The sequence below is a fragment of the Engelhardtia mirabilis genome (assembly GCF_007748095.1).
Lineage (GTDB): Bacteria > Planctomycetota > UBA1135 > UBA1135.
Map to the genome: position 1 here is coordinate 1,903,162 of NZ_CP036287.1, position 230,686 is coordinate 2,133,847.

Here is a 230,686-nt window from a genome sequence, read left to right on the forward strand (position 1 = left end):
CCAGACCCACACCCTGCGAGGTCGGCTCGTTCCCCGCCTCCTGCTCGAGCTGACCTACCACCTCGAGCACCACCTCTACCCGAGTGTGCCGAGCCACAACCTGCCGATCCTCTCCGAGCGCCTCGAGCCCTGGCTGCGGGAGCAGGGGGTTACGCCGAGGCGCGTGCCGTGACCAGGTCGAGACTGCGCCAAGGCGCCGGCTCGCGGGGTTGCCAACTCGTGTCGCCGCTCTGAGGGAGAGCCATGCGACCGCTTCCGAAGTCTGCGCGGCGAACGTATTCCAAGAGCCAGTTCGACCGGTCCACCGGCCTTCCTCGAGCCGAGCCGCCTCCGAACGCCGCGCACCTCGCCGCTGCTGGGCAGCGACGAGGTGCGCGTCTCTCGATGCTCACGTGCCTGGCACCCTCTTGTTGCTGATCAACAACGAGGTGTGCGACTCCGTATGGTCAGAAGCCGACCGTGAAGCGGATCCCGTTCGAGGCCTCGACTTCCAGCCCCGGCAGGGCGAAGGGATCGACGAACCAGAACTGGGCGAAGTACTGGGCGCCATAGAGCAGGGGATCGTTCGGCACGGTCCAGCCGGTGCCCACACTTCCGAACTGGGTGACGGGGGGCAGGGTCAGGATCACGGGATCGGCGACCAGCAGCAGCTCACCGAAGATCGGCAGCGCGGTCGGCGCGGTGCCGCCGACCACGAAGGGCAGGTGGCCCGGGGTGGCCGGGGCGACGCCGATGACGGCGGTCTGGCCTGCGACCGGCAGGGTCTTGGCGCTGAAGATCGGGCCGGAGGTGGGGCCATAGGAGTCGGCGGCGGCCAGCACCGAGGCCGGCGCCAGGCCCTGGGTCGCCTGGTTGGAGTTCAGGGAGAAGATGTAGGCCGCCCCGTCGGAGCCGTTGCCATAGCGGGCGCCCGCGAGGACCCAGCCGCCGGAGACTGCGACGGACATGCCGAGCTGATCGCCCCATTCGCCGCCGGTGTGCCACAGCTCCTCCTCGAGGTCGAAGCCGTCGCCGAAGATCTCCGGGCGGTAGACGAAGACCTGACCCGGCTTGTTGTCCGGCGTGGTGTAAGCGTAGGGAGCGCCGACGAGCAGGCGGCCGGTCTCGGGATCCAGGTCGAGCTCCTTCCCGAAGCCTGCGCTCGCGGAGCCCGGGGTGAGCTGCTCCACGAAGGTGAACTGCGGCAGCAGCCCGTTCGTGTCGGTGGTGTAGACGTAGACCGCGCCGTCGTCGACGTCGTTGGCCGTCACGCCGTCGGCGCCGACGGCGAGCATGTCACCGGCGAAGGCCAGGGTCTCGCCGAAGCGGTCGTGGGCCTCGGAGCCCGCGGCCTCGAGCGCGGCGCCGGACCAGACCTGGCCCGGGGCGACGAAGAAGGGCACGACGGCGCCGGTGTTGGGGGTCTGGGCCGAGGCGTCGAAGTAGGGCACGCCCGCCAGCACCTGGGCCGACTGCCCGTCCTCGGCGGCCTGGATCGCCACCGACCATCCGAGGTTGGGCCCGTAGGCGCTGGCGAGGTCCGCTTCGTGTTCGTAGGTCCCGTCGACCTCGCGGAAGACCGCCACGTGGCCCGGCTGGCCGTTGGCCTGGCGGACCCCGACGGCGAGCCACGGGCCGTCCGCGGCCAGCGAGTTGCCGAAGTAGTCGTCGCTGTCGAGGACCGTGTCGAACAGAGACTGGGACAGCTCCCAGCCGTCGTCGCCGAGGCGGTAGACGCGGACGGCGCCGACATTCTCGGCGACCTCGATGTCGAAGGTCGCATCGGCGACGAACAGGGTGTCGCCCCGCTGGAGGATCTCGTTGGCGAACCCCATCGAGGTCGGTGCGGGGCTGGAGAGGGTCTGCACCGGTACGAAGGTCCCGCCGTCCCGGCGATAGACCTGGACGGCCCGGGCGCCCTGGTCTCCGCCGGAGGCCGACACGAAGGCCCAGTTGTTCGAGATCTCGACCGCACCGCCGGCGGAATTCGAGCCTTGGCCGAGGTCGGGCGAGAGGGGCTCGAGATGGAACCAACCGTCACCGGCCAGGGCCGTGGATGAGAGCAGCAGCGCCGCGGTGGCGGCAGCGAAGGGAGTGTTCATCGATCTGGGGGGATGGGAGTTGCGTTGGGAATGCCGGGTCTTCCGGCGCCACCCCTCGACGCCGCTTGTGGCCCTGGCTGCCGACAGGGTTTCCCGAGAAAGATCCCGACCCGGAGCCAGGGACCATCCGCGGCCCCTGGTCGTCCATCGCTCGGACGTCGGGGCGCGCCCTTGCCAGGGGCGGTACCCCACCCATGCCTCGGCGCGCGCAGGGGGCCGACCCTGGGGAGGAGCGGCCGCGCCGTCGCTCTGGGTAGCGGGGCGGCTCGTGCGGATTTCGAGGAACTCTCCGCTGGGTCAGGTCTCCAAGGGGGTCGACGGCGCCCGCGTGCGGCGCCACCCCACCAGCACTAGCACCGGATCCACCGCCATGCTCTCGAAGCTACTCCCCCGCAACGAACACCCCCTCGAACGCGCGGCCCGCGTGGCGATCGGCCTCGGGTTGATCGCAATCGTCTTCGTCGGTCCCCGGACGTCCTGGGGCTGGTTGGGCGTCGTGCCGCTCGTCACCGGGCTGCTCGGCAGTTGCCCGGTCTACACGCTCTTCGGCCTGAGCACCTGCCCGGCGCGCGCCTGAGCCCCGTGGCAGTCGCGAGCGGCATTCCCCCGTCATGGTCGACCGCTGGAGTGCGCCGGCGCGTCGAACGCCCGCTGCAATCGGCTCCAGCGGCGTTCGATCTCGCGCTCTGGCGCGTCAAGTCCGAGCGCGATCCACGACGACTCCGTCGCGTACGACCAGGAGCGTGCCCTGCTCGATCGGCTCCCACGGCGCCGACGTGAGCGGCACGCTGGCGACTGCGGCGACGGGGCCGTTCCTCGCCGCGTGTCGAATGCGAATGCCAGGGACGTCGACGGGGTGAGGAGCGGTCTCGAGCGGATGGGTCAAGACGTGCAACCCGGGCCCGCGTCCTTCGCTGCCGTCGGCCGGCTCGCGCCAGTGGGCGTGGACGAACAGGGCGTCGCCGTCGGCGTAGAGGAAGTTCGCCTGGCCGAGTTCGGCGAACAGGGAAGCGCACTCACGGACGGCGGCGGTGCGCTCCAACAGCGGCGGCACCCCGACAGCTCCGAGCCACATGGGCTCGAGAGCCGACAGCAGGTAGCAGAAGGCGAGTTCCGAGTCCGTCTGACCGATGGGGCGGAAGCGGCCGAGACCCTTGGCCAGCCGCCCAATCTCCTGGCCCAGGTCGCCGTTGTGGCAGAAGACGTGGGACGTCCCGCCGAGCTCGCGCTCGAAGGGGTGGGTGTTGTCGAAGGAGATGTGCCCCTGGGACGCGTGGCGGATGTGTGAGACGACGAGCCCGCTCGCGTAGTCGTGCACCTCGATGAAGCGCACCAACTCGCTGTCCCCTGCCGGAGCGGGCTCCTTCATCAAGCGCGAGCTGCGTCCCGGGTAGTAGGCGATGCCCCAACCGTCGCGGTTCTCACCGCCGGGGTCGCCGTGCTCGGCGAACGCCTCGAAGGACAGACTGACCCTCGTCGGTTGGCGGCTGGACAGGGCGAACAGCTCACACATGGCGAGGTCGGGCCGGGTGGGGATCGACCTCGGGGCGAGCGCGGTGCGTGGCTTGCCCGCGCGTGTCCCCCAGCTCGCGCGCGTTCTCGAGGATCGCGAGGATCCGGCCGCGGGTCAGCAGACCTACGACCTGTCCGCCCCGGACCACGGGGACCTGGTTGACCCCGGCCTCGCCCAGGAGCTTGAGCGCGTCCCAGACCGAGGCGTCCTCGGAGACCGTGACGAGGTCGGACAGGCCCAACATCACGTCGCGCACGCGGGCCGCGGCGCGCTGCGCCCTGGGGACCTCTTTGATCTGATGCAGGGTCACCAGGCCCTCGACCTGTCCCCGCTCCGCGACGAAGAAGGCTCGGCGACCCTGGCTCAGGACGACGTCCTCCAGCGCCTCGTCGAGCGAGGCATCGCCGTCCACCGCGGGCTCGACCGGCTCCATGGCGTTCGCAACGCTGACGCCGCCGAGCTCGCGCTCCATGAGCACGCTGCGGGCGCTCCCCTGGGCGGCGCTGAGCAGGAACCAGCCGATGAAGGCCAGCCACAGGCCGTTGAACAGCGCGCCGAAGAAGAGCGCGATGACGATGCCGCCGCCGATCAAGAGGTAGGCGAAGAGGGAGCCGACGGCGCTCGCGGCGAGGGTGGCCCGATCGAAGTCGCCGGTGACCCGCCACACCGCGGCGCGCAGCAGTCGACCACCGTCGAGGGGGAAGCCGGGCACCAGGTTGAACGCGGCCAGGACGAGGTTGGTCGTGCCCAGCCAACCGAAGACCACGCCCAGGACGCCGGCGGCGCCGGCGTCGCCGCCCAGGAGCGCCGCCGCGCCGAGGAAGCCCAACCCGAGCAGCACGCTGACGGCCGGACCGGCCGCGGCGATCAGGAACTCGTCCCGCGGTCGCTCGGGCTCGCCGCTCAGGCGCGCGAGACCGCCGAAGATGAACAGCGTGATCGAGCGCACCGGCAGGCCCAGGGCCTGGGATGTCACGCTATGACCCAACTCGTGCAGCAGGATCGAGGCGAAGAACAGCAGGCTCGCGAGCAACCCCGCGCTCCAGGCCTGGGCCGGACTCCAGCTCTCGCCGTGGGCGAAGCCCTGGGCCAGGGAGAAGGTGATCAGCAGGAAGATGAACAGCCAGCTCCAGTCGAGCCCGATCTCGATCCCGAACAGTCGGCCGAGGGGAATCGCTGGGCGGCCGGCAGCGCGCTTCGAGGTTCCGCCCGATCGCGCCGAGGAGGAAGTGGGGCGGGGCTCGGGCGTCGGAGTGGTTTGTGGGCCGGTCATTGGGGTCGATTCGTCGGGGGACGCGATCAGGGGACACAGTCAGCAAGCGCGGCCAGGCCTGCGCCGCCGCAGCCGATTCCGCTGACCGGTACGGGCTAAGCCGGTTGGGTCTCTTGGACCCAATCCCGCGCTGCTTCGAGGTCGGACAGGGGGAAGTAGCGCACTTGCGCCGTGGTGAACGGGCGGCAGAAGATCGCCATTCCGTGCTCCCAGCGCTTCTCCCCGACCATCGCGACGCGGCGCAGGTCGCGGAAGTGCGCCAGGTCGAACTTGAAGTCCTCCCACATGGCGCCGGCGGTCCAGCCGTGGAAGTCGCGCATCACGAACAGGATCCGTAGCTTGCCGTGCTCGCGAATCTGCTCCTCGAGCAGCGGCACGAACTCCTCGTAGACCTCGCGGGACAACTTCCCACTCACGTGCACCTCGACGAGATCGTCGGCGGCCACGACGTCGACTTGGCCTTGCACGGCGCGCTCAGCCCTTCCCCGAAGCGGCGCGGGCCGCCTCGGAGGCTGCCTCGTGCCGCAGTCGCTCGAGCGCCGTGTGCGCGGTGGTGGGTAGTTCCACCTCCCGACGCGGACTTTGGAAGGCGAGCAGGACGGGTCTTGCGACGGAGTCGAAGCCGGCCTTGCTCAGTTCGTCGAGGGCGTGGTGCACGGCGCGCAGCTGATGTTCCTCGCCGGGCGGATCGAGCAGGATCTCCAGCACCCGTCGCAACCCTGTCTCTCCGAGCTTGCCGAGCCCCTCACCGGCCGCCCAGCGGCAGTCCGATTCCTCGTCGTCGAGGTGCTCCACGAAGGTGTCGAGTGCCTCCGGGTCGCCGATTGCGGCCAGGACTCTCAGCGCCTCGTGGCGAGCCCCGGGACCGGCAGGCTTCAGGAAGCGGACCAGTTGCCCGGTCGCCGGCCGCCCGACGGCCTCCAGCGCCTCTCGGGCGTGCTTGCGGTCCTCACTCGAATCGCTCTCCAAGCGCCTGATGGCGGCGTCGATCGTCGCGAAGTTCGAACTCATCGTTCCCACGTCCCTTTCTTCTACCGGGTGTTCACTCTCACGTCGCGCGGTGCAATGTACGAGCCCGGGGACGCGATGTTGGAGCTGCCGCTCGAGCGGTTGTTCGATGCGGCGAAACTGACGTTGCCGTCAGCGTCAGCATCCGAGGCACCGTGCTGAAACACCGTGCTGAACCGCCGTGCTGAAACACCGTCCACGACCTGGCACACCTGCCGTCCCCGGTCAGATCGGCGTGCATGACGTACAGGACCGCCACGGATGTCGCCACGATCACCGGGACGGCAGCGGCGCCGCTGCCCCCACACAAGCCTCCCTTGCGGAGAAGCGGACCGCTTGAACGGTGTCCCTAGAGCGATCGTTCTGAGCCGGGCTCTGCGAGCAGGACGAGGCCGACGAGTGCTTCCATCGACGGAACCGGTGAGAAGACCTTGGCGCGCCACGACGGAGCGCCATTCGCTGCGTCAGGGGGTAACCGCACGGAGGCCGTTCGACGCGGCGAGCCCCGCGGTCGCCATGGGGTCCACGATCCAGGCCTGGAACCAGACCGAAAGTAGCTCGGGCAATCCCGCCGGCCAGGTCGCGGGCAGGACCCAGTCGCCCGTGCCCGAAGTGGGCAGGGGACCGAGGATGATGTCCGGAGCGGGCACGAGCGTGCCGCCGAAGAGCGGCAGGTCCAGCAGTTGGAAGCCCATCACGAGGAAGCTCGGCGCATTCGGCCGCGCGGACGACAGGGTGACCGACAGCGGATCCCCGCCCTGAAGCAGGCCCGTCCCGACGAGCTTGGGCGTGCCCGCGGTCCCGGCCAGGCCAGCGCCGTGCTCGGTCCAAGTCCCGACAACGGTGACTCGGCAGCCGAGGTCGCCATCGGGGTCGCTGTTGTCGAACCATTGGGAGTCGTGGTTCCCGATGAACAAGTACAGGGCGCCGACGGGGATGGCGACCACGACGTTCGGTTGGGCCGCGCTGGTGATGCGGAAGTCCTCGGGGATGTCGGTGGGCTGGCCGCCACTGAGAGTGGGAGCGGAGATGAACTCCACTCCAGCGTCGATCGCACCCGGGACCCGGTGCAGGAGCTCGGGCCCGAGCAGGGTCGGGCTGGAGGAGTAGAGGCCGATCAGGCTCAGGATCGTGTCCCCCGACGGGCCGTTGTCGAGGTCGCCAAAGCCCTCGAGGAGCAGCGACTTGCCCGGCACCGCTCCCAGCCCGGCGAGGGGCACCACGGCGGCTGAGCCGGCCGAATCGCTCGAGTGCACGTGCAGGTAGCAGGCCTTCGGCCCGAGCGGCACGTCGGTGGACTGGGCCTGAGCCGGGAACGAGGTCAAGCAGGCGGTCGTGGTGAGGCCAGCGAGGGCTGCGCGGCGCGAGAGTCGCTTCATGGTGGTGGTGCCGGGTGAGGAGTCGGGGGTGGCGTCGGCCGTAGGGGGGGCGCGTCCTTGGGATCCGGCCTGCCGCGGCTGCGTCCCGCTGCCTTCTGGAGAACTCATGTCGGTGACGTAGGTCCTGCGGAGCAGCTCCCCCTGGGATGTTGCAGCAGCATGGGCTTCGAACCGTGAAGACGGTCCCGCCGGGCCTCGGCTTGTCGTCCGCCGGTGACTGACTCGAGACCCGGGAAGGAGCGGTTGCTCGGACGGCTACCGATTCGCCGACGCTCGCCCGGCCACTTCGTGCCAGCGACTTCTGCCGTAGCGCGGCGCCGTCTTGAAGGCGGGGCCTTGCGGCGCCCGATTCTGCCCCTACAGATCCTCCCCGTGCGAAATCTACCTGTCTGGTGCCCGTGAAACCGCCCGAGCGGATCGCGCGGGACCAGTTCCTGGCAGATCGGCACGGCAAGACCTTTGCGGACGTCCTGAACGAGCCGGGCACCCCCTTCGACGAGGTGCTGTCGTTCTTCAACCATGCCGAGCGCCAGCAGCGCATGGAGGACGCCGAGATCCACCACGATCGCGCTCCCCTGGCCGGTGTGGTGCGAGAGCTCGAGTCCGAGCCAGTGCTGGGGCGTTTCTTCGAGACGGCCGACCGCCGCCGCAGCACGCGCTTGCGCCAGGCCATCGGTGTGCTCGTGAGGCTCATCATGGAGCGGCGTGGCTGGGTCACGACGGGCAAGAAGGGCTCGCTCGGCGTTCGAAGCGCCACGGGTCCCTTGTCGCAGGATCACAACACGGGCGGCCTCGCCCTGTGGTTCATCCGGGCCGAGCGCTACCACCGCGTGGGCGGAGTGCATTTCCGCTCGACCCGCGAGCGCTGCGCGGACCTCGGCGGCGTCGGGCATCACAGAGAGCGCGAACGGACCGAGGGCGGAGCTCCTGCAGCCGATGCGGGCCGCCAACCTTGACCACGAACCCCAGCAGTCCCTTGCGATCCAAGGGCAGAAGAGCGCGGAGCCCATGGAGACTTTGAGAATCCCCCTCGCAGCCAAGCAGCAGTACGCCAAGGCGCACGCAGAGCACTACGGCGAACACGACCTGCTCGCGGCCCTGCGGGACTACGAACAAGTGATCGTGGTCTATCCGGAATCGCCCGAGGCCCACTACGCGCGCCGGCAGATCCTCTGCATCGTCAACAGGGTCGTTCCAGAGCAGGAGCTTCGGTTGGCGCAGGAGGCCCTGGCCGAGAACGCGCTGGCCCTTCAAGACCTGCAACGGGAGCGCGACGCAGCGGCGATCGCGAACCCGTCATGAAGTCCGGCCAGCCGAACGGATCCGTTGTCTCCATCGCAAGGGAGCGGCAGTCGTCCCTGTGGAATCTGCCGGAGGCGCAGGGCGACCCGGAGCGGACGTCCCCGTCGCCCCCCCGCGCGATCAGCAAGATCGCCATGATCGGCAACCACATGCCGCGTCAGTGTGGGATCGCCACGTTCACGACGCACCTGAGCGATTCGATCGGTGTGGCCTTCCCGGAGGTCGACTGCTTCGTGCTGGCCATGAACGACGTGGTGCACCGGCACGTCTATCCGAGCCGAGTGCGATTCGAGATCGCCGAGGGCGACCTGGCGTCGTACCACCGCGCTGCCGACTTCCTGAACGTCAACACCGTCGACGTGGTCTGCCTGCAGCACGAGTACGGCATCTTCGGCGGCCCGGCCGGGAGCCACATCATCGCCCTCCTGCGCGACCTGCGGATGCCGGTCGTCACGACGCTGCACACGATCCTCGCCGAGCCGAACGCTGCCCAGCGGGCGGTGATGGACGAGCTGTTCGGCCTCTCCGAGCGCGTGGTCGTCATGAGCGAGCGCGGCGTCGACCTCCTGCGCAGTGTCCACCAGGTGCCGGACGGCAAGATCGACCTGATTCCACACGGGATCCCGTTCTTGCCCGACGGCCGCTCCAGCAAGCAGCGCATCGGCGTCGAGGGCAAGCGCGTGCTTTTGACCTTCGGCCTGCTCTCGCCAGACAAGGGCATCGAGTACGCCATCGACGCCCTGCCGCAGATCCTCGAGCAGCAGCCGAACACGGTCTACATCGTCCTGGGTGTGACGCACCCGCACGTGAAGGACCAACACGGTGAGGCCTATCGCCTGATGCTCCAGAATCGCGCGCGGCGCCTCGGCGTCGGGTCGAGCGTCATCTTCTACGACCGCTTCGTGAGCCAGGACGAGCTCAACGACTTCCTGTCGGCCGCGGACATCTACGTCACGCCCTACCTGAAGGCCGAGCAGATCACCTCCGGGACCCTCGCCTACGCGGTTGGGTCCGGCAAGGCCGTGATCTCGACGCCGTACTGGTACGCCACCGAACTGTTGGAGGAAGAGCGCGGGGTGCTCGTCCCCTGGCGGGACTCCGCCGCGATCGCGAGCGCCGCCATCGAGCTGCTCGGCGACGATGAGAAGCGTGGCGCCATCTGTCGACGGGCGGCAGCCTACGGCCGCGACATGACCTGGCCGGCCGTGGCCCTCGAGTACGGCCAGAGCTTCGAGCGCGCGCGCGTCGGTCAGGAGCAGCGCATGCGCACGGTCTTCCACGCGAAGACCTTGGCCAGTCGCCCGGTCGAGCTGCCGGCGCTCGTGTTGGACCACCTGCGGCACATGACCGACGGCACCGGCCTGCTGCAGCACGCCGCCTTCACCGTTCCTCGCCTCGAGGACGGCTACTGCCTGGACGACAACGCCCGAGGCCTGGCGGTCATGGCCCTGGCGGAGGAGGCCGGGACGGGGGATCGAGAGCTGATCCGCTCCCTGGGCTCGCGCTACCTGGCGTTCGTGCGCTACGCCTGGAACCCCGAGATCGGGCGCTTTCGCAACTTCATGTCCTTTCGTCGGAGCTGGCAGGAGGAGTCGGGTTCGGAGGACAGCCACGGGCGGGCCCTCTGGGCGCTGGGGACCGTGGTCGGTCGCTCGGCGGGTCCGGGGCGGCGCTCCCTCAGCGGCGACCTGTTCCACGCGGCACTCCCGGTCCTGTCCGAGTTCACGAGCCCGCGCGCGTGGGCCTTCGCCCTGCTCGGTCTCGAGGAGTACCTGCGCGCCTTCCAGGGCGACAGTCGGGTGGAGGCCGTGCGGGAGCTCCTGGCCGAGCGCCTGCTCGACCTTTTCAACCGCACCAGCGAACCCGATTGGCCTTGGTTCGAGGATAGCTTGACCTACTGCAGCGCTCGCATCGCCCAGGCCCTGCTGGTCTCGGGCGCGCGCATGGGGCGCGGCGACTTGGTCGAGGTCAGCCTTCGAGCGCTCGAATGGCTCAGCGACGTGCAGCGCTCTGCCGGGGGAGACTTCGCGCCCGTCGGCTCCGACGGCTTCTATGTGAAGGGCGGCCCCCGAGCGCGCTTCGATCAACAGCCCGTCGAGGCTTCGGCGATGGTCTCGGCCTGCCTGGCTGCCGGTCAGGTGACGGGCGACTCGAAGTGGTCGGTCTACGCCAGGCAAGCCTTCGACTGGTTCCTCGGCCAGAACGAGCTCCAGGAGCCGCTCTACGACGCGAGTACCGGCGGTTGTCGCGACGGGCTGCACGAAGACCGCGTCAACGAGAACCAGGGCGCCGAATCGACCCTCTCCTTCCTGCTGGCACTGCTCGAGATGCGAGCGGCCGATCGCATCGTGGGTGCGAACGCGAAGGCCCATCCGCTCACGGCAACGGTGGTCGCCAATGGCGACACCACACGGATCCCCAGATCGCGCGACATGGCTGCCTCGGCAAGCCAGGAAACCTCATGACCCCGACACCTGGCTACGAAGAGCTCTTTCACCGGCACGAAAAGAATCCGATCCTGACGGCGGCTGACTGGCCCTATGCAGTGCACTCGGTCTTCAACCCAGGCGCGACGCGGCTGGCCGACGGCACGACGCTGCTGCTCGCGCGCGTCGAGGATCGACGCGGGCTCTCACACCTGTGCGCCGCCCGCTCCGTGAACGGCGTCGACGGCTGGATCATCGACGAGCAGCCGACCCTGGCGTCGGACCCGGCCAAGCATCCCGAGGAGCTGTGGGGGATCGAGGACCCGCGCATCACCTTCGTCGACGAACTCGGCAAGTACGCCGTGGCCTATACGGCGTTCAGCGAGGGAGGGCCGGGAGTTGCTCTGGCCCTGACGCGCGACTTTCGGGAGTTCGAGCGGTGTGGACTGGTGATGCAGCCGGACGACAAGGATGCCTGCCTGCTGCCGCGCCGCATCGATGGCAACTACGCCCTGATCCACCGGCCCGTGCACGATCAGGGGGCGCACATCTGGATCTCGTACTCGCCCGACCTCCGCAACTGGGGTGGTCACAAGGTCATGCTCCAGGCGCGCAAGGGCGGCTGGTGGGATGCGAACAAGGTCGGCCTGTCCCCGCCCCTGATCGCGACCCCAGAGGGCTGGCTCATGATCTACCACGGTGTCCGGAACACCGCCGCCGGCGCGCTCTACCGACTCGGTCTGGCGCTGTTCGACCTCGAGCGTCCGGAGGTCTGTATCGCCCGGGGTGATTCGTGGGTCTTCGGTCCGGAGGCGAGCTACGAATGCCACGGGGACGTGGGTAACGTCGCCTTCCCGTGTGGCTACACGATCGGCGCGGACGGTGACACGATCTTCCTCTACTACGGCGCCGCGGACACCAGCATCGCCCTCGCTACCGGAAGCGTGCGCGCGCTGTTGGCCTGGTTGGCGAAGAGCTGAGGGGCTGGACCTGGCTGCGGCGCAAAGCACCCACGCGAGGTGCGACGGGCGGGGTTCGGTGGTGCCGACGGATCCCAAGTCGCATCCCTGGTGGTCTCGGGTCCTCGGTGACGAACCAGGCCGCTTTCGGCGAGCGGCCATGGGGAGCCTCGCGTGGAGGTCCAGGGCTCCGGATTGCGGGTCCGCGCGCGACCGATTCGACAAGCAGTCCCACATCCCCCGGCGCTCCCGGGCACTTTCGCCGCCCTACATCCCCGGAGGGGACACTAGGCTTGACCCTCTCGCAACGAACTGGCCGTTGCCACCTCAGCCTGTCTCCCGGCCCTACCGGGCTCGCTCGGCGCCGCCGACCAGCAACCTTTCGGACCATGAGATCACCGTCACCTGTCGCTCTCTCGACGCTGACCTATCCGACGCTGGCGCTTGCTCTGGCCCTGTGCCTGCCTGCGTCCCGCGCCGTGGCCCAAACGACGTGGCATGTGGACGGCAGCGTGGCGGGCCCGGGTAGTGGCAGCGCGGCAGATCCCTTCGCCTCGATCCAGGCCGCGATCGACAGCAACGCGGCCGTCGACGGTGACACGATCCTGGTCGGTCCAGGCACCTACGCGGAGCTGGTGGACCTGGGGACCAAGGAGCTGGTCCTGCGTAGCTCGGCGGGCGCGGACCAGACGATCATCGACGCGACCATCCAATGGTCGCTCGAGCAGAGCGCGATCAAGATCCGCGGCGGTCAGGGTTCGGCCTGCCGCGTGGAGGGCTTCACGGTTGTCGGTGGGGAGGGTACGCAGCTCGTGGAGCCCCTGTTCGGCACGACCGTGTTCGCGGGGGGCGGATTGCTGGTCCTGGGCACGTCGCCCACGGTCGTCGACTGCGTCTTCCTGAGCAACACGCCGGGGATCGGCGGGGGCGCCTACATTCGCGACGGGTCGCCCGCCTTCAATGGCTGCAGGTTCGACGGCAACACGACCTTGCGCGAGGGCGGAGCGATCCAAGCGACGAACTCGGACCTGACCCTCGTCGACGTCGAGCTGCGCCAGAACAAGGCCGAGGCCGGGGACGGCGGAGGGATCCACCTGGTGGGCGGCAGCTTGACCATGGTCGGTGGGCTCTTGGAGGGCAACACGGCCTGGAACGGCGGCAGCGGCGGGAACGTCGCCCTGCGCCAGGGCGCAGCGGCCCAACTGGTCAACGTGTCGATCAGGGGCGGGCGCACGCTCGACGGGAACGGCGCCGGCCTGTGGGTCGACGCCAGCAGCGCCCAGTTGCTGCAGTGCGAGTTGTCGACCAACTTCGCGGGCGATGTCTTCAGCAACCGCGAGGGAGGCGCGGTCTACGTCCTTTCCGGCGAGCTCGAGCTGCGGTCCTGCACCTTGACCGGGAACTCGAGCGCGCGCGGGGGCGCGGTGTTCGTGCAGGACAGCACGGCCACCGCGGTCGACTCGAGCTTCGTGGACAACGTCGTCGTCTCGGGCGGCTCGTTCTACTACGCCGACGGGGGCGGGCTCGGCGCCAGCCAGTCGGCGGTGGTCCTCGACCGCTGCGACTTCGTCGGCAACCGGGCTTGGAACCAGAGCCCCGACAGCTGGGTCCCCATCGCCCGGGGTGGAGCCCTGTGGACCGACTCGGGGAGCGTCGTCGCCCTCGACTGCGCGTTCCGCCAGAACGAGGCCTACTACGACGCATGGGCTGATGCCAGTGGTCAGAAGCCCGTCCCGGGCGCCCAGGGCGGCGCCGTCTTCGGACCCGCGACGATCGTCGGCTCGCGCTTCTTCGCGAACCGTGCCCACTCGAATCCTGCGGTGTTGACCGGGCGGGCCGAGGGCGGCGCGGTGTTCGGCGCACGCTTGCGCGGCTGCCTGCTGGTCATGAACGAGGTCCAAGGCGTGGGGCCGGTGCCGGACGTCGGCCCGGCGGCCCAGGCCGCGTCGCTGCGCTGCTGCGTGCTCGGCGTCAACCTGCCGTCCAGCCTGCCCCCGCTCGGGCCGCTCTGCGTCGAGCAGACCTGTCCCTGATCGGTCGTCGGGGTCCCAGCCGGAGCTCCGGACGCCGATTGCCGCAGGGTACGGCGTTCGACGGCGCGCCTCGGCTTCGCGGCTGGTACCACCGCCTCCCAGACCACAACCCCCAGCCGCACCCCATGCGAATCCGCCCAGCGCTCCTGGTCAGCACCCTGTTCAGCTTGCACCTCATCGGCTGCGCGTCGACGCACGAGGTGGGCGCCGGGGGCTGGACCGAGCTGACCTTGGAGGACTTCGTCAACGTCAACGGTGACACGAACACCTGGACCGAATCCGACGGCGTGATCCTGTGCAGCGGCCGACCCCTGGGCGGTGCCCGGACCAAGCAGATCTATCGGAACTTCGAGTTGACCCTCGATTGGCGGCACCTGGAGCACGCTGGGAACTCGGGGGTCTTCCTCTGGTGCCCGGAGTCGGCCTTCACCGACCTGCCCCCGGGCACCCTGCCGCGCAGTGGGATCGAGGTGCAAGTGCTCGACCTCGGCTACGAGGAGAACTGGGAGGCCTCCAAGGGGGCGCCCTCCGATTGGTTCACGAGCCACGGCGACGTCTTCCCGGTGGGGGGCTCGTCGATGGTCGCGCGCACGCCGACGATCGACTACGTCGACGACCGAGGCGAGGCCTACACCGTGGGATCGCCGACCAGCTCGCGCAGTTTCCCCACGGCGCGCTTGGTGCGCCCAGCCGGTGAGTGGAACCACTACCGGATCGTGGCGATCGACGGAGCCGTGCGCCTGTGGGTGGGCGGCGAAGAGGTCAATGGCGGCTCGCAGTGCTCGCCGTCCGAGGGCTACCTGGCCCTGGAGGCCGAGGGCGCTCGGGTCGAGTACCGCAACCTCAGGCTGCGCGAGCTGCCCTGACGCATCCCGCAGCGCTCCGAACGCGGCCGCTCTCCTGGCATCTGGATTGCCACCAGGCCAGCGGCCGCGCGACTGGATCTACGGGATGACTTCGAACCAGAGGCCGTCGCTCAGGCTGGCCGAGGTGCCGTCCGCCTGCAGCGGGTCGAGGCCCAGCACCTGCACGTGCAGTCGGGTGCCCACGCCCAGCGAAGCGAGGGTCGCGGTTCCGACGGTCAACGAGACCGCGCCGTCACAGGTGCCGGGGTCGCCCGATCCGTGGCTGGCGGTGACCGGAATGAAGGCCCAGGGGCCACCGACCAGCAGGGTCCCCGCCAGGAAGGGGACGTCCGCCGGACCGGGTCCGACGATCATCACGCCCGGTTGGTCGATGACCTCGTTGTCCGCTCGTAGGGTCAGCCCCGAGCCTCCGATTGCCGGGCTGCCAACCTTGCCCATCGTGGGCAGGCAACCCAGGGAGTTGAGCTTGGCGTCACCGTAGCGCACGACGACGCACTGGCTGATGCTCCAGTTCACGCTGCCCGTGGTGAGGTCGGCGGTCCACGGGTCGTCGAGGCCGTCGCCGTTGGTGTCGGCCAGGTGGGAAGCGTAGACCTGCGACGAGGTCGGCAGGGAGGTCGCGAGGGCGAAGCTACCACCGCCGTTGTTGACCAGCATTCGAGCTGCGCTCGAGCCTCCGGAGACCGCGAGCAGGTCGGGGCTTCCGTCGCCGTCGATGTCGCCGGTCGAGAGCCCGCGGAGGTAGTAGCCCAGGTTGGTCAGGGACTGGCCAACGGTGGGGAAGCTCCCGCTGCCGTCATTGATGAAGGTGGTCAGGCCGTACTTGTAGCCCGTCGCCAGATCCGCGTCCCCGTCGCCGTCCCAGTCCCCAGCGACGATGCCACCGGCATAGATCCCGCCGCCCAGGCTCGGACCTCCATTGACGAAGGTGCCGTCCCCGACCCCGTAGGCGAACTGGATCGTGGGGCTGATCGACGAGGTTCCGCCGAGGTCCGCGAAGTCCAGGTGACCGTCACCATCGAAGTCGGCCATGCAGACCTCGGTCGCGGTCGTCGGAAGCATGTGGATCGGCTGCGGCGTGATCGCCCCTGCTCCGTTCCCGGTGAAGACCCAAAGGCCGCCCGAGAAGTGCAGGGAGTCCGGCGTGTACTGGCGCAGCGCCACGGCGGCGTCGAGGTCGCCGTCGCCGTCGAGATCCTCGAGGAACGCCGCGACGGGACTGCTGTCGAAGAAGCCCGGGAACTCGAACAGCGCGCCGCCCGTGAAGTGCCCGGCGCCGTCGTTGGTCAATAGGCGCACGCCGTCCTGGGCGTAGTAGTTGTAGCCCTCGGGAGTGATCTGCAGGGTCCCGCCGAGTGCCACGAGCGCGTCCAGGTCGCCGTCGCCGTCCATGTCGCCCAAGGCGACATTCAGGGGCCTGGACCCGACGTTGAGCTTCGTCGTGCTGAAGCCGAGCCCAGCTTGGTTCTCGAACAGCCACAGCCCTGACGCGCCGGCGACGAGGGTGTCCAGGTCGCCGTCCTGATCCAGATCGCCCGTAGCGATGTCGGCCGCGGAGCTGCCCACATCCAGTGAGCCGGACGTGTAGATCTGTTGCAGGCACTCCTGGCCTGCATGGGCCGAGAGCGGGACGAGCGACGAGGCGAAGAGAAGCGGAATGAAGGTCGTTTTAATGGTCATGGCACCGGTTCCTATTTGGGCCCGCCCAGCCAATCTGCGTGGGCATCTGGATCAGCTTGGTGGTGGATCGAGCCCGGTCCCGTGACAGTCGGTTCATCTGCGCGAGTCGGTGACGCGCATCGTGCGGACTGGGGCCGGCCGCTTGCTGCAGGTCCAGCTCCGGTCCAGCTCCAGTCCAGCTCCCGGCTTCGACTACTTCGCCAGACCGCGACTGGTGGTGGGGCGCACGGTCGTGGCCGGTCGCCCTTGGAGTCATCATTGCGCCCTCTCGCCGGCAGGCATTCGGCAGGTGGGCGACGCGGGGGGGGCCCGATGGGACCCTCTGGAGTTCAATCGAGCCGTCGACCGGCCAGCCGATTCGCGCCAACGCTGCGAGGTCCTGGTCCAGCGGCCGACCCACAGATTGCGCACGCGCTGGTACGACGGCGATAGGAGCGGACCCCGACGGCCGCCGGTTGAACCGAGCCGATGCTTAACCGGTGATGAAGCCGAGGCAGCGGCGATCTCTGTGGATCTGGCCGTCCCCGTCTCGCCGGGTCGTGAGAAGTTCCGCCCGCGAATGCGTGGATTGGCCCTCGGCACCGGGTCCGAAGGACCGTATCCCGTGGAAGAGGCTAGGGTCCTCGATGATCACCTCCCGGACGCCCGGTGGTCTGTTCCCCGTCGCGCCGACAACGCGTAGCCGCCACGACACTCGTCACGAGGCGCAACGATGCCTGCGGCGACCGGAGCCCGGGAGGGGACGCCGGATCTCTGAGCCAACGCACTAGGATCGCGCGCGCTCCGGCCGCGCGCACGACCACCGATTCCAACGCTCCACCATGACCACACCGCCAGCGCCCGTTCTGTGTGCCAGGGGGCTTCGGTCCGGCAGCGGACCATGGATCCGATCCATGGTCCCGGTGCTCCTGGCCGCGCAGGTCGGTTGTCAGGTCTATTCGCCGGAACCACTCACCCGGGACGCGGTCGATGCGGCCTTGGCGTCGCCTGCCTACGGGGAGCTCGGCGCGGTCTGGTCGGCGCGCCTACATCCGCTCTTGCCCGCGGTCGAGATCGACCTGGCCGACGGCCTCGATCCGACCGAGGCGGCCTGTCTGGCCGTCGTGCTCAATCCGGACCTGCGAATCGAGCGAGCGCGGCGCGGCATCGCAACGGCGGCGACGGTCCAGGCGGGCCTTCTGCCGAATCCCCAGCTCGGAGCGACCTTCGACCGGGTTTCAGGCGGACAGACCGCCGGTACCGTCAACGCTTGGGGACTCGCCTTCGGTTGGGATCTGGGTGCCCTGATCGAGCACGGAGCCCAGCTCGAGGCAGCCCGCGCGTCCGATCGTGCCGCTGGATTGGACCTGTTGTGGCAGGAGTGGCGGGTGGCCTGCGCCGCGCGCCTGGCGTCGACGACGGCCTACTGGCAGGAGCGCATCTGCGAGGTGCTCGCGGAGACGGTCGAGCGGCAGCAGCGCACTCGAGATGCCCTGTCCGACGCCCTGGAGTCGGGGGATGCGACGCGCATCGAGTACGAGATCACGCTGGCCGACCTGCAGAGTTCCCAGATGCAGTTGCGGGCCGCACGGCGAATGCGAGACCTGGCGCAGATCGAGGTCCGGCGCGCGATCGGGCTGGCTCCGACGAGTCCGCTCGAGCCTGCGGCGCCGCCCGATCCGTGGCGCTCGGCCCTGCCGAGCCTCGACGAGGCCTTCGCCGCAGCCCGCGCTGCGCGAGTCGACTTGGCCGCTCTGCGCGCCGGCTACGAGGCCCAGGAGGAGCGGGTCAAGGCGGCGGTCCGCGGGCAGTTCCCGAGGCTCAACGTCGGACTGAACACCGCGCGGGACACGGGCGCCGTGGAGACCGTCGGCGTGGGAGTCACCATCGACCTTCCGATCTTCGATCGCGCCCAGGGTCGCATCGCGTCGGAGCGCGCCAACCGTTCGGCGCTCCTGGCCGAGTACACCGCGCGCGAATTCGCCCTGCGGGCGGACCTGGCCGCGATTCTGTCGGAGCTCGAGCGACTTGGGCCCGAGATCGAGGCGCAGCTCAGCTACTGGGACGATCGAAGTGCTTCCCTGGCCGAGCTAGAGCGACTGGAGTCGAATCAGATGATGGACCTCTTCGGTGTCGAGTCGATGCGGATGACCACGGCCACCGCACACCTGGACCTGATCCGGCTGCAGCAGCGCCAGGCCGAGCTGCGCGTGGGGCTCGAAGCCGTGACGGGGCGATTCGACGGGCAGGAGCTGGAATGATGCGCCCGATCGGCATCGCGGCAGTGGTCGTCCTGGTCGGGTTGGGCGCGGGCGTCTGGGCCGAGCGGCAGGGGTTGGTGCCGGGCTGGCTCGGTGGGGCCGCAGCGCCGGATCCGGCCACCGCGCCCTCGGGCCGCGACCAGCCGCAGGCTTCCCGGGTGGACGTCTCGACCGTCCGCGCCGGAAGCCTCGGGGTGACGCTCGAGATGCTCGGAACCGCCACAGCCATGCCCGGCAGCGCGGTCGCGGCGACCCTGGCGAGTGATGTGATCGTGGTGCGTCGCATGGCAACACCGGGTGATCACGTCGAAGCGGGCGCGGCCCTGCTCGAGGTCCAATCCACGCCGCGCCTGGCGAACGATCTGCTCGTCGCCGAAGCGGCGATCGAACGAGCGCGGGCGACGTTGGAGTCCGTGCAGGGGCGGGTGGAAGCGAAGCTGGCGACTCGCGCGGACCTGTTGTTAGCGCAGCAGGCCCTGCAGTTCGCCGAGCTCGACCTGTCGACCAAGCGGGCCTTGGTGCCTGCGGACAACGGAATCGTGCGCGCCACCGTCAGCGGCAGCCTGACCGCGTTGGACGCACCGATCGGGGGCCTCGTAAGCGCGGGAACGGCGCTGTGCCAGATCGCGCCCGACGACGCCCTGCGGGTGAGGTTCGGGATCCCGCTGCGGCGTGCACAGGACCTGCCCGTCGGTCTCGAGCTCGAAGTGGTCGACCTGCTGGGGGGCTCGGGCGCGGTGGCGACGGTCTCGCTCGCGCGGATCGAGGCGGAGGTCGACGGCTCGACCCAGACGCTGGTCGGTTGGTCGGAGGCCATCGACCCGCTCCTGATCGTGCCCGGCACACCGCTGCGGGTCACGGCCCGGGTGCAGAGCCCGGTGGCCCTACTCGTCGACCGAACAGCGGTGGTGCTTTCGGACGATGGGCCCTCGGTGTTCACGGTCGACGCCGGAGTCGCCCATCGCCACGCGATCGAAGTGGTCGCCGGCGACGCTCGGACCATCTGCCTGCGCTCGGACGACCTGGCCACCGGCGACGAGGTGGTCGTGCTCGGTGGCTACGAGCTCGAGGAAGGCCTGCCAGTCGAGATCGAGGGCCGCCCTTGAGCCTGTTGGAACTGGCCAGTCGCCGCGGCAAGGCCCTGCTCGCGCTCTTCGCGGCCGTGGCCGTGGCCGGGGCGTTGGTCGCCACGCAGCTCCCGGTGGCCCTCTTTCCACAGGTCAGCTTCCCGCGGATCGTGGTCTCGGTCGACGCCGGCGATCGCCCTGCCGATCAGATGTTGGTCGCCGTCTCGATCCCGCTTGAAGAGGCCCTGCGCGCGCTGCCCGGTGTTCGCAACGTGCGCTCGAAGACCAGCCGGGGCAGCGCCGAGTTGTCGCTGGACTTCTCCTGGGGCGACGACATGACCAGCGGTCTGCTGCTGGTCGAGGCTGCCATGACCCAAGCGGTCGCGGACCTGCCGCCCTCGACGCGCTTCGTCGTGCGACGCATGGACCCGACCGTGTTCCCCGTCGTAGCGCTCTCGCTGGTGTCCGACCACGAGCCCGGCACCCGGCTGTGGGAGCGTGCCTACCGCGAGGTACGGCCGGCCCTTCTGGCACTCGACGGAGTGGCGCGGGTGAGCGTGATCGGAGGGGCGCGCGAGGAGTTGCAGGTGGTGATCGACCCGGACGTGCTGAGCGCCAATGGGCTGACGATCTCCGACATCGCCGGCGCGGTGGGGAGCTGGAGCACGACCCTGGCCCTGGGCCGGGTCGAGGACTTCTACAAGCTCGATCTGATTCTGACAGCACCCCAGGTCACCGACGCGGCGACGCTCGAGTCCCTGGTGCTGAAGGCCGAACCGGGCCGCCTCCTGAGGTTGCGGGACGTGGCCACGGTCCAGTCGGCGCCGGAGCCGGTCTGGACCCGGGTCACCGCGGACGGGCGCGAGGCGGTCCTGGTGCAGGTCTACCAGCAACCCCAGGGAAACACGGTCGCCATCTCGGCCAACGTCGAGCGGACCCTGGAGCGCATCCGGGCGGGCCTGCCCGCCGGCAACCACCTCTCGGTCTGGTACGACCAGAGTGACCTCGTCAACGCCTCCGCCGCCAGCGTGCGCGACGCCGTGCTGCTGGGGACGCTGCTGGCCGGGCTGGTGCTGCTCGCCTTCCTGCGTGACCTACGCATCACCCTGGTGGCGATGGTCGTCGTGCCCAGTGTGTTGGCTTCGTCCTGCCTGCTGCTGTTCATGCTGGGTCAGAGCCTGAACATGATGACCCTGGGCGGGATGGCGGCCGCGGTGGGTCTGATCATCGACGACGCAATCGTCGTGGTGGAGCACATCGTCGCGCGCCTCTCGAACCCCGCCGACAGGGACCTGCGGCGGAGCTCGTCGCCGGTCCTCGCCGCGGCCAGCGAGTTCAGTCGGCCGCTCTTGGGCGCGTCGCTGGCCACGATCATCATCCACCTGCCGCCGGTGTTCCTGACCGGCGTCACCGGCGAGTTCTTCAAGGCCCTGTCCTTGACGATGGCCCTGAGCCTGATCATCTCGTTCCTGATGGCCTGGCTCGCCATCCCGCTCTTGGCCGGGCGGCTGTTGGATCTGGAGCGGATCAACCTCCAAGCCTCGGGCAGGGTCTTCTCCCTCGTCGAACAGGCCTTTGGCTGGTCCCTGCGAGCGGCAACCCGACTGCGCTGGGGGATCCCCCTGCTCTGTGTGGGCTGGCTGGCCCTGGGCTGGATGGCCCTCGGACGGCTGCCCAGCGGCTTCATGCCGACCATGGACGAGGGCGGCTTCGTGCTCGACTACTTCGCGGCTCCCGGGACGTCGTTGAGCGAGACCGATCGCCAGGTCCGCAAGGTCGAGCAGATCCTGCGCGACACGCCCGAGGTCGACACCTACTCGCGGCGCACCGGAGTGCAGCTCGGGGGCGGTCTGACCGAGGCCAACGAGGGTGATTTCTTCGTCAGGCTGAAACCCCAGCCGCGGCGACCGATCGAGGAGGTCATGGCCGACGTGCGCGGCGGCATCGAACGCGCGGCGCCCGGCCTCAACGTCGAGTTGCTCCAACTGATGGAGGACCTGATCGGGGACCTGACCGCCGTGCCCCAGCCGATCGAGGTCAAGCTCACCGCCCGTGATCCCGCCCTGCTGCCCGACCAAGCGGTCATGGTGGCCGAGCGCCTGGCCCGCCTGCCCGGCATCGTGGACGTCAACGACGGGCGCAACATCGCCGGCGACGCGCTCGAGGTCCGCCTGGATCCGCAAGCGATGTCGATTCTGGGCCTGGATCCGTCCAGCGTCGCGACGCAACTGCGAACGCTGCTGGCGGGTGACGTGGTCGGCACCGTGATCGAGCAACCCCGTTCGATCGCCATCAGGCTCTGGTCCCACGAGGACGATCGAGGGGTCGAGGACGACGTCGGTCGACTGCGGCTGACCAGCGCCAACGGATCGACGGCCCTGCTCGCCGAGGTGGCGACGATCACCCGCGTCGCAGGCCAGCCGAGCATCAGCCGCGAGGGCCTGCTGGAAACGATCTCGGTCACGGCCAGGACCGACGGACTCGACCTGGGCCGGGCGATTCGGCTGGTGCAGGGCGACCTCGATCAGCCCGGAGTCCTGGGCGAGGGCGTCTCCTACCGGCTCGGCGGCCTGTTCGGGGAGCAGCAGCGGGCGTTCAAGTCGCTGACGGCGGTCTTCGGCGCGGCGGTGGTGCTGCTGCTGCTGTTGATCCTGTTCATCTACGACAGCTTCCGCATCGCCCTGCTCCTGACCGGAGCCTGCCTCTTGACCATGCCGGCGGTGGCCCTGGGCCTGCTGGCGACCGGCACCGAGCTCAACATCTCGTCGATGATGGGGTTCGCCATGATCGTCGGCGCGGCGGCGGAGATCGGCGTGTTCTACACCTCGGAGTTTCGAGCCCTCCTCGCCAAGGGCGTCCCGAGGGCCCGCGCACTGACCGAGGCGGCTACCGTGCGCCTGCGACCGATCACGATGACGACCTTGGCGGCGGTGTTGGCCCTGGCGCCCTTGGCCCTGGGCATTGGCGAGGGCGCGGCGATGTTGCGACCACTCGCGATCGGGATCATCTCGGGCTTGGCGGTGCAGGTGCCGATCATCCTGATCGTCTTTCCGTCGCTGCTGAGCTTCGGCCGATCGACGCCGGGGCACGGTTAGTACGTCGGACGGAGAGCCAGGATCCGCACGAACGTCGGCCGGCGCCGAGCGCGATCCGGCCGACGTCCGAGCCTCCCGGTCTCAGAGATTCTGACCGCCCGAGACCTCGATGCGTTGCCCCGTCACCCACTGGTTGCCGCCCAGCAGCAGGCTCGCGATGGCACCACCCACGTCGTCGGGCAGGCCGACCCGCCCCAGGGCCGTGTTGGCGGCGATGAATCGATTCAGCTCCGGGTCGTCGCGGACCACGCCGCCGCCGAAGTCGGTCTCGATTGCCCCGGGCGCCACGACGTTGACGGTGATCCCGCGCGGACCGAGCTCTTTGGCCAGATAGCGGGTGAGCACCTCGACCGCGCCCTTCATGGCCCCGTAGGCCGCATAGCCGGGCAAGGCGAAGCGCGTCAGGCCCGACGACAGGTTCACGATCCGGCCCCCGTCGGCGATCAGCGGCAGGAGGCGCTGGGTCAGGAAGAAGACGCCCTTCAGGTGGACGTTCATCAACTGGTCGAACTCGGCCTCGGTCGTTTCGGCGAAGGGCTTGTGGACGCCGAAGCCCGCGTTGTTGACCAGGAAGTCGAAGGTCCGCCGGCTCCACTGGCGCTCGAGGGTCCGCGAGAGCTCCCGCGCCGCCGCCTCGAAGCCGGCGGTGTCGCTGGTGTCGAGTTGCAGGGCCGCGGCCCGACCGCCGCGGGATTCGATCTGGCCTACCACCTCGGCTGCCGCCTCGGCGTTCTCGAGGTAGGTCGGCACGACGCCGACGCCCTGGTCGGCCAGGTGGAGCGCGGTGCTGCGGCCCAATCCGCGGCTGCCGCCGGTGATCACGGCGATCTTGTTCGTCATCGGTCGTGTCTCCATGGGATCAGCTGTGCCGAAAGATCGCAGCCTGCTCGTCGCTGCAATGCTCCTCAACGCGCACGGGCCAGCAGCGTGCGCGGTGGCAACCATGGCGCCAGAAGGGAAACTACCGGCTGCCGCCGCAGGGGTGCCGGCAAGGAATGGAGAATGCGCCCCTGTGGCTCGAAACCCGCGCGGTCGAGCAGGCCGATCAGGTCCGGCTCGGTGAAGCGGTGCAGGTGTTCGGGATGGGCCCAGAAGGCTCGCGCGCCGGGGGTCGCCAGGGCCAGGGCGCGACGCAGTCGGCCGCGCTGCGGCAGCACCCACTCGGCCACGGCGACCGGCGTTCCGGCCGGGGTGATCGCGCGCAACTCGGCCAGGAAGGCCCCCGGATCGGGCAGGTGGACCAGGGCGTCGCACAGCCAGACGGCCTCGAAGGCGGGCAGCCCCGCGCTCCAGCCCGCGGCGCTGAGATCCCTCTGGAGCACCTCGCACCCGCGAGTCCGCGCCGCCGACAGGACTGCGGCGTCGCGGTCCAGACCGAAACTACCCGGCCCGAAGTGGGCCAGGTAGGTCCCGGGTCCACAGGCGGCGTCGAGCACGGCCCGGTGACCGAGGTCGAGGACCGCCTCGATCGCTCGCAGCTTGCGCGGTCGTCGTGCGCGATGACTCAAGGGAGCGAGGTCAAGTGGTCCGTCCGATCGTCGCCCGATCAGGCCTCGAACGGCGGTTCGCCCTCGGCCTGGTAGGTCACCTGGTAGATGTCCTTGCGGCGGTCGTTCCAGTTCTGAACGGTGCCCCGCAGGCGGTGGCGACGGAGCTGCTCGATGTCCACGTCCTGGACCACCAGCGTCTCGATGTTCGGCGTGCACTCGGCCGCCACTCCGTCGCGCGCGAAGGGCACGTCCGACGGCGTGAAGATGCCCGACTGGGCGTAGTGCACGTCGGCGTTGTCCACGAAAGGCAGGTTGCCGGTGCAGCCGGACAGGACCGCGTACACGTGGTTCTCGATGCAGCGCGCCTGGGCGCAGGTGCGCACGCGCAGGTAGCCGTCGCGGTCGTTGGTGTTGAAGGGCACCAACAGGATCTGGGCGCCCTTGGCCGCGGCGATTCGCGTCAGCTCCGGGAACTCGACGTCGTAGCAGATCTGGATCGAGACCATGCCGCGGTCGGTGTCGAAGACCTCGATCGTGTCGCCGGGCGTCGCGCCCCACCAGCGCCGCTCGGAGGGCGTGATGTGGATCTTGTACTGGCGGTCGATGCCACCGTCGCGGTGGAACAGGTAGGCGCAGTTGCGCAGGTGGTCACCCTCGACCACGAACTGCGAGCCGCCCACGATATTGACGTTGTACTTGATCGCCATCTGGGTGAAGAAGTCCAGGTAGCGCGGGGTCATCTCGGCCAGCTTGCGAGCCGCCTCCTGGGGGCTCTTGTGCTTGCCCATGAAGGACAGCATCTGGGTCGTCATCAGCTCCGGGAAGACCACGAAGTCGGCTTTGAAGTCCGAGGCGGCGTCGATGAAGAACTCGCACTGGGCCTCGAACTCGTCCACCGACGAGATCGAGCGCATCAGGTACTGGACCGCGGCGATGCGGACCTTGTGGACGCGCTGGAAGCTGCGCCGCGGGTCGGCCACGTAGTCGAGGTTGGTCCACTCCAGGAAGGTCGCGTAGCCGCAGGAGGCCTCGTCGCTGGGCAGGTAGTTCGGGATCAGCTGCTTGAGCACGAAGCCGTTGGCCGTCTGCGTGGTCAGCACCGGATCGTAGATCTGGCCGTCGCGGACCTTCTCGGCGTACTCCCGCGCGCTGAGCTGGTCCGCGTACTTGTGGTAGTTGGGGATGCGACCACCCACGATGCAGCGGGCCACGTTGTAGTGCCGCGCCAACTCCCGCCGGGCCTCGTACAGCCGCCGCGCCAGCTTGAGGCCGCGGAAGTCCGGGTGGACCATGACCTCGATCCCGTAGAGGGTGTCGCCCTTGGGGTCGTGGTTGCGAATGAAACCGGCATCGGCGATCTCCTTCCAATCGTGCCACTCGTTGTAGTCCCCGAAGTCGACGATCAAGGACGCGGACGAGGCCACGATGCGCCCCTCGTACTCGACGACCTGCTGTCCTTCGGGGAAGACCTCGAGTTGACTGACGATCTGCTCACGCCCCCAAGGCAGCATGCCCGGGAAGCACAGCTGCTGCATCTCGATCAGCGCTTCGAAGTCCTCGATCGTGAGGGAGCGAACCACGATCTCGCGTTCGAAGTCCTCCAGGCGCAGCTTGATCTCGGGCTTGTTGAATCGATCTTCGGTCATCGGTACTCGGTGCTGGCTGCGCTGGGGGGAGTAGGGGACGGGGTGGGCGCGGGGATCGAGCGGCCAGCTCGGACGAGTCGCGAACCCGTCGCCGGCGGAGACGGAGTCTAGCGCCGGCAGTGGCGGCTACAGCGTCCAGCGCTAGCGTCCAGCGCCAGCTCCGCCACGGGGGGCCGGGACGGGGCCGGGGCGGGTCTCGATCGGTCCTACGGGAGCTCGCCGCGGGAGGCCTGGGCGCCAGGCGACGCGGGGCGCGGCGTCGGCATCGAAGCCACCGTTCCCGATGGTGCGAGGAGCAGCAGCAGGGGCAGCGCCAGGACTCCGACGCCAGCCATCGCGACCAGCGTTGAAGCGTAGCCATGCACGGCGATCAAGCCGCCGGCGACGGCCACCGCCCAGGATTCGCACAGGTTCGTGGCGCTCATATAGGCGCTGAACTGGGTGGCGGCCACCCGGGGATCGGTCAGATCCATGAACAGGGCGTAGCTGGCCGCCGTGAACGCGCCGATCGTCGCGTAGGCGAAGGTCAGGTGGGGGACCAGGGCGCCGGCGGAGCCCACGCTCGAGATGCCCGCTGCGGTCGTGAGCACGGCGACGGCCAACAACACGCCGACGAGGCCCGTGGCGCGGCGCGCGCCGATGCGGTCCGCGACTGCCCCGCCCACGAGACCACCCAGGGCGGCGGCGACCACCGCGTGAATCAGGAAGAATTGGCCGGCGACGTTGGTGTTCCCGTCGGCCAGGTCGCTCAGGATCGGTCCGGCGAAGGCGCCGAGGGCCTCGAAACCCGCGCCCGCCGTCGCGGCGAAGGCCAAGCCGACCCAGGTCCGGCGCTGACCGAGGCAAGCCAAGAGGATCGGAAGCAGCGCGGGAGCCGGTTGCGTCGCAGCGCGAGAACCGACCGCATCGGCCTCGCGATAGAACGCTGCCAGGACCAGGCCGCCCAGGAGTACCGCCAGGAGGGTCGCGACCAGGGCCCGTTCGCCCACCGCCCCGACCACGAGCAGCGCGCCGCCCCCAAGCAGTGAGCGCCCGGTCAGCATCCCGAGCTGCATCCAGCCGCTCAGGCGGCCGCGCTCATGGGGCGCGGTGTTGCGGATCATCAGGGCGTCGATGGCGGCGTCCTGGGTCGAGGCGCAGACCGCGTGGGCCACGAGGGCGACCACCAGCAGCTCGAAGTGCGCCAGGGGATCGACCCGCAGCAGCGGCAGGAGCGTCGCCGCCATGGCGATCTGGGCGCCCGCGATCCAGCCCCGCAGACCCCAGCGGCCGTTTCCGAGCCGGTCGATCATCGGCGCCCAGAGCCACTTGAAGGCCCAGGGCAGGACCAACCACGCCAGGAGGCTCCCGATTCGATCGGCCTCGACCCCCCTGGAGCGCAGCAGCGTCGGCAGGGCCCACCACAGGAACCCGATCGGCGCACCTTCGCAGAGGTAGAGCGCCGAGAAGAGCAGGCGGCGGCCGCCACGGGACTCGAGCAGGTTCATCGCCCGAACTTCGCGCTCCGGGGGCAGAGGTGTGCCGCTGTGCTCAGGGTTGAGATCATCGGAGCGGTCCGATGGCCGCCGCGGCCGAGCCTAGCCTCCGTTGGCCTGACTCCGCAGCCCGGTGCGTCCTCGCCGATTGGCGGCGTCGGACTTCAGGAGGGCGCCCCCGCCCCGGGCGAGACGCGGCCGACCTCCGCCAAGGCGCGCTCGACGGACTCGTGCAGGAGGTCCATCTGCTCCACCGCCATCCGTTGGCCGGCGCGGGCGACGAGCCACAGGGCCCCAGCTACCGCGGCGAAGCCCCCACACAGCCAGAAGGCGAGCGGGCTCCGCCCGAGCTGCAGTTGGGTCAGGCCCCAGATCGCGGAGAAGAAGATCAGGACCCCGCTGGCGAGGTAGGCCATGACGAAAGCGGACCACAGACTCGGGTGGGGCGTGTAGAAGCCGCGCACGTAGCTGCGCGCGGGCTCTGGGCGGCCTTCCTCGCTGCGGTGGGCGACGACGTGCAAGTGCAGGAACGGCGACCAGAAGTGGCGCGACTCGGGCGGCACCGTGAGCATCAGGTGGTCGGAGAGCGACTTGCCGACGAAGGGCGCGGGGCCGCTCATGTGCTGCTCGACGCTGCGACTGACCACCGTTGGGGGGGCTTCGACCGTGTGATCGAAGCCGGGGCGAAAGGGCCTGGGTCGCATGGGCCGAGGTTAGCGCAGGGCCGGCGATCGCGCAGGGGGCTCGATCGACCCCACGGATTGCGGCCCGCGCCGCTCGGAACCGAGGCCTGTCCCCCGCAGTCCTCGCGGCCCCCGCGTGGAGCACTCCGACCGACCCGGGGCTACAATCCCCGCCAATCGCCGCCCCAGTGCTGCATCCCCGCCAATGAGCCAAGCCCTCAAGATCCTGCTCTGCTTCGCCGCCTTCCTCGCAGGAGTGACCCTTCTCCACGGTTGGCTCAATCTGGCCTGGTTCGAGCCCTCCAACCGTGAGCAACTGACGGTTGCCCACTTGCCGGTGACATGACACCTCACCTGCCCGGTCACCAGTTGGGTGACCGAACAGTCCACCGAGGGCACGATCTTCCACTCGAAGCGCTACACGAGCTGGCCGTCGATGACCGAGGACATCGACGCGGGCAACCTGCACGCGGCGTTCATCCTGGCGCCCCTGGCGATGCAGATGGCGCGCCAGGGCAAGACCAAGGTCAAGATTGTCCACCTGGGCCACCGCGACGGGACCGCGATCGTGGTGCCGACGGACTCCAAGGTGGAGTCGTTCGCGGACCTGCGTGGGACTCGAATGGCGATCCCGCACCGCTACGCCAACCAGCGCATCCTGGTCGAGCGGATGATGGCGGAGTACGGCTTCAGCGAGGACGACCTCAAACTGATCGACTACCCCCCGCCGGAGATGCCGGCGGCGCTCAAGGCGGGCGCCTTCGAGAGCTACATCGTCGGTGAGCCCTTCGCGGCCAAGGCCGAGATGGACGGCTTCGGGCGGGTGCTCTACCACACCAAGGACATCTGGCCGAACTTCATCTCCTGCGTGCTGATCGTGACCCAGGACCTGATCGACCGCGATCCGGCCCTGGTGCAGGAGCTGGTCAGCGGCATCACGGCCTCGGGCAAGTGGCTCGACGAGGGCGACGAGCGGTTGCTCTCGGGCCTGGTGATGGAGAGCGCCTCGAACCAGGACGACGTCGACTCCGGCAAGGTGATCGTGCCCGACGAGTTCGGCCGCACCCCGCGTCTGCAGGCGGCCGTGATCGCCGCTCAGCGGCGGTACTACAACCAGAACCCCGAGCTGCTGAAGTTCGTGCTCACCAAGCCGCCGGACCGCGTCAAGTACACCGAGCTGGAGCTGGCCCGCGACGAGTTCGCGGAGATCCAGCACTGGGCCGAGAAGTTGGGCTTCTTCGACAGCCGACCGGTGACCGAAGACGATCCCTTCGACTTCCTGGACTACTGCGACCCGCGCTTCGAGCAGGGGCGCCTGCGGGACCTGCCCCTGCAAGACCTCGCGAGCGCCGCGGCGGAGGGTGCGCAATGAGTCCCCGTGCCCTGCTCTTGGGGACGGTCGGCTTCGCGATCTTCATCCTCTCCTGGCACCTCGCCACCCTGGGCAATCAGATCGGCGACCTGCCCGGCCCGGCCATGACCGTGCGCGGCCTGGTACAGATCGCCGGCGAGGGCGTCCTGTGGGAGAACGTGGTGGCCTCGGTCTTCCGCGTCGCCTGGGGCTTCTGCCTGGCCGCCGGCATCGGCATCCCGCTGGGCATGGCCTTCGGCTGGTACCCGCGCCTGCGCGAGACGTTCAACCCGCTGGTGCAGTCCCTGCGCCCGATCTCGCCGATCGCGTGGTTGCCCTTCGCCGTGATCCTGTTCGGCGGCATTCGCATGTCGAGCGACCTGGCGGCGATCTTCCTGCTGTTCCTGTCGGCCTTCTTCCCGATCGTCACCGCCTCGACCTCGGCGGTGGCCTCCCTGGACCTCAAGTACATCCGCTCGGCCCGCAACTTCGGCGTCGACGGCCTGGCCTTCTTCCGCCGCGTGGTCCTGCCAGCCTCCCTGCCCCAGATCCTGACCGGACTGCGCCTGGCCCTGGGCATCGCCTGGGTCGTCGTGGTCGCGGCCGAGATGCTCGGCGTGGAGAGCGGCCTGGGCTACCAAGTCATGGACTCGCGCAACGCCCTGCGGATGGACTTCGTCTCCGCCGCCATGGTCGTGATCGCGGCCATCGGCTTGATGCTCGACATGGCCATGGCCAGGGTCGAGGCCACGGCCCTCGCCCGGCGGGGGATGAGCCGCCGATGAGCGCGACCGAACCCGAGGCCCGGCAAGGGGCCGAACCGCGAACCATGCAAGCTGGCGCCAAGATCGTCGTGCGCGACGTCCGCAAGACCTTCCCCACCAAGAAGGAAGATGTGAACGTCCTGGACGGCGTCGACCTGACCGTGCGCGAGGGGGAGTTCCTCGCGATCGTCGGTCCTTCGGGCTGTGGCAAGTCGACCCTGCTCAACTGCATGGCGGGTTTCGAGCGCATCACCTCCGGATCGATCCGCATCGACTCCGAGGAGATCGAGCGACCGTCTCCCAAGCGCGTGTTTGTCTTCCAGGAGACGGGGATCTTTCCCTGGTACTCGGTCTGGGACAACATCGGCTTCGGCCTGGGCAAGATGCCCTTCGACAAGAAGCACGAGATCGTCATGCGCTACATCGCGCTGGTCGGGCTCGAGGGCTTCGAGAAGGCCTTTCCCGCGGAGCTCTCGGGTGGCATGAAGCAGCGGGTGGAGTTCGCCCGCGCCCTGGCCGTCGAGCCGGACGTGCTCTTCCTGGACGAGCCCTTCGGCGCTCTGGACGCCTTCACCCGCCTCGAGATGCGCCGCGAGATCGTGCGCATCTGGAAGGAGACCGGGAAGACCTGCATCCTCGTCACCCACGACGTGGAGGAGGCGGTGGAGCTCGCGGACCGCGTGGCCGTGATGACCCGTCGGCCCGCACGGATCCACTCGGTGCTCGACAACCCCCTGGAGCGACCGCGCGACTCGGACCAACCAGTCTTCCGCGAGCTCAAGGACCAGATCTTCGAGATCCTGGGCGTCGAGCGACGGGTCTGAGGTCGGTCGAGCCCGGGGATTTGGGGCGAGCACCCCATCCGTGCGACTGGCGCGGATGGGGCGATGGACCTGGCCCCAGCGATCAACGCGGACCGGCGATGCGGTGGGGGACTTGGCCCAGGTCCCAGTCGATCACCAGGCCCTTGGCGATGCCGTCCGCCGCGCGCTTGCCGTAGAGCAGTTCTGCCAGGTACAGGGCCGGCTCGAAGGACGGCGCACCGCCCACGGACGTGATCGCCCGCCCGTCGTGGACGAAGCGCGCGTCGTGGTGGACGGTCAGGCTCGGGAACATCTCGGCCAGTCGTTCCCGATCGGCCGGAAAGGTCGTCACCTCCAGCCCATCAAGCAGCCCCGCCTGGGCCAGGACGAAGGCCCCGTCGCACAGGGACATGACGTAGTGCGCGCCGCTCCCCCGTTCGCGCACGAAGCCGATCAGCGCGGCGTCGTCCAGGTCCGAGTCCATCGAGTGCTCGGCGCTGGGCACCACCAGAACGTCGATCGCGGGGGCCGACGCGAAGGTGTAGTCGGGCAGCAGCCGCAGCCCCTCGAAGCTGGTCACCGGCTCCAGGTCGTGCGCCACGGTGAAGACGCGCAGGGCCTGGTCGGCGTGGAAGACCGAATGGTGGAGGATGTCGAAGGGAGCCGTCAGCTCGGTGTTGTAGACACCGTCGACGATGACGAAGCCCACCGACCACTCGCGATCGGGGCGGACCGCCACCGGAGTTGCGGCGGTCTCGGTCGCGCGGGCCCGATCGAGACCGGAGCAACCGCAGGCGAGCAGGGCGGGCAGCAAGACCAGCCAGGTGCTGTGGGTCTTCATGGCCCGGAGTCTAGGGCCCGTTCCGGGTCCGGGTTCCCAGCGCCCGCCGCGTTCCGTCGTCCCGAACGGCCAGCGGTCGACCCGAGACGTGCTCGGATCGACCGCTGGCCCGACTCGCTAGCCTCTCAGCTCTGGCTCTCGACCTCGACCTCGTCGCCCGCGATCTCGCGCAGGGCGTCGATGAAGCCGGCGTAGCCCGGATCCTCGTTGCCGATCGCCAGGGCCTTGCGGGCGTACTTGGCGGCTGCCTCGGCGTCTTCGCCGAAGCGCGAGCCCCAGGAGGCCGCGTTGCCGTACAGCATGAAGGCGTCCTCGGCGTCGTGCAGCTCCAGGCCGTCGAGGACGGCGATGGACTCGACGAAGGCGAGGGCGGCATCCTGGCTGGCGACGCTACGCATCTGGGCCACGAGGGCCTTCTCGATCAGCCCCTCGGCGTTGCGCGGGTCGAGCTCGATGGCGATGCCCTTGATCTCGTCGTCGTAGACTCCGGCTTCGAGCAGCGCGCTCAGGGCGCGCAGCTTCAGGCCGGCCTCGTTGGCCGCATCGATCGTGAAGGCCTGGCGCACGATCGGGGTCACGCGCGAGACGAAGGGCGAATCGCCATCGAGTTCGGCGAGCAGCGCGAAGACACCCTCGAGGGCCTCGGCCTTCTTGTCCGGCTGCGCGTCCTCGAAGGCCTTGATCACCGTGTCGACCTTCGCCATGGCGGCGCGGCCTTCGGCGCGAATCTCGGTCAGGTGCTCGACGTACTTCTCCGGACCACCGTCACGGTAGCCGGTGGATGCGTAGGCCGTGCCGTCGGCGGTCATCAGCAGGACCGTGGGGAACCCGCGGATGCCGTAGAGCTTGCTGAGCTCGTCGTTGCGATCGGGGTTCGGGACCTTGGCCTTGACCTCCTCGGAGTTCGGGAAGTCGAGCTTGAGCAGGACGAACTGCTCCTGGGCGGGGGCCAGGAACTCTTCGTGCTCGAAGACCTCACCGTCGAGCTTGATGCACCAACCGCACCAGTCCGAGCCGGTGAAATCGACGAACAGGTCCTTGCCCTGCTCCTTGGCGGCGGCGGCAGCGACGTCGAAGTCGGCGTACCAGGGGCTTTCGGCGGCGGGCTCTTGGCCGGCGATGGCGAGGCTGGGGGCGATCGCCAAGGCGACGACGCCGAGGTTGAGGCGCATGGGGTTCTCCGGGCTGATAGTGGGTTCTGCGGACCTCGAGGAGGGTCTGGAGCCCTCGCACGGTAGTGCGAGAGCCTACGCCGGCCCCGCCGCCCCGTGACCCTCTCGGCGGGTGAAACTGATGTTGGGTCGGGCCGGGGCTCAGGCCGGAGCGATCCGCGTTCCCGCGAGTCCGCCGCCGGCGACCCAGCGTGCGAATTCCGTCGGTGCCTTCGCCGGAGCGGCCGCGTCGGCTCCGAGGGCCCGCTCCCAGAACTCCACCGCGTGGTAGTTGCCGAACTTGACCCCGGCCCGCTCGACCACGCCCACCTCGCGGTAGCCCAGGCGGCGGTGGAGGACGCGGCTGGGCTCGTTGGGCAGGGCGATCCCGGCCACGACGCAGGTGAAGCCCTGACCGGCGAGCAGGTCGATCAGGACCGTGCCCAAGAGGTGACCCACGCCCCGACCGCGATGGCCGGCGGCGACGTACACCGATGACTCACAGGTCCAGTCGTAGGCCGGTCGGGCGCGAAAGCTCGTGGCGTAGGCGTAGCCGGCCAGCAGCCCCTCGGCGTCCTCGGCGACGATCCATGGGTGGGTCGCGAGAACGGTCTCGAGCTTGTTGGCGAACTCCCGTTCGGTCGGCGGCTCGAGTTCGAAGGAGATCGCGGTGTCGCGCACGATCGGCGCGTAGATCGCGAGCATCGCGGCCGCGTCCCGGGGCCGTGCGACCCTCAGCCGCAGGGTCGGGTCCTCCGCGGTCAACGCCCGCCCTCGCCGGCGACGGCCCGACCGATCAGCAGCGAAGCCAGCTCGTCGCAGGCCTTGCCCGCTGCGTCCCCCGCGACGTTGGTGGTCACGATCGCGGCGAAGCCCTCTTCGGGAGCCGCCCAGACCACGCAGTACCAATAGGTGTTGCTGCCCGCGTGGTTCAGAACCGGACCCTTCGACCAGTTGCGCCGCAGCTTCAGCCAGCCCAGTGCGTAGTCATCGCCGCGCACCCGGTGCAGCGACTCGAAGGACGCCGCCGTGAGCGGGTCGCCCTCACCCGCGCCGCGACGCAGGTGCAGGCCCAGGAACCGCGCCCAATCGGCCATGGGCATGTGCGCGGTTCCGGCGGGGGCGATCGCCGCAGGGTTGTCGGCCAGGGCCGAGGGCGGCATGGCGACCAGCGCCTTCGAGCCGGGGCGATGCCCGCGGGGCGCGTCGTCACCGACGGGCGGACCGAATCCGGCGCCCTCGATCCCCAAGGGCGCGAACAACTCGCGCTGGATCAAGGTCTCGAACGGCGCGCCGCCCACCGCTTCGATCATCGCGCCGGCCAGGGTGTAGCCGATGTTGGAGTAGAGGTACCCGCTGCCCGGCGGCATCTCGGTGGGCTCCGACAGGATCTGTTCGACCAACCGCGCGCGCGCGTCCGCGGGGGCGCCCGTATCCATCTGCAGGCTCACGGCCAAGGCGCGGCCCGGAATGTTGGCCACCACTCCGGCGCGGTGGGAGAGGAGCTGCTCGAGGGTGACCTTGCTCCAACTGGGGTCGATCGTCTCGAAGCGCTGCGCGAAGACCTGGGCCGGACTGCTGGTCCATGCGAGGTTGCCGGACTCCACGTAGCGGGCGGCGAGGGTCGCCGTCATGGCCTTGAGGCACGATCCCAGGTGCCAAGGCGAGGCCAGGGTGACCGGCGTCGTCCCGCCGTATTCGGTCGTCCCGGCCACGCCCGCCAGCTCGATCGTCCCGTCCGCGCGCACCAACGCACAGCCCAGGGCCGGCAGGTCATGCGCCGCGCGGATCGCCTCGACCTCGTCCGCCAGCGGCCCCCTGTCCGGGGTCGCGGCGGGGACGGGGACGGGGCTCTGCGCGGTGGTCTGCTCCTGGGCAGACCCACCGACGACGACGGTCAGCGCGAGGGCGAGGGAGGTCAGGTGCGCGACGGTGCCCATGGCGATGCTTGCTGAAGTGGGGGTGAACCGGGCCGTCAGGAGGTTGGCGGCCGATCGAAGAGGGCGCGGCGGTAGTAGCGCAGCTCTTCCAGGGACTCGCGGATGTCGTCCAGGGCGCGGTGGGCCTCGCGCTTGGCCGGCGCCGCCGCGAAGACGTCGGGGTGCCAACGCCGCGCCAGCTCCTTGATGGTCGACACGTCGATCAGGCGGTAGTGCAGGTAGCTCTCGAGCCGGCCCATGTACTTGGTCAGGAAGCGCCGGTCCTGCCAGACCGAGTTGCCCGCGAGGGGCGCCGTGTTCGGATCGCAGTGCTCGGCGATGAAGGCCAGCAACTGGTCCTCGGCCGCCTGCTCGCTGACCGTCGACTGGCGCACGCGCTCGGTCAGGCCCGACGCGCCGTGGTGCTCGGTGTTCCAAGCGTCCATCGCGGCGAGCAGTGCGTCGTCCTGGTGGACCACCAGCTCCGGTCCCTCGGCGATGATTTCGAGCTCGCCGTCGGTGACCAGCACCGCCGCTTCGAGGATGCGTTCGACCTCCGGGTCGAGTCCGCTCATCTCGAGGTCGATCCAGACAATGCGCTGTGCCCGTGAGTCCTTCGCCATGGGCTCGGACGTTACGTCTTGGACCGCCGAATAGGAACCGCGCGCGGCGGATCCGCGGCCTGCTGTGCGCGGTCCCTCGGTCAGGGTCGCGCGAGCGTCGTGTTCGAACGCCGAGCGAGCACGCCGAGCACTGCCGGCGCGCTCAGCGCCGAATGCGAACCATCGCGTGTTGCAGCACGAGCGTTCCCGCCCCGGATTCGAGCTGGATCCACAGACGTCCGCGGTGGTCCGCCTTGGACCCGGCCGGGGCAGCCGCGGTGCCGCTGGTCACCGATTCCCACTCGATCGGGACGCCGTCGGAGGCGGGCTCCGTGGGCGAGACCGGCCCGGCGCCGACTCGCAAGGTGGGTGCCGCGTCCGATTCGAAGCCGAGCCCGACGGTCATCTCGACGCGGTAGGCAGCGCCGGCCTCGAGCCCCTGGAGCGGGCGGACCAACAGGGCCGGCCCGGCGATGGTGAGGCCGTCCGGACCGACCGCGGCCTCGCCGGTCACGGCCCGCCAACCGGCGGCGGAGCCGTCGAATTGGAACTCGATCACGTCCTCGACCCGCAGGTCCAGGGCCGGCGACACGTCGTGGGCGCCGGTGAGCGGATCGATGGTGATCGCCTGGGCCACCATGTGGGTGCCGAGGGGCAGGCCGTCGGGCACCACCAACTCGGTCTCGTAGGTCCCGTCGAGCCCGATCGAGGCCGCGGGGTCGACCGAGCCATCCGCGATCCACGCCAGACCCTGGGGGCCCAGGACCAGGCCCGGGATCTCTGCCAGGACCGTCGACTGCTCCGCTGGCGCGAGACCCAGGAGCACCCGACGTCCGGGGTCGCCGGTGACCGTCAGCCGCACCCGGCGCAAGCGCGCGAGGCCCATCTCGGCCGGAGCGGCGGCCGGGGCGGCCCCGTGGGGCTGGATCGCCGAGAGCCCCGCGTCCAGAGCCCCGGCGGCGGCGCTCGTGGGCCCCGCGCTGATGGGGCCCGCGGCGACGAGGACGGCGGCGGTGAGGAATTCCGGCGCTAGGAGCATGGCGGCGAGGCTGGGGGCAAGGGGGGTCCGGGCGTCGAGCGGGCTCGAACCACCCCGGTCTCGGGTTCCATCGGAGCGTAAGCACGTTCCGCACCAGTGGGAACGCACAATCCTGTCACGTGTGGCACGACCCTCTGCGGTCCGCACTGACGACCATTCTCGATGCCCACGGCCACCTCGCCTTCACCCCTGCGCGCCAGTGCCGTGCTGCTGGGCATCACCGCCGTCTGGGGCCTGACCTTCCTTTGGGGGCGCGACGCGATGCTGGCGGCCGAGGCCACCGCCGAGGCGGCCGGGCTGCGGCCGGGCGCCCTGCGGGACCCCGCCGCGGCCGGCTTCGTGGCCCTGCGTTTCGCGATCGCCTGGGTCGGGCTCTGGGCTGCCGGCCGCCTGCCGCGCCTGGGTTGGCTCTGGCCGCCGGCGGATCGCGGCGCCGGGATCACGGGAGCCGCGGTCGGCGGCCTGCTCCTGGCTGGGTTCCTGCTGCAGATGACGGCCCTGGCCGAACTCGACGCATCGGTCACGGCCTTCCTGACCAGCCTCTACGTGGTCTTCACCGCACTGCTCGCGGCGCTCCTGGCCCGCCGCGTCCCGCGCGGCACGACCCTCCTGGGGGTGATCCTCGCGACCCTCGGCGCGGGCTTCATCGATGGGCCGCCCCAGGTCAGCTTCGCCCTGTCGGAGTGGTTGACCGTGGCCTCGGCGGTGCTCTTCGCGGGCAGCATCTTGGCCACCGATCGCTTCACCAAGGTCCACGAGCCGCTGGTCTTCACCCGCGTCGGCTTCGCGACGGTCGCCGTGGGTGGAGCGGCGTGGTTCGGGGTGACGCTGATCGGCTCCGAGCCGGGAACCGTCGCGGCCTTGGGCGAACTGCTCATGCTGCGCGCCTTCCTGTGGCCGCTGCTGTGCTGCGCGCTGCTGGCGACGACGATCGCCCTGACGCTGATCAACCTGTACCAACGCCATGTGGACCCGGTTCGGGCCGCGGTGCTCTACGCCCTCGAGCCGGTTTGGGCCGCCATTTGGGTGCTGGCCCTCGAGGGGGGCGTGCCCGGTCCGTGGCTGCTGGGGGGCGGAGCGGCGCTCTTGGCCGGCAACTTGGTGGCGGAGTTGGCGCCGCGCCTGCGCTGAGCGCCCGCCGCCTCAGCGTTCGACGTAGCCGAGGGCGCGCAGCTCCTCGACCGTCTTCGAATCGCTGGCCCGTAGGGTCACCACCCCGTTGCCGTCGCGCAGGATCTGCTGGCGAATCCCCTCGAGCTCCCAGAAGTGCTCACCGAGCAGTTGGGCAGGACCCGAGACCCTCAAACTCACTCGATCCGTGGTCCGCAACTCCCGCTCGAAGATCGGCGCCTGCTCGGAGACGTCCGACGCTTCGTAGCTGGTGACCATGTGTCGACCGGTCCCACCGTCCTCGATCGACTCGATGAAGGTGAGGTCGGATGTCCGCAGGGAGCGCTGCCAGGGAACCGAGGCCGTGGAGGGGTGGATGTGTTCGTTGGTCGAGGCGAACGAGGGCCTGCCGCCGTCGACTTCGCCGCGACCCAGGGCCAAGAGGTCGATGCCTCCAGTCCACTTGGCCGGTTCGAGCCCAGCCGCGCGCAGCAGGGTCGGGTGCAGGTCGATCAAGCTGATCGGCATCGTGACCACGCGACCCGCCTCGGCGCCCCCGGGCAGACGCAGGATCAGCGGCACGCGCAAGGTCTCGACGTGGAGCTGCTTGTGGCCGAACTCGCCGTGCTCTCCGAACTCCTCGCCGTGGTCGGACGTGACCGCGATCAGCGCGTCGCGCTCGATCAGCGCGGGCCACAGGCGCGCCAACTCCGCGTCGGCGTAGGCCACCTCGGCCTCGTAGAGCGAATGAAGGAAGGCCACGTCGTCCGCCGTGAAGCTCTCGCGCCCCAGCAGCATGCGGCGGCCGTTGGGCCGCGCGCCCGCCTGGGCCTGCTCGGCGCGAACCTCGTCGAGGGCCTCGAGGAGTGGTCCCTCGTAGTCGCCGGCGAAGCGCTCCAGGTAGGGCGCGGGCGGGAGGTAGGGCTCGTGCACCTCGTAGGTGTGCACGAACAGGAACAGCGGCCGATCGTCGTCCTCGTCCAGCAGCTCGAGCGCCTCGTCCACGCGCTCGGCGACGTCCTCGAACTGCGCGTGCACCGTCTGGAAGCCCTGCAAGAGGTCCCAGCTCGCGCCCAACGGACCCCCGTCGGTCAAGGCCGCCGTGTGGTAGCCGGCGTCGGCGAAGTGCTCGGCCAGGGTCACGAAGTCCGGGTGCAGGCCGGGCGTGCCGTGCTCGAGGCTGGAGATGTTGGCCACGCGGTGGGTCCAGGGCTCGAGGCCGGTGAACAGGGTCGCGTGGCTGGTGGCCGTGTTGGGGGCCTGGGACAGGACGTGTTCGAAGCGCAGGCCGCCGGCGGCCAAGCGGTCCAGTCCGGGGCTCGTCCCGCGCGGGTTGCCGTAGCAGGACAGGGCGTCGGCGCGCAGGGTGTCGATCGACACCAGCACCACGTCGCCGCCGGGCCACACGCCCTCGGGCGCGCCACAACCGGCGGCGAGGCCGGTGACCAGCAGCAGCGCGAAGCGGTTGGCGGCGGAACTCACGCCTCAAACATAGCGCTGGGCCGCCGCGTCGCCCTCGAGGCGCGTGAATCCGCGGTCGAGGTAGGTGCGGAAGTAGCGCCGCAGCTCGGCCGCCGACCAGGCCCCACCGTTGTCGCCGAACTTGGTCAGGAAGGGATTGAAGTCCGGGTACATGGCCCCGGTGCCGCGCCCATGCCAGGCGCCGTGCAGGGTGCAGCGGGCGAAGTTCGAGATCAGCACGTCGTCGAAGATGCGCCACTCGACGGCGGTCATCAGGGAGTGCCGCGGGACCTCGAGGGTGAGCCCGCGCTCGGCGTGGTCGGGTGAGATCTCGACCCGGTGCACGCGGCCACCGACCTTGAAGTCGATCCAGCCCAGGAACCCGCGCCAGTGCTCGACCCGGCCCAGGTAGGCGCGCAGGCGCTCCACGTCGGCGGCCTCGAGCGGCTCGGACCAGTCGTCGCCGAAGTCCTCCGGGGGAAACAGGTCCTCGGAGGCCGGTCGGGGGTCGAGCCCGTAGACCTCGTCTCGGGTGAAGTCCACGTGGGCGAAGGGCGGCAGCAGCTCACCGCGCGTGGCGTCGAAGCCGCGGGCGTGTTCGTCGAGCCCGGTCAGGTACTCGTTGGCCCAGGCCGAGTCGGTGCGCTGGTAGCGGTGCATGGAGCTGAAGGGGACGAAGCTCTTCAGCCCGAAGTGGTCGAGGAGCCCGTTGATGCCGGGGCCCAGGGGCTCCTTCGACGCCGCCGGCGGCACCACGCGCGCGCCATGCTCGTCGAAGAAGTTGATCAGGTCCGCATCCCCGTGGCCGGTCAGGGCCAGCAGGTAGCTGCGGTCGAAGCTCCGCGCCGCGCGCCGCAGGAGGTCGCCGCCCCCGCGATCCCCCGCGTCGTTGGTGTCCGCCACCAGCCGCCCTCCCAGGTCCATCAGCAGGGATGCGTCCTGGTAGTAGTCGGCCATGGCGAGCACCCGCAGGCGCGGCGACAGCTCGGTCCACTCCCCGTCGGGCAGCACGCGCACGTCGAAGCCCTCCGCCGCCAGCTCGCGGGCGATGCGACCGCCGACATGGTCGGCCAAGAGGACCTGCTTGCCCTTCATCCGCGCCAGGGTCGCGTGGCACAGGTGGTCCGGATGGCCGTGGCTGATCCACAGGTAGCGGCACTGGTCGATCGCTGCTCGCTGGGCCTCCGGGATCTCGTGGCTCAGGGTCCAGGAGCCGAAGTAGGCCGGCCCGTCGAGCCAGGGGTCCGTGGCGAGCACCGGACCGCCGTCGTAGGCGATCACGGTCGCGTTGCCGATCGTCTCGAATCCGAGGTCCATAGGGCGTGGAGGTGGGGGGCGAAAGGCGATCTCCGAGTCCGGATTGGGGAGCAGGATAGCCGGCCCCGGGACAGGGTGGAAGCCGGGTCGGCGGGCTCGGCGTCGGCGCTTCGCGGGAGCGCGGTGCAGGGCGGGCGTGGGCTCGACTATGGGATCGCTCCCGGTGTGCCCCCGACGCCGCCAGGACGGACACGGCTCTCACCGAGCGCCAGTTTTCAGTGATCGCGCGAGTGATTTCGGCCCTCCGCGGCATCTACCTGTCAGGAGCCGCGATCAACGCGGCGGGAAGACCTTCCAGGTCTGGGCGTCGAAGGCTGCAAGACAGAGCCTCAGATCCCCAACAAGGAGGTGTCCCGGGCAGCAGCCCACGACAATTCACGGATCGACCCAATGGAGCGGACCCCGGCGGCGTAGTGCCAGGGTCACGAGTTCACCGGAGCAGCCGGCGAGCTCACTCCGCAGGAGAGTGGAAAATGGCGGTCAACGTTTTGGAATTCGGACTCTGGATCGTGCGGCAGGTCATCGAACTGGTGATCGGCTGATCCCTGCCCCCGCGAGGGGGCGACCCTGGGGACAGGTCCACGGACCTGTCCACCCGCAGACAAGCAGACCCGGCCCGGACCTCTCGCGCCCCGTCCTCTCGCGCCTCGGCCTCTCGTTCCTACCCTCGCGGTAGAGACACCTGGAGGCCGACGCGGCGCGACGGGTCACCGAGCTGGGCTTGCTCGGCCCAGGCCGGAACGGTCCAGCCGGTACCGCCCAGCCGGTACCGCCGGCACGACGACGAACAACACGGGTCTTCGCCATCGAGGAAGACGACATCGGGGAACACTCGCGCGTGGACAACGGACGCCACCGCGAGACACAGGTTGGCCACGAGTGGGCAGACCAACACGTTAGGGATGACGGGGCGCTGCGTGGTTCCGCACTGATCGGCGGTCGAGCTGGGGGGCTCGGACCGGCGGGAGCGGCCACGCCACCCTCAGCCCGAAGGAGCCGGTCTGGCAGGACCGGCTCCTTCCTTCTCAACGACGGCTTGTCGACTCCGGCCGTTCTTCGATGGCCGCGACCACGCGCCGGCCGCGAATCCCCACCGGCCGCACGTCATCCCCCGGCGCCGTCCGCGAGACCTGGCTCAGCGGTCGAAGGCCATGCAGCGATCGATCCAGGCCCGCGTGTTCTCGCGACCCTCGCCCAGGCGCAGGTGCTCGCGGAAGTAGGCGTGCAGGGGGCTGCCCGCAGCGGCGGCCTCGGGGACGGCGGCGTAGTAGAGAACCGGCGCGCAGGTCAGGTCCGCGGCCGTGACCGCGTCACCAACCAACCAGGGCGACTCAGCCAGGCGCGCTTCCAGGTCCGCCGTGCGCTCGTGGGTGGCCTTGCTGGCGGCTGCGCTGGTCTCGGCATCGGAGGTTCCCGCCAGGAACAGGCCCAGCAGTGCTCCGACCGCGCTGACCATTTCGCCGGAGCGCCGCTCCCACTCCTCGATTGCGCGCATCCCGTCGCGATCGGGAGAGAAAAGGCGCGGGCCTTGTTCCGGGAAGTTCGCGTCGATGTAGCGCAGGATCGCGCCCGAGCCGAACAGGCGCACGTCCCCGTGCTCGATGGTCGGCGTCAGGGGCTGGCCGGTCAGGGCCAGGACGCCGGAACGGTCCATGGGGTCGACCGCCACCAGCTCGTGCTCGAGACCCTTGAGCCCCAGCGCCAGACGGATCTTGATCGAGTTGGGAGAGAAGGCGATCTGGTGTAGGCGCAGCTTGGGGGTCATGGTCGGTTCGGGGTTCGGTGGGGAGCGATCGCGTCTGGACGCCCGCGGGCGCCGCGAATCAGACTAAGTCCCATGGCCGAACAACGGATCAAAGTCGTCGTCGGAGACATCACGACCCTCGCAGTCGACGGAATCGTCAACGCGGCGAACGAATCACTGCTCGGCGGCGGTGGGGTGGACGGGGCCATCCACCGGGCGGCCGGGCCGGGGCTGCTCGAGGAGTGCCGCGCCCTGGGGGGCTGCGCCGCCGGGAGCGCCAAGATCACCGCTGGCCACGACCTTGCGGCCCGCTACGTGATCCACGCCGTCGGGCCGATCTGGGAGGGCGGCGACGACGGCGAGGCGGAGCTCCTCGCCGGCTGCTATCGCACGGCCCTGGAGCTGGCGCGGGACCACGACCTGGAGACGATCGCCTTCCCCGCCATCTCGACCGGCGTCTACGGCTTCCCCAAGCGGGCCGCGGCCGAGATCGCGGTGGCCCAGTGCGTCGCATTCCTGGCCCGCTCGGACCGACCGGCGCGGGTGCTCTTGTGCTTCTTCAGCGAGGCGGACGCCGAGTTCGGTCGCGAGGCCCTGGCCCGATCTCGAGGCTGAGGAGCGGGCCGCGGGACGGTCCCCACCGCGCCCGCGGGCGAGTTGCCGCGCGGGCGGCGCTGCGCTCTCCGCCGTGGTCGGCACGGAAGCCATGGTTGCTAGGTTCTCCGCCAGTGCCGCAGCGGCGCCTCGCGAGCAGACCACCGGCCCGCGGGGTCGAATTCCCGGCCCTCGACACTCGCCGCGAATCCTGGCGATGGAAGCGGGCTAGACTCCCGCCCCGCGACGCCGCCGAACCGCAAAGCCCATGACCTTCGACTTCCCCACTTGGGACCCGGTCCTGTTCGACCTGCCCGGCCCCGTAGACGTCCGTTGGTACGGGCTGATGTATATCGTCGGCTTCGTCATCGCCCAGTGGATCGTGACGCGACTCGCGCGGGCGCGCTTCCTGCCGGTCGACCCCCAGCGGGTGGGGGACCTGATGGTCGCCCTGCTGATCGGGGTCATCATCGGCGGTCGGATGGGCTACGCGCTCTTCTACGACCAGGGCCTGGTGGATCCGATTCGGATCTTCGAGCTGTGGCGTGGGGGCATGTCCTTCCACGGCGGGCTGATCGGCGTTTTCGTGGCCTTCACCTGGTGGTCGCGCAAGAACTCGGTGCCGTGGCTGCGGCTGGGCGATGCCTGCGCCCTGTGCGTGACGCCGGGCATCCTGGCCGTGCGCTTCGCCAACTTCATCAACGGCGAGCTCTACGGCCGCGTTACCGAGGCCACGACTTTCGGCGCGATGCGCTTTCCGACAGATGCCGTCGCGCTGACCGAGCTGGGCCTCGCGGGCATCGAGGACACCCGCTCCAAGGAGCTCGCGCTCCAGGTCGCCGTGGGCCACCGCCCCTGGGAATCGGTCGCCGACCGCCTGGCGCCTGCCTACTCCGACGGCACGCCGATCCCGTGGGACGCGATCCGGCCTCGACTCGACTGGGAGCGCGCGGCCGAGGCCGTGCCCTTCCGCCATCCGTCCCAGCTCTACGAGGGCCTCAGCGAGGGGCTCTTGCTCGGTTTGGTGCTACTACTCGCCTACCTGTTGCTCCGTCGGCGCCCCCTCGGTCCCGGTGGCTACGGCGGGATCTTCCTCGCGGGCTACGGCGTCGCGCGCTTCCTGCTCGAGTACGTGCGCCAGCCCGACTCGCAGTTCACGTCCAGTGACGATCCGGTCGGCACGGTCTTGTTCGGGATGACCATGGGTCAGACCCTGTCGAGCGCGATGGTGCTCACTGGGGCCTACTTCATCTGGCGCGGGCTGCGCACGCGCGCGAACGCGGGTCCCGATTCGCCCGCGGGCATCGACGTCGAAGCGGCCACCTGAGGGCGGCAGCTGCCGCCGCCCCGCGCTTGGGCGGGGACTGGCGTTGCCACCAAGTCGAGCCGAGCCCGAGCGCGCTCAGCGAACGCTCGCGAAGGTCAACGGCTGGCCCTGGGCCTCACCGACGAGTTCGCCGGCGACGCACGCGAGTCGCCCTCGCACCACGGTCGCCACCGGCAGTCCGGCCAGTTCGACGCCGATGAACGGGTTGCAGGGCGAGCGACTGCGCAGCCAATCTGCCTGAAGGGGGCCGGTGATCGACGGATCGACGATGGCCAGGTCGCCGTCCACGCCGACTTCCACCAGGCCCTTGCCCTCGATGCCGTAGACCCGCCGCGGGCCCTCGTTGACGCCGCGCAAGAGCCCGGCCCAGTCGAGCCAACCATCGCGCACCGCCGTCAGGAGTAACGGCAGAGTGGTCTGCACCCCGGGGATGCCGGACGGCGACTGGGGGTAGGGCCGCGCCTTCTCCTCGGCGGTGTGGGGCGCGTGGTCGGAGCCGATGCAGGCCGCGAGACCGTCCGCGAGGGCCGCGCGCAGGCGATCGCGGTGGCGCGCGTCGCGCACGGGCGGGTTCATCTGGGCCCAGGACCCGTGCTGCTCGTAGCAGTCCGGCGCGGCCAGGAACAGATGGTTCGGCGTCAGCTCGAAGGTCACCAGCTCGCCCAGGTCGCGCTCGCAGATCAGGTCGACCTCGTCGGCGGTCGAGACGTGCAGCACGTGGACCGGGCGCCCCGTGCGCTCGGCCAGGTCGAGCAGGCGCGTGGTCGAGCGCACCGCCGCCTCGACGCTGCGCACCTCCGGGTGGCGCGTCACGGGCTCGTCGCGACCCAGGGCGCGATAGTTGGCCTCGAGGGTGTCCTCGTCTTCGGAGTGGAAGGTGACGCGCCGGGTCCCGCTGCGCAGGACGCGTTCGATGGTCGCGTCGTCGCGCACCAAGAGGCCGCCCGTGGACGAGCCCATGAACAGCTTGATCCCCGCGCAGCCGGGCAACTGCTCGAGTGTCCCCAGCTCGTCGGCGTTGTCGGCGGTGGCGCCCACGAAGAAGGCGTGGTCGCAGTGCACGCGGCCGGCCGCGCGTTCGAGCTTGTCTTCGATGGCCGCCGCATTCACCGTCGCGGGCTTGGTGTTCGGCATCTCCATGAAGGAGGTCACGCCGCCCGCGAGCGCGGCGTGGCCGCCCGAGGCCAGGTCCTCCTTCTTTTCGAGGCCCGGCTCGCGGAAGTGGACCTGGGGGTCGATCGAGCCCGGTAGGACCAGCTTGCCGGAGGCGTCGAAGCGCTCGATCCCCTCGGGAACCTCGAGCTCGGTGCCCACGGCGCTGATGCGCCCGTCCCGGATCAACACGTCGGCGCGGGCCGGACCGGCGGGGCCGACCACGCGGCCGCCGAACACGAAGAGATCGTTCATCGAGGGATTCAGGGCAGGCGCAGGTCGACCCGCCGCGGCGGGTAGCACTGGCGGTCGTCGCAGACTTGGTAGGAGACGGAGAGGCGCACTTGTTCGGGGTCGCCGAGGTCGCCGCGCAGGGCCAGGGGGATCTCGATGCGGCCTTCGAGCACCAGCAGGATGACGTCGTCGAGGGGGCCGGTGAAGGGCTCGCCGTCGGGGAGCGTGGCCTCGAGCTCGACGTCCGGCGCGCCACTCAGCTCGAGCTCGAGCCCCGCGAGGCCGATGGCCCCGGGGTCGGGCGCGTTGATGTGGAAGCCCTCGGTGATCTCGAGCGTCAGGGTCAGCTGCGAGTGGTCCGCGGCCGTCCGCTCGAGGTAGAAGGCCACTTGGCTGTCCCGCGCGGCGGGTAGGGACGGCGGGGCCGGCATGCGCTCGGGTGCGAACTGCAACAGGCGCCGGATGGCGATCACCGCGCGGGGCATGGACGGGGGATTCGACGCCAAGGTCGTGGAGAGGAAGCGGATCGCCGCGGTGGCGTCCTCGAGGAAGCGCTCCTGCTCGGTGCGCCGGGCGAGCTCGACTGCGGCCAAGAGCAGCTCCGAGTTGGCGGCTGGCGTCGCCCCGTCGCCGACGGTCTTGGCGCGGATCGGCAAGAGGTCGTGGCCGCCCGGAGCTGAATCGAACCAGCCGCCGCCAATCTCGTCCCAGTAGAGCGTGCGGGCCTCGTCGTAAACCTCCACCGCGCGCTCGAGCCAGGCCTCGTCGCCCGTAGCCGAGTGCAGAGCCAGTAAGCCGCGCAGCAGGAAGGCGTGGTCCTCGGACACCGCCAGGGGACCCAGTCGCCCCGCGCGCCAGCTTCGATGCAGGCGGCCGTCCCCGTCGCGCAGGCTCGTGTCGACCAGCTTCAGGGCCTGCGCGGCGCTCGCGATCGCGTCGCTGTCTCGAAGGCTCGCGCCGGCCGAGGCCGCGCCGGCGGCCATCAGTCCGCTCCAGCCGGCGAGGGTCTTGTCGTCGGTGGCCGGTTGGTCGCGGAGCCGACGCACCGCCAGCAAGCGTCCCATGGCCGCGGCGAAGCCCGCGTCCTTCCACAGCGGTGTCTCGCCCGCGTCGGGCGGTACGGCGAGGCGCAGCACCGACAGACCCCGCTCTGCGGGGTGGTGGGGGTCCACGAAGTTGCCGCCTTCGGTCAGGCCGAGGTCGGAGATCACCGCGACCACGACCTGCGGGTCGAAACCGTCGAGGGCCGCGCGCATCTGCTCCTGGGACCACAGGAAGCTCTGCCCCTCCCGTGCGTTGACCTCGGCGTCCTGGGCCGAGAGGTAGCGACCGTTCTCGCCGGTCAGTTCGACGGCGACGTAGGTCAGCACGCCCTGCGCGACCCCCGCGAACCACGGCCGCTCGAACGACTCGGCCCCGGTGGCATAGAGCGGCGCGAGCTGCCCTTGGGTGTAGAGCATCTTCTCGAAGTGCGGCACGGTCCACGTCGCGTCGGTCGAGTAGCGGTGGAAGCCGCCGCCGAGCTGGTCGTGGATGCCACCCATGGCCATGGCTTCGAGCGTCCGCTCCAGGGCGCGCGCGGCGTCCTCGCGTTCCCCCGCGACCTCCGCCAGCAGCTCGAGTTCCGGCTCGGACGGGAACTTGGGCGCCGTGCCGAAGCCGCCGTTGATCGAGTCGTAGCGGGCCAAAACGCGATTCACCGCCAGGTCGACGATGGACCCGTCGAGGGGCGCCGGAGGCCGCGGCTTCGACAGCACCTCGCGCACCGCGTTCCCCAGCCGCCGCGCGTCCTCGAGCAGCGGCACGCGCGCGGCCTCGCCCTCCGCCCAGCGTTTGCCGAGCACGGTCACGATCGTTTCCATCCCGGGCTGCGCCTCGCTCCCGCGCGGCGGGAAGTAGGTGCCCCCGAAGAACACGTCCAGGCTCTCGGGATCCAGGAACAGGCTCAGGGGCCAGCCGCCGCTGCCGGTGCGCAGTTGCACCGCGGTCATGTAGACGTCGTCGACCGTGGGCAACTCCTCGCGGTCGACCTTGATCGGTACGAAGTATTCGTTGATCAGCGCGGCGAGCTCCTCGTCCTCGAAGGTCTCGCGCTCCATCACGTGGCACCAGTAGCAGGTCGAGTAGCCGATCGAGAGGAAGATCGGCTTGTCCTGCGCGCGCGCCAGCTCGATCGCCGCCGCGCCCCAGGGGTGCCAATCCACCGGGTTGTGGGCGTGCTGCAGCAGGTAGGGGCTCGACTCCCCGGCCAGGGCGTTGGTGTGCCGGGGGCCCTGGTCGGTCTGGGGAGCGGTCGCCTCACCCGCCGTCGTCTCCTGGGTCGCGGCGGCCCCGCAGGCGACGGGCGCGAGCACCAGGCCGATCCCGGTGGCGAGTCGGGCGAGGAGCGTCGCGTGCTGGCCAGGTCGTCCCATGGGCCAGAGCCTACAGGGGACGGGGGCCTGCCCGGCGGCGACCCGCGATGACTCTGATCCCCGCCCGAACGGGCGGCGGCCCCGGCCCGGGGGGATCCCGGGCCGGAGCCGCGCTGCTCGGACTCCGGTCAGAGGGTCGCCGAGAGGGGCGTGCTGACCGCCAGGACCTGGTTCAGGTCCGGCGCGAAGCCGTCGAAGACCAGCGCGCCGAACTCCAGGGTCACCCCTGAGAGGGCCGCGTCGATGGGCACGGCCACAGGGATCGGCGAGGAAGCCCCCGCTCCGTTGAGTGTGCCTACCCAACCCGGGGTCTGCAGCAGCGCCACCGCGAGGGCGTCGATCGGCGCGGGCAGGGCGAAGCCGCCCGGCAGGCCGCCCGTGGCGCCGGGGCCCGCGGAAGCCCAAACGGCGTAGGCACCCAGGCCACCGTCGTAGGGCTCGACGACCTCGATCGATGTCGCGACGCCCTGGGCGATGGCCGGCGAACCGTCGGTCACCGCCAAGTGCGCCGTGGCCGTGTCCGAGCGCGAGGACCAGGCCACGGTCAGGGGCTCGGTCTGGCCGTCGAAGCGCTGCTTGGTCAGGCGCACGGTGTAGGTCCCGCTGTAGGGCGGCACGAAGCTGGTCAGCTCGAAGGGGTTGACCGCGCTGGCCGAGGCCGCGAACACGATCCCGCCGGGCCCGACCACGGTCAGGTCCAGGTCCATCTCGAGCAGGTCGGTGGACAGGGCGCTGTCGGGGTTCGAGAACCACAGGGCGATGACCCGCGTCTCGTCCCCCTGCTCCAGCTCCATCGGCACGTCGAGCATGTCCGCGGTGAAGTCGCTCGCGTCCACGACGTCGTGCCACCACTGGCCGTCGCGCACCGCGGCCCAGGCCGCCGCCGCGTGGACGCCGCCGGCTCCGTCCTTGTCGGACAAGAGCGCCGCGCCGTCGACGTTGTGCCAGGCCGAGACCATCAACATGGCCTTGACCGTGGTCATCTCGGCCAACAGCTGGGGCTGACCGCTGGCGAGCAGCGTGGCGACCCCGGTGGTCAACGGACTGGCCGAGCTGGTCCCGCCGAAGCAGGAGGTGATGCCCGAGCTGCCGGTGGTCGTGGTCGCGACGCAGGTCCCGGGGCTGGCGACCTCGGGCTTCTCGTGGCCCTCGACCGGGTTCCAGTAGGACGACGACGAGGCCATGGCGTCGTCGCTCCAGTCGTCGTTGTCGTTGTCGGAGTAGGCTCCGGTGCAGATCGAGTTGTAGCCGTTGCCGGGCGTGGTCGCGTAGGGAGTCGACCCGCCGCCCTGGTTGCCGTTGGACTTGAACAGCATCACGCCCATGTCGCGGATGGTGGCGTCGAACCAACGGTCCAGGAACTCGATCGCGCCCTTCTGGAAGTTCCACCAGGAGCAGTTGCCGAAGTCGATCCCCATGGGAATCGCCTGCTCCCACAGTTGCGGCGCGGTCACGTCGCCGGTGCCGGAGGCCGACAACAACGACGGGAGGCCGGACGCCGCGGCGAAGTACGTCGGATGGTTGTTGGCGATGTTGCCGGCGACGCTGGTGGCGTGGGTTCCGGCGCCCCCGCCGTTCAGCAGCACGACCGCGGGCAGGTACTGGTTCGAACCGTCCACGTGCGCCGTGTCGTTGACCATCACGCGCACCGGGCTCGCCACCGCGGTGAGGCCTTGGAACTTGGCCGTGGGTGTCCGCAGGGTGCCCTGGGCGTTGTTGCCCTCGTGCTCCCACTCGGGCATCGAGCGGTAGACCTCGTCGACCCGCGGATCGAGGGCCAGGGCGCGGATCGTCGTCGCGTCCGCGCGCAGGAAGACCACGGGGGTCGAGCGGGACTCGAAGAAGGGCTCGGCGCCGGCAGCGGCGGCGTCCGCGGCAAAGGCGGAGGTCAGGGGCGCGTAGGCGGCGGCCTTCTGTCCCAGGTTGTCGACCCGCGCGGATTGGATCGCGTCGGGGATCTGACTGGCCGGCAGGCCCGCGGTCACCTCGCGCAGGCGGCGTTCGAAGGACACGCTCGCGAGCGGGTCCCGCAGCCAGACGGCGACGTCGGTCAGCGCGCCTTCCGCGAGCTCGTCCAGGTGTGCCGCGAGGGACGCAGCCAGGTTGCCGCGGGAGCTGGCGGCAGCCTCGTGCTCGGCGGCGCGCAGGGCGTCGAGCCACGCTCCGGGGTGTTGCGTGCCGGCCTCGTCGATGGCGGTGCGCTGGACGACGCCGTCGGCGCCGACCGTGCGCACGTCGGTGACCTGGCGGTCGAGGTGGGGAAGCTCGAAGGTCCGCTGTTGGGTGGCGGCAGCCTGGAGCTGGGGGACCAATGCAAGGGCGAGGAACGCGGAGCAGCTCATGGAGATCTCGGTGGTTGGGCGGGGACGGGGGCGCTCAACCATAGCGCGAGTCGACCGCAGCGTGGCGGCCGGACGGGCACGGGCGCACTCCGCCGCCGCGGGGCGTCTCACCCGCGGCGCGGCTCAGCGCACGTCGCGCCAGGCGTAGGCCCAACCGCGCTCGACCCGTCCGTCGATGCGCGCGACGATCTCCCAGCGGATGCGATCGCCGAAGCTCTCGAGCAGGCCCGGACGCGGCGTCCAACTCGGTCCCTCGAGCTGCGGGCTCGTCAGGCGTCGACCGTCGTCGGCCAGCACGATCACGGTTGCCGTGTAGCCGTCCAGGTCGGTGCCGATCCACTCGAAGTGATCGAAGGCACCGACGGAGCCGACCGGATACAGGGCGTGGACCTTGCCGCCCCTCACGTCATCCTCGCCGCCGCCGGTCTCTTCCTCCAACAGCGGGTCGGACCAGAAGAAGATCGCGATCAACGCGGCGAACAGAACCACGTGCACCAGGTGGCGCAGGCGACGGAAGCGGTCGACCAGGGACCCCGACCCGTGCCGCCGCGAGCGGTGGTGGGGCAGGACCGGTTCGAGCAGCTCGAGTACGTCGAGGTCCTCGACCAGTGCCTCCGGGTCCGCGGCCGGCAGCCCCGGCTCGACCGTGCGGCGCGTGAGCTCGAGGGCCCAGGTCTCGAGCGGCCGGTCGCCGGTGAAGTTGGGGAGGCTGCGCCCGACCTCCGCCAGGGCCGCGCGGACCCTCGCCAGCAGATCCCCGCCGTCCCCGCCGGTCAGGCGGGCGACCTCCAGCGGGACCACCCGCAGGTTCTCGGCCAGGACCACGCGCGCGCCCTCGTCGCCGTCCAGCGCGGCGCGCACCATTCGCAGCTCCGCCGCGTCGGGCGGGTCGTCGTCGTCACTCGCGCTCACGGGAGGCCGAGTGTAGCCTGCTCGCCCTCCACATCCGCCACAGTCCCCCCGAGCAGCGACTCCCCATGAAGCGTCTCGTCGAATGCGTCCCGAACTTCTCCGAAGGCCGCGACATGGCCGTGATCGATCGGATCACGGCTCGGATCGCCGCCGTGGACGGGGTCGAGCTGCTCGACGTGGACCCGGGCGCCGCCACCAACCGCACCGTGGTCACCTTCGTCGGTGAGCCGGAGGCCGTGATCGAGGCGGCGGTCGAGGCCGGGCGCGCAGCCGCGGAGCTGATCGACATGCGCGGCCACTCGGGCGAGCACCCGCGCTTCGGCGCCATGGACGTCTGCCCCCTGGTCCCCGTCGCCGGGCTGACCATGGAGGAGACGGTGCCCTACGCCCACGAGCTGGCGCGGCGTTTGGGCGAGGAGGTCGGACTGTCGATCTACTGCTACGAGAACGCCGCCAAGCGCCCCGACCGCAGGAACCTGGCCACGGTCCGCGCCGGGGAGTACGAGGGCCTGCCCGATCGCATGGCCTCCGGCGACCACACCCCCGATTACGGTCCGAAGACATTCCAGCCGCGGACCGGCGCCACGGCCGTGGGCGCGCGGGAGTTCCTGGTGGCCTACAACGTCAACCTGAACACGACCTCGGTGCGCCGCGCCAACGAGATCGCCAGCCGCGTGCGCGAGCAGGGTTACTACGAGCGCGAGGGGGACGAGCCCTGGGGCGAGATCGTCAAGGACGCCCAGGGCAAGGCCGTGCGCACGCCGGGCCGCCTGAAGCACGTCAAGGGCATCGGTTGGTTCATCGAGGAGTACGGCATCGCCCAGATCTCCATGAACCTCACCAACATCACGGCGACGCCGGTGCACGAGGCCTTCGATGCCGTGGTCGAGGAGGCTGCCTCGCGCGGGGTGCGCGTGACCGGTTCCGAGCTGGTGGGGCTGATTCCCCTCTCGGCCATGCGCGCGGCAGGGCGCCACTACCTGCTCAAACAGCGCCGCTCGACGGGTGTCTCGGACGCCGAGCTGATCAAGATCGCGATCAAGTCCATGGGGCTCGACGAGCTGGGCCCCTTCGATCCGGCCAAGCGCATCATCGAGTACGCCATCCGGCCCGCGGGCAAGCGCCTGGTCGACCTGACCCTGCGCCAGTTCGTGGAGGAGACCGCGTCGGAGTCGGTGGCGCCGGGCGGCGGGTCGGTCGCCGCGGCCCTGGGAGCCATGGGCGCTGCTCTCGGCACCATGGTCGCCAACCTGACCAGCCACAAGCGCAGCTTCGAGGAGCGTTGGGAGACCTACTCCGAGTGGGCCGAGCGCGGCAAGCGCTGCCACGACGAGATGCTCGAGCTGATCGATCGCGACACGGACTCCTTCAACGCGATCATGGCCGCCGGCCGCCTGCCGAAGGGCACGGCGGAGGAAGAGCGGATTCGCGCCGAGGCCATGGAAGAGGCCACCCTGGGCGCGATCGCGGTGCCCTTCCGCACGATCGAGGTGGCGGTGGAGGCGCTCGAGGTCTGCAAGGCCATGGCGGAGCTGGGCAACCCCGCGTCCGCGTCCGACGCCGGCGTCGGCGCCCTGTGCGCGCGGGCAGCGGCCCGCGGCGCGCACCTGAACGTGCGGATCAACGTGCCGTCCCTCGCGGACCCCGCCAAGGGCGAGGACTTCGTGCGTCGCGGCGCCGAACTGGTCGCGCGCACCGAGGAGCTGGAGCGCGAGACCCTGGCCCTGGTCGAGGCGAACCTGTGATGGAGCGGCGGTGGTGAAGCAGCCCGAGCAGCCCGAGCGACCCGGCCTCGCGCGCGAGGTCGTGGACGGGGTGAAGCAAGAGCTCGCCGACGAAGCCCGCGCCTGGGCGGCCTGCGCCAAGTGGGGCGGCCTGGTCGGCGGCCTCGTCGGAGCCGTGGCGGCCTACTTCATGCTCGGCGGTCCGGGCGTCGGCATCGGGCTCTTGGTGGGCATCCCCCTCGGCGCGCTCCTGGGCTGGCTCGGCTACCTGGCCGTGAACTCCGACCTCTCGCCCTTCTGATTGCAACCCGCGGCGCCCCCAGCGCGGTGCGCCCCAGCTCCACCCGACCCATTCCATGTGCGGCATCTTCGCCCTGATCGGGCACCGTCTCCCGGCCGCCGAGGCCCGGGCCGTGGCCGTGCGCCAGGGCAGCCTCCTGCGCCACCGCGGTCCCGATTGGTCGGGCGCCTTCGCCGACGAGCGCTTCGCCCTGGCCCACGAGCGCCTGTCCATCGTCGACGTGCACGGCGGCGCCCAGCCCCTGCGCGGTGAGGACGGGCGGCTGCTGCTGGCGGTCAACGGCGAGATCTACAACCACACCGAGCTGCGCGCGGCCAACCCCTGGCCCTACGCCACGGGCTCGGACTGCGAGGTGATCCTGCCCCTGTTCCGGTCGAAGGGGCGCGAGCTGTGCCGTGACCTGCGGGGCATGTTCGCCTTCGTGGTCGTGGACACGGTCAGCGGCCACTGGATGATCGCGCGCGACCACGTGGGGATCATCCCGCTCTACGTGGGCCGCACGGCGACCGGCGGCCTGGCCGTGGCCTCGGAGATGAAGGCCCTGATGGAGGTCTGCACCCACGTCCAGGCCTTCCCGCCCGGCCACGTGCAGACCGACGCGGACGAGGCTCCGCAGCCTTGGTACGTGCCCGAGTGGCGCGACTTCGACGCCGTCGAGGCCGCGGCGGGCGACGCCAGGCCCGATCCGGCGGCCCTGCGAGAGGCCCTGTGCGAAGCGGTCCACAGCCACCTGATGGGGGACGTGCCCTACGGCGTGCTGCTGTCGGGCGGGCTCGATTCCTCGGTCGTCGCCGCCGTGGCCGCGCGCCAGGCCGCGACCCGCGTGGACACGGGCGACACCGAGCCGGCCTGGTGGCCGCGGGTCCACAGCTTCTGCATCGGCCTGGAGGGCTCGCCGGACCTGGCCGCCGCCGAGGGCATCGCGAGGCACATCGGCACCGCCCACCACGGCTTCACCTTCACGGTCGAGGAGGGCCTCGACGCCCTGCGCGACGTGATCTGGCACATCGAGAGCTTCGACGTGACCACGGTGCGCGCCTCGACGCCCATGTTCCTGATCGCGCGGCGCATCAAGTCCATGGGCGTCAAGATGGTGCTCTCGGGCGAGGGCGCGGACGAGATCTTCGGCGGCTACCTCTACTTTCACAAGGCGCCCGACGCCCGCGCCTTCCACGAGGAGACCGTGCGCAAGGTCTTCGATCTGCACAAGTTCGACTGCTTGCGTGCCAACAAGTCCATGAGCGCCTTCGGCGTCGAGGCGCGCGTGCCCTTCCTCGACCGGCGCTTCCTCGACTACGCCATGGGCATCCCCGCGCGGCACAAGATGGTGGGCGAGCGCAGGATCGAGAAGGAGCTCTTGCGCCGCGCCTTCGACGGTTGGCTGCCCGATTCGCTGCTGTGGCGCCAGAAGGAGCAGTTCTCCGACGGCGTGGGCTACTCCTGGATCGACAGCCTCAAGGCCCACGCCGCGCGGGTGGTCTCGGACCGCGACATGGCCGAGGTCGCCGAGCGCTTCCCCGTCTCGACCCCGAGCACGAAGGAGGGCTACTTCTACCGCACGATCTTCGACGAGCTGTTCAAGCTGCCCTCGGCCGCGGCGACGGTGCCGTCGGGACCGAGCATCGCCTGTTCCACAGCGGCCGCGGTCGAGTGGGACGCCTCGTTCAAGCTGCGCGCCGACCCCAGCGGCCGCGCGGTGGCCGGGGTCCACGACGACGCGGTATCGGACGCGGCCGGCTGAGTCTCACTCCTCGAGCTGCACGCCCAGCCCGTCGACGATGCGGTTGGCGTAGGCGTAGTAGGCCGCGCACTCGACGATGCCGAGGATGTCCGCGTCGCTGAAGCCGGCTTCGCGCAGGTGGTCCAGGTCGGCCCGGACGAGGCTGGCCGGATGCAGGGTGAGCTGCTCCACGTACTCGAGCAGGGCCCGGCGGCGCGCGTCGAGGCCCGCCGCGCGCCAATCGGCCTCGATGCGCGCCAGGAGCGCATCGTCCTTCAGCAGCCGGCGCAGACCGCGCCGGTGGTGGGTGATTCAGTAGTGACAGCCGTTGAGCTGACTGACGGAGAGTGCGATCAGCTCGCGATCGACCTTGCGCAGCCCCCGGGTGCCCGCCATGGCTGCCCCGTAGACGGCCAGGTGCCCGCGCAGCCCGCGCGGGTTGAGCGAGTGCACCAGGAGCACGTGATCGACCTTTCCGGTCTCCCGATCGGCGCAGGTCCCGCGCAGCTCGGCCAACTCGCCGGTCCAAGCCTCCGCCGGCACGGTCTCGATCCAGGCGGGCTCGGACGATTCAGTCATGGCCCGGTCGAGACTATCGGGGAGGGTTGGCCGTTCGTACGGTGCCAGGCACAAAACCGCCGCCTACGGAGGGCCCGCAGCCGCCGTTGGCGGCTGCGGGCCGCCCGTAGGCGGCGGTCTTGTGCCTGGCACCGTACGAACGGCTAACTCGTGCGACGACTGATCACGATCCCCATCAGCCACTACTGCGAGAAGGCGCGCTGGGCGCTCGATCGCGCCGGCGTCGACTACGTCGAGGACGCGCACCTGCCGGCCCTGTCGGCGCGGCTGACCCGCAAGGCCGGCGGCAAGGCGACCACGCCGGTGCTGGTGGCCCCCGAGGGCGTCTTGTCCGATTCCGCGGACATCGTGCGCTACGCCGACGAGCGCGCGCCAGCCGATCTGCGCCTCCTGCCCACCGACGGCGCCGAGCGCCGGGTGCAGGAGAGTCTGGAAGCGGAGCTGAACGACGTCTTCGGCCCCCACGCGCGGCGCTTGGCCTACTCCTTCGTCCTCGACACGCCTGCGCTCCTGGTCGAGTGCACCCGCGGCCGCGTGCCCGCGTTCGAGCACCTGCTCTTCCGCACCCTGCGCCCGGTGTTCCTGGGGGTGCTCGTGCGCTACCTGAAGATCACCGAGGAAGGGGCGGAACGCAGCCGCGGGACCGTGCTCGAGCTGCTCGACCGCACCGACGCCCTCTTGGCCGACGGCCGGCCGAACCTGTTCGGCGAACGCTTCGGCATCGCCGACCTGACCTTCGCCGCCCTGGCCGCACCTTTGGTCCTGCCCCCCGAGCACCCCGGGGGCATGCCGCCGGTCGAGCGCTGCTCCCCCCGCTTGCAAGCCTTCGTGTCCGAGATGCGCGCGCGACCGAGCGGGCGCTGGATCCTCGCGGCCTACGAGTCGAGGTAGGAGCGACTGGAGGCCAACGCGGCGCCGGTCGGGCCATCGGTTCAGCGCGCGGATCCATTCCATGACCCTGGGGCCAGGCCCCCCGCGGGCGCCGACCGTCGCCGCCATCGAACAGGTTCGGCGAGCGCCCTTGACCTCGTCTTGATCGAGGCCAGGTCGTCCGGTGCCCTATTCTTGCCGCCCGAGCCTCTGGGCGAGCGTCGGGAAGCTGACGCCGCCGCTACGGACCCAAGGCGCTGGATCGTTCTGATTCCCGCTCCGCCAGACCTGTCTCTCTTTCGCGATGCAGCCGGACTCGGACAGTCGCAGCCAGTACAGGGTCTTCGCCACGGTGACCGGCGCCTACTGGGCCTTCACCCTGACCGACGGGGCCCTGCGCACGTTGGTACTCCTGCACCTGCACGCGCTGGGCTTCGCGCCGCTCGAGATCGCGTCGATGTTCCTGCTCTACGAGGGGCTGGGCGTGGTGACGAATTTCGTCGGGGGGTGGCTGGGCGCGCGCTTCGGGCTGCGGGCGCTGATCCTCGCGGGGCTATCGCTGCAGGTCGTCGCCACGGCCGGCTTGGCGCTGCGAGCGGGCGAGCTGACCGTAGCTGTCGTCCTCGCGGCTCAGGCGCTCAGCGGCGTCGCCAAGGACCTGACCAAGACCGGCGCCAAGAGCTACACCAAACAGGTCGTGCCCGGCGGTGAGGCGGGACCCCTGCTGCGGGTCGTCTCGCGGCTGACGGGTTCGAAGAACGCTCTGAAGGGCGTCGGGTTGCTGCTCGGCGGCGTGCTGTTGGGCAGCGTCGGTTTCAAGGCCGCCTGCGGGGGCATGGCGGTGCTGCTCGCCGCGGGCCTCACGGGCGCAGCCCTCGGTCTGCCACGGCGCGGGGCGACCCGAGCCGTGCCCCTCTCGGCGATGTTCGCCCGCGACCGCCGCATCCGATGGCTCTCGGTCGCGCGCTTGTTCCTGTTCGGGTCGCGCGATGCGTGGTTCGTGCTGGCCCTGCCGGTCTACCTGCGCGAGTCGCTGGGATGGAGCTTCACGGCCGTGAGTGCGTTCCTGGCCCTGTGGGTCATCGCCTACGGCACGGTGCAGGCCTCGGCGCCGCGTTGGATCGCGCGCAGCTCCGATCCCCGGTGCTCCGGCGTCGGCGGCTGGACCTGGGCCCTGCTCCTGCCCCTCGCCGCGATTGCAGTCGGCCTGCCGATGGGCTTGGCCCCGGCGCCCCTGTTGGTCGCGGGCCTCGGTCTCTTCGGCGTGCTCTTCGCGAGCCTCAGCGCCCTGCACAGCTACCTGATCGTGGAGTTCGCCGAGCGCGACCGGACCTCACTCGGGGTCGGCTTCTACTACACCGCCAACGCTGCCGGGCGCCTGGTCGGGACGCTGATCTCGGGCGTGCTGTTCCAGGCGCTGGGGGGCGGTCGCGACGGCCTGGTGGCGTGCGTCCTGGCCTCGATTGTGCTGGTGGTCTGCGCCGGGCTCGCGAGTTCGAGCCTCGCTTCTCACCAGCGCGCGCGCATCGCCACGCGGTGAGGCGTGGACGCGGGGCTATGCTCTCGCCCGTGCCGCCCCTGTTCGACATCGCCGTCAACCTGCACAGCTCACAGTTCGACCGCGACCGCGACGACGTCGTCGCGCGGGCCGTCGGCGCGGGAGTCGAGCGCATGCTGGTCCTGGGCACCAGCCTGGCGGAAAGCGAGACGGCCCTCGCCCTGGCCCGGGCCCACCCGGGGCGACTGTTCGCCACGGCGGGGGTCCATCCCCACGACGCGAAGGGTTGGAACGACGAGACGGAGGCGGGCCTGCGCGAACTGCTGCGCGCGCCAGAGGTTCTCGCGGTGGGGGAGTGCGGCCTGGACTTCGACCGCAACTTCTCGGAGCCGGACGTCCAACGCCGGGTCCTCGTGGCTCAGGTCGAGCTGGCCGCGGAGCTGCACCTGCCCCTGGTGCTGCACGAGCGCGAGGCGGCCGACGCCCTGCTGGAGATCGTCTGCCCCGTCCGAGACCGGCTCGGCCCGGTCGTCGTGCACTGCTTCACGGCCGACGGGTCGACCCTCGACCGCTACCTCGACCACGACTTCCACATCGGCATCACCGGTTGGATCTGCGACGAGCGTCGCGGCAGCCATTTGCATCCGCTGGTCGGGCGCATCCCGCCGGGCCGCTTGATGCTCGAGACGGACGCGCCGTACCTCTTGCCGCGCAGCCTGCACCGGGACGGGACGGTGGCCAAGAAGTCGCGCCGCAACGAACCCATGTACCTGCCGGCCGTGGCCGCGGAGGTGGCCCGGCACACGGGGGAGAGCGAGGACGCCCTCGCCGCACGCACCTGGGCCACGACCCTGGCGTTCCTCGGCCTGCGTGACTAGGACACCAGGCCGGGCAATTGGCCCGCCCGCTCAGCTCCGCCGGCGCCAGGCGTCCATCACGAGCAAGTTCGCGATCGTCCCGCCGTCGGCGTAGGTGCGATCGACGACCAGGCGCCAGTGGTCGGGCCCGCCGAGTTCGTAGCGTCGCTGGTCCTCGAACGTCCCGCGTGCGTCGACGCCGCGCAGGTGTTCGACGATCGAGTTCTCGGCCAACTCGATCTCGCCGGACAACGAGGCGCCGCCAGTGGACTCGAAGGCCACGGTCCAACGCTCTGAAGCGGCGTCGAAGCGCCGCTCCGACGTCACCTCGTAGCTCAGGAAGTCGTCGAATGCGGCCGTGGAACGCTCGTCGAAGCCGTTGTGGTCGCCCGCCAGGCTGACCTCGAGCTCGCCGCGGCCGGCGACCTGCACGCCGCCCGGGCGCACCGCCAGGAGCTCCGTGTGCCAGTGGCCCAGGCGAAAGGCCAGGGGCTCGAGCGCCGCAGGGACGTCGACCTGCGCGCTCCCCTCGATCGCCGTGACCCGGCGCATGGGCAGGGTCGTCTGCCGCGCCCAGGTCGTGCCTCCGTCGGTCGACACGTCCCACTCGAGGGTGAACGAGTTCGCGCGCGGGTTGGCGTAGGTCGAGCGACCGATCTCACCCGGTCGGGTCCGCAGCACCGGCTGGTGCAGCACCATCTGGCCGCTTTCGAGCCCGCCCTCCAGGATGTCGTGGTCCCCGAAGCGGCTGACCCAGCTCATGCGCCAGAGGTCTTCGTCGGCGACGTAGGAGAGCAGCGTGATCGCCTGACTACTGCGAATCTGCAGCACCTGGCCGTCCATCTCCCACTGGATCTTCTGGTTCCAAGGGTTGCTCGGACTCCCGGCCACCTGCCACTCGCCGACCATCCAATCGAACTGCGCCCGCGGCGGCAGGGCGCTCACGTCGACGGCTGGACCCAGAGCTCGTTCGAGTCCATCGACGATGTCCTGCAGGCGCGGGTCGTCCTGCAGCAGCGCGAGGTCCGAATCGGAGTGCAACAACTCGACGCCGTAGAAGCCGGCGTCCACGGCGACGGTCAGCGCAGCCAAGGCGGCATCGGCCTCGCCGAGACGACCCTTGGCGCAGGCCACGTTGTAGAGCGCGATCGGTCGCATCGGTCCACTGACGGCTTGGAAGGGCGCAATCGCGTCGGCCGGGCGTCCGACGGCCAAGTAGGCCATGCCCAGCTGGAACTGCGCGCCGGGGGCCTGGGGCGTGCGGGCGATCAGGGCTTCGAGGGGAGCGATGGCGGCCGCCTGGTCGCCGCGGGCGAGGGCGGCATTGGCCGCCGCTGCCAGTTCCGAGGGAGTCTCGGTCGGAGTCGATTCGGTCTGAATCGACGTCGGGGACAGCGCGGTCGCGGACATCGACGCGGCGCGGGCCACGCTGCCAGAAGTCGCCGCGACGACAAGCGGAAGGAAGAGAGCGAGGGACGGCGCGATTCGTGTTTGCATGCGATCGGTGTGTTGGGTGGGAGGCTGACGCGGCCTCCAACCGTCCGATCCGGCGCGCTATTTCTGCGGCTTTCGCGAGTCCCCGAATGCCCCGTCGGCCACCCGCGCGGTGCGCGGGTGACGCGCGAGAGTTCAGTCCGAATCTTCGACGAGCCAGGCCAGGGCGCGCTCGAGGCTCGCGGCGGGATCGGGCATCGCGAAGCCGTGTCCGCCGTCGAAGGGCGCGAGGCGAACCGCGGCGCCCGCGTCCGCGAGCGTCGTCGCGGCCTCCTGGGCGAAGCGAAAGGCAGTGACGGTGTCGGAGCGACCCTGCTCCAGAAAGAAGCGACGATCCGACGCGCGGCGCAGGTCGAGTTGCTCGGGCTTGAAGACGCTGGACAGCACGTAGGCGCCGGCGAAGGTGTTGTCTCGGTCCAGGACCGTGGCGTAGGTCGCGGGACCACCGGAGGACCAGGCGAAGAGGAAGGCCCGGTCCAGGTTCCCGTCGGCGGCGCGCAGCTCGGCGGCGACGCCCCGCGCGAAATCCTCCACGGCGAAGCGCGCGCGGTACTCGCGCTTGGTGCGCTCGGTCACCCAGACGACCTGGGCGGCCTGTTCGTCGCTCCAGACCGGCGCCGAGAGCACAGCGAAGAGGTAGCGATCGGTGAGCGGCTCGGTGAGTTGGCGCAGCCAGGGCAGGAAGTCGAGGGCTTGGCCCGAGCCCCCGGCCATGATCACGACGAGCTGACGCGGGCCCTGGACCTCGGCATCGGCGCCCAGAACCAGGTAGAGCTGCTCGGGATCGCCGCCGCAGTAGCGGGCGTCCAAGGGCGGACGCGCCCGCAACTCGCGGGCCAGCTCCGGCAGGCGCGGTTCGGCGGCGGATGCCAGGGCTTCGAGCAGCTCGTGCAACTCGGCCGCGCGCCCCTCCTCGATGTAGAGCCGTTCGAGGGGCTCTGGATAGAAGGCCTGCAGGCGGACGTCGTCACGCACCGTGGAGACGAGCAGTTCCCGCGCAGCCTCGGGGTCGTCGCCCTTCAAGGTGGACGAGGCCAGCTCGACCAGCAGGTGGTGGAAGCTGCTCTGCTTGAACGGCTGAACGTAGTCCACCTGCGGGTAGGTGGCGAGGGCGTCCTCGAGGGCATCGCGGGCGCCGTCAGCGTCGATCGGTGCCAGCACCCGCGCGCGCAGCTCGTGCAGTCGCCAGGTGAGGCCCGGTTCGTTGACTTCACCCGCGCGCTTGGCGAGGGCCTTGTCCAGTCGCTTGCGGTCGCGCTCCTTGGCCCGCTCGCGCTCGAGCATCTGCTCGAGGTCGGCGACCAGGCGCGCCTTGTCGCGGTAGGGGGCCGAGCTCAGGTCGCTTCCCGCGAGGTTGGACCAGGACTCGTCGACACTGACCAGCACGGCGTCCACGGCGTCGGGGCGCGAGGTCGCGCACGCGGCTTCGGCGGTTCTCGGGGCCATCGCTCCGAGACCGAGGCAGGTGGCCAGCAACACCGAGGTCTGCTGGAAGGTGATTCGGATTCCCATGGGGTTGTTCACGCTCTGGAGGGAAATGGGGACGGACGTCGGACCTCGAGGCATCGAAGGTCCGGGCCAAACGGGGCAGCGCCGAGTCAGCGGGCGCGCGCGTCGATCGCCGCTTGCACTCGCTCGCGGTTGCTTTCGAGCCAATCGAGCCAGAAGGCCGCGTCCTGACCCTCGTCGTAGTCGACGCCGGTCAGGGGCGAGAGGGCCAGGTAGCCCAGCAGGTAGCGCGTGCGCGAATCGTCGTGGCGAGAGAGGAAATCGACCAGGTCGGGAACCACTCGCGGGTCGCCGATGTCGCCGATGGCCTCGAACAGCTCGTCCTCGCGCAGCCAACGCCCGGGATCGCGCTGCAGGCGCAGGGTCAGCTCCTGTGCGACCCAGTCCTGCCCGGACTGACCCAGGGCGTGGAGTGCGGGTTCGAGCAAGGGCTGTTCGTCGTCGTCCTCGTCGGTGACACGATCGACGAGGGTCAGCACGTGGGAGCGCAGGAAGGCCTCATCCGGCTCGGTGACCGCGATCCAGCGCAGGGCGAGATCGATCCGCTCGGGGTCGTCGCCGTGAAGGCTGCGGGCCAGGAGGTCTTGGAGGCCCGCCTCGCGCAGGGCGGCGGGCAAGTCGATGCCCGCCGCGGCGCCGATGCGCGGGTCGGGCTCGTCGACGCGGTCGAGCTCCTGGGCCAACACGTCGGGTGACAGCGCGGACAGTCGGGTGACGAGCTCGTCGATGCCCTCGCGCAGGACGTCGGCCAGGGGGCGACCGGCCGTGCGCTCGCGCCAGGACGGATAGCGGCCCGGATCGAGGGAGAAGTCGACGAAGGCGTAGGCTTGGAGGTAGTCCCAAGCCCAACCCTGCACCGCCAGGGACGGGTCGTTCGCGGCCAGGTCCAGGATCTCGAGGGCGTAGGGCTCGCCGCCGTGGAAGACGAAGGACTTCAGCACCTGTTGGCGGTGGTCGACGCTGGGCAGGCGGTGGTAGATGGCGCGCATCAGCGCGAGAGCCTCCGAGTCGGGCAGGGCCGCGACGCGGTCGCCCAGGGGCACGATCTGACGCCAACCCTCGGCGGCCGTGAAGCGCGCCAGCCACTGGTCGGCGGTGAGCCCGCCGTAGAGCGCCTCGTCGGGATCGACCGCAGCGGAGTCGCCTCCCGTCGCGTCGGGTAGGGGCGCGCGCATGTCGATCGACGTGATCGTTCTGTCGCCCGCGGTCGACTGGGTCCGGCTCGACGCGAGGGCGGGCGCAGCGGCGGCGGCCTCGATCGGGCCTTCCGCGCGGGGCGCATCCCAGGGACCCAAGGTCACCACCAGACCTGCGATCGCCGTCAACGATGCGGCGGCGGCCAAGGACTTCCAGGCCAGGGCGGCGCCCACGCTCGCCGGCGCCGTGATCGTCGCGCCGCCGTCGCCGGCGATCTGCAGGACCTCGGCGCGCAGGCTCTCGAGACCCCGCGCCCGGTTGGTCGTCAGGGCGCCGCCCAGGGACGCGCCGACCGGGAGGGCCCGGCGCAGGAGCTTCAGCCCGCGGTGGATTCGCACGTGCACGGCCCCGGCCGAGAGGCCCAGGCCCTGGGCGATCTCCTGGGCCGAGGCCCCCTCGGTCAGGTAGCGGCGCAGGGTGGTCGCGTAGGTCTCCGGGAGCTCGTCGACGCGCTGCTCCACCAGGCTCCGCAGCTCGGCGTCCGCGGCCAGGTCGGCCGGGTCGGCCACCTCGCGCTCGGGCAGGCGCGCCGCCAACCGCTGCGGGTCGGGGGTCCGCCCCGCGCGCTCCCGAGCACGCCTGGCGTGGATCGCCAGCACCCCGAGCAGCCAGGGCATCACGGCCCGCTCGCCGTCGTGCTCGCCGGCCTTCTCGATCGCCGTCTCGAAGGTCGCCTGCACGGCGTCCTCGGCCTCGGCCTCGTCCCCGCACAGGTGGCGACCCACCCGCATCAACTCCGGCGCGGCCAGGTCGAAGACGGTGGCCAGAGCGCGCACGTCGCCCGTCCTGGCGTAGCGGCGAAAGTGTCGGTCGAGCTTGGAGAGTCCCATGGCAGCCCTACTCCCGACGGAGCGGGCGGGACTTACCGGGATTCTGGCCGAAAATGCGCAGGGCGAGGCCGCCGGGTCCGGTCCAACCGGGATCCGGCGGCCTCGCGCATTCAGCGGACGGGGGCCTGGGGCCCGCCGATGCCGACGCTGAACCCGATCGAGGCGATCAGGTCCGAGTCGCCCTCGAAGCTGGTCTCGAAGTCCGAGCCGAAGCTGGCCACCAGGGCGTACCCCTCGGAGACCTGGAACTCGAGCACCGCCGCCCAGCGCTCGGTCTCGTCGTCGCCGCCGAGGTTCCGCAGCAGGTACTCGGTCGAGAGGTTGATGTCCTCGCGCACGCGCCAGATCGCGCGAGCACCCACGTCGAGGAACTCGTCGTTCCGATCGTCGATGCCGTCCCAGATGTAGCGGGCCACGCCAAGGAACGTGAGGGAGCTGGCAACCCGACCACCACCGCTGCCTTTCGTCGATGGGGTGTAGCCCGCCGTGAGCCAGCCGGCCGTCCGCGTGAACTCCCCGTCGCCCGCGTCCCCGTCCACGAAGTCGACCGCGCCCGCCGACGCGAGCTCGACGGTCCAGCCGTAGCGTTCCTTGTCGAGCTCCCTCAGAGCCGTGGCCGCTCGGTCGACTTCGGCCTCGGCGCGGGCCCGAGAGCCGGCGAGATCATCGGGATCGAGGCCATTGCCCCTTAGCTCCGTCACGATCTTCGCCTCAGCCACCTCCTTGTCGGCCAGGTCGCGGAGGCTCGAGGACAGATCTCGTTCGAGCGCGTCGAGTTGAGCCGTGAGTCTGGCGCGTTGCGCCCAGAGTTCCTCGCCGACGGTCGCGGCCCCCGCGATCTGCCGGGCAACTTGCTCCAGTTGCGCGCGCAAGTTGGCGAGGGGGTCGGACATGGAGGCGATGAGCGTGACGACCGCCTCCTTCTCCGCCCGGAGATCAGCCAAGTCCGAGGACAACAGCACGTCGACCTGTGCATCACGGAGCCCTTCAACCTGCTTCTCGAAGGCTCCGAACCCTTCAGACACCTGCTTGCATGGCGTCCCGTCCATGAGGAGCAGCCGCGTTCCTAGTCCCAGCCTGGTTCCCCGCTCGTTCGGCGCCGAAGCTCGCGCCGCGATCTCGGTCGTCGCGATCGAGATCGAGAAGGTCTGGATCGCTGTCTCCCAGGGGTCTCGCTCGTATCGCTCCTTGTAAGTCAGCTCCTTGTGATCGAACCACCAGTAGGGCGAGAACTCGAGCGCGAGGTCGGTCGGAACGTCGCGCGTGCCGGCGTCGAGGGACGAGACGATCGACGTGAAGAAGTCCCTCGGAGCGATCGGTCGGTCGATGTTGGTGGGCGCGACACCGAGCAGGGTGAAGGCCGGGGACGAGGGGACGCGGAAGGGCTCCAGGTCGATCGGCTTCTCATCCTGGACGGCCCGGACCGGCGCAGCGATGGACGTCGCAGCGATCAGGGTCACCACAAGGAGGCCGCACGAGCGGGCACGGATTCGGAACTGCATCGCGCTCAGCCCTTCAGGTTGAAGATCGCCCGGAAGAGCATCGAGTCACCATCGTTCTCGACCACTCCGGTGGAGACGAAGGTCTGGTCCTGGGCGCCGCCAGCCAGCTTGTAGGTGACCGTCAAGCGGTTGGTCTCGTCCCGCACGTCGGTGACGACCGACTTGACCCGGACCTTCTTGCCCTTCAGCGAGCCAGGCTTGCCGAGCTCCAGGTCGCCGATGTCGCCGCGGCACTTCTCGGCCGAGTTGAGACGCACCAGAGAGGTGCCGAACTGGCCGTTTCCAATGGTGACGGTCAGTAGAACGGGTTCGGCGCCGAGCTGATAGTCGGCCTCCAGAGCTGCCTCGCGCATGATTCTCCTCCGTATTCGGGGACGACGGGTACGAGTTGAAGAACGCAATCGAGCGGAGGCGCGGCGCTGTTTCTCGCCGAAATAATGATTCTCTGGCCCGCCGCCAGCGGTGCCAACGCACCACGGCGAAGCCGTTCGGAGCGGTCACCCTTGGTCCCAACCGGAGGGATCGAGGCAGCCCTGGGCCGGCCCGGGGTGATGGCGCGCATCGGAGCGGTCGAGTCCTACCGCTGCCGGGCGCTCTTCGGACCGGGTCGTTCCACCTGCGCCGGGAGTCCCAGGCTCTCGCACTCCTGCGGGAATCGCCAGATTCCCTGGGACAGCTCCGCGGCGTTGCGGTTCAGTCGCCTTGGATCGAACCGAGCCGACACCAGCCCCTGCCGAGCTCGCAGCCCGGCCCACCCCCGAAAGTCCATCCGGAATGAAGACAGTGACATCTCGAGCATCGATAGGTCGATCCGACCAGCCACGATTCGGCCTGCGGTCGGTCGGGAGCGGGCTTCTACTCGGACTCGCCGTCGCGACCGGCGCGGGCGCGTCGGCGCAGGAGTTGCTCGTCAACGGCAACGCCGAAGTCGCGTCCCTGGCCGCTTGGAGCGCGACGCCGGAGGTCAAGATCGTCGCGGCCCAGGTCCAGACCGCGGGTACGGTGACTCCCTTCGAGGGCGCCCTCTTCTTCACCTTCGCCGGGAAGGCCAGTGGGTCGGCGTCGATGGTCCAGGGCGGTACGACGGGCCTCTCCGCGGGTGCGCTGTTCGTGCTGCGCGGGCGCGTTCAAGTCGAGTTCGGAGACCTGGCCGAGGCGCGGGTGCGCTTCTTCCAGGGCGCTGCGCTGCTCGGCTCGGCGACCACCGGGCCGATGAACCCGGCCACCGGCCTGTGGGACACGTTCGAGCTGCCGGCCGTGGTCCCCCTCGGAAGCGATCGCTGGGAGGTCGAGCTGCGCGGCACGCTCGTGACGGGCACCTTCGTCAACGTGTTCTACGACCTGCTCTCGCTCTCCGCCTGCAACGCCAGTGTCGCGGCCGCCGAGGTCGTGCGCCTGGGCTCGCCGCCGAACCCGAGCGCGCTGCTCCCCGGCTTGACTTCGGCGCCCGTGCTCGGCGCGACGTGGGACCCGGTGATCTCGCATGCCTCGTTCGCGCCCAACGCGACGCTGGACCTGCTCTGCGTCACACCCGGACCGACCAATGTGTCGCTGCCCGGGCTCGGCACACTGCTCTGCAACACCGCACAGATCCTGATCCTCCAACCGGTGCCGGCCGGCCAGCCGTTCCAAGTGCCGGTACCGGCGAGTTGCGGTCTCGTGGGAGTCGGGCTGTACACGCAAGGGGCCTCGGTGGACGCGAACGGCGTCATCTCTTTGACCAACGCGCTCGACATCACGCTCGGGACGTTCTGATCGCGCCGCCCCGTGCCACCCCGGTGTCGTGGGGGGGGCACGGAGCGGGCGCTGTCGATCAGGGCAGGTACTCGACCTGCAACGCGTTGCTGAAGGCCACGAGCACCTCGGCCGAGTAGTTCAGCACGATCGCCTGGGCGTAGACCGTGGCCGGACCGATGCCACCCTGGAGCGGGCCGAGGGTGACCACACCATCGAGGTCGGTCAGGCCCAAGACAAGTACCTGCGGTGGGCTCGGTACCAGGTTCCCGCCGAACAGCGGCGTGGGGTTGGCAGCCGTGCCCACCGCGAGCCAGGCCAGGGTCGACGCGGGCGCGCCCGCCACAGTCAGCGTCGCCGTCCCGCCGGTCGCGAGCTGGTCGCCGCAGATGGTGAGGGTCAACTCACCGGGGCCGGCGAATCCGAGCGACGTCTGGCATGTGGCGATCTCGAAGGGTTCGCTGCTGTGGGCGAAGAACGGATCGCCAGGGAAGACGCGCACGACGGCGTTCTGGGTCGTCGGCCCGGTGACCGTCCAGTTGTACGAGCCCGTGTTGGGCGCCTGCAGGACGATGTCCTCCCACGGACCTCCGTCACGCGAGACCTGGATGGCCTGCGCGGTGGAGAACTGGGTGGGGACCCACTTGACGGTGTGGACCTGCCCCACGATCCAGGTCTCACCCAGGGCGGGGGCGGTGACGACGCCTGCCGGCGTACTCGTCTGGGCGAAGGTGGTGACGTCGATCTCGTCGCAGCAGTCGGTGACCTTCAAGCGGTAGGTCTTGGTCAGGTTCTGGTGCGGGGAGGTCGTGAGGGTCGAGTCGGTCGACAGGATCGGACCCAGGGCTCCGCCGAAGTCGGTCAGGATCTCGCGCCACTCGTAGAGCAGCGGTCCGCCCTCGGGATCCGCGCTGGCCGATCCGTCGAGGATCTTCGGATCGAACGGCGGAACCACGGCTTCGCCCGTGATCGAGGCCACCGGCGGCAGATTCTGACTGCAATCGCAGGGCAGTACCGTGGACGGTGCCAATGTCACGAGTCGCGTCGTGGACGCGAAGTTCTCACAGACCGTCTTGCGCTGCCAGGTGATGAAGACCGAGCCGTCGCCCAGGATCAGGGGCGTGCGCCCGGTGATGCACTGCCCAGAAATCGGGTTGAAGATGAACTTGATGGCGCCGCTGACCGGCGAGAAGCCGATCACCTTGTCGTCCCCGGTCCAGGTGTAGAGCGTGTCATCGGCCCCGGCTACCGGAACACTCCACTCGTCGAAGCCCGTCGGGAAGGGGATCGAGCTGACGAGCTGACCGGTGGGCGAAACGCGATAGAGCTTGTTCCAGAAGGCGACCACGTCCCCGTTGGCTAGCAGCACCGGCGAGGCCACGGCGTTGGCGACGGAGTAGATGCCGAAGGGGCCGCCGAAGGGCACGCTCCAGACCACCGCGCCGGTGTCGGCGTCGAAGGCCACGAGCAGCGCCTGGGTCGGCGCGACGGGCCCGCCCTTCGTGGCGCAGACGATGACCAGGTCACCGTGGATCAGGGGCGGACTGACCACGCGCTCGAAGGCGCCACCGGGTACCGACCACAGGATCGCGCCGCTGTTCGGGTCGATGCGTCGCAGGCGCTGGTCGCCGCCGGTCTGGTACAGCCTGCCGTCGGTCGACAGGGACATGGGCATGGCCGTGGGCTGGCCCGCCACCGTGGAGTTCCACAGCAGGTTGCCCGCCGGGTCGAGGGCGAAGCGCACCGAGCTCTCGAGCACCGGCGACTGGCTGGTGTAGACGTTGGACGAGCCGTAGATCGTGCCGTCGGGGGCGACGGTGACGGGGGCCCGCGGACCGCCGGGGGTGGGCAGGGTGAAGGTCCAGTCGAGGGTCCCGTCGGGCTGGTAGGCGCGCACGTAGCCCGGGGTGACCGTGTCGCCCAGGGATCCGCTGGCCACGTACAGGCGGCCATCGGGGCCGACCGTGGTGAACTTGCCGGCGTTCGGGACCGACCACAGCTGGGCACCCGACGCCGGATCGATGGCTCGCAGGATCGAGAAGGTGTTCAGGTAGACGGTGCCGTCTGCGCCGACCACCGGCTCACTGTCGAGCGCGGTGCCGCCGCCGATGGTGAGCTCCGGGTAGAGGACATCGGAGGTTTGGGAGGCGATCACCGGGCTGCGCCCGGTGCGTTGGTTGTCGTGCCGAACCGTCGGCCAGGGCGAGGTCTGGGCCAGGGCCGCGGAGGCGGCCAAGGGGATCAGCAAGGCGGAGGAGAGGGTCGCTCGAAGCATGGGATGAATGGGGTGGGGGTCAGCCGTGGTTCCCCAGCCGGGGCCACAGGTGCGTTGCGCCGGGGGCCCGTGCGCAAATGGCGTGCCCGCAGCAGCGGGGTGGACTGGGGACCGCAATCCCGTGCGGCGCTGCCTCGGCGGTCTGGATCGGGGACCCGGGTCCAGGACCTGGACCGGAAGTCGGCCCCGCAGGGTGGGTGGGAGGTCTCCCGCGCCGGGCGCCGCTGCCCCGGCTCAGGTCGGCAGGTCGCCCGGTTCCAGGCGCTCACCGGCCGCGAGGCGCGCGTGCACGTGCTCGAACACGCGCCGATCGAGCTCGCGCTGCTGGGGTGCGCGGCGCTCCAGCGAGCGCAGGGGCATGGCCACCCGTTGGTTGCCCTCGAGGGCCCCGGCGTTGCGGTCCAGGAAGGCCCAGTAGAGCCGCGTGACAGGGCAGTTCCGCTTGGGGTGGAAGGCGCAGTCACCGCAGTGGTCGCCCATGCGGTCGATGTAGGCCGCGCCTGACACGTAGGGCTTGGTGGTCATCAGCTCGCCCACCGCGAAGGTGCCCATGCCCAGCACGTTGGGCTCGACGACCCAATCGTAGGCGTCGTCGTAGGCGACCCAGAACCAGTCGGTCAGCTCGCGGGGCGAGATGCCCAGCAGGGTGCCCAGGTTCGCGAGCACCATCAGGCGCGTGATGTGGTGGCCGCTGCCCGTGCTCCAAACGGTCGCGACCTCGTGGTCCAAGCAGCGCAGGCCCGACTCGCTACCCCAGAAGGCGGGCGGGAGCTCGGCCGTGGTGTCGAGGGCGGAGGGCGCTGCGCCGCCGTCGAGGCCCTCGACCGCTTCGGACGACTCCCAGGCGCGGCCGGACCAGCGCGACCAACCGCCGTCGCCGGGGGACCGGGCGATCGCTCCATCCATGCCGGTCGAGGTCCGCAGGCCGTCGGTGGCCTCGTGCACCTGGTGCACGAACTCGCGCCAGCCCAGCACCTGGCGAATGAAGCCCTCGGCGCTCTGCAGCGGCAGGTCCATGTCCAGCACGTCGTCCACCACCTCGCGCGGCAGCAGTCGATGCAGGTGCAGGAGCGGAGCGATGCGGGTGTGGAACAGGTTGTTCGCCCGGGTCGACATGGCGTCCTGGAACGGGCCGAAGTGCTCCAGGCACTCGCGGCGCGCCCAGGTCCACAGGGCGCGGGCGTCGTCGCGCGTGGCCGGCAGGGTGTCGGCGTCGATCTCGCCCGGGTGGTGGGCGAACTCGCGCTCGACGAGCTCGAGCACCTCGCGCGTGACCGCGTCGGGCTGGAAGGTTGGAAGCGCGGGGGCGGGGGGCGCGCCGCTCCAGGTGCCGCGGTTGTCGGCGTCGAAGCTGTACTTGCCACCGACCGGCTTGCCGCGCTCGTCCATCAACACGCCGGTGCGCTGGCGGACCTCGCGGTAGAAGCGATCCATGCGCCACGGTGCGCCGCGTGGATGGGCGCGTTCCAGGTCGGCAGGCTCGGTCAGCCAGCCCTCGTGTGGCCGGAGCTCCAGCGCCCCGGTGTCCACCAGCGGCTGCAGGTCCGCGCGCAGCTCGCGCTCGGCGGGCCGCATGCAGACCAGCGGCCCCAGCTCCCGCGCCAGGGGGGCCAGGGCCGCGCGGTAGGGGCCCCGGGCCACCACGTGCCGGACAGCCACACCACGTTCGGCCTGCTCCAGAGCGAAGTGCCGCTGGTTGGCCAGGACCAGGGCCAGCTTGCGGCGGTGGTAGGGCCTCCGCGCCGCCTTCCAGGGACTCTCGACCAGGACGATGCCTGCGCGCTCGGGGCCCAGGGACGCCAGCGGGCCGATGCGATCGGTCAGTTGGTCGTAGGGGACGAAGACCCAGGTCCGACCCTCGGGGTCGGCGGAGCGGTCGTCGAGGGCCTCGCGGAACGCTCCCATGGGGGAGGCCTAGGTCAGGGGGATGACGCTTTCGAGGCCTGTGGGAGGGGTTGGCGCCCCCGCCAGCGACTTTTTTGGCCTTAAGGGAGTTTCGGGTCGTGAGATTGGCTGTAGCGTTGCGCCCCTCGGGCCAGGGCCAGGCCGAGACCGCGACAGCGCTCGGCCGGCAACCCCCGGGGCTCCCGACCCCCTCCCCTCCCCTGACACCTGATGCGCTCCATCAAGCTCCTTCCCCTTGCAGCGCTCCCGCTGCTCGGCTGCGCTGCCCCGGCCCAGCTCAATGCCTCCGCACCGGCCGGCGTCGCCCTGCCCGACCCCGTGGCCGAGCCCCAGCCGTTCACCTCTTCGGCCCCCTTCGCGGCGGCTCCCCTGGCTGCCACTGACGACGGCCTGTTCTCGGCGCGCTGGGCCGACAACCCCTGGAACGGCCGGCTGACCGACCCGGTGACCCAACCCTATTGGTTCGAGTCGCCCCTGCACCACACCAGCGTGCGGCCCGTGATCATCCGCCACTGGTTCCCGAGCGACTCGGTCTTCAAGGGCGGCACCCTCGACGTGCTCGCGCTCCAGGCGCGCCTGGCGATCACCCAGCGCTTCTCGGTCATCGCGACCAAGGACGGCTACTTCAACCTCGAGCCCGACGAACCCGCCCTCGAGGGCGACGGCTACGCGGACATCGCCGGCGGCGCCAAATACGCCTTCATCGACGACCCGAGTGCGGGCTACCTGCTCACCGGCGGCCTGGTGTTCGAGTTGAGCCAGGGCACGCGCGAAGTCTTCCAAGGCAACGGCGACGGCGTGCTGCGGCCCTTCGTCAGCGGCGCCTGGGACCGGGAAGAGCTGGACCTGCTCTACACGCTCGGGCTGAACTACCCGCTCGACGACGACGCCGAGAGCACCTCCTTCGACTTCCACCTGAACGCGACCTACGCCGCCACCGAGAACCTGCGGCCGATGATCGAGTTCAACGGGATCCACTACATCTCCGACGGCTCGGCCGCACCCTTCGACTTCGAGGGCGTCGACGTGGTCAACCTCGGGTCGAACGATGTGGCGGGCAACACGATCGTCACCGGCGCCATCGGCGGTCGCTGGCTGATTGGCGACAACGCCTCGATCGGCCTGGCCTACGAGTTGGCCCTATCGGGACGCCAGGACATCTTCGACGACCGGGTCATGCTCGATCTGATTCTGAAACTCTGACCTCTTCGAGGTCGAGCCGCGCGCAGCTCCGTGATCGCGCGCGGCCAATCGAACCCTCCGTCCGCAGTCGTCGTGTGGCGGAGGTAACCGAGGGACGGTGGGCCCCGTCGCGGCAACGCGGCGGGGCCTCTTCCTTGTCCGACGCGAGCGCGCCCGTTCAGGCCGTCTCGGACGGTTCGAGCTCGGGCCGCTCGATGGTGGGCTCGAAGCGCGCCAGGCGGCTCGCCATCACGTCGATCGCCTCGGGCCGCGAATCGACCAGCAGGCAGCGCCGATCGTGCAGGGCCGCCGCCTCGCCGGTGGTGCCGCTGCCCGCGAAGAAGTCGAGCACCAGGTCACCGGGACGCGAGTGGACCTTGACGATGCGCTCGAGTACGCCCAGGGGCTTCTGGGTCGCGTAGCCCGTGCGCTCCTTGCCGGTCGGGCTGACGATCGTGTGCCACCACACGTCGGTGGGCGTCTTGCCCCGCGCGGTCTTCTCCGGCCCGACCAGGGTGGGGGCCATGTACGGAATGCGGTCGACGGCCTCGAAGTCGAAGGTGTGGCGCTTGGGATCGCGCGTGTACCACAGGATCGAATCGTGCTTGGGCGACCAGCGCCGCTTCGAGCGCGCGCCGTAGTCGTAGGCCCAGATGATCTCGTTCTGGAAGCAGTTGCGCCCGAAGACCTCGTCCAGGGCCACCTTGCAGTAGTGGGACTCGCGGTAGTCCACGTGCAGGAAGAAGCTGCCGGCGGCGGTCAAAAGGCGCCAGGCGTGTTCGAGCCGCGGGCGCAGGAAGGCCTGGTAGTCGTCGAACTGGTCCTCGTAGCCAGAGCGGCCGAGTTCGGTGGTGCGGTAGCGATGCCCGCCGAAGCCGGTGCGATCGCCGTGCTCGTCGCGGACGGTCTTCATCCGCCGGCGCACCTGCTTCTTGCCCGTGTTGAAGGGCGGGTCGATGTAGATCAACTCCGCCATCGCGTCCGGCAGGGTGGCCAGGAAGGCGAGGTTCTCGGCTTGGACGATGCGGAGGTCGGTTCCCATGGAGCGCTGCTCAGGTTAGCGGGCAGGGCAGAGGCGTTCGTACGGTGCCAGGCACAAAACCGCCGCCTACGGGGGCCCGCAGCCGCCGACGGCCGCTGCGGGCCCCCCCCGTAGGCGGCGGTCTTGTGCCTGGCACCGTACGAACGCCTCTGCCCTCAGTCGGACTGCAGGCCGACCCAGCGCGCGATGCGCTCGGCGAGCTCGTCCTGCACGGCTTCCGGCGTGCGTCCCATGCGTTTGGGCAGCTCGAAGGAATGGTCGCCGCCCTCGATCACCTCCAGGGTCACCGGCCCCGGGATCGATGGCAGGTGCTCGCGCAAGAGCTCCAGCCCCGCGAGAGGGTCGCGGTCCCCTTGCAGGAACAGGCAGGGCACGGCCAACTCGCCGAAGTGGTCCACGCGCAGCTTGTCGGGCTTGCGCGGCGGGTGCAGGGGATAGCCCAGGAACGCGCAGCCCAGGCACTCCTCGCCGGCCGCGGCCAAGAGGCTCGACGCACGCCCGCCCATGGATTTGCCCGCGAGCACGACCGCTCGGTCTGGAAAGCGCTCGCGCAGGAATGCCAGCACCTGCCCATGTGCCACCAGCAGCTTGGCCATCGGGTTCGGCGGAAAGCGGCGCCCTTCGCGATGCATGCGCGTCGCATAGGGATAGTCGAAGCGCAGGGTCGGCAGGCCGCGCGAGGCCAGGCCGACCGCGACGCGCTCCATGAACGGCGCGTCGTGGGGCAGGCCGGCACCGTGGGCCAGCAGCACCACGGGTCCGCCCGCATCGTCCTCGACGTCGAGCGCGGCCCGCACCTCGCCGGGCGGGTCCTGTTCGACCCGGATCGTCAGTTCCTCGCGCGCCATGGGCTCAATGTCCCAGCTCGCCGGCGGTCCACATGGCCCGTCGCCCGGCGTGCTCGGCGCGCAGCGCGCGGACCTGCTCCGGCGACACCGCCGAGGCCCGGTTGCCCCAGGCGGAGCGCACGTAGGTCAACACGTCGGCCACCTGCTCATCGTCGAGCAGCGCGCCGAGGGGCGCCATCGAGCCGCTGAACTTGACCTTGTCCACCTCGATCGGACCGGACAGCCCGTGCAGCACGATGCGGATCGGCACGTCGGGTTCGCCCATGGCCCAACTGGACCCGGCCAGGTGCGGGTAGGCGCCGGGGATGCCGCGACCGTTCTCCTGGTGGCACGCGGCGCACTTGGCCTGGAACACGACCTGCCCGGACTGGATGCGCTCGATCGACGGGCGCGAGGACTCGGCTGCGAGGGCGGCAATCAAGCTCTCGTCCGCGGCGCCGGGGGCCTGGGCCACCTCCCGCGCCAACTGGAGCCAGCGACCGAAGGACGGCTCCATGCGCTCCTCGAGGGTCGCACCGTCGAGCAACCGCGCCAGGCGCGGTGCGGTGGCGCGGGCGGTCTGCGCGTCCCACTCGGCGACCGGCACCGCCGCGAGCGCGATCGCGGCCGCGAGCTTGAGATCCTCGGCGTCGCCCTCGATCCAAGCGGAGACCTCACCCAGGTCCAGGCGCTCCGGCGCCACCGCGGCGAGGGCCTCGACCGCCTTCGCGCGCACTCCGCGGTCGCCGCGCAGATCGACCAGGTAGGAGCCCATCTCGCCCGGTGAAGGCATGTTCTCCTCGCGCCAGACGATCCCGTCGGCGGCGTCGTAGAGGGTCAGCGAGAACCCGTCGAGGCGCTTGTGGTAGGGCTCCTCGGTGCGGTTCCAGACGCGGATCTCGTCCACCGGCGTGGGCTCGCCCAGGTCGATCTCGATCCACGGATCGGTCTCCTGGGCCGTATGCGCCATGATCCCGCCGCCGCCGAAGCTGCCCGACTTCACGCCGTCGACGGCGACCTCGGGCGGACCGGACCAGTCGGTGGACGAGCTGGTCGCGGGCTTGCCCAGGGCGACGTTCATCCCCCCGTCGAGGACCTCGATCTCCGACAGGTTGATGATCTTGTCGTCGCCGGGTACCAACAGGCGCAGGCGCACGGGCAGGAAGTCGTCGGTGGGTGCCGCGTCCGCCGCTTCGACCTCGGCCAAGAGCGTCGCAACCGCCGGGCCCCAGCGCGAGAGGTCCTCGAACTCGGCCTGGGCCGCCACGGCATCCAGGAGATCGCCACGCCGCGTCGCCGACGCGCCGGCGGCGGCCAAGAGGCCCGAAGGGTCCGCGCCGCCGGTCACTCGCGTGCGCCAACCGATGCGCCGTACCTCGGGTTGGGGGTGGGTCAACAGGGCGTCGATGGCGCCCGCGGCCTCGGCCAGGGTCGAGGCGTCAGCTTCGACCAGGAGCGGCACCAGCGCTTCGAGGGCCGCTACGTCTTCGGGGCTCTTCGCATCGGCCAAGAGCGCCGCGACCTCCGCAGCCTCGTTCACGGATCCGCCCGCGGCCAGGGCGCGCAGGACGTCACGGCGCAGCTCTAGGGGCGCTTGGGGGGCGCGCAGCAGGGCCCGGTTCACCGCATCGCTCGGCGGCAGGGCGCGCAGGGTCTCGATCGAGATGCGGTCCAGGAGCCAGGCCACGCCGGCCACGGGGGCGTCGAGCGCCATGCCCGCCGCGAGCTTGGCCACGGCCCCCGAAGCCAGGGGCGCCACGGCCTCGTTCCACACGTAGACCAGCTCGGGGTAGGCCTCGAACTCGCGGCCGAAGACCTGCAGGGCGGCCTCGGCTGCCTCGGGCGAGCCCCCGTGGAAACTCAGGGACAGCACCGCCTCGAGCCGCACCCGCGGCGACTCGTCCGCGGCGCGCGCCGCGAGCAAGGCGATCGGATTGGCGACTTGGGGCAGGGAATAGCGCAGCAGGTGCGTGGCGCCGGCGCGTACGCGCTCGTCACTCGCCTCCAGACAGCGCTCGAGCAGGTCGGCGTCGACTGCGTGGGCACCCTGCAGCACCCACAGGGCCTCGAGCCACAGGCGCTCGCGCTCGGGACCCGCGGACAGCCCGTTGGCCCACTGGAGCGCGGCGGCGGCGACCTCCTCGCGATCGCGCGCGCGCAGCTCGCGGCGCGTCCGATACCGGGCGCGGTCCTCGGGCAGCTTCAGGTTCTCGAGCAGCTCGGCGACCGACGCACCCGCGATCGGCGGCGGCTCGACCAGGTCGCGGCCCTCGTAGGTCACGCGCCAGATGCGCCCGTGGCTCTTGTCGCGCCGCTCGTCGAACAGCGAGTACTGCATGTGGCCGATCAGCGGGTTGAACCAATCGACGATGTAGAGCGCGCCGTCCGGACCGAAGCGCAGGTCCACCGGCCGGAAGTTCGGGTCCGACGAGGACAAGAGGTCGGGCAGCTCCTGCGAACCCCAGCCGGCGCCCTCGCGGAAGATGCGGTGGCGCTTGATGCCGCGGAAGCCGATCGTGTTGTCGATCAGCAGGTCCCCTTGGATGTCGTCGGGGAAGTGCCGCGAGGCGACGATCTCGGCGCCGGCGGTGGGGCGCACGCGGCTGGTGAAGGGCGCGATGCGGCGGTGGGTCCGCGGCCAGGCCAGGTTGCCGGAGATCTGCGTCCCGAAGACGTTGTCGCCGCCCGAGGCGTCGGCGATGAAGTGGTCGCCGAAGCGGTCGTGAACCTGACCCCAGGGGTTGGCGAAGGGGTAGCGCACCAGGGCGTCGACGCGCCGCGAGTCGGGCTCGTAGCGGATGATGCCGGCGTCCTTGAGGCGCGTGGTGCCGAAGGGCGTCTCGATCTGGGTGTGGTGGAAGGTGCCCTCGGCCATCAACAGGCCGCCGCCCGGATCCCAGGCGAAGGCCGAGAGGGCGTGGTGGGTGTCGGTGGTCGCGAAGCCGGTGAGCTGCAGCTCGCGGGTGTCGGCCACCCCGTCGCCGTCGGTGTCGCGCACGAGTAGGAGGTCCGGCTGGCTGGCCACGAACAGGCCACCCTCGCCCAGCTCGAGGCCCGTGGGCAGGTTGAGCCCGCGCACGAACACGGTCGAGCGATCCGCCACGCCATCGCGGTCGGTGTCCTCGAGCACCAGCACGTGGTCGTCGGGCACGTCCCCCGGATCGACCATCGGGTAGCTGGGCATGCAGGCCACGAACAGGCGTCCGTCGCCATCGAAGCACAGGGAGACCGGGTTCTCGAGCTCGGGGAACTCGCGCTCGGATGCGAACAGCTCGATGCGGTAGCCCTCGGTCAGGGTGAACGCGGCCAGGGCCACGTCCGGGTCGGAGGAGGTCAAGTCGACCTCCCCGCCGTTGTTGGGCTCCTGGAGCGCGGCCGCGGGGGCGGCGAGCAGGATCAGTGCGTGGGCGAGCTTCAACGGACACCTCCGACGGCGTTCCAGATGTCTTCGTCGGCGGCGACGAGGCGTTCGGCCAGGGCCGCGAAGCGTGGTGGGAAGTCGTCCACGCCGAAGGGCTTCACGCGGCGGCCGTGGACGTACTCCGAGTTGCCGGTGCGAAAGCGGGCGAACCACAGGTGGTCCTTGGCGCGGGCCAGGGTGGCGAGTTCGTCGAGGTCGGCGCCTTCGGCTTCGGCGACACCGAGGGCCTGCGCGATCACCTCGGCGCAGAGCCGATAGCCCGCGGCGTCAGGGTGGATGCCGTCGCTGGTCAGCGGACCCTCACCGGCGTCGATCGCCGCCCGGGTCGGGGCGTAGAGGTCGACGAACAGCAGGTCGCGCTCGCGCGCGACGCGCGCCATGACCTCCGTGTAGCGCGCGACGTCCCCGTCGTGTGCGCTGCCGTCGGGCATCGGGAAGCCCAGGCTCTCGTGGGCGACGGGCGAGACCAGCACCACCTGGGGCTTCGACTCACCGCCGTTGAAGGAGCGCCTGTCGAGCTCGTCCAGGAAGTGGTGCAGGTCGGCCTCGAAGTCGGCGAGCCCCGCCTCGCCGGCGAAGGACTCGCTCATCCCGAAGCAGGCCAGGATCGTGTCGGCGCCGACCTCTGTCAGCCAATCTTCGCGCGTCGGCACGCCGAAGGGTCGCGTCTGGGGCTCGAAGTCGTCGCCGCTCCAACCGCGCACGATCGAGCCGCCCCCGAGCCCGGGGTACTCCAGATCCGCGAAGCGCGTGACCTCGTCACCCTCCCAGCCCAGGTTGCGCAAGCCGACGTTCATCTCCGCCAGCCCGGCCTGCAGCCTGGCTTCGATCTGCCCGTCGAAGCGCGTGCGATCGGCGAAGCCCCCGCCGACCAGGGCGATCACGTCACCCTGCGCCAGCTCGAAGGACGCCGACGAGCCCCGTCGCGGCGCATGGGGGAACAGGCCCTTGCGGTAGACCTGGCCGAAGCCCGAATTGCTCGGGTCGTAGTCCGGCGCTTCGACGGGCACGCCGTCCTCGCCGATCAGGTCCTCGCGCTCCAGGGCCCACAGCATCCCCTGCACCGCCAGTCGACGCATGTTCTCGTCGCGGAAGTCGTAGGGGTGCCCGAGGGTCGTGAAGAACACCCGCGCGTAGCCGCCGGGGAAGCGGTGCGACTTGGTCCAGGCCACCGGGTTGACCTTTGGGAAGCGCTCGAACTCCGCCTCGTGGCTGCTGCGCAGGGCCTCGCCGAACAGCAGGGGCTCCGCGCTGATCGGCAGGGTGTCGCCGCCCCCTTGCACGTGGTACAGCCACGAGAAGGCCTGGAACGGCTCGACCCCGCGCAGGATCGAGCGCTGCTCGGCCCCGGGCGCGATGGTCACGTCCGTCAGCGGCTCGTCGCCGTCGTCGAAGTGCCCGTGGTGGGTGATCCACTTCTGGCCGAAGACCCGCTGGGGCCAGATCTCGTTCATGGCCGCCGCCCGCGGATGGTCGTCCGGATAGCGGAAGGCGTGGGTCGAGGTGCGCAAGCCCACCAGCGGCTTGCCGGAGTCGACGAAGGCCAGGATGCGGTCCAGCTCCTCGTCCGGCAATTGCCGGAAGCGCGTGAACAGCACCATCAGGTCCGCGTCCTCGAGGGCCTCGAGCCCGTCGATGTGATCCAGTCGGTTCGGGTCGATCTCACCCTCTTCGGAGAGGGCGTAGCAGACCGTCGTGCGGAAGCCGAACTCGCGCTCCAGGATCGAGGCCAGCATCGGCATCGACTCCTCCGAGCGGTACTCCTCGTCTCCGGTGACGAAGACCACGTGGGGCGGGACGCTGTGCTGCTCGGGGGCTGACCCCGCTTCGGACTCGGGGGTAGGGGAGGGGGCGGACCCGCCGCAGGCGGCGAGGAACACGAGGGGCACCGTGGGAAGTCGCATCACTGGGGCGCCACCCTAGTGTCTCGGGCTGCGGACGGGAGGGGGCCTGGCCGCTCCGCGGCGCGCCGGCGGGCCCCGTGGGACCGGGGGGGTCCCGCGCGGGGGAAGGAGTGTGTCCCGCCGGCGGTCGGGGCTGGGGGGCGCCGCGAGCCATGGTCGAGGCACTCTCCGGCGGCGCCCGCGGAGCGCTCCCGAGCCATGACCCACACCTTCTGCGTCTACCCCTGGATCCACAGCCACGTCGGGCCCAGCGGCCTGGTGAGCCTGTGCTGCTTCGCCAGCGCCGAGCCGCGGCCGGAGCTGGTCGACGAACGGGGCCGACGGCCGAACCTCCAGGACGTGGCCTTCGGGGAGGTCTGGAACTCCGACGCCATGCGCGAGATCCGCCGCAAGCTGCTCGCCGGCGAGCGGGTCCGCGAGTGCTCGCACTGCTACCACAAGGAGGCGGTGGGGGGCTCGAGCCCGCGCAAGCAGGCCAACGGCGAGTGGCTGGTGCAGCACCCCCGGGCCGCCGAGCTGCGCGCGCGCATCGAGCGCGCCGAGGCGCGCGGCCACCGGGTGGAGGAGGGCCTCACCTACCTCGACGTCCGCCCGGGCAACGCTTGCAACCTGGGTTGCCGCATGTGCGGCGGGATGGCGTCGAGCTTCCTTGCCAAGGACGCGGTGCACGCGACCTGGGAGCTGCACGGGGGCGCGCCGGTGGACGAGCTCCGGGTGGTCGCGACGCGCAGGGACGGCGGACGCTTCGCCAGTGGCAAGCCCTGGCACCGCCACGAGGCCGAGCTGATCGAAGAGCTGCTGGGGCGCCCCGAGAACCTCGACAAGGTCTACCTGGCGGGCGGCGAGCCGCTCTTCAACGGGACCGTGGCGGCGATCGTCGAGCACCTGGTCGACTGCGGGGCGGCGCGCCACGTGGACCTGAGCTTCTCGACCAACCTGACGGTCTGGAACGAGGAGCTGATCGGCTCCCTCGAGGCCTTCCGCTCCGTGGTGTTCCTGGCCTCGATCGACGCCGAGGGCGCCACCTACGAGTACCTGCGCTACCCCGCCGGGTGGGACACCGTCGTCGACCACGTCGAGCGCCTGCGCGCCCTGCCCTTCGTGCACCTCGAGCTCACGCCGACGGTGCAGAACGCGAACGCCCTCGACCTCGCCCGCCTGCTGCGCTTCGCGGAGCTGATCGACGTGCCCTACAGCCTGGCCACCCTCTACGAGCCCACGCATCTCTCGGTCCACGCCATGCCGGCCGCCGCCCGCGAGGAGGCCGCGACGCGCCTGGAGTGGTTCATGGCCCGCTCGCGCCTGGCCGAGCACTACGAGTACCTGGTGGACTCCGCCAAGGTCCTGCTGGCCGACATGCGCCAGCCGTCGCCCGCGCCCTACCGCGAGCTGATGCGCACCTTCAACCTCTTCACCAACGACCTCGACGCCGACCGCGGCCAGAGCCTCGCCGCCTCCTGCCCCGAGCTGTGGCAGTACATCCGCGAGGACCCGGACTACACCTGGACCGACGAGCGGGTCTACGCCCCGCGCGCGCAGGGCGCGGAGCCCGCCGCCTGAGGCCCGCGAGCGCGGGGAGCTGCCGCGCAGCCCTCCGCCGACTCATGGGGCGGACCCCGCGCTATGCTGCGCCGGCGACGAGTCGTCGCGTGGGCCCTTAGCTCAGTCGGTTAGAGCAGGCGACTCATAATCGCTTGGTCCAGGGTTCGAGTCCCTGAGGGCCCACCACCCGATCGCCCGCGGGATCTGAAATGTAGGGCCTCACCTCCCCCGCGTGGGGCACTGTCGCGACGCCAACATCGCTTCGGCGATCGAACGGACGGCGTCCTCCTCCGGTTGTGGAGTCAAAGCGGTCCGTTCGGAATCGAAGCGGTCAAGAGTCCTCGGGGGGCTCGGGCTCAATCGGCCGGGCATAGACTCGAGCCGCACTAGTTCCGGAGCGAGCCGTCATGCGACGAGCCAGGTCCGTTAGGGCGAGTGTGCAGACGCTGTTGGCCACCTGGGCCACGGGCCCTAGGCCCATGGCGTTCAGGGCGAATCCCATGAACAGGCCAGTCGTGGCGCCGAGGGCCCTGGACACGTAGCGCTTGCGCGCGAACCCCAAGATGCCGACGTTGGTGCTTTGGTCTTCGTAGGCGACCTCGCACAGCTTGCGGCCGTAAAGCTGCAGCGCTTCCGCGAAGTCGCACGCCGCGGCTTCGGTGGGGGAGACCATCCAGGCTCTCAACGCCTCGACGTAAGTCAGTGCTTCGGCGCTGGCACGAAGGAGCTCCAGATCGATCGAGGTCAGCCTCTCCAGCGCCTTGGTCGACGGCAGGGCGACTTCGCCCAAGAGCGTGCCACCCTCCACACCGGATGCGTCGTCGCGGGGGCCTTGGGTCGCTGCGGCGCAGTCGTACTCGAGGTTGACCGATGCACACTGACACCGAATTCGACTAGCGAAGTTCTGGTCGTAGACCTCGGTGACGATTCGGAAGAACAGATTGAGATCCCGCTTGGCGACGGGATCGTCGACGCCATCGATCAAGCTGGAGACTTCGATGAACTCGCCGCTCAGGTCGCGAATGCCGAGGGACTCCCGGGCTTCTCGGAGCAGATCGCTGACCCGAAGGCCCCGGTGACCATCTTGTCGGGTTCGCTCGGCTGCCCGGTCCAGCCAGTTGGTGCGCCAATCGGCTCGGCGGTCCCAGAAGTCCAGCAGCGCCCTCCCGGTCTGCTGGGGCCCGAGGTAGTCCGACCATAGGGGAAGGGGGCGAGTGATTCGATCAGCGAGGCGCAATTGGAAGGTCTCTCCGAACGCGCGCGTGTCGACATCAACCGCAATGCTCCAAGGTGCTCTCCTCACCACACTCAGCGAGTCCAAGCGGGCTCCTACAGCCGCCGACTCAGGGTGGCCGGCGGCAAAGCGAGATAGACCCTCACCGATATCCCTGAGGGAACGCTCGTCGCGAGTGCGAACGACCACCCATCCGTTTCTCAGTCCGCGCTCCAGCCAACTGGTCCCCGGACCGGCATTGAGGTGCCTCAGGAAATAGGGGTGGGCGAGCAGACCACCGTCAGCAATGTGCAGTTCGGGCAGCAAGAGCAGCGAGATACCCAGCGCGCCGGTCCAATCCGCGTAGGTGATGTGGAATCGCGAGGTCGGCTGGGACGCGGCGAAGTAGGTGCCGATCGGAACTCCCGACTCTCCATCGCTGTTCTTCATGCGGTCGCGCCCCTCAAATTGGGCGCGACCTGATACGCCGTACCTCGCTGGGCATTCTGGGGGCGGACGACCTAGCGCAACAGTGGCATCTGAGGCCGTCCAAGCGCCCAGGACGCGAGCACACCTTTTCGCAAGTTGCGCGGGGGGGCTCCGATTGGGGACGCCCCCCCCGCGCTCGGTCGCTCTAGTGTCCTGGATCAGAAATTCGGCGTCACTGCCCGGAGGTCCGATCGATGCTGGCTAGGCGCGCGGACGACGCGTATCCGCTGCGATACTCGGATGAGGCGCTGGCGACGCCAGCGGCGATCGGAGCCCGGGAAGTGACGCCGAATTTCTGATCCAGGACACTAGCTCGATTTGGACCTCAGCCCCGCCGCGGCTTCGTCACCACCAGCGACGGGATGGTCGGGATGGGCGGGTAGCGCAGGGACATGCGGAAGACGCGGAAGTCGTCCAGGTTCCAGTCCAGGCGCTGGCAGACCTTGCCGAGCATCTCGGTCCAGCGGGGGACCTCGTTGCCGCCGAGTTGGTCGCGGCCGGGGCCGAGCTCCTCGAGGCGCGGCGGGACCGGGAGCAGGTAGGGGCTCTGCTTGTAGCTGCCGCCGCCGACGCCGATCTCCATGCGGCTCGTCACCTCCACCCGGGGCGGCAGCTCCCACGGCACGTCCTTGTGGATCAGAAGATCCATGGTGGCGAGCTCGGTGGGGGTGTTGAGCGGGATGTTGTAGGCGACCGAGGGCTCGTCGTCGTTGCCGTAGACCGACTGCTCGCGGCGCACGAACCAGGCGAAGGCACACGAGAACGCGGCGGTGTTGCCGACCTCGCCCTCGGCCAGCTCGTAGACGGTGCCCAGGGGCACCTCCACGGCGCGGATCTCCGGTAGGGGGTCGGTGCAGTGGTCGAGCAGGAAGGCCGGGCCGTCGCGCCCCTCGAGCGAGCGCTCGATCGGCTTGGCCACGTCGTCCTTGCGTCGGCCCTCGCCGTCGTAGCGCACGTTGAACGACAGAGGCCACTTGGCGTCACCGCGCAGGCGGCGGAAGTCGCACAGCCCGCCGATCGACGCGTAGTCGATCACCGTCGGGTCTTCGGCGCACGGCGCCACGAATTGGGCGCCGAAGCGCACCCGCGCCTGGACGCCCCAGGTGGAGCTGTTGCCCTGGAAGGACAACTTGCGGTTGGCCTCCTGCAGCGGACTCTCGGCGCCGCCGGGGAAGCTGCTGCCGACCATCAGCTCGAGGGTGCCGCGGTCGCCCGCGTGCAGCTCGACCATCGTGTCGAAGGCGTCGCAGGCCTCGCGCGCGGCGCGCAGGGCGTCGGTGCTGGCACCGGCGCGCTCCATGGCCTCCAGGAAGATCTTCAACCCCGCACGACCTGGAACGTGGGGGAGGGCCTCGGCGGCGTCTGGTGTGGACACGATCTTGGCCGCTTTCCAGGCCAAGTTCTTGTTCACACCCAGCTGGCGCGCGAGGCGGCGAGGAACACTGGGGTCGGCCTCGACCGAATCGAGCAGCTCGGTCAACGCATTGCGCAGACCGTGCATGGCTTGTTCCAGATGGCGCTGGAAACTCGACGATTGGCGCGGGGGGGCGGCCTGTAGAGTTTTGTCAAACATGGGCAGATGACCGGGGCAAGAGTTACCCGGGTCGGGCGAGCCTAGGCGAATCCCCCCGTGGCGAGAACCACGGGTTGGCGCGTCTGGGCTGAGTGGGGTCTGAGGGCCCTGGGGAAGGGTCCGAGGGGGAGGCGGCCTTGCCCGCCCCCCACCCGAGCCCGCGCCCCGAAGGGCACCCCTCGGCCGGCTTCAGAGGGACGGATAACGTCCCGGGAAGCGGTTCTGAACGTCGGCGACCAGACGATCCCGCGTGCGGTGCGACTCCCCTTCGGAAAGCAACAACCAGGGCACGATGGCCTCCTCGACCTGGCTGTCAGTCAGCTGGTTGGGCTGCCAGCCAACCGCGCGCCAGAAGGGGTCGTTGCCCTCGTCGCGGCGCTCGAAGAGCGACTCGAGGGCGGCTTGGAAGGCCGGATCGCTGGCACCGCCCAGGCGCACGATCTGGTTCACGCAGGCGTGGGCCGAGTAGTCCGGCTGCTGTTCGAGCGCGGGCAGCAACTCGAGTCCCGCTCTGATTGCGTCGTCGCCGCCGGCGCGCAGGCGCAGGGCCGCGATCTGCAGCTCGCCCACCTCGCGCGGATCGAGGGCAGCCGAAAGGCTGGCGGCGTCGCGCGGACTCAGCATGTCTACCGCGCGGCGGAACGACGTCTCGTCGTTCGCCAGCAGTTGCATGTACTCGACACGCTCGTGCTCCTCGACGTACAGCACGTGACCGCTGAGCTGGGAGCGGAAGTCCTGGGTCAGCTCTTTCTGGTCCGTGGATTCACGGGACTCCAACTCGCCGAGCTGCGCCACGAGCGACTCCGCGTTGGCGCGCCAATCGCGGTGCAGCAAGAGCGAGGCCGCCCGCGCCCGCGCCAGGGGCGCGACCTCGGGGTCGGCGATCAGCACCTGGAGCTCGGGCTCGATCGCCAGCGAGGGCTCGGTGGCCCAGGCTTGCATGAGGCGGATCGAGTCGATCTGGTCGGATTCGCCGACGATGCGATCGCCATTGCCGCCCTGGGCTTCGACCAGGCCCACCAACAGCTCGGGCGTGGCGAAGCGTCCCAGATCGTCGAGGGCGACGAACAGCACGCGGCCGTTACCTTCCGAACCGGTGACGAGGCCCAGGGCGCTCGCGATCAGGTTCGTCGGCGTCCACGGCGCGAAGTCCGCGGGGGAGATCTCCGCGTCGATCACCGCCCGGTTGAGCAGGGCCGCCAAAGCCATATCCAGGTGCCGATCGGCTCGCTCGTCGGCCATGAATTCCAGCAGCCTCTCGACGCTCTCGGGCCCGCCTGCGAGCCATTCGTCGATCAAGACTCGAGCGCGATGCTGATCTCGGTCGGTCAGGGCCTTGGCGAGCTGCTCGAGCAGCTCGCCGTCGCGCTCAACCGTCGCAATTGTTTCTCTCACGGCGGGGCGACGGCTGCTGGTCTCCAGGGGAGCCAGTTGGTGGTTCACCTCAGGGCTGGCCAGCGGGTGCTGGGGCTGGCTCTCGCCCGCGTGACCGGTGCTCACAGCAGCGGGGCCGAACAACACCGCTGCCACGGCGCCCACGAAGATCGACGCGAGCAGTCGCGAGCGCCGATCGATCTCATGTTGCTTTCGGATCATGGGGCTCATCAGTTCGAACCTCCGATCAGGCCGTCGCACTCGATCTCGCTGAAGGTCTCGAAGGAGTCCGGCGAGACATCCTGGTCACCGTCCTTGACGCAGTAGGGCGTGAACGGCTGTCCGGCGCAGTAGTAACTCTGGAACTGGTAGAAATCGACTCCGGAGGTCAGACGCCTGAAGCCGTCTTTGGGGGCACGACCCATGTGTGTCGGCTTGATCTTGATCTTCGAGGGGCACTTGGGCTCGCTGTGAACCACGTCGTTACCGTCCGCGTCCTGACCGATCACGCTGTCGACCAGGCTCGCGTCGGCGCAGGCGTCGGGGCCGACCCAGACGACCGCTGCGGGCTGCGACGCGGCGCCCTCATTGGGGCAAGCGCTGCCGGGCTCTTCCTGATAGCCGCCGGAGGGGGCCGTTGCGTTCTGGCTGTGACCGGTGGGGGACGTCGCCGAGAAGAGAGCGAGCGCGCTGAGGGCTGCGATCGCGTGGGAGGAACGGAATCGAATCATCGAAGGATGGAGGTTGGGCTCGAAGGCTGAGGGGGACACCTTTCGGGGAGCACCCCGTTCCAACGAGGCAGCTCCTTCACCGCGTCCGAATGGACGCAGTGACTTCGAGCGACGACCGGGTACGGCCTCCCGGCGGCGCCCTGGTCCCTACCCGTCGCGGCGGATGGCCCCGCCCGTACGACGCGAAGTGACCAACTCCTCCAACTGCTGGTCTGTCAGACGCTCGCGCTTCAGGAACAGCGTCGCCAGTGCTTGGATGGCCAAGACGGCGCCGCATCCGGAGGCGAGCCAGGCGCCCGGCGCGACGTATCCCGCGAGGCCTTCGAGCCACCACGGGCGTGTTGCGAAGGCCGCAACGACGAGGCCGCAGAGCACGTCCACCAGCGCTTGGATCCGGTGCGCGTGGTGGGTGCCGAGGACGATCCGGAGACCGATCGGCAGGACCAGGAAGGCCGCGATCAGCGCACCCAATCCGCTCTCCCAGCCGGTGTACGGTCCGCTCTCCGAACGGATCCAGACCATGCCGAGGGAGGCGATGCCGACGGCGCAGACGGCCACGGCCAGCCAGGACTGGCGCACGGCCAACTCGTTGGCCGCGGCGCGCGCGGCCAGCACTCGGGCGGGCTCCCGGCGCGCCTCGGTGACAGGGCGGTTCAGTCGGCGGATGGCGCTGAGTGTGTCGCCGATACTGCTGGTGCGGCTCTCAGGATTCGGATCCAGGGCGCGCAGGATCGGCTCGTCGAGCTCTTCGTCGACACCCGCGGTCGATGACGGGGGCGAGAAGTTCCCGACCGAGAGGCTCCCGGTCAGCATCTCGTAGACCACCGCGCCGAAGGCGTAGACGTCCGCGCGGGTGTCGACGGTGGCGCCGATCTTCATCAGCTCGGGCGCGATGTAGACGCGCGAGCCGAGGGTCTGGTTGGTCTGGGTCAGGGACTCGAGGTCCGGATCGAGCACCTTGGCGATGCCGAAGTCGGCGACCTTGACGTGACCTTCGTCGTCGATCAGCACGTTCTCGGGCTTGATGTCCCGGTGCACGACATTGCGCTGGTGGGCGTGTTGCAGAGCCGCGCCGAGCTGCGAGGCGATGTCCAGCACCTCGGTCTGGGTCAACTGTCCTTCGCGCAGGAGCTCCCGCAGGTTGGTGCCGTTGACGTACTCCAGCACCATCCAGGCGAGCTCATCGTCCTGCCCGAAGTCGAACACCGTGAGGATGTTGTCGTGCTGGAGCTTGGCCATGGTCCGCGCCTCGGCCTCGAAGCGCTGACGCCATTCGGAGGCACGCGACGGGTCGGAGGGGGGCAGCAGGACCTTGATCGCCACCGGGCGGTCGAACTTCTTCTCCGTGGCCAGGTAGACGGCTCCCATGCCGCCCACTCCGAGCAGTTCCTTGATCTCGAACCCGGGGAGCCGCTTGGCCAGGCGCTGGCCGTAGTCCTCGAGGTCGACGACCGGCCGACGCTCGAGGGCCGTCGTGAGGACACGAATGGCCCCCGCTGCGGACGCGCGTCCGACTTGCTTGGGGGGGGTCATGGTCGCGAGCATGGGAGAAGTCCTGTCTCGACCTCCCAGGAACGCAGTTTCCCGCGCCCGTTACGGTCGGGAGCCGGGATTTCGCAATTCGCCGCCCAGGTTCTCCCGGCGGAGGCAGCGAGCGCCGCTATGGCGGGGGAGCTGCCCTTCCGGCGGCGATTCCCCAGGGATCCGCAAGCGCCAGTTGGCGGGGCCTTGGGTCCCGATTCGCGGTCGATCCGGCCTTGTCGGCAGCGGCCGCGGGGGCGTCGACCCCGCCGATGGGCGCATCGGAACCAGGGGGGGCCGGGTCCGCTCTGGCTGGCTCGGTCCAGCGGCGGGCCGCGCCGGGACGCCCTGCGAATCGGCCCGCCCGACGGGCGGCCGGCTCAGCGGCCCTTGGGCCCTTCCAGGGCCTGGATCAGCTCGCGCAGCTCCTCGTCCTCGTCCAAACCGGACCCCAGGGTCGCCCGAGCTTGGGTGCGGAGCTGGTTGGCGAAGCGTTCTCGCAGGCGGTGGCGGGCGACCCGCATCGCCACGGGGGTCATCTCGAACTCGGCGGGATCGACGCCGGCGGCCCGGTCTCCGGTTTCGAGCTCCGATGACAGGGCGTCGAAGAGCCGCCGCTTGCCCGCGCGGATGTATTCGGTCTGGAGCGCGTCCCGGGCGCGATTGATGACCTCGAGCGCCCACTCCTTGCGGTAGAGCGCCTCGGCATCGAGCCCGTCCTCGGGCTCCAGGCGGTAGCGAGCTTCCGCGCTGTCCAGGTCGAGGGATTGCGGCACGAATCCGCCGCCGCGCTTGATGCTGGTCGCGCGCCGGTATTCGTCGCGCAGGTAGTTCTCCAGAGACGTCAGCAGCCAGGAGCGGAAGCGGCCGTTCGCCTGGTCGAGGCGCGAGATACCGCTGCGGCTCAGCAGGGTCGCGAACAGCCCCTGGACCGCGTCAGCGGCGTCGTCCATCGACTTGCCGCGGCGCCGCAGGTAGGCGTACAGCGGATACCAATAGATCTCGATCAGCGTGCCGAGCGCCGCTCTGCCGTCGTCGGAGCCCGAGTCTCCGGCTTGGCGGACCAGGTCCCAGTGGGTGGTGTGGAAGTTGCTGTCGAGCTGCACCGCTGCGTTCTCCTCCCCGGGCGGAGCGCCCTCGGGGATCGCATCAAAGACTACCCCGCCCGGAGCCGATCGGGTGCGCCAGGGTCGCGCCTGCCTTGAACCTCGGACGCCGACGACCGCACTCGTCCCGGACCACCGCGGTTCCACCTGCGCTCGGCCCTTGACCCCGGGGACACGATTGCGATCCTGAACCGGTGCAGATCCAGCTCGACGGCAATCCGGACTTCGGTCGCGCGTCCCTGGTCCTGGGCTCGCACGAGGTGGTTCGGACCGAGTCCGGTGCGATGAGCTTCGCCGATCCTGGTCTCGACCTGCGGGTCGTGGTCCCCGGCGGACTGCTGGGGGGCCTCGCCCGTCGGCTACTGGGGGGCGAGAGCTTCTTCCTGGGCGAATACCAGGGGCCCCGCGGCGGGCGACTCGGCATCGCCCCGAGCCTGCCCGGCGAGGTCATCCACCGGACCCTGCGCGGTGAGACCCTGCGCCTCACTGCCGGCTCGTTCCTGGCCTGCTCCGAGGGGATCGCCACGCGCACCCGCTTCGGCGGCTTGCGCAGCCTCTTCTCCGGTGAGGGAGCCTTCCTGATCGAGGTCAGCGGCGAGGGCGAGCTGCTGTTCAACGCCTATGGCGCGATCGTCGAGCGCGAGCTGGACGGCGAGCTGATCGTCGACACGGGGCACCTGGTGGCCTTCGAGGAGTCGATCGAATACGAGATCTCCGGCTTCGGCGGGCTCAAGAGCACCCTGTTCTCGGGCGAGGGGCTGACCATGCGAATGCGCGGCCGTGGTCGCGTGTGGTTGCAGACGCGGACGGTGCGCGGCACGGCCGGTTGGGTCACGCCGTATCTGCGGGGCTGAGCGCTGACACGTGGAACCCATGAAGATCACCATCGACAGCGTGGGAGCGTTCGGATCGGCGTTGGTGGCGCTCGAGGGCGACGAGCGCTTCGTCAGTGAGTCGGGCGCCCTGTACCGCTCGAGCGTGAACGTCGACGTCGACGTGACCACCCGCACGCGTGGCCGGGGCGGGCTCCTCGGTGGACTGGGACGGCTCTTGGCCGGCAACAGCTTCTTCCTGTCGACCTACACCCTGACCGATGGCGGCGCGGGCGAAGTGGCCCTGGCGCCGACGCTCGAGGGCGAGGTGCGGCGGATCGACTTGAACGGGGACCGCTGGACCTGCGCCGGTGCGAGCTTCCTCGGTGCCGGCAGTGAGGTCGGCCTCGAGACGCGCTTCCAGGGTCTGCGCGGCATGGTCAGCGGCGAGGGCCTGTTCCTGGTCGAGGCCCATGGCACGGGCCCCCTCCTGGTCAGCGCCTTCGGTTCGATCCACGAGCTCGAGGTCGAGGACGAGTTGGTCGTCGACACCGGTCACCTGGTCGCCTTCGAAGAGGGCCTCGATTACACGATCGACCGCGCCGGTGGTTCGTGGATCCAGTCCTTCCTCGGCGGCGAGGGCTTCGTCCTGCGCCTGCGCGGTCGCGGCCGAGTCCTGCTCCAATCCCACGATCCCGGTCGTTTCGGCGCCCTGATCGGCAAACTGCTCCCGCCGCGCAGGCAATAGCCCCGACAGCCGTGCAGCACCGCATCACCCACCGTCCGGCCTATTCGATGCTCGAGTTCGACCTCGAGGCGGGCGAACACGTGGTCGCCGAGGCCGGCGCCATGGCTTGGATGGACCCCTGCATCGACGTGCTGACCTCGACCCGCGGCGGTCTGCTCAAGGCGCTGAAGCGCCAGGTCCTGGCGGGCGAATCGCTGTTCCAGAACACCTACACCGCGCGCGGCGCGGGCAGCCTGACCCTGGCCCCGGGCGCCGCCGGCGATGTGATCGCCTTGCCCCTCGACGGTGAGCTGCTGCTCGAGCGCGGCGCCTACCTGGCCCACGCGGGCGAGATCGACATCGACGCGAAGTGGGGCGGCTTCAAGGGCCTCTTGGCGGAAGGTCTGTTCCTGCTCCACGCCCAGGGCCGCGGGGACCTGTTCTTCGACAGCTACGGTCGCATCGAGGTGCTCGACGTCGACGGCGAGGTCACGGTCGACAACGGTTTCGCCGTGGCCTGGGAGCCGAGCCTCAGCTATCGACTGACGCGGGCGCGCAAGATCCGTTCGTTCCTCTTCGCCGACCAACTCCTGATGCGCTTCAGCGGACGCGGCCGGCTGTGGGTCCAGAATCGATCGACGCCGGGGTTCGCCAACTGGGTGCATCCCTTCCGGCGCGTGCAGTCCCGCAAGGATGGGGACTGACCGGTGAGCACCGACAACGGCGCCATCGGACCGGAGGTGCGGGCCGCGATCGACGCGGGTGACGCGGACGCCCTGGCGCGTCTGATCGCATCGGACGAGCTGGCCGCCAGTTGCCAGATCGTGTGGGGCGAGCCCGGGGACGACGGCGAGGCGCCCAATCGCTGCTCGGCCCTGCACTACGTGGCGAATGCCCGCTTCCACGGCACCTGCTTGGACGGGGACCCGGTCGAGCTCGCGACCCTGCTCTTGGACGCCGGAGCCGACGCGGACTGGGGCGGGCGCGTGGCGATCGGCGAGACCGTGCTGCAGACGGCGGTCAGCCTCTACGAGCGCGACCTGGCCGAGCTGCTGCTCGATCGCGGCGCGAGCCTCGAGACTCTCGGGGGCTGCGTGGACAACGGCACTGCCCTGGCTCTGGCCGCCCACTTCGCGGCCACCGAGGCGCTCGAACTGTTGGTCGAGCGCGGCGCGCGGATCTACAACCTGCCCCTGGCCGCGGCGGTGGGGGAGCTGTGGCGCTTCGTCAAGCCGGCGGGGGTCCTGGCCACCGCGCTCCAGCGCCATCCGGCCGACCCGAACCGTCAACCCCTGTACCGCGACCTGGGCCAGGCCCTGGCCCGCGCCGTGCACTACGCGGCGATCCACGAGCGGGCGGAGGTGCTCGACCGCCTGATCGAACTGGGCGCCGACGTCAACGCGGTCGAGGGCGGCGCTACCGCCCTGCACCGGGTGGCCTGGTGGGGGCGCGAGGTCGGGGCCGAGCTGCTGCTCGAGCGCGGCGCGGACCGCAGGCTGCGCGACGCCGGCCACAAGACCACCCCGGCCCAATGGGCCGAGGTGCGCGGTCACGGGGAGCTGGCGCGGGTGCTGGCGCGCGGCACCTGGTAGGTGCCGACCAGGGCGCCGAGGAGCGCGCCGACCAGGCCCCAGACCACCGGCAGGAAGCCCAAGAGCGACGGCCGCATGGCGGAGTCGAGTCCACCGGCCGCGAACAGGGCCGCGAAGTAGCAGCCGTTGCCGACCAGGATCGAGAGCACCGCGCCGCGGGCGTTGAAGCGCTCCCAGCGCACGCCGAACAGCATCGTCGGCACGAGCGTCACGTAGCCCGAGAAGGCCACCGAGGCCAGGCTGTAGATCGACGCGCCGCCCACGCGCCAGAGGGCGAAGACCACCAACGCTAGCAGGCCGCCGAAGAGCCGGCCGCGCAGCACGTCGACCTCCTCGCGCCGGTTCGGCATGAGCGGATCGAGCACGTCGCGGGTGACCATCGAGCCCAGGGTCAGGATCTGCGCGTCCAGGGTCGACATGACCGCCGCGAGCACCGCCACGAAGCTCAGGGCCTCGAGCCAGGGCGGCAGGAACGCGCCCGCCATGGTCGCGAAGATGCGGTCGGAGTCGCGGCCCACCAGGCCGGGGAACTCGAGCGCGCCGAAGGTGCCGATCAAGACCACCGGCAACCACAGCAACACCAGGGCCAGGGGGTACAGGCGGCAGACCGAGCGCAGGCTGCGCTCGCTCTCGGCCGCCATCAGCCGCACCAGCATGTGCGGGAAGGCGATCACCGTGAGCGCGATCGCCAGGCTCCAGGAGGCGAAGGCGCGGGGCTCGAACAGGCCGCCCTCGGGCAGGGTCGTCAGCTCCGGGCGCTCCTCGACCAGTCGCGCCATGGCGCCGGCCAGGCCGCCGTCGCCGCCCACCGCGCGGGCGTAGAGGAACACGGCCGCCAGCACGAAGCCGAGGAAGATGACCCCCTGCACGACGTTGGTCCAGGCGGTGGCGCGCATGCCGCCGATCGACGTGTAGCACAGGGCCACGGCCAGAACCGCGGCGCCGCCGAGCCACTCGGGGATCGCGCCCTCGGTGGAGCTGGCCAGGGTCACGGCCGCGCCCTGCACGGCGGTGACCATGTAGGGCACGGTGTAGAGGGCGAAGACGCCGAACAAGAGCAGGCCCACGCTGCGCGAGCCCAGGCGCTTGGAGTACAGCTCGGCTGGTGTCAGCGCGCCCAGCTCGCGGCCCAGGCGCCGGGCCGGAGCGCCGATGGCCCAGAAGGTCAAGGGGATGCCGAGGGCGATGATGGGGGCGTTGATGCTGAAGATGCCGAGGCCCGAGTGGTAGGCCTGGCCCGGCACGCCGACGAGCACGAAGGCCGTGCAGTTGGTGCCGAACAGGGCCATGAACAGCACCGCGGTGCCCAGGCCGTTGCCGGCCAGGAAGTACTCCCGCGGCGAGCTGCCCGAGCGGCGCGCGGCCAAGAGACCGACGGCCAGCACCACCGCCACGTAGAGCACCAGGCCGACCACCAGCGGCCTGTCGACCGCGGCCAAGACCGGCAATCCGAGCTCGAGCGGGCTCAAGCCTTGCCCTCCCGCTCGCGCCAGACCCGCGCCGTGAACCAGAACAGGTAGGCCGTGGCCAGGACCATCCAGGCCAGGCGCCAAGCCAGTTCTTCGGGCACCAGACCGGCGATCAACCGCGGCTGCGCCGTGCGCCAGAAGTCCAGGTGCAGGGCCACGAGGACCAGGGCCCCGGTCCAAGCGACGTAGTCGACGGCTCGGGTCGGCCTGGCATGGTTCGGTTCAGCGCGGTTCGGCATGGCGTCGGCATTCTGGCGAATCGGCAGCGCGCCGTGCCCGTGGCGCGGGCGGTGGAATCGACCGCGGGGGCTCGACAGACTTGCCCCCATGCTCCGACCCGCGTTATTCGTCGGCTTCACGCTCGCCGCCGCCCACGCCGCCGCCCACGCCAGCGGCCAGGACGCCGCCGAGCCCCGGCGCTCGCCCAACGTGGTGCTGTTCATGGCCGACGACCTGGGCTGGGGCGAGGTGGGCGCCTACGGCCAGACCAAGATCCGCACCCCCGCCATGGACCGCGTGGCGGACGAAGGCATGCGCTTCACCCGGGCCTACTCGGGCAGTCCGGTCTGCGCGCCGTCGCGCTGCACCCTGCTCGGCGGGCTGCACACGGGCCACTCGATCGTTCGCAACAACTGGGAGGGCGGCGGCTGGGGCCGCGATGCGGTCGAGGGCCAGTACCCCCTGCCGGAGGGCACGCCGAGCCTCCAATCGACGCTCCGCGCCGCCGGCTGGGCAACCGGGGGCATGGGCAAGTGGGGACTGGGCGGTCCGGGCACGAGCGGCGCCCCGGAGCTCCAGGGCTTCGACCACTTCCTGGGCGTGCTGTGCCAACGCGTGGCCCACAACTTCTATCCCACACACCTGTGGAGCGACGGCGAGCGCCTGGACCTTGTGGGCAACGAGTGGTTCTCCGCCCACCAGAAGATCGATGCGCCGCTCGAGGACGAGGCCGAGTACGCGCGCCGCTACACCGGCACGACCTACGCCACCGAGCCGATGATCGACGCGGCGCTCGAATTCGTGCGCGCGCACCGCGAGCAGCCGTTCTTCCTGTACTACCCGACGCCCCTGCCGCACGTGGCCCTGCAGGTGCCCGAGCCCTACGTGGACGCCTACCCGCGCGAGTGGGACACCGAAGCCGCCGGTGGGGGACCCTACCTGGGCCAGGACGGCTACCTGCCGCACCCGCGGCCGCGCGCGGCCTACGCGGGCATGATCTCGCGCGCGGACGAGGAGCTCGGCCGCATCCTCGACCTCTTGGACGAACTCGAGCTCGCCGGCGACACGATCGTGATCGTCACCAGCGACAACGGACCGACCTACGCCGGCGGTGTCGACCACGAGTTCTTCGACAGCGCCGGGGGCCTGCGCGGCCTCAAGGGCAGTCTGTACGAGGGCGGCATCCGCGTGCCGTTCATGGTGCGTTGGCCCGGGCAAGTGGCGGCGGGCAGCGCCTCGGACCAGCCGCTGTACTTCCCGGACGTGGCGCCGACGGTGGCGGCCCTGGTCGGGATCGATTGGAGCGCCGCGACCGACGGGGTCAGCGTCGCGCCGACGCTCCTGGGTCAGGGCGTGCAACAGCCCCGGGACTACATGTACTGGGAGCACGGTCCGAAGCAGGCCCTGATCGCGGGGCCCTGGAAGCTCTTGCGCACCGAGCTGCGCTCGCCGTCGCCGACGGTCGAGCTCTATCGCCTCGACCGCGACCCGAGTGAGTCGACGGACCTCGCCGAGTCCGAGCCCCAGGTGCGCGAGCTGTTGCTCGGGCTCTTGCGCGGGGCCCACGTGCCCTCGCAGCCCTTCCCCCTGCCGCTCGCGGACGACGGCCAGTGAAAGTCCGCGGCCCTGCGCGTCAGACGCGATAACGCCGCGAGCGGCGCGCCAACCACAGGGTCTGGGCCAGGCCGGCCAGGGTGAAACAACCCAGCGCCACCGCGACCCCCGGGCCCGGGTCCAGGTGGACACCGGCCGCGAGGAGCCCCGCCGCCAGCACAAGGTACAGGGCCACCGCCTCGGTCACCGGCCGGGTGTCGCCGCGGGCGACGAGGATGCCCTGGTAGAGGCTCTGGAAGGCCTGGTAGCCCGGCATCAGCACGGCCAGGATCAACACACTGCCAGCGAGCTGCGCCAGCTCCGGGCTCAGGCCCGTCAGCCCCGCGAACCACAGGGAGTGGAGCGGCGTGAGCGCGAGCAGCGCCAGTCCGCCGACCAGCGTGCATCCCAGGATGCGCGTGAAGCGCACCAGCGCCGCCTGTCCGCCCGGCTCGCGCACCAGGGCCACGACGACCTCGTTGAGGGCGAAGCCGGGGCTGCGGAACAGGAACACCAGGCCGTGCAGCGCCGGCCAGACGGCCAGGGACTCCAGGTCGCGCGGCATGCGGCTCATGGCCGCCGCGCCGATCGGTTGGATCAGAAGCGTCAACAGCGGCGTCATGGCCAGGGGCACGTAGAAGCCGAGGAAGCCGCGCAGAGTCAACAGCGCCTCGCCGTCGGATTTCGGCAAGCGTTCGCGCCGGATCTCACCCACGGCCCAACCGGCGAAGATCGCCTCGGCGCTGACCGCCAGGGCCACCGCCGTCGCGCCGACCGCGATGCCCACCGCGCCCGGCACCCGCATGCCGACCTGCAAGGCGGTCACGAGCGTCACCACCCGCACCACGGTCCCGACGCCCACCGCGCGGCTGGCGCCGAAGCGGATCATCACGCCCTGCTGGAAGCGCCGGTAGGCGATGGTCCAGGTCCAGGGCGTCATCAAGAGCAGCCCCAGGCGGCCCGGCTCGAGGATCTCCGGCGGCACGCCGATCAGATCGCGCGCGATCAGGTCGTAGAGCGGCGTCAGCGCCACCAACAGGTGCAGAGCGGTCAGCGCGGCGCCCGCCGCGTGCATGAAGCGCGCCACCTGGGCGTAGCGCGCCCGCGTCGTGCACAGGGCCGTCGAAGCGGCCAGGAGCATGATGATCGGCGCCTCGATCACCAGGCAGATCGGGAACACCAGGGCGCCGTAGGCCGCCAGGCTGACCTCCGGCTCCGCCAGGCGCGCCATGTGGGCGGAGACGAGCGGCAGCTCGACGCCCATCAACATCCAGCTCGCCGCGAGCGGCCACCAGGTGCGCCGCACGCGGGCCAGGTCGACGGGTTCGCTCACACTTCGCCGCGCACGAGGTCGATCAGGCGGCCGAGGACGCGCTCGCCCTCCACGCGCAGGCCGCAGTGCTCGAACTCGTCCGTCAACCACACGCGGCAGCCGCGAATGGCCTCGGCGGTCTCGAGCGACAGCTCACGGTCGACGAACATGTCATTCGCATAGACCGCAGCCGCCACCGGCACCTCGTTCCTCGCCAGGACCTCGGGGTCGTAGAGGCGCGGCCAGTCACTCTTCTGCGCCAGCAGGTCAGCCGCACCGAGCAGCGGGCGCAGCACGCTCGAGTCCTCGAACGTCCAGCGAAAGACCATCTCGCCCGTGAAGGGGAAGGGCTCCGCATCCGGCGCCAGGTCCCCGAGGGGCTCGACCGTGCGCTGGGCAGACCAGCGGGTGGCCGATCCTTGCGCGTAGCAGGCCTCGTGCACCAGGGCGTAGAGCGGATTGGTATCGAAGGACTGGATGTTCTCGACCCCGCGCAGGAAGGCCCGTGACAGGTCGCGCTGCGCCCCGCGGCCGGACCAGGCCGACTCGAGCAGGTAGTGGATCTTGGCCGGACCGTCGCGGAAGCCGAGTTGGATCCCGAGGGACTGCAAGCGGCCAACCGTGAAGTGATCGCCGCCGGGCAGCATCACCGGCGAAGCGGCCAGGCGCGCCGCGATCAAGCGCAGGCGCTCGGCGTCACCGGGGAAGCGAGCGTGGTACTCGGCCGTCTTGCGACGCAGGGTCTGGGCCGTGCGCGCGTAGACCGGGTCCGGGTCGTCCACCAGGGGCGGCAGGCCGCCGGTGATGAAGGCCTCGCGCAGACCCTGGGGCGCGAGCGAGAGGTAGGTGGTCGCGCAGAAGCCGCCGAAGCTCTGACCCAGGACGGACCAACGCTCGACACCGAGGGCGCCGCGCATGGCCTCGAGGTCGCGGACGATCGAGTCGGCGCGGAAGTGCGTCAGGTGCGTCGCGATCGCGTGGTCGTCGCCCAGGGCCGCGATCACGCGCGGGTCCAGGGGCGTGCTGCGCCCGGTGCCCCGTTGATCGACGAGCAGCACGCGGTACTCGCGCGTCGCCCGCTCGATCCAGCCGCCGCGGGTCTCGGGGCGCGGGGCCTCGAAGCCGGGTCCGCCCTGGAGGAACACCAAGAAGGGCCGCTCGGCCGCGCCGGCCGCCAGGGCGCGTACCTCGCGCGCGTAGACCTCGATCGAGCCCCCCTGGGCCAGCGTGTGGTCCAGGGGCAGCTCGAAGCGGTGGTCGACCAGCTCCAGCCCGGGCAGACGCAGGCTCGGACCGCTCGTGTGTCGGATGTCGACCATGGCTCGATGGGTGGCGCTACTCGCGCTCGAGGTAGCCGAGCTCTTCGAGCTGGGCCCGCCGTTCGGGGCTCATGTCCTCGGCGAGGGTCAACTGGGACGCGCGGTCCTTGTCCTCGGCGTTGAGGGCCAGGATGTCCTCGATCACGGCGATCAGCTCCTCGCGCTTGGCCCACTCCTCGTCGGCCAGGTTCTCGAGCTCGAACGGATCACTGTCGAGGTGGTACAGCTCGTAGTGTTCCCCGAGGCGGCGATCGAGCTCCTTGCGGACCTCCGGGTGGTCGCCGAGCCAGTCCTTGATCTCGCCCGCCGACATCATCCGGCCGACCAGATCGGGCGCGAGCTGCTCCATCCAATCGGCGGGCAGGCGCCGGTGGCGGATCTTCGACTGGGGCGAGGCGAAGCGGTCGTCGGACCAGATCAGCTTCCAGCCGTCCAGCTCCACGCAGTGCTGGCGACCGATGCCGCCCTCGCTCCACAGGGGCACCGGCTCCAGGGCTTCGCCCCGCATCGCGCCGGCCAGGGAACGTCCGCGCAGGAAGTCGTAGACCGGCAAGCCCACCAGGTCGAGCAGGGTCGGGTAGAGGTCCACCAGTTGCACCGCCGTCTCGACCTCGGTGCCCGACTGCGCGCCGCCCGGGAGGCGGAAGATCAGCGGGACGTGCAGGGTCTCGTCGAACAGGGTGGCGTGGTCGAAGTAGTACTCGTGGGTCAGGATCGACTCGCCGTGGTCGGCGCTGAGCACGATCAACAGGTCGTCGTAGATCCCGCGCTCCTTCAGGGACGCGAAGAGCCGGGCCAGGGCGTCGTCCACGTGGCGGATCTTGCGGTCGTAGGCGTCCGCGAACAGGCGCGTGCGCATGGACGCGGGCAGCTCGCCCTCGGGCACCTCGCCCCGGGCCACGTGGTCCGGGATCACGCGGAAGGACTGGATCTGGCCGATGCCGACCGGCTCCTGGCGCTGGGCGTCGTAGAGCTCGTCGCCCGCGAAGAGCTCGGAGTACTCCTCGCTGACCACGTAGGGCGCGTGGGGGTCCAGGGCCTGCAACATCGCGAAGAAGGGGCGCTCGTCGGTCCGCTCGTCGAGCCAGCCCTCGAAGGCCGCCGTGATCCCGTCGATGCCGCCCGAGGTGTCCCACAGGGGAATCTCGACCATCGAGCGGTCGAACAGGTCGAAGCCCTGCTCCATGCCCAGGGCGGGCTCGAGCCAGGGGTTGTCGACCCAGGCGGCCGTGTCGTAACCGGCGGCGCGCAGGGCCTCGGCCACGGTCCAGCGGTTGGGCGCGAGGTTGTACTGCTCGTAGATCACCGGCGCACGGCGCATGGCGTCGATGTCGCGCTTGTGCGCTTCCGGGTAGAGCCCGGAGAACTGCGCCATGTAGCTGTAGGCCGTCCACGGCGCGTTGGCCACGCAGCGCTCGAACTTCACGCCGTCCGCCGCCAGGGCGTCCATGGCGGGCGAGGTCGGCCGACCGTAGCCGTAGGTCGACATGTGCCGCGCGGAGAGGGTGTCGATCGAGATGAACAGGATCGACGGCCGCGGTGGGGCCATGTCGGAGTCGACCGCGGCGCGGCGCAGGTCGAGCCGCCCGCCCTCGTCGGAGAACCAGCGCAGGGTCAGGGAGGTGACCGAGTCGGTGTTCTCCGGGATCTCGAGCGTGGCCGCGAGGGGCCCGGCGTCGACCTCGACGATCTGCGAGCCCAGGACTCCGGGCTTCAGGGACCCGTCGGCGGGGTTCAGCAGTCCGAACTCGACCACCAGGTCACCGGGGCGATTGCAGTTGCCGGCCAGCTCGAGCCGCGCCGCCGGGGGCAGTTGCACCAGGTAGCGCAGCGCCGTGCCGTCGACCAACTGGGCGCTGCCGCGCCGCTCGTCGAGCTCGACCCGACGGGCCTCGCCGTACTCCACCGAGATCAGCCCGAAGCCCACGTCCGCCGCCGGCTCCGCGCCGCGGTCCAGGGGCCGCAGCTGCTGCGCCTGCAGGCGCAGGGCATTCTCGCCCTCGCGCCACAGGGGCGCGTGAGCCTCGAGGCGGTACTTGGCCGGCTCTCGGCCCAGGATCAACTCGCCGATCGGCAGGTCGTTGAGCTCGACCGTGACGCGGTCGGCCACCTCGCCCTCGGCCCGGTCCGCGCCCGGGCTGCACAGCTCGAGGGTGATGACTCGATCCTGTGCCGCGACCGCGGGGAGCTGCAACCAGACGGTGCGCGCGCGGCTGAAGGAGTGCTCCCCGACCCCCGGCACCCGCGAGCGGATCCACTCCGACCCGGCGCCCCAATACAGGGCGTCGCTGCCGAGCACGTCGCCGTCGAGACTGCCGAGCTGCTGGATGACCGAATCCGGCTGGCGGGCCAGGAGTTCGATCCCGGAGCCGGCCGGCGCGGGCTGCGGGGGCTTGCTGCAGGCGGCGAGGGCCGCGAGACCGGCTGCGAGGAGCAGCGGCGCGGGTCGACGGCCGCACCGGCGAGTTTGGGCGTGGGACCCGGACATGGGGAGAATCTGGGATACCGGTGGGCCTGGATCGAGGGGTCGCCACGCTCGCCGTGGGACTCGGGCCAGGAGTCTAGCCCGCAGCAGGCAACAGGATCGGCGCCCAGCGGACCCAATCGTCGACCCGCGCTCCCCGCTCGTCCGCCGCTGGCACCCTGCGAAGCGACCGGTTCTCGGTGGAGCGTGGCGCCCGACAGCCGAGGATGGTTCACGGGCCGTTGTCGGCGATCGCGTCGGCGGCATTTGCCGCGCGTCCCCCGTGGGATGGGGCGCGGCGGTTTCGCTCGCGGCGCTCGGACGCCGAGGCCATCGACCTGCCGGGCCCGGCGGACCCTCGCCCCCGGGTGGAGCGGCGCCCTCGGCGGTCATGCCGGCGCCGTCGCGCGCCAGGGTCCCCATGGCGCATGATGGGCGCCATGGCGGGCAGGACCGGGAAGCGATTGGAGCGGGCGATGGTCGTCGCTGTCCTGTCGTGCGCGATCACGGCCTGCTCCGATTCGAGGGCCGGGGGCGATGCGGCCGGTGGTTCCACACTGTCGGGGGGATCCTCGACCGATGGTGCTCCGCCGAATGGTGCGGCTCGCGGCAGCGCCTCCGAGGCTCTCTCGGATGACGGGGCGCGGCTCGGCGGTCTGGGCGACCTGCCGCGACCGGCTGCCGCGGCGCCGCGCATCCTGGAAGGCACCGACCGCGACGACCACCTGGGCCATGCCCTGTCGGCCCCCGGGCGGATCGCCCCGGGGGGCGCGACGATCCTGGCCGTGGGCGGCGGCACCAAGTGGGAGGAGTCCCGGGCCGAGCGCAACCTGAAGCGCGATTGCCTGGCCCTCTTCGCCCTGGGTTCCGGAGCCCCCGACTTACCCCTGCTCACGATCGAGGGCGTGCGCGGCGGGGATCGCTTCGCCTTCGACCTGTGCCTCGCGCCCGGGCTGCTGGGCGATCCGGGCCTGACCGATCTGGTCGCCGGCGCGCCACGCGGACCGGTGGTCAAGCTCGGCGACGAGCAACGCCCGGCCGAGCGCGGGGCGCTCTACATCTTCGCGGCGCAGACCTTGGTGGCCGGGCGCGGCGGCGAGTTGACCTCGGCCGAGGCCGACCTGGTCCTGGTCGGACCCAGCGACGGTGGCCGGCTGGGTTACAGCGTGGCTGCCGCCGGTGACCTCGACGGCGACGGCATCGGCGATCTCGTCGCCGGCGCGCCCGGCGGCCCCCTGGCTGCGGCCGACGGGGGCCGGGTGCTCCTGATCTCGGGCGCGCGGCTGCGGGCCCTGCGCGAATCCGGGCGCCGCCGGGTGGCGGTCGACGACGCGGAGCTGGCGGCGCGCACCCTGTGCGTCGGCGCGCCGGGCGATCTGCTGGGCAGCGACGTGGCGGTGGTCGCCGCCGGGAGCGGGCACGGGTTGATCGCCGCGGGCGCGCCCCAGTGCGCCTGGGACGCGGAGGCCGACACCTTCCTGGCCACCGGCGGCGAGGGCCGCGGCTACGTCGTGGTCGCGGACGGGTCGGCTGAGGGCGCGGGGGCCCCGCGACGCATCGGGGGCGGCGATCCGCTGGCCTCGTTCGGCAAGGCCGTGGCCTGGCTCGCACCGCCGGGGCGCTCGCCGCTCCTGGCCGTGGGCTCACCCCTGGCCGCGGCGGAGGCGGGTGCCGACTCGGGCCGCGTCGCGATCCACGACCTGGATCGGGCCGAGGCCCTCGCGGTGCTCACCGGCGAGCGCGCCGAGGGTCGCTTCGGTTGGAGCCTGGCCGCATCGAGTGACGGTGCCTGGCTCGCGGTCGGCGCGCCCAACGACTCGATCGCACGCACGGGCGAAGAGGCAGCCATCGGCTATCGGCGTGGGACGGTCTCGTTGGTGCCGGTGCCGGCCTCCGGAGTCGTCGGCGAGCGGACCGCCTTCCACGGCCAGGACGCGCGCGACCACTTCGGCTACGCGGTGTCGCCCCAGGAGGCGCCGGGGAGCTTCTGGGGCGGCGCCTTGGCCTGGCCCGGGGAAGGCGGCACCGAGGTCGGTCGCGTCTACGCCCTGACTGCGGACGGCTGAGGCGGGCCCGCCAACGGCGAGGTCCCGTTCGCCGACGACCGGGCGCTGTCTGTCGACGTCGGCAAGCTGTCCAACGACGGCTGGGCTCTGTCCGCCGACCAGCGGGCTGAGTCCTCCGACCGCAGGGGCTCGCCGGCCGACGGATGGCTCGGCATCGCCGCGGCGGGTCTCGGCGCTCCCACGGGGGCTATACTCGCGCGCCGCGGCAGCGCCCGTCCCCCCGATGAACCCGAGTCGCCAGTGCGCCCACGCATCGTTCCACCTCGCGCGTGGACCGGTCGACCCAACGGGTGGGCGACGGACGGTCGTCCGAGACCAATCGTGAGCAGCGCCGAGTCGCAGATCGGAACGGGCACCCTCGGGCTCGAGGACGCGGAGCCCGACGGTTCGCGCCCGGTGATCCGCGGGCCGATCCTGCGTCAACTGCTGGCGGTGCTGGTCGGCGTCCTGGTGGGGATGGTGCTGGTCGATCAGCTCGTGGTCTGGTGGGACATCGACCAGGAGGGCGACGACGAGAACCGCCCGATCATGCAGCACGAGCACATCGGCTGGGTGAATCGGCCGCACTTCGTGAACCCGGAGTTCGAGACCGAGCTCGACCGCTTCGGTCTGCGCAACCCGGAGATCCCCGAGGACTGTCCGCCCGACGAGGTCCGACTGGTCGGCTTCGGCGCCTCGCGCACCTTCGGGGCCGGCGGCGCGATGCAGTCGTGGTGCTGGAACTACGCCCTGGAAGAGCTGCTGGCCGGGCGCGGCTTCCGCGTGCTGAACGGGGGCGTGAGCGGCTACTCGCTGTTGCAGTCCTGTCGCCGCGCGGAGGCCTATCTGGACCCGCTCGAGCCGGACCTGGTGTTCGTCGTGGCGAGTCCCGGGGCCCAGTTGATGCTGGACTCGTCCCTGGCGCGGCGCTGGGTGCGCGCCGGCGACGACTCGGACGAGATGATCCCCGCGGACGTGGTCGAGGGCTGGCCCGAGGCGCTGGTGCCCCTCGTGATCGACGCGCACCGCTACCTGAACTCGGTCTCGGGCATCTACCGCCGACACCGCGCAAAGTTCCAGACGGGCGGCAACCGGGTCGCGTCGGTGCAGCGCTGGATGGTCAGCCGCGACGAGCCTTCTGAAGTGGCCGCGCAGATGCTGAGCGCGACCCTGGACGAGGCCCAGGCCCTGGGCGCGGCCTGCGCCGAGCGGGGCATCGAGCTGCGGATCCTGGTCCTGCCCGAGATCTGGCAGGACTCCGCCGTGACCTGGCGCTCGTTCCTGCGTCGCAACCAGCAGGCCGGCGCCCCACCGGTCGACACGCCCCGGCGCGAGCCGACCACGGTGCTGGAGGAGCTCCTGCAAGAGCGCGGACTGGCCACCTGGAACTTCTTCGACGAGGTCGACCGCATGGGGCGCGACCGCGAGCGCTTCGTCATGGGCGACAACCACCACTGGTCCAAGGCGGGCCACGAGGTGATCGCCCGCGGGATCGTGGAGCGCCTGCGCGAGGAGGGGCTGTTGCAGTCCCTGCGCGAGCGCCGCGCCGCGGCGCCGCGCACGCGCCCCTTCGGCGAGAACCCCTTCCCCGACACCGGGGCTGACGGGAGCCGCACGCCTTGAACTTCCACAGCGTCGGGTTCCTCGCGTTCCTCGCGATCGTCGTGCTGCTCTTCTGGGCCCTGGCCAACCGCCGGGAGCTGCGGCTGACGATGCTGTTCGCGGCGTCGCTGGTCTTCTACGGCAGCTACGAGGCCTGGTACCTGAGCCTGATCCTGTTCTCGACCCTGCTCGACTACTGGTGCGGGGCGCAGATCCACCGCGCGGCCCAGGCGGACGACTCGCGGCGCAAGCGGCGCTACCTGCTGATCTCCCTGGTCGGCAACCTCGGCGTGCTGGGCTTCTTCAAGTACACCGACTGGATCGTCGAGAGCGTCCAGTTGCTGTGCACGACGCTGGGTCTCGAGGTGGACCTGTGGGCCGCGCGCACCTCGCTGCTGCCGGCGGGGCTGCTCGACTCGAACTTCGGGCGCATCATCGTGCCCGTCGGGATCAGCTTCTACACCTTCCAGACGCTCAGCTACACGATCGACATCTACCGCGGGGTGCTCGCCCCGGCCAAGAACCTGCGCGACTTCGGCCTGTTCGTGGCCTTCTTCCCGCAGCTCGTCGCGGGCCCGATCGTGCGCGCGATCGACTTCCTGCCGCAGCTCGAGCTGCGTCCGCGCTTCGATCGCCAGCGCCTGCGCGAGGGCCTGTGGCGCATGGTCACGGGCCTGCTCAAGAAGGTCGCCATCGCCGACATCCTGGGCGCGTACCTGGTCGATCCGGTCTACAACAGTCCCGGCGACTACTCCTGGGTCGTGCACCTGCTCGCGGTCTACGGCTTCGCCTTCCAGATCTACTACGACTTCTCGGGCTACTCCGACATCGCCATCGGCGCCGCCAAGCTCTTGGGCTTCGACCTGCCCGAGAACTTCGATCTGCCCTACCGCTCGCGCTCGGTGCGCGAGTTCTGGCGTCGCTGGCACATCAGCCTGTCGACCTGGGTGCGCGACTACATCTACTTCCCCCTGGGCGGCTCGCGCGGCAGCGAATGGCGCGTGGCGCGCAACCTGCTGATCACGATGCTGGTGATCGGCGTCTGGCACGGGGCCAGCATCCTGTGGGTCATCTACGGCCTGATGCAGGGCCTCTCGATGATCGGCGAGCGCTTCTTCGAGCGCCTGCGCGGCGGTCGGCCCTGGGCCACGACGCGGGCCAAGAGCGCCGTGTCCTGGTTCCTGACCTTCAACTTCACGGCCCTGACCTGCATGTTCGTGCGCGCCCTCGATGCGGACCAGATCCTCGGCGTGGCGACCGAGTTCGGCGACGGCGCCCTGGGTGCCATCGGCGAGTGGGGCTGGTGGGCGCTGATCGGCGGCGCCCTGCTGCACTGGTACCCGCCGGCGATCACCGAGGCCGTGCGGCGCGCCTTCCACCGCGCGCCGACGCCGGTGGTCGGGATCATCACCGGCCTCGCCGCGGGGTGCGTGGCGGTGCTGGTGGTGGGCGAGACTCCCTACATCTACTTCCAGTTCTGAGCGCGCAGGCGCTCAGGCGTCCTTCGGACGCCCGCCCGGCAGCCACAGGTCGAGGGTGATCAACACCAGCCCCAGACCCAGGCCGATGCCGAAGGCCGCGCCGCCACCCAGGATGGCCCAGACCAACGCGGCGTGCTCGCGCGCCAGGAGCTGGCCGCCGAGGTCCGCGAAGGCGCCGAGTCCGCCGGCGAGCAGCGGCAGGCAGCGCAGGGGCGTCCAGAAGCGCGTCGCCGCGGCCAGCAGCCCGATGATCGCGACCAACATCCCGATCGCGGTCGCGTGGGTGTGCATCGACATGATCAGGATGTCGCGCGGCACCGGGATGATCTCCTTGTCCGAGACCATGCGCGACACGTCCTCCCAGTAGACCAGGGGCAGGGACTGGGCGCCCACGACGCCGCTGTCCGCCGCGTGGCACTGCACGCAGGAGCGGGCCATGATCTCGGCCGGCGCCATGAAGTCGAGCTCCAGATCGTCGTAGCCGTCGATCAGGTTGTCGCCGGCGAGCCAGTCCTCGAGGGCCTTGCGTTCCTCCGCCGGCAGGTTGGCGGGGTGGGAGATCTCGCGGGCCAGGACCGCCCGCAGGGGCGCCTCCACCCGCACGCCGTGGTACGCGCCGAGCACGTCCTCGAAGGACAGCCCGGGCTCGCCGTCGTTCTTCTGGTGGTGGGTCTCGAGGTGGCGCATCGACGACCACAGGCCGATGGCCAGGGCGCCGACCACGCCCGTGAGTCCGAGGCGGGCGAAGAAGGGCAGGCTGCGCAGGCGGAAGCTGGTCACGGATCGAATCGGAGTTGGGGGGAGGGGGAGCTCGCCGCGCGCGGCTCGCGTTCAGTCTTGACCCGGGGTGTCACCGCCGGGGGGGTCACCAACAGGGGCGGCGCCGCCATCGTCGCCATCGCCTCCAGCGCCGGCATCGGCCGCACCATCGGCTGCCTCACCACCGACCTGATCGTCCGCATCGTCCTTGACGTCAGCCGGATCGACATAGCCCAGCAGCGCCAGCTCGGCCAACACCGCTTCGGACATCTGGTTCTCGCTCTGGTCGAGCTCGGCCAGGAGCTGCGACTCGACCGTCATGGTCTCGGAGTGGTCCAAGAGGGCGCGCAGGGTGGCGACCATGTCCGGCCGCGCCGAGGCCAGGTCGTGCTCCTCCAGCGGGTCGTCGGCCAGGTTGTAGAGCCGGTACACCGGACCCCGGTCCTTGAAGAACATCTTGGTCTGCCAGAAGACCTTGGGGTGCCGCTCGTCGAAGGCCTCGAAGCGCTGCTGGTCGTAGCGGGGCGGCTCGCTCAGGTCCGTGGTGCCGGCCAGCTCGGCCGCCAGCTCGGGGAAGGCCTCGGCCCAGGGCTCCCACATGTAGTCCCAGGTCAAGGCCGACGAGAGGTTGGGGATCATCCACGGCTCGACGAAGATGAGCTTCCAATCCCCGTGCAGCACGGCGCGCTGGTTCTTGAAGGTGGTCTGCACCACCACCGGTCGCGGCTTCAGGCTCTCACCGCGCAACAGCGGCACCAGGGAGCGACCGTGGAAGGAGAAGGGCTCGGGATCCAGCCCGGCCAGCTCCGCCAGGGTCGGCATCAGGTCCACGAGCTGGACCCGGTCCTCGACGCGCACTCCGGCCTTCTGGGCGCCGGGCAGGTCGATCAGCAGAGGCACGTGGATCGACGGCTCGTAGACCGAGCCGTGGCGGAAGTACATCCCGCGCTGGGTCGTGACCTCGCCGTGGTCGGCGGAGAGCACGAACAGCACGTCGTCGCGGAGGCCGCGCTCGGCGAGGGCGTCGAGCAGCTGCGCGATGCGCGCGTCCATCTCGAGCACCTTCTCGTCGTAGGCGTCGAGGATCGCGCCCACCGGCGCCACGTCGGTGCGCTCGAAGCCGAGCTCCTGCGCGCCCAGGGCCACGTAGTCGGGCACCGACCCCCGCGCCGTCACGAAGGTCCCGGCCAGGGGCGCCAGGGGACCCTGCTCGGCGGACTTGAACGTGCCGCGCCAGGGGGCGGTGGTGATGTAGGGCCCGTGGACGTCGAGCACTTGCAGGAACAGGAACAGCGGGCGCTTCTGGTCCCACCCGTCGATCCACTCCAGGGCCGTGCGATTGACCAACTGGATCCCGCCCTCGAAGTCCTTGAGCTCGCGCTCGGAGGGCGTGATGTCGAAGCGCTCGAAGCCCTGACCGACGCCGCGCAGGTTGGCGATGAAGGGGTTGTCGACGATCGCGCCGGTCTCGTAGCCGGCGGCGTTCATCAGCTCCGCCATCGTCAGGCGGTTCTGGGTCAGTTGGAACTCGCTGTAGATCGTCGCGTCCTCGCGCCGCTCCGCGGTGGTCACCCGATGGGAGTTCGGCAGCAGGGCGGTCAGCTGCGAGATGTAGCTCGGCAGGGTCCAGCCCGAGTTCGAGGTGGCGCGGTCGAAGACGAACGAGCTGCCCGCCAGGCGATCGAGGCCCGGGGTCGTCTCGCGGCCGTAGCCGTAGAGCGACATGTTCAGGGCGGCCAGGGTGTCGACACTGAGGAAGATCACCAGGGCGGGCGGCTTGCCGGTCGCGCGGTTCAGGTCCGCCCGCACCAGCGTCGCGGATCCGCGGTCGTCGTCCGGGTACCAGCGCAGCTCGAGTTCCGCCAGGGGCGGCGCGTCGCTGGGCAGCTCGAGCTCGGACGTGGTCAGCTTGCCGGGCGAGACCCCGACGGCTTCCTCGAGGGCCACGCGGCCGGCCAGGCCCGTGGTCGGGTTCAGCTCCACGAGTCGAATCAACAGCTCGCCTCCGACCTGCGCCTCGAGCGCCACGGTCAAGCTGCCGCCGGCCGTTCCCGCGACCTGCATGCGGACGGCGTCGGCCGCTCCGAGGCGCTCCGTTCCGGGGGTCGCCGACCCGGGGGAGGGCTTCGGCTCGGCCGCCCCGGCGTCGTCAACGGCGTCCACGTGCACCGACGCCACGGCCAGGAGACGACTCTCCTGGTTGCCCTCGGGATGGGCCTGCAGGACCAGGCGATTGCCACCCTCGGTCCAGTGCTTGGCCGGCACCTCGAAGCCGTACTCGCGCCATTCGCCGGACAGCTCGCCCAGCTCGAAGTGCTCGCCACCGAGCTCGGCCGAGAGGGTCGCCGGCTCGGCGCCCTCGAGCCCGGGCCCGCGCGCGGCCTCGAAGGTGATCCTGCGGTCCCGAGGCTGGCCGGCCGTCAATCGCAGGCGGCCGAGGCCGTGGACCGTGATCACGCAGTCGCGTCCCTGGTGGACCTCAGTCAGGTGTCGCCAGCCCCCCAGGCCACGCTCACCGAAGCCCTCGGCTTCGGGCTCGTAGGCGGCGACGTCCGCCACGCGCTCGAGCGACGCGCGGGCCAGCAGGGGCTCGACGAATTCGTCGGACTTGGAGAGCACGCCGGGTTGGCCGGGCGTCACCGGGCCGTTCGAGCCGCCACAGGAGGCGGGCAGGACGGCTGCGAGGGCCACCAAGAGCAGGCCTCGCGCCGGGTCGTTCAGTTGCATGGGGAGGATTCTACGGCCGGCAGTCGCCGGAGATCGGGCCCGGGCACCGCGCGGGACCTGGAGCGCTACAGGTGCGGCCCGGGAAGATAGCGGCACCCGCCTGCCCCGGGGTCTTCGCGGCCGGCCGGTGAGCTGGATTCGTCGCCGCGGGGACGGCAACTGAAGTCGGCGCACAAGTGCGCCTCAACCCTGGCCAGTGTCGGACGCGGCTGCCGGCTCTGTGGTCGAGGGCTCGCCACCGACCGGCGGGCTCGCCTCCGGCCCGTGCGGCCCGTCCGGACTCGGCGCGGGGTCGTCGTCGCCGTCGAGGTAGCCGAGGGCCTCGAGCTCCTTCAGCGCCTCGTCGGAGAGGTGCTCGATCAAGTCATCCGGGGCCACCGCCGCGCGGGCGCTGACGGTGAGCTGCTCACTGATGCCCAAAACATCGACCAGCGCATTCATGACCTCCGGGTGGGCGGCGGAGACGTCCGTGAGCTCGCCCGGATCCTGGGCCAGGTTGTAGAGCGAGACACTCGGGCCGAGTCCGTGGAAGAAGTGCCGCGTCGCGCTCGCGACCTTCGGATGTCGCGCTTCGAAGGCGTCGAAGCGTTGGCGGTCGTAGATCGGCGGTTGGCTCAGGTCATCGCTTCCGACGAGTTCGCGGGCGAGCTCGGGGAAGCGCTTCGCCCAGGGCTCCCAGTACTGGGGATAGGTCAGGCTGGTGGCCAACTCGGGCATCAACCAGGGTTCGGACAGCACCAGCTTCCAGTCGCCGTGAATCACCGCGCGCTGGTTGCGGAAGGTGGTCTGGATCACGATCGGCCGTGCTTCGAGGGCCTCCCCGCGCAGCAGCGGCACCAAGGAACGGCCGTGCTGGGCGAAGGGCTCCGGGTCCAGGCCGATGAACTCGGCCAGGGTCCCCATCAGGTCCACCAGTTGAACGCGGTCCTCGATGCGCCGACCTTCGAGTTGGCCGGGCGGGTCGATCAGCAGCGGCACGTGCGTTGACGGTTCGAAGACTGGCCCGTGGAAGAAGAGCATGTCCCGTTGGGTGGTCATCTCTCCGTGATCCGCGGACAGCACGAAGAGCAGCTCGTCGCGCAGGCCCCGCGCTTCCAACTCGGCCAAGAAGGCCTCGATGCGGGCATCGATCTCCAGCACCTTCTCGTCGTAGGAGGCCAGCAATTGGTCGATCGGCGCCATGTCCTCGGCTCCGTCGAAGCCCATCTCCCGAGCGCCGCGGGCGATGTACTCGGGGACCGAGCCGCGGGCGCTGCTCTGGGGGCCGCTGATCGGAGCGAGGGGGCCGGGCTCCGCGGGGCGGAACGTGTCGCGCCAGGGCGCGCTGGTCAGGTACGGCCCGTGGACGTCGAGCACCTGCAGGAACAGGAACAGCGGGCGCTCGCCGTCCCACTCGTCGATCCACTCCAGAGCCGTGCGGCTGATCTGGACCATGCCGCCTTCCAGGTCGTAGTGACCCTTGTCCGAGGGGGACACGTCCAGGCGGTCGAAGCCCTGGTCGAGTCCACGCAGGTAGGCCAGGAACGGATTGTCGACGATCGCGGCCGTGCGGTACCCGGCCGAGTTCATCAACTCGCCGAGCGTGAAGCGACCCGAGCTCAGTTGGTACTCGCTCCAGATGGTGCGATCGATGCGCTCGTCGGGATCGACCAGGCGATTGGAGTTGGGCAGCAGCGCCGAGAGCTGCGACACGTAACTTGGCAGGGTCCAGCCCGAGTTCGAGGAGCAGCGGTCGAAGACGTACGAGGAAACGGCCAGCTGCTCGAGGAAGGGCGTCGTGGGGCGCTCGTAGCCGTAGAGGGACATGTTCTGGGCCGAGAGGGTGTCGACGCTCAGGAACACGACCAGGCGCGGGGGTGCGGGCGTGGTGCGGGCCAGGTCGGCGCGGATCAATCGCGCCGCGGAGCGCTCGTCGGACGGGTACCAGCGCAGCTCGAGCTCGGCCAGGGGCGGCGCCGCTGCGGGCAGGCCGATCACGATCGGCCGCGGCGCTCCGGCGTCGATGGCGAGGAACTCCTCCAAGACCGTGTCACCCAACAGGCCGGTCACGGTGCTGCGCGGTGTCAGCCGCACCGCCAGCTCGCCATCGCCGGGCGATTCGACCGCCAGCGTGAGCTGCGCCCCGTCGATCCCCGTCAGCGGCAGGCGCACGGCCTCGGAGGGGCTGAAGAGTCCGATGTGCTCGGGGTCGGTCGACCCGTCCGAGGCCACTGGCTCGACGGTGTCAACGTCGAAGGAGTCAGCCGAGTCGACCGCGCCCGCCGTGCCGCTCGGCAGCACGCGCACCCGTGCCACCGCCAGGAGTTCCTGGGGCTCGAACTCGTCGCCGGTGGCGTCGAGGGTCAGTTGGTTGTCGCCCTCGCGCCAAAGGGCGGCCGGCGCCTCGAAGGCGTACTCGCGCCACTCTTCAGTGAGCTGGCCCAGCTCGATGGTCATGCCGCCCAGGGTCGCCGACAGCGGCCCGGGAACCTGATCCTTGCCGCCGCGCTTCAGCTTGCCGATGCGCGCCACGATCTCCACCCGGCGGTCGCGGGCATCGGCCGCCGAGAGGCGCAGCCGTCCCAAGCCCTGGTTCGTCGCCACCGCCGATCGTTCGCCGATCTCGTCGGTGATGTGGCGCCAGCCGCCGAGGTCGCGGTCGCCGAAGCCGCCGTCGTCGCTGGGTAGGTAGTCGACCACATCGCGTACGCGCTCGAAGCGGGTGCGCGCGAGCAGCGACTCCACGTTGGACTGCTCGGGCTCAGCGGCCGCCTCACCTGCGGCGCCGGACGAGGGCCGCGGCGGATCCGAGGCGCCGCAGCTGCCCAGACCCCAGGCGGTCAAGAGCACAAGGCATCGGGCGGCGACTTGGCGGACACTCATTCGGACATCCTAGCCCCCGATCAGCGCCTGCATCCGAGGCCAGTGGTCCAACCCTTCGGCCGGCGCCGCCCCGCGGACCGATACTCCGTGCGGGACCGCCAGGGGGCGGGCCGCGCCAGTCGTCACCGGGCGGCGGGCGGCGAGCGACGGCCGGCGGACGACGGCCGCGGAGCCGCCGCCCGACCCTGCCGGCTCTCAGACCTCGAACAGGCCGGGTTCGATCGTCAGCTGGTCGCCCGAGTCGATGGCGCGCTTGGCCACGATCGCCACCGCCGCCGCGCGCAGGCCTTCCTCGGCCGAGCACTGGACCTCGGCGCCCTCGGTGACGCTCTTGAGGAAGCTCTCCAAGCCGTAGTAGATCGGCGGGTAGGGCAGGCCGACCCCGTCCTTGAGCTTGTCCTGGGCGGCGAGCTTGGTGGCGTCCGCGATCAGGGTGATGCCCTCGTCGTTGTGGAACTGCTGGCGGTTGGCGTAGACCTCCCAGCCCTGGGTGGCCGCGTCGGCCTCTTTGAACAGCCAGCCCCAGCTCCACGCGAGCTTCATGGTGCCCATCGAGCCCTCGATCAGCTCGTAGGTGCTCTCGAACGAGTTGGCGATCGAGGCCGAGTACTGCAGGGTCAGGCCGCTCTCGAAGCCGAAGGTCGCCGCCACCGTGTCGTGCACCTCGCGACCGTCGTCGTGCAGCATGATCGCGCCGCGGCCGGAGACGGAGGTGGGGTAGGCCTCCAGGAACCAGTGGTAGACGTCGAGCTGTTGGGTGCCGAGCTCGCCGATCAGGCCCAGGCTGACGCTCGGGTCCAGTCGCCAGTTCAGCGCCGGGTCGGAGCCGACCCGCCAGGACGTCTTGTCGTGGCTCTGGGCGCGCAGGGCCACCGCATTGCGGATCGAGCCCGTCTTCCAGAACTTGTGGGCCAGCTTGTAGATCGGGTTGACCCGGCCGAGCATCCCGGTCTGGAACACCTTCCCACTGGCGCGCGCCGCACGGACGATGGCCTTGGCGTCGTCGATCGTCGAGGCCAGGGGCGACTCGCAGTAGACGTGCTTGCCGGCGGCGAGGGCCGCTTCGGCCACCTCGCGGTGGGTGTGGGTCGGCGTCGCCACCAGGATCGCGTCGACCCCCGGCTCGCCCGCCAGCAGCTCCTTGACCGTGGCGTAGCCCTTGGCGTCGCGCACCCGGCGCTGACCGCTCGACAGGCGCGACTCGACCGTGTCGCAGACCGCGACGACGGTCACGTTCTCCATCTTCGCCAGCTCGGCCAGCATCTCCCGCCCCTGCCGCCCGCAGCCGACCAGGGCCACCGAAACGGGGGCGTTCGCGCGGAACAGAGCCGCCGCCAAATCGAGCTCGGAGGCCAGGGCCAGGGCGGTCGCGCCACCGAGGCTGGTGCGCAGGAAGGAGCGGCGATCGGTCGGAGTCATGGTCGTTCGTGGGCCGGGTGTGGGCCTTGGGAGGGACGGCGAAGGCGACAGGCTAACCGCAGTCGCGCCGGCCTCGGCGCTCCGCGCGCGGCGGAATCAGGTCGCCGATTCGGACGGCTCGCCCCGATCCAGGGCGAAGAGTTCGATACCCATGCTGCGCGCGGCCTGCTCGGCGCCCGGATCCACCACCAGCGCCGTGGACCAGGCGTCCGCGGCCGTGGCGTTGGGGGCTCGCACTGCGATGGGCCCGAGGTCGGCGGCCGGCCGCCCGCGCCGCGGATCGCGCAGGTGCCCTTCCGCCGCGTCCGCCCGCCGGCCGTGTTGGGCCGAGACCGAGAGGGCGCGGCCGTCGAGCCGGATCGTGCGCGCGCCGCCGCCGGCCAACACCCGCACACCCCAACCCTCCTCGCCGGGGGGCGAGCCCAGCGCCAGCACCGTGGACGTGCCCCCGTGCAGCAGGGCGCGCTCGATGCCCTCCTCCCGCAGGACCGCGATCGCGCGGTCGATGGCGAAGCCCTTCCCGATCGCTCCGAGGTCGAGTTCGACCCCGGGCCGCTCGAGTCGCACGCTGCGCTCCGCGCGATCGACGCTCAGCCCACCGCCGGAGCGGTGGGCCACGTCGAACGCGCCGCCGCTCGCGATGCGCACGTCGTCGCAGACGTCGAACAGCTCGAACGTCTCGTCGTCCAGCTCGATCGCGCGGGCGTGGCCGTGGCGCTCCAGGTGGGCCACCAAGCTGTCGCGGCGGTAGCGGGTGAGGCGACCCTCCCAGAGGGTCACCTCGTCCAACGCCGCCTCGCCCACGGCCCGCAGGAACCGCTCGTCGTCGCCGTCGAGGACGAGTTCGAAGCGGGTGGCCATGGCCGCCCGAGCGAGGGTCAGGATCATCGACTCACCCTCGCGGGCGCCTGGGGTCAGATCGCGGTGACGACCGCTTCGGCGGGGTCGTAGGCGAAGGCCTTGCGCTCCCACAAAGAGCGCGTGCCGAGCTCGACCACGACCATGTGCTTGAGCGCGAAGGCCGTCGTCGAGCGGTTCTCCTCGCGCGAGCGCACCGAGCCGAGCCAGTCGCGGCGCAGGGCGTCGTGGGTGTTGCCGCCCTCGGTCGCGATCGTGCGCGGGTCGACGTCGTCCACGTAGGGCGCCTGGGGCACCAGCTCCACGTTGCGACCGCCGAGCAGCAGGTCGCCGCGGTGGCCGCGGATCATGACCTCGAGGCCACGGTCGTTGATCGTCGACCCGGCCACGACCATCGTGTGGTCGCCCTCGAATTCCACGGTCAGGAAGACCTGGTCGTGGTTCTCCATGTCCTTGTCGATGTAGTGCCCGCCCGAGCCGGTGACGCGGATCGGGAAGCCGAGGTCGAGGGAGTAGATCAGCGGGGTCATCTGGTGCACCAACAGGTCGCCCAGGATGCCGGTGGAGAAGTCGCGGTAGCGGCGCCAGCGGTGGTAGATCTTGGTGTCGAACTCGTGCTCGCCGAGGGGCCCGCACCAGGCCTTCCAGTCGAGCATTTCGCCCGGCTGCACCTGGGGGTCGATGCCGTAGTAGTTCCACTCGCCCGAGGGCGTGTTGCGGCAGTAGCTGGTCTGGCTCAGGGTCGGCTTGCCGATCGCGCCCTCCTTGATCAGCTTGCGCGCCTCGACGTACTTGGGGTCCATCATGTACTGGGTCCCGACCTGCACGACCTGGTCGTTGGCCTGGACCACGCGGTCCAGCCACAGGGCGTCGTCGAGGCGCAGGCACATGGGCTTCTCGACGTAGACGTCCTTGCCGGCCATCACGCAGTCCACGGCGTGCTGCGCGTGCCAGTGCTCCGGCGAGGCGATCAGCACCGCGTGGATGTCGTCGCGCCCGATGATCTCGCGGTAGTCGCGGTGGGCGGTCACCTCGACCCCCTCCTGGCGGCTGCTGCACTTGGCGTGGGCGCCGTCGAGGCGCGGCTTGCAGACGTCGGCCAGGGCCACGATGTCGACCAGCTCCTCACCCCGCTCGCGGAAGCCCAGGAAGGCGTCCAGGTGCGCCCCGCCCATGCCGCCGGTGCCGATCACCGCCATGCGGATCGGCTGGTCCTGGGGGACCTGAGTGAAGCTCTTCCCCTTGGCAACCGGCCGCTTGGCTCCCTGCAGAACGGTTGACTTGGCGGTGCCCGCCAGGCCGACGAGGCCGGCCGCGGCGGCCGTGGTGGAGAGGAAGTCGCGACGCGTGGGCTTGCGATGGGTCATCGGGCGCTGTGGGGGTAGGGACTTCGGAACGGGACGGCAGTTCCGCGAGAGAGGGCCCGAGGCTGGGGGGCCCCGAGAGCGGCGCAGATCCTAGCACCCGTCGGCGCAGAGGGCCGGATCCGGCGCGTGCGTCTGGCCGGGTGCGAACCTATCCTCGGGCTATGGCCCGCTACGTCGCCCCCAAACCCCCCCGTGGCCGGTCGGCCGCGGGGTACCGCAGTCCCAATCAACTCCTCGGTCGAGGCGTCGACTCCGCCGGGGAGGGGCCGCGCGCGAAGCTCGAGGTGCACGGTCCCAAGGACATGCACGTGGGTGCCGGGACCCCGGCCGTCGTGGCCGTCGACTCGAGCTCGAACGGGGCCCGGGCCGCCAGCGCTCGGGTGGACGTGGCCCAGGCCGATGCTGCCGCCAAGCAGCGCATCGCGGCCCTCGAGACGGAGCTGAACGCGGCCCGGGCCCTGGAGCGGTCGGCGGTCACGCGCCTGGAGCGGGCTGAGGCCGGCTCGCGCTCCGAGCGCGAGGTGATGCTGGTCGAGGCGCGTTCCGAGCGCGAGCGCCTGCAGGAGGAGCTGCGACTGGAGCGCGAGCGCCACGACCGCGAGGTCGGCAAGCTGCGCGCACTGGTGGATCAGCGCGAACGCGAGCTGCGCACCCTGGCCCTGGAGATGGGCAAGGTGCAGGGCCGCCTCGAGGTCGCCGAGCGGCGCCTGGTCGACGCTCGCGAGGGTCCGGCCGCCCGCGCGGGTGCCGGGGCGATCTCGGTCGCCTCCAGCGGACAGCGGATCGAGCGCTTCGTGCTGCTGCCGATCCTGGCCGCCGTGACGATCCTGATCGCCGTCGTCGGCTGGCGGCACTTCAGCGCCGAGACCCCCGAGGTGCACGCCTCCGGGTCCCTGGGCGCACTCGCCGACTGAGCGGAGGACCGGTTCGCCGAGCGCGTGTCCGATACGCGCGCGCGCAGCCTGGATCCCTGGTCGCAACGACACGTTGCGACCCTTCGGACTCCCGCCGCGCGCCGGGCGATCGAACCGACGCCGAGCGGTCGTCCATTGTGCAGACCGTCGGCGCGCCGCAACCTGACCGAGGACCATGGACGCGCGACCAAACGGCGAGGAACGAGGTGGGCTGGCCCCGGCGACCTGGCGCTGGACCCGGCGTCTGGCCCTGGCGCTGCTCGTGGGCTCTCTGGGTCTCGAGTTGGCCCTGCGACTCGTCGGCACGGCGGCGGTCGACGGGCGCTTGGCTGCGGCACTCGCGAGCTTCGACCGGCAGTTGCCTTGGGAGGTCGCCGATCACGGAGACAGCGCCAAGGACGAAGCCTTCGCCCACCCCTTCCTCGGCTATGAAACGGTCGAGCGACACGAGCAGCTCACCGGCCAGCTCGCCTTCCTGGCCGACCTGGGGCCGGCGCGCGAGGCCTGGGAGGCGCAGCATTTCGTCGTGCTGCTCGTGGGCGGGTCGGTCGCTCGATTCGTCGGCGATCCAAGCGTGGGCGGCCTCGACGCCATGGGGGCCGAGCTCCGCGGGCTCCCGGCCCTGGGCGGTCGCGAGCCCTACTTCCTTTCGGCAGGTCGTCAGGCCTTCAAGCAGCCCCAGCAGCTGCTGCTCGTGGGCTACCTCGCGACCCTCGGCATCGAGCCCGACGCCGTGGTCAACCTCGACGGCTTCAACGAGGTCGCCCTGGGGTCGTCGAACCTGGACTACGGCCTGCATCCGATCTGGCCCTCCCACTACCACGCGGCGCACCTCGGCGGTCTCGACGTGCGTTCGGCGCCGCAGGTCGAGGCGACCGCGCGCCTGTGGAATCTGGCCGATCGCGCGCGCCACATCGGCCGTCGAGCGCGCTCGGCGCCGCTGTCTTGGAGCGTCCTGGCGCGGTTCGTCGCGGCCTGGCGCATCGAGCGACTGGCCGACGCCGCCGAGCGGGCCCGCGCGGACTTCCGTTCTGCACGTGCCGCGGACGACGGTTGGCGACAGTCCGAGGCGCTCCCGGCCCCGCCCGGCTCCGAGCTCGGTCTGACCCAGTGCGTCGACGTGTGGCGGCGCGGCTCCCTGGCCCTCGCGGCCCTGTGCGAAGGCCGCGGGATCGCGTACCTCCACGTGCTGCAGCCGGCGCTCGGTCACGATGGTTCGAAGGTGCCGGCCCCGGAGGAGGTGGCGATCCTGGCCGCCGCGGAGGCTGAGACTGGTTGGGCTGCCGCGGCCCTCGCCGGAGTTCGCGCCGGCTATCCGCGTCTGCGGGCGGCGGGCGCCGAGCTGGCCGCCTCGGGGGTCGCCTTCGTGGACGCCACCGACGTCTTCGCCGCGCGCACCGACGCGATCTACTACGACCTGTGCCACTTCCACCGCCCCGGCACCGAGCTCGTCGGCGAGCGCATCGGCGCGGGCCTGGCGGAGCTGTTGTCGAAGCGTCAGTCGCGCTGACCGTGCCAGACCCCGATCCAGCGCTGGACCTCGGCGCGCTCGGCCTCGTCCAGGTCGCCCGAGTCGTCGCTGTCGGCGACGCGCAGCAAGAGCTCGGGCTGGTCCCAGATGCCGTCGACCAGCAGTGAAGCCGCGGCGTCCTCCTCGGCGTCGAGGGAACCGTCGCCGTCGGCGTCGAACTGGTCGACCAGGGCCTGCCAGACCCGGTGCTCGTTGCCGGCGCCGCGAACGGCGTCGACGAGCGCCTCGCGCAGCCGGCCGAAGGCCTCCGCGTCCCGCGCGACGACGTGGCAGAAGACCTCGGCCATCTCCTGGTCCGAGCGCGCGCCGAAGATCACCCGGCGCGGTGGCCGATGGGGGTTGCGCGGGTTCGAGGCGGAGTTGTCGAGGGTGAAGGCCAGCTCGACCGCCGTCCCGGCCGGCAGGATCGGCGGGTCGACGAACCAGTAGGTCGACTGCCAGGCCGGGTCCCAATCGTCGATGGCGATCAGCGATCGGGAGTCGCCGTCGGGCAGCCGAGCGGTGATCTCGAGCCCGCGGCACACGTAGTGGGCGTGGGGTGTGATCGCGATCAACTCGGTCTCCACTGGCAGGGTGGTGGTCGAGCGCACCGAGTAGTCGCGCTCGCCGGGCAGCACGTGGATCGCGCCGCCGGTCAACTGGATCACCCCGAGCGGGCGCTCGGGCGGCTCGGTCGCGAAGTGCAGGCCCAGGCTGGTGCGGATCTCCTCCGGGCGGCCGGTGGTCACGAAGTGGTGCTCGAAGACCAGATCGGCGCCGGCGGGGAGCAGGGCGGCCGTGTGGTCGGGGAAGGCGCGCGCTTCGATGCCGGGGATCCAGCCCCCGAGGATCTCGCCCGGCGCCGCTTGGTCGACCTGCACCAGGCTGCCGGGTCCGGCCGCGCCCGCCTCGGCCAGGTCCCGCAGGGAGCCCTCGGGATCGATCCACAGGATCACGTGGTGGACCGGCTTGGCGTTGGCGTGGCGGATCTCGACGCCGCGCAGGTAGCGGTCGCCTCCGAAGTCGGTGGACACGGCGAAGGAAGCCCACAGCTCGCCGCCGTCGGCGGGCACCAGGAAGGGTTGGTCCATGGTCAAGACCACATCGGGATCGCCCAGGGCCCAGCCGGGGGTGGGGGCCTCGAGCGCAATCGCCTCCGCGCCCTCGCCGGCAGCAGCGCCGTCGCGGCTCCAACGGGCAAGCAACCCACGCTCGTCGGCGGTCAGTCCGCGCGCACCGTGGAACACGTCGCCACCGGCCCGCGGCTTCCACGGCGGCATCGAGCCGTTGGCTGTGACCTGCGCGATGGGCCCGGCCTTTCTGCGCGCGTCGTCGTAGTCGAGCAGCGCAAAGGGAGCCGAGCCCTGCGGGTTGTGGCACCCCACACAGTGCCGCGCGAGGATCGGAGCCACGTCGTCGACGTAGGTCACCGGCGGCGGGTCGGCGCAGGCGGCGAGGGCTGCGGCAAAGGCCAGTTGCAGGGCGCGCTGCACGGCTAGTCGCGGGCTCCCTGGGCGGGGAGGTCCGCCAGGCGGCAGCCGACCGCCGGGGTCCGCGCCGGATCCGGAGCGCGGCCGGCGAGGATGCTCTCGAGGGCCAGCTCCAGGTCGCGCCGACCGGGCCCGGGGCGCCGGACGCCGAGCGCCACCGCGCGGTCGTCCACGCGTCCGCGGTAGACCACGTCACCGTCGACGATCACCGCGGCCTCGGGCGAGATCGTCGCGCCGAAGCGCTCGACCCAGACGTGGCCGGGATCGCGGACGGCCACGGCGTCCAGCGCGTAGTCGCGGGCGTGCTCGCGGATCGCTTCCACGGTCAGCGTGCGGTCCGGGTAGACGTGCCGGAAGGCGATGCCCTCGGGTGCGAAGCGTGCGCGTAGGCGTTCGAGCTCGGGCGCCATGGCGTTGGCGACCGGGCACTCGGTATCGAGGAAGACGAGTACGGTCGCGATCGCCCCCGGCTCCTCGGCGCGCACGGTCTGGCCCGCCAACCCCGTGGGTCGAGGCCGGAAGGGCGCGTCCTCGAGGTCCCAGTCCGCGGGGTCGCACAGGCCTCGAAGCGCGGACGCCGATTCCGCCGCTGGCGGACTCGCAGCGGCGCCACCGTCGCCGCAGCTCGCCACGAAGATCGACGGGCCGATCGACAGCAGGGCGAATGCGATTCGGCGAAGCGTGGGCAACGTATTCGTCCTTGGTGGGGAGGGCTCACCGTCCTCGAACTCGAGCCCCCGGGGCCGTCCTGAATCCCCAGACCCTAACGCGTCGAGTCCATTCCGCAATCGAACCACCGACGGCGCCTGGGCCCGTGGCGGATCGTCGCCCGCGGATCTAGGCTCGACCCGATGAATGAGTTCCTTTCCCCATCCCTTTCCGAACCCCTTGCCGCAGGACGTGAGCTGGTCGTCGGCCGCTACCTCCTACGCAACGTCCGCCCCGGCGACGAGGTCGGACTCGTGCGCCTGTTTCGAAGCTGCTTCCCCCCCGATCCTGGCGTCTTCCAACCGAGTTCCGAGAGCCTGTGGCGCTGGAAGTACGGCGCGCCCGAAGGGCCGCTCTCCTGCCTGGCGGAGACCCTCGACACCGGCGAGATCGTCGCCCACGTCGGAGGTCTGGCCATGCCCATGCGCTGTGACGGCAAGCGACGCCTGACCGTGCAGTGCGCCGACCACATGGTGGATCGTGAGCACCGCCGCTCGCTCGAGGGGACCAGTCTCTTCACGCGGCTGATGTACCTGTGGATCGAGAACCACTGCGGCATGGGCGGTGCATTCCTGGCCTGGGGCTTTCCGTCGCCACGGGACTCTCGAATCGGCGAGCGTCAGCTCGGCTACCGAGCGCTGCAACCGGTGCGTCCTCTGGTGCGCGGAATCGACCGGGGCGCCGGGGCCAGGTCGGCCTCGGCGGGTGTCGTCGACCGATTGCCGGCCGACGCGGGCGAGCTGTGGGAGCGCACGAGCACCCTGGTGCGCCACACCGTCGAACGCAGCCAGTCCTACCTGGAGCGTCGCTATGGGGACGGGACGGACAGCCCCTACCGCGTCGTCGCCCTGCCGGGACGCGGGCTGGCGGTAGTTCGGCCGGGCGGCCTCGAAGATCGGGTCGCCCACGTGCTCGAGTGGATCGTGGACCGCGACGACCACGAGGCGGCCGAACTCCTGCTCGACGGGATCGACCGCGTCGCCGGGGCGCTCGACTGTCCACAGACGGGAACCTGGCTGCCCACATGGGACCGAGGGCACGACTGGTTCCGTTCCCAGGGGGCGGTGGTTCACACCATCGCACTGCGACGCACCGGACGGTCCTGGGATCCCGAGCTGCCGATCGAGGAGCTCGACGCCGGCGCCTACTTCTCCCTGGGCGACATCGACTTCCTCTGATCCGCTGGCTCGAGGCGCCGCTGATCGATCGCGGTCAGGTGCCGCGGTGCAGACCCGTCAACGGCGCGTAGCTGGGCCGCGCTCCCTGGCGACGGGGCCCAAGGCGCGCGGCGATGGCGCGCCAAGGCGCCGATCGTCCGGCTGCGGCGCGCAGGTTGCGTAGCGCCGTACGGGCGACGAACGCGCGCTCGAACAGGCGCCAGTCCAACCACAGGCCGAAGCGGCGGCCCTCGTAGCGCCACTTGCACCAACGGCGTAGGAGTCGGAAGTAGGGCCGCCAGGGCAGGCCGGGCTCGGCTGCGGCGTAGGCCTGGTAGAAGCACCACACGATCGCCTGCAACTCGCGCCGGTCGGGGCGGAAGACACTCCTGGGCGGCGGCGGGTAGTACCAGGGCAGTTCGAGGAACAGCGGCTGGAGCCGCGCGTGCTCCTCGAGGGTCGCCGGGTCGGTGAGCTGGCCCTCGTCGATCAACCGGTGCCAGAGCTCCGTGCCCGGCGCCGCCATGAACATGTACCAGCACACGTCCATGTCGGGCTGGATGGCGTGGATGCGCTTGAGCGTTTCGAGCGAGCGGACCAGGGACTGTGGCGTCTCGCCGGGCAGGCCGACCATGAAGTTGAGCGACAGGTGCAGGCCCACCGCGGCGAATCGCCGCGCGGCCTCGTAGACGCTCTCGACATCGATGTCCTTGTGGACGCCGTCGGCCACCTGTTGGTCGCCGGTCTCGTAGCCGACGTTGACGCTGCGGCAGCCCGAGGCCACCAACAGCCGCAGTTCGTTCTCGTCGAAGGCCAGGACCTGGTCCAGCCGGCCGTTGCTGTACCACTCGATCCCGAGGCCAGATTCCAAGAGGCGCCGGGCCAGGTCGACCACCCGCGCCTTCTGGGTGAAGAAGTTGTCGTCGTAGAACAGCACGGTGCCCGAGCCGCGCTGCTTCAGCTCGGCCACCTGCTCGACCACCAGCTCGGTCTCGAGCGGCCGGAAGGTCCGCGTCCCGACCGGGATCCCACAGAACCCGCAACGGTGCGGGCAGCCGTGGCTGGACATGTAGTTCACCAGCCCCTGGGCGGTGATGTAGGCGTCGGGGTCGTCGATCAGGTGGTAGGGCAGCAGGGCGTGGCTGGGATCGGGCGCCGTCGGACGGTCGGGCTCACGCACCAGGTCGCCGCCACCCGAGCGGTGCGACAGCCCCGCGATGCCATCCAGGCCGCGGCCGTCGCGCAGGCGGTCGGAAAGCTCGACCGCGGTCACCTCCGCCCGGCCGCGCACCACCACGTCGACCCAGGGCGCCAGGTGCGGCGCCTCGTAGAGGTGGGCGAGCAGGGTCGGATTCCAGCCGCCCCAGACGATCGGGACGTCCGGCCAGCGGCGACGAATGCGCCGCGCCAGGGACAGGCCGGTCCGGATCTGCCAGCCACCGATGATGCTGAGACCGACCCACAGGGGGCGCTCCATCGAGCCCAGGCGCCCGGCGATGCCCGGGTCCACGTTCTGGTCGACGGCGAGGACGTCATAGCCGTGCTCGATCAACGAGCGAGCCAGGGTCAGCGGGGCCAGGGGCAGGCCGAGCAGCTTGTCCCGGTCCGGCTGATCGGGCTCGACGCGAGGAAAGAGGAGCAGTATTCGAGCGGTCATGGCAAGTGCCCCGCAATGTACTCCTGTCCGAGTCCAGTGCGCGGTCAATCGCTCCGCCCGGCCGATCTCTTCGCCCGGTCGGCCCGCTGTCCCGCCGACCCGGCCGTGCGGCCGGCGGATGAGTGGCTCAGACCAGGCCGTAGGCGACCATCGCGTCGGCCACCTTGACGAAGCCGGCGACGTTGGCGCCGCGTACGTAGTCGATCGAGCTGTCCGGGCGCTCGCCGTAGTCCACACACTTGGCGTGGATGCCGGACATGATCTGTTGCAGGCGGCGATCCACCTCGTCGCGGTCCCAGAAGTAGCGCTGGGAGTTCTGGCTCTGTTCCAATCCGCTGACTGCCACTCCACCGGCGTTGGCCGCCTTGCCCGGGGCGAACAGAACCTCTTGGGACTGGAAGTGGTGCACGGCCTCGTTGGCCGTGGGCATGTTGGCGCCCTCGCAGACCATGCGAATGCCGTTGAGCGTCATCTGGCGCGCGGCGTCCAGGTCGATCTCGTTCTGGGTCGCACAGGGGAAGGCGGAGTCGGCCTCGAATTGCCAGGGCTTGGCGCCTTCGTGGTACTCGATGCCGTCGAAGTGCTCGGCGGCCTCACTGATGCGGCCGCGGCGGACCTCCTTGAGGTCCATGATCCAGGCCAGTTGAGCCTCGTCGATGCCGCCCGGCGCGTAGATCGTCCCGCCCGAGTCCGAGAGGGTCAGGACCTTGGCCCCGAACTGCTGCAACTTCTGGGCGGCGTAGGTCGCCACGTTGCCCGAGCCCGACACGAGGCAGCGACGGCCCGAGAGGTCCTCGCTGCGATGGCCGAGCATCTCGCGCGCGAAGTACACGGCTCCGTAGCCCGTGGCTTCGGTGCGCACCAAGCTGCCCCCGTAGGACAGGCCCTTGCCGGTCAACACGCCTGTGTAGCTGTTGGTCAGGCGCTTGTAGTGACCGAACAGGAAGCCGATCTCCCTGGCGCCGACGCCGATGTCGCCGGCCGGGACGTCGCGGTTCTGCCCCACGTGGCGGAACAGCTCGGTCATGAAGGACTGGCAGAAGCGCATCACCTCGCGGTCGCTCTTGCCCTTGGGATCGAAGTCGCTGCCGCCCTTGCCGCCGCCCATGGGCAGGCCGGTCAGGCTGTTCTTGAAGATCTGCTCGAAGGCCAGGAACTTCAGCACGCTGAGGGTCACCGACGGGTGGAAGCGCAGGCCTCCCTTGTAGGGCCCGATGGTGTTGTTGAACTGGATCCGGTAGCCGCGGTTGAGCTGCACCTCGCCGCGGTCGTCCTCCCAGGTGACCCGGAAGCTGATCACCCGGTCGGGTTCGGTGATGCGGTCGAGGATGCGCGCCTTCATGTAGGCGTCGTTGCCGAGCACCATCGGCATCAGGGACTCGACCACCTCTTCGACCGCCTGTTGGAACTCCAGCTCACCGGGGTTCCGGTAGCGCACGGTGTCCATGAAGGTATCGAGGTCGGTGGGGGTGGTAGCGGTGGGCATGGGCGCTGCGGGTTGCCGAGGTCCGTCGAGTCGGGTGGGTCCGGGAGGTTAGGTCACCGCTCGGGCCGGTGGAAGGCTGGCTCGAACGGTCCAGGAGGACGCATCGCGTCGTATCGCTCCCCGTGCCGTCGACCGAGTCGGACCCGAACTCCACCGCCGCGACGCCCAGACCGGTGCCGTTCTCCTGCGTGGGAAACTCCTGCCGCCGTCATCTGGCGGGTGCCCAGGCGCGGCGGACCCTCGCAGAGTGCCTCGCGCTCCACTGCGCTGGTCCGACCCACACGGGGTCGACCCCCCGGGCCCGCTCCGCCCGGGGGCGCGCGGGTGGGGGCATGCCCGACTACGATCGCGTGCGCGGCGAGATCGCCCGGCTGGTCGCGCGCCCGCCCTTGCTGAGGGGCCAACGAACCGAGGAACCGAATCCATGACTGACCGAGATCACGAGCGCGACGCCGATGCCATCCGAGCTTCCGTGGCCGGGGGCTACGGGGCTATCGCGCGGGGTGAAGCACTCGCCGCGTCCGCCGAGGCCGAGGCACCCGCGGCGAGCTCCGGTTGCTGCGGGCCCGCTGCATCGGCGACGTCCCCCGCGGCGGGGACCGAGGCCGCAGGCGGCGGCTGCTGCGGTCCGACCATGGCCGTAGACGAGTTGGCCCAGGCCCTGGGCTACGACCCCGCGGAGCTGGCGGCCCTCCCCGGCGGCGCGAACCTGGGCCTGTCCTGCGGCAACCCCGCGGCGATCGCAGCCCTGTCCGAGGGGGAAACCGTGCTCGACCTCGGCAGCGGCGCCGGCTTCGACGTGTTCCTGGCCGGTCCGAAGGTCGGCGCCGCGGGTCGCGCCATCGGCGTCGACATGACCCCGGACATGCTGGCCCGCGCGCGCAGGAACGTCGCCAGCTACCGCGAGCGCACCGGACTCGACAACGTCGAGTTCCGACTGGGCGAGATCGAGCACCTGCCCGTGGCCGATGCCAGCGTCGACGCGGTGATCTCCAACTGCGTGCTCAACCTCGCGCCGGACAAGCGCCAGGTGTGGGCCGAGGTGGCGCGGGTGCTGAGGCCCGGCGGGCGGGCGGCGATCAGCGATCTGGGCCTCTGCGAGCCCCTGCCGCCCGGCACCGTCGATCACCTCGAGGCCCTGATCGGCTGCGTCGCCGGCGCGGAGTTGGTGGATGACACCTGCGCCCACGTGGCCGCGGTGGGGCTGGAGCTGGTGCGACTCGAGCGGCACCCCGCCTACGTGGACAGCCTGGTTGGCGCCAACGACCCGCTCTACCACAGGCTTCAGGCGTCCCTGCCGCCGGGCCGGCGCATCGCCGAATACGTGACCAGTTTCGTGGCGGAGGTCCGTCGGCCCCGCGGCGGCTGCTGAGCCTGGACGGGACTCAGAGACCCGTCTGGCCGAGCCGCGTCGGGTCCAGCTCGAGTTCGGCAGTCAACTCCGCTCGAAGCTGCGGATAGAGGGCGAGCTGGCGCCAGGAGATCGGCGCACCGCGGTCGACTTCGATCTCGAGCTCGAGGGCGTCGATGAAGGCCTCGGGGGTCGTGGCCAACTGGGACTCGCCGCTGCGTAGGGCGCGATAGGCCCGTGCCAGGCGGGGCCACAGGTCGCGGTGGTCCACCAGCCACAGGGCGTCTTCCGGTCGCAGCGGTGGCCGCAGCGCCAGTCGGCGCCCCTCCGGCGTCGTCGCCCCCGCGGCCTCCATGATCCAATCGATGGGCACTCGCGCCAGGCCCTCGGCCTCGGCTCGCAGGCACAGCCCGTGCAGGGCCCCGATCCCCCCGCGCCGCACGATCGTGTCGACCAGGGCCAGGCCGACGCCGTACAGGCGCAGCTTGGCGGCGCGCCCGGAAGGGTAGAGCTCGTCGCCCAGGGGGTAGGCCAGGATCTCTTCGACCGAGGCGTCGGAGGCCGAGGCGATGGCCAGGGTCAGGGCGCGGTCGGGCAGGGCCACCGGAGCGCCGGCGAGCACCGCGCCGAGCTCGATGTGTGCCATGCGATCGGGGGCCGCGGCGAGGAGCTTGGTCACGCGCTGGTAGCTGCGCGGCTCGATCTGGGTCGCGACCCATGTGGCCAGGCCCTCCTCGAGCGCCGTCGGCAGGCTCTGCCAGCTCGGCCCCAGCAGGGCATGGACCAGCTCGTGTGCGATCAGGTTGCGCCGCTCGGCGTCGGTGCCGGGGTCGGCCGGCAGGTGGACCCGCGGCGTGCGGCTGCCGCCCCAGGTCAGGGTGTAGGCGTCGGCCCAGCCGTCCTCCTGACCGTGCTCGCGCAGGGTCGGTCGCTCCTCGAGCCAGATGTTCACCGGCCCTTCGCGGGTGTCCGGCAGGAGCGCGATGATCTCGGTCCGGAACTCGAGGAACTCCGGCGCGAGGATCGCGGCGGCGCCCCGATCCGTGGCCCGGATCACGCCGAAGGGGGTCACCTCGGCGATCGGCGGCCCGCTCGCGCAGCCGGCCAGCGCCAGCAGGGCGACCTGGGCCGCGAGGGCCAGGGGGCGTCGGAATCGGGTGGGGAACGGCATGGCGGTTCGCTGGGGCGCGGGGCCCCAGGGGCCTCGGCTACCGCCCTCCGCAGGGCATCGACCAACGGCACCACCGATCTCTAGGCTGGCTGACCGAGACCTCACAGGCCTCGCTCGACGGCCCTGCCCGATGGAGGTGCCGGACGGGTTCGCTGGACGGAATCGCTCCGCGGCTGGGCCCGGCGGCCCCGCTGACCGGCTCCGCTCGACGGCCCGCCTCGAGTGGATTCCTCTCAACGCGTGCCGCAGGCCGAACTTCGCCATCCACCTGGAACGATCAGGGCTTCCCCCGCCGCTGCGCTGGTCACGACGACCGGACCGTGGACTTCCTCCTCCCGATCCGACTACGGGTCCGCGGCGCGACAAGTTCCCCGCCCTGCGCGTCCACCGACGGCTCATGCTCCCGGGGAAACGCGTCCCCGAGCAGACGCCATTCCGCGCGGGTCGACGGCAGGGCCAACGGCGGGCTCAACGCCCGTAGAACTCGACCAAGTCCTGGCGCAGCGCCAGCAGCTCGGCTTCGCGCACGTACATCATGTGTCCCGCCTCGAAGTAGCCCATGGAGATCCGGTCGCGGTCCTCGGGCTCGAGGAAGAGGTGATCGAACGTGTACTCCGTAGCGAAGTAGGGCGTGGCCAGGTCGAAGTAACCGTTGGCAACGTAGACCCGCAAGTTCGGGTTCGAGGTCATCGCCTTACGCAGGTCCTCGCCGACGTTGAGGTACTCGTTGGCGACGTTGGAGTAGTTCCAGGGTTGCACCCGGCCGGTCAGGATCTCGTAGGGCAGGTCGCTGCGGTAGCCGAGCACGCGGCGCACGTAGGTGTTCAAGAGGGTCGAGTAGGGTCCCTCGATCGCAGCCATGCTGGGATCGAACTCGTAGCGCTCGCCGGCCGCGTCGCGGTCGCGGCCGGTGTAGCGGCTGTCGAGGCGCCCGACCGTCGTGCGCTCGTCGCGCCGCAGCTCCTTGCAGAAGCGGCTGATGTTGATGCGGAGGTTGGTCTGCAACAGATACTCCGCATCGAGACCCGTGAAGCGCGCCAACTGTGCCGCGATCCGCGCGCGGCCCGCCGGGTCGAGTCGGTCGCCCGCCATCAGCGCGCTGGCGTACTCGCCGCGGGCGAAGGCCTCGACCTGATCGAGGGTCGCGCGCAGGTCCGCTTGCAGCTCGGGCGCGAGCCGCCCGTGGAACCAGGCGGTGGCCGTGTAGGTCGGCAGGAACAGCACGAAGGGCAGGTCGTTGCCCACGTCGAAGCGCGCGGTCGCGAAGTTCAGGATGGCCGAGACCAACACCAGACCGCGGGGGTAGATCCCGAAGGTGCCCTGCAGGTGGTCAGCGAGGGCCGCGGCGCGGGTGGTGCCGTAGCTCTCACCGGCCAGGTAGATCGGGCTGGTCCATCGATCGTTGCGCGCCAGCCACAGGCGGATGAAAGCCCCGACCGACTCCACGTCCTCCCGCTGCCCGTGGAACTCCCCGTCGTTCACCCCCTTGGCGGCGCGACTGAAGCCGGTGGTGACCGGATCGATGAACACGAGGTCGGTGAGGTCCAGGAGCGTGCCGGCGTTGGGTACCAGCTCGTAGGGCTGGGTGAGGTCGAAGCCCTCGGGCCCCAGGTCCACGCGCTCGGGGCCGAAGGCACCCAGGTGCAGCCAGACCGACGAGGACCCGGGCCCGCCGTTGAAGCAGAAGGTCAGCGGGCGTGCGTCCGTGTCCTCGACGCCCTCTCGCAGGTAGGCCACGTGGAAGAAGTGGGCGCGGGCCTTACCGTCCTCGGCGGCCAGGGTCGTGCGGCCGGTGACGCTGCGAAACTCGACCGCGGTGCCGTCGACCTCGATCGAGCCGAAGCGCTCGACCAGCTCGTTGTCTGGAGTCGGGGCGGAGTCGGACGGCGCAGCGGCGTCCGACGGCGCAGGGGACTCGTCCGCCCCCCAGGTCGGGGGCTCGGGAATCCCGTCGAAATTCTGGGCCGCGCGAACCGGCAGGACGAGGACGAGTGAGGTCAGGGCCGCGGCGGCGGTGCGCAGGATCGATTGCATGGTTGCTGGTCGTAGCGGTCGCGTCAGGTGGGCTGGCATCGTAACCCCGTCCGACGGTCGCGCCCGCAGGGCCGGTCCGCTTCGCGCACCCCCGACCGAGCCCGCAATCCCATGGCCACGACCCAGCGCACCGATCGACTGACTTTCCCCAACGGCCGCGGCGAGGAGCTCGCGGGTCGACTCGAATGGCCGGATGGCGAGCCCCGCGCCTTCGCCCTCTTCGCCCACTGCTTCACCTGCTCCAAGAACGTCACCGCCGCGACCGGGATCGCCCGTGGCCTGGCGGCGCGGGGCATCGCCGTGCTGCGCTTCGACTTCACCGGACTGGGCAACTCGGACGGTGACTTCGCCAACACGACGTTTGCCTCGAACGTCCAGGACCTGGTCGCGGCGGCGCGTTTCGTCGAGACCGAATACAGCGCGCCGCAGCTCTTGGTGGGGCACTCCCTGGGCGGGGCGGCGGTGCTGCTCGCGGCCCACGAGCTGCCCTCGGTGCGGGCGGTGGCCACGATCGGCGCACCCAGCGAGCCGAACCACGTGAAGAACCTGATCGAGCCGGTCATCCTCGAGCTGCGCAAGCACGGCGAGGCCCAGGTCGAGCTGGCCGGGCGGACCTTCCGCATCAAGGAGGAGTTCGTCGACGACCTGGACCGTCACGGGCTGCGTGGCGGCCTGGGGGACCTGCGCGCGGCCCTGATGGTGATGCACTCACCGATCGACGAGGTCGTGGGCATCGAGCACGCGCGCGAGCTGTTCGACGCGGCACGGCACCCCAAGAGCTTCGTCTCGCTCGACTCGGCCGACCATTTGTTGACCCGCCGGCGCGACTCGCGCTTCGTCGCCGACGTGCTGGCGGCCTGGGCCAGTCGCTACCTCGACGAACCCGACGGGGCGTCGTCCGAGGACGCTGAGTTGCCCCACGGCACCGTCGAAGTGACCGAGGCCGTCGGCCTGCGCCAACGAGTTCGTATCGGCCGGCACGAGCTGGTCGCCGACGAGCCCGCGTCCTCGGGAGGGACCGACGCCGGACCCGACCCCTACGGCTTCCTCCTTGCATCCCTGGGGGCCTGCACCTCGATGACCCTGCGGATGTACGCGCGGCACAAGGGCCTGCCCCTGGAGGGCATCAGCGTGCGCCTGGAACACGACCGCGTCCACGCCCGCGATTGCGAGGACTGCACCTCGACCGACGGTCAGGTCGACCGCATCCGCCGCGAGCTGACCCTCGACGGCCCGCTCGACGCGGCCCAACGCCAACGCTTGGTGGAGATCGCCGACCGCTGTCCGGTGCACCGCACCCTGAGTGCGAACGAGGTCCGGGTGACGACCATTCTGGCGAGCGTCGATTGAGCTCGGGACCGCCGAGGCCTGGCGCGAGCTGTGTCGATCCGGCGTGACCATCGCCGGGACCGGGTGCGCCGGGCCGAATCTCGGTGCGCACGGATTCGCGGACTCCAGGGCCCATCGGCCCGACGGGTGGGGTCGGCACCGCGCCCACGGCCATCGCCCTGACGACTTCGAGTGCCCGCCAATTGGCCTCTCCTTTCCCCGGAGCGACCGAGCATCCGGCGACCGTCCCGCGGCCGAAACTGGTCGCCATCACCGCCTGTTGTGGGGGGCCTGTCCGCTGGCACCTGCGCGCGGACAGACCCCGCGAGGTTCCGCCTTCCCGGATTGGTCTCCGGGCCTACCATCGGGCCTCGGTTCTCGACGTCGGTGCCCCGAGCTTCTGTTCGGCGAGCAACCGGCCTCGAGACGCTCTACGGACAATCAGCGTCCGGTGGCCCCGCGACCGGCGCCCGCGTGAGCGAGCACCCGCCCGGGGCTCGACAGGGGGCGATGCCAGATGGCGTCGTCCCCTGTCGGCATTCGGCGGGTGCGTGCCCGCCTCGGATCGGCGGCGCGATCAGATCATCTGTGCGCGCAGCTCGCGCGCCAGCTCGATGAAGACCTCCGACAGGGTCGGGTGGTACCAGGGCATGGCGATCAGGTCGTCGACGGTGCCGCCGAGGTGCATGGCCGTGGAGACCACGTGCACCAGGTCGTCGGCGCGCGGGCCGAGCATCTGGCAGCCGACGATCCGGCCGCTGCCTCGATCGGCCATGAGCTTGACGAAACCCTCGTCCGGGTAGACGCCCATCACGATCCCGCGACCCTGGTTGGCCAGATTCTTCTGGGCGCTGATCACCGTGTGGCCGCGCGCTGCGGCCTCGCGGGCGGTGAAGCCGGCCTGGGCGTAGGGCGGGTGGGTGAAGATCGCCCGCACGGGGGTCGCCTCCTCCCAGGGCACCAGCTCCTCGCCCTTCGAGTGGCAACGCAGGTTGCGGGCCACGTGGCGACCCTCCGCGTTGCCGGTGTGCAGGATCAGATCCCGTCCCGTCGCGTCGCCTGCGGCGAAGACGCGCGGGTTGGTGGTTCGCAGGGCCTCGTCGAGTCGCAGCACTCCGTGACGGTCGAGTTCGATCTGGGCCGCCTCGAGGTCGAGGCCGCGGTAGTCGGGCACCCGACCTGCGGCGAGCAGGAGCTGCTCCGCCTTGAAGATCCGCTCGCCGCCGTCGGGGGCGATGGCGATCACTTCGACGCCGTCCGCGGTGCGGCGGGTCTGCTCGAGGCCCATCCCCAACTCGACCCGCACGCCGGCGCGCTCGACCACCCGTCGATACTGCTCGGAGAGGTCCGGCTCCTCGCCGCGCTCGATCAGCGGCGAGCGGGAGACCAGGGTCACCTCGGTGCCCAGGGCCGCGAAGAAGGTCGCGAACTCGAGGCCGATGGCGCCGGCGCCGAGCACCAACAGGGAGGCCGGCGCCGATTCGAGCTCCATCAGGCTGTCACTGTCGAGGTAGCCGACCTGGTCGAGCCCGCGGATCGGCGGCACGGCCGTGCGCGAGCCGGTCGAGATCAGGAAGGCACCGGCGGTCAGCTCGCGCCCTCCGACCTCGATCGCATCGGGGCCAACGAAGCGTCCGCGCCCGTCGATGATCTCGTAGCCGCCGGCCTGCATGCCGGCGATCTTGGCCCGCTGGAAGCGCGCGACCTGCTCGCGCTTGCGCTCCATGATCGCCCCGAAGTCGATCTCCGCCGGGGGGAAGCGCAGGCCGAAGCGGTCTGCGTGGCGCGCCTCCAGGAGCGGCTCGACCGCGTGCAGCATCGACTTGGTCGGCATGCAGCCGCGCAGGATGCAGAGCCCCCCGAGCTCGCCGTCGTTGACCAGGGCCACCCGCTCGTGGCCGCACTTGATGGCTTCGGCGGCACAGGCGGAGCCGGCGCTGCCGCCGCCGATCACGATCAGGTCGTAGTTGGAGTCGCTCATGGTCGCGGGGCCGGGTCGGGGCCGCGCAGCATAGCGACGGGGTCAGGCCGCGTCGCTCGCCGCTCGGCCGGCATGCGCGCCGCGCGGAGCGAGCTGATGGATCAGGTAGGCCGGCAGCCAAAGAGCGGAGGCGACCAGGTGGGTCCAGATCCAGATCGAGCGCCAGCGCTCTTCGACCGTCACCTGCAACAGGTAGCCGCTGGCGATCATCGGGAAGACCGCGGCGGCCAGGGTCACGCCCGTCGCGCGGCGGTGGGGGTAGCCCGAGCGCAGCCGACCCCAGACATGACGGACCCACAGGAGACCCGCCGCCAGCACCAGGATCGGCGCCGAGAGCACGTGCAGGTGCAAGAGGTGCGGCTGCCAGGGGTGGTTGACGATCGCGAACTCGTCCACCGGCTCGGCGAAGTACAGCATCCAGGCGTAGACCAGGCCACTGGCGCCGACCACGACCGTACCGAGGTGGGTCGTCCAGGCTTCGCCGCGCGTCACGGATGCGACCCGTCGACTGGAGCGGGCGGCACGGGTTTGGGCTCCGGCTCGGGCACGGGTTCGGGCACGGGTTCGGGCACAGGCTCCGGCTGCGGCGCGGGGAACAGGATCGTGTGCAGGGCCAGCGAGCGGCGCGCCGCGTCGACCGTGGCGCGGGCCGAGAGGGTCGCGCCGGCGATGGGCTTGATGCCGCGGCCCAGCTGCAGTTCCTCGTCGAGGCCGCGCCCATTGAACTGGGCCATCCAGCGCGCCGGCGGCAGGTACTCGCGCGGCTCGCCGAAGGCCAGGACCTCTGACCGGCGCAGCTCGACCGCGGGCGTGACCACGAACATCAGGGTCTCGCGTTGGGTCCGAACCCGGTGGCTGTCGAACCAGGCCACGCCGAGCAGCTCGCCCTCGGCCGTGGCTACGTAGGGCCGCGCGATCCCGCTGGGCAGCTCGTCGCCGAGCAAGGCCTCGACCGCGGCGCGCTGCTCCTCGGTCAGGTAGACCGTGCGCTTGTCGATCTCGGCCTCCTCGCCGAAGGCCAGGGCCAGGGCCTCTTCGACCGAGAGGAAGACCTGCCCCCGCAGGGCGGCCTCGGAGCCCGCGCGCAGCTCCGGCGCGGGAGCGGTCGGGCTCGGCGTTGAGGGGGAATCCCCGTCGATCCCCGTGGCCGCGGAGGCCCCGAGGACGATCAGGTTCGCGAGGCGAAGCAGCGTGGGGCGCATGGTCGTGGTGCAAATGGCGCGTCGCGCGGCCCGGTGGCCGACGCGACGCGGGGCGAGCAGCCTCAGAGGCTAGTGTCCTGGATCAGAAGATGTATCCGAGGGACAGGCGGAACAGGTCCTGGCCGCTGTCTGCACCGTTGTCGGCGTCGACGTAGTCGGCCTTGACCACCACCTGATCGATCGGTTGCCAGGCCAGACCGAAGGTCCAGGACTCGCGATCGCCGGCCGGATCGTCGATGGCGCCTCCGAGCAGGTCGCCCTGCTGGGTGTCGAAGCTCTCGAAGCGCACGAAGGGCGTCAGGGACTGGTCGCCGCCCTCGAGCACGTCGTAGCCGGCTTCCAGGTAGTAGCCGCCCATCTGCTCGCCGACGTTGTTGCCGAAGGCCGCGTTCAGGGCCGCCGTGTCGTCGATCTCGGCCATGGCGTACAGGCCGCGCAGGCGCAGGGGGCCGGTCTGGTACTGCACGTGGGCGTCGTAGATCGTCGTCGACACCGAGCCCACGCCCGCGGCGCCCTGGCCCGAGGCGCCGTGGTAGGCCGAGACGCCGGCGAGCAGGCCCGTGGTGCCCACGTAGTCCGCGCGGCCGACGATGGCCCAGTCCTCGGCCTTGGCCTTGCCGCCCTTCTGGCGACCGCCGCGCAGGCCGTCGCTGGAGAAGCCCTCGGCGTCGAAGCCGTTGACGACGTAGACGCGGTATTCGAAGTCCTCGCTCGAGCCGGTCACGCCGATGCCGTTCTCGCGCCAGGTGGAGGGGATGATGCGTTGCTCGAGCTCGGGGCGACCGGCGCTGAAGAAGGTCGTGGGCTCGTGCAGCTCGTTGACGAAGCCCATCGGGATCAGCAGCAGACCCGCGCGGACCGAGAAGTTGTCCGTGGCCAGGTACTCGACGTAGGCGAACTCGACCGAGACCGAGCCGGGGGTGGTGTCGCCGCTGCCGTCGTTGTTGTCCTCGACCGTCGCGTGCTCGAACTCGAACTCCGTGTTCAAGAGCCACTGGTCGTCGAACTTGTAGCCCACGTAGAGGATCGCGCGCAGGAAGTCGAGCTGGTCGGTGCCGGTGCCCCCCTGTTCGTTGGTGTAGACCATCTCCCCGTAGCCGCCGATCGAGAGGGGGCTACTGGCGTAGTAGACCTTCGACGCCGCCGGCGCGAGCCCGCGCGTGCCGTCGCCGACGGGGGTGAACAGGCCACCCAGGTCCACGGCTTCGACGTCCTCACTGAGCAGGTCCAGGCGCCGATTGAGCTCGGCGTTGTTCGCCTCGAGCTCGGCCACGCGACGGGCCAGGGCGCCGAGGTCTTGGGCGCTCGCGTCGGAGGTCGTCGCGGTCGCGGATTGGGGCGCGATCGCCGCGGGTAGGAGGGCCAGGGTCAGGGTGCAGAGCATCGCTTCGATCACGGCACCGCGCGGGTGCCGCTTGGGGGGCTGGGGTGGGTGGGGGACGGACTTGATGGGGGACGGATGGAGACGGTGCGCGGTCGCCGTGCGGCAGACCTAGGGGGGCGACCCACTGCTCGGTGGATCACTGCGCGGTGGATCACTGCGCGGTGGATCACTGCGCGGTGGATCACTGCTCGGTGGATCACCGCGCTGGGGGTCGATGACGGGCGCGGTCGTGGAACTCTCGGGTGGCGAGTCGATGCGCTCGAAGCGACCGACGAGGCCGCTGGAGCAGCGCAGTTGCAGGTCCGCGCCGGTCCGGGCGCGCTCGAGGACGAGCACGTCGACGCCGTCCAATCGCTCGGCGGCGGCCAGGGCCGCGTCGGGACCGAGGACGAAGAAGCCGGTCGACAACACGTCGGCCGCCAGGGCACCGATGCCGCTGCTGGTCACGACGGTGATCGAGCCGAAGTCCCGCGCCGGCCTGCCACTGCGCGGATCGAGCAGGTGACCGCGCACGATCCCGGCAGCGTCGCGGGGCCGTTCTGAGTTGCCCGAAGTGGCGGCGGAGACCGTGTCGGCGGGCAGGGCGAGGGCCACGACCGGGCGCGCTCTCTGGTCGGGGTCGGCCACCAGCAACCTGCGCTCCGCGGCTCCGAACCAGGCCATCTGCCCGCCCAGGTCCAGACGCGCGCCGTGGGCCCCGCTCTCGGCCAGGGCGGCGAGGGCGGCGTCGAGTCCGGCGCCCTTGCCGAAGCCGCCCTCCTCGAAGCCGGCCTCCGCGTGCAGGCGCGTGGCGGAGCGATCGGCCCCCGCGACCGCGATCGCTTCGGGTCCGACCGCGTCCCTCGCCGCGGCGAGCTCCGCGGCGGTCGGGACCCGGCCGACTCCACGCAGGTCCCAGGCGCGCACCAGACTCGCGCAGACCGGCTCGAAGGCGCCCGCGCAGGCCTCCGACCAGCGGCGGGCGGCCTCCAACTCGCCGGCCAGGGCCGGACTCAGCTCGAAGGCCTGGCCCACCGGCGCCCGGTTCAGCCGCGACAGCTCGCTGTTCGGCGTCCAGGTGGAGAGGCGCGCCTCGGCGGCCTCGATGGCGCGCAGGGCGGCCTCCGAAGCACCCAGGGCGCCGGGTCGATCGGTCCCGTCGACCTCGATAGTGAGGTCGGTCCCCATCACCGCCAGGTGCCGCTCGACCCGGACCGCGTCGCCGCTCTCGGCGGGTTGCGGGGTGGTCTGCGCCATCAGCGCGGTGATCAGGAGCGGAGTCAGCATGGGGCGGCGAGCTGGGCTTCAACTGGAGATGAGACCCAATCTCATTTGAGAGCGGAAGCATAGCCGCGACGACGTGGATGGGAACCCCCCTGCGCCCAAAACTGCGCCGCCCGCACCTTCGGCCCTGCGCCGTCGCCGCCGAACGCCGCAAGGCGACCCCGCAGTGCCAGGTCCGCGCTCGGGGCTGGTAACCTCCCGCACCAAGGCGCGCAGCCCGACACGACCCATGGAGCACGAGCGACTCGAACCCGGCACCCACCTGCGGAAGAACCAGAAGCAGATCCTGGCCATGCTGCGCGCCTCCGCGGCCCGCGCCGGCCTCGTCTGGGATGCCAACCAGCAGACGGGCAGCCGCACCGCGGCGGTGGTGCGGCGCGAGGAGGGCGGCGACGAGCTCGCCACCGCGACGATCGAGTTCAGCACCGACGGCGTGCGCTACGGCGCGACCCCGACCGCCGGCGAGGCCGTCGAGGCCCTGGCCCTGTACACCGACACACGCTGGATGATGGAGACCCACGAGGCCCTCTTGGCCGCGGTGGGAGGCTCGTGAAATCGTCCAGTTGGATCGGCGCCGTCGTGCTCCTGATCGCCCTGGTCCTGGCCTTCCTCTTCCGAGGGGTGGGCGAATCGACCCTGCCGGAACTCACGACCCTGCCCGCGACCCCCGGCCACCTGGACGTGCGCGTGGCCTGCACCGATTGCGGTTGGCCGGAGCTCAATGCCTTCACCGAGCAGATCAGCAACCTGCTCGTGCGCGAGCTGCGAGTCAGTCCCGCGGACATCGCTCACGGCTACCCGTCGATGATGATGGGCGGTCCGTTCGGGAAGTCCGCCGAGTCGAGCCTGACCTGCCCAGTGGCCGCGGTGGATCTGTCCTTGATCGAGCCGGCTCTGTTGGGTGCGGCCATCGAGAGCTTCAGTTGGGTCGATGACCAGCGGCAAGTCCTGGTGCGACTCAGCCTGACCGACGCCTCGGGCCAGTCGAGCAGTCGCGACCTCGTGCGCAGCGACGGTCGGGTGCGGTGGGTCGACACCGTCGCCACACCGTGAGCGGTCTGGGGCGCCGGTGGCGCCGCGTCCTGCTCGCGACCGCGGCCCTGGTGACCCAGGCCTGCGCCGCGACGCGCCCCGCGCAGACCGCAGGGCCGGTGGGCGATCGTCCCGCGGTGATGGTCAAGACCCTGCGGATTCCGACCAGCGAACCCTGGTACACGCGCTTCGCCAGCCACACCTGGATCGACGTGCGCGAGCGCCGCGGCGGCGCCTGGCGGCGGTTGGAGATCCCGACTCCCACGAGCGGCGCCGTCGACGCCCCGATCGCCCGCGACGAGGCCTTCGAGGACGAGCGTTGGGGGCGGTCGGTGCGCGTACTGGCGCTGATCGCTGGCGACGACGCGAGCGCCGTTGCGACGCAGTTGCGCCAGCGCACCGCGAGCTACGACCAGACCTACCGCGCCTGGCCGGGCCCCAACTCGAACACGTTCGTCGAACGGCTCCTGCGCGAGACCGACGGCATCGCGGCCCAGCTCGACCACAACGCGGTCGGCAAGGACTGGGCCTTTCCCGGTCGCATCGGCGGCACGGCGAGTGGCTGGGGGGTCGAGCTGGAGCTGCCCGGCCTCGGCGTGCAGCTGGGCCTGCTGGAGGGCGTCGAGCTGCACCTGGCCGGGCTGACCCTGGGCGTCGGTATCTATCCCCTGTCCCTGAAGCTGCCGTTCCTGCCCGCCCTGGCGCTCGCCGAGCGCCCGAACCTGTCCTACGGTTGGTCGCCCGCGGCCGAGCCCGCATCCGAGCCCGCATCCGAGCCCGAAGACGAGCCCCCCCAATGAGCGACGCGACCCCCGACAGCGAGGCCACCGGGCCCCTCGGCCTCGACCAGGCGGACGTGCGCGAGTTGCGCTCTACGGGCCTGCTGGGCATCGCCTGGGCGGTGCTGCCCGGCGTACTCGGGATCACGCTGCTGTACCAGCTCGGCCCCGTCTCGGAGTGGCTCGACGCCAGGCCGGAGCTGGGGCTGTTCCTGTACCTGGTGGCCTTCTCGATCACGGCCGGCCTGGGGCTCCTGCCGACCTACGCCCAGGCCACCCTGGGCGGCTGGGTCTACGGCTTCGGCGTGGGCTTCTCCGGAGCGCTGGTCGGGTTCACGGTGGCCTCCGCCATCGGCTACGGCGTCGCACGCCGGGTCTCGGGCGACCACGTGCGGCACGTGCTCGCGCGCCACCCCCAGGCCAAGATCATCGAGCGCGAGTTGGTCGGGCGCGGCGGGCTGCGCGCGCTCCTGGTGGTCACGCTGCTGCGGGTGCCGCCCAACTCGCCCTTCTCCCTGACCAACCTGGCCTTCGCCGCCGTGCGCGTGCCCCTGCCGATCTACCTGGTCGGGACCCTGGTCGGCATGGCCCCGCGCACCGCCGTCTACGTGGGCTTCGCGGCCGCGGCCAAGGCGGCCGGCGCCCAGGACATCCAGTCCTTCGTCTCCGACGGCCCCGGCTGGTGGGTCTTCGTCGGCGGCATCGTGCTGATGGTCGCGGTCTTCGCGATCCTCGGTCACATGGCCAACCTGGCCCTGGCCAAGTACGGCGGCGAAACCCAGCCCGGTCCGGGGGACGTCGCGCCGTGAGCCGGCTGGGGTTCGAGATCGACCCCGAGGTGAGCCGGGCGCAGACGCCGCCCGCGCGCTTCTATCGCGACGCCGAGCTGCACGCGCTGGTCGTCGAGCGGGTATTCGGGCGGTCGTGGCAGATGCTCGCCGACACCCTCGACGTTCCCGATCCGCGTGGTGTCCTGCCGGTGACGCTGTTGCCCGGGTCGTTGGACGAGCCACTGGTCGTGACCCGCGACGACGGGCAACTGCGCGCGCTGTCGAACGTCTGCACCCACCGGGCCCTGTGCGTGGCCGAGCGCGCCTCGGCTGCCCGCGACCTGCGCTGTCGCTACCACGGTCGCCGCTTCGGCCTCGACGGTCGATTCCTCGCTGCGCCCGGCTTCGAGGGGGCCCAGGACTTCCCGCGACCCGAGGACGACCTGCGCGGCCTGCAACTCGAGCGGCGCGGACCCTGGCTGTTCACGTCGCTCGATCCTTCGGGGCCCTTCGACGGCTGGTGGGGCCCGATCGCGCGGCGCAACGCCCATTTGCCCTGGGAGCGGCTCACGCGCGATCGGTCGCGCGACCGCGACTTCGTCTTGGACGCCCACTGGGCGCTCTACGTCGAGAACTACCTCGAGGGTCTCCACATCCCCTTCATCCATCCGGGCCTGACCCAGACCCTGGAGTTGGGCCGCTACGACTACGAGTTGTTCGACTCCGGCGTCTTGCAACTGGGCGAGGCGGGCCAGGGCGACGTGGCCTTCGAGTCGCCGCCCGAGGGCCATCCGGACGCGGGTCGCAGCGTTGCCGCCTGGTACTGGTGGCTGTTCCCCAACCTGATGGTGAACGTCTACCCCTGGGGCGTGTCCACCAACGTGATCGAGCCCCTTGGGCCGGCGCGCACCCAGGTCCGCTTCCGCAGCTACGTCTGGGATCCGTCCAAACTCGATACGGGCGCCGGCGGCGATCTGGTGTCGGTGGAGCTCGAGGACGAGCAGGCCGCCGAGAGCGTCCAGCGCGGCCTGGCCTCGCGCCTCTACGGACGCGGCCGTTACGCGCCCGCCCACGAACGGGGCACGCACCGGTTCCATCGTTTGGTGGCGGCGGCGGTCGAGGGCGGTTGAACGCCGCGCGGGTGCCGGCTCGCCGGAAGCGGCGCGGACCCCCCGCTCGCGGAGATTCGGTTCACAATGCTACGCCTGCGAAGGGGCTCGACGCCCTGGCCACGGCTCCCGATCGCCGATGGGATCGCTCGACCCGCGATCGACCTGGGCCAGCGCCGTGGCTCGCCGACGTTCGCATCGGCGAGGCCGTCCGTTCCCTCGAAGTATCGCGTCGACCCGTGACTGCACGTACACGACTGCTCAGCCCAGCGAATCCAATGCACGCGTCCGCTCTGATCGTTCCCGCCCTCGTCGCCACTGTTCTCGACGTCGCCGCGCCCAGTCTCCACGCCCTGCAGGCTCCCATTGCCGAGGTGGCCAAGGTCTACGGCAGCGCGACGGGTTCGTCCGACCTGGCGGGCATCTCGGTGGCGATCTCCGGACCCACGGCCCTGGTTGCCGCCCAGTCCGACGGCAGCGCTGCCCCGGGGGCCGGGTCGGTCTACAGCTTCGATCTGCAGCCAGACGGCTCCTGGCTCGAGACCCAGAAGTTGACGGCGTCGAACGCGGCCGCGGGTGACACCTTCGGTCGATCGGTGGCCATCTCCGGCGTGCGCGCCATCGTCGGCGCCTCGGGCAAGGACGGAAGCCTCGGCGGCAACGAGGGTGCGGCCTACGTCTTCGAACGCGTCGGTGGCGTGTGGGGCGAGGCCGGCGCGTTGGTCGCGGCGGGGCCCATCGTCGGTCAGGAGTTCGGCTGGTCGGTCGCCATCGACGGCGACTTTGCCGCGGTGGGGGCCTACCGCAACGCGACCCAGGGTTCCTTGGCCGGGGCGGTCTACGTGTTCGAGCGCATCGCGGGCAACTGGACCCAGACGCAGGTGCTGTACGCCAGCGACGCTTCGGACGGCGCCCAGTTCGGTTGGACCCTGGCCATGGACGGCTCGACGCTCTTGGTTGGCGCCGACCTGCAGGGCCCGCCCGGCAACGGTGCCGGGGCGGTCTACGTGTTCGAGTACAGCGGCAGCAGCTGGGTCGAGACCCAGCGCCTCAAGGGTTCCGACACGATTCCGCTCGATTACTTCGGTTGGTCCGTGGCCCTGGAGGGTGACTTCGCGGCCATCGGTGCCACGGGCTCCGAGTCCGCCGGCGAGCCCTTCGGCAAGGACGAGGGCGCGGTATACGTCTTCCAACGGGTCGGGAGTTCTTGGGTCCAGACGGCGAGGCTGGAAGCGAGCGATGCCGCCGCGAGCGACGAACTCGGCTACGCCGTGGGCATCGCCGAGGGCCGGGTCCTGGCCGGCTCGCCGGACCAGGACGAGCTCGGCAGCAACGCCGGCGCGGCCTACCTCTTCGAGCGTGACGTGTCCGGAACGTGGGCCCAAACGGCCAAGGTCCTGGCGTCGGACGGGCAGTCCGGTGACCTGCTCGGAAGGGCGCTCGGGCTGTCCGGTGACCGGGCGATCGTCGGTGCCCGCGGCGACGACGACCAGGGCTCCAGTGCCGGCGCGGCCTACCTGCTCGATCTGGAGCCCCTGAGCGCTGCGGTGATTTCCATCTCCCTGTCGGCGGGTGGCTTGCAGTCCCTGACCCTTGACGCGGGGCGCGACCACGGGGGCGAGATCTACCTGCTGTTGGGGTCCCTATCCGGAACGGCGCCGGGCGTCCCGCTGGCCCCGGGGGTCGCGCTGCCCCTCAACGTCGATCCCTACCTGCTCCTGACCCTCGACAACCCCAACCAGCTCCCGCTCTTGTCGAGCTTCGCCTCGCTCAACGCGGTGGGCCATGCCAGCGCGATCTTCGCTGTGCCTCCGGGGAGCAGCGGTGCCCTGGCGGGACTCGTCGCGCACCACGCCTTCTTCACCATCGACCTGACGACCTTCGGCGTCGCTTTCGTCAGCAACGCACTGCCGGTCGGTCTGCTTCCGTAGGCGGCGCGGCGGCCGCTCCGACGAGAGAGCCCGCGGTCCCTCGACTCGTGTCGAGGGACCGCGGGCTCTGCGCGTCGGTGGGCCAGTTTCGGTGGCACTGGCTCAGTGACACCGTTTCAGTGGCCCGTCTGGGCGGTCGAGCATCAGGGACCGACGACCACCTCCAGACCGGAGCTCGCGTGCAGTCCGGTGACGTCGATGGTCACCGCTTGCACGTCGAACTCGAGGCCGGCGAAGGCCGGGCCCAGGAGCACCGGCAGGGAGAAGGAGCCGGCGCCGTCGGTGAAGAAGGGCACCAACAGGGCGAAGGGCTGCGCCACGCGCAGGGCGCAGTCGCCCACCAGGGGCTCGAAGGTCTGGGCGGTGCCGACCGCTATCAGGCCGGGCAGGCCCGGGGCCACATCGCCGACGGCGAGGGCGAAGGGCTGGTCGACCTGGGGCATGCCGCTGACCGAGAGGCTCGGTGCGCCGACGCCGCAGGGGTTGCCGTAGGGCTCGGCGACCCATTCGCCCAGGGCAGTCAGGTTGGCGACGTGCAGTTCCTTGCCCGTCACGCCATCGGTGGCCGTGAACAGGACCTTGCCGCCGAGGCGGATGACCTCGGCCGGAAGGGACGACGCGGCACCGGGGGCGACGTCGAAGAGCACGCCGGTGCCCTCGGCGCTGCCGTCCGTCGACCACAGCTCGTACCCACTGGCCCCGTCATTGTTGGGGAACAACATGGTCGGGCCAGAGGCGATCTGATTGAAGTCCAGGAAGTCGGCGCTGAAGGTCGGGGGCGTGAGCACTTCGATGAGCTGCGTTCCGGCGACGGTTCCGTCACTGGTCCAGAGCTGGATGCCGGTGGACGACGGGTTGATGCGGAAGAAGGCGGTGTCGCCGTTGCTGTTGAGACCGATCAGCACGCCGAGGGGTTCGTCCGTCAACTGCACCGTCTGCGCGGCGGTGCCGTCGGTGGAGAAGACCTGGAAGAAGCCGGCCGCGTCTCGGGCCATGAACAGCAGTCGGTCGCCGACGACCGCGAACTCGCGCGGCGAGCTCGGGTCGCTGCCCGGGGCCAGGTCCGCGACCAGGCTGGTACCGGCTGCGGTGCCGTCGCTGCGCCACAGCTCGAAGCCGGTGTTGCCGTCGTCAGCGGTGAAGTACACGTCGCCTCCGAACTCGATCAACTGGTCGGCGATGGCCAGGGAGCCCTGTTCGCCGGGCAGCAAGTCGATCACCAACTGGGTGTTGGCCGGGTTGCCGTCGGTGCGGTACAGCTCGGTGCCCACTCCGTTGGGAACTTCCTGGGCCGAGAAGTAAAGCCAGTCGTCGGTCGCGAGGGTCGGGCCGACGAAGAAGGCGAAGGTGTCGCCGCCGAAGAAGAGCTGCGTCCCCTCCGAGGTGCCGTCGGTCACCCACAGGCCGAAGCCCTGTTCGGTGAGCGCGGTGAAGTACAAACGGCCCTCGAACACGGTGTTGCCAATGCCGGCCCAGAAGGAGTCGACGGGACCGGGTGTGAAGTCCTTCAGCAGCGTGGTGCCGGCGGCGGTGCCGTCGGTGACCCAGAGTTCGGCGCCGTACTCGGGTGTGCTGGCAAGGAAGACAGCCCGGTCTTCGAGGGCCACGAAGGAGTTGGCGGCGGAGCTGAACTCGCCGGGATAGAGGTCGAGCAGCATGTGCGTGCCCGCCGCGGTGCCGTCGGTCACCCAGGGTTCGGAGCCGTGGACGCCGTCGTCGGCGCCGAACAGCACGATGTTGCCGAGGCGAGTCAGCGAGCGGGGCTCGGAGCCCAGGGTGGTCGCCGGCGGGAAGATCTCGAGCACCAGGTCGGTGCCGGCCGCGGTGCCGTCCGAGCCGTACAGCTCGGTGCCGGTCGTGCCGTCGTCCGCCGCGAACCACAGCTTCCCGTCGAATGCGTAGAGCGAGCCGATCGACGACGGGTTCGTCCCGGGCTGCAGGTCGGACACCAGTCGCGTTCCCGCGGGGGTGCCGTCGGTGGCCCACAGCTCGGTGCCGTGGACCCCGTCGTAGGCCGGGAAGTACAGCTCGCCGTCGAGCTCGGCGCTGGAGTCCTCCAAGAAGATGCCGACCGAACTGCCCGAGAAGGGCGAGAGGTCGCCCAGGAACTGGGTTCCGGCCTGGGTACCGTCGGTGATCAGCGGTTCGCGCCCGGTGGCCGGGGTGCTGGCCGAGAACACGAAACGGTCACCCAGTCCGCCGATGGGCTCGGGATTCGACGAGTCGAAGAACAGTCCGCCCGAGGCCAGGTCGGCCACGAGGTGGGTGCCCGCAGAGGTGCCGTCGGTGACCCACAACTCGGTGCCGAAGCTCGGCTCGGTCGCGGCGAAGAAGACCTGGGTGCTGGTGGCGAAGAGCCCCGTCGGGTTGGCGTCGCCTGCGGGATTCAGATCCACGATCGGGCCCGTGCCGGCGACGGTGCCGTCGCTGACCCACAGTTCGCGTCCCAGGCCGTTGCGCGCGGAGAAGAAGTACTTCCCGCCCATCTCCACGACCTCTTCCACCGACTCGAACACGGCGTTGTCGAGGCTCGCCAACTTGATCGTGTTCTGGATCGAACCGTCCGTGAGCCACACGCCCCAGCCGGCGCCATCCACGTGGCCGGGGACGAGCAGGGTCTGACCATCGGTCTCGATGTCGCCGAGCTGGGTGAACGCGTCGGCGCCACCGGGCCCGACCTCGATCTCTCCCACGAGCTGAGTTCCGGCGGTGGTGGCATCGCTACGCCACAGCTCGTAGCCGTGTACGCCGTCGTTGGCCCAGAAGAAGACCTCGTTGCCCCGCGCCGTGAGGTCGGTGGGGTAGGAGCTCGAGGGTCCGGCGTTGATGTCCGCCACCAAGCTGGTTCCAGCGGCGGTGCCATCGGTCACCCACAGCTCGACCCCCTGGCCTGTGGCGGTGGCCGTGAACAGAACCCGCCCGTCGGGCAGGGCCGTCAACTTCGCCGGCGAGGAGGAGGTCGAGCCGGGCGACAGGTCGACCAGCAGCGTGGGCTGGGTCGCAGGCGGCTGCAGGGTCCAGAGCTCGCGGCCGTGGGTCAGGTCGGTCGCGGAGAAGAACAGCCGGCCGCCGGCCGTGACGAAGTCACTCGGAGTGGCGCTCGGGTTCACCTCCGGCGGACCGGTGTTGATGTCGACGAGCAGCTCCTGGGGCGTGAAGCCCTGGGCGACGGGTGCGGCCGCGGCGAGGGCGGCCAGGGCAAGATGGGTGGGTCGGGGTGCCATGGTGGCGGTTCTCAGAGGGTCCAGGAAGGAGTCAGCGGGACCGGCGCATGCCGGCCTCGGCGAGGCAAGCGGCGGCCCCCGCGGTGCCTCGCGCGGCAAACGGCGTTCCTGTCGCGGCTGCCGATCTTCCGCCGTCCGGCCCTGCTTCGGGGCATGATTGGGGGTCTTCAGATTTCCCAGGGTTTGTGCGCGAGGGCGCCGAGCGCGGGACGCTCGCCCCCCTGGAGGCCCCGCGAAGCCGTCGACCCCCACCCGGACCCGATCCATGAAGCTGCCCGACCTTCTGCTCGCCTCGACCGCCGCCGTGGTCCTCGCGACCACCGCCAGCGCCGAGGCCTCGAAGCTCTACGTCGTCGCGCCCTCGGGGAACGTCTACTCGGCGCCGCCCAAGAGCGGCGTCTTCACCCTCGAGGCCTCGAGCCACGTGCCCCTGCACTCGGTGGTCCAACTCGACGGCGCCCTGTGGCTGGGCAGCCCCAGCGGCGAAGTCCGCCGCTTCGACCTGACCTCACACACCCTCTCCCTGGCCTTCACCGTGGCCAACGACGCCAAGTCCCTGGCGGTCCACGGGGGGGACCTGTTGGTGGCCGGCAGCAACGGCACGGTCGTGCGCGTGGATCCGGACACGGGCCTGGGCAGCACGATCCTCTCGGCGGGCCAATCCATCGCGGCCCTGGCCGTGGACGGCGACACCCTCTGGGCGGGCTCGCCAGTAGGTGAGTTCCAGCGCGCCGACCTGGCTCTGGGCAACGGATTCGAGCTGGCAGGAGTCACCGGCGGCCCGGTCGAGTCCATGAGTCAGACCGCTACCGAGCTCTACCTGGGCTCCTCCGACGGCAACGTCTGGGTCTTCGACAAGCTCTCGGAGCTCGCGGTCTACGCCTACCCGGTCGACGGCGACGCGACAGCGATCGTGCGCGACGGTAACAACTTCTTGATCGGTGGATCGAACGGCCTGATCCACCGCGTCGTGCAAGTCTTCGGCTCCGTGGTCGAGACCTACGTGGCTCCCGAGCCTGTGGCGGCACTGTGGCTGGAGCAGCCGCTGGGCGTGATCCATTCGGACACGATGTATGCCTCGACGGTCGCGGGCGCCCAGGTCGACTTCGAGCTGGGCGTCCCGCTGGAACAAGCCGGCGCGTTCTACCTGCTGCTGGGATCCATGTCCGGCACCGAACCCGGCGTGGGCACCCCTTCGGTGCACTTGGACTTGAACCCCGACGTCTACTTCAACCAGCTCATCAACACCGGCGGCGTGGGCCTGATCACGAACGCCATCGGCGTCTTCGGCAGCACCGGCGCGGCCACGGCGAGCCTGACGATTCCGCCCGGTGCGGCCACCAGCCTGGCGGGTATGCAACTGCACCACGCCTTCGTCGTGCTCGACCCCTTCGCCTCCGACCTGATCGTGGGAGCGAGCGATCCCGTCGTCCTGTTCCTCTTCTGATCGAGAAAACGGCCCTTGCGGGTCGGCGGACGCCGGCGTCCCCCTCTTCCCGGGGGGCGCCGGGGCCGCATCGCGGCCGATGGGGCGGAGTGGCCGCGGAATTGGGTTAGCGGCCGCGCTCGAGGAACGAGATCGCGCCGGCCACCCACTCGACGTCCAACTCGCCGCCATCGCGCTTGCGCGTCCCCAAGGTGGTCTGAATGCCCCAGCGCTCGAGCTGCGCGAAGGTGCGCGACAGGTAGCCCGAGGTGCTGAGTTCGGCGGGCATGCCGTCCGGGCGACGGGCGGGATCGGCCAGGATGGCCGCGCGCAGTCCCAAGTTCCCCAAACGCGGCACCAGGTCCTCGATCAGCTCGATCGGCACCGAAGCGTCGACCATGAGGCAGCCTCGGAAGAGTTCGGGCGAGCGCACCGCGATATGGAAGGCCAGGGTTCCGCCCAGGCCCTCGCCTGCGATGAACACCCGCTCGGGGTCCAGGGTCCACTCGCGGCGCACGACGGTATCGGCCGTTCGCACGGGGGCCTCGTAGTAGCGGCTCTGGGCGGCGTAGCGGGCCAGGCTGTCGGTCCACAGCATCCCCAGCTCCGGGTCCAGCCGAGCCGGGATACGTCCCGAGGGCGCCACCAACAAGAGGCCCAGGCGATCGGCCAACTCGCGCCAGGGGCCGGCGAGCACCGCGTCGGCCGTGCTGCCGTCCGCGTGCAGCACGTACAGGGCCGGCACCGGTCGACTCGCGTCGAGACCCGCGGGCGCCCAGACGCGCGGCTTGGCCGCGAAGGCCTCCGCGGCGTCCACCAGCCCCTGCATCCGCACGATCAGACGTTGGAAACGCGGCTCGCCGCGCAGGTTCGCGAGGTCCGGATCGGAAGCGGTCAACTCCACCGCGCGCTCGCGGAAGGCGTAGCCCCGCTCGACGCTGCGCTCCAGGGCCGCGAGGGCCTGGGCCGTCTGCCCCAGGTGGGCGTGGGCGCAGGCTGCGTTGTAGGGCGCCACCGGATCGTCGGGGCGCGCGGCGGCACACAGCTCGAACGCGCCGATCGCGTCCGCCCAGCGCTCGGACTGCAGGCAGGTGATGCCCTGCTGCATCGAGGCCGAGTAGGTGTCCTCGAGCAGCGAGCGGTAGTCGAGCCCGACGGTGGTCGAGCTGTCCCTCCCGCGCCGCTGCTCGAGGTCGGTGGCGCCGGCGAGCAGCTCCTCGGCTCGCCCCGACTCACGCAGCTGCAACAGCAAGAGGGCGTTGCGCCGCAGACGCTCGGGCAGGTCGCGGTCGGCCGCCGAGGCGCGCTCGATGCGCTGGCGGAACCACAGGGTCAGCGCTTCCAGGTCGGTGCCGAGCGAGGTGCTCGCGCTGCGGTCCGCGCGCGCCAGGTCCAGACCCAGTCGCGTCTCGAACAGGTCGTCGACCCAGCTCGCCTCGGGCGAGGCCATGCGCGGCAGGCGCGCCGCCTCGGCCAAGCACTGCTGCGCCTCGGCCTCGCGGCCCTCGAAGGCGGCCACGCGCGCCAGTCCCACCAGGGCCCGTCCGCGCAGGCTGACCGCGCCTTCGATCCCGTCGGCTTCGACCAGAGCTCGCTCGAACGGACCGCGCGCGTCGGACAGTCCGAGTTCCAGACGGTTCTCGCCCAGCAGCACGCGGCGCTCGAGGGTCAACCGCCGGCGCACGGCGTCCGGGTCAGCCTGCTCGGCGTCGAGGGCGAGCAGGCGCTCGAGCAGCTCCGCCGTCCCCGCGTCGATCGCTTGCCCCGACTTGCGGCGCAGGTCCAGCGCCCGCTCCAGGGCCAGGGAGGCGTCGCCGGCGCGAGCCAACGCTTCGTAGGCGCGACCCAGCAATTCGAGGCCCTCGACGGCGTCGAGCCCGTCGGGGCTCCAACCATCGGAGCTGGCGTCGACGCTCTGCTCCAGGGCACGCGCGGCCGCGGCGGGGTCGCCGAGTTCGAGGTACAGGGAGCCGATCGAGCGCAGCACCCGCGCCACCGCGGTCTCCCGTTCGCGCGGCAACTCGCGGTAGCGTGCCACCGCGGCCTCCAAGTGCCCCAGTGCGTCGCCCCCGCGCCCGTCGATCCGCGCCAACGCCGCCAGGTTCTCGTCCGCCAGTGCCCGCGCGCGCGGCGCCTCGTCGAGCACCGCGATCGAGCGCAGTCCGCGCTCCACCAGTCCGCGCGCGCTCAGCACGTTGCCCAGCTCCAGGTGCAGGGCCGCCAACTCCTGCAGCGTCTGCGCCGTCTCGAGGTGCCCCTCGCCGAGCTCCGTCTGGCGGATCGACAGGGAGCGATCGAGCAGCGGCACGGCCTCCGCCTCGCGCTCCATCCCCACCAACACCCGCGCCACCGTCGCCAGGAGGCTGGCGCGGGTCAGGGGCCGCAGGGAGTCGACCGCGGCGAGTCGCCCCTGGGCGATGGCGATCAGCTCGCGCGCGGCCTCGCGGTCGCCCTCGCGACCGGTGCGTTCGAGGCCCAGGATCAACGACTCGAGAAAGCGCGAGACCTCCAGGTTCTCCGCCGCCTCGCGTCGAGCCTCGGCCGCCGCCTTCTCGGCCACGTCGCGCTGCTGACCGATCGTGCGGCTGTGCTGCCACAGCCCCAGCGGCGTCCCCAACAGGATCGCCGCGCCCAACACCGTCGCCGCCGTCGCCGCGCGGTTGCGCCGGGCCAGGCGCGCCAGACGCTCGACGCGACCGATGGGCCGCGCCAGGACGGGTCGGAAGTCGAGGAAGCGCGTCAGGTCCGCCGCGAGCTCGGCCGCGCTGGCGTAGCGCCGCGCCGGGTCGCGCTCCAGGCAGCACGAAACGAGCGTTTCCAGGTCGCGCGGCGCCCAGGGCGCCACGGCGCGCAGCCGCGGCGCGTCCGCAGTCGCGATCTGACGCAGGATCTCGGGGCTGCCCGAGCCCATGAACGGCGGTCGCAGGGCGAGGGCCTCGAACAGGGTCGCGCCCAGGCCCCACAGGTCCGTGCGCGCGTCGATGGCACCGGACGGGCCCACGACCTGCTCCGGCGCGGCGTAGTGGGGCGAGCCCGCGAAGTCGCCGGTGTGGGTCAGCCGCGTGTCGTCGACCAGGTGCGCCAGGCCCAGGTCGAAGAGGTTGCCGCGGCCCCTGGCGTCGATCAGGAGGTTCGAGGGCTTCACGTCGCGGTGCACGACGCCGACCGCGTGAACCGCTTCGAGGCCCCGCGCCACATCGAGCACGATGCGGCAGACGACCTCGACGTAGCTGCGTCCGGGCAGGGTCAGGGGTGGACGGGCGGCGTCCCGCTGCCAGGCCGCCGCGAGCTCCTCGATCGACGGCGCGCGACCAGCCTCGCCGCCCTGGCGCAGGTGCGTCAACAGGGCGCCGAGGGTCGCGCCCTCGACGAAGGGCATCGTGAAGTAGGGCAGGCCGGCGCGCTCGCCGACCTCGAGCACACCCACCACGCGCGGATGGTCCACGCGCCGCACCGCGTCGATCTCGCGCCGGAAGCGCGCCCGCAGTCGATCGGTCAGGGCCAGGCGCGGATCGAGGGTCTTGAGCGCGACGACGCGTCCGTCGCGGCGATCGCGCGCCCGGTAGACCACGCCCATGCCACCCGATCCGAGGGGACCGAGCAGCTCGTAGGTGTCGTCGTTCTCCCTCGGCGCCAGCTCTGGCGGCAGCATCCCGAAGCGCTCGAGTCGCGCCAGGTGGCTGCGGATCGAATCGGCGCAGGCCGGCTCCTCGTCGCAGACCCGCTCGATGGCCGCGGGGCCGAGCTCGAGCGCGAGCTCGCACACGCGCGCGACCAGGGCCTCGATGCGTTCGTCGTCGGGTGTGTCGCCTTCCATGTGTTGCGTGGGCGCCCGGGCGGGTGCCGACACCTAGAATAGGCCACTCCTGGCTGCCCATGACCTCACAGGACGAATCGCCCCCCGAGCCCGACCGCACCGCCGCTCTGGTTGAGCGCGCCGGTCGCGGTGATCGCGAGGCCATCGAGGCCCTGCTCTTGCAGCACCTCGCGCGCCTGCGCGCCTTCGTGCGACTCAAGATGGGGCCGGTGGTCCGCGGGCGCGAGTCGTCCGAGGACCTGGTGCAGTCCGTCTGCCGCGAGGTGCTCGAGGGCCTGGACGGCTTCGAGTACCGCGGCGAGGCTGGCTTCCGTCAGTGGCTCTTCCGCCGCGCGGAACACAAGGTCATCGATCGCGGCCGCTTCTGGCGGCGCGACAAGCGCGACGCCGCGCGCGAGGTGCCGGCCACGCCGCTGGGGGACGAGGGCGAGACCCTGCGTGGGCTCGAGTCCCTGTTCACCCCCAGCCGCGACGTGGCCGCCCACGAGGAGCTGGGTCGCCTGGAACGGGCCTTTGCCGAGTTGCCGCCCGACTACCAAGAGGTGATCCTGCTGGCGCGGGTGCTGGAGCTCGGCCACGAGGAGATCGCCGAGCGCATGGGACGCTCGGTGTCGTCGACCTGGTCGCTGCTCTCGCGCGCCCTGGCGCGACTGGCGTCGAAGCTCGAGGACTGAAGACCGATACCCGACGCGTTCGCCACACTCGAACCTGAAGTAGCGCAAGAGCCCGATGAGCCATTCCGACGACCACGGCCGCATCATTCACCACGACCTCAAGACCACCGACGTGGGGCGCTCGATCGCGTTCTTCGAAGCCCTGCTCGGTTGGAAGGCGGTCGAGGTCACCCCCGGCGGTCCCGAGTCGACGCACTTCCAGATGCGCGTGGGCGACCGCATCGCCTGCGCGCTGATGGGCTTGGACGCGGACCTCGGCGTGCCCTCCCACTTCGTGCCCTACATCGCCTGCGACGACGTGGACGCCGTCTGCGCCCGCTTCGCCTCGGCCGGCGGCGAGGTCCGCATCGGACCGATGGACCTCGGCGAGCACGGCCGCTGGGCGGTCTGCAGCGACCTCGGCGAGGGTCTGGTCTCGCTGTGGAAGGGCACGGACCCGCCCGCGCCCCGCGACGAGACGGCGATGCCCTTCGGACTGTTCTGCTGGGACGAGCTGCTCTCGACGGATGCCGCGCGCGACGCGGAGTTCTACGCGGGCGTCTTCGACTACGACGTCAAGACCATGCCGACGCCGGACGGCGATTACCTGGTGCTCGAGCGCGGCGGCCTGATGCACGCAGGAGTGATGCAGAAGCCGGCCGAGGCTCCGGGACCGTCGACCTGGCTGTCCTACGCGCGCGTCGAGGACGTGGACGCCATGACCGAGAAGGCCAGGAGCCTCTCGGCCCAGGTCTGGGTCGACCCGCGCGACATCCCGAACATCGGGCGCTTCGCAGTCATGGCCGACCCGACCGGGGCCCTGTTCGCGCTCTTCCGTGAGGCCTCGACCGCGAGTTGAGAGTCGTGGAGCCGATTGACCGGGTCTTGATCGGTGCAAGGGCTCGAGTCGTCCGCGGCGGGCCCTAGGGTCGAGCCATGCCCGCCTGGGGCAGGACTCGAGGGTCCGAGGAAACAGCGATGAACAGAGGATGGCAGCGGGGATCGACGGTGGCGGGGATCGGGGTCGCGGCTCTGCTGCTCGGTGGCGCTTGGCAGGTGGGGCGGGCCGCCCAGGGAGGCGCTGACGGAGGTGACCCTGCCCGCGAATCGTCGTTCGATGAGCCCGTCGAGCAGCCGAGCGTGGGTGAGCTGGAGCTGCGCTGTGAGCTGGCCATCACCGACGGTCCGCTGCCCGCTTCGATCGACGTGATCGCGTGGGAGACCTGGTCGAAGGACGGGCGGATCCGGCGGCGCTCGTCACTCGATCGGGTGCGGGTGCAGCCGGCCGTGGACGGCTCGCTCGTTAGCCTGACTGTTTCGCTCATCCACCGCGCGTCGGGCGCGGACCTGCCCGACGGAATCGAGCTCGAAGCGCGCGCCAGCGTGCAGCCCGCAGGCGCCTGCCGGGTGGAGCGTCCCTTCCCGGTCGACGGGAGCGTCCTCGACTTCGGTGAGTTGCGATTGGAGCGGCCGGCCCTGTTGGTCGAGGGCCTGGTGGTCGACCGCGGCGGGGGCCCGGTCGAGGACGCACGCGTGACCGTTCGCCATTGGCACCCTCTCAGCCACAGCTGGATGGCCGTGCACGGCAGCCCGGACGGTCGCACCGCTGCGGACGGGACCTTCAGCTACTTCGTCGACCCGCTCCAGTTACGGGGCGCGGACGCAGCGCCGATGGTCGAGGTCGAGAGCCCCGACGGCCAGGTCGGCGCGGCCTCGATCCGGGCCGCAGGCGAGGAGCTGATCCTCGAGCTCGGTACGCCCCTGGACTTCGAGTTGCGGGTCCCGCAGCTAACGGGCATCCGTTCCCGCCTGGAGGTCTTCGCCATGCCGCAGGCCGCGGTGCGGACGTTGTCTTGGCGACTCGTGCCCTGGAGGGTGGAGCGCGGCATCGACCGACTGGCCTTCGAGGGCCGAATCCCCTTCGAGGGCGACGTCGCGTTCGCCATCGGTGGGCCGGACTGGGTCGGGGAGCCCGCCCCCCTGCGCGTCGTGCCCCGGCCCGATGGTGATGGCAGGCAGGTCGTGCTCGAGCTCGAGGGTGGACTGTCGAGCGCGGTCGTCGACCTGATCGAGTCCCCGGGCGGCGGGTCCCTGCCCTTCGAGATCCTGGCCGGCCGTCAGCGTGAAGCGCGCCGCATGGCGGGTCCCCGTCGGGTGTACTTCGGCGGCGAAACGATCCAAGCGACCGTGGTCGCGGCCGACCGGCGCGGGCTGGACGTCGAGTTGACCTCCGGCAGCACGGTCACTGTCGAACAGCCCAGCGACTGGTAGGCGCCGCGGCCCCGTTGGGCGCCCTTGCCCGCGGAACCGACCGAGCGCCGATCGCTCACGAACGACGCGAGGCCGTCGCGATCGCCCCAGGCGCTCGCGACGGCCCCGTCGCCGAAGTCGGCTCAGTCCTCGATCGCGATCACCTGCACCAGGAAGACCAGGTCCTCGTTGGGGCCGATCATCGGGCCGGCGCCCCTGGGTCCGTAGGCCAGGTCCGAGGGGATCCAGAGCAGCGCCGTGCTGCCGGCCGGGAGCTCGAGCAGGGCTTCGGTCCAGCCCGGGATGACCTGGGTCACGCCGAAGGTCGAGGGCTCGCCGCGTTCGAAGGAGTTGTCGAACAGGGTGCCGTCGGAGGCCAGCCAGCCGGCGTAGTGCACACGCACCTTCTGGTCGGCGCGCGCCGGCTTGCCGCTGCCGGCGATCACGGTCTGGATCACCAAGCCGCTGTCGGTGATGTCGGAGCCCTCGCGCTTCGGTTCGACGAACTCGGGCACCGGCAGGGGCTCCAGCACGTCGAGCAGCTCCAGGCGCCAGATGGTGCTCGCGCCGGGCTCGATGCCAGGCGGCTGGCGCTCGCCGAAGCTCTGCTCCGGCGGAACCTCGGCCACCAGGACGGAGCCCGGCGCCATGGTGAGCGGAAGCTCCTTCATGAAGGGCAGGAGCAGTTGATCGGCCTTGGCGGTGAGGGAGCCCTGGGGCGTGTTCAGGCTCGAATCGATCAACTGGCCGTCGGTGGTCCAGTAGGTGAAGCGCAGCTTGAAGGTCTGCTCCGCGGTCGGCGGCGCGCCCTCGCCGGGCTCGAGCGTGAGGCAGCGGATGCCGCTCTCGGTCACGGTCGCGCCCTCATCGGGCACCGGCACGAAGTCGGGCAGGACCGGGTTGCGCGCCACGTGCAGCACTTCGATGCGCCAGATCGTCGAGTCGCCCTCGCCGATGCCGGGGACAGCCGCGTCGCCGAAGCCCGCGGAGGGCGGGACCTCGACCAGGGCCACGGTGCCCGGCTTGACCACCGGCAGCAGCTCCTCGATGAAGGGCAGGGGAGCCTGTTGCGTCGAGCACATCAGAGGACCGTTGTCCCACTCGCTGCAGTCGATCGGCTGTCCATTCGGTCCGTACATGGCGAACCACAGCTTGACCGCCTCGTCGGGCGCCGGCGCCTCCCCGCTGCCGGGTTCGAGCACCTGGTAGCGGATCCCGCGCGCCAGCATGATCGCCTTCTGCGGGTCGAGGGGCTGGAACGCCGGGGGCCGCTCGCCGGGCGTGAAGCCGATCAGCTCCACGTCGAAGATCAGGGTCGATCCGGGTGTGATCTCGCCCCGCGACTGGTCGCCGTAGGCCAGGTCGGCCGGCACCGTCAACTTGAAGCGCGAGCCCGGGCTCATGAGCTGCAGCCCCTCGTTCCAACCCGGGATCACGCGTCCCAGACGAAACTTCGCGGTCTCGACCTCGCCGCCCGGCTGCCGCGCCACCCGCGAGTTGTCGAAGATCGTCCCGTCGGTCAGCCAACCGGTGTAGTGCACCTCGACCATGTCGCCGAGCGCGGGCTTGGGCGAGCCTTCGAGCCCGGGCTCGAGGATCGAATAGACCAGGCCTGACTCGGTCGTGACCGCAGTCGCGCCGTCGGCGGGGATCGCCGCGGGCCCGTCTTGAGCCGCGGGCTCGTCCTGGTTCGTTCCGTCCTGGATCGAACCGGCGATCGGCGCACCCGCGACTCCCGTCGGCGTGGCCGCGGTCGTGAGCGGGATCGAGCCGCTGGCGGCGCCGAAGTGGGGCGCTGCCAAGAGGGTCAGCGCAGTGAGGGTCGAGAGAGACATCTGGCGTCCTGAGTGACTTGGGGCGATCGATCGGTGACCCCGTGCGGGTCGACCGTTGCTTGGGGGCGAGGATCCTAACGGCACCTGGCAGGTCGGTACGCCCCCGGCGCCGCGGAGTTGGCCCCGATGGGCCGCCGGGGTGATCGGAGTCCGAACGCGAGCCCGTGCCCGGTCGATCGTCGGGCGCGACGGCGTGGACCGCACCGGCTCGGAGCCGTCGCGCGAGCGCCGGGCGTGGAGCCCTCGGCCCCTCAGCGCTCGCCGAACGAGATCGCCAGGGCGCTGCGCTGGGCGTCCGTCGCGGCGCGCCCGGAGATTCGCAGCTCACCCTTCAGATCCACGCCGTCGGCGAGGAAGACGCGCCCGTTGGGCTTGGGTCCCGGGCGGTCGCCGGTGTACTCCGGCTCGAGGTCGAGGGCCACGCCGAATGCGCCGGCTTGGAAGACGTTGTCGGCCTCGATCACGACCCGCTCGCAGGCCGAGATGGCGACCGTGGCGCGGTCGCCACAACCCTCGGCGAAGCGGAACTCGTTGGAGCGCAGCACCAGCGAACCGTTGGGGAGCTTCTCGCCGCCGTCCCAGGCCACCAACGCGCCGGTGCCGTAGGGCGCGCCGCCGCGGGTCAACTTGCGGAGGCGTTGATCGAAGCCGGCCTTGTACGTGTTGTCCTGGACCAGGATCGTGCAGTGCTGCAGGCCTCCCGCGAAGGTGAAGGCCGTGCCGCCCTTGAAGTCGTCCCACTCGGACAAGCCAGTGTCGGAGACCTTGTTGCCTCGCACGACGATCAAGCCGCGACCCGGAGGACCCGAGCGCTCGCGCGCGGTGATCTGCACGAAGCAGCGCCCCAGGCGCGTGCCATCGATGTTCTCGAGGGTGATGTCCCCGCGCGGGCTCTGCAGGTAGAAACCGTGTTCCAGCCGCACGTCGCGCACGAAGGCCCGGCCCTCGCGCCCGGCGAAGACGAAGTCGGCCAGGTCGTGGCCGAGGATGCCCCACTTGCTGGAGTTGCCCGTGCCGGCCACGTGGTCCCAGCCGCCGTCGATCCCGCAGTCGTAGAAGTGGAAGCCGGTGTGCTGTTCGTTGTCGGCCAGGTCGTAGAACATCACCGCCGAGCGCGTGCCGGCCTCGATCACCACCTTTTCGAAGGTGATGTGGGCGACCGGGAACTGCTGGGAGATGCCGATGGTGTCGCCGCGGCCCTGGGCCTTGAAGCGCACGATGCCGCGCCCGCGTACGGTGATCGGCAGCCCGGGTTGGCCGCCGACCGTGCGGGCGTTGGAGGGGTCTTGGTTGTTGAACCCGATCATCAGCGGCGCGTAGTCACCGGGCTGCAGCTCGATCAGCGCGCCCGGCCCGGCGAACTCGAGGGCCTTGGCCACCGGGTAGGGGGTCTCGATCCGACGCGCGCCGTCGACCTCGACCCAACCCGGTCCGCACACGATCAGTCCGCCGATCGACCCGCGCTCGGGATCCTGGGGCGCTGGGCTGGGGGGCAACGCGGCGGCGCCCGACGGAATGCCGGCGACGAGGGCCAGGAGGGCGGCGCCGGCACGGAGCGAGGGTCGGGGGCGGATCTGCATTGCGATGGTCGTCGGCGTCGCGGCGGAAGGGCTCGAGCGGAGGCTAGCGCAGGGACGAGGCCCGACCGGGCACAGTTACGGACAGGTCACTCGCCGTTTGTGCGCAAAGCGTCAGGATCCGGTCGCCAGGGCGGGGGTACCAGGCGGCGCTTGCCGTCCGGGGAGCGCCGGATGGCCCCGTCCGAGCCCCCGGGGTCGGCGGCCTCGAAGTCGCGGTCCCAGAGTTGGCAGGTGACCTGCTGGTGGCGCTGGTCGAGGGCCTCACAGTAATTCGTGAACAGGCAGCGGCGGGTCTGGGCGCCCTGTCCACGTTCCATCTTCAGCCACCAGTCGGGGTCGGCCAGGCTCTGCCGCGCGGCGGCGATCACGTCGCAGTCCCCCTGGGTCAGGGCCCGCTCGGCCAGCTCGAAGGAGTTGATCCCGCCCGCGCCGACCACCGGCGTCTCGAACCCGGCGGCCCGCAGGCCCTGGCGCACCGCACGGGACACGGGCAGGTTGCGGCCGAAGGGCCCGCGCTGGTCGATGCGGACGGTGGGCATGCACTCGTGGCCGCTCTCGCCGGTGTAGGGGTAGGCGGCCTCGCCGACCTTGGGCTGCTTCGCGTCGTCGAACTTGCCGCCGACGCTGATCGACAGGAAGTCCATCCCGGCCCGCGCGAACTCGGTGCCGTAGTAGACGGCGTCCTCGACGCGACTGCCGCCGGCGATGATTTCGTCGCCCAGGAAGCGGCAGCCGACGCAGTAGTTGTCGCCCACGCGTTCGCGCACGGCGGCCAAGACCTCGAGCGGCAGGCGCACACGGTTTTCACGCGATCCCCCGTAACCGTCCGTGCGCCCGTTCGTCCGACTGAGGAACGAGGACATGGTGTAGGCGTGGGCGTAGTGCAGCTCGACGCCGTCGAAGCCGGCCTCGCGGGCGCGCCCCGACGCGTCGGCGAACAGGCCGGGCAGAACATGGGGGAGGTCCGCCACGTGGGGCAGTTGCAAATCGTCGACGCGCTCGCGGTAACCCATCTCGAGGTCGGAGACCTCGCGCGGGCTCAGGATCTCGAGCAGTCGTTCGTGGGGCAGGGCGAGCAGCGCGGCCCGTATCGCTGCGTCGTCGGCGTCCGGTGCGGTACCGGCGTCCGATGCGGTGCCTGCGTCCGATGCAGTGCCTGCGTCCGATGCAGTGCCAGCGTCCGATGCGGTGCCGGCGTCCGATGCGGTGCCTGCGTCCGATGCAGTGCCTGCGCCGGGCGTGGCCGCCAGGCCGTCCCGGTGACGCGTTGTGATTTCCAGGAAGCGCTGCACGAACTTCTCGACCGTCGGTCGCCGCTTGATGGCGAGGAAGTCGATGCACTGGATCAGGAGCCGGGTCTGCCCCTCGGAGCGACGTCTGACCGTCTCGACCAGCTCGCGCAGACCGGGCAGGAAGCGGTCGTGCCCGATCCGCAGCAGGGGGCCGCTGGGGACGTCACGGATGCCCGTAGCTTCGATCACGAGCACGCCGGGTCGCCCGTCGGCGAAGCGGCCGTACCACTCGAGCACCTCGGGGGTCACGAAGCCCTCGTCGGTGGCGCGCCAGGGCACCATGGCCGGGACCCAGGTACGCGTGCGCGCGCTCAGGGGGCCCAGATCGACGGGGGAGAAGAGTCGGCTCGACCGCGCCTGTTCGGCGCTGGGCCAGACGGCGGGAGCGATCTCGTGCCGGAACGGCGTGCGGGGAGTATTGGCCATCGTCGGCGCCGATCAGCCCTGGTCCGGCGCCTGGGTCGATGCGGCGAAAGGATCGTCTTCGACTTGCTCGCGGACCAGGGGGGCGGGGCGCTCGAGGGTGTAGACGTGGTCGAGGAAGGGCTCGAGCGCTGCCCAATAGGCGCCGCTGTCCTCGAAGCGCGCCCACAGTGCTCGCGATCCGTGGTTGCCCTCGGTCTCGGGCAGGAAGTACCAGCGACCCTCGTTCGGAGTGGAAGGCAGGTTGTCCCAGATCTCCTCCCAGTTGCCGCGCTCGCGGCGGGCGGAAGTCAGGAAGCCCGGTTGGGTCACTCGCAGCGCGGCGGATGCGATCCAGTCCTTGGGCTTGCCTTCGCGCTCGAAGTAGTCGCCGGGGGCGAAGGCGACCCAGGCGTCCACCAACTCGGGGTGGTCGGCGGCCAGGCGCAAGACCAGGGCCGAGGAGTAGCTGCTGCCCCAGGCCACGAGGGTGCGGCCGTTGGCGAGGTGCCGGCGCACCGCGGCCAGGGCGGCGACCATGTCCTGCTCGGCATCGGTGAAGCGCGTCGGCAGTTCCGCCGCCACCGCGCGGGCGTTGGTGGCGTTGACGACGTCGTTGACCGCGCCGCCGGAGCGCTGGTCCACGGCCAAGCAGTCGAAGCCCAGGAGCACGAGCTGGGGGGCGATCTCCCGGTACTCGCCGCGGCTCCAGCCGGCCTGGTGGAAGAGGACGATGAAGGGCCGCTGCGAACGTTCCTGGGGCGAGGAGACCTCGCCGACATAGAGGTCGGCGGTGATCTCCAGGCCGTCGCCACTTTGGAACGTGACCGTCCGGTACACGGTCGCCGGTGCGGACACCGCCGAAGGGGCGGCTGCCGGGGGGGCGGGCTCCTGGGTCGTCGCGGCGAGGGCCGCGGCGGCCACCAGCGTGATCAGCGATGTGAGTGCCATGGTTGGGGGAGAGATCCTACCGCCCCACGGACTCGGGTTCGGGCCAGCCCCGACGGCTTCGACATGGAGCTCCGCGAGGGCAGTGGTCCCGATCGAGTCCCGGATGGGCCGCTCGTGGACACGGGCCGAGGGCGCGATCCTCGTCGCGACCGGCCGAGCTCCCATCGGGCGAGGGAGCTGCGTCCGAGCAGCCCGGGCTCGGGTCGAGGACTACTCGAGACGGTCACTGGGGGGCGCAACTACGTGTCGCCGGGCACCCGACGCCGAGCGGTCTCGCAACCCGCGCTTGGTGGTGCCAGAATCCCGGCCATGACTCAGCATGTCGCGCTCGTCACCGGCGGCAGTCGCGGCATCGGCGCCGCGATCGTCGAGGAGCTCGTCACAGTGGGGGCCGCGGTGATCGTGGCCGCCCGCGGTCTGCAGGACTGCGAACGGCTCTGCGCACAGATCGAGGAGGCGGGAGGTTCGGCGCGGCCCCTGGCTCTGGACGTGGCGGATCGCTCCTCCCTGCGCGCGGCCCGAGTTCGCATCGAGCAGTTGGCCGGCGAGCTCGGTCCCGTCGATTGGCTGGTCAACAACGCCGGGATCGCCATCAGCGCGCCGCTCCTGCGCGGCACGACGGACTCGGGAGAAGACCTCTACGAGCGGCACCTGGCGGTCAACTTCCACGGCCCACGGCTCCTGGTCGAGGCGCTGTTGCCGGGCATGCTCGAGCGGGGCGCCGGCCGCATCCTGGCGATCGCTTCCTCCGCCGGGCTGGTGGGCTATCCCTATGTCAGCGCCTACTGCGCGTCCAAGCATGCCCTGCTCGGCTTCACCCGCGCCGCCGCGCTCGAGGTCGGCCCCAAGGGCGTCGCCTTCGGCGCCATCTGTCCGCACTACGTCGACTCGCCCATGCTCGCCGCCTCGATCGCCAACGTCGTGGCCAAGACCGGCAAGTCCGAGGCCGAGGCGCGCGCATTCTTCGCATCACAGAATCCGGGCGGCGCCCTGGTCCAACCGTCGGAGGTGGCCGGAGTCGCTCGCCAGTGGCTCGAGTCGGGACCGAACGGCGCGGTGATCGAGTTGGACGGCGCTCGTCAGCACCTGCGCCAGTAGTGGTCCAGGGCACCAGTCGCAGAGGGAGGGGCGCCGTGGCGGAGCGACCCGCCCGCCCAGCTCGCGGTGGAACCAGATAGTTCTGGTCCAGCGCCGCGAACCCCGAAGTTGCCTGCGAGGTCAGAGCGGTGGGGGGCCGGTAGGGCGCTTGGAGCCCCTCCCACGAGTTCCGAGACTTGATTTGACAGGGCTAGACGACCGGTCTATTTTCCCGCCCCCATGTCTCGCCCGAAGACTCCCCTGGACGAAGGAGCGACCTCCGAAGCGGTTGGCACGCAGGAGCGAATCCTCGCCTCCGCCCACGACATCGTCAGCGCCAAGGGCTTCAACGGCTCGGGCCTGAACGAAATCCTGCAGCGCGCCGGCGTCCCGAAGGGCTCCTTCTACCACTACTTCGCGTCCAAGGAGGCTCTGGGGGTCGCGCTGATCGAGCGCGCCCGCGATGAGCACCTCGAGCACATGGGGCCGCTGCTCTCGGACCGGGGGATGACCCCGTTGCAACGGCTGCGGGCAGTCTTCGATTCGGGCTTCGAGGAGTGCAGGGACAGCGGCACATCGTGTGAGTGCCTGATCGCCAAGCTCGCCCTCGAGACGTCGAATCTCAGCGACTCGGTGCACGCCGCGGTCAAGGGCGCCTACCAGCAGTGGAGCACGGGGCTCGCCGGAGTCCTGAAGGAGGGGCAGGCGGCCGGTGAGATCGCCGCGCGGCACGACGCCGACCACCTGGCCAACGTGCTGGTCATGCTCTGGATCGGGGCGACCACGCGCATGCAGATCGAGCGCAGCCTGCAGCCACTCGAGGACTTCCTCGACTTCGTCTTTGGGACCCTGCTCCCGCATTCACCCTGACGACCACGCATTCCAGTCGGTGGGGCAACGCGCACCAAGATCATCGACCCAGTCGACTTGCATACCCATGACTCACGCTTCCCTAGCGCAAGAGCCGCGTCCGTCGAGCTCGGCTCCCGTCGATCGGGAGGCCGATTCCCGCGACCTGCCGAGCCCGCCGCGTTACGCAGCCTGGATCGCCTCGCTGCTCCTGCTCGCCGTGATCGTGGGCGGTGGTCTCGGCCTCACGGCCTGGCGCCGAGGCCAGATGGCGGCGGCCGCGGCAGTTCAGCAACCCGAACCGGTCGCCGTCGTGACCGCTGACCTGGCTCGCATACTGCCCTACCAGCGCACGAGCACCGCGATCGGCACGGTGCTCGCTCTGCGCTCGGTGACGCTTCGCAACGAGGTGGCGGGCACGGTGGTCGAATCGCGCCTCGAGGCCGGAGCCATCGTCGAGGAGGGAGAGCTCCTGGTCGCGCTCGACGTGAGCGTCGAGCAGGCGGAACTCGCCGCGCTCGAGGCTCGAGCGGCGCTGGCGGCCACGCTGCTGGATCGCACGGAGCGCGCGAGCGCCAGCCGGGGCGCGAGTCAAGCCGACGTCGATCGTGCTCGCACCGAGCGCGAGGTCGCTGATGCCGATGTCGCGCGGACGAAGGCGGAGATTCGACGCAAGACCCTGCGCGCACCCTTCAGGGCGCGGATCGGCCTCTCGGACGTGCACACAGGTCAGTACCTGGACCAGGGAGCCTCCCTGACCACGCTGCAGGGCGCCGATGACGCGGTACACGTCGACTTCTCGGTACCCCAGGACACCGCCGCCGGCCTCTTGGTCGGGCAGCAGGTCTCGGTCGTCGCGGGACCCACGGAGTCGTTGGTCGAGGCCCGCATCGTAGCCATCGACGCGCGGGTGGACCGCTCGACCCGCAACAGCCTGGTGCGGGCGCGCATCGAGGGGACTCCGGCAGCCCCCGGCTCCTCGGTTCGCGTGCGGGTCCCGCTCGGGCCCCCGCGCGACGTGCTGACGGTGCCCGTGAGTGCGCTGCGTCGGAGCCCCGCGGGTGACCTGGTGTTCGTGCTGGTGGACGACGGTCAGGGCGCGACCCGCGCCCATGAGCGGCGAGTCGACGCGGGCGCCGTCCTGGGTGACGCGGTCGTGATCGAGAGCGGGCTCGTGGCGGACGAGCGAGTCGCGGTGATCGGCTCGTTCAAGTTGTACGAAGGGGCGCGCGTCGACGTGGCTCAACAGTCCCCGGCCGCTGGCGCGAGCGCGGCGAATTAGAGGTCTCCCTTGCGCGCTTTCACGGACATCTTCATCAAGCACCCGGTCCTGGCGGTCGTCGTCAACCTGGTGATCGTGCTCGTCGGTCTGCGAGCTGTCTTCTCGCTGCCGATCCAGCAGTACCCCAAGCTCGAGAGCTCGTCGGTGATCATCACGACGGCCTACCCGGGCGCCAGCGCCGAAGCCGTACGGGGCTTCCTGACCACGCCGATCGAACGCGCGGTCTCGGCGATCGGCGGGGTGGATCACATCGAGTCCACCAGTCGGGCCAACCTCAGCACGATCACCGTGCACCTCGAGCTCGGTCACTCGACGACCGAGGCCTTGGCCGAGGTCACGGCGCGGATCCAGCAGGTGCGCTCGGAGATTCCGGGCGACGCGGAGCCGCCGCGAATCGAGGTTCAGCGCGCGGACCGGCCCTACGCGACCTTCTACATCAGCTTCTCCTCCGAACGGCGAAGCGTGTCGGAGCTGACCGACTGGCTGGGACGGACGATCCAGCCGCAGTTGGCCACGCTGCCGGGGATCCAGCGCGTCACGAACTCCGAGGGCGGGCGCCCGATCGCGATGCGGGTCTGGATCGATCCCGACAAGCTCGCGGAGCTCGATCTGTCCCCGGGCGACGTCTACGGCGCCCTGCAGCGCAACAACTACCTCGCGGCTGTCGGTCAGACCAAGGGCCGCGAGGTCCAGGTCGACCTCTTGGCCAACACCGATCTGCGGACCGTCGAGGAGTTCGAGGACCTGATCGTCGCCGACCGCGACAGCGCCGTCGTGCGGCTGTCCGACATCGCGCGCGTGGAGCTCGGCGCGGAAGAGGCGGACCTGATCGCCAAGTACAACGCGCAGCCCAGCGTGTACCTGGGCGTCTGGCCCTTGGTCGGCGCCAACGAGATCGAGGTCGCCGCCGGCCTGCGGGCGGAGATGGAGCGTCTGCGTCCGACCCTGCCGGCCGACGTCGAGATGCGCCTGGTCTGGGATGGCACGGTCTTCATGCGCGACGCGCTGAAGGAGATCACCAAGACCCTGGCTGAGACGATCGCGATCGTCGGCCTGGTGGTCTTCCTCTTCCTGGGCTCGCTCCGCACCGCGCTCGTGCCACTGGTCGCCATGCCGGTGTCGCTGATCGGTGCGGTGATGGTGATGATGGCGCTGGGGTTCAGCCTGAACCTGCTCACCATCCTCGCCATTGTTCTATCGGTGGGCTTGGTGGTCGACGATGCGATCGTGGTCGTCGAGAACGTCGAGCGGCACGTGCACCTGGGCAAGACGCGCGTCGACGCCGCCATCGCCGCGGCGCGGGAGCTTCTGGGGCCGATCATCGCGATGACGATCACCTTGGCTGCGGTCTACACCCCGATCGGGTTCCAGGGCGGCCTGACCGGCAGCCTGTTCCTCGAATTCGCGATCACCCTGGCGGCGGCGGTAATCGTCTCGGGCATCGTGGCGCTGACTCTCTCGCCCGTGATGAGCTCGCGCTTCGTCCGCACGAGCGGCAAGGAGAGCCGGCTGACCAAGCTCGTGAACAAGGGCTTCGATCGCGTCCGGCGGATCTACGCCTGGTGCCTCGCGGTCGCGCTCGACATGCGCGCCGTGGTCGTCGTCGCCGCGCTGCTGGTCATGGCCGCCGCCTACCCGCTCTACTCCCTCTCGAGCCGCGAGCTGGCGCCGGTCGAGGATCAGAGCCACATCAGCATGTTCTTCGACGTGGCGCCCGACGCCACGTTGTCCGCCGTGGACGAGGGCTCGCGGCAGGTCGCGACGGCCATCAATGCGCTCCCCGAGGCACGCTTCATGTGGTCCCTGGTGGGCAACTGGGGCGGGTTCGGCGGGGTGGCGATGAAGAACTGGAAGGAGCGAGAACGCTCGACCGAGGAGCTCTACGGCCAGGTCTACGGCGTGGTCTCGCAGATCCCTGGCGTGCGCGTCTTCCCGCGGCTCGATCCGCCCCTGCCCACCTCGGGTCAGTACGACGTCGAACTCGTGCTGCAGAGTGACGCTCCCTTGGAGGAGATGCTCCCGCTGGTCGGGGCCGTCGTCGGCGCGGGCTGGCAGAGCGGCAAGTTCCTGTACGTCGATACCGACCTCAAGGTCGACCGGCCGGAGGCACGGGTGATCATCGACCGCGAGCGGGTCGCGGACCTCGGGCTCGATCTGGCTGGCGTCGGACGCGAGCTCGGCATCCTGCTCGGCGGCGGGTACGTGAACCGCTTCAACCACTTCGATCGCAGCTACAAGGTGATCCCCCAACTGGGGGACGCGGAGCGCGCGACGGTGGGACCGCTGCTGGACCTGAAGATCAAGACGCCCGCCGGCGACTTGGTACCGGTGTCCACGTTCACCCACATCGAGTCCAGCGTGGCACCGCGCGTGCTCAACCGTTTCCAGCAGCGCAACGCCGTGCGGGTCTTCGGCGGCGTGGCTCCGGGCGTCACCAAGGAGGAGGGCCTCCGCACGCTGGAGTCGGCCATCGCCAAGCTGGGGCCGCGGGGCGTCGAGACGGACTACGCCGGCGAATCGCGCCAGATCCGCAAGGAGGGTTCGGCACTCGTCGTCACCCTCGGCTTCGCGATCGTGCTGGTGTACCTCGTGCTGGCGGCCCAGTTCCGCAGCTTCCGCGATCCGTTGGTCGTGCTGCTCGGATCGGTTCCGCTGGCGATCTCGGGGGCCCTGCTGTTCAGCTTCCTGGGCCTGACGACGATCAACATCTACTCGCAGGTGGGGTTGATCACCCTGGTCGGCTTGATCGCCAAGAACGGGATCTTGATCGTCGAGTTCGCGAACAGTCTGCAGGAGAGTGGCCTGGAGAAGCTGGTTGCGCTGCGCCAGGCGGCTGAGATCAGGCTGCGCCCGGTGCTCATGACCACGGCGGCGACCGTCTTCGGTCACCTGCCGCTGGTGTTCGTCACCGGTCCCGGGGCGCGAGCCCGCAACAGCATCGGGATCGTGTTGGTGGCGGGCATGGTCATGGGCACGGTCTTCACCCTGTTCGTGGTGCCGGTCTTCTACTCCCTGATCGCTGTCGATCACCGCGCGCGCAACGCGCGCCAGGCGCAGGCGCAGGAACGCGAGCGCCGCATGTTGCCCACGCCGGCCCTGGAGCCCGCCCGATGAGTTCACGAACCGTCGACGTCCGAGCCCTGCGTCGGGTGCTTCCGCCCGCGTTGCTGCTTCTGGCCGCCTGCACCACGGTCGGCCGCGACTACGAGCCTCCGACGCTCGAGGTATCCGAGGGCTGGCGCGAGGCGCGGTCCGCGGGCCTGTCGGGCAGCGAGGTCGATACCGCCCTCTGGTGGCAGCGCTTGGACGACCCTCTGCTCGACGAGCTGGTGGCGCTCGCGGTGAGCGACGGATTGGACCTCCGAGCGGCCCTGGCGCGCGTGCGCGAGGCCCATGCACTGCGAGGCGTGGCCCTGGGGGAGCGCTACCCCGCGGTTCAGGCGACGGGATCCTACGCTCACAGCCGAGCGAGCGAGAACACCCCGTTCGGCGCCTTCGCGACGGAGACCGACATCCACTCCATCGGCATCGGAGCGTCCTGGGAACTCGATCTGTGGGGCCGACTGCAGCGCTCCTCGGAGGCGGCGAATGCCCAGTTCGAAGCGAGCCTCGAGGACGCACGCGCCGTTCGTGTGGCGGTGGCCGCCGAGATCGCCTCGGCCTACGTCGACCTGCGCGCGTTCCAGGCCCGCCTCGCCATAGCGCGCAGGAACGTCGAGCTGCAGGAGCAGACCTTGTCGCTGGTCGAGGCGCGCTTCGACTCAGGTCTCGTGAGCGAGCGCGACGTCGCCCAGGCCGGCACGAACCTCGGGTCGACTCGCGCGCGTGTCCCGGCCCTCGAAGCGGGCCTACGCGCAGCCGAGAACCGCCTCGCCGTGCTGGCCGGCGTCCCGCCCGGGGCCCTCGCCGCGAAGCTGTCCGCCGTGCGCCCGATTCCCGTTCCGCCGCGAGACGTCGCGACGGGCCTGCCGGCCGAGTTGCTGCGTCGCCGGCCGGACATCCGGTCGGCCGAGCGCCGCTACGCGGCCGAGGTGGCACGCGTCGGGGTGGCGGAGGCGGAGCTCTACCCCCGCTTCGAACTCACCGGCATGCTCGGCCTCTCGTCGAATGGCGCCGGCAAGCTGTTCGAGAGCAGCAGCAGGACCTACGACTTCGGACCGTCCATGACCTGGACCCTCTTCCAACGCGGCCGTCTGCGCCAGCTCGTGGAAGCCCAGGACGCGCGCGCCGATCAGGCGGCCATCGCATGGGAGCAGACCGTGCTGTCCGCGCTCGAGGAGACCGAGAACGCGCAGACCGCGTTTGTTCGGGAGCAGACCCGTCGGGAGGCGTTGGCGTCGGCGGCGGGCCAGGCCTCGCGGGCGGTCGAAGCCGCTCGCAGCCAGTACACGGAGGGCTTGTCCGACTTCCAGGCGGTGCTCGATTCCGAACGCGCGCTGGCCGAGCTCGAGGACCAAGTCGCGGCCTCGACCGCAGCGATCACCTCGAACCTGATCGACCTCTACCGCGCCCTGGGCGGGGGCTTCGAGGCTCAGACGGACGGCACGCCGGTCGGTGAGGCCGATTAGAGCGTCGCGCACCAGGGTGACGGGTTCCGGGCCATGCGGCCAGTCGCGGTCGGAGGTCGGGAAGCGTGCGCGGGCCCGCAGGGGGGTAGGGAGCGCGAGAGGGGCGGGCTCGGCTCGGCGCCGATCGAGCGCGCGTCGAGAGGGCCGCCGCCCGCTGACGCGACTCGGACCGGGTCGCTCGCCGGGGGGCGCAGCGCCGAGGTCGCGCGGAGGTCGACGACCGACGCGGGCCGGCGGTAGGACCCGAGGTTGTGGCGCGACGTCCGCCTCGACTTGCGGCGCATCGACGCTCGTCGGCTCTTGACTGTTCCGCGCTGGCGCGTCCCTGTCTCGCCCGCGCAGGGGCGCGGCGCCGTCTCACCGAGCCGAAAGTGCTCGCAGCTCGAGATTCGAGGTCGGCGCAGTTCGGTCCGATCGAGGTGGGACGTTCACAAGCACGAAGCCGCCGATCGGAGTCGGCGGAGTGAGCGCGGACGAACGACTGACTACCTGGGGAGGTCCTGGGGGAGAGCGTCCGCGGACTGTCCGGACCCGATCCGCGCGAGGGCGCGCGGCTGGCGGCGGCTTCGTCCTTTACCCATGCAAACTCAGACTCTGTTCCGTTCCGTTCCCACCTGGCGGGGCCTCGCGGCCGGCGCCCTCTTGGTCTCCGCCCACCTCGCCGTGCTGCCGGTGGTCGCAAGCGCCCAGTCGATCGAGGGCTTTGACGTCAGCGCCGCCGCCCAGGAGCGTTCGGGTGACGTCCAGTCGCCGTTGCGCGCCAGCCAGTTCCGCGCCGCCGGCGCCGAACTGCTCGGCGTCGACGCGTCGAACGCACAACTCATCCTCGACCGCATCGAGGGTCCCGTCGTGCTGCCCGAGACCGGTCGCACGCTCTGGATCGCTTCGGTTCTCCTCGGCGACGAGCGCAAGGTGACCGTGGCCCTCGACGCCCTGGGGCAGAGCGTCGACCTGGAAGCGGCGAAGATCGCCGAACGCGTGGTGGCCTTCCAGCGTCGCGGCAAGTTCACCGCAGCCCTGGCCGAGCGCATCGACCTCGCCCCCGGCGCGACCGTGCGAGTCGCCGCCTGGATCGACGTCGAGGACGTGGACGCCGCGCGCCTCGAGCACGCCGCTGCCATTGAGGCCCTCGACGAGGCCGGCCAACTGACCGAAGCCGACGTGGACTACCACCTGGCCGAGATCGCCCGCAAGGTCGCAGCCACGATCGAGCCCGAGACCGCTCGCTTCGCCGAAGACCTGCGTGGCCTCGGGATCGTCGCCGGCGCCGATACCCAAGCGCCCCTGGTCTTCTTCGAGACCGACCTGGCTCGGTTGCAACAGATCGCCGACGACCCGCGGGTGCTCGTCCTCGACGCCGCGGACACCGACTTCGCGCCGCGTCTCGAGAACGCCTTCGAGGAGGTTCGCGCGGACAAGGTCTACTCGAACTACTCGTGGGCGAACGCGGACTACAGCCGAGTCGGCATCGTCGAGGGCGGTCGGCCCTGCGCGGGCAGCTTCCTCGACATCGTCGAGTTCCGGCAGAGCGGCAGCAACTCGAGCCACACCACCGGCGTCGCCTCTTGCGTCGCCAGCTCGCACCCGACCGAGACCGGGGTTGCCAAGGGCGCGCGCCTCTACGCTGCCAACGGTGCGACTTTCTCGTCGAACCAGACCTTCACCTCGGGCTTCCAGGGTTCGGTCGACGCGATCACCTGGGCCATCTCGCGCGGCTGCCACATCATGAACCTGTCCTACGGCGCCGGCGCCCCGGGCAGCAACGTGACCGGCTTCGACAAGTACCTGGACTACGTGGCGCGCTACAACGCCCGTACCCTGGCCATCGCCTGCGGAAACTCCGGCGCCTACGCCGGTGACCCCGGGGCCGGCTTCAACCAGATCGCCGTCGGCAACTTCACCGACCAGAACGACTACAACTGGACCAGCGAGTCGATGGCCAGCTCCTCCTCGTGGCAGAACCCGACCACTGGGGTCGAGACGCCTCAGGTGGCGGCGCCCGGCACCGGGCTGACGATGCTCGACTGCTCCAACGGCACCAGCTACAGCGCCAGCGGAACGTCCTTCTCGTCGCCCATCGTCGCCGGTATCGCGGCGCTGATCGTGGATCGCGTGCCCAGCCTCGGGAGCTGGCCCGAGCCCGTGCGGGCGATCGTGATGGCCACCGCGTGGCACAACATCGAGGGTTCCAGCCGCCTGTCGTCCAAGGACGGCGCCGGCGGCGTGAGCGCCTACGCGGCCTTCCGCGTGGCCGGCCGCGGCAAGGGCAACGGCTACCAGTACGGGACGCTCTACCCGAGCAGCTTCGACTCCAGCGGGCTCTACACCACCAACACCGTCTGGGTCTCGGCCGGAACCAAGGTGCGCGCGTGCCTGTCCTTCGACTCGCAGGTGAAGAAGAGCTCGATCTTGTCGTTCACCTGGTACGACAGCACCCTCGACAGCGACTTGGACTTCCGCTGCTACAGCCCGAGCGGCGCGCTCAAGTCCAGCTCCTCGTCGAGCGTGCAGCCCTTCGAGATGCTCGAGTTCACGGCGACCGAGAGCGGCTACCACACCTTCAAGGTGCGCAACTGGAGCTTTGGCGGCTCCAGCGAGTACTTCGGGACCGCCGTGTCGCTCTCCTACGAGAGCGGCGAGTGAGGCCGATCGGCGACGCTCAACGAGCGTCGCCGCCCCGTGCTCCTGCTCGTGGCGGTCGTGCCGGGTGCAGGGGTGGGAGTCGGGATCTGATGGCCTGACTCCGCAGCTCGTCGCGGCCGTTCGAAGGCTCGGCCTCGCCACCGCCACGGGACGTCGGATTCCGCTCCGGTCCTGGGTCGATACCTCGACGTCCCGCGGCGGATCGACGCTGGTGAATTCCTCCGTCAGGAGTCCCCGCGGACAGCAAGCCGGGCCGCCGGGGGCTCTGACCGGAGACAGTCTCCGGCGACAGCGATTCCCGCGCCCCCCCCGATGGACGGCGAGGGTCACTTGGTCGCGGCAGCCCCTCGAGGTTGCCGCGACCTCTCGCGTTCGGGGCGGGGCCCTTCGACTTCGGTGCGAGAGATCGAGGGCCGACGTCGCTACGCTGCTGCCGTGGCGATGCGATTCGCACGGAGCCTCGGAGCCCTGGCCGCCGACCGACCGCGGTTGGCGCCTTTGCTCGTGGGCTCCGGCGCAGCATTGGCCGTCCTGTGGCTGCTCTGGGCTCTGCGCGCAGAGGTCGGGGTGAACGTGCGCAGCTCCCGAGCCACGGTCGTGGTCGAGCGAGGTCGATTCGATCTGGTCGCCTCCGTCGAGGGACGAGTGGCGAGCGCGTCCCTGGAGCTGGGTGCCAGCGTTGGCGCGGGCCAAGTGCTTGTCGAGTTGGAGGCGGGTGATCTGGACCTGCGCGCCGAACGTGCGGACGGGCGCCTCGTTTCAGCGCAGGCGGAGCTCGAGCGCGTGGATGCCGAGCGCGAAGCGCGCGAGCTGGCCCTGCGCGAGGCGAGTGCGAGCGCCACCGCCGCGGTGGCTGCCCGCAGTGCCGGTCGTGAGCGCCTGGACCTGAATGCTCAACTCGCCGCCGAAGAGCTCGAGCGCAAGCAGGGGCTCTCCGCCAGCGGCGGGGTCTCGGAGCTCGAGTTGTCGGTCTACCGCACGAGGCTGGCCATGGCGCGGGCGGACTTGGAGGTCGATCGGAGCGAGTCCGAAAGTTCGGCCGCTGCGACGCGACAACAGGACGCCGAGCGCGGCGCCGAACTGGAGGCGCTGGCCGGGCGCCGCGAGCAGCTCGCCGGCGCGATCGCCCAGGCTCGGCTGGATCGCGCCCAGGTCGAGATCGAGCGGGAGTCGCGCCGGATCCGCGCGCCCAGCGCCGGTCGCCTGGCGGAAGCGCGACGCCTACCCCCGGGAAGTTGGGTCGCCGCGGGCGAGACCCTGGCGACCGTCGTCGAGGCCGGCCCGCTGCAGGTCGTGGCCGAGCTGCCCATCTCCGCCGCGGCCGGGCGAGTCAGGGTCGGCCAGCAGGCCGAGATGGAGCTCGACGGATTCGCCTGGAGCCGCTTTGGCCGCCTGCCCCTGGTCGTCGCGCGCGTGGCCGCCGAGCCGCGCGACGGCGCGATCCGAGTCGAGCTCGCCCTCGACGGCGAACCACCTGCGGGTCTGCCACTGGAGCACGGCCTGCCGGGAACCGTCTCGGTGCGCGTCGAGGAGCTCACACCGGCCGAGTTGCTGATCCGGTCGGCCGGGGGCGGGCGATGACCGACCGGCGACCGGACCCGCGTGCGCGGCGCTGGGTTCCCGAGGTCGTGCAGACCTCGGACCTGGACTGTGGACCGGCGGCCCTCGCGGCCCTGCTCGAAGGCTGTGGCATCCCGACCTCGGCAGCGCGTCTGCGCGAGGCCTGTCAAACCGACGTCGATGGCACGTCGATCGAGGCCCTCGGCGAGGTCGCGAGGCTCATGGGCCTTTGCTGCGAACAGCAACTGGTTCCGCTCGACGGCCTGCTCGATCGAACCGAGGGCGTCGCGCCGGCGATCGTCGTCACGCGCGGGCCGGGTGGGGGCTTCCACTTCGTGCTGCTCTGGGGCACTCGCCTCGGTCGGGTGCAGGTCATGGACCCCGCCGTCGGTCGCCGTTGGTTGGGCGCGGACGAGTTCCTCGGCGAGGTGCACCCGCACCGCGCGCGCCTGTCGGAGGAACGCTGGAGAGCCTTCGCCCAGGGGCCGACCTGGCGGGCCCTGGTCCTGCGGCGCCTGGCCAGCCTGGGCTGCGGCGCCGGCCTCGCGAAGCGCCTGGTCGACCAAGCGCTGGAGGACACCAGTTGGCACGGGCCGGCGCGTCTCGAGGCCGCGATCGACTTCGGTCGCCGACTCGTGTCCGTGGGCGGTGCGCGCCGCGGGCGCGAGGTGCTTCGTCTGGTCGAGGCGACCCTGGCCGAGGCCGCGGCCGAACCCGAACACGAGTTGGAAGTGCTGGGCGAGGCCCACTGGGCTACGCGGCCGACCCCCGGTGTCCCGGGGGAGCTGCTGGTCCGTGGCGCAGTCGTGCTGCGTGCGCTGGGTCGGAGCGATGCACCAGCGCCGCTCGGCCTTCCAGCCGCTGCGCGGGACTCGCACGGGCAGGCCGCGACGGAGGACGACCGCCCCGGCCACAGGCATGAGCCCATGCCCCGCGAACGCCCGGCGGCAGCGGCCTCCCGCTCCGCTGCCCTCGCCGCGGCCCGGAGCGAGCCGCGGCCGCGACCCTGGCGGGCGATCTGGAACGCCCTGGCCCCCGATGTGCCCAGTGTCCTGCCTTGGCTCGTCCCGGCCCTGCTGTTGGCTGCGGCGGCTGTGATTGCCCAGGGGCTGCTGTTCCAGGGCCTGATCGAGGTCGGGCGATCCCTGGGCGGGACCCTCGAGCGCGGCATCGCCGTCTTCGCCCTGGTCCTGTTCCTGATCGCGGCGCTGCTGCTCGAAATTCCGGCGATGTCGTCCCTCCTGCGCCTGGGTCGACGGCTCGAGGCTCGTCTGCGCCTGACGTTCCAGGAGCGCCTGCCGCGCGTCGCTGAACGCTTCCTGGCGAGTCGTACGACCTCCGACGTGTCGGAGCGCGCCCACGCGGTCACAGCCCTGCGCCAGCTCCCGATGGTGGCCTCGCGCGCGGTGCGCGTCACCGCGCAGCTCGTGTTGACGGCCGCGGGGCTGGTCTGGCTCGACCCAGCCAGCCTTTCGCTGGTGGTGGCGGCCTGCCTACTCGCTCTGGCGATTCCCGTCCTGGCCCAACGCACCCTCGGCGAGCGTGATCTGCGAATGCGCTCCCACGGCGGCGCGCTGACTCGCTTCTATCTCGACGCGTTGCTCGGCGCGATCCCGATTCGCACCCACGGCGCCGGCCGGGCGCTGGCGGGCGAGCAGGAGGCGCTGCTGGCGCGATGGCAGCGGGCCGGCCGCTCGCGCCTGACCGCCGGAGTCTGGGTCGACGCGGTCCAGGCGGGACTGTCCCTCGGGATCGCGGCGACGCTGGTGCTTTCTCACCTGCTGCGCGACCCCGGTTCCCCCGGCCTGCTGCTCTTCGCCTACTGGTCCCTCGGGCTGCCGACCCTGGCGGCCGAGCTGATCGCGGTGGGGCAGATCCTCCCGGCCATGCGCGCGGTGGCCCTGCGTTGGATCGAGCCGCTCGGTGCGCCGGAGGAGGAGTCGACCGTGGACGTCGAGTCCGTCGATTCGATCGCCGCGAGCGACCGAAGGGGTCTGCCCGCGGGCGAGACCGGCCTGCGAGCGGCGGGGGCCAGCGGCGCAGCGACGATCTTGCCGGGTCCCGGCTCGCCGTCGACCACGCCTGGCGTGGCAACCGGGGTCGCCATTCGGTTCGAAGGCGCCGCGGTCATGGCCGGTGGGCGCTCCGTGCTCGAAGCGATCAACCTCGACATCGCCGCCGGGGAGCACGTGGCGATCGTGGGCGCTTCGGGGGCGGGCAAATCGACGCTGCTTTCGCTGCTCCTGGGATTCTCCTCGCCCAGCGCTGGTCAGCTTCACGTGGACGGCGCCAGCCTGCGGGGCGAGCGCGTCGCGGAGCTGCGACGCGCCACGACCTGGGTCGATCCCGAGCTGCAGATCTGGAACCGCTCCCTCGCCGACAACCTGCGCGACGGCCTCGCGGGTGGCGTCCCCGCGGACCTGGCCTCGGCGATCGATGCCGCTGAGTTGGAGTCGGTGGTGGAAGGGCTGCAGGGCGGACTGCAGGAGGCGCTCGGCGAGGGCGGGCGACGCCTCTCGGGTGGCGAGGGCCAACGGGTTCGACTGGCTCGCGCTTTCCTGCGCGACGCACGCTTGGTCCTTCTGGACGAGGCCTTCCGCGGACTGGATCGCGCCCGGCGTGTGCGCTTGCTGGCGACGATGCGAGCGCGATTTGCCGGCTCGACCCTAGTGTGCGTGACCCACGACATCGACTGCGCCCTCGATTTTCGGCGGGTGGTCGTGCTCGAGGCCGGGCGGGTGGTCGAGGACGGCGACCCGCGCGAGCTCGAGCGCGCCGATTCGCGCTTCGCGGAGTTGCTCGCCGCCCATCGCAGCTTGGTGGAGCGCTTGGGTGGAGACAGCGGCTGGCGCCGGTTGGTGCTGCGCGACGGGCGGCTTCGCTCCGAAGGCGCGCGGCAACCCTTGGATCGGCGCGGCACCTACGAGGTTGGTGCTGCCGGAGACGACGGCCCGCCCGAGGACGGGGAGCCGCGGTGAAGCACGACGTTCTCGTGACCTGGGACGTGCGCCGAGCGGGCGAGGCCCTGGCAGCGCTGGCGCGGGTGGGCGGGCTCGAGTGCGACGGCGTCGAGCGCGCCGCAGGAGGCGGGGCTGCCCCCGCCGAACGTCGCGAACTCGACGTGTTCCTGCGCCGCGAGGGCGCGCGGCAGGCCCTCGACGTCGAGTCGCTCGAGTGCACGTGGCGAGAAGTCGCGGACGCCGCGCGCTTCGCCGCGCCGTGCCTGGTCGAGCTGCCCGACGGCGAAGGGGGACTGCGCCTGCTAGCGCTCCTGGGGGGGCGCGGACGCCATCTGCGCGTGGTCGAGCCGAGCGGGCGGGTGCGCCGGGTGTCGACGCGAGCGGTGGTCGACGCCGTCCGCGCCGGACTCGACGCCGTGCACGGGCCGCGGGTCGAGGCGCGGCTCGCCAACGCAGGTCTGCGCGGGCATCGACTGCGCCGCGCGCGGGAGGAGTGGCTGGCCCAGTCGCTGGGCGCCGTGCCGCTGTTCTTCGGCTGGGTCCTGCGGCCCCGTCCCGGGTCGCCTTTCCTGCGCCAGTTGCGGAGCTCGGGCGCCCTGGCCGACCTCGCGCGATCGGTCGCGACCCACGGGTTGGCCCACGTGACCTTCGTGGCGGCTTGGATCGCACTCGGTCGCGGCGCGCTGACGGGCCATTTCGAGCCGGGTTGGGTGCTGTTGTGGTTGCTGCTGCTCGCGACCCTGCCCCTGCTCGGCGCCCTCGAGTCCCTGTGGGACGGCTTGTTCGGCCTCCGCGCGGGGACCCTGTTGAAGCGGCGCCTGCTCCACGGGGTCCTGGCGATGGAGCCTGACGAGCTGCGCGCCGAGGGCGCTGGCCGCGGCTTGGGTCGAGTGCTCGAGAGTGAAGCGGTCGAGCACCTGGCCGTGGCCTCCGTGACTGGCGTGCTGTTGGCGGCGATCGAGCTGCCCGTGGCGTTCTGGGCCCTGGCGGCTGGGCCGACCGGTGGGCGCGGGGCGGCCCTGCTCGCCCTGTGGGTCGTGGGCTCGGTCGCCGCCAGCGCCTGGGTCCTGCGCGCACAGGTGCGCTGGACCCGCGGTCGGCTCGCCGCGACCGAGGACCTGATCGAGCGCATCGGTGGACACCGGACTCGCGTGGCGCAGCAAACTTCCGACCGACTGCACGCCGGCGAGGACGAACTGCTCGATCGCTACCTCGCCGCCGGAGCCAAGCTCGATCGGCGGGTCGTGTTGGGCAATCAGCTCCTGTCGGCGACGTGGCTGATCGTCGGCTTGGCCGTTCTGGGGTCGCACTTGGCTGCCGCAGGGGTCGGGGCGACCGCGGTCGCCGGCGGACTCGGGGGGTTGCTGCTCGGAGTGCGGGCCCTGGCCAGGGTCGGTGCGACGGGAGGCCAGGTGGCCGGCCTGGTCGCCGCCTGGGACCTGGTGGGTCCGCTCTTCAACGCCGCGGCCGAGCCCGAAGCCGCGGGCGACCCAGCCGCCGTTCCGCACCCACAGCGCCGCGACGGTGGGGAGCCCGCCGAGTGCGCGCCGCGCACGCTGCTGTCAGTGCGCGGCTTGGGCTTCGGTTGGCCCGGGCGCACCCGCGCGCTGTTCGAGGACGTGGACCTCGAGCTGCGGCAGGGCGATCGCGTGCTCCTGGAGGGCGCATCGGGCGCGGGCAAGTCGACCCTGGTCGGAGTCCTGTTGGGCCTGCGGCGACCGACGTCGGGCGTCGTCCTGCGTCCCGAAGGGGATCGCGCGACGGTGGGCGCCGAGGGGTGGCGCCGCGGCTTGTCGGCCGCGCCCCAGTTCCACGAGAACCACATGTTCGCGGCCAGCCTCGCCTTCAACCTACTGATGGGGCGCCGATGGCCGGCGAGCGACGAGGACCTGCGGGAGGCGGAGGAGGTCTGCACCGAGCTCGGGCTCGGCCCGCTGATCGAATCGATGCCCGGCGGCCTGCAGAGTCAGGTCGGCGAGGGCGGCTGGCGACTCTCCCACGGCGAACGCAGCCGCGTCTTCCTCGCCCGCGCGTTGCTGCAACAAAGCGACGTCGTCGTGCTCGACGAAAGCCTCGGGGCGATGGACCCGGAGAACCAAGAACTCGCGGTGGCCTGCGCGGCCCGGCGCGCGCCGGCCCTATTGGTCGTCGCTCATCCTTAGAGTCGTCCCGCGCTTGGCCAAGCGCTGGCCCCAGGGACGTCGAGTTGCGCCACGTGCGCGAGTCCCGGTCTCAGGCCGCCACGGGTGGTTGATGGGCGCGGATCCTGGTGACCGAACCGGGCTACAATCGCGCGCACCGCTGCAGCCCGACTCGAAGTCCCCGGCGCGCTCCACAGGTGTGGCGTACCGACCGGTCCGGACTTCGGGGCTGCCTCCCGCGGCGTTCCCCAGTCGCGGAGCGATTCGATCGCGCCGCAAACCCAAGGAGTGACCAGGATGGAGAAAAGACAGGACGAGCCCTTCTTCGCGCGCTTTCTCGAGGGGCAGTTCCCCGCCGTCGAGAGCAACTTGAGCGCCGGCAAGAAGGGTGGCGGAGGCGGCGGTTTCCCGCCCGTGACGACGATGAAGTACCCGTCGGACGACGACGAGGAAACCACGATGAAGTACCCGTCCGACGGCGACGAGATCTGAGCTGAATCCGTCTTCTCGGTCCAACTCCGAGATGCTGAGCTCGCTCAGGACGCAGGGGCCCTCGCAGCGATCGGTTCGCAGCGGGGGCTCCTCGCATGGATCCGCGACCGAGCTGCGGAACTGAATGCGTCAGTGAACGGCACAGTCGAACCGCGTCTTCGATCGATGCATTCGCAGCGAGTCGTGGGGCAGGCCGCGGGAGGAGGTCGAACCCCGCCGCTGCTGACGGGTTCACGGACGGGTCAGTGGGTGGATCCGGGCAGGAGCTTCGATGGGCGGCCCCAGGGGGGGACGACTGCGATTCGGGGGGGCGCACCGTCCCCGGGGACGCAGCGTGCGTGCGTGCAGTCTTGGCTCACGTCACGCCCGAACCCCGGCGCTGGCGAGGAACCTGCGGCAGGCGTAGTCTCCACCGGTCGCGCGCCCCTGGCGTGTGCAACCCGCGTCCCCACGCGATGCGTGACCCCCGAGACATTCACGTCTCCAGGTCATTCGAGCGCGGGGACCTCCCGCGATGCGGCTGGTCCGCATCCAGAAGAACCGGAGATCCACATCCCATGCAGAAACCCGAGAACAAGCCCTTCTTCGCTCGTTTCCTCGAGGGTCAGTACCCCGAGGTCCAGACGGACATCCAAGCCGGCAAGGGCGGCATCTGGAGCACCAACAAGTACCCGTCCGACGCCGACGAGGACGTCACGATGAAGTACCCGTCGGACGGCGACGACGACGGCCCGACGAGCTGAATCCGGACCGACCGATCGCCGCAGCTCATCTGCGGCGAGTCTCCGATGCCGCGCGTCGCGCTCCCCGCGGCGCGCGGCATCTCGATCGATGCACTGACGCAGAGTGCGCGTCCCGCGTCGCGAAGCTCCCCACCTGATCCGATGCCCCCCGAAGCGCGAGATACCGTGTTGGTGCTGACGCACAGTGCCGACGAGTACGTGATCGATCGCGTCGATGCGGGCGTGCGAGCGAGGGGTGCGCGGACCTTCCGGTTCGATACGGATACGTTTCCCGGCGAGCTGCGCCTCTCGATGCGAGTCGGCGACCGCTGGCGGCGTGTCGCGCGCGACATGCGCGGCGGGACCCCGCGGGAGCTGGACCTGGAGCGGGTCTGTGCGGTCTGGTCGCGCAAGATCTGGCCCGGCAAGGGCGATCCGAAGCTCGATCCGGCCTACCGCGCCTCTTGCGACGTCGAGTCACGCGCCGCCTTGACCGGCTTCCTCGATGGTCTCGACCAGGTGCCGTGGATCAACCGGCCCGCTGCGGCCGCGCTCGCGGCGGACAAGCTGCGCCAGTTGCGAGTTGCACGGGAGGTGGGTCTGGAGATTCCTCCGACCCTGGTGACGAATGATCCGGAGGAAGTGCGCGCGTTCGCCGCGGACGTCGCGCGCGGGGGCGGGAACCTCGTCGCCAAGTTGCTGACGCCTCTGAGCATCTCCATGGGAGCGCCGCCCGTCGCCGTGCGCACCAGCCGCGTGCCACCCGCCGCCCTGGAGCGCGAGGCGCTCGAACAACTGCGCCACGCTCCGATGGTGTTCCAGGCCGAGATCCCCAAGCGCACGGAACTGCGCATCGCCGTGGTGGGCGAACGGGTCCTGGCGGGCGAGATCGTGTCGGACGGCGACGATACGCCTGGGATCGACGTCGACTGGCGTCGCGGCGATGCGAAGCGCGGGAGCTGGCGTCCCGCCGAGGTGCCGGTGCATGTCGCGGAGGCCTTGGCCCGGCTGCATCGGCGCCTGGGGTTGGTCTACGGCGCCGTCGACCTGATCGTCACCCCCGACGAGCGCTGCGTCTTTCTCGAGACCAATCCCGGCGGCGAATGGGGCATGCTCGAGCGCGATGCCGGTCTGCCGATCGGCGACGCGATCGCGGCGGCCCTGCTCGAGCCGTCGACCGGGAGCCGAATCGAAGTCGAACCTCAACCCGAGAGCTGCCCTTGAAGGTCCTGATCCTCACCAAGTCCGACGACAATCAGTCCATCGCCGACGTCACGCGCGCCTTGAACGAGCGCGGGGCCGAGGTACTGCGGTTGGACACCGATCACTTTCCGGGCGAGGTACGCATGTCCGAGCGGGCCGGGGCGGAGGGGGTCGAGCTCGAGCTGACGACCCCCGCCGGATCGGCGCGGCTGTCCGAGGTCGACGCGCTCTGGCACCGCCGCCTGGCCTTCGGAGCTCGGCTGCCCGAGGGCATCGACCACCAACAACGGGTGGCGGCGATCGAAGAGAGCAAGCGCAGCCTGATGGGCGCACTCGGCGCCGCGCCCTGCTTCAAGGTCGATCCGATGTGGCGCATCCGGCACGCCGGACAGAAGTCGCTCCAACTTGCGGTCGCGCGCGAGGTCGGACTCGATCTGCCGCGGACCCTGGTCTCCAACGACGCCGACGCCCTGCGCGAGTTCTGGGATGCGTGCGACGGCAAGGTGGTGGCCAAGATGCAGTCCTCGTTCGCCATCTACGACGACGATGGCAACGAGAACGTCGTGTTCACGAACACCCTGTCCCAAGCGGACATCGACGACCCCCAGGGTCTCGAGCTCTGCCCGATGACCTTCCAGGAGAAGCTGGAGAAGCGCTTGGAACTGCGCGTCACCGTGGTCGGCGACCGGGTCTTCAGCGCCGCGGTGGACTCGGCCCGCATGGAGGGCGCCGAGGTCGACTGGCGCCGCAAGGGCGCGCAGTTGATCGGTGCCTGGAAAGAGCACCAGCTTCCGGCTGACGTCGAGCGCGGCTGCCTGGACCTGATGGACCGGCTGCAGCTCAACTACGGGGCGATCGACATCGTCGCTACGCCCCAGGGGCGCCACGTTTTCCTCGAGGTGAACCCCTCCGGGGAGTTCTTCTGGCTCGAGCGCGAACCGGGGCTGCCGATCGCCGCTGCCCTCGCGGATGTGCTCACAGGTCGCGCACCGCGGCGCGAGGAGCTGCACGAGACGATGTCGGGGGCGGGGATCGCGGCAGTCATGCCGCAGCGCGCCTGAGACCGCGGCGGGGGCGCGGGGGGGGCGCGGGGGCGAGGTCCGCGGCGACTCCGGGGTGAATCCCGAGGCCAGCCGCGGTCCCGCAAGGTTCACCGCGAGCGCCCGTCGTCGAGCGCCGCGACTCTCTGGGGTCGCGGCGCCCCCGAAGGTGCCTACGGGCCTTCGAATCGGGCGCCGATCGAAGCTCGACTCCTGCGGCGGATCAGTGGATCGGCCACGAGAGTCCACTCGTTGCGGCGATCCCGGAGCTGGCGCCGCCGTCGACGACGAACCACTGGCCGGCCAGTCCCAGTCCCACCAGGGCCGGGGCATCGGGAAGCGGCAGGGGCACGGTCGCGTGGCCGAACCCGTCCGGCCCGGGAGCGGTGGCCGTCGCGGCCGCAACCAGCAGCTTGCCCGGATCCACGTAGACCGACGCGTCGAGCAGGGTCGTGCCGAGCGGAGCCTGCGAGGCAGAGATCGCCAAGAGGGCGGTCGTACCGGGCAGGGCCTCACGCAGGCCGAGCTTGAAGTCCGGGCTGCCGGCGGCCGCCGGGGCGGTGCGGATCCAACGCGGTGTCACGCCTCCCGTCCCAGGGTGTCCCGGCCCGAGCTCGACCAGCTCCGCGGCCACGCGTTCACTGGCTAGGACCGGCCTGTCGAAGGGGAACAGTTCGTTCGCCACCCGCGGGTCGGTCAGGCCGTTGGCCAGGAACTCGACCACGTCGGGCAGGGCCGGGGGCGGGATCTGAACCGCCTGGACCAGGGGATCCTGGTTGAACGGGAACTGCTGTACGCCCGGGCCGTCGACGTAGAAGTCGAGCACCTCGGCCAGACTCGCCAGTTGGCCGTTATGCATGAAGCGCGGCTTGAGCCCGACGTTGCGGAGCGTCGGGACCTTGAAGCGACCGCGGTCGGCCGGGTTGCCCGTGACCTCGAACCGGCCGGGATCCTCTTGCCACGGGCGCAGACCGATGTTGCGGAAGGTCTGGTCGGAGAACAGCGGCCCCGAGTGGCACACGTTGCAACTCGTGGCCGTGAAGGCCGTGAAGCCGGCTTGCTGGCTCGGTGTGAGCGCGTTCGGATCCCCCGCGATGAAGGCGTCGAACGGCGTCTGGTCCGGGATCAGCGTGCGTTGGTAGGTGGCGAGCGCCCGCCCGATACGGTCGGCGTCGATGGCGGGGCTGCCGAAGGCGGCGGCGAACAGCTCGGGATAGGTCGGGTCCGCTGCCAGAGCCGCCGCCATGTCCGGGGGCAGTTCGGTCGCCAGGGCCATTGGCCGCACGGCCGCGAGCTTCGAGCGCACCTGGTCCCAGGTGCGGCCCGCGTGGGCCATCTCGACCTCGGACAGGATCGGCCCTACGGCCTGGGATTCGAGGGCGGCCGCGAAGTTCAGGGAGATCGCGCCGGTCTCCGGATTCACGAACTGGTTCGGCGCGCGGCCGTCCCAGAACAGCTCGGGCGAGTAGGCCGCGCCGATCATGGTGGGCGCGGTGCGCGGGGTGCTCTGCTCGTCGAGGCCGAAGACCGCGTCGGGCTGGTAGTCGTTGTTCGCGTCGGCGCGCACCACGCCCGGCGAGCCGAGGGCGTCGTCGAAGGGGCCAGGGAGCGCGCCGGGGTCCAGACTGAAGCGCGGATCGGCGCCGCCGCTGGCGGGCAGGTGACAGGTGGCGCAGGCCACGGTGTCGTCGCTGGAGAGCTGCTCTTCGAAGAACAGCAGCTTGCCGAGCACCCGCTTCGACTCGGTGATGGGGTTCCCCGGCGGAACCGGGACGGGCGGGAGCTGGGCGGCGACAAGGGAACCCGAGGAGAGCACCGCGAGGCCGATCAGAGTCTGGCGAATCATGGGGATGGTCGGTCGAGGGTCGATCGACCTCGCGCCGGTCGCGGGCGAGGTCGGTGGCGGAGTGGTCCTGGGGTCTCGATCGGCGTTGAACCGCTTCCGGGAGGGCGGGTTCCGATTGGGTTTGTCCGGGCGATCGGTAGTCGATGGTCCGCGCACCAACCCCTAGTCTCCCCGCGTGAGTCACCTCGCCCTCGTCACCGGCGGCAGCGCCGGCATCGGTCGCGCGATCTGCCTGGCCCTGGCTGCGCCCGAGCGGACCGTGCTGGTGGCCTCGCGGCGCCTCGCGGCCTGTGAAGCCGTCGCCGAGCAGATCCGCTCCGTCGGGGGGCGTGCCGCCGCGCTGGAGCTGGACGTGACCCGCGCCGATTCGATCGCGGCGGCGGCGGGGCGCGTGGCGGAGCTGGAGGACATCGGCGGGCCACTGACCGAGCTGGTCAACAACGCAGGCGCGGTCGACGTACACGGCGCCTTCGAGCAGCCGGCGGGCCTAGCGGGCGATGTGTGGAAGCGGCAGTTCGACGTCAACTTCCACGGTCCGCGGCGCCTGATCGAGGCCTTCATCGGGCCCATGCGCTCACGCGGGATCGGTCGCATCGTCAACGTCGCCTCCGCTGCGGGTCTGCGAGCCTTCCCCTCGATCGCGGCCTACGTCGCCGCCAAACACGCCATGGTCGGCTACACGCGCGCGGCGGCCATGGAGCTCTCCGGCAGCGGCGTGACCATGGCGGCGGTCTGCCCCTACTACGTCGACTCGCCGATGATCGACCGCGGAGCGGCCGAGCTGGCCGCGGACCGGGGCTGGAGCCGCGAGCGCGCCTTGGCCGAGTTCGCCGGGCGCAACCCGGGCGGGCGCCTCTTGTCCATGGATGAGGTGGCCGCCGCCGTGGTCGACCTGTTGAAGTCCGGCTGCAACGGTCGCGTGCTGGTGCTCGACGGTGGCCCCCCGCGGGAGGCTTCCGAGGAGCCGGAGCCCTAGCCGGTTACCATCCCCCTATGGAACTCGAGAGCATTGAGCCGCAAGGCTGGGCTGCGCCCAAGGGCTACAGCAACGGCGTCCGCGTGCGCGCGGCCAGCGAGCTGCTCTTCGTCGCCGGACAGATCGCCTGGGATGCCCAGCAACGGCTCGTCGGACGCGGCGACTTCCACGCCCAGTTCCGCCAAGCCCTGGAGAACGTCTGCGCGGTGGTCCGCGCAGCCGGCGGCGAGCCCGCGCACATCGCACGCCTGACGATCTACGTCACCGACAAGCGCGCCTACCTGTCGGACCTCAAGGCGATCGGCGCCGCCTACCGCGAGACCATCGGCCGACACTTCCCCGCCATGGCGCTGGTGCAGGTCGCGGACCTGCTGGAAGAGGGCGCGATGGTCGAGATCGAGGCGACCGCGGCGCTCGGCTGACGTCGGGCGGACGGTGAGTTTGGTCCGTGCGGTGGGGCGTACGGTGCCGTGGGACGTACGGTGCCGGGAACAGTTGTCCCAGCGGCGACTAGCGGCGTTGCGGAACGCAACGCCGCTAGTCGCCGCTGGGACAACTGTTCCCGGCACCGTACGTCCCACGGCACGGACCAATCACCGCACGCAGCACCCCTCCCGCGGCGGCGAGTCGCTCCCGGGCCCGCTCGGGCGTCTCCCCCGTGCGCGCGGCGACGACGGCGGTCTTCAGCTCGCCGTCGCAGCGCGCGAGTAGCGCCTGCGCCGCAGCGCCGTCGATTCCGCCGATCTCGCCCAGGATCCGCAGCACCCGCCCACGCAGCTTGGCGTTCTTGGCCTGCAGGTCGACCATCAGGTCGCCGTAGGTCTTGCCCAGCCGGACCATCGCGCCGGTGGAGAGCTGGTTCAGCACCAGCTTCGTCGCGGTGCCGGCCTTGAGGCGCGTCGAACCGCTGACCACCTCGGGGCCGACGACCACCGTGATCGCGAGTTCCGCGGCGCGCGACAGGTCGGACCCCGCCACGCACGACAGCCCGATCGTGAAAGCGCCCCGCTCGCGCGCACGCGCGATAGCGCGCAGGACGTAGGGGGTGCTCCCGCTGGCCGCGATGCCCACGAGGACGTCGCGCTCCGACAGCTCGATCGAATCGAGGTCGCGCACGGCCGATCCGCCGTCGTCCTCGGCGCCCTCGACCGCGCTGGTCAGGGCCTCGCGGCCGCCGGCGATCAGGCCGATCACCTGTCCCGGCGGCGTGGAGAAGGTCGGCGGGCACTCGCTGGCGTCGAGCACGCCGAGCCGGCCCGAGGTGCCGGCGCCGATGTAGACCAAGCGCCCACCCCGCCCCAAGCGCAGGGCGATCGCGTCGACGCCGCGCGCGATCGCCTCCGAGGCCTCGCCTACGGCGGCGGCGACGCGGGCGTCCTCGCTGTTCATCAGCCGCACCAGCTCGAGGCTCGAGAGGCCGTCGAGTCCGGCTGCGGCCGCGAGCCGACCTTCGGTGGTCGCGAGCGCGACGTCGTCGCTGGGGGAATCGGTCATGGAAGTCGTCGCGCGGGGTCGCCATGCTCGGCGCGGCTCTCGATCGTACTGCGACCGAGCTCCCGACCATGACCCTCGGCGCGATCGACTTGGCCGTCCTGGCCCTCTACATGGCGGGCGCCCTGGTGCTCGGGCTGTGGGTCGGTCGCGGTCAGCGCAGCGTGGACAGCTACCTGGTGGGGGGGCGCGACCTGCCCTGGTGGGCGATCCTGGGTTCCATCGTCGCGACCGAGACCAGCACGGCCACGGTGCTCTCCGTGCCCGGCCTGGCCTACGCCCAGGGCACCGGCGACCTGCGCTTCCTGCAGTTGCCCCTGGGCTACCTGGTCGGGCGGGTGCTGATCACCCTGTTCCTGCTGCCGGCCTACTTCCGCGGCGCGATCGTCTCGGCCTACGAGATCCTGCGCGAGCGGTTCGGCGGCTCGACCGAGCGCACGGCGTCGCTGATCTTCCTGGTCACCCGCAACCTCATCGACGGCCTGCGGCTGTTCCTGACGGCCATCGCCCTGGAGCAGGTCCTGGGCTGGCCGCTCTTGACCTGCGTGATGCTGATCGCGTCGGTGACGATCGTCTACACGGCCTTCGGGGGCATGCGTTCGATCGTCTGGAACGACTGCGTGCAGTTGGTCGTGTACCTGCTCGGCGGCGTCGCGGTCCTGTGGGTGGCGGTCGACGGCTTGCCCGGCGGCTTCGACGAGTTGGCGCGCTTCGGCGCCGAGACCGGGCGTTGGCGGGTGATCGACCCCACCTGGTCCCTGGCCGATCCGATGGTGCTGATCGCCGGGCTGGTCGGCGGCACGTTCCTGACCCTCGGCGTGCACGGGACCGACCAGATGCTCGTGCAGCGTTACCTCTCGGCCCGCAGCCAGCGGGACGCGGGCCGAGCCCTGATCGGCAGCGGCTTCGTCGTCATCGCCCAGTTCGCCCTGTTCCTGGTGGTCGGCGTGGCCCTGGCCGCCCACGAGTCCGCCCACGGCGTCCAGCCCGTCTCCGGCGACCGGGCCCTGGCGCGGTTCGTGGTGGAAGAGCTGCCGCGCAACGTCGGCCTGGTCGGCCTGATCCTGGCCGCGATCTTCGCGGCGACCATGTCGACCCTCTCGAGTTCCCTCAGCGCCAGCGCGTCGACCCTGGTCAGCGACTGGATCCGGCCCCTCTGCAAGCGCGAGCCCGAGCCCCGGCGCCTGCTGGCCTGGACCCGCGTGGCCACGGTGGCCTTCGCGGCGCTCCAAGTCGTCGTGGTCCTGGGCGCGGTCGGCATCAGCCGCAGCGTGGTGACCGAAGCCCTGGCCGTGGCCGGCTTCTCGGCGGGCCTGTTGCTGGGCGTCTTCGCCCTGGCCCTCTTGGTTCCGCGCGCGGACCAGCGGGCTGCGCTCGTCGGCCTGGTGGCCGGCACACTCTGCTTGCTGGGCGTGCGCTTCGGCCTGCCGCACCTGGGGCTGGCCGTCGCCTGGCCCTGGTATCCGGTGGTCGGCTCCCTGACGGTGGTCACCGTCGGCGTCGCGTCCGCGGCTCTGCGACACAGGGACGCTTGACCACCTCGACCGGGCGCACCACGCTTCCACCCATGGACCGCGACCTCCGTCCCTTCGTCCCCGTCCACGAGGGAGGCTCGCGCGTCGCCGCCGGCTGCATGACCGGCACCAGCATCGATGCGCTCGACGTGGTTTGGATCGAGGCCACCGGCTTCGGCCTCGACCTGCGTGCGAAGGTCGTCGACTACCGCCGGCGCGACCTCGGTCCCCTGCGCGAGCCCCTGCGCAGCCTGTGTCGCCAGGAGCCCGCCACGGCGCCGGCGATCGCGCGCCTGGCGCGCGACCTGGGCGCCCTGCACGCCGACGTGATCGCCCCCGAGGACCGCAGCGGCGCGCCGCCGCACCCGGACCTGATCGTCGTGCACGGCCAGACCGTGGCCCACGACGGCGAGGCCTCCTGGGCCCTGTTCGATCCACGGCCCCTGATCGCGCGGGTCGATTCGACCGTGGTTACCGACCTGCGCCTGGTCGACCAGGCCTGCGACGGGGAGGGCGCGCCGATCACGCCCCTGGCCGACTGGATCTTCCTGCGCGGGCCCGAGCCGCGCTGCGTGGTCAACCTGGGCGGCTTCTGCAACGTGACCTTCCTGCCCGCCGAGGACGAGCCGCACTCCCACGTGGAGGGGCGCGACGTGGGGCCGTGCAACCAGCTCCTGGACGAGGCCGCGCGGCGCTTCCTGGGCGAGCCCTTCGATGTGGACGGCGCGGCGGCCGCGGGCGGACAGGTCCACGGCGACGTGGCGGCCTCGCTGGTGCGCGGGCTGATCGCCATCGGCGGCCGCGGTCGCTCGTTGGGCACGGGCGACGAGGGCTTCCACCTGCTCGACGCCCTCGAGGTCCTGCCGCCCGGCGACGCCCTGGCGACCCTCTCCACCGCGGTGGCCCTCTCGATCGCCCGCGGTCTGGTGGGGCGCGGGCGGGTGCTCCTGTTCGGTGGGGGAGCGCGGAACCTGGCCCTGGTCGACAACCTGCGGGGTGCCGTGCCGGACCAGCCGGTGCAGATCGGCGACGACGGCGCGAGCGGCCTGACGCCCGAATCGCGCGAGGGTGCCGCCATGGCCGTGCTCGGCCTCCTGGCGGCCGACGGCGTGGCCGTGACGCTGCCGGCGGTCACCGGTCGCGGCGAGACCCTGCACCTGGACGGACGCTGGATCCTGCCGAGGTAGCCGCCAAACGCCTGCGCCGCGATCCTTCGCGCGTGGTTGCCTCGGCCCGCCACCCGGGCGGCTATCCTCTCCCGCGCCCATGACTCCCAAGCACTTCGAGTTCGAGCAGGCCGACGGCGTCGGCATCGTCCGCCTCAATCGTCCCGAGCGCCTCAACGCGCTGACGTTCGATTCCTACGCCGAGTTGCGCGACTTCTTCGTCGAGCTGCGCACGCGCGATTCGGTGCGCTGCGTGATCCTGACCGGCACCGGCCGCGCCTTCTGCTCCGGCGGGGACGTGAAGGACATCATCGGCGCGATGATGGACATGCCCGAGTCGGAGGTCTTCGCCTTCACGCGCATGACCTGCGACCTGATCGAGAACATGCGCCTGCTCGAGAAGCCGATCGTGGCGGCGCTCAACGGCACCACCTGCGGCGCGGGGGCGGTGATGGCGGCGGCCAGCGACATCCGCATCGCCACCGACGCGGCCAAGATCGCCTTCCTGTTCACCAAGGTCGGCCTGTCCGGCGCCGACATGGGCGCGGCCTGGCTCTTGCCTCGCATCGTGGGCCTGGGCCACGCCTCGGAGCTGTTGATGATGGGCGACTTCATCAGCGCCGAGCGGGCCCACGAGATCGGCCTCTACAACCGCGTGGTGCGCGAGCACGCGCTGATGACCGAGGCCGGGCGCTGGGCGCGCAAGCTGGCCGACGGGCCGACCATGGGCATGGCCGTGACCAAGCGCATGCTGAACCAGGAGGCCTCCATGACCCTGCGCGAGGCCATGCAGGTCGAGGGCTGGATCCAGGCCGAGTGCATGAAGCACCCGGACTATCGCGAGGGCTACGAGGCCGCGCTCGAGAAGCGCGCCCCGAACTTCCGCAAGCACGGCGGGTCCTGACCGTGGGTGCCGCCGAGCAGATCGACGGACTGCGCACGCGCGCGCGCGTCCTGGGTGCCGCGGCCGATCCCACCGGTCACGGGACCGACGCGGCGGCCGCCGCTCGCGGAGCCCTGGCCCAACTCGCGGCCGCCGGCCTGCTCGGCTCGACCGTCCCCGCGCGGGATGGCGGCGCCGCCCTGCCGGAGTTGATCGGGCCCGAGGGCCTGACCGTGCGCGGGCTGTGCGTGCTGCGCGACGAGCTGGCCTACCACGACGGCCTGCTCGACCTGATGCTCGTGATGCAGGGTCTGGGGAGCTTCCCGATCGCCCGCGGAGGGCAGCCGGAGTTGCGCGCCCGGGTGCTGCCCGAGGTGGCCTCGGGCGAGTCGATTGCCGCCTACGGCCTGACCGAACCCGGCGCCGGTTCGAGCCTGGACGAGATCGCCACGCGCGCCGTGCGCGACGGCGACGGCTGGCGCCTCGACGGGCACAAGACCTACATCTCCAACGCCGGCATCGCGGACTTCTACTCGGTCCTGGCGCGCACCTCGGGCGAGCCCGGCGATCGCGGCACCGACCACCTGTCGATGTTCTTCGTGCCCGCGGACGCCGCGGGCCTGCGCGTCGAGCCCTTCGAAGTGATCGCGCCGCACCCCATCGGTGAAGTCTGCTTCGAAGGCGTTCGCGTGCCCGATGCCCAGCGCCTGGGAGCGGTGGGCGAGGGACTGGACCTGGCCCTGGCGACCCTCGCCACCTTCCGCACCACGGTCGCCGCCGCCGCCAACGGCTTCGCCCGCCGCGCCCTGGACGAGTCCCGCGCGCACCTGTCCACGCGCAAGCAGTTCGGTCGCCCCCTGGGCGCCAACCAGGGCCTGCGCTTCGACCTGGCCGAGATGGACACGCGCCTGCGCGCGGCGCAACTCCTCGTGCGCGAGGCCGCGGAGCTGACCGACGCCGGCGACCCGTCCGCGCCCCACGCCGTCGCCCGCGCCAAGCTCTTCGCCACCGAGGAGGCCGGCTGGATCTGCGACCGCGCCGTCCAACACCACGGCGGCTCGGGCGTGCGCCGCGGCGTGCTGGTCGAGCAGCTCTACCGCGAGGTCCGCGCCCTGCGGATCTACGAGGGCGCCAGTGAGATCCAGAAGGTGATCCTCGGCAAGGGCGTCCTGGCCCGCGAGGGCGCGACGCCTGGGGGGTGAGGCGACGCCACCCCTGGACGGGCGCGATGTCGCCCGTGATCCCCGCCGAGGGGGGCCACCGAGATCGCTCCCTTGGGCGCGAGCTGTCCGCAGAAAGGACAGTCGTCCAAGTCCTGGACCCTTGGCCCCGGGGAGCTCCCGGGGACGGTGGTCACCGAGCGAGCTGCGCGGCGGCACGGCAATTGTGAGCGGAGTATGGTTGGCCCGACCCTCCCCCTCAGAACACCGCCCCGATGTCGACTGTCTTCATCCTTCGTTCCGTGGCTGCACTGCCCGCCACCGTCCTCCTCGCCGCGCCGGTCCAGGCCCAGTTCTCCTCGTGGCGGAGCTACGAGGTGGGCTCGCCTGACCAGGCCAAGCTGCCGACGGACGGCCGTCTGGCCGACCTGAATGGCGATGGTGCCCTCGATCTGGTCGCGACCCACTGGTTCCAGGCGCCCGCCCTGTCGGTGGCCCTGGGCGATGGACACGGGGGCTTCGAGGCTGCCCAGCACTACCCGGCAGCGGCAGCCAATCACCTGGTCCTGGCCGACTTGGACGGCGACGGCGACGTCGACGTCGCAGTCAGCGAATACGGCAACAACGGCGAGAAGACGACGGTCGGGCTCTATCGCAACCAGGGAGACGGGAGCTTCACCGGACCCTTCCCGATCCCGGTCGGTGCGGGCCTGCAGGGGCTCGTCGCGGCCGACCTGGACGGCGACGGGGACCAGGACCTCGCGGTCTGCCGGCACGGGACGCTGGCCTCTCCCCAGAACTCCATCGCCGTGCTGCTCAATCAGGGCGCGGGGAGCTTCTCCTCCACGGTCACCTATCTCGCCGCCGACCCGAGCTCCCTGGTCGGGCTGTCGATCTCGCCCTGGCGGATCGAGGCCGGCGACATGGATGGCGACGGTGATACCGACCTCGTCGTGGCCTGCAGCCGCCAGCGACTCAGCGTCCTGCTGAACAGCGGCAGCGGCACCTTCGCGGCTCCCCTGACGGTCGCGGCGACCGGCGCGATCCCGGATATCGACGCCGGCGTGGCCCTGGCCGACGTCGACGGCGACGGCGATCTCGACGTCTTCTACTCGAGCACGGAGACTACCGTTCCCAGCGGCTCGTCGGGAGGCGGCAAGGGCTACGTCCTGTTCCACAACGACGGTACGGGTCAACTCGCATCGCCGATCGGGATCCTGCCGCCGACCGGGACCAACGGCAACGCCCGCCTGGCCAGTGGCGATGTCACCGGCGATGGCGCGCCGGATCTGGTCGCCAGGTTCGGCGATGGTTGGGGCGTGTTCGCCAACTCAGGGACGGGGAGCTTCGCGCCCGCCGGTTGGCTGCCGACGGGCGAGGACCCCTTCGCGGTGCGGCTGGGTGACGTGGACTCCGACGGTGACTTGGACGTGGTCAACCTCTGTCGGGGGTCGCTGGTCGCTGCCGTGCACCTCAACACGGGCAACGGGGACTTCTCGCCGCCGCCCTCGTTCCTTGCCGGTGGCCTCGGCAACCGCCACCTGGATGCCGGTGACGTGGACGGCGATGGCGACGTGGACGTGGTCGTGGTCGGTGGACTGGGCGGTTTCGGCGGATGGGTCGACTTGCTGCGGAACGACGGCAGCGGCTCCTTTGGTGTGGCGCAGAGCTACGGCATGCCACAGGTCGGGCGCAACGTGAAGCTGCGCGACCTCGACGGCGACTCGGACTTGGACCTGGTCTGGGCCGACGACGTCGACGCGCCGCCCTACGACCTCAAGACGCGCATCAACGACGGCGCGGGCAACTTCGGGCCGCTGCAGAACTGGACCGTGGGCACCTGCGGCACCTGGGACCTGGAGCTCGTCGACGTGGACGGAGACGGCGACCTGGACGCGGTCCTGGCCGAGGCGCTGGCGTGCTTCGGGTCCTTCGTCCAGTACCTCTACGTCAGCCGGAACGACGGGAGCGGCGCCTTCGGCCCGCCGCAGATCGTCGCGGGTGACACGACCGGTCTCTGGGGCGTCGCGGGCGGCGACCTCGACGGGGACGGCGACAACGACTTGGTGGCCACCACGACCCTGGGCCTGGTGGTGCTCGGGAACCTGGGCGGCGGTAGCTTCACTCCGGCCGTGCAGATCAGCCTGCCGGAAGGACAACGCGAGGTGGCCCTCGGCGACATCGACGGCGACGGGGACCTCGACGTCGTGACCCAGCAGCAGACCAGCACCACCGACCCGTCGGTCTGGGTGCTGCGGGGCAACGGCGACGGGAGCCTGGCTCCCGCGGTGCGCTACGGCGTGGCTTGGTCCGCCAGCTTCGGGGCTTCGAACCTCGAGTTGGTGGACGTCGAGGCCGATGGCGACTTGGACATCGTGGTCAGCGCCTATGGTCCACGGGACGTGACCGTGCTGGTCAATGGGGGCGACGGGACCTTCGACCAGAAGCGGCGCTACGGCGGTCAAGGAGAAGTACTCGACCTGGCCGCGGCCGACTTCACCGGCGACGGTGCGGTCGACTTGGTGGTCCTCACCAGCCTCGCCCAGGACGTCTTCGGGAGCATCAGTGGGCAGGGTGTGGGCCTGATCCCGAGCCTGGCCCCGTGGGTCGACGTCGGCGGCGGCCTGGCCGGGTCGGGTGGACCGTCGCTCCTGTCGGGAACCGGCGGACTGGTCACCGGCGCGCAACTCGACCTGCGACTCGAGGACGCGCCGCCCGGGGCGCCGGGCGCCCATGTGATCGGTGCAAGCACCGTCGACCTGCCGCTCTTCGGCGGACTTCTGGTGCCGTCGCCGGCCCTGTTGACGCCATTCGTAACCGATTCGCAGGGCGCGGCCGCGCTGTCGGCGACCCTGGGAGTGGTCGGCTCCGGCCTTCAGTTGTGGGTGCAGTCCTGGTTCGCGGATGCCGGTGGGCCGGCCGGGTTCGCCGCGTCGAACGCCGTCACCCAGAGCGCGCCCTGAACTCGGCTGGGCGAGCGGGGATCGTCCCCGCTCGCCCGGCGTTCTTTCGAGGGGCTGGTGGAATGGTCGGCGGACCTGTGCGATGGGTCCCGTCATGACTCGAAGCTCGACCTCGACGGCGGGGCCCTCACCCTTGGCCGCCGCCCGCGCGCTGCACCTGCTCGACCACATGGGGGTCGGCGGTATCGCACGCTCGGCGATCGAGCTGGTGCGCCATGCGCGCATGGATGGGATGGGCGACGAGATCGTCCTGGCGGGACGGCCGCTGGACGTCGACGTGGACTTTGCGGCGCCCGCGACCCCGGTGCACTTCCTGCCGGCGCTCGATCTGGGCGAGCGGGCCGCCGCCCAGCGTCTGGTGGACCTGGCCGCCTCGAGGGGAGCGCGGAGCTTGCACACCCATTCCACGGCGACCCTGCGCCTGGGAGCGCGCGCGCGGCGGGCGGGTGCCGGTCTCGCGCTCCTCGCGACCCTCAACGAAGCGCCGCCCACCGAGCTGGGCTTCGTCGCTCGGCGGGCCCTGCGCCGGGACCTGCGCTCGGCTGACAGGCTCATCGCGCCGTCGCCGGAGCTGGCCGAGGCCTGGAGTCGGCTCGGCGCGGAGGTCGAGCTGCGGCTGGCGGCGGTCGACCTCGGGCGCTTCCGGCCCGGGGCCCAGCCCTCGGCCTGGCGCTCGAGTCGGGGCATCGGGCCTCAGACCCTGCTGGTCGGCTGCCTCCTGCGGGCCACCGACGACAAGGACACGGGCCTCGTGCTCGACGCCATCGCCGAGCTGCGCGAGCGCGGCCTCGACGTCGCCGTTCAGTTCGTGGGCGACGGCCCGCAGCGCGCAGCACTGGTGGAGCGCGCCCGGGGTCTGCACTGGATGCACGTGCGACGCCGAGTCCTGGACGTGCCGAGCTGGTACGCGATGGTCGACGTGGTGGCCTTCGCCTGCGAGGCGGAGTTGGTCCCCTTCGCGTTGATCGAAGCCATGGCCAGCGGCCGGGCCGCGGTGGCCGTCGACCCCGGTGGGCTGCGTGGCCTGGTGGGGGAGGCGGCGCACCTGGTCGCGCCCGGCAACCCGTCGGCCTACGCGGAGGCGCTCGGGGCCCTGGCGGAGCCCGAGGTGCGATCCCGGCTCGGTCGAGCGGCGCGCCAGCGGGCGATCGAGTTCCACGACCTCTCCTCTCTTCGAGCGGCGCTGGCACCCGCCTACCATGGGTGAGCGCTCGGCCTCGTCAGGCCGATCTTCGTCCGCCGGCTTCGTGCGAGCCCCCGACTGCGTCTTCCCCGGACTGTGCCCTCCCCCCGACCGTGCCCTGCCCCCGACCGTGCCCTCCCCCCGACCGTGCCCTCCCCCCGACCGTGCCCTCCCCCCGACCATGGCCAAGTTCGAACGTCACCTCTTCGTCTGCACCAACCGTCGCCCGGATGGCAGCCCCCGGGGCTGCTGTGCCTCGAAGGGTGGTGAGGAGATCGCCGCGGCCTTCAAGGCGGCGACGTTCGAGCGTGGACTCAAACGCGTCGTTCGTGCCCAGAAGGCCGGCTGCCTCGACCAGTGCGACCGGGGCGTCACCGTCGTGGTCTACCCGGACGAGGTCTGGTACGGGGGCGTGACCCTGGCCGACGTGGACGAGATCGTCGACAGCCACCTGGTGCGCGGCGAGCCCGTCCAGCGGTTGGTGATCCCCGACGACCAGCTGACCGGCATCGAGCGGCCCTCCGCGTAGCGCCGGAAGGGTCGCGCCAAGACCCTCGGACCCTGGACGCGCGGCCCGTGTCGGCGGCCCGAGGCGAGCGACGGATCCGGCTTTGACTCGGCCCCGCGGCTCGGGGTCGCTAGGCTCGTACCTCCGCGACGTCCCCCTACCCCAACCGTCGCCAGCGCAGGAGCCCCCCATGGTCTTCCAGTCAATCTCCGAGATCGGAGACCTCGTTCCCGGCAAGCGTCTCGCCGACCGCTTCGAAATCGTCAAGGCCAACCGTCAGGGTGGGCTGTCGGTCGCATTCGAGGTGCTCGACCTCGCCAGCCAAGAGCCGCGCGAGATGCAGTTCTTCCCGTCGAGCCTGTTCGACGGCGAGCGCGAGGCCCGCGAATTCGCCTCGAGCTGGGAGCCCTGGCGTCGGGTCGACTCGCCCCACGTGCAGGCCCTGCGAGAGGTCCTGCCCCTGGGGTCGTCGAGCCTGTTCCTGATCCACGACCTGCCCGCGGGCGTCTGCCTGCGGGACCGCGTGGGCAAGGGCGAGCGGGTCGAGGCCGGCGAAGTGGTGGACCTCGGCCTGCAGTTGCTGGACGGCCTCGGTGAGATCCACGGCCACGGCCTGGTCCACGGCGACGTCAAGCCGACCACGGTCTTCGTGCAAGCGCTTGAAGGTGGGAAGTCCGGCTGGTCGGCCCAACTGGTCGACGGCGGCACGACCCACGGCCTGTGGACCGCCAAGGACCTGGGCGAGCGCACGGCGCTGATCGGGACGCCCTACTACGCGCCGGTCGAGCAGTTCGGCGGCGACCCGCCGACGGTCCAGTCGGACCTCTACAACGTCGCGACCCTGCTGTTCGAGCTGGTTTCCGGTGCCCAGCCCTGGGCCGGCAAGTCCTTCCTCGAGGTCTTCCAGGCCAAGCTCGAGCGCAAGCCCCCGTCGATCGCTTCGCGAGCGCCGGGGATCGAGGTCGACCCCGCGCTGGAGGCGGCCATCGCCGGCGGCCTCTACGCCGACCTGGACAGCCGCTACGCCTCGGCCCGCGAGTTCCGCGACCGGCTGGCCGCCTGCGCCCGCTGAGGCAGCTTCGGCGGGCCCTTGCCCGCCCTTTGCGCTCGCCCACGGGTCCACTACGCTCTGACCGCCGAGGCAGGCGATGCAGACCCAATCCGACCTGATCCCGGGCCCCTGGCCCGAGCGTTTCAACCTCGCGAGCTACTTCCTCGACGAGCGCCTCGACGAGGGCCGCGAGGGCAAGGTGGCCCTGCGCTGTGGCGACGAGCTGCGGACCTACGGGCGGCTGATCGACCGCTCCTGCCAGGTGGCGGCGGCCCTGCGGCGGGCTGGGGTGCGCCCCGAGGACCGGGTGCTGATCGCCCTGCCCGACGGGATCGAGTTCGCGAAGACCTTCTTCGGCATCCTGCGGGCCGGGGGCGTCTTCGCCATGGTCAACCCGCTGCTCAAGCGCGAGGACCTGCGCTACTACCTCGACTACACCAAGGCGCGCGTGGTCGTGGGCCACGCCGAGTACCTGGACGAGCTGGCCCCGGCCTTCGAGGCCGCGCGGCACTGCAAGGAGCTGTGGGTGGTCGGCGGGCACTCCCGCGAGTACACCTCCTTCGAGGACGCCCTGCAGGCCGAGGACGCGACCGGCGTCGCGGCCGAGGTGGAGCCCACCGGGCCCGACGACCTGGCCGGCTGGCTTTTCACCTCGGGCTCGACCGGCAAGCCCAAGGCCTGCGTCCACACCCAAGCCGACTTCGCCTTCTCGACCGAGACCTACGCCAAGCACGTAGTGGGCTATGGGCCCGACGACGTGTGCCTCTCGGTGCCGAAGCTGTTCTTCGGCTACGCCACCGGGACCAACCTCATGTTCCCCCTGCGTTTCGGGGGCTGCGCGGTGCTGTTCCCCGGGCGCTCGACCGTGGACGAGCTCCTGGAGCAGATCGCCGTGCACCGGCCGACGCTCTTGACCGGGGTGCCGACCATGTTCTCGAACCTCCTGCGCTCGCCGCGCATCGAGGAGCTGGACTTCGGGCCCCTGCGCGCGACCCTCTCGGCGGGGGAGGCCCTGCCGGCCGAGCTCTACCGCGAGTGGAAGGAGCGCACCGGCGTGGAGATCCTGGACGGCATCGGCTCGGCCGAGATGTTCCACATCTACATCACCAACCGACCGGGCGACGTGAAGGCGGGGAGCCTGGGGCGACTGGTGGAGGGCTACGAGGCCCAGATCATCGACCCCGAGGGCCAGGTGCTCGGCGACGACGAACCCGGGCGCCTGCGCGTGCGCGGCGGCTCGACCGCGATCTGCTACTGGGGCGACCGCAAGAAGTCGATCGAGACCTTCCAGGGCGATTGGTGCACCTCGGCCGACGTGTTCCGGCGCGACGCGCAGGGCTACTTCTACTACGAGGGCCGCAGCGACGACCTGATCAAGGTCAGCGGCATCTGGGTCTCGCCGCTCGAGATCGAGAACGCGCTGCTCACCCACGACGCCGTGGCCGAGGTCTGCGTGGTCGGGCGCGAGGGGGACGACGAGTTGGTCAAGCCCCTGGCCTACGTGGTGCCCGTGGCCGGCGTGTCCGGCGACGACGAGCTGGCGGCCGAGCTGGTCTCGCACCTCAAGGCGACCCTGGCGCCCTACAAGTACCCGCGCTGGTTCTGCTGGCGCGAAGACCTGCCGCGCAACGACCGCGGCAAGATCGCCCGCCGCGTGCTCGTCGACGAGGCGCGCAGCTTCCAACCCTGATCGGCGCAATTTGACCGGCAACGACGAACTGCGCCTGACTCGGCGCACCTGGCCCGAAGCCCGCGCGCTGTTCGGACCCGACCTGGTGGCGATCGTGCCGGTGGGCTCGACCGAACCCCACGGGCCGCACCTGCCCCTGGACGTGGACGTGACCATCGCCGACGCCCAGGCCATGCGGGCGGCGGAGCTGCTGGTCGAGCAGGGCGTGTCGGCGATCGTGCTGCCGCCGGTCAACTACGGCGTGACCTTCTTCACCGACGGCTTCGAGGGGCGCGTGACCCTGCGGCCGGGGACCCTGTGGGCGGTGCTCGAGGACCTGGTCGACTCCCTCTCCGAGCAGGGCGTGCGGCGCGTGGTGCTCTGCAACGCGCACTTGGAGCCCGGACACATCAAGGTGCTGCGCGGGATCGCCAAGGACTACGCCGAGCCGCGGGCGGAGAAGGCCGTGGTGGTCTTCCCCGACAACACCCGCCGCCGCTGGGCGGGGACCCTGGGCGCCGAGTTCCAGAGCGGCGACTGCCACGCCGGTCAGTACGAGACCTCGATCGTGCTGGCCGCGGACCCCGGCGGCGTGCGCGCCGAGGCCCAGAAGTCCCTGCCGTCGGTGCAGGTCGACCTGGTCGAGAAGATGCAGGCGGGCGCCCAGAGCTTCCGCGAAGTGGGTGCGGTCGACGCCTACTGCGGCGATCCGGCGGCGGCCACGGCGGCCGAGGGGCGTGAGCTGATCGACGCCCTGGCCGAGATGGTCTGCGTCACGGTCCGCGAACGATGGCCCGACCTGTTCGAGCGGGCGGCGGAGTCGAACCGATGAGTGGCCAGATCTTCACCTGCCAGCAGCAGGTCCGCTTCGGCGACGTGGATCCGGCGGGCATCGTCTACTACCCGCGCATCTACAACTTCATCCACGCCGCCTTCGAGGAGGTCTGGGACATCCACGTGGGCGAGCGCTACTACTACCTGATCCGCGAGAAGCGCATCGGGTTCCCGCTCGTGCACTCCGAGGTGGACTTCAAGAACCCGCTCTACTTCGGCGACCGTCCGATCGTGAAGGTCACCGCCTTCAAGGTCGGCCAGTCCTCCCTGGGGCTGCGCTACCGCTACGAGGTGGGGGACAAGGTCTGCGTCGACGCGCGCATGACCACCGTCTGCGTGCACCTCGACACGCTGGAGAGCTTCCCCTTCAAGGACGAGTACCGCGCCAAGTTCAACCAGTTGCTCGAAGGGGCCGACGACCAATGAGAATCAGCCAGATGCACGGGCTGGGAGCCCCCGTCTTCAGCTTCGAGTTCTTCCCGCCCAAGACGCCGGAAGCGGTCGAGGAGCTGGTCAGCACCGTCGCCGAGCTGCGCGACATGCACACGCCGGACTTCGTGTCGGTGACCTACGGTGCCGGCGGGTCCACGCGCGAGACGACCCTGGCGACGATCGCTCGGATCCAGAACGAGCTCAAGATCACGGCCATGGCCCACCTGACCTGCGTCGGGCACACGGCCGCCGAGTTGAAGACCATCGTCCAGCAGCTCGTGGACGCCGGGGTCGAGAACATCCTGGCCCTGCGCGGGGATCCGCCCAAGGGCGAGACCGAGTTCACGCGCACGAGCGGGGGCTTCGGCTACGCCTCGGAGTTGGTGGGCTTCCTCCAGCAGAACTTCGACGTCTGCATCGGCGGCGCCTGCTACCCCGAGTGCCACCCGGAGTCGAAGACCCGCGCCGACGACCTGGACTACGCCCGCCAGAAGGTCGCCGCCGGCGCCAGCCACCTGACGACGCAGCTCTTCTTCGAGAACCGCGATTACTTCGAGTACGTCGAGCGCGCGCGCAAGATGGGGATCGAGGTCCCGATCGTGCCCGGGATCATGCCGATCACCAACGTCAAGCAGATCCAACGTTTCACCAAGATGTGCGGCGCGCAGATCCCTGAGGCGCTGCTCGGGCGTCTCGAGCGCGTGGCCGACGATCCGGGCGCCGTGATGGCGATCGGCATCGAGCACGCGATCCTGCAGTGCCGCGACCTGATCGCGGGCGGCGCGCCCGGCGTGCACTTCTACACGCTCAACAAGAGCTACGCCACACGCTCGATCCTGGCGGCCCTGCGTGGACTCCGTACGCGCTGAGGACCGCGCGCCGCGCTTCTGGCGGCGAGTGGGGCGCTGGGGAGCGACGGTCCTGGGCCTCTTGGCCGCGGCCTCCGGCGCCGTCGTGTACACGGAGGCGGCTGCGATCGAGCGTGCCACCGAACGTTGGCACGCCAGCGGCGATCCGGCCACCTTCGACGACCTGCGGCGCGCGGACCAAGGCGTCGGTTCGGACTTCCTCGCATTCGACGCGGCCCTGCGCCGGGCCGACGGCGAGCGGCCGATCATCACCGACCTGATCTACGACTACCCGGCATCCCTTGCGCCGGGTGGCGAGGGCGAGGGTCTGTCCGCCCGGGCTGCGGGGCTCGTGGCCCGCGCCGCTGAGGTTGGCTTCGGCGAGATCGAGCAGGTCTTCGGCCGAGAGTTCTACGGCGACCTGGGCGCGGCCTACAGCGGCTTGGAGCGGACCCTGGCACTTCCCGCGTCCGACAGCGCGGAGCACCTGCTCGTGCAACTGGCCCTGCTCGAATCGGAGCCCGTGCTGGCCGCCTACGACCGGCTGGAGCCCGTCGCGCCCCTCGATCCGATCGTCGGCTTGGCCCAGAGCGAGTCGAAGACCGGCTTTCCCCTCGAGCCAGGGCTCTACTTCTACGTCGAACTCGCCCAGGGACTGGCGCTGCGGGCGACGGATGCGGCGATTACCGGCGGCGACCCGGCCGCGGACCTCGAGCGACTCTGGAACCTGATCGAGGGCTTGCGCGGCTTGCCCTTCGGGAACAGCTTCATGCTCCGTCTGCTCGGCTTCGAGCGCTACTTGACGACGGTGGCTGTCTGCGGGCCCGTGCTGGCTCGCAGCGACCTCGAGCGAGCGAGGGCCAATCTGGCCGCCGTGAATCTGCGGGCCGAGCTGCGCGCGGTGCTGTGCGGCGAGCGGGTCCTGGGCCACCACGTGTACCGACTGATGCGCGGGCTGCTCGAGCCCGACGACCTGATCGACAGCTACCCGCCGGGACACACGGCGCGGATCTTCCTCGAGGGCCGAGGCGGGCTCGACTGGCTGCGGAGTCTGGCCTCCCACCGCCTGTTCCTCGAGCGCGCGGCCGAGGCCCTGGAGCGCCTCGATGCCTGCGGGCTCGAAGCGCACCTGGACGGGGACTTGACTGAGCTCCCGTTGCCGACCCGCTCGCGCTGGGTCTCCGAGTGGGAGCCGCTGTTCGGGGCCAGCTACTCCAGGATGGCCGAAGCTCTGGTCGCGACTGAGACCCGCCGGCGCCTGGCCCTGTGCGGTCTCGCCCACGCGCTCGATGGTGAGGCTGGGCTGGCGGAGGCACTGTTGCGCCATCCCGACCCCCACGACGGCTCGACCTTCGCGCGGACCCCGAGGGGGCCGTCGGGCGAGATGCTCCTGGCGGCGGGCATGAGCGCGGCCAGCGGCGGTCGCGATTCCCGTTGGCCCTTGTGGGGACGCTGATGTCCATGAATCCCAGCTCACGCCGCCGAGTCGTTCTCCTGGCGGTGGTCGCGCTCGCCGTCGGTCTGCCGTCGCTCGTCCTGTGGCGCGAGCACGCGCGGGTCAGCCGCGCCCTCGATGGGTGGCGCGGCTCGGGCCAGGCGATGACGATCGACGAGTTGCTCCGCGAGCCGGTGGGCGCTGGGCGACCCTACGTCGAGTTCGACCGGGCGCTGCGGATGGCGCAGGGCGCCTGCCCGAGCCTCGCCGACCTGCTCGCCGGTCCCCCGTACCCGTGGGATCAAGTGGACGAGCCGCTGGTCCTGACCGAGGCCCAGGTCGAGGGCATCGAGCAGGCCCTCGGCGACCTGGTCGGTGACCTCGACGATCTCGGCTACCTCCCCGACGAAGATCCGCTTCCGCAGTTGCGGCCGACCGTCCCCAGCGCGACCTCGGCCCTCGCCGCCTCGATCGCGGAGCGCCTGGGGGAGGGGCCCGTGGTCTTCCTCGGGCAGCAGCTCGAGCTTCCCAATGTCTACGCGATCGCCTACACCCTTCGCGACCGCGGGACTGTGCCGGCAGAGGACTCGATCGACGCGGACCTGCTGCGCCTGGCCCTGCTCGAGTTGCGGCCCTTGGCCGCCGTGGTCCACGAGTTCGGCCAGCCGGCCGCGCCCGATTGGAGGGCGATCTTCGCCGACCAAGAGCGCCTGGGTGCCTTCGCGGACGGGCGCGCGCTGACGGGAGTCGTGTCGCTCGATGCGTGGTTGACGCTGGCGACCGCGCTCGCGGCCGTGGAGGCGGGCGAGGGGTCGTTCCCCGGGCTCGCCGCGGCGGAGCTCGATCGGCGCTGGTCCATGGCTGGCCTGTTCGAGGACTCGCCCGTGGGCGAGGGGCTCGGGTTGCGATTGGTGCTGTTGCGCTTCTATCTGAACGCGCTCGAGTCCTACCAAGGCCGGCTCGACGGCGACGCCCTCGCGGCCGAGAGCGCGCGCCTGGCGAGCCTCGACCTCGCCCGCGAGGTGCGGCGCGCCGTCGAGGGCGAACGGGTCCTGGGTCATCGGGGCTGTCGCCTGCTGCGCGGGGACCTGGGCGCGGACGAACTGCTGGGCGAGTACCGCGAGGATCACGCCGCGCGCGCCCTCGGCGGCGGCTTCGCCCCGTGGCGCAGGCTGCGGGCCCTGGGCAACCACGGGCGCTTCCTGGCCCACGCCAATCGCGCGAGCGCGGCCCTGCAGTCGGCGGGACTCGAGCTCTTTCGCCCCGGGAGCATCGTGGACCTGCCCGACCTCGAGCTCGAGCCCGTGGTCTGGCTCTGGGCGCCGACGCGGGGTGACGAGCTCTGCGACCTGGCGGTCAATGGAGCCGAGGTGGAAGCGCTCCGCCGCATGGCCCTGTGCGCCCTGGACTGGCGAGAGGGGGGCGAGCGGGCCCTCGAGGCCTCGCTCGCGGAGCACGTCGATCCCCTGACCGGCTTCGAATTCGAGCGGCTCGACGACGGCGCGGGGATCACCACGCTCCACTCGGCCGGACTGGCCGTCTCCGAGCCGGAGGGGGTTCGCAGGTGGCGCCGGTCGCTCGACTGGACCCTGCCCCGGCCCTGACCGGGTCCAGTCCGGGCCGAGCGCGGCTCCAATGCCTCTCGCCACGAGTCCGTGAGCCGGCGCGAATTGCGCTCGGTCCTCGAGTGGCATCGGCCTGCCGCGTCGGGATGTTCGTCGGGCGCGGCCATGCACCGACGTCGCGGCAGCAACGCGAGCTGCGCGGCGGCGCTGGCGATCCCCCTTGTGACAAGCCCACTCCTGTTCTTGAAACTAAGAGACCAAGCTCAACCAGAACGCCGCCCGATCTGGGACTCGCCGCCACGGCTCGATGCGGCTAGCATGGCCAGTCAAACGTACCAAGCGGCCGCGGTGCGGCCACCCACCTTGTGCCGTCGACTCGGAGCCATGGGGGAGCCGCGCGGACAGGCCCGGATAGTCATCCCACTCGTAGAGAAATTGGAACAGCAATGACCCAGCACGCAGATTCCCGCGACTCAACGTCTCCGCCCGCCGCCCAGCCCCCGAAGCCCGCCCGCCCAAGTCGTCCTAAGCCAGCCCCTACGAACAATCCGGGGACACGCGGCGTTTCTCCGGGGACAACAGAATCTCGATGAAGAGCACCGAAGTCTGGGAGCAGTACCGGGAGTACACAGAGGCTCTCTCTGAGAACTGTCGAAAGCTCGGGTTCGCAGCGGTTGCGATCTGTTGGGTCTTCAAGGGTTCGGGTGTGCTCCCAGCTGTCCAGCTCCCCGCAAGCCTGCTCCTCGCCCTAGGTTTGGTCTCATTTTACTTCTTGTTCGACGTGGCTCAGTATGCCGTCGCGTCTGCCCTGATTGGGGGATGGATGCGGCGCCAAGAGCGTAGTCAATGGCATGTCAGGGGAGTCTTGGTCGAGGAGGTTGAGAAGCCTGCTTGGATTGACGCCCCCGTTGCGACCCTCTTCTGGGGAAAGCTCGTTTTGATTGTTCTTACCTATTTGGCCATTGCCTTTCACGCCATCGGCCGCGCGGTCGTGGTTTGACGGGTCTGACGGTGTCGCTTCTTGTCCGTATACGGACCGTGAGTACGAGGTCACTCGGGAGTGTATCGAGAGCCTTCGTTGAGCTAGGCCGGTGCCTTGCCGACGCTCGAATGGCCGCGCGTTCACATGCTCCTCCAGCAAGCCGACTTCGGAGTAATCTCTGGCGTTGGCGCGTGGCCGGAGCATCTGGGTGATCCTATCTCTGCAGGATCGCCCGCCTTTGAGGCGCCCCGCTGCAACTTGCCTGAGCGGTAAGACCCGGCTGTTGCATAGTTGCGAGTCGCGATCCTCGCGGATCTGCCGCTGCGGCCCGAGCATCCAGTGGATTGCTGGCTCGCCGTGATGTCAGGGTAGCTAACCGGTGGTGAGATCCAAGGGCACGCAGCAAAGCTTATGAAGTCGATCGATAGATGAAAAAGGCGGGGCTTCAGGGGCTCGTGTGGGATGGCTGCCTGCCGGCCCCCAGGGACGGCCCTGGACAGGTGGAGTAGCTTGTCCCGGATGCAGAGCAGCGAGATCTACGCCCAGGTCCTCGGGCTGAAGGAACCCTGGGGAGTGTCGAGCGTCGATCTGGGCGCAGGAGAGGAGGAGGTGAGGGTCTCCATCGAGGTGAGGCAGGGAGCTCGACTGCCGTGCCCGAAGTGCAAGAGAGAGTGCGGCGTTCACGACCGACGGGAGCGAAAGTGGCGTCACCTCGACACCTGCGAGTACCGCACGGTGATCATCGCCCAGGTGCCGCGCATTCGCTGCTCGGAGCATGGCGTTAGGCAAGTCGCCGTTCCCTGGGGCGACCCCGGTTCGCGGTTCACCTCTGCCTTCGAGGCGTACGCCATCGGCTGGCTGCTCGAGGCGCCGATCGCGGCAGTGAGTCGCCGCTTGCGAATCTCCTGGAACCAGGTCGACGGGATCATGCGGCGGGCCGTCCAGAGAGGTCTTGAGCGTCGAGAGGATGTCGCGCCTCGTCGCATCACTGTGGACGAGACCTCTTTCCAGAAGCGCCACGAGTACGTGACGGTCGTTACCGACATCGACACCGGTGGTGTGCTGTACGTCGCCGACGATCGGCGGAAGGAGAGCCTCGGCAACTTCTTCGATCAGTTCGATCCCTCCGAGATGATGGAGATCGAGCCGTCTCGATGGACGTGTGGAAGCCCTACATCGCGGCCACAGAGTTCTTCCTTCATCGAGCTGACGAGAAGATCTGCTTCGACCGACTCCACGTCGCGCAGCATCTCGGCGACGCCGTCGACCGTACTCGACGTGGAGAGCACAAGGCGTTCCTCGCCGAGAGAGACCGAACGCTCGTTGGCACGAAGTACACGTGGCTTCGGAACGCGAGCGACATGCGCGACACCACCCGTCGCAGCTTCGAGGCCGTTCGGCGGGTCGCCATCAAGACGGTTCGGGCCTGGAGTATCCGCGAAGCGGCGAAGGGGCTCTGGAGCTACCAGAGCAAGACCTGGGCGAGGAAGGGCTGGACCAAGTGGCTGGCATGGGCGAGGCGCTCCAGGCTGCCCCACATCGTTCGTGTCGCTCGCATGGTCAGCGACCACCTCTACGGGATCCTCAACGCCGTCGTCCTCGGCGTGACCAACGGAGTGGCCGAGTCCGTCAACGCCAAGATCCAGCGCGTGGAGCGCATGGCATGCGGATTCCGCAACAGGGAGCGATTCCGGAACGCGATCTACTTCCACCTCGGCGGGCTTGATCTCAAGCCTTCATCCCACATCAAACCCTGAATCCCCCTCGAAAAAAAGTGCGCTCGCATCTACTACCCGCTCTTCGCCGTCATGGCCCAGACCGGCCAGGCGTACGACATCCTGCATCGCGCAGGCAACTGCCACGACACCCGAGGCGCGCTAGAGTTCATGCTGGAACTCCAAGATCGCCAGCGTGAACCCGGATTCGTGGGCGCGCTCGAGCTGCGTATCGATGGCGCGCACTACAGCGACGCGACCTGTTCCAGCCTGCACGGGACCGGGATCGAGTTCCCGGTGAGCGTGCCCTTCGAACGCATCTCCGAACTCGAGGCGATCGTCAAGGACCGGCGGCTCTAGTGGCGAATCAACGACGAGTGGAGCTACTTCGTCTTGTTGTGGCGCCCGAGCAAGGAGTCGCGGAGGTCCTACTGCTGCGTTGTCTATCGCCGAAGAGTCGCCAAGCTTTGCCAGATTCGGATCCAACTCGACCTGTTCGAGCCGGTCGAGCGCGACTTGGAGTACAAGATCGCGATGGCGAACAAGCGTCTGTCGCACGCGGCGCTGCTGCTCTTCCACAACGGTCGCGGCTCGCAGGAGGCTACCTGCGCCGAGGATAAGTCCCAGCTCGCGTTCGCCTACCTCCGTCGCGCCTGCAGACCGGCAACCAGATCTACATGCTCTGCAACCTCATCGCGCACGCCCTGGGCCGCGAACTGCAGATGCAGGCCGTCCAGTCGCGCACAACGAAGAACACGACGACGAGGGCATGCCTTGGGCGTTGGAGCGAATCGATACCGTTCGCAAGCGACTCATCGAGCGTGTCGCGCGTTTCATCCGTCCGCACGGCCGCCTCGTGCTCACGTTCGCCAGGTGCGACGACGCCGAGCGAGACCTCAGGCGCTTGCTTCATTGGCTTCCACCGGCGGCGTGAGGCCAGGACAATGCAACATCAGGGAAGAGTTTTCCATATCTGAAGCCTCAACATCACGATAACGGCTGTAAATTGGGCTATGTGGTAGATCTTGATTGGCGGGATCACCCACGCGACTGTAATCGACAGCCCCCCCCAGCAAGATATCCTCGACTCGGCTTGACCAAATGTCTCGGAAGGAATTCGCGAAGCTGAAGGCAACAGGTCACCTCCCCTCGCCTAGCGGCGTCGGCTTGCGCATTCTCGCGCTCACGCAAGGGGAGGACTGCTCGATCGTCGAGCTGATCGAGACGATGGAGGCCGACCCGGCCCTCACCGGTCGGATTGTCAAGCTGGCGAGATCGGCGCAGGGCGCCACCGGTCGTCCCATCTCGAACCTCAACGAGGCCTCGATGCGCCTGGGGCTGAAGACGGTTTCGACGGTCGCGCTGGGTTTCACCCTGGTGACCGGCAACCGGTCTGGCATCTGTGCCCGCTTCGACTACGACGGCTACTGGTCCAAGTCCCTGGCACGCGGGATCGCCGCGTCCATGCTCAGCCGCGAGATGGGCCGCGCGGACCCGGCCGAGGCCTTCACCTGCGGCCTCATGGCGGGCATCGGCGAGCTAGCCCTGGCCAGCACCCACCCGGGGGACTATGCCCAGATCCTTGACCGCATGGCGGCGGACCCCAGCACCGATCTCAAGCTGCTCGAGGGCGAGGCCTTCCGCATCAACCGCAGCAAGTGTCAAGGTTCGGCTGGTCAGGTCCACCCTCAGTTCGGCCAAGCTGGTCCAGCTCAGTGCCCTCGGAAATCAGTCATTGAGTGCTCGGCAAGGGAGGTTCGGAGCGCCAGAAAGGGGCGCCCAGGAGGGGCTGGAAAAACAGATCCTCCAGTTCGGCCAAGCTGGTCCACCTCGATCGGGGCATCAGACAGCCTCGCGCCCTTTGGTCGGCGGGTTGCGGTAGGAGCTCCCTTCCATCACCAGGACGTGCGAGTGGTGGAGCAAGCGGTCCATCGCGGCGGAGGCCATCAGGTCGTCGCGGAAGAGCGGGTACCACTCCTCGATGGCGCGGTTCGACGTGACCACGATCGAGCCCCGCTCGTAGCGAGCTCGGATCACCTCGTACAGGTCGATCGGCTCGTCACCTTCGAGCGGCCGCAGGCCGAGGTCATCGAGGATCAGCACGTCCGGCGTTGTGTAACGCAGGAGCCGCTTGTCCCAGCCTTGGTCGGCCCGTGACGACCGCAGCTGGGTGAGCATCCGGTGGGCGGTCGTGTACAGCGCTGAGTGGCCAGCGCGGCAAGCGCGTTCTCCCAGCGCCTGGGCGATGTGGCTCTTGCCGACGCCGGCAGGCCCGATCAGCAGCACGTTCTCCTGCTTCGCGACGAAGCCACAGGTCGCGAGGTCGATGATCTTGGTCTTGGGGATCTGCGGGTTGAAGGACCACTCGAAGTCGTCGAGCCGCTTGGTGGTTTCGAAGGTCGCGCGTCGCAAGCGCATCTCGAGCTGCTTCGAGTCGCGCCGCTCGACCTCGTCGCTGCAGAGGCGGAAGAGGAATTCGGAGTGGCTGAGATCCGCATCGACGGCTTCCTTCGTGCGCAGGTCGAGCGTCTGAAGCACGCCCGAGAGCCGGAGCTTCTTGAGTACGGGGACGAGGTCATCGGCGATCGCCATGGGTCTTCTCCTGGATTGCTGTGAGCGTTTCGCTCGGGTTGCGGGCGAACATCGATCCCTGAGACCACGCTCGCCCGGACTCCTCCGGCAGGGGCTCGAGGTCGAGCCCCTGCTTGAGGATGCTCTTGATGCTGCGGTACTCGAGGCAGCCGAAGTGCAGCGCGCGTCTGGCCGTCGCGCGTGCGCGCTCGCGCGGAAAGCCCTCGAGATGCGTGACGACCGCCTGCACCTTGCGCAGCTGGTAGAGCACATCGTCGGAGTCGAAGATCGCGGCAGCGAGCACTTCGACCTCCTCACCGATCACCCGAGCACGCACGATCCAGTGCTCGCGGCTGCGGTGCCGGAGGTCACGGCGGTGCTCGGGGAGATGCGACTCGATCGTGCTGCGCTTGCCGCGCGGCACACGCGAATGAGCGTGAAGACGGCAGTCCTCGGCGTAGATCACAATCGAGTGCGTCGTGCAGCGCAGCCAGAGGTCTTGGCCCAGCAAGGTCCACGGCGCGGAGTAGAAGGCGCCGTCGACCTGGACGTGGCTGTCACGATGCAGGCGTGCCTTCTTCCAGATCACGAGCTCCCACCGCGACTGCGGCAAGCTCAGCAGGGCAGCGCGCTCTTCCTCCTCGAAGTACTCGAGCGGTGCGCGGCCAGTCGTCCCGTGCCGGCGCCGCCCTGCGATCTCCAGCGTCCAGCGCCGCAGCGCCCGCCGGTCCTCGTGGATGTCGACGGACTCGTGCGTAGCGAAGAAGTTTCCCTTCGTGTAGCGCACTCCGCGCTCGACCTTGCCCTTCTTCTCCGGCGCGCGTGGCGGCGTCGGGTCGATCTGGAATCCGTAATAGCGTGCGAGTTCGACGTACGTGCGGTTCAAGACGGGTTCGCCGTCCACGCCGAACGAGGCCCGAATCACTGCCGCCTTCAAGTTGTCGGGCACGATGACGCGCGGCACGCCGCCGAAGTACTCGAACGCCTCGACATGCAGCCTCACCCAGGTCTCGATCTTCTGGTCGAAGACGATCTGGGTGTGCATGTGGCGGCTGCAGCCGAGCGTCATCACGAAGAGCCAGCTCTTGCGCAAGACGCCGCGCTCGGGGTCGTAGCGCTTCCCGACGTAGCCGAAGTCGACCTGGGCCACCTCGCCCGCGGTCGTCTCGACGGAGATGGCTACGTCCGTCGGCTTGGGACCCTCCGCGTCGGCGAGTCGCAGCACCAGACGCTTGATGGCCGAGAGGCTGCCGTCGAAGTCCGGCTCGTTCAGGCGTAGCCAGTCGTGGATCGCACTCGGCCCGGCCCCCTTCTTCCGCAGCCGCTCGATCGTCGCGACCCACCGCTCGACCGAGGAGCGCTGCTGCGGCGCCTGCCTCGACTGGACGTGCTCCTCGACTGCCGCTCGCAGCTGATCGAGGTCGGGCAGCTCGTTAGGCGCGCCCTCGAGCAGCCCCGCCGTAGCGAGCGCGCGCATGTAGGCACGGATCGTGTCCCGCCCAATGTGCAGCTGTCGCGCGATCCCTCGCGATCCCTGCCCCAGCCTGTGCAGGCGGAGCATCTCCTGAAGTCTGTGCATGTCGGTCCTCCTGGCGCCCATCCATCCTCCTTGGCTCGTGGGAGCCGAAGAGGATGAGGGCGGTCAGTAGACCGGCGGGAGGACCTTCGGGACTGGCGGCGGTGGACCAGCTTGGCCGAGCTGAGGTGGACCAGCTTGGCCGAACCAGGGTGGACCAGCCTGGCCGATCTCACCCGCCCATCACCCCGCCGCCGGGGTGGACCAGCTTGGCCGGGCTACAGGTGGACTTGATACCCCGAGCTGCAACAGCAAGGTCGCCGCGTACCTGATGGCCGACTGGGGGCTCCCCGAGCGCTTCCAGGACGTGGTCATGAATCTGGAGGACGAGACCGGCGAAGACCTGCTGGACGAGAGCTCGATGCAGCTCCTCCAGGTGCTGGTGGACGGCTCGATCATAGCCAATTACTGCGTGGCCGGACGCCAGGCCGATCCGGCCCTGCTCGAGCAGCTCAACCTGCTGCGTCGCCGTCTCTACGCCTGTGACATCGACCTGGCGGAGCTTTGCGACGAGGTCGTCGCCGACTGGGTCGAATGGGGCGCGGTGCTCAAGCTGCCCACCGAGGATATGGCAGAACGGGTGCGCTCGGCCAACCTTGAGCAGCAGCTGTCCGGCAACAAGCAGCTGTCCGGTAATAGAGTGGTCGAGCCCTTCGAACCGCCGGTGCGCGTGCTGGCGGTGGACGACGACCCCCTCTCGCTCCGGGGCCTGGTCCGGCACCTGAAGGAAGCTGGTCACGAGGTCCACACGGCCCGCAATGGTCGCGAAGCCTTGGCGGTGACCCTGAAGCTGCGCCCGCAGGTGATCGTCACTGACCTGAACATGCCCGACCTGAACGGGCTTGACCTCTGCATGGCTCTGCGCCGCTCGCGCTTCGGCAAGCGCATCTACATACTGCTTCTGACCGGCGACAGCAACGAAGAGCTGGTCCTCGAGGGCTTCGAGGCGGGCGCAGACGACTTTATCACCAAGCCCTTCATCCCGCGGGTGCTGCTCGCGCGGTTGCGGGCGGGGATCCGCCTGGTGCGCCTGCAGGAGCAGGTCGAGCGCGACCAGGAGATCCACATGAAGAACGCCATACAGATGACGCGCCTCAACCGGCAGCTCAAGGAGGCCGCCAACACGGACTTCCTGACCAAGCTGCCGAACCGGCGCTGCGCCATGGCGCACTTCGAGCGCACCTGGAAGCACGCCATGGATACGGACACGTCGATCTCGGTCGTGGCCCTCGACATCGATCACTTCAAGCGGGTCAACGACGACTACGGCCACGACGTCGGCGACGTCGTGCTGCAGGAGACCTCCCGGGTCCTCCGGCAGTCCCTGCGGCGTCAGGACCTGGCGGCGCGCATGGGCGGGGAGGAGTTCTTGGTGATCTGCCCGGGCGCCGCGATCGATGTGGCCACCCACACTGCCGAGAGGGTGCGATCGGCCGTAGAAGAGAACGTGGTCGAGTTTGGCAGGTTCAGGCGCAACGTAACGGTCAGCGTCGGCGTGGCCGAGTACGAGCCGGGAATCCTCGACATTGAGCATCTTATACGCATGGCCGATGGAGCCCTTTACTCGTCCAAAGAGCTCGGGCGCAATCGAGTCACCATCGCGTCGCATTCGAGCACTGATTGAGAGCGTTGGCGCGGCCGCAGGTGAGGCAGCACAGCCCGGATACGTCACTCTCCATTCCGCAATCGCACCATCAGGGCTTCTGCAACTTCCCTGTCTAGCCGGCCCAGGGTTGCCGCTGCCCGTCGAACGACGTAGCCCTGGATGTATCGGACACCGAGAGCGTACAGGTCCTCGATTCCCAATAGGCTCTCACCGTCGACGCCCTCAACTATCACTCTTGCAGGTCGAAGCCTCTCTTGACCCGCCAATTGCAGTACAAACTGGATCGTCGCGGCAGCAAACCTATTCTGAAGGACGCTTCGGTCGACCTTTACGCACTCTGGAGACAGGCCGGTTAGCCTCTCGATCGAACCTTCGCCGACTCCGAAGTCGTCGATTGCAAAGCTGACGCCTAATCGCGCCACGAACTCACTAAGTCTAATCCGGAATCGAGCCAGGGTTTCGCCGCGGTCGGCCCCCGCCATTGGTATCTGAGTGCTTTCGGATATTTCAAGAATTAGGCGCTCGGGAAGGATCAGGCCGTCAGCGAGGATGTCTTCAAGCGCATCTTCGTAGGCTGCTCGATTTAGTGTGGAGGCAAATACGTTTACTGAGAGATCTTGAACATCCTCAGGGCGCCGTTGATCCCTGGTCGCCGATCGGGCCTCTCGATATGACTGCACCGCCTTCCTCAAGAGCTTGAGGTCGAGCTCGGTAGAGAAATCCACACCCCAAAGTTTTGCGGCTTCGAATAGGTCAGTTGGGGCGACGAGGGACAGTGGATCACGCGCAAGCGCTTCCCATCCGCAAATATGAAGCTCCGTCGGGCTGAGGCGGACAATTGGTTCGAAGTGGATGATGAGTTCATTAAGGCGGTCCGTGAACAGCTCAAAGCGCCTATCAATGTGTGGCTTCGGTAGGAATCCGTAGGTGGACTTGAGCTGGTCGAGGGCGTGGCCTTCGATGAGAGCTGGGTTGATAGACGTAAGCTGCCTGCTCGATTCGTACACTGCCTGAACGAGACGGCCGAGCCAGTCGGACTTGATTCCGAATTCTGCTTCCTTCGAGCATAGGATCGCAGCCTCTCGCGGGTTCTGGCTGGTTAGCGGGACACCGAGCACCTCGCCTTTGTCGGGATGCCGAGCGATGATTCCGTGCTGGAATCGTGAGAATAGAGTTCCATTCTCAAGGCTAGGGCCGATTGCGCGGACAGCGCCCTCAAGCAGGCTTCCTCGGTTGCCTTCCGCGACGTCGTTCGGGCTCCGACCTCGTACGGCCCACGTCTCCCGTTCCTCGCGCAGAATGAAGGTTAGGGAAGCACCAGCGCAGGCGGATAGTGCACGCAAGATAACTGCATCAAGGTTAGCGCCTTGTTCAGCAGACGCCCGGTCGAGCTCGCCTCTGAATCTCGTGCAGAAACTCAGTGAGGAGTCGAGGTGGTGACTGAGCGGCGTCACAGCTGGCGCGTCACCTGGAGCTCGCTCGCTGGAGATTTGGAATCGAATTGGCGCAGTTGATGGATCAGTCCTCCCTGTTCCCGGACGGGAGAGGACAATCCTTCCAAAATCTTGACCATAGCGGCCCGGAGGCTGATCGGCTGGAGTCGATGTGCGGACATGAGCCAGGAGGCTATCGACGGTGACTTCGCCGGTGTCGATCTCTGATGCGGCACCCCGCAGCCCGCGAATAAGAAAGTGTGTAAACACGCCGTTCTCGAGTGAGGGACTCTCCCTTGAGACCGCATCATGGGGGCACGCGACAAGGGCAATGCGCCCGGTTCCGTCGGCCAGGAAGCCTCGGTCAACCAGGTCGGTGCCGGTCTGATCGGCTGATCGACGGAGGGTCGCTGCAGGTGCGTAGAGAACTCCGTCGGACCCAGACTTTGTGTCGCGAATCGGTGCGGGGACAATGGACCCGCTATTGCAGCAGTCCAGAATACAGATCACTCGATCTGCTGCCCCCTGTAGCAATATCTCACGATGGAGGAAGTCCATTCGAAGGCCGCGCTGCGGATTCGTCAGGAGGGATCGGATTGAAACGTCGTGCGTGGCAATGTACGCGTGCCTGCGGCCGCCAATGTCACGAGTGAATCCATGCCCCGAAAAGTAGACAAGAACCGTGTCGCCCGCTTGGCGTTGACTGACTACAGTTCGATGTAGAGCCGTCTCTACAGCGTCGGTGGTCGCGTCCTCGCCAAGCAAGAGTTCGATGTTGGATGGATGGAAGCAGCCCCCGGCTGGATCTCCTAATGCGTCACGTAGATCGGAGCAGTCTTTCTCGGCAAAACTCAGGGGGGGCAGTTGTGGATCGACATACCGGTTAACTCCAATAAGCAGCGCGAAGTAGCGCTCATTCATGCTCAGCTCCCTATGGCTTTCGGGTTCCTGCAAGCGGGCTACCGCAAGGGTAGCGCGAATTGCGCAGCCCCCCAGTTTGGGCTACGAAATCCTTGGACGCTCGGCCGCGTGCTCTGCTCCCCATCTTCGGTCCAGGGCCTCGAGAGGGGGCGTGGGTCCTGGGGTTGCTTGTCAGATGGCTAGACTCCCCGCAGCACCAGCCCTTCCGCCGGCTGGATACGTGGCCGGCGGAACGGACCCAGCGAGGAATGGGGCGCATGGGACAGTAGTTCATCCGCCAGTCTTTGAGGACGTTGTGGGCGGGCCGGAGGGGTGGTCGAGTCGCTGACGCCGGTTCAGGGCGGCCCTGGCTAGGAGCCTGCGGATGATGCTCTGTGCCCTGGCCGGGTTGAGGGGTGGCGAGCCGGCCTTGGCCGCCAGCCTCGCCTCGCGCACGGATCCCTTCACCGGGCGGCCCTTCGATCGGGTCAGCCTGCCGAGCGGTCGCGAGCAGCTGCGCTCGCCCGCCGGGGGGCGCGAGCTCACCTGGCCCCTGCGGCCCTGATCGAGTCCCCGGCGCCCGCGGGGCTGCGATGTTCGTATCGTGCTGGCGCCCCCCGCGATCCTCTCCAACTGGTGCCGACCGTGAACAGACTCCAAGCCTGCGTCCTCGCGACCCTTGCCCTCCTCCTCGGGGCGTGCAGCTCGACCTCCGGACAGCTGGAGGAGATCGGCGAGGTCACGGTCAGCTCGATCCAGAAGGCGGGCATCGCCCTGCCGGCCAGCGGGACCTACTCCTTCGCCCGCGGCTCGGGAGTCCGCTGGTCGGTGGACTCCGAGCGCCAGGCCGTGGACCAGGCCTTCCGCGAGGCCTTCGACGCGGCCATGGTCGACCGGCGCTGGCGGCGCATCTCGTCGGAGGCCGCGACCCTGCGAATCGCCTACGTGGTGGGCTTGGACGAGGAGCTGAAGCCGGACGAGATGCCCGATCGCTTCGGCCTCTCCAGCGACTGGGTCACCGAGCCCTCCGAAGGCCGCGCGAAGGGCTCGATCGTCGTCCTGGCGGCGGACGGGCTGACCGGAGACCTGCTCTGGCGTGGCGCCCTGACGGGCATGGCCTCCCGCACGATGCCCCTGGAGCAGCGCGTGGCGCGGATCCGCGAGCTGGCCGCGCGGATGGTCGCCGAGCTGCCCCTCGGCAGTCGGTGAGAGTGGGATCGCGGTGAGCGCGGACTTGCACTGAACTCACGACCCGGGGCTCGTCGGCCGATAATCTCTGCCGCCATGACCGCGACCAGCACCCCCCGGGCCGCCGCCGACCTGCGGCAGATCACCACCCTCCAAAGTCACATCCTGGCCGAGGAGTTCAAGCACCCCGGCGCCTCGGGGACCTTCTCCTGGATCCTCTCGGCCCTGGCGGTGTCGGCCAAGATCATCGCTTCCAAGATGCGTCGGGCCCGGCTCGAGGACGTGCTCGGCGCCCTGGACTCGGACAACGTCCAGGGCGAGCAGCAGCAGAAGCTCGACGTGATCGCCAACGAGGTGCTGATCCGCGCCCTCGGCAACCGCGAGGGCGTGGCGATCGTCGCCTCCGAGGAGAACGACGAGCCCCTGGTGATGCGCGACGATCCCAGCGGCCAGCGGCGCTACTGCGTGCTGTTCGATCCCCTCGACGGCTCGTCGAACCTGGACGTGGCCGGGGGCGTGGGCACGATCTTCTCGATCCTGCGCCACGACCGTCGCGCGCCGAGCGCCACCGCCTCGGTGCTGCAGCCCGGGGTGCAGCAGGCGGCGGCCGGCTACATCCTGTACGGCTCGTCGACGGTCTTCGTGCTGACCACGGGCTCGGGCGTGCAGATGTTCGTGCTCGACCCCAGCATCGGCGCGTTCCTGTTGGTGGAGCCGAACCTGCGCGTGCCCCAGACCGGCAAGACCTACTCCTGCAACGAGGGCAACCGCAAGCAGTTCCCCGAGGGCTACCAGCGCTACCTGGACTGGGCCCAGGACAACGGCTACTCGTCGCGTTACGCCGGGGCGATGGTGGCGGATGTCCACCGCACCCTGCTCAAGGGCGGCGTGTTCCTGTACCCGCCGACGAAGAAGGCCCCGAACGGCAAGCTGCGCCTGATGTACGAGGCCAACCCCATGGCGATGCTGATGGAACAGGCGGGGGGCAAGGCCCTGGCGGGAGCGGGTCGCCTGATGGAGATCGAGCCCACCGAGGTGCACCAGCGCACGAGCGTCGTGATGGGCAGCGCGGACGAGGTCGACCGGGTGGTGAGCTTCCTGTAGCGAGCGGGCGGGCGGCGGCGCGGGCGTACCGGGCGTACGGTGGCGGGACCATTTGTCCCACGCAGCGGGCCCCCAGCATCGCCGTCGGCGATGCTGGGGGCCCGCTGCGTGGGACAAATGGTCCCGCCACCGTACGCCCGGTACGCCCGCGCCGCCCGCTACTGCAGGATCGGCAGCTCCGAGAACTCACGCACGGCCACGCGCTGGGCCAGCTTGCCGGCGATCTCGCGGAAGATGCGCGCCTCGAGGGCATCGGGGTCCGCGATGATCACCGGGTCGCCGCCGTCGCCGCCCAGGCGCACGATCGGGTTGAGCGGGATCCGACCGAGCACCGGGAAGCCGTGCTTGTCGGCCAGGGCCTGCGCTCCGCCGGAGCCGAAGACGTCGACCACGGTGCGGAAGATGCCCTCGGCGTCGGTGGCGACCTCGAGGTTCCCGAGGCCCGTGCGGATCGAGACCTTCTGGCCCGCGCCGGCGCCCTCGATTCGGCCTTCGACGGCATAGCCGGCCATGTTCTCGACGATGCCGAGGATCTCCACCCCGACCTGGGCGAACATCCCGATCGCCTTGCCCACGTCGAAGGTCGACACGGCCTGGGGCGTCGTGACCAGCACCGCACCGGTCAGCGGCACGATCTGCGCCAAGCTGAGCTGCGCGTCACCCGTGCCCGGGGGCATGTCGACCAGGAGGTAGTCGAGCTGGCCCCACTCCACGTCGGAGAGGAACTGTTCGATCAGCTTGTGGACCATCGGTCCGCGCCAGACCACCGGCTTCTCGTCGGCCAACAGGTAGCCGATCGACATGGTCTTGACCCCGTGCCGCTCCTTGGGGATCAGCTTGCGATCGGGCGTTGTCTGCGGCTCGCCCTTGAGGCCCATCATCATCGGCACGTCGGGGCCGTAGACGTCGCAGTCGACGATGCCGACCTTGGCACCGGTCTGGGCCAGCGCCACCGCCAGGTTGATCGTCGCGGTGCTCTTGCCCACGCCACCCTTGCCCGAGGACACGGCGATGATGTGCTTGACCTCGGGCGCGATCGGGCGCGTCTCCTTCTGGCCGCGCACCTCCGCGGTCATCTCCACGTTGACCTGCTTGACGCCGGGCAGGGCGCGGATCAGGTCCTCGGCCTTGGCCTTCATCTGATCCTTCACCGGGCAGGCCGGCGTGGTCAGGTTGATCGTCACGCCGACGATGCCGTCGCATTCGGCGACCTTGGTGATGAAGCCGAGGCTGACGATGTCGCGCCCCAGGTCGGGGTCGATGATCTTCGCCAGCTCGGCGAGGATCTGGTCTTTGGTGGCGGTCATTTGGGGAAGGGCTCGGGAGCGGGTTGCCAGGCAGGAGCGGGGTCGCAGCGCAGCGTTTTGGGCGCAGGACTGTAGGCCGGCGGCCAGTGCCCGACAAGGCGACCGGGCTGGCGTGGGCGGCTTTCGGGGAAGCGGCGGCGCCCAGCGTCGTCCCAAGCCGCGAGGCGGCCAATGGGGAGTCGCCTGCCCTCGTCGCGTCCTTCAACCGGAGATCGAAATGAACTCACCCCTGGCCGTTGCAAGCGCCTTCGCCCTCGCCCTGCCCCTCGTCGCGCCGTCGCCGCGAGCTCAGGTCGAACAGGCGTCGCTCCCGGTCCTTACTGCCCTGCTGGAACCCCAGGAGGTCGCCGAGGCGAGCGCGCCGGAACCGGTGCTGCCCCTGCCGAGCGGGCCGCTCGTGATCGGAGCGGGGCGCGCGAACCTGTCCGAGCTGGTGGCCCAGATCTCCCAGCTCACGGGTGTCTCGATCCGCGCCTCGGCGTCAGCCCTGGGGCGCCTGGCCGAGTCGCCCACGGGTCTGTTGGCGGACACACAGATCGCACCGGAGGCCGCTTGGTCCTTCTTCGAGAGCCTGATCTCCCAGGAGGGCTTCCTGATGGTCGAGCTGCGCGCCTCGAGCCCGCGACTCTTGGCGATCATCGACAACTACAACGGGCAGAGCCGCAACGGGCCGCGTCACTACCGGGCGATCCCGGGCGAGCGCCTGGACGACTACGCCGAGCACCACGCCCTCCTGATCGAGACGGTCCTGCACCTGGAGTACGTGGACGTGCGCCAACTCTCCAACTCCCTGCGGTCGCTCGTCACCGACCAGAGCAGCCTCAACATGGTCCCGGCGGGAACCTCGGGGAGCCTCCTGGTCCAGGGCACCGGGGCCAACCTGGCCGAACTGGCGCGCATGCTGCGCACCGTCGATACCGCGGAGAAGGCTCGTTTCGCACGGGTCGGCGAGTCCGGGGACACCGCCCCCACGGACGGCACCACCAACGGCTGATCGCACTCGGGCGGACGTCGTTTCCCCTCGCCGCCGAGGCTATCCTCGGCGGCGATGGACGATGCAGCGAAGCGGCCCGCCGCGGTGTGCCTGGCCTCGGGGGGCATGGACTCCGCCGTGGTCCTGGCCGAGGCGCGGGCCGCCGGCTTCGAGCCCCACGCCCTGAGCTTCCGCTACGGGCAGCGGCACGCGGTCGAGCTCGACGCCGCAGTACGGGTCTGCGCGGCGCTCGTGGTGGCGGACCACCGGGTGGTCACGATCGACCTCTCGGCCCTCGGCGGCTCGGCCCTGACCGACGCCATCGACGTGCCCAAGGACCGCAGCGACGAAGAGATCGGTCGCGGCGTCCCGGTGACCTACGTGCCCGCGCGCAACACGGTCTTCCTGTCGGTGGCCCTGGGCTGGGCGGAGATCCTCGGCGCCAGCGACCTGTTCATCGGCGTCAACGCGGTGGACTACTCCGGCTATCCCGACTGCCGCCCCGAATTCCTGCGCGCCTTCGAGAACTTGGCGCGCCTGGCCACGGCCGCCGGTGTCGACGGCCGCTCCAGCTACCGCGTGCACGCCCCGCTGATGGACCTGTCCAAGGCGCAGATCGTGCGGCGGGCGGCCGAGCTCGGCGTGGACCTGGGTCTCACGCACACCTGCTACGACCCGCGGGTCGACGGCGAGGTCGTGCTGGCCTGCGGACGTTGCGACGCCTGCCGCCTGCGCCTTGCGGGCTTCGAGCAGGCCGGCGCGGTCGACCCCGTGCGCTACGCGGAGGCCGAATCCTGACCGGTGTGCGCCACAAACTGAACGCGCTGTTGTCGCCGGCCCCAGCGGGCTCGCGCGGCGCGAGCCACGCCGTCGACGTCGCCATCGTCGTGGTGATCCTGCTGGACCTCCTGTTGTTCGTGATCGGTGCGGAGAGCGGTCTGCCGCCGGCCGTGCACCGCGTGGTGATCGGACTCGAGGATCTGATCGTGGTGCTCTTCGCGATCGAGTATCTGGCGCGGCTTTGGTCCTGCGTCGAGGACGAGCGGTATCGGGCGCCGGCTGGTTCCCGGCTGCGCTACTCGATGACGCCGATGGCCGTGGTCGACCTGCTCGCGGCCCTGCCGGTCTTGACCCTGATCCCCGGCCTGGGGCTGGTGTTCCCGCTGGGCATGAGCACGCTGCGGGGCTTTCGGGTCCTGCGGTTGGTGCGCGTGGGCAAGCTCGTGCGCTACTCGCCGTCGATGCGAGCGTTCGGGCGGGCGATCCACCGCGTGCGCGAGGAGCTGATGGTGGTGCTCGTGTTCGTCACCGTCCTGGCGTTGACCGGTGCCAGCCTGATCGTCTACTTCGAACGCGACATGCAGCCCGGCGTCCTGGGCGACTTCGCCGACGGGATCTGGTGGGCGATCGTGACCATGACCACCGTCGGCTACGGGGACGTGGTGCCGATCACGCCCTCCGGCCGGCTGGTGGCCGCCGTCCTGGCGATCGCCGGGATCGGGGTGTTCGCGGCGCCGGCGGGCCTCTTGGCCGCAGCCTTCGGTGAAGAGATGCAGCGGGACCGCTCGCGGAGGGAGCGGCGGCGCGAGCGTGAGCGCCGCGACCGCGAGGAGCGTCGCCTCGGTCTCCTGGTGGAGGAGGCCGTGGAGCAAGCGATCGACGAGACCCTGGGCGGTGCCCTCGACCCGTCCCACACCGGCCGGGTGATCGCCGCTGCTCGGGCCGCCGCCAAGTCGGCCTCGGCGTCCGTGAACTTCTGCCCCCACTGCGGCGAGTCGATCGGCGACCACCGCTGAGCCGGCCAGGGCGGGTCGCTAACCTGGCGCCAATGAGCGCTCCCCGCCCCCTCGAGCCGGTCCCGTCCACCCCCGACCCGCGCACGGATCAGCTCCTGCGCCTGATCCGCATCGTCGAGCGGCTGCGCGCGCCGGACGGCTGCCCCTGGGACCGCGAGCAGACCGTCGAGTCCCTGGCGCCGACGCTGATCGAGGAGGCCCACGAGTTCGTCGAAGCGATCGAGTCGGGCAACAGCCGCGCCTGCGAGGAAGAGGCCGGGGACGTGCTCCTGGTGGTGGCACTGTTGTGCCAGGTCGCCCAGGAGGACCAGCGCTTCGATCTGGAGTCCGCTGCGCGTGGGGTGGGGGACAAGCTGATCCGCCGCCACCCCCACGTCTTCGGCGATGTCGTGGTGGACGATGCCGCCCACGCCATCGCCAACTGGGAGCAAATCAAGCAGGCCGAGCGCGCCGCGCGCAAGGGCGACGACGCCAGCGCCCTGGCCGGCGTGCCCCTGGCCATGGGGGCGGTCCAGCGCGCCCAACGCCTGGGCGCCAAGGCCATGGCCACGGGGTTCAAGTGGGCCGATGCCCGCGGCGCCATGGCCAAGCTGCGCGAGGAGCTCGACGAGTTGGAAGAGGCCTTCGAGAACGCCGGTTGCGCCGCAGACGGCCGGGCCCCGCTTCCGGGCCCCGAGCGCGATCGCGTGGAGGCCGAGCTCGGCGACGTGCTCCTGGCCGCGGCGCAGCTCGCCAACTACGTGGAGGCCGATGCGGAGGCCGTCGTGCGCGCCGCCGCGCGCCGCTTCGAGGCGCGCTTTCGCGCGATGGAGAACGAGCTCGCCGGCGACCTCCGCGGCCGTTCCCTCGACGAGCTGATGGCCGCCTGGGGCCGCGCGAAGATCGCGACCGCGTAGGAGCGCGACACAGGCGCCCTCCTGCTTGCCAGGCGACAGGCAGGACGACGACCGCGGCCTCGACCGCGGCCCCGGCCTCGACCAGCGGCGTGTCGGGCGCGGTGCTCGCCGGCAAGCCCGCTCCGCTGAGGCCGCCGGAGTTCTGCACGTGGACGATGCCCGCACCGCCACTGCCGCCGGCGCCCAGGGTCACCGGGTTCTCGCCGCAGTGGGATTGGCATGGAGGTCGGGACGATCTGGGCACCTCCGTCGACCTCGGGTGTTCTCTCGCGCGGAGATTGTTCCAAGATGACCGGGATCCCTGCGGGCGTGGGGGCGCCAGCCCCCGCCCAGCCCGCTCCGCCCGTCGACAACGACCCCAGGCCTCGCTCCCGTGACCACTCGCAGCCGCATCGACGAGTCCTCCGACCAATCCGGTCTCGACGACCGCAAGCTCAGCCGAGCCTTCCTGCTCCTCTCCCTGCCTTTCGGGGTGCTGTTCGTCGTGACCCTGATCACCGTCTGGATCCTCGACTTCGACCGCGAGACGGCGGGGGTCGTGATGGGGGACGTGGTCGAGCGCCGCCAGCAGGGCCTGATGGACACGCCGCCCGAGGACGCCGCGGCCCTGATCGCGGTGATGCAGGTGCCCCAGGGGCCCTGGGACGAGGACCAGGTGGCCGCGCTGCGCCGGCTCCTGGTGCGGACCGGCTGGCCCAACGGGAGCGACGCCGAGCAGGTCGTTACCAACTCGCGACTGACGTCCACGGCGCCCTCGGAGTGGAATCCAGCCGAGCGCGCGGTCGCCGTCGAGATCGTGCGCGAGTTCGAGCGCGCCTGGTTCAGCCACACCCCGCGCTGATCGCGGCTCTCCGACTCCTCCTCAACCCACGCTGCCAATGACTGCCTCCGTCGCGCTTCAGGGCGTCTTCAAGTTCCACGGGCCCTCGGGCTCCCAGACGCCGATCCTGCGCGAGGTCAGCTTCGAGCTGGGCCAGGGCGAGTTCCTGTGCGTGATGGGTCCCAGCGGCTCGGGCAAGTCCAGCCTGCTGCACCTGATCGCCGGCCTCGACTCGGCCTCCGCCGGCACGATCGAGCTGGCCGGGAAGAACCTCGAGGCCCTGCCCCAGGCCGAGCGCACGCGCCTGCGCCGGGAGCAGATCGGCTTCGTGTTCCAGTTCTTCAACCTGCTGCCGAACCTCAACGTGCTGGAGAACGTGGGCCTGCCGATCGCCATCCGCGGCGAACGGCCCGAGCGCGAGCGGGGCAAGTTGAGCGGTCTACTCGAGCGCTTCGGCGTGGGGGGCAAGCAGCGCTCCCTGCCGCACCAACTCTCCGGTGGCGAGATGCAGCGTGTCTCGATCGCGCGCGCGTTGGCCGGGGACCAACCGGTGCTCCTGTGCGACGAGCCCACCGGCAATCTCTCGCAGCAGGCGGGCCTCGAGATCATGAAGACGCTGCGCCAGGTCTGCGACGAGGACGGCAAGAGCGTGCTGCTGGTGACCCACAACCCGCGCGACGCGGCCTTCGCCGATCGGGTGCTGTTCCTCGTCGACGGTCAACTCGACCCGGCCCACGCCCTGCACGGCCCGAACATCCCCGTCGAGGACGTCCACCGCACCCTCGCGGAGCTGCACATCTGATGGGGCTGTCCCTGACCGTCGCCCGCGGCAGCCTGCGCCGCCGACCGGGGCGCGCGATCTTCTCGGTGCTCGGCGTCGCCATGGGCATCGCCACCGTGGTCGCGATCTTCACCGTCGACTTCAACACGATCGCCCACAGCCAGCGGCCCCAGGGCGACGCGGGCTGGAAGGCCGACCTCGAGGTCCAGGCCCGGGCGGGCGTCGACGATGCCGGCACGCGCCTGGCGACCATGCCCGGCGTGCGCGGCTCGACGGCGGTGTTGCGCGCCGAGGGGCGCCTGGTCACCGCGGACGACCTGGCCGATGGCCAATGGCGCGGCGCGGCCGTGCAAGTCTTGGCCGTCGAGTCCGCGACGGCGGCGGCCATGGGCGTCTATCGCCTGGAGACCGGCGAGGGGCTGCCCCTCGACCCGGAGGCCCGCGGGATGCTGCTCGGGCGGCGCGCCGCCGAGCGCGCCGGGCTGGCCCCCGGCGACCAGGTCTTCCTCTCACGACCGCCGCGGGCGCCCAAGAAGGTCTGCATCGAGGGTCAGGTGATCGAGCGCCAGGCCGAGGGCCCGGCGCCGCGGCCGATGCGCTTCACGGTCACCGGCATCCTGGCCTACGAGCAGCTCGGTCGGACCGCCAACGGCGACGTGGCCGTGATCGACCTGGTCAACGGCCAGAACGTGTTCGAAGGCGTGTTCGTCCAACCGTCCTTCTGGATCGCGCGGGATCCCGAGGTCGACCTCGAACGCCTGCAACAGGGCCTGGGCGAGGACTTCGCCTACGACCTGCGCCAGGGAGCCGCGGTGGGGCAGGCGGCCGACGAGCGCGCCTTCCGCAACGGCGTGCGCCTCTCCGGGCTGATGGCCCTGGCCCTGGGTCTGTTCGTCATCTTCCACACCCTCTCTATGTCCCTGGTCGAGCGCCTCAAGGAGGTCGCGACCCTGCACGCCCTCGGCACGTCGCGGGCGCGCATCGGTCGGGCGTTCTTCCTCGAGGCGCTGTTGATCGCGGGCTTTGCCGGGGCTCTGGGGCTGTTCGGTGGACTGCTCCTCGCGCGGGAAATGCTCGAGCACGGGATCACGTCCCTGGGCATCACCCACACCGTGGCCGGCCAGTTCATCGTGCCCTGGACCCAGGTCCTGCCCCTGGTGGCCCTGGGGGTCGCGATGGCGCTGTTGGGCTCGGTGTTCCCGCTCCTGCGGGCCGGGCGCGCGGACACGGTCACCGCCCTACGCGGTGAAGAGAGCGGCACGGGCCACGGGGTGGCGCGCGGCTTCCACCTGTTCGCGGCGCTGCTGCTGGTGGGCGTGTTGCCGATCACCTTCCTGTCGGTCGTCGACCTCGTGGGGGAGAGCAGCCGCGAGCTGGTCGGCGTAATCCTGTTGGGCGTGGGGGTGTTGGCGCTCCTGGTCGGCACGCCGCTGGTGGTGCCGTCGCTGATGGGGCGCATCTCGCGCTGGGTGGCGGAGCCCTTCCGGCGCGCCGCGCCCTTCGCGGGCCTCTTGGCCGGGCGCGCCATCGAGCGCGGACCGACGCGCGTCGCGGCCTCGGTCGCCGCGGTGGCCCTCGTCACGGCGGCCTTCGTCGGCCTGCGCGGCATGACCCACAGCCTGTACCTGGAGACCGACGTCTGGGCCACCGAAGCCGCGGTCGACAAGGTCTGGGTCTCCGGCCTGCCCGGCGGGACGTCCTGGCGCAAGGTCGCGAGCGAGCTCGAGCAGTACCTGGGCGTCGTCGGCGTGGAGGTCGGGACCCACCGGCTCAGCGCGCCCTTCCGGATCCTCGGCGTCGATCCCGAGCAGGTCCGCCGCTACGGGCCCCTGGCCAAGGACAGCTCCCTGGTCGCGGCCCTGGGCGAGGCGCGCGGCATGATCGTCAGCCGCCGCCTGGCCAAGCAGCGCGGGCTCGAGGTCGGCGACCAGGTACCGGTCGCGACCCCCGACAGTGGGGTGGTGACCTTCGACGTGATCGCGGTCACGGATGCCTACGGCTACCACCCCGATCCCCACGAGCGCGCCTACGGCCTGATCGCCAATCGGCACGTGGAGCGCTACTTTTGCGTGGACACGGAGGTTGCCGATCGCATCGCGGTGCGGCTCGAGGCGGGAACCGACCCCCTGGTGGTCGAGACGGCCCTGGCAGGCTTCATGGCGGACGGGCGCGAGCTCGGGTTCCGCTCGGGGCGTGAGATCCGCGCGGTGGAGCTGGCCGACATCAACCGGGACTTCCTGGTCTTCGACGTGATCCTGCTCCTGACGGCGGTGCTCGCGGGGCTGGGCGTGCTCAACGGTCAACTGCTGGCGGCGACGGAGCGGGCCAAGGAGCTGGGCGTGCTGCGTGCCCTGGGCGCCAGCGCCGGACAGATCGCGGGCTCGGTGATGCTCGAGTCGACCGTGATCGGCGCGGTTGGCGGCGTGCTCGGGACGGTCCTCGGCAGCGGCCTGGTGCCGGTCATCGTCCGTGCCCTGCGCGTGCTGTCGGGCCTCGACCTGCCCCAGGCGGGGCCGGGCCTGGCGGTCCTGGCGGCACCGGTCGCTGCACTCTTGGTGACCTGGTTGGCCGCGCTCTACCCCATCTGGCGCATGGGTCGCATGGACCCGGTCGAGGCGGTTCGCACCGGCTGACCGTCGGGCGCGGGTGAAGGCCTGCGCTCGCGGACGGATTAGGTCCTGAAAGGCGTTGACCCCCCCGGCGGGCCCTGTTTAGAGTCCTCGCCCCAACGGTGGGGGCGTAGCTCAATTGGTTAGAGTGCCGGCCTGTCACGCCGGAGGTTGCGGGTTCAAGTCCCGTCGCCCTCGCCACCGTTTCCCCTCCTCGCCCGCGCCCGCCTGGTGCGCACGACTGGGGGAGCACGCCGCGATTCGTCGAGCGCTGCCTACACGGCGCTCCGAAGTGCCTGCCTGAACGGCGCTCCGAAGTGGCGGCGAAGAGGAGCTGCCATCAGGTTGTGAGGTGGCGCCCCTGGGACGGGTGCTGTGCTGATTGGCGCCGTGGCTGATTGGCGCCGTGGCTGATCGGCGCCGTGGCTGATCGGCGCGCTGATGATGAGCGCCCGCCGGTCGGCGCCCCGCCCCGAGCCGCCCGAGATCGAGCGGCCTCCGGGGGTCCGAGGAGAGGGTGGATCGGAATCGGCGAAGGTCTGTACCCGCCGGCGCGCCGATTGGAACATGGTGCACCCGGACGGCGACGTCTTCGAAGGGCTCTGTTTTCGAAGGGCACTGTCTTCGAAGGGCACTGTCTTCGAAAGGCGCCGTCTTCGAAAGGCGCCGTCTTCGGAGTGCAATGCGCTCGAGCGAAGCCGGGTCTCGAGCCTCCCGCGTCCCGGTACTCTTCTGCGTCCCGTCTTTGCGCCCTCTTCGGTCCATCCCACGCCAAACTCTGCTGCCTTGAGCCTTCCTCCGCCCACCTACGTCGACGACAAGCGGTCGTTCAATGCCCTGCTCGATCGTCTCGACGACGTCGACGAGCTCGCGGTCGATACGGAGGCGGACTCGTTCTTCAAGCACCGCGAGCGTGTATGCCTGATCCAGATCACCGCGGACGGCGAGGACTTCATCGTCGATCCCCTGGTGGGTCTCGATATCGAGCCGCTGGGCGAGGTCTTCGCGGATCCGCGCCGGGTCAAGATCTTCCACGACAGCGAGTTCGACGTGCTGCTGCTCAAGCGGCACCACGGCTTCGAGTTCGCGGAGCTGTTCGACACGCGCGTGGCCCTGGCCGCCATGGGCTACGAGTCCCTGGGCCTGGCCGCAGCGCTGCTGGACCAGTTCGGGGTCAAGCTCGACAAGACACAGCAGCTTTCGGACTGGGGACGGCGGCCCCTGACGGATAAGCAGATCGGCTACGCGCGGCTCGACACGCACTACCTGATCGAGCTGCGCGAGCGACTCGAGGTCATGCTCGACGAGGTCGGTCGGCGCCACGTGATGGAGGCCGAGTGTGACCGCCTGGAGCGTCTCGAGCCGGTGGACCGCCCCTTCGAGCCCGACGAGTACGTGCGCCTGAAGGGCGCGCGGACCCTGGATCGAAGCCAACAGGCGGTGTTGCGCGCGCTGTTCATCGCGCGCGAGCGCATGGCGCAGGAGCGCAACGTGCCGCCCTTCAAGGTCCTGGCCCACGGCGGGCTGGTCGACCTGGCTCGGGCCTGCCCGAAGGATGCCGAGGGCATCTCGCGCGCCGCCAAGATCAACTCCAGCGCCGCGAACCGCCTCGCCAAGCCGCTCCTGGCGGCGATCCGCGAGGGCCTGGACGCCGGACCCATCGACTCGATGCCCCAGTTGCCGCCCAAGGACGGGACCCTGGGCTTCGACGAGTTCGACCACGAGCTCCACGACCGCCTGAAGACCCTGCGCAAGAAGCTCGCGGAGCGGGACCGGATGGACCTGTCCCTGGTCTTCAACCGCAAGACCCTGCTGGACCTGGTGCGGTCGGGCGCGCGGGATCGCGAGGCCCTGGCGCGGGTCGAGGACCTGGCCGCCTGGCAGCTCGAGGACTACGGCGCGGATTTGATCCGGGTTCTGGAGAAGTTCGACCGGGACCGCGCCAGCGGAGCCCTGGACGCCAAGCCTCGCAAGCGACGGCCCGAGCGGCGGCGCTGAGAAACAGCCGCTGGGTTGCGGGCACTGGTCGCGGCTGTTGGCGTTCGTACGGTGCCAGGCACAAAACCACCGCCTAACGGGGCTCCCGCGGCCGCCAACGGCGGCCGCGGGGCCCCGTTAGGCGGTGGTCCTGTGCCTGGCACCGTAGGAACGGGCACCGTACGAACGCCAACAGCCGCGACGCCCGGGTCGGGCATCGCGGCTGCTGTTGATCGGGTGGTGGAGACGATGGGACTCGAACCCACGACCTCTGCGTTGCGAACGCAGCGCTCTACCAGCTGAGCTACGTCCCCGAACGCGGGGGAGTCTAGCGCCGCGCCTGGGGCGAGGGAAGGCCTTGTGAGGGCCTGGCGTTCACGCGGGCCCTGTCCCACTGCTGCCCCAGGCGGCTGAATCCGGTGGGCCGTGTCACTAGACTGGCTGCCCTCGAAGTCGGGTACCGCCCCGCGCCTCCGGCGCCCGACAGTCCCTTCCGAGACCCCCGGAGCGCCCCCCGCGCGGGCGCCACGCCCCGCGCGAGCAGCTCCTGCGAGCCGCTTTCCTGCACCGCCCATCGCACCGTCCAATGACCGACAGCTTCAGCGCCCACAAGTCCTTCGAGCACCAGGGCAAGACCTACCGCATCGCCAGCCTGCCGGCCCTGCGCGAAGCGGGCATCGACGTCGATCGATTGCCCTTCGCGATGAAGGTTCTGCTCGAGAACCTCCTGCGCCGCGAGGACGGGGACGTGGTCGACGCCGACGCCGTGCGCGCGGTGGCGAATTGGCAGCCGAACGACGGCGAGCGGCAGGAAATCGCCTACATGCCCGGGCGCGTGCTGCTGCAGGACTTCACGGGCGTGCCCGCAGTGGTCGACCTGGCCGCCATGCGCGACGCCATGGTCAAGCTCGGCGGTGATCCCCAGCGCATCAACCCGCTGCAGCCGGTGGAGCTCGTGATCGACCACTCGGTGCAGGTCGACGCCTTCGGCCGCCCGGACGCACGCACGATCAACTCCGACCTCGAGTTCACCCGCAACCGCGAGCGCTACTCCTTCCTGCGCTGGGGTCAGACGGCCTTCGAGCACTTCAAGGCGGTCCCGCCGGACACGGGCATCGTGCACCAGGTCAACCTCGAATTCCTGGCGCGCGTGGTGATGACCGACGAGGCCGGCGGGTCGAACTGGCTCTACCCGGACACGGTGGTGGGCACCGATTCGCACACCACCATGATCAACGGCCTGGGCGTGCTCGGCTGGGGCGTGGGGGGCATCGAGGCCGAGGCGGCCATGCTGGGCCAGCCCGTGTCGATGCTGATTCCGGACGTGGTCGGCGTGAAGTTGACCGGCAAGCTGCCCGAGGGCGCGACCGCGACCGACATGGTCCTGCGCGTGACCGAGATGCTGCGCGCCCACGGCGTGGTCGGCAAGTTCGTCGAGTTCTTCGGTCCCGGCCTGCCCGAGATGTCCCTGGCGGACCGCGCCACGATCGCCAACATGGCACCCGAGTACGGGGCGACCTGCGGTCTGTTCCCGATCGACGCCGAGACGATCTCCTACCTGCGCTTCACCAACCGTGTCGCCGAGGCCGAGCTGGCCGAGGCCTACGCCAAGGTCCAGGGGCTCTATCACGATTCGAACTCGGTCGAAGCCGAGTACACCGACCGGCTGGAACTCGACCTGTCGACGATCGTGCCCTCCCTCGCGGGTCCCAAGCGTCCCCAGGACCGCGTGGCCCTGGGTGATGTGAAGGCCAACTTCGCCGAGGTCCTCGAGGGGCAGATGGGCGCGCCCGCGCGCACCGGCGGTGTGCCCACCGAGTACGCCGGTCGCTCTTTCGATCTGGACAATGGGGCGGTGGTGATCGCCGCGATCACGAGCTGCACCAACACCTCGAACCCCTCGGTGATGTTGGCCGCGGGTCTCGTCGCCAAGAAGGCCGTCGAGCGCGGCCTGACCACGGCGCCCTGGGTCAAGACGAGTCTTGCGCCCGGTTCCAAGGTGGTCACCGCCTACCTCGAGCAGGCGGGACTGCTCGGCTACCTCGACCAACTGCGCTTCAACGTGGTCGGCTACGGCTGCACCACCTGCATCGGGAACTCGGGTCCCCTGCCCGAGCCAATCGCGGCCTCGATCGAGAGTGGCAAGCTGGCAGTGACCTCGGTGCTGTCCGGCAACCGCAACTTCGAGGGTCGCGTCCACGCCTTGACCCGCGCCAACTACCTGGCCTCGCCGCCGCTGGTGGTGGCCTATGCCCTGGCCGGTCGGGTCGACATCGACCTCACCACCGAGCCGATCGGCACCGACAAGACCGGCAAGGAAGTGTTCCTCAAGGACATCTGGCCCAGCCAGGCGGAGATTCGGGAGACCGTGCGCTCCAACGTTTCGGCCGAGCAGTTCGCCCGCATCTACGCCGACGTCTACACCGGTAGCGAGGCCTGGCAGGCGATCCAGATCCCCGAGGGCGCGACCTACGCCTGGGACGCCGGGTCGACCTACGTCCAGCACCCGCCCTACTTCGAGGGGCTCTCGACGACCGTCGACGAGGTCCACGACATCGAGGGCGCGCGCGTCCTGGCGCTGCTCGGGGACTCGGTCACGACCGACCACATCTCGCCAGCCGGTGCGATCAAGGCCGACAGCCCGGCGGGCCGCTACCTCCAGGAGCACGGCGTCGAGCCCGTGGACTTCAACAGCTACGGCAGTCGCCGAGGCAACCACGAGGTGATGATGCGCGGCACCTTCGCCAACATCCGCATCCGCAACCGCTTGGTGCCCGGGGTCGAAGGCGGCTACACGGTGCACCACGGAACCGGCGAGCAGATGTCGATCTACGACGCGGCCATGGCCTACAAGGACGCCGGCATCCCGTCGATGGTCATCGCCGGCAAGGAGTACGGCACCGGTTCGTCGCGCGACTGGGCCGCCAAGGGGCCCATGCTGCAGGGCGTACGGGTCGTGATCACGGAGAGCTACGAGCGGATCCATCGCTCGAACCTGATCGGTATGGGCATCCTGCCCCTGCAGTTCGCCCCCGGCGACAGCGCGGAATCGCTGGGACTCACGGGGACCGAGACCTTCGACGTGCGAGGACTCGCAGCGCTCTTCGCTGGCCGTTTTGCCGGGGGCGGGCGCGTGGCCGTGACGGCCACCGGCACTGACGGCAAGGTCACGAGCTTCGAAGCCTTGGTGCGGATCGACACGCCCAAGGAGGGTGAGTACTACCGCCACGGCGGCATCCTGAACTACGTCCTGCGCAGTCTGGTCGACTGAGCGCACTGGCCGACCGAGCGAGTCGGCCGAACCACCCGCCAAGGAGCCCCAGACTTGCCCAAGTTCGCCGAACTCGACTGGTACGAGACCCCGCGTTGGTACGACGCGATCTTCGACACCGACACGCCCCAGGAAGTCGACTTCCTGGAGCAGGTCTTCGCCAAGCACGGCACCTGTGATCCGGGGCGACGCAAGCCCAAGGTGCTCGAGCCCGCCTGCGGCAGCGGTCGTCTGATGGTCGAGATGGGCAAGCGCGGCTGGTCGGTGGCGGGGTTCGATCTGTCGAAGCCGATGCTCGACTACGCCCGCGATCGGCTGCGCGCCAACGGCCTGCGGGGCAAGCTCGCGGTCGGGGCCCTGGAGGGCTTCGACCTGGGCACCGGCTTCCACCTGGCGCACTGCCTGGTTTGCACCTTCCAGTACGTGGCCTCGGAAGAGGGCGCGCGCAGCCACCTGCGCGACGTGGCCAAGGCCCTGGCCCCCGGCGGCGTCTACGTGCTCGGCTTCCACCTTTCGGACTACACCGACGAGCGGGTGGCACGCGAGCGCTGGACCGCGAAGGCCGAGGGCAAGGACGTGATCTGCACGATCCAGGGTTGGCCCGCCGACAAGCGCACGCGGACCGAGCAGGTCCGCTCGCGCCTGCGGGTGGTTGCGGGCGACGGATCCGAGCAGCGCTCCGAGACCAACTGGACCTTCCGCAGCTACGACGCGCGTCAAGTTCGGAAGATGCTGAAGGGCGTCCCCGAACTTGAACATGTCGCGACCTACGACTTCTGCTACGACATCGACAGCCCCCGGGAGCTGAACGACGAACAACTCGACGTGGTGCTGATCCTACGCAAGCGCGTCTGAGCCTTCCGGGTTCGCACGGCTGGCGTCATTTGGCGTCCATCCGGGGGATTCCGGGCCGGATCGAGGTCGGGCCCTGGTCGAATAGGCCGATCATCCCCGCGTAGCGGGGACCACTGCGGCGCCCGACCGGGCGCCGAGCTTCTGCCCACGGATCCTGCGCCGCGCCTCTCGTTTGCGGCGCCATCTCCGGCCGCCCCGCGCGGTGCCTCCCTTGCCGCCCTCCGGCGGCTACCCAACTGCCGCCCGCGACTCGGTCGCCGGGCGGAACCGACCATGAGCGACCAAATACCGGACGTCTTCCCGCCCGAAGGTCTCGGGGGTGGTGATCCGCCCCGCAGGGGGCCCAGGCCCACTTCCGGCGGGGGCGGCGGCCCTCGCAATCCCGGGGTCAAGCTGCCGATCCGCGCGGTCGTCGCCCTCGCACTGCTGTTCATGCTGTTCACGGTCGGCGGAGCGATGGCGATCAGCGGTCGCCTGGGCTTCACCACGATCGACCCCGAAGAGGTCGCGGTGAAGGTCAACTACCTCACCGGCAAGACCACGGTCATCAACCAGCCCGGCTATCAGATCTTCCTGCCCTTCGCGGAGGAGATCTTCAAGCTGGACCGGACCTTCCAGAGCTTCGAGATGCGCGGCAACGAGTTCGTCGGGCAGTCGGTGGTGCCCAAGCTCACCGTGCGCGCCAACGACGGCTCGAACTTCCGCTTCGAGTTCCTCTCGATCCAGTACGCCCTGGT

Annotated in this window: 174 protein-coding genes, 3 tRNA genes and 2 pseudogenes (2 of these 179 running past the window's edge); 100 read left to right on the forward strand and 79 right to left on the reverse strand. The window is 70.5% G+C overall.

What is annotated here, in order from left to right; translation table 11 throughout:
* Positions 1-172, forward strand: the 3' portion of a protein-coding gene (locus Pla133_RS06865) for a fatty acid desaturase family protein (RefSeq protein WP_145063997.1). It extends 656 nt beyond the left edge of the window; 172 of the gene's 828 nt are visible here — the last part of the coding sequence; its start codon lies beyond the left edge, outside the window; its stop codon occupies positions 170-172.
* A 274-nt stretch (positions 173-446) separates the two neighbouring features.
* Here Pla133_RS06865 and Pla133_RS06870 read toward each other — a convergent pair whose 3' ends face one another.
* The gene (locus Pla133_RS06870; RefSeq protein WP_145064002.1) at positions 447-2,081 is read right to left on the reverse strand and encodes an FG-GAP repeat protein; all 1,635 of its coding nucleotides are present in this window, start codon (positions 2,079-2,081) and stop codon (positions 447-449) included.
* 370 nt (positions 2,082-2,451) lie between these two features.
* Between Pla133_RS06870 and Pla133_RS06875 the strand changes: the two genes are divergently transcribed.
* Positions 2,452-2,658: a YgaP family membrane protein gene (locus Pla133_RS06875; RefSeq protein WP_145064006.1), complete on the forward strand. Its 207-nt coding sequence runs from the start codon at positions 2,452-2,454 to the stop codon at positions 2,656-2,658.
* 117 nt (positions 2,659-2,775) lie between these two features.
* Here Pla133_RS06875 and Pla133_RS06880 read toward each other — a convergent pair whose 3' ends face one another.
* The 5 genes from Pla133_RS06880 to Pla133_RS06900 all read right to left on the reverse strand — a co-directional run bounded on the left by Pla133_RS06880 (position 2,776) and on the right by Pla133_RS06900 (position 7,254).
* Positions 2,776-3,594 (reverse strand): class II glutamine amidotransferase, encoded by an 819-nt coding sequence (locus Pla133_RS06880; protein ID WP_145064011.1) that lies wholly within the window; start codon positions 3,592-3,594, stop codon positions 2,776-2,778.
* A complete protein-coding gene (locus Pla133_RS06885) occupies positions 3,587-4,867 on the reverse strand; it encodes a site-2 protease family protein (protein ID WP_145064015.1) in 1,281 nt (426 codons plus the stop codon). The genes Pla133_RS06880 and Pla133_RS06885 overlap by 8 nt, the downstream gene beginning before the upstream one ends.
* A 95-nt stretch (positions 4,868-4,962) precedes the next feature.
* Complete coding sequence (locus Pla133_RS06890; RefSeq protein WP_145064018.1) at positions 4,963-5,334, reverse strand: SpoIIAA family protein; 372 nt, start codon at positions 5,332-5,334, stop codon at positions 4,963-4,965.
* Positions 5,335-5,341: 7 nt separating this feature from the next.
* A complete protein-coding gene (locus Pla133_RS06895; RefSeq protein WP_145064021.1) occupies positions 5,342-5,878 on the reverse strand; it encodes a HEAT repeat domain-containing protein in 537 nt (178 codons plus the stop codon).
* Between the two features lie 461 nt (positions 5,879-6,339).
* On the reverse strand, positions 6,340-7,254 hold the full coding sequence (locus Pla133_RS06900; RefSeq protein WP_145064025.1) for a hypothetical protein: 915 nt from the start codon (positions 7,252-7,254) through the stop codon (positions 6,340-6,342).
* A 398-nt stretch (positions 7,255-7,652) separates the two neighbouring features.
* Here Pla133_RS06900 and Pla133_RS06905 point away from each other — a divergent pair, with 398 nt between their 5' ends.
* The 6 genes from Pla133_RS06905 to Pla133_RS06930 all read left to right on the forward strand — a co-directional run bounded on the left by Pla133_RS06905 (position 7,653) and on the right by Pla133_RS06930 (position 14,840).
* Positions 7,653-8,210: a hypothetical protein gene (locus Pla133_RS06905; RefSeq protein ID WP_145064027.1), complete on the forward strand. Its 558-nt coding sequence runs from the start codon at positions 7,653-7,655 to the stop codon at positions 8,208-8,210.
* 52 nt (positions 8,211-8,262) lie between these two features.
* Entirely contained in the window at positions 8,263-8,556 is a 294-nt protein-coding gene (locus Pla133_RS06910; protein WP_145168312.1) for a hypothetical protein, read from the forward strand.
* 134 nt (positions 8,557-8,690) lie between these two features.
* Positions 8,691-11,021, forward strand: coding sequence for a glycosyltransferase family 4 protein (locus Pla133_RS06915; RefSeq protein ID WP_145064036.1), 2,331 nt, complete (start codon positions 8,691-8,693; stop codon positions 11,019-11,021).
* The gene (locus Pla133_RS06920) at positions 11,018-11,962 is read left to right on the forward strand and encodes a glycoside hydrolase family 130 protein (protein ID WP_145064042.1); all 945 of its coding nucleotides are present in this window, start codon (positions 11,018-11,020) and stop codon (positions 11,960-11,962) included. The genes Pla133_RS06915 and Pla133_RS06920 overlap by 4 nt, the downstream gene beginning before the upstream one ends.
* A gap of 368 nt (positions 11,963-12,330) precedes the next feature.
* The gene (locus tag Pla133_RS06925; RefSeq protein ID WP_145064047.1) at positions 12,331-13,974 is read left to right on the forward strand and encodes a right-handed parallel beta-helix repeat-containing protein; all 1,644 of its coding nucleotides are present in this window, start codon (positions 12,331-12,333) and stop codon (positions 13,972-13,974) included.
* Positions 13,975-14,099: 125 nt separating this feature from the next.
* Positions 14,100-14,840: a 3-keto-disaccharide hydrolase gene (locus Pla133_RS06930; protein WP_145064052.1), complete on the forward strand. Its 741-nt coding sequence runs from the start codon at positions 14,100-14,102 to the stop codon at positions 14,838-14,840.
* Between the two features lie 78 nt (positions 14,841-14,918).
* Here the strand turns inward: Pla133_RS06930 and Pla133_RS06935 are convergent, their stop codons facing one another.
* Complete coding sequence (locus Pla133_RS06935) at positions 14,919-16,520, reverse strand: FG-GAP repeat domain-containing protein (RefSeq protein WP_145064055.1); 1,602 nt, start codon at positions 16,518-16,520, stop codon at positions 14,919-14,921.
* 893 nt (positions 16,521-17,413) lie between these two features.
* Between Pla133_RS06935 and Pla133_RS06940 the strand changes: the two genes are divergently transcribed.
* The 3 genes from Pla133_RS06940 to Pla133_RS06950 are packed head-to-tail and all read left to right on the forward strand — an operon-like array spanning position 17,414 to position 22,922.
* Entirely contained in the window at positions 17,414-18,760 is a 1,347-nt protein-coding gene (locus tag Pla133_RS06940; protein WP_419192200.1) for a TolC family protein, read from the forward strand.
* Positions 18,757-19,866 carry an efflux RND transporter periplasmic adaptor subunit gene (locus Pla133_RS06945; protein ID WP_145064065.1) on the forward strand — a complete coding sequence of 370 codons (1,110 nt, stop codon included), beginning with the start codon at positions 18,757-18,759 and terminating at the stop codon, positions 19,864-19,866. Before Pla133_RS06940 ends, Pla133_RS06945 begins: the two co-directional genes overlap by 4 nt.
* The gene (locus tag Pla133_RS06950; RefSeq protein WP_145064069.1) at positions 19,863-22,922 is read left to right on the forward strand and encodes an efflux RND transporter permease subunit; all 3,060 of its coding nucleotides are present in this window, start codon (positions 19,863-19,865) and stop codon (positions 22,920-22,922) included. Before Pla133_RS06945 ends, Pla133_RS06950 begins: the two co-directional genes overlap by 4 nt.
* Positions 22,923-23,003: 81 nt before the next feature.
* Here the strand turns inward: Pla133_RS06950 and Pla133_RS06955 are convergent, their stop codons facing one another.
* The 5 genes from Pla133_RS06955 to Pla133_RS06975 form a co-directional block, all read right to left on the reverse strand.
* Positions 23,004-23,762 carry an SDR family NAD(P)-dependent oxidoreductase gene (locus Pla133_RS06955; protein WP_145064073.1) on the reverse strand — a complete coding sequence of 253 codons (759 nt, stop codon included), beginning with the start codon at positions 23,760-23,762 and terminating at the stop codon, positions 23,004-23,006.
* 65 nt (positions 23,763-23,827) lie between these two features.
* Complete coding sequence (locus Pla133_RS06960) at positions 23,828-24,430, reverse strand: class I SAM-dependent methyltransferase (RefSeq protein WP_145064078.1); 603 nt, start codon at positions 24,428-24,430, stop codon at positions 23,828-23,830.
* A 38-nt stretch (positions 24,431-24,468) separates the two neighbouring features.
* Positions 24,469-26,058 carry a bifunctional GNAT family N-acetyltransferase/carbon-nitrogen hydrolase family protein gene (locus tag Pla133_RS06965; protein ID WP_145064084.1) on the reverse strand — a complete coding sequence of 530 codons (1,590 nt, stop codon included), beginning with the start codon at positions 26,056-26,058 and terminating at the stop codon, positions 24,469-24,471.
* Positions 26,059-26,264: 206 nt separating this feature from the next.
* A complete protein-coding gene (locus tag Pla133_RS06970; RefSeq protein WP_145064090.1) occupies positions 26,265-27,545 on the reverse strand; it encodes an MFS transporter in 1,281 nt (426 codons plus the stop codon).
* A 152-nt stretch (positions 27,546-27,697) separates the two neighbouring features.
* Entirely contained in the window at positions 27,698-28,237 is a 540-nt protein-coding gene (locus tag Pla133_RS06975; protein ID WP_145064096.1) for a hypothetical protein, read from the reverse strand.
* Between the two features lie 184 nt (positions 28,238-28,421).
* Here Pla133_RS06975 and Pla133_RS26050 point away from each other — a divergent pair, with 184 nt between their 5' ends.
* Genes Pla133_RS26050 through Pla133_RS06990 form a run of 4 tightly spaced genes read left to right on the forward strand, consistent with a single transcriptional unit; the run spans position 28,422 to position 31,155 of the window.
* Positions 28,422-28,562, forward strand: a complete 141-nt coding sequence (locus Pla133_RS26050) for a hypothetical protein (RefSeq protein ID WP_419192201.1) — start codon at positions 28,422-28,424, stop codon at positions 28,560-28,562.
* Between the two features lie 27 nt (positions 28,563-28,589).
* Complete coding sequence (locus Pla133_RS06980) at positions 28,590-29,588, forward strand: ABC transporter substrate-binding protein (protein WP_419192202.1); 999 nt, start codon at positions 28,590-28,592, stop codon at positions 29,586-29,588.
* Positions 29,585-30,352: an ABC transporter permease gene (locus Pla133_RS06985; protein WP_145064102.1), complete on the forward strand. Its 768-nt coding sequence runs from the start codon at positions 29,585-29,587 to the stop codon at positions 30,350-30,352. The genes Pla133_RS06980 and Pla133_RS06985 overlap by 4 nt, the downstream gene beginning before the upstream one ends.
* Before the next feature lie 44 nt (positions 30,353-30,396).
* Positions 30,397-31,155 (forward strand): ABC transporter ATP-binding protein, encoded by a 759-nt coding sequence (locus Pla133_RS06990; RefSeq protein WP_145064107.1) that lies wholly within the window; start codon positions 30,397-30,399, stop codon positions 31,153-31,155.
* Positions 31,156-31,237: 82 nt separating this feature from the next.
* Here the strand turns inward: Pla133_RS06990 and Pla133_RS06995 are convergent, their stop codons facing one another.
* The 6 genes from Pla133_RS06995 to Pla133_RS07020 form a co-directional block, all read right to left on the reverse strand.
* Entirely contained in the window at positions 31,238-31,975 is a 738-nt protein-coding gene (locus Pla133_RS06995; RefSeq protein ID WP_145064111.1) for a DJ-1/PfpI family protein, read from the reverse strand.
* A gap of 125 nt (positions 31,976-32,100) precedes the next feature.
* Positions 32,101-33,147: a thioredoxin family protein gene (locus Pla133_RS07000; RefSeq protein ID WP_145064114.1), complete on the reverse strand. Its 1,047-nt coding sequence runs from the start codon at positions 33,145-33,147 to the stop codon at positions 32,101-32,103.
* A gap of 141 nt (positions 33,148-33,288) precedes the next feature.
* Positions 33,289-33,891 (reverse strand): GNAT family N-acetyltransferase, encoded by a 603-nt coding sequence (locus Pla133_RS07005; protein WP_419192203.1) that lies wholly within the window; start codon positions 33,889-33,891, stop codon positions 33,289-33,291.
* Entirely contained in the window at positions 33,888-35,066 is a 1,179-nt protein-coding gene (locus tag Pla133_RS07010) for a serine hydrolase domain-containing protein (RefSeq protein WP_145064119.1), read from the reverse strand. Before Pla133_RS07010 ends, Pla133_RS07005 begins: the two co-directional genes overlap by 4 nt.
* A 35-nt stretch (positions 35,067-35,101) precedes the next feature.
* Positions 35,102-35,668 carry an oligoribonuclease gene (gene orn / locus Pla133_RS07015; RefSeq protein ID WP_145064121.1) on the reverse strand — a complete coding sequence of 189 codons (567 nt, stop codon included), beginning with the start codon at positions 35,666-35,668 and terminating at the stop codon, positions 35,102-35,104.
* 142 nt (positions 35,669-35,810) lie between these two features.
* On the reverse strand, positions 35,811-36,686 hold the full coding sequence (locus Pla133_RS07020) for a hypothetical protein (protein WP_145064125.1): 876 nt from the start codon (positions 36,684-36,686) through the stop codon (positions 35,811-35,813).
* Positions 36,687-36,848: 162 nt separating this feature from the next.
* Between Pla133_RS07020 and Pla133_RS07025 the strand changes: the two genes are divergently transcribed.
* Entirely contained in the window at positions 36,849-37,817 is a 969-nt protein-coding gene (locus tag Pla133_RS07025) for a DMT family transporter (protein WP_145064128.1), read from the forward strand.
* Positions 37,818-37,829: 12 nt separating this feature from the next.
* On the opposite strand, the gene Pla133_RS07030 is transcribed toward Pla133_RS07025, so the two are convergent.
* The 3 genes from Pla133_RS07030 to Pla133_RS07040 all read right to left on the reverse strand — a co-directional run bounded on the left by Pla133_RS07030 (position 37,830) and on the right by Pla133_RS07040 (position 42,339).
* Positions 37,830-39,278, reverse strand: a complete 1,449-nt coding sequence (locus Pla133_RS07030; protein WP_145064134.1) for a sulfatase — start codon at positions 39,276-39,278, stop codon at positions 37,830-37,832.
* A 3-nt stretch (positions 39,279-39,281) separates the two neighbouring features.
* The gene (locus Pla133_RS07035; protein ID WP_145064139.1) at positions 39,282-40,574 is read right to left on the reverse strand and encodes an MBL fold metallo-hydrolase; all 1,293 of its coding nucleotides are present in this window, start codon (positions 40,572-40,574) and stop codon (positions 39,282-39,284) included.
* A 1,135-nt stretch (positions 40,575-41,709) separates the two neighbouring features.
* Positions 41,710-42,339 (reverse strand): glutathione S-transferase family protein, encoded by a 630-nt coding sequence (locus tag Pla133_RS07040; RefSeq protein ID WP_145064144.1) that lies wholly within the window; start codon positions 42,337-42,339, stop codon positions 41,710-41,712.
* 72 nt (positions 42,340-42,411) lie between these two features.
* Here Pla133_RS07040 and Pla133_RS07045 point away from each other — a divergent pair, with 72 nt between their 5' ends.
* Together Pla133_RS07045 and lgt are read left to right on the forward strand one after the other, a co-directional pair.
* Complete coding sequence (locus Pla133_RS07045; protein WP_145064150.1) at positions 42,412-42,933, forward strand: O-acetyl-ADP-ribose deacetylase; 522 nt, start codon at positions 42,412-42,414, stop codon at positions 42,931-42,933.
* Positions 42,934-43,180: 247 nt separating this feature from the next.
* Entirely contained in the window at positions 43,181-44,239 is a 1,059-nt protein-coding gene (gene lgt / locus Pla133_RS07050) for a prolipoprotein diacylglyceryl transferase (RefSeq protein WP_145064152.1), read from the forward strand.
* 75 nt (positions 44,240-44,314) lie between these two features.
* On the opposite strand, the gene Pla133_RS07055 is transcribed toward lgt, so the two are convergent.
* The 4 genes from Pla133_RS07055 to Pla133_RS07070 all read right to left on the reverse strand — a co-directional run bounded on the left by Pla133_RS07055 (position 44,315) and on the right by Pla133_RS07070 (position 51,293).
* Positions 44,315-45,646: a dihydroorotase gene (locus Pla133_RS07055; RefSeq protein WP_145064155.1), complete on the reverse strand. Its 1,332-nt coding sequence runs from the start codon at positions 45,644-45,646 to the stop codon at positions 44,315-44,317.
* 8 nt (positions 45,647-45,654) lie between these two features.
* Complete coding sequence (locus Pla133_RS07060; RefSeq protein WP_145064157.1) at positions 45,655-48,039, reverse strand: DUF255 domain-containing protein; 2,385 nt, start codon at positions 48,037-48,039, stop codon at positions 45,655-45,657.
* A gap of 128 nt (positions 48,040-48,167) precedes the next feature.
* Positions 48,168-50,381: a S8/S53 family peptidase gene (locus tag Pla133_RS07065; protein WP_419192204.1), complete on the reverse strand. Its 2,214-nt coding sequence runs from the start codon at positions 50,379-50,381 to the stop codon at positions 48,168-48,170.
* A 123-nt stretch (positions 50,382-50,504) separates the two neighbouring features.
* Positions 50,505-51,293: a hypothetical protein gene (locus Pla133_RS07070; protein ID WP_145064161.1), complete on the reverse strand. Its 789-nt coding sequence runs from the start codon at positions 51,291-51,293 to the stop codon at positions 50,505-50,507.
* A 65-nt stretch (positions 51,294-51,358) separates the two neighbouring features.
* Between Pla133_RS07070 and ftcD the strand changes: the two genes are divergently transcribed.
* From ftcD to asnB, 3 genes are read left to right on the forward strand one after another with little or no spacing between them, the layout of a single operon-like run.
* Positions 51,359-53,038 carry a glutamate formimidoyltransferase gene (ftcD, locus tag Pla133_RS07075; RefSeq protein WP_145064163.1) on the forward strand — a complete coding sequence of 560 codons (1,680 nt, stop codon included), beginning with the start codon at positions 51,359-51,361 and terminating at the stop codon, positions 53,036-53,038.
* 13 nt (positions 53,039-53,051) lie between these two features.
* Positions 53,052-53,318 carry a hypothetical protein gene (locus Pla133_RS07080; RefSeq protein WP_145064167.1) on the forward strand — a complete coding sequence of 89 codons (267 nt, stop codon included), beginning with the start codon at positions 53,052-53,054 and terminating at the stop codon, positions 53,316-53,318.
* Between the two features lie 55 nt (positions 53,319-53,373).
* Positions 53,374-55,059, forward strand: coding sequence for an asparagine synthase B (asnB, locus tag Pla133_RS07085; RefSeq protein WP_145064169.1), 1,686 nt, complete (start codon positions 53,374-53,376; stop codon positions 55,057-55,059).
* Between the two features lie 3 nt (positions 55,060-55,062).
* Here asnB and Pla133_RS26055 read toward each other — a convergent pair whose 3' ends face one another.
* Together Pla133_RS26055 and Pla133_RS07090 are read right to left on the reverse strand one after the other, a co-directional pair.
* Positions 55,063-55,230 carry a carboxymuconolactone decarboxylase family protein gene (locus Pla133_RS26055; RefSeq protein WP_419192205.1) on the reverse strand — a complete coding sequence of 56 codons (168 nt, stop codon included), beginning with the start codon at positions 55,228-55,230 and terminating at the stop codon, positions 55,063-55,065.
* Positions 55,231-55,350: 120 nt separating this feature from the next.
* Positions 55,351-55,617 (reverse strand): carboxymuconolactone decarboxylase family protein, encoded by a 267-nt coding sequence (locus Pla133_RS07090; protein ID WP_145064174.1) that lies wholly within the window; start codon positions 55,615-55,617, stop codon positions 55,351-55,353.
* 150 nt (positions 55,618-55,767) lie between these two features.
* Between Pla133_RS07090 and Pla133_RS07095 the strand changes: the two genes are divergently transcribed.
* The 3 genes from Pla133_RS07095 (at position 55,768) to Pla133_RS07105 (ending at position 58,863) form a co-directional block, all read left to right on the forward strand.
* Positions 55,768-56,508: a glutathione S-transferase family protein gene (locus Pla133_RS07095; RefSeq protein WP_145064178.1), complete on the forward strand. Its 741-nt coding sequence runs from the start codon at positions 55,768-55,770 to the stop codon at positions 56,506-56,508.
* Positions 56,509-56,791: 283 nt separating this feature from the next.
* Positions 56,792-58,027 carry an organoarsenical effux MFS transporter ArsJ gene (gene arsJ / locus Pla133_RS07100; protein WP_145064182.1) on the forward strand — a complete coding sequence of 412 codons (1,236 nt, stop codon included), beginning with the start codon at positions 56,792-56,794 and terminating at the stop codon, positions 58,025-58,027.
* A gap of 17 nt (positions 58,028-58,044) precedes the next feature.
* Positions 58,045-58,863: a TatD family hydrolase gene (locus Pla133_RS07105; RefSeq protein WP_145064186.1), complete on the forward strand. Its 819-nt coding sequence runs from the start codon at positions 58,045-58,047 to the stop codon at positions 58,861-58,863.
* A 30-nt stretch (positions 58,864-58,893) separates the two neighbouring features.
* Here Pla133_RS07105 and Pla133_RS07110 read toward each other — a convergent pair whose 3' ends face one another.
* The 5 genes from Pla133_RS07110 to Pla133_RS07130 all read right to left on the reverse strand — a co-directional run bounded on the left by Pla133_RS07110 (position 58,894) and on the right by Pla133_RS07130 (position 65,727).
* Entirely contained in the window at positions 58,894-60,339 is a 1,446-nt protein-coding gene (locus Pla133_RS07110; RefSeq protein WP_145064188.1) for a TPR end-of-group domain-containing protein, read from the reverse strand.
* A 132-nt stretch (positions 60,340-60,471) separates the two neighbouring features.
* Positions 60,472-61,848 carry an alpha/beta hydrolase gene (locus tag Pla133_RS07115; RefSeq protein ID WP_145064191.1) on the reverse strand — a complete coding sequence of 459 codons (1,377 nt, stop codon included), beginning with the start codon at positions 61,846-61,848 and terminating at the stop codon, positions 60,472-60,474.
* Positions 61,849-61,934: 86 nt separating this feature from the next.
* Positions 61,935-63,872 carry an RNA polymerase sigma factor gene (locus tag Pla133_RS07120; RefSeq protein ID WP_145064193.1) on the reverse strand — a complete coding sequence of 646 codons (1,938 nt, stop codon included), beginning with the start codon at positions 63,870-63,872 and terminating at the stop codon, positions 61,935-61,937.
* Between the two features lie 110 nt (positions 63,873-63,982).
* Positions 63,983-65,374 carry a hypothetical protein gene (locus tag Pla133_RS07125; RefSeq protein ID WP_145064198.1) on the reverse strand — a complete coding sequence of 464 codons (1,392 nt, stop codon included), beginning with the start codon at positions 65,372-65,374 and terminating at the stop codon, positions 63,983-63,985.
* Between the two features lie 5 nt (positions 65,375-65,379).
* Positions 65,380-65,727 carry a hypothetical protein gene (locus tag Pla133_RS07130; RefSeq protein ID WP_145064201.1) on the reverse strand — a complete coding sequence of 116 codons (348 nt, stop codon included), beginning with the start codon at positions 65,725-65,727 and terminating at the stop codon, positions 65,380-65,382.
* 430 nt (positions 65,728-66,157) lie between these two features.
* Between Pla133_RS07130 and Pla133_RS07135 the strand changes: the two genes are divergently transcribed.
* Positions 66,158-67,129 carry a hypothetical protein gene (locus Pla133_RS07135; RefSeq protein WP_145064204.1) on the forward strand — a complete coding sequence of 324 codons (972 nt, stop codon included), beginning with the start codon at positions 66,158-66,160 and terminating at the stop codon, positions 67,127-67,129.
* A gap of 58 nt (positions 67,130-67,187) precedes the next feature.
* Here Pla133_RS07135 and Pla133_RS07140 read toward each other — a convergent pair whose 3' ends face one another.
* On the reverse strand, positions 67,188-69,383 hold the full coding sequence (locus Pla133_RS07140) for a PQQ-binding-like beta-propeller repeat protein (RefSeq protein WP_145064207.1): 2,196 nt from the start codon (positions 69,381-69,383) through the stop codon (positions 67,188-67,190).
* Positions 69,384-69,617: 234 nt separating this feature from the next.
* A complete protein-coding gene (locus Pla133_RS07145) occupies positions 69,618-71,288 on the reverse strand; it encodes a cryptochrome/photolyase family protein (RefSeq protein ID WP_145064209.1) in 1,671 nt (556 codons plus the stop codon).
* Between the two features lie 210 nt (positions 71,289-71,498).
* Here Pla133_RS07145 and Pla133_RS07150 point away from each other — a divergent pair, with 210 nt between their 5' ends.
* Positions 71,499-72,491 carry a hypothetical protein gene (locus Pla133_RS07150; protein WP_145064214.1) on the forward strand — a complete coding sequence of 331 codons (993 nt, stop codon included), beginning with the start codon at positions 71,499-71,501 and terminating at the stop codon, positions 72,489-72,491.
* Between the two features lie 157 nt (positions 72,492-72,648).
* On the opposite strand, the gene Pla133_RS07155 is transcribed toward Pla133_RS07150, so the two are convergent.
* From Pla133_RS07155 to Pla133_RS07170, 4 genes are all read right to left on the reverse strand, one after another.
* Positions 72,649-73,512, reverse strand: a complete 864-nt coding sequence (locus Pla133_RS07155; RefSeq protein ID WP_145064219.1) for a DNA-methyltransferase — start codon at positions 73,510-73,512, stop codon at positions 72,649-72,651.
* Positions 73,513-73,667: 155 nt separating this feature from the next.
* Positions 73,668-74,360: an alpha/beta family hydrolase gene (locus tag Pla133_RS07160; RefSeq protein WP_145064223.1), complete on the reverse strand. Its 693-nt coding sequence runs from the start codon at positions 74,358-74,360 to the stop codon at positions 73,668-73,670.
* 4 nt (positions 74,361-74,364) lie between these two features.
* Entirely contained in the window at positions 74,365-77,757 is a 3,393-nt protein-coding gene (locus Pla133_RS07165; RefSeq protein WP_145064228.1) for a PVC-type heme-binding CxxCH protein, read from the reverse strand.
* Positions 77,754-79,664 carry a GDSL-type esterase/lipase family protein gene (locus Pla133_RS07170; RefSeq protein ID WP_145064231.1) on the reverse strand — a complete coding sequence of 637 codons (1,911 nt, stop codon included), beginning with the start codon at positions 79,662-79,664 and terminating at the stop codon, positions 77,754-77,756. Before Pla133_RS07170 ends, Pla133_RS07165 begins: the two co-directional genes overlap by 4 nt.
* Before the next feature lie 198 nt (positions 79,665-79,862).
* On the opposite strand from Pla133_RS07170, the gene Pla133_RS07175 reads away from it, so the two are divergent.
* Positions 79,863-81,224, forward strand: coding sequence for a twitch domain-containing radical SAM protein (locus tag Pla133_RS07175; RefSeq protein ID WP_145064234.1), 1,362 nt, complete (start codon positions 79,863-79,865; stop codon positions 81,222-81,224).
* Between the two features lie 91 nt (positions 81,225-81,315).
* Positions 81,316-81,392: transfer RNA gene (locus Pla133_RS07180), tRNA-Ile, on the forward strand.
* A gap of 145 nt (positions 81,393-81,537) precedes the next feature.
* On the opposite strand, the gene Pla133_RS07185 is transcribed toward Pla133_RS07180, so the two are convergent.
* The 6 genes from Pla133_RS07185 to Pla133_RS07210 all read right to left on the reverse strand — a co-directional run bounded on the left by Pla133_RS07185 (position 81,538) and on the right by Pla133_RS07210 (position 89,213).
* A complete protein-coding gene (locus tag Pla133_RS07185) occupies positions 81,538-82,869 on the reverse strand; it encodes a hypothetical protein (protein ID WP_145064238.1) in 1,332 nt (443 codons plus the stop codon).
* 364 nt (positions 82,870-83,233) lie between these two features.
* Positions 83,234-84,409, reverse strand: a complete 1,176-nt coding sequence (locus tag Pla133_RS07190; RefSeq protein WP_145064242.1) for a hypothetical protein — start codon at positions 84,407-84,409, stop codon at positions 83,234-83,236.
* A 261-nt stretch (positions 84,410-84,670) separates the two neighbouring features.
* Positions 84,671-86,077 (reverse strand): hypothetical protein, encoded by a 1,407-nt coding sequence (locus Pla133_RS07195; protein WP_145064247.1) that lies wholly within the window; start codon positions 86,075-86,077, stop codon positions 84,671-84,673.
* 8 nt (positions 86,078-86,085) lie between these two features.
* Positions 86,086-86,586: a hypothetical protein gene (locus Pla133_RS07200; protein WP_145064250.1), complete on the reverse strand. Its 501-nt coding sequence runs from the start codon at positions 86,584-86,586 to the stop codon at positions 86,086-86,088.
* 147 nt (positions 86,587-86,733) lie between these two features.
* Entirely contained in the window at positions 86,734-88,119 is a 1,386-nt protein-coding gene (locus Pla133_RS07205; protein ID WP_419192206.1) for a serine/threonine-protein kinase, read from the reverse strand.
* A gap of 368 nt (positions 88,120-88,487) precedes the next feature.
* The gene (locus Pla133_RS07210; protein ID WP_145064252.1) at positions 88,488-89,213 is read right to left on the reverse strand and encodes an RNA polymerase sigma factor; all 726 of its coding nucleotides are present in this window, start codon (positions 89,211-89,213) and stop codon (positions 88,488-88,490) included.
* Positions 89,214-89,407: 194 nt separating this feature from the next.
* Between Pla133_RS07210 and Pla133_RS07215 the strand changes: the two genes are divergently transcribed.
* The 4 genes from Pla133_RS07215 to Pla133_RS07230 are packed head-to-tail and all read left to right on the forward strand — an operon-like array spanning position 89,408 to position 92,344.
* Entirely contained in the window at positions 89,408-90,067 is a 660-nt protein-coding gene (locus Pla133_RS07215; protein ID WP_145064253.1) for a TIGR00266 family protein, read from the forward strand.
* Between the two features lie 19 nt (positions 90,068-90,086).
* Positions 90,087-90,773 carry a TIGR00266 family protein gene (locus Pla133_RS07220; protein WP_145064254.1) on the forward strand — a complete coding sequence of 229 codons (687 nt, stop codon included), beginning with the start codon at positions 90,087-90,089 and terminating at the stop codon, positions 90,771-90,773.
* Between the two features lie 11 nt (positions 90,774-90,784).
* Positions 90,785-91,456, forward strand: a complete 672-nt coding sequence (locus Pla133_RS07225) for a TIGR00266 family protein (protein ID WP_145064255.1) — start codon at positions 90,785-90,787, stop codon at positions 91,454-91,456.
* 3 nt (positions 91,457-91,459) lie between these two features.
* On the forward strand, positions 91,460-92,344 hold the full coding sequence (locus Pla133_RS07230) for an ankyrin repeat domain-containing protein (RefSeq protein ID WP_145064256.1): 885 nt from the start codon (positions 91,460-91,462) through the stop codon (positions 92,342-92,344).
* On the opposite strand, the gene Pla133_RS07235 is transcribed toward Pla133_RS07230, so the two are convergent.
* On the reverse strand, positions 92,302-93,813 hold the full coding sequence (locus Pla133_RS07235; protein WP_145064257.1) for a sodium:solute symporter family protein: 1,512 nt from the start codon (positions 93,811-93,813) through the stop codon (positions 92,302-92,304). The two genes, Pla133_RS07230 and Pla133_RS07235, sit on opposite strands and share 43 nt — an antisense overlap.
* A complete protein-coding gene (locus Pla133_RS07240) occupies positions 93,810-94,052 on the reverse strand; it encodes a hypothetical protein (RefSeq protein WP_145064258.1) in 243 nt (80 codons plus the stop codon). Before Pla133_RS07240 ends, Pla133_RS07235 begins: the two co-directional genes overlap by 4 nt.
* 88 nt (positions 94,053-94,140) lie before the next feature.
* Between Pla133_RS07240 and Pla133_RS07245 the strand changes: the two genes are divergently transcribed.
* Positions 94,141-95,646 carry an arylsulfatase gene (locus tag Pla133_RS07245; protein ID WP_419192207.1) on the forward strand — a complete coding sequence of 502 codons (1,506 nt, stop codon included), beginning with the start codon at positions 94,141-94,143 and terminating at the stop codon, positions 95,644-95,646.
* Between the two features lie 19 nt (positions 95,647-95,665).
* Here the strand turns inward: Pla133_RS07245 and Pla133_RS07250 are convergent, their stop codons facing one another.
* Genes Pla133_RS07250 through Pla133_RS07260 form a run of 3 tightly spaced genes read right to left on the reverse strand, consistent with a single transcriptional unit; the run spans position 95,666 to position 100,744 of the window.
* A complete protein-coding gene (locus Pla133_RS07250; RefSeq protein WP_145064260.1) occupies positions 95,666-96,958 on the reverse strand; it encodes a hypothetical protein in 1,293 nt (430 codons plus the stop codon).
* Positions 96,955-98,256, reverse strand: a complete 1,302-nt coding sequence (locus tag Pla133_RS07255) for an alpha/beta fold hydrolase (RefSeq protein ID WP_145064261.1) — start codon at positions 98,254-98,256, stop codon at positions 96,955-96,957. Before Pla133_RS07255 ends, Pla133_RS07250 begins: the two co-directional genes overlap by 4 nt.
* A gap of 16 nt (positions 98,257-98,272) precedes the next feature.
* Positions 98,273-100,744, reverse strand: a complete 2,472-nt coding sequence (locus Pla133_RS07260; protein WP_419192208.1) for a sulfatase — start codon at positions 100,742-100,744, stop codon at positions 98,273-98,275.
* A 452-nt stretch (positions 100,745-101,196) separates the two neighbouring features.
* Here Pla133_RS07260 and Pla133_RS07265 point away from each other — a divergent pair, with 452 nt between their 5' ends.
* From Pla133_RS07265 to Pla133_RS07275, 3 genes are all read left to right on the forward strand, one after another.
* Positions 101,197-102,786 (forward strand): hypothetical protein, encoded by a 1,590-nt coding sequence (locus Pla133_RS07265; RefSeq protein ID WP_419192209.1) that lies wholly within the window; start codon positions 101,197-101,199, stop codon positions 102,784-102,786.
* Positions 102,787-103,107: 321 nt separating this feature from the next.
* A complete protein-coding gene (locus tag Pla133_RS07270) occupies positions 103,108-104,388 on the forward strand; it encodes an SGNH/GDSL hydrolase family protein (RefSeq protein WP_145064264.1) in 1,281 nt (426 codons plus the stop codon).
* The gene (locus Pla133_RS07275; RefSeq protein ID WP_145064265.1) at positions 104,385-105,848 is read left to right on the forward strand and encodes an MBOAT family O-acyltransferase; all 1,464 of its coding nucleotides are present in this window, start codon (positions 104,385-104,387) and stop codon (positions 105,846-105,848) included. The genes Pla133_RS07270 and Pla133_RS07275 overlap by 4 nt, the downstream gene beginning before the upstream one ends.
* A 12-nt stretch (positions 105,849-105,860) precedes the next feature.
* Here Pla133_RS07275 and Pla133_RS07280 read toward each other — a convergent pair whose 3' ends face one another.
* From Pla133_RS07280 to Pla133_RS07305, 6 genes are all read right to left on the reverse strand, one after another.
* A complete protein-coding gene (locus tag Pla133_RS07280; RefSeq protein ID WP_145064266.1) occupies positions 105,861-106,628 on the reverse strand; it encodes a hypothetical protein in 768 nt (255 codons plus the stop codon).
* A gap of 51 nt (positions 106,629-106,679) precedes the next feature.
* Positions 106,680-109,334: a sulfatase gene (locus Pla133_RS07285; RefSeq protein WP_145064267.1), complete on the reverse strand. Its 2,655-nt coding sequence runs from the start codon at positions 109,332-109,334 to the stop codon at positions 106,680-106,682.
* 183 nt (positions 109,335-109,517) lie between these two features.
* Positions 109,518-112,196 carry a sulfatase gene (locus tag Pla133_RS07290; protein WP_145064268.1) on the reverse strand — a complete coding sequence of 893 codons (2,679 nt, stop codon included), beginning with the start codon at positions 112,194-112,196 and terminating at the stop codon, positions 109,518-109,520.
* A gap of 195 nt (positions 112,197-112,391) precedes the next feature.
* Entirely contained in the window at positions 112,392-113,615 is a 1,224-nt protein-coding gene (locus Pla133_RS07295) for a Gfo/Idh/MocA family protein (RefSeq protein ID WP_145064269.1), read from the reverse strand.
* A gap of 96 nt (positions 113,616-113,711) precedes the next feature.
* A complete protein-coding gene (locus tag Pla133_RS07300; protein WP_145064270.1) occupies positions 113,712-114,503 on the reverse strand; it encodes an FAD:protein FMN transferase in 792 nt (263 codons plus the stop codon).
* Between the two features lie 26 nt (positions 114,504-114,529).
* On the reverse strand, positions 114,530-115,840 hold the full coding sequence (locus Pla133_RS07305) for a Gfo/Idh/MocA family protein (RefSeq protein ID WP_145064271.1): 1,311 nt from the start codon (positions 115,838-115,840) through the stop codon (positions 114,530-114,532).
* Between the two features lie 284 nt (positions 115,841-116,124).
* Between Pla133_RS07305 and Pla133_RS07310 the strand changes: the two genes are divergently transcribed.
* Positions 116,125-116,754 (forward strand): hypothetical protein, encoded by a 630-nt coding sequence (locus tag Pla133_RS07310; protein WP_145064272.1) that lies wholly within the window; start codon positions 116,125-116,127, stop codon positions 116,752-116,754.
* Between the two features lie 175 nt (positions 116,755-116,929).
* Complete coding sequence (locus Pla133_RS07315) at positions 116,930-118,264, forward strand: hypothetical protein (RefSeq protein WP_145064273.1); 1,335 nt, start codon at positions 116,930-116,932, stop codon at positions 118,262-118,264.
* On the opposite strand, the gene Pla133_RS26060 is transcribed toward Pla133_RS07315, so the two are convergent.
* Both Pla133_RS26060 and Pla133_RS07325 read right to left on the reverse strand, forming a co-directional pair.
* The gene (locus tag Pla133_RS26060; protein ID WP_419192210.1) at positions 118,252-119,757 is read right to left on the reverse strand and encodes an EF-hand domain-containing protein; all 1,506 of its coding nucleotides are present in this window, start codon (positions 119,755-119,757) and stop codon (positions 118,252-118,254) included. The genes Pla133_RS07315 and Pla133_RS26060 overlap by 13 nt on opposite strands.
* 2 nt (positions 119,758-119,759) lie before the next feature.
* Positions 119,760-120,443, reverse strand: a complete 684-nt coding sequence (locus Pla133_RS07325) for a thioredoxin domain-containing protein (protein ID WP_419192211.1) — start codon at positions 120,441-120,443, stop codon at positions 119,760-119,762.
* A 162-nt stretch (positions 120,444-120,605) separates the two neighbouring features.
* On the opposite strand from Pla133_RS07325, the gene Pla133_RS07330 reads away from it, so the two are divergent.
* Positions 120,606-121,640, forward strand: a complete 1,035-nt coding sequence (locus tag Pla133_RS07330) for a GNAT family N-acetyltransferase (protein ID WP_145064275.1) — start codon at positions 120,606-120,608, stop codon at positions 121,638-121,640.
* Positions 121,641-121,674: 34 nt separating this feature from the next.
* Here Pla133_RS07330 and Pla133_RS07335 read toward each other — a convergent pair whose 3' ends face one another.
* Together Pla133_RS07335 and gdhA are read right to left on the reverse strand one after the other, a co-directional pair.
* The gene (locus Pla133_RS07335) at positions 121,675-123,276 is read right to left on the reverse strand and encodes a B12-binding domain-containing radical SAM protein (RefSeq protein ID WP_145064276.1); all 1,602 of its coding nucleotides are present in this window, start codon (positions 123,274-123,276) and stop codon (positions 121,675-121,677) included.
* 127 nt (positions 123,277-123,403) lie between these two features.
* On the reverse strand, positions 123,404-124,762 hold the full coding sequence (gdhA, locus tag Pla133_RS07340; protein WP_145064277.1) for an NADP-specific glutamate dehydrogenase: 1,359 nt from the start codon (positions 124,760-124,762) through the stop codon (positions 123,404-123,406).
* Between the two features lie 424 nt (positions 124,763-125,186).
* Here gdhA and arsM point away from each other — a divergent pair, with 424 nt between their 5' ends.
* Entirely contained in the window at positions 125,187-126,134 is a 948-nt protein-coding gene (gene arsM, locus Pla133_RS07345; RefSeq protein WP_145064278.1) for an arsenite methyltransferase, read from the forward strand.
* 13 nt (positions 126,135-126,147) lie between these two features.
* Here arsM and Pla133_RS07350 read toward each other — a convergent pair whose 3' ends face one another.
* Both Pla133_RS07350 and Pla133_RS07355 read right to left on the reverse strand, forming a co-directional pair.
* Entirely contained in the window at positions 126,148-127,284 is a 1,137-nt protein-coding gene (locus tag Pla133_RS07350) for a hypothetical protein (RefSeq protein WP_145064279.1), read from the reverse strand.
* A gap of 468 nt (positions 127,285-127,752) precedes the next feature.
* Positions 127,753-129,318 (reverse strand): S10 family peptidase, encoded by a 1,566-nt coding sequence (locus Pla133_RS07355; protein WP_145064280.1) that lies wholly within the window; start codon positions 129,316-129,318, stop codon positions 127,753-127,755.
* 111 nt (positions 129,319-129,429) lie between these two features.
* On the opposite strand from Pla133_RS07355, the gene Pla133_RS07360 reads away from it, so the two are divergent.
* Positions 129,430-130,668 carry a bifunctional alpha/beta hydrolase/OsmC family protein gene (locus tag Pla133_RS07360; RefSeq protein WP_145064281.1) on the forward strand — a complete coding sequence of 413 codons (1,239 nt, stop codon included), beginning with the start codon at positions 129,430-129,432 and terminating at the stop codon, positions 130,666-130,668.
* 556 nt (positions 130,669-131,224) lie between these two features.
* Here the strand turns inward: Pla133_RS07360 and Pla133_RS07365 are convergent.
* From Pla133_RS07365 to Pla133_RS07385, 5 genes are all read right to left on the reverse strand, one after another.
* Complete coding sequence (locus Pla133_RS07365) at positions 131,225-132,628, reverse strand: dihydrolipoyl dehydrogenase family protein (RefSeq protein ID WP_145064282.1); 1,404 nt, start codon at positions 132,626-132,628, stop codon at positions 131,225-131,227.
* A gap of 42 nt (positions 132,629-132,670) precedes the next feature.
* Positions 132,671-133,120: a hypothetical protein gene (locus tag Pla133_RS07370; RefSeq protein WP_145064283.1), complete on the reverse strand. Its 450-nt coding sequence runs from the start codon at positions 133,118-133,120 to the stop codon at positions 132,671-132,673.
* Positions 133,117-133,830, reverse strand: a complete 714-nt coding sequence (locus Pla133_RS26065; RefSeq protein ID WP_419192212.1) for an FMN-binding protein — start codon at positions 133,828-133,830, stop codon at positions 133,117-133,119. Before Pla133_RS26065 ends, Pla133_RS07370 begins: the two co-directional genes overlap by 4 nt.
* A gap of 82 nt (positions 133,831-133,912) precedes the next feature.
* Positions 133,913-135,214, reverse strand: a complete 1,302-nt coding sequence (locus Pla133_RS07380; RefSeq protein WP_145064284.1) for a porin — start codon at positions 135,212-135,214, stop codon at positions 133,913-133,915.
* A 108-nt stretch (positions 135,215-135,322) separates the two neighbouring features.
* On the reverse strand, positions 135,323-136,480 hold the full coding sequence (locus tag Pla133_RS07385; RefSeq protein ID WP_145064285.1) for an FAD:protein FMN transferase: 1,158 nt from the start codon (positions 136,478-136,480) through the stop codon (positions 135,323-135,325).
* Positions 136,481-136,706: 226 nt separating this feature from the next.
* On the opposite strand from Pla133_RS07385, the gene Pla133_RS07390 reads away from it, so the two are divergent.
* From Pla133_RS07390 to Pla133_RS07415, 6 genes are all read left to right on the forward strand, one after another.
* Entirely contained in the window at positions 136,707-137,030 is a 324-nt protein-coding gene (locus tag Pla133_RS07390; protein WP_145064286.1) for a hypothetical protein, read from the forward strand.
* Positions 137,027-137,530, forward strand: a complete 504-nt coding sequence (locus Pla133_RS07395; protein ID WP_145064287.1) for a hypothetical protein — start codon at positions 137,027-137,029, stop codon at positions 137,528-137,530. Before Pla133_RS07390 ends, Pla133_RS07395 begins: the two co-directional genes overlap by 4 nt.
* Positions 137,527-138,309: a DUF3750 domain-containing protein gene (locus tag Pla133_RS07400; RefSeq protein WP_145064288.1), complete on the forward strand. Its 783-nt coding sequence runs from the start codon at positions 137,527-137,529 to the stop codon at positions 138,307-138,309. The genes Pla133_RS07395 and Pla133_RS07400 overlap by 4 nt, the downstream gene beginning before the upstream one ends.
* Entirely contained in the window at positions 138,306-139,097 is a 792-nt protein-coding gene (locus Pla133_RS07405; protein ID WP_145064289.1) for a TVP38/TMEM64 family protein, read from the forward strand. Before Pla133_RS07400 ends, Pla133_RS07405 begins: the two co-directional genes overlap by 4 nt.
* On the forward strand, positions 139,094-140,188 hold the full coding sequence (locus tag Pla133_RS07410; protein ID WP_419192213.1) for an aromatic ring-hydroxylating oxygenase subunit alpha: 1,095 nt from the start codon (positions 139,094-139,096) through the stop codon (positions 140,186-140,188). Before Pla133_RS07405 ends, Pla133_RS07410 begins: the two co-directional genes overlap by 4 nt.
* Positions 140,189-140,445: 257 nt before the next feature.
* Positions 140,446-142,098 carry an FG-GAP repeat protein gene (locus tag Pla133_RS07415; protein WP_145064290.1) on the forward strand — a complete coding sequence of 551 codons (1,653 nt, stop codon included), beginning with the start codon at positions 140,446-140,448 and terminating at the stop codon, positions 142,096-142,098.
* 143 nt (positions 142,099-142,241) lie between these two features.
* Here the strand turns inward: Pla133_RS07415 and Pla133_RS07420 are convergent, their stop codons facing one another.
* Entirely contained in the window at positions 142,242-145,322 is a 3,081-nt protein-coding gene (locus Pla133_RS07420) for an ELWxxDGT repeat protein (protein ID WP_419192214.1), read from the reverse strand.
* A 265-nt stretch (positions 145,323-145,587) separates the two neighbouring features.
* Between Pla133_RS07420 and Pla133_RS07425 the strand changes: the two genes are divergently transcribed.
* Positions 145,588-146,769: an NHL repeat-containing protein gene (locus Pla133_RS07425; protein ID WP_145064292.1), complete on the forward strand. Its 1,182-nt coding sequence runs from the start codon at positions 145,588-145,590 to the stop codon at positions 146,767-146,769.
* A gap of 106 nt (positions 146,770-146,875) precedes the next feature.
* Here Pla133_RS07425 and Pla133_RS07430 read toward each other — a convergent pair whose 3' ends face one another.
* A complete protein-coding gene (locus tag Pla133_RS07430; RefSeq protein ID WP_145064293.1) occupies positions 146,876-150,565 on the reverse strand; it encodes a protein kinase domain-containing protein in 3,690 nt (1,229 codons plus the stop codon).
* A 59-nt stretch (positions 150,566-150,624) separates the two neighbouring features.
* Here Pla133_RS07430 and Pla133_RS07435 point away from each other — a divergent pair, with 59 nt between their 5' ends.
* The 3 genes from Pla133_RS07435 to Pla133_RS07445 all read left to right on the forward strand — a co-directional run bounded on the left by Pla133_RS07435 (position 150,625) and on the right by Pla133_RS07445 (position 153,489).
* Complete coding sequence (locus tag Pla133_RS07435) at positions 150,625-151,239, forward strand: RNA polymerase sigma factor (RefSeq protein ID WP_145064294.1); 615 nt, start codon at positions 150,625-150,627, stop codon at positions 151,237-151,239.
* A 55-nt stretch (positions 151,240-151,294) separates the two neighbouring features.
* Positions 151,295-152,077 (forward strand): VOC family protein, encoded by a 783-nt coding sequence (locus tag Pla133_RS07440; protein ID WP_145064295.1) that lies wholly within the window; start codon positions 151,295-151,297, stop codon positions 152,075-152,077.
* Between the two features lie 119 nt (positions 152,078-152,196).
* Positions 152,197-153,489, forward strand: coding sequence for a hypothetical protein (locus Pla133_RS07445; protein WP_145064296.1), 1,293 nt, complete (start codon positions 152,197-152,199; stop codon positions 153,487-153,489).
* A gap of 122 nt (positions 153,490-153,611) precedes the next feature.
* On the opposite strand, the gene Pla133_RS07450 is transcribed toward Pla133_RS07445, so the two are convergent.
* The 4 genes from Pla133_RS07450 to Pla133_RS07465 all read right to left on the reverse strand — a co-directional run bounded on the left by Pla133_RS07450 (position 153,612) and on the right by Pla133_RS07465 (position 159,528).
* Complete coding sequence (locus Pla133_RS07450; protein ID WP_145064297.1) at positions 153,612-155,303, reverse strand: FKBP-type peptidyl-prolyl cis-trans isomerase; 1,692 nt, start codon at positions 155,301-155,303, stop codon at positions 153,612-153,614.
* 251 nt (positions 155,304-155,554) lie between these two features.
* Positions 155,555-156,883 carry a hypothetical protein gene (locus Pla133_RS07455; protein WP_145064298.1) on the reverse strand — a complete coding sequence of 443 codons (1,329 nt, stop codon included), beginning with the start codon at positions 156,881-156,883 and terminating at the stop codon, positions 155,555-155,557.
* 86 nt (positions 156,884-156,969) lie between these two features.
* Positions 156,970-158,601 carry an oxidoreductase gene (locus Pla133_RS07460; RefSeq protein WP_145064299.1) on the reverse strand — a complete coding sequence of 544 codons (1,632 nt, stop codon included), beginning with the start codon at positions 158,599-158,601 and terminating at the stop codon, positions 156,970-156,972.
* 12 nt (positions 158,602-158,613) lie between these two features.
* Positions 158,614-159,528 (reverse strand): alpha/beta hydrolase, encoded by a 915-nt coding sequence (locus Pla133_RS07465; RefSeq protein ID WP_419192215.1) that lies wholly within the window; start codon positions 159,526-159,528, stop codon positions 158,614-158,616.
* Between the two features lie 309 nt (positions 159,529-159,837).
* On the opposite strand from Pla133_RS07465, the gene Pla133_RS07470 reads away from it, so the two are divergent.
* The 13 genes from Pla133_RS07470 to Pla133_RS07530 all read left to right on the forward strand — a co-directional run bounded on the left by Pla133_RS07470 (position 159,838) and on the right by Pla133_RS07530 (position 180,086).
* Positions 159,838-160,626 carry an SDR family NAD(P)-dependent oxidoreductase gene (locus Pla133_RS07470; RefSeq protein ID WP_419192216.1) on the forward strand — a complete coding sequence of 263 codons (789 nt, stop codon included), beginning with the start codon at positions 159,838-159,840 and terminating at the stop codon, positions 160,624-160,626.
* Between the two features lie 219 nt (positions 160,627-160,845).
* Positions 160,846-161,475 (forward strand): TetR/AcrR family transcriptional regulator, encoded by a 630-nt coding sequence (locus tag Pla133_RS07475; RefSeq protein ID WP_145064302.1) that lies wholly within the window; start codon positions 160,846-160,848, stop codon positions 161,473-161,475.
* 67 nt (positions 161,476-161,542) lie between these two features.
* The gene (locus tag Pla133_RS07480) at positions 161,543-162,736 is read left to right on the forward strand and encodes an efflux RND transporter periplasmic adaptor subunit (protein WP_145064303.1); all 1,194 of its coding nucleotides are present in this window, start codon (positions 161,543-161,545) and stop codon (positions 162,734-162,736) included.
* Positions 162,737-162,745: 9 nt separating this feature from the next.
* Positions 162,746-165,850 (forward strand): efflux RND transporter permease subunit, encoded by a 3,105-nt coding sequence (locus Pla133_RS07485; RefSeq protein WP_145064304.1) that lies wholly within the window; start codon positions 162,746-162,748, stop codon positions 165,848-165,850.
* The gene (locus tag Pla133_RS07490; RefSeq protein WP_145064305.1) at positions 165,847-167,304 is read left to right on the forward strand and encodes an efflux transporter outer membrane subunit; all 1,458 of its coding nucleotides are present in this window, start codon (positions 165,847-165,849) and stop codon (positions 167,302-167,304) included. Before Pla133_RS07485 ends, Pla133_RS07490 begins: the two co-directional genes overlap by 4 nt.
* A gap of 579 nt (positions 167,305-167,883) precedes the next feature.
* Positions 167,884-169,947: a S8 family peptidase gene (locus Pla133_RS07495; RefSeq protein ID WP_145064306.1), complete on the forward strand. Its 2,064-nt coding sequence runs from the start codon at positions 167,884-167,886 to the stop codon at positions 169,945-169,947.
* Positions 169,948-170,382: 435 nt separating this feature from the next.
* Positions 170,383-171,528: an HlyD family secretion protein gene (locus Pla133_RS07500; protein WP_473091802.1), complete on the forward strand. Its 1,146-nt coding sequence runs from the start codon at positions 170,383-170,385 to the stop codon at positions 171,526-171,528.
* Complete coding sequence (locus tag Pla133_RS07505; RefSeq protein ID WP_145064308.1) at positions 171,525-174,485, forward strand: ATP-binding cassette domain-containing protein; 2,961 nt, start codon at positions 171,525-171,527, stop codon at positions 174,483-174,485. Before Pla133_RS07500 ends, Pla133_RS07505 begins: the two co-directional genes overlap by 4 nt.
* Entirely contained in the window at positions 174,482-176,629 is a 2,148-nt protein-coding gene (locus Pla133_RS07510; protein ID WP_145064309.1) for an ABC transporter ATP-binding protein, read from the forward strand. The genes Pla133_RS07505 and Pla133_RS07510 overlap by 4 nt, the downstream gene beginning before the upstream one ends.
* Positions 176,630-176,905: 276 nt before the next feature.
* Positions 176,906-177,100 carry a microviridin/marinostatin family tricyclic proteinase inhibitor gene (locus Pla133_RS07515; protein ID WP_145064310.1) on the forward strand — a complete coding sequence of 65 codons (195 nt, stop codon included), beginning with the start codon at positions 176,906-176,908 and terminating at the stop codon, positions 177,098-177,100.
* Between the two features lie 557 nt (positions 177,101-177,657).
* Positions 177,658-177,843 carry a microviridin/marinostatin family tricyclic proteinase inhibitor gene (locus tag Pla133_RS07520; RefSeq protein ID WP_145064311.1) on the forward strand — a complete coding sequence of 62 codons (186 nt, stop codon included), beginning with the start codon at positions 177,658-177,660 and terminating at the stop codon, positions 177,841-177,843.
* A 141-nt stretch (positions 177,844-177,984) separates the two neighbouring features.
* On the forward strand, positions 177,985-179,046 hold the full coding sequence (locus Pla133_RS07525) for an MvdC/MvdD family ATP grasp protein (RefSeq protein ID WP_145064312.1): 1,062 nt from the start codon (positions 177,985-177,987) through the stop codon (positions 179,044-179,046).
* Positions 179,043-180,086, forward strand: a complete 1,044-nt coding sequence (locus tag Pla133_RS07530) for an MvdC/MvdD family ATP grasp protein (protein ID WP_419192217.1) — start codon at positions 179,043-179,045, stop codon at positions 180,084-180,086. The genes Pla133_RS07525 and Pla133_RS07530 overlap by 4 nt, the downstream gene beginning before the upstream one ends.
* Positions 180,087-180,288: 202 nt before the next feature.
* Here Pla133_RS07530 and Pla133_RS07535 read toward each other — a convergent pair whose 3' ends face one another.
* A complete protein-coding gene (locus Pla133_RS07535) occupies positions 180,289-181,911 on the reverse strand; it encodes a cytochrome-c peroxidase (RefSeq protein ID WP_145064313.1) in 1,623 nt (540 codons plus the stop codon).
* Between the two features lie 175 nt (positions 181,912-182,086).
* Between Pla133_RS07535 and Pla133_RS07540 the strand changes: the two genes are divergently transcribed.
* Both Pla133_RS07540 and Pla133_RS07545 read left to right on the forward strand, forming a co-directional pair.
* On the forward strand, positions 182,087-182,887 hold the full coding sequence (locus Pla133_RS07540; protein ID WP_145064314.1) for an SDR family NAD(P)-dependent oxidoreductase: 801 nt from the start codon (positions 182,087-182,089) through the stop codon (positions 182,885-182,887).
* Positions 182,888-182,904: 17 nt separating this feature from the next.
* A complete protein-coding gene (locus Pla133_RS07545; RefSeq protein WP_145064315.1) occupies positions 182,905-183,309 on the forward strand; it encodes a RidA family protein in 405 nt (134 codons plus the stop codon).
* Between the two features lie 115 nt (positions 183,310-183,424).
* Here Pla133_RS07545 and murQ read toward each other — a convergent pair whose 3' ends face one another.
* Positions 183,425-184,381: an N-acetylmuramic acid 6-phosphate etherase gene (gene murQ, locus Pla133_RS07550; RefSeq protein ID WP_145064316.1), complete on the reverse strand. Its 957-nt coding sequence runs from the start codon at positions 184,379-184,381 to the stop codon at positions 183,425-183,427.
* A gap of 68 nt (positions 184,382-184,449) precedes the next feature.
* Between murQ and Pla133_RS07555 the strand changes: the two genes are divergently transcribed.
* From Pla133_RS07555 to Pla133_RS26075, 18 genes and pseudogenes are all read left to right on the forward strand, one after another.
* The gene (locus Pla133_RS07555; RefSeq protein WP_419192218.1) at positions 184,450-185,913 is read left to right on the forward strand and encodes a sodium:solute symporter; all 1,464 of its coding nucleotides are present in this window, start codon (positions 184,450-184,452) and stop codon (positions 185,911-185,913) included.
* A gap of 32 nt (positions 185,914-185,945) precedes the next feature.
* Positions 185,946-187,079: an anhydro-N-acetylmuramic acid kinase gene (locus tag Pla133_RS07560; RefSeq protein WP_145064317.1), complete on the forward strand. Its 1,134-nt coding sequence runs from the start codon at positions 185,946-185,948 to the stop codon at positions 187,077-187,079.
* A 79-nt stretch (positions 187,080-187,158) separates the two neighbouring features.
* Positions 187,159-187,962, forward strand: a complete 804-nt coding sequence (locus tag Pla133_RS07565) for an enoyl-CoA hydratase family protein (protein ID WP_145064318.1) — start codon at positions 187,159-187,161, stop codon at positions 187,960-187,962.
* A 2-nt stretch (positions 187,963-187,964) separates the two neighbouring features.
* Positions 187,965-189,143, forward strand: a complete 1,179-nt coding sequence (locus Pla133_RS26070) for an acyl-CoA dehydrogenase family protein (protein WP_419192219.1) — start codon at positions 187,965-187,967, stop codon at positions 189,141-189,143.
* A gap of 233 nt (positions 189,144-189,376) precedes the next feature.
* The gene (locus Pla133_RS07580) at positions 189,377-192,064 is read left to right on the forward strand and encodes an FG-GAP repeat domain-containing protein (protein ID WP_145064319.1); all 2,688 of its coding nucleotides are present in this window, start codon (positions 189,377-189,379) and stop codon (positions 192,062-192,064) included.
* Positions 192,065-192,158: 94 nt separating this feature from the next.
* A complete protein-coding gene (locus tag Pla133_RS07585) occupies positions 192,159-193,271 on the forward strand; it encodes a glycosyltransferase family 4 protein (RefSeq protein ID WP_419192220.1) in 1,113 nt (370 codons plus the stop codon).
* A gap of 157 nt (positions 193,272-193,428) precedes the next feature.
* A complete protein-coding gene (locus Pla133_RS07590; protein ID WP_145064321.1) occupies positions 193,429-193,776 on the forward strand; it encodes a (2Fe-2S) ferredoxin domain-containing protein in 348 nt (115 codons plus the stop codon).
* A 169-nt stretch (positions 193,777-193,945) separates the two neighbouring features.
* Entirely contained in the window at positions 193,946-194,827 is an 882-nt protein-coding gene (locus Pla133_RS07595; RefSeq protein ID WP_145064322.1) for a serine/threonine protein kinase, read from the forward strand.
* Positions 194,828-194,903: 76 nt separating this feature from the next.
* Positions 194,904-196,496: a benzoate-CoA ligase family protein gene (locus Pla133_RS07600; RefSeq protein ID WP_145064323.1), complete on the forward strand. Its 1,593-nt coding sequence runs from the start codon at positions 194,904-194,906 to the stop codon at positions 196,494-196,496.
* A 10-nt stretch (positions 196,497-196,506) separates the two neighbouring features.
* The gene (locus Pla133_RS07605) at positions 196,507-197,307 is read left to right on the forward strand and encodes a creatininase family protein (RefSeq protein WP_419192221.1); all 801 of its coding nucleotides are present in this window, start codon (positions 196,507-196,509) and stop codon (positions 197,305-197,307) included.
* Positions 197,304-197,735 (forward strand): acyl-CoA thioesterase, encoded by a 432-nt coding sequence (locus Pla133_RS07610; RefSeq protein ID WP_419192222.1) that lies wholly within the window; start codon positions 197,304-197,306, stop codon positions 197,733-197,735. Before Pla133_RS07605 ends, Pla133_RS07610 begins: the two co-directional genes overlap by 4 nt.
* Positions 197,732-198,610 (forward strand): methylenetetrahydrofolate reductase [NAD(P)H], encoded by an 879-nt coding sequence (metF, locus tag Pla133_RS07615; RefSeq protein ID WP_145064325.1) that lies wholly within the window; start codon positions 197,732-197,734, stop codon positions 198,608-198,610. The genes Pla133_RS07610 and metF overlap by 4 nt, the downstream gene beginning before the upstream one ends.
* Positions 198,591-200,045 carry a hypothetical protein gene (locus Pla133_RS07620; RefSeq protein WP_145064326.1) on the forward strand — a complete coding sequence of 485 codons (1,455 nt, stop codon included), beginning with the start codon at positions 198,591-198,593 and terminating at the stop codon, positions 200,043-200,045. The genes metF and Pla133_RS07620 overlap by 20 nt, the downstream gene beginning before the upstream one ends.
* Positions 200,046-200,050: 5 nt before the next feature.
* A complete protein-coding gene (locus Pla133_RS07625; RefSeq protein WP_145064327.1) occupies positions 200,051-201,628 on the forward strand; it encodes a hypothetical protein in 1,578 nt (525 codons plus the stop codon).
* Between the two features lie 550 nt (positions 201,629-202,178).
* Positions 202,179-202,589: a hypothetical protein gene (locus Pla133_RS07630; protein ID WP_145064328.1), complete on the forward strand. Its 411-nt coding sequence runs from the start codon at positions 202,179-202,181 to the stop codon at positions 202,587-202,589.
* A gap of 501 nt (positions 202,590-203,090) precedes the next feature.
* A pseudogene (locus Pla133_RS07635) lies at positions 203,091-204,328 on the forward strand (ISL3 family transposase).
* Between the two features lie 129 nt (positions 204,329-204,457).
* The gene (locus Pla133_RS07640) at positions 204,458-204,646 is read left to right on the forward strand and encodes a hypothetical protein (RefSeq protein WP_145064329.1); all 189 of its coding nucleotides are present in this window, start codon (positions 204,458-204,460) and stop codon (positions 204,644-204,646) included.
* 741 nt (positions 204,647-205,387) lie between these two features.
* Positions 205,388-205,918, forward strand: a pseudogene (locus tag Pla133_RS26075) (HDOD domain-containing protein); the annotation flags it as partial.
* Between the two features lie 210 nt (positions 205,919-206,128).
* On the opposite strand, the gene istB reads toward Pla133_RS26075, so the two are convergent.
* Positions 206,129-206,878, reverse strand: coding sequence for an IS21-like element helper ATPase IstB (istB, locus tag Pla133_RS07650; RefSeq protein WP_145061396.1), 750 nt, complete (start codon positions 206,876-206,878; stop codon positions 206,129-206,131).
* A complete protein-coding gene (gene istA / locus Pla133_RS07655) occupies positions 206,862-208,457 on the reverse strand; it encodes an IS21 family transposase (protein WP_145061394.1) in 1,596 nt (531 codons plus the stop codon). Before istA ends, istB begins: the two co-directional genes overlap by 17 nt.
* A gap of 175 nt (positions 208,458-208,632) precedes the next feature.
* Between istA and Pla133_RS07660 the strand changes: the two genes are divergently transcribed.
* Positions 208,633-210,057: a diguanylate cyclase gene (locus Pla133_RS07660; protein WP_145064331.1), complete on the forward strand. Its 1,425-nt coding sequence runs from the start codon at positions 208,633-208,635 to the stop codon at positions 210,055-210,057.
* Between the two features lie 44 nt (positions 210,058-210,101).
* Here Pla133_RS07660 and Pla133_RS07665 read toward each other — a convergent pair whose 3' ends face one another.
* Positions 210,102-212,393, reverse strand: a complete 2,292-nt coding sequence (locus Pla133_RS07665; protein WP_145064332.1) for an EAL domain-containing protein — start codon at positions 212,391-212,393, stop codon at positions 210,102-210,104.
* 364 nt (positions 212,394-212,757) lie between these two features.
* Here Pla133_RS07665 and Pla133_RS07670 point away from each other — a divergent pair, with 364 nt between their 5' ends.
* From Pla133_RS07670 to fbp, 3 genes are all read left to right on the forward strand, one after another.
* Positions 212,758-212,937, forward strand: a complete 180-nt coding sequence (locus Pla133_RS07670; RefSeq protein ID WP_145064333.1) for a hypothetical protein — start codon at positions 212,758-212,760, stop codon at positions 212,935-212,937.
* 80 nt (positions 212,938-213,017) lie between these two features.
* On the forward strand, positions 213,018-213,581 hold the full coding sequence (locus Pla133_RS07675; protein ID WP_145064334.1) for a DUF4136 domain-containing protein: 564 nt from the start codon (positions 213,018-213,020) through the stop codon (positions 213,579-213,581).
* 111 nt (positions 213,582-213,692) lie between these two features.
* Positions 213,693-214,664, forward strand: coding sequence for a class 1 fructose-bisphosphatase (gene fbp, locus Pla133_RS07680; RefSeq protein WP_145070777.1), 972 nt, complete (start codon positions 213,693-213,695; stop codon positions 214,662-214,664).
* A gap of 158 nt (positions 214,665-214,822) precedes the next feature.
* On the opposite strand, the gene Pla133_RS07685 is transcribed toward fbp, so the two are convergent.
* On the reverse strand, positions 214,823-215,971 hold the full coding sequence (locus Pla133_RS07685) for an Mrp/NBP35 family ATP-binding protein (protein ID WP_145064335.1): 1,149 nt from the start codon (positions 215,969-215,971) through the stop codon (positions 214,823-214,825).
* A gap of 217 nt (positions 215,972-216,188) precedes the next feature.
* Between Pla133_RS07685 and Pla133_RS07690 the strand changes: the two genes are divergently transcribed.
* From Pla133_RS07690 to Pla133_RS07730, 9 genes are all read left to right on the forward strand, one after another.
* Positions 216,189-216,965: a secretin N-terminal domain-containing protein gene (locus Pla133_RS07690; RefSeq protein WP_145064336.1), complete on the forward strand. Its 777-nt coding sequence runs from the start codon at positions 216,189-216,191 to the stop codon at positions 216,963-216,965.
* A gap of 54 nt (positions 216,966-217,019) precedes the next feature.
* A complete protein-coding gene (gene queC, locus Pla133_RS07695) occupies positions 217,020-217,742 on the forward strand; it encodes a 7-cyano-7-deazaguanine synthase QueC (protein WP_145064337.1) in 723 nt (240 codons plus the stop codon).
* Between the two features lie 5 nt (positions 217,743-217,747).
* Positions 217,748-218,740, forward strand: a complete 993-nt coding sequence (locus Pla133_RS07700) for an ion transporter (RefSeq protein ID WP_419192225.1) — start codon at positions 217,748-217,750, stop codon at positions 218,738-218,740.
* Between the two features lie 32 nt (positions 218,741-218,772).
* Positions 218,773-219,636, forward strand: a complete 864-nt coding sequence (gene mazG / locus Pla133_RS07705) for a nucleoside triphosphate pyrophosphohydrolase (RefSeq protein ID WP_145064338.1) — start codon at positions 218,773-218,775, stop codon at positions 219,634-219,636.
* Between the two features lie 373 nt (positions 219,637-220,009).
* Positions 220,010-220,477, forward strand: a complete 468-nt coding sequence (locus Pla133_RS07710; protein WP_145064339.1) for a hypothetical protein — start codon at positions 220,010-220,012, stop codon at positions 220,475-220,477.
* A 37-nt stretch (positions 220,478-220,514) separates the two neighbouring features.
* Positions 220,515-221,258, forward strand: coding sequence for an ABC transporter ATP-binding protein (locus tag Pla133_RS07715; protein ID WP_145064340.1), 744 nt, complete (start codon positions 220,515-220,517; stop codon positions 221,256-221,258).
* Positions 221,258-223,870, forward strand: coding sequence for an ABC transporter permease (locus Pla133_RS07720; protein ID WP_145064341.1), 2,613 nt, complete (start codon positions 221,258-221,260; stop codon positions 223,868-223,870). Before Pla133_RS07715 ends, Pla133_RS07720 begins: the two co-directional genes overlap by 1 nt.
* Positions 223,871-223,970: 100 nt before the next feature.
* A tRNA-Asp gene (locus tag Pla133_RS07725) sits at positions 223,971-224,047 on the forward strand.
* Between the two features lie 585 nt (positions 224,048-224,632).
* Positions 224,633-225,844, forward strand: a complete 1,212-nt coding sequence (locus Pla133_RS07730; protein WP_419192226.1) for a ribonuclease D — start codon at positions 224,633-224,635, stop codon at positions 225,842-225,844.
* Between the two features lie 217 nt (positions 225,845-226,061).
* On the opposite strand, the gene Pla133_RS07735 is transcribed toward Pla133_RS07730, so the two are convergent.
* A tRNA-Ala gene (locus Pla133_RS07735) sits at positions 226,062-226,137 on the reverse strand.
* A 272-nt stretch (positions 226,138-226,409) separates the two neighbouring features.
* On the opposite strand from Pla133_RS07735, the gene acnA reads away from it, so the two are divergent.
* From acnA to Pla133_RS07750, 3 genes are all read left to right on the forward strand, one after another.
* Positions 226,410-229,094, forward strand: coding sequence for an aconitate hydratase AcnA (gene acnA, locus Pla133_RS07740; RefSeq protein WP_145064343.1), 2,685 nt, complete (start codon positions 226,410-226,412; stop codon positions 229,092-229,094).
* Positions 229,095-229,148: 54 nt separating this feature from the next.
* A complete protein-coding gene (locus Pla133_RS07745; protein WP_145064344.1) occupies positions 229,149-229,949 on the forward strand; it encodes a class I SAM-dependent methyltransferase in 801 nt (266 codons plus the stop codon).
* Positions 229,950-230,222: 273 nt separating this feature from the next.
* Positions 230,223-230,686: the start of an SPFH domain-containing protein gene (locus tag Pla133_RS07750; protein ID WP_145064345.1), read on the forward strand. The gene runs 754 nt beyond the window's last position; the window shows 464 of its 1,218 coding nt (coding positions 1-464); it begins with the start codon at positions 230,223-230,225; its stop codon lies off the right edge, out of view.

Coding starts and splice junctions, on each gene's coding strand:
- Pla133_RS06870 (WP_145064002.1), bottom strand. CDS start 2,081: ATGAACACTCCCTTCGCTGCCGCCACCGCGGCGCTGCTGCTCTCATCC.
- Pla133_RS06875 (WP_145064006.1), top strand. CDS start 2,452: ATGCTCTCGAAGCTACTCCCCCGCAACGAACACCCCCTCGAACGCGCG.
- Pla133_RS06880 (WP_145064011.1), bottom strand. CDS start 3,594: ATGTGTGAGCTGTTCGCCCTGTCCAGCCGCCAACCGACGAGGGTCAGT.
- Pla133_RS06885 (WP_145064015.1), bottom strand. CDS start 4,867: ATGACCGGCCCACAAACCACTCCGACGCCCGAGCCCCGCCCCACTTCC.
- Pla133_RS06895 (WP_145064021.1), bottom strand. CDS start 5,878: ATGAGTTCGAACTTCGCGACGATCGACGCCGCCATCAGGCGCTTGGAG.
- Pla133_RS06900 (WP_145064025.1), bottom strand. CDS start 7,254: ATGAAGCGACTCTCGCGCCGCGCAGCCCTCGCTGGCCTCACCACGACC.
- Pla133_RS06910 (WP_145168312.1), top strand. CDS start 8,263: ATGGAGACTTTGAGAATCCCCCTCGCAGCCAAGCAGCAGTACGCCAAG.
- Pla133_RS06915 (WP_145064036.1), top strand. CDS start 8,691: ATGATCGGCAACCACATGCCGCGTCAGTGTGGGATCGCCACGTTCACG.
- Pla133_RS06920 (WP_145064042.1), top strand. CDS start 11,018: ATGACCCCGACACCTGGCTACGAAGAGCTCTTTCACCGGCACGAAAAG.
- Pla133_RS06925 (WP_145064047.1), top strand. CDS start 12,331: ATGAGATCACCGTCACCTGTCGCTCTCTCGACGCTGACCTATCCGACG.
- Pla133_RS06930 (WP_145064052.1), top strand. CDS start 14,100: ATGCGAATCCGCCCAGCGCTCCTGGTCAGCACCCTGTTCAGCTTGCAC.
- Pla133_RS06935 (WP_145064055.1), bottom strand. CDS start 16,520: ATGACCATTAAAACGACCTTCATTCCGCTTCTCTTCGCCTCGTCGCTC.
- Pla133_RS06940 (WP_419192200.1), top strand. CDS start 17,414: ATGGTCCCGGTGCTCCTGGCCGCGCAGGTCGGTTGTCAGGTCTATTCG.
- Pla133_RS06945 (WP_145064065.1), top strand. CDS start 18,757: ATGATGCGCCCGATCGGCATCGCGGCAGTGGTCGTCCTGGTCGGGTTG.
- Pla133_RS06955 (WP_145064073.1), bottom strand. CDS start 23,762: ATGACGAACAAGATCGCCGTGATCACCGGCGGCAGCCGCGGATTGGGC.
- Pla133_RS06965 (WP_145064084.1), bottom strand. CDS start 26,058: ATGACCGAAGATCGATTCAACAAGCCCGAGATCAAGCTGCGCCTGGAG.
- Pla133_RS06970 (WP_145064090.1), bottom strand. CDS start 27,545: ATGAACCTGCTCGAGTCCCGTGGCGGCCGCCGCCTGCTCTTCTCGGCG.
- Pla133_RS06975 (WP_145064096.1), bottom strand. CDS start 28,237: ATGCGACCCAGGCCCTTTCGCCCCGGCTTCGATCACACGGTCGAAGCC.
- Pla133_RS26050 (WP_419192201.1), top strand. CDS start 28,422: ATGAGCCAAGCCCTCAAGATCCTGCTCTGCTTCGCCGCCTTCCTCGCA.
- Pla133_RS06985 (WP_145064102.1), top strand. CDS start 29,585: ATGAGTCCCCGTGCCCTGCTCTTGGGGACGGTCGGCTTCGCGATCTTC.
- Pla133_RS06990 (WP_145064107.1), top strand. CDS start 30,397: ATGCAAGCTGGCGCCAAGATCGTCGTGCGCGACGTCCGCAAGACCTTC.
- Pla133_RS06995 (WP_145064111.1), bottom strand. CDS start 31,975: ATGAAGACCCACAGCACCTGGCTGGTCTTGCTGCCCGCCCTGCTCGCC.
- Pla133_RS07000 (WP_145064114.1), bottom strand. CDS start 33,147: ATGCGCCTCAACCTCGGCGTCGTCGCCTTGGCGATCGCCCCCAGCCTC.
- Pla133_RS07010 (WP_145064119.1), bottom strand. CDS start 35,066: ATGGGCACCGTCGCGCACCTGACCTCCCTCGCCCTCGCGCTGACCGTC.
- orn (WP_145064121.1), bottom strand. CDS start 35,668: ATGGCGAAGGACTCACGGGCACAGCGCATTGTCTGGATCGACCTCGAG.
- Pla133_RS07020 (WP_145064125.1), bottom strand. CDS start 36,686: ATGCTCCTAGCGCCGGAATTCCTCACCGCCGCCGTCCTCGTCGCCGCG.
- Pla133_RS07025 (WP_145064128.1), top strand. CDS start 36,849: ATGCCCACGGCCACCTCGCCTTCACCCCTGCGCGCCAGTGCCGTGCTG.
- Pla133_RS07035 (WP_145064139.1), bottom strand. CDS start 40,574: ATGGACCTCGGATTCGAGACGATCGGCAACGCGACCGTGATCGCCTAC.
- Pla133_RS07040 (WP_145064144.1), bottom strand. CDS start 42,339: ATGACCCCCAAGCTGCGCCTACACCAGATCGCCTTCTCTCCCAACTCG.
- Pla133_RS07045 (WP_145064150.1), top strand. CDS start 42,412: ATGGCCGAACAACGGATCAAAGTCGTCGTCGGAGACATCACGACCCTC.
- lgt (WP_145064152.1), top strand. CDS start 43,181: ATGACCTTCGACTTCCCCACTTGGGACCCGGTCCTGTTCGACCTGCCC.
- Pla133_RS07055 (WP_145064155.1), bottom strand. CDS start 45,646: ATGAACGATCTCTTCGTGTTCGGCGGCCGCGTGGTCGGCCCCGCCGGT.
- Pla133_RS07060 (WP_145064157.1), bottom strand. CDS start 48,039: ATGGGACGACCTGGCCAGCACGCGACGCTCCTCGCCCGACTCGCCACC.
- Pla133_RS07065 (WP_419192204.1), bottom strand. CDS start 50,381: ATGAGCTGCTCCGCGTTCCTCGCCCTTGCATTGGTCCCCCAGCTCCAG.
- ftcD (WP_145064163.1), top strand. CDS start 51,359: ATGAAGCGTCTCGTCGAATGCGTCCCGAACTTCTCCGAAGGCCGCGAC.
- asnB (WP_145064169.1), top strand. CDS start 53,374: ATGTGCGGCATCTTCGCCCTGATCGGGCACCGTCTCCCGGCCGCCGAG.
- Pla133_RS07090 (WP_145064174.1), bottom strand. CDS start 55,617: ATGACTGAATCGTCCGAGCCCGCCTGGATCGAGACCGTGCCGGCGGAG.
- arsJ (WP_145064182.1), top strand. CDS start 56,792: ATGCAGCCGGACTCGGACAGTCGCAGCCAGTACAGGGTCTTCGCCACG.
- Pla133_RS07105 (WP_145064186.1), top strand. CDS start 58,045: ATGCTCTCGCCCGTGCCGCCCCTGTTCGACATCGCCGTCAACCTGCAC.
- Pla133_RS07110 (WP_145064188.1), bottom strand. CDS start 60,339: ATGCAAACACGAATCGCGCCGTCCCTCGCTCTCTTCCTTCCGCTTGTC.
- Pla133_RS07115 (WP_145064191.1), bottom strand. CDS start 61,848: ATGGGAATCCGAATCACCTTCCAGCAGACCTCGGTGTTGCTGGCCACC.
- Pla133_RS07120 (WP_145064193.1), bottom strand. CDS start 63,872: ATGGGACTCTCCAAGCTCGACCGACACTTTCGCCGCTACGCCAGGACG.
- Pla133_RS07125 (WP_145064198.1), bottom strand. CDS start 65,374: ATGCAGTTCCGAATCCGTGCCCGCTCGTGCGGCCTCCTTGTGGTGACC.
- Pla133_RS07130 (WP_145064201.1), bottom strand. CDS start 65,727: ATGCGCGAGGCAGCTCTGGAGGCCGACTATCAGCTCGGCGCCGAACCC.
- Pla133_RS07140 (WP_145064207.1), bottom strand. CDS start 69,383: ATGCTTCGAGCGACCCTCTCCTCCGCCTTGCTGATCCCCTTGGCCGCC.
- Pla133_RS07145 (WP_145064209.1), bottom strand. CDS start 71,288: ATGGGAGCGTTCCGCGAGGCCCTCGACGACCGCTCCGCCGACCCCGAG.
- Pla133_RS07150 (WP_145064214.1), top strand. CDS start 71,499: ATGCGCTCCATCAAGCTCCTTCCCCTTGCAGCGCTCCCGCTGCTCGGC.
- Pla133_RS07155 (WP_145064219.1), bottom strand. CDS start 73,512: ATGGGAACCGACCTCCGCATCGTCCAAGCCGAGAACCTCGCCTTCCTG.
- Pla133_RS07160 (WP_145064223.1), bottom strand. CDS start 74,360: ATGGCGCGCGAGGAACTGACGATCCGGGTCGAACAGGACCCGCCCGGC.
- Pla133_RS07170 (WP_145064231.1), bottom strand. CDS start 79,664: ATGCGACTTCCCACGGTGCCCCTCGTGTTCCTCGCCGCCTGCGGCGGG.
- Pla133_RS07175 (WP_145064234.1), top strand. CDS start 79,863: ATGACCCACACCTTCTGCGTCTACCCCTGGATCCACAGCCACGTCGGG.
- Pla133_RS07185 (WP_145064238.1), bottom strand. CDS start 82,869: ATGAAGAACAGCGATGGAGAGTCGGGAGTTCCGATCGGCACCTACTTC.
- Pla133_RS07190 (WP_145064242.1), bottom strand. CDS start 84,409: ATGCACGGTCTGCGCAATGCGTTGACCGAGCTGCTCGATTCGGTCGAG.
- Pla133_RS07195 (WP_145064247.1), bottom strand. CDS start 86,077: ATGATCCGAAAGCAACATGAGATCGATCGGCGCTCGCGACTGCTCGCG.
- Pla133_RS07200 (WP_145064250.1), bottom strand. CDS start 86,586: ATGATTCGATTCCGTTCCTCCCACGCGATCGCAGCCCTCAGCGCGCTC.
- Pla133_RS07205 (WP_419192206.1), bottom strand. CDS start 88,119: ATGACCCCCCCCAAGCAAGTCGGACGCGCGTCCGCAGCGGGGGCCATT.
- Pla133_RS07220 (WP_145064254.1), top strand. CDS start 90,087: ATGAAGATCACCATCGACAGCGTGGGAGCGTTCGGATCGGCGTTGGTG.
- Pla133_RS07240 (WP_145064258.1), bottom strand. CDS start 94,052: ATGCCGAACCGCGCTGAACCGAACCATGCCAGGCCGACCCGAGCCGTC.
- Pla133_RS07245 (WP_419192207.1), top strand. CDS start 94,141: ATGCTCCGACCCGCGTTATTCGTCGGCTTCACGCTCGCCGCCGCCCAC.
- Pla133_RS07255 (WP_145064261.1), bottom strand. CDS start 98,256: ATGGTCGACATCCGACACACGAGCGGTCCGAGCCTGCGTCTGCCCGGG.
- Pla133_RS07260 (WP_419192208.1), bottom strand. CDS start 100,744: ATGTCCGGGTCCCACGCCCAAACTCGCCGGTGCGGCCGTCGACCCGCG.
- Pla133_RS07265 (WP_419192209.1), top strand. CDS start 101,197: ATGGTCGTCGCTGTCCTGTCGTGCGCGATCACGGCCTGCTCCGATTCG.
- Pla133_RS07285 (WP_145064267.1), bottom strand. CDS start 109,334: ATGCAACTGAACGACCCGGCGCGAGGCCTGCTCTTGGTGGCCCTCGCA.
- Pla133_RS07290 (WP_145064268.1), bottom strand. CDS start 112,196: ATGAGTGTCCGCCAAGTCGCCGCCCGATGCCTTGTGCTCTTGACCGCC.
- Pla133_RS07295 (WP_145064269.1), bottom strand. CDS start 113,615: ATGACTCCGACCGATCGCCGCTCCTTCCTGCGCACCAGCCTCGGTGGC.
- Pla133_RS07300 (WP_145064270.1), bottom strand. CDS start 114,503: ATGATCCTGACCCTCGCTCGGGCGGCCATGGCCACCCGCTTCGAACTC.
- Pla133_RS07305 (WP_145064271.1), bottom strand. CDS start 115,840: ATGACCCATCGCAAGCCCACGCGTCGCGACTTCCTCTCCACCACGGCC.
- Pla133_RS07315 (WP_145064273.1), top strand. CDS start 116,930: ATGGACGCGCGACCAAACGGCGAGGAACGAGGTGGGCTGGCCCCGGCG.
- Pla133_RS07330 (WP_145064275.1), top strand. CDS start 120,606: ATGAATGAGTTCCTTTCCCCATCCCTTTCCGAACCCCTTGCCGCAGGA.
- Pla133_RS07335 (WP_145064276.1), bottom strand. CDS start 123,276: ATGACCGCTCGAATACTGCTCCTCTTTCCTCGCGTCGAGCCCGATCAG.
- gdhA (WP_145064277.1), bottom strand. CDS start 124,762: ATGCCCACCGCTACCACCCCCACCGACCTCGATACCTTCATGGACACC.
- arsM (WP_145064278.1), top strand. CDS start 125,187: ATGACTGACCGAGATCACGAGCGCGACGCCGATGCCATCCGAGCTTCC.
- Pla133_RS07350 (WP_145064279.1), bottom strand. CDS start 127,284: ATGCCGTTCCCCACCCGATTCCGACGCCCCCTGGCCCTCGCGGCCCAG.
- Pla133_RS07355 (WP_145064280.1), bottom strand. CDS start 129,318: ATGCAATCGATCCTGCGCACCGCCGCCGCGGCCCTGACCTCACTCGTC.
- Pla133_RS07360 (WP_145064281.1), top strand. CDS start 129,430: ATGGCCACGACCCAGCGCACCGATCGACTGACTTTCCCCAACGGCCGC.
- Pla133_RS07365 (WP_145064282.1), bottom strand. CDS start 132,628: ATGAGCGACTCCAACTACGACCTGATCGTGATCGGCGGCGGCAGCGCC.
- Pla133_RS26065 (WP_419192212.1), bottom strand. CDS start 133,830: ATGCGCCCCACGCTGCTTCGCCTCGCGAACCTGATCGTCCTCGGGGCC.
- Pla133_RS07380 (WP_145064284.1), bottom strand. CDS start 135,214: ATGCTCTGCACCCTGACCCTGGCCCTCCTACCCGCGGCGATCGCGCCC.
- Pla133_RS07385 (WP_145064285.1), bottom strand. CDS start 136,480: ATGCTGACTCCGCTCCTGATCACCGCGCTGATGGCGCAGACCACCCCG.
- Pla133_RS07390 (WP_145064286.1), top strand. CDS start 136,707: ATGGAGCACGAGCGACTCGAACCCGGCACCCACCTGCGGAAGAACCAG.
- Pla133_RS07405 (WP_145064289.1), top strand. CDS start 138,306: ATGAGCGACGCGACCCCCGACAGCGAGGCCACCGGGCCCCTCGGCCTC.
- Pla133_RS07415 (WP_145064290.1), top strand. CDS start 140,446: ATGCACGCGTCCGCTCTGATCGTTCCCGCCCTCGTCGCCACTGTTCTC.
- Pla133_RS07420 (WP_419192214.1), bottom strand. CDS start 145,322: ATGGCACCCCGACCCACCCATCTTGCCCTGGCCGCCCTCGCCGCGGCC.
- Pla133_RS07425 (WP_145064292.1), top strand. CDS start 145,588: ATGAAGCTGCCCGACCTTCTGCTCGCCTCGACCGCCGCCGTGGTCCTC.
- Pla133_RS07430 (WP_145064293.1), bottom strand. CDS start 150,565: ATGGAAGGCGACACACCCGACGACGAACGCATCGAGGCCCTGGTCGCG.
- Pla133_RS07435 (WP_145064294.1), top strand. CDS start 150,625: ATGACCTCACAGGACGAATCGCCCCCCGAGCCCGACCGCACCGCCGCT.
- Pla133_RS07440 (WP_145064295.1), top strand. CDS start 151,295: ATGAGCCATTCCGACGACCACGGCCGCATCATTCACCACGACCTCAAG.
- Pla133_RS07445 (WP_145064296.1), top strand. CDS start 152,197: ATGAACAGAGGATGGCAGCGGGGATCGACGGTGGCGGGGATCGGGGTC.
- Pla133_RS07450 (WP_145064297.1), bottom strand. CDS start 155,303: ATGTCTCTCTCGACCCTCACTGCGCTGACCCTCTTGGCAGCGCCCCAC.
- Pla133_RS07455 (WP_145064298.1), bottom strand. CDS start 156,883: ATGCAGATCCGCCCCCGACCCTCGCTCCGTGCCGGCGCCGCCCTCCTG.
- Pla133_RS07460 (WP_145064299.1), bottom strand. CDS start 158,601: ATGGCCAATACTCCCCGCACGCCGTTCCGGCACGAGATCGCTCCCGCC.
- Pla133_RS07465 (WP_419192215.1), bottom strand. CDS start 159,528: ATGGCACTCACATCGCTGATCACGCTGGTGGCCGCCGCGGCCCTCGCC.
- Pla133_RS07470 (WP_419192216.1), top strand. CDS start 159,838: ATGACTCAGCATGTCGCGCTCGTCACCGGCGGCAGTCGCGGCATCGGC.
- Pla133_RS07475 (WP_145064302.1), top strand. CDS start 160,846: ATGTCTCGCCCGAAGACTCCCCTGGACGAAGGAGCGACCTCCGAAGCG.
- Pla133_RS07480 (WP_145064303.1), top strand. CDS start 161,543: ATGACTCACGCTTCCCTAGCGCAAGAGCCGCGTCCGTCGAGCTCGGCT.
- Pla133_RS07490 (WP_145064305.1), top strand. CDS start 165,847: ATGAGTTCACGAACCGTCGACGTCCGAGCCCTGCGTCGGGTGCTTCCG.
- Pla133_RS07495 (WP_145064306.1), top strand. CDS start 167,884: ATGCAAACTCAGACTCTGTTCCGTTCCGTTCCCACCTGGCGGGGCCTC.
- Pla133_RS07505 (WP_145064308.1), top strand. CDS start 171,525: ATGACCGACCGGCGACCGGACCCGCGTGCGCGGCGCTGGGTTCCCGAG.
- Pla133_RS07515 (WP_145064310.1), top strand. CDS start 176,906: ATGGAGAAAAGACAGGACGAGCCCTTCTTCGCGCGCTTTCTCGAGGGG.
- Pla133_RS07520 (WP_145064311.1), top strand. CDS start 177,658: ATGCAGAAACCCGAGAACAAGCCCTTCTTCGCTCGTTTCCTCGAGGGT.
- Pla133_RS07525 (WP_145064312.1), top strand. CDS start 177,985: ATGCCCCCCGAAGCGCGAGATACCGTGTTGGTGCTGACGCACAGTGCC.
- Pla133_RS07535 (WP_145064313.1), bottom strand. CDS start 181,911: ATGATTCGCCAGACTCTGATCGGCCTCGCGGTGCTCTCCTCGGGTTCC.
- Pla133_RS07545 (WP_145064315.1), top strand. CDS start 182,905: ATGGAACTCGAGAGCATTGAGCCGCAAGGCTGGGCTGCGCCCAAGGGC.
- murQ (WP_145064316.1), bottom strand. CDS start 184,381: ATGACCGATTCCCCCAGCGACGACGTCGCGCTCGCGACCACCGAAGGT.
- Pla133_RS07555 (WP_419192218.1), top strand. CDS start 184,450: ATGACCCTCGGCGCGATCGACTTGGCCGTCCTGGCCCTCTACATGGCG.
- Pla133_RS07560 (WP_145064317.1), top strand. CDS start 185,946: ATGGACCGCGACCTCCGTCCCTTCGTCCCCGTCCACGAGGGAGGCTCG.
- Pla133_RS07565 (WP_145064318.1), top strand. CDS start 187,159: ATGACTCCCAAGCACTTCGAGTTCGAGCAGGCCGACGGCGTCGGCATC.
- Pla133_RS07580 (WP_145064319.1), top strand. CDS start 189,377: ATGTCGACTGTCTTCATCCTTCGTTCCGTGGCTGCACTGCCCGCCACC.
- Pla133_RS07585 (WP_419192220.1), top strand. CDS start 192,159: ATGACTCGAAGCTCGACCTCGACGGCGGGGCCCTCACCCTTGGCCGCC.
- Pla133_RS07590 (WP_145064321.1), top strand. CDS start 193,429: ATGGCCAAGTTCGAACGTCACCTCTTCGTCTGCACCAACCGTCGCCCG.
- Pla133_RS07595 (WP_145064322.1), top strand. CDS start 193,946: ATGGTCTTCCAGTCAATCTCCGAGATCGGAGACCTCGTTCCCGGCAAG.
- Pla133_RS07600 (WP_145064323.1), top strand. CDS start 194,904: ATGCAGACCCAATCCGACCTGATCCCGGGCCCCTGGCCCGAGCGTTTC.
- Pla133_RS07610 (WP_419192222.1), top strand. CDS start 197,304: ATGAGTGGCCAGATCTTCACCTGCCAGCAGCAGGTCCGCTTCGGCGAC.
- metF (WP_145064325.1), top strand. CDS start 197,732: ATGAGAATCAGCCAGATGCACGGGCTGGGAGCCCCCGTCTTCAGCTTC.
- Pla133_RS07625 (WP_145064327.1), top strand. CDS start 200,051: ATGAATCCCAGCTCACGCCGCCGAGTCGTTCTCCTGGCGGTGGTCGCG.
- Pla133_RS07630 (WP_145064328.1), top strand. CDS start 202,179: ATGAAGAGCACCGAAGTCTGGGAGCAGTACCGGGAGTACACAGAGGCT.
- Pla133_RS07640 (WP_145064329.1), top strand. CDS start 204,458: ATGCTGGAACTCCAAGATCGCCAGCGTGAACCCGGATTCGTGGGCGCG.
- istB (WP_145061396.1), bottom strand. CDS start 206,878: ATGGCGATCGCCGATGACCTCGTCCCCGTACTCAAGAAGCTCCGGCTC.
- istA (WP_145061394.1), bottom strand. CDS start 208,457: ATGGGCGCCAGGAGGACCGACATGCACAGACTTCAGGAGATGCTCCGC.
- Pla133_RS07665 (WP_145064332.1), bottom strand. CDS start 212,393: ATGAATGAGCGCTACTTCGCGCTGCTTATTGGAGTTAACCGGTATGTC.
- Pla133_RS07670 (WP_145064333.1), top strand. CDS start 212,758: ATGATGCTCTGTGCCCTGGCCGGGTTGAGGGGTGGCGAGCCGGCCTTG.
- Pla133_RS07685 (WP_145064335.1), bottom strand. CDS start 215,971: ATGACCGCCACCAAAGACCAGATCCTCGCCGAGCTGGCGAAGATCATC.
- Pla133_RS07690 (WP_145064336.1), top strand. CDS start 216,189: ATGAACTCACCCCTGGCCGTTGCAAGCGCCTTCGCCCTCGCCCTGCCC.
- queC (WP_145064337.1), top strand. CDS start 217,020: ATGGACGATGCAGCGAAGCGGCCCGCCGCGGTGTGCCTGGCCTCGGGG.
- mazG (WP_145064338.1), top strand. CDS start 218,773: ATGAGCGCTCCCCGCCCCCTCGAGCCGGTCCCGTCCACCCCCGACCCG.
- Pla133_RS07715 (WP_145064340.1), top strand. CDS start 220,515: ATGACTGCCTCCGTCGCGCTTCAGGGCGTCTTCAAGTTCCACGGGCCC.
- Pla133_RS07720 (WP_145064341.1), top strand. CDS start 221,258: ATGGGGCTGTCCCTGACCGTCGCCCGCGGCAGCCTGCGCCGCCGACCG.
- acnA (WP_145064343.1), top strand. CDS start 226,410: ATGACCGACAGCTTCAGCGCCCACAAGTCCTTCGAGCACCAGGGCAAG.